Annotated in this window: 223 protein-coding genes and 12 tRNA genes (1 of these 235 running past the window's edge); 169 read left to right on the top strand and 66 right to left on the bottom strand. The window is 40.8% G+C overall.

Translation table 11 applies throughout. The features are described from left to right. Positions 1–26 precede the first annotated feature (26 nt). Entirely contained in the window at positions 27–374 is a 348-nt protein-coding gene (locus tag ACZ5GY_RS05690; protein ID WP_213695902.1) for a metal-sensitive transcriptional regulator, read from the bottom strand. 256 nt (positions 375–630) lie between these two features. Here ACZ5GY_RS05690 and rpsB point away from each other — a divergent pair, with 256 nt between their 5' ends. The 4 genes from rpsB to frr all read left to right on the top strand — a co-directional run bounded on the left by rpsB (position 631) and on the right by frr (position 3,412). Beyond that, positions 631–1,431: a 30S ribosomal protein S2 gene (gene rpsB, locus ACZ5GY_RS05685; protein WP_213691456.1), complete on the top strand. Its 801-nt coding sequence runs from the start codon at positions 631–633 to the stop codon at positions 1,429–1,431. A gap of 21 nt (positions 1,432–1,452) precedes the next feature. Further along, positions 1,453–2,049, top strand: coding sequence for a translation elongation factor Ts (gene tsf / locus ACZ5GY_RS05680; protein WP_213691457.1), 597 nt, complete (start codon positions 1,453–1,455; stop codon positions 2,047–2,049). A 78-nt stretch (positions 2,050–2,127) separates the two neighbouring features. Then, positions 2,128–2,859 (top strand): UMP kinase, encoded by a 732-nt coding sequence (gene pyrH / locus ACZ5GY_RS05675; protein ID WP_213691458.1) that lies wholly within the window; start codon positions 2,128–2,130, stop codon positions 2,857–2,859. Beyond that, on the top strand, positions 2,852–3,412 hold the full coding sequence (gene frr / locus ACZ5GY_RS05670) for a ribosome recycling factor (protein WP_213691459.1): 561 nt from the start codon (positions 2,852–2,854) through the stop codon (positions 3,410–3,412). Before pyrH ends, frr begins: the two co-directional genes overlap by 8 nt. 64 nt (positions 3,413–3,476) lie before the next feature. On the opposite strand, the gene ACZ5GY_RS05665 is transcribed toward frr, so the two are convergent. Then, complete coding sequence (locus ACZ5GY_RS05665; RefSeq protein WP_464112093.1) at positions 3,477–4,778, bottom strand: NCS2 family permease; 1,302 nt, start codon at positions 4,776–4,778, stop codon at positions 3,477–3,479. 165 nt (positions 4,779–4,943) lie between these two features. Between ACZ5GY_RS05665 and ACZ5GY_RS05660 the strand changes: the two genes are divergently transcribed. Next, entirely contained in the window at positions 4,944–5,927 is a 984-nt protein-coding gene (locus tag ACZ5GY_RS05660; RefSeq protein ID WP_213691461.1) for a 2-hydroxyacid dehydrogenase, read from the top strand. An 88-nt stretch (positions 5,928–6,015) separates the two neighbouring features. On the opposite strand, the gene ACZ5GY_RS05655 is transcribed toward ACZ5GY_RS05660, so the two are convergent. Then, entirely contained in the window at positions 6,016–7,206 is a 1,191-nt protein-coding gene (locus ACZ5GY_RS05655) for a pyridoxal phosphate-dependent aminotransferase (protein WP_464112111.1), read from the bottom strand. A gap of 151 nt (positions 7,207–7,357) precedes the next feature. On the opposite strand from ACZ5GY_RS05655, the gene hpf reads away from it, so the two are divergent. The 11 genes from hpf (at position 7,358) to ACZ5GY_RS05600 (ending at position 18,572) form a co-directional block, all read left to right on the top strand. Beyond that, positions 7,358–7,897, top strand: coding sequence for a ribosome hibernation-promoting factor, HPF/YfiA family (gene hpf / locus ACZ5GY_RS05650; RefSeq protein WP_213691463.1), 540 nt, complete (start codon positions 7,358–7,360; stop codon positions 7,895–7,897). Positions 7,898–7,984: 87 nt separating this feature from the next. Beyond that, a complete protein-coding gene (locus ACZ5GY_RS05645) occupies positions 7,985–8,347 on the top strand; it encodes a hydrogenase maturation nickel metallochaperone HypA/HybF (RefSeq protein ID WP_464112092.1) in 363 nt (120 codons plus the stop codon). Next, complete coding sequence (hypB, locus tag ACZ5GY_RS05640; RefSeq protein ID WP_464112091.1) at positions 8,331–8,990, top strand: hydrogenase nickel incorporation protein HypB; 660 nt, start codon at positions 8,331–8,333, stop codon at positions 8,988–8,990. The genes ACZ5GY_RS05645 and hypB overlap by 17 nt, the downstream gene beginning before the upstream one ends. Then, positions 8,987–10,969, top strand: coding sequence for an ATP-dependent helicase (locus ACZ5GY_RS05635; RefSeq protein WP_213695225.1), 1,983 nt, complete (start codon positions 8,987–8,989; stop codon positions 10,967–10,969). Before hypB ends, ACZ5GY_RS05635 begins: the two co-directional genes overlap by 4 nt. Beyond that, a complete protein-coding gene (coaE, locus tag ACZ5GY_RS05630; protein ID WP_464112090.1) occupies positions 10,929–11,810 on the top strand; it encodes a dephospho-CoA kinase in 882 nt (293 codons plus the stop codon). Before ACZ5GY_RS05635 ends, coaE begins: the two co-directional genes overlap by 41 nt. Next, entirely contained in the window at positions 11,807–14,425 is a 2,619-nt protein-coding gene (locus ACZ5GY_RS05625) for a CBS domain-containing protein (RefSeq protein WP_464112089.1), read from the top strand. The genes coaE and ACZ5GY_RS05625 overlap by 4 nt, the downstream gene beginning before the upstream one ends. An 8-nt stretch (positions 14,426–14,433) precedes the next feature. Further along, on the top strand, positions 14,434–15,036 hold the full coding sequence (locus tag ACZ5GY_RS05620) for a site-2 protease family protein (protein WP_213695219.1): 603 nt from the start codon (positions 14,434–14,436) through the stop codon (positions 15,034–15,036). Between the two features lie 26 nt (positions 15,037–15,062). Then, positions 15,063–15,851: a 5'/3'-nucleotidase SurE gene (surE, locus tag ACZ5GY_RS05615; RefSeq protein ID WP_307880004.1), complete on the top strand. Its 789-nt coding sequence runs from the start codon at positions 15,063–15,065 to the stop codon at positions 15,849–15,851. A 350-nt stretch (positions 15,852–16,201) separates the two neighbouring features. Further along, positions 16,202–17,422: an argininosuccinate synthase gene (locus tag ACZ5GY_RS05610; RefSeq protein WP_213691471.1), complete on the top strand. Its 1,221-nt coding sequence runs from the start codon at positions 16,202–16,204 to the stop codon at positions 17,420–17,422. A gap of 36 nt (positions 17,423–17,458) precedes the next feature. Beyond that, the gene (locus ACZ5GY_RS05605; RefSeq protein ID WP_213691472.1) at positions 17,459–18,226 is read left to right on the top strand and encodes a transporter substrate-binding domain-containing protein; all 768 of its coding nucleotides are present in this window, start codon (positions 17,459–17,461) and stop codon (positions 18,224–18,226) included. 151 nt (positions 18,227–18,377) lie between these two features. Then, positions 18,378–18,572 (top strand): hypothetical protein, encoded by a 195-nt coding sequence (locus ACZ5GY_RS05600; RefSeq protein WP_213695220.1) that lies wholly within the window; start codon positions 18,378–18,380, stop codon positions 18,570–18,572. Here ACZ5GY_RS05600 and ACZ5GY_RS05595 read toward each other — a convergent pair. The 16 genes from ACZ5GY_RS05595 to purC all read right to left on the bottom strand — a co-directional run bounded on the left by ACZ5GY_RS05595 (position 18,526) and on the right by purC (position 39,270). Beyond that, positions 18,526–20,205: a hypothetical protein gene (locus ACZ5GY_RS05595; RefSeq protein ID WP_464112088.1), complete on the bottom strand. Its 1,680-nt coding sequence runs from the start codon at positions 20,203–20,205 to the stop codon at positions 18,526–18,528. The two genes, ACZ5GY_RS05600 and ACZ5GY_RS05595, sit on opposite strands and share 47 nt — an antisense overlap. Positions 20,206–20,216: 11 nt before the next feature. Continuing rightward, positions 20,217–21,677: an S-layer homology domain-containing protein gene (locus tag ACZ5GY_RS05590; RefSeq protein ID WP_213699590.1), complete on the bottom strand. Its 1,461-nt coding sequence runs from the start codon at positions 21,675–21,677 to the stop codon at positions 20,217–20,219. Positions 21,678–21,720: 43 nt separating this feature from the next. Further along, positions 21,721–24,216, bottom strand: coding sequence for a cellulose biosynthesis cyclic di-GMP-binding regulatory protein BcsB (locus ACZ5GY_RS05585; RefSeq protein ID WP_464112087.1), 2,496 nt, complete (start codon positions 24,214–24,216; stop codon positions 21,721–21,723). A gap of 2 nt (positions 24,217–24,218) precedes the next feature. Further along, positions 24,219–25,481: a glycosyltransferase family 2 protein gene (locus ACZ5GY_RS05580; RefSeq protein WP_464112086.1), complete on the bottom strand. Its 1,263-nt coding sequence runs from the start codon at positions 25,479–25,481 to the stop codon at positions 24,219–24,221. Further along, positions 25,478–27,010: a DUF2334 domain-containing protein gene (locus ACZ5GY_RS05575; RefSeq protein WP_464112085.1), complete on the bottom strand. Its 1,533-nt coding sequence runs from the start codon at positions 27,008–27,010 to the stop codon at positions 25,478–25,480. Before ACZ5GY_RS05575 ends, ACZ5GY_RS05580 begins: the two co-directional genes overlap by 4 nt. 20 nt (positions 27,011–27,030) lie before the next feature. Beyond that, positions 27,031–27,897 carry a GGDEF domain-containing protein gene (locus ACZ5GY_RS05570; RefSeq protein WP_213695212.1) on the bottom strand — a complete coding sequence of 289 codons (867 nt, stop codon included), beginning with the start codon at positions 27,895–27,897 and terminating at the stop codon, positions 27,031–27,033. A gap of 55 nt (positions 27,898–27,952) precedes the next feature. Next, entirely contained in the window at positions 27,953–29,029 is a 1,077-nt protein-coding gene (locus ACZ5GY_RS05565) for a hypothetical protein (RefSeq protein WP_464112084.1), read from the bottom strand. Positions 29,030–29,133: 104 nt separating this feature from the next. Then, on the bottom strand, positions 29,134–30,948 hold the full coding sequence (gene purD, locus ACZ5GY_RS05560) for a phosphoribosylamine--glycine ligase (RefSeq protein ID WP_464112083.1): 1,815 nt from the start codon (positions 30,946–30,948) through the stop codon (positions 29,134–29,136). A gap of 12 nt (positions 30,949–30,960) precedes the next feature. Next, positions 30,961–32,490 carry a bifunctional phosphoribosylaminoimidazolecarboxamide formyltransferase/IMP cyclohydrolase gene (purH, locus tag ACZ5GY_RS05555; RefSeq protein WP_213690554.1) on the bottom strand — a complete coding sequence of 510 codons (1,530 nt, stop codon included), beginning with the start codon at positions 32,488–32,490 and terminating at the stop codon, positions 30,961–30,963. Further along, entirely contained in the window at positions 32,477–33,082 is a 606-nt protein-coding gene (gene purN, locus ACZ5GY_RS05550) for a phosphoribosylglycinamide formyltransferase (RefSeq protein WP_213690553.1), read from the bottom strand. The genes purH and purN overlap by 14 nt, the downstream gene beginning before the upstream one ends. Then, positions 33,079–34,077, bottom strand: coding sequence for a phosphoribosylformylglycinamidine cyclo-ligase (purM, locus tag ACZ5GY_RS05545; RefSeq protein ID WP_213690552.1), 999 nt, complete (start codon positions 34,075–34,077; stop codon positions 33,079–33,081). The genes purN and purM overlap by 4 nt, the downstream gene beginning before the upstream one ends. Further along, on the bottom strand, positions 34,061–35,434 hold the full coding sequence (gene purF, locus ACZ5GY_RS05540; protein ID WP_464112082.1) for an amidophosphoribosyltransferase: 1,374 nt from the start codon (positions 35,432–35,434) through the stop codon (positions 34,061–34,063). Before purF ends, purM begins: the two co-directional genes overlap by 17 nt. Next, a complete protein-coding gene (gene purL / locus ACZ5GY_RS05535) occupies positions 35,435–37,588 on the bottom strand; it encodes a phosphoribosylformylglycinamidine synthase subunit PurL (RefSeq protein WP_213690550.1) in 2,154 nt (717 codons plus the stop codon). A 1-nt stretch (position 37,589) separates the two neighbouring features. After that, positions 37,590–38,294: a phosphoribosylformylglycinamidine synthase subunit PurQ gene (gene purQ, locus ACZ5GY_RS05530; protein ID WP_464112081.1), complete on the bottom strand. Its 705-nt coding sequence runs from the start codon at positions 38,292–38,294 to the stop codon at positions 37,590–37,592. Between the two features lie 4 nt (positions 38,295–38,298). After that, the gene (gene purS, locus ACZ5GY_RS05525) at positions 38,299–38,550 is read right to left on the bottom strand and encodes a phosphoribosylformylglycinamidine synthase subunit PurS (RefSeq protein WP_213690548.1); all 252 of its coding nucleotides are present in this window, start codon (positions 38,548–38,550) and stop codon (positions 38,299–38,301) included. Further along, positions 38,551–39,270, bottom strand: coding sequence for a phosphoribosylaminoimidazolesuccinocarboxamide synthase (gene purC / locus ACZ5GY_RS05520; protein ID WP_213690547.1), 720 nt, complete (start codon positions 39,268–39,270; stop codon positions 38,551–38,553). It abuts the gene before it with no gap. Positions 39,271–39,538: 268 nt separating this feature from the next. On the opposite strand from purC, the gene lepA reads away from it, so the two are divergent. From lepA to ACZ5GY_RS05505, 3 genes are read left to right on the top strand one after another with little or no spacing between them, the layout of a single operon-like run. Beyond that, positions 39,539–41,350 (top strand): translation elongation factor 4, encoded by a 1,812-nt coding sequence (gene lepA / locus ACZ5GY_RS05515; protein ID WP_464112080.1) that lies wholly within the window; start codon positions 39,539–39,541, stop codon positions 41,348–41,350. Continuing rightward, positions 41,347–42,459 (top strand): radical SAM family heme chaperone HemW, encoded by a 1,113-nt coding sequence (hemW, locus tag ACZ5GY_RS05510; RefSeq protein WP_464112110.1) that lies wholly within the window; start codon positions 41,347–41,349, stop codon positions 42,457–42,459. Before lepA ends, hemW begins: the two co-directional genes overlap by 4 nt. A gap of 19 nt (positions 42,460–42,478) precedes the next feature. Then, the gene (locus ACZ5GY_RS05505) at positions 42,479–43,051 is read left to right on the top strand and encodes a hypothetical protein (RefSeq protein ID WP_464112079.1); all 573 of its coding nucleotides are present in this window, start codon (positions 42,479–42,481) and stop codon (positions 43,049–43,051) included. Positions 43,052–43,069: 18 nt separating this feature from the next. Here the strand turns inward: ACZ5GY_RS05505 and yedF are convergent, their stop codons facing one another. Next, the gene (gene yedF, locus ACZ5GY_RS05500; protein ID WP_464112078.1) at positions 43,070–43,678 is read right to left on the bottom strand and encodes a sulfurtransferase-like selenium metabolism protein YedF; all 609 of its coding nucleotides are present in this window, start codon (positions 43,676–43,678) and stop codon (positions 43,070–43,072) included. Positions 43,679–43,841: 163 nt separating this feature from the next. Between yedF and selA the strand changes: the two genes are divergently transcribed. The 24 genes from selA (at position 43,842) to ACZ5GY_RS05380 (ending at position 63,775) form a co-directional block, all read left to right on the top strand. Further along, entirely contained in the window at positions 43,842–45,245 is a 1,404-nt protein-coding gene (gene selA, locus ACZ5GY_RS05495) for an L-seryl-tRNA(Sec) selenium transferase (protein ID WP_464112077.1), read from the top strand. After that, a complete protein-coding gene (gene selB, locus ACZ5GY_RS05490) occupies positions 45,245–47,179 on the top strand; it encodes a selenocysteine-specific translation elongation factor (RefSeq protein WP_464112076.1) in 1,935 nt (644 codons plus the stop codon). The genes selA and selB overlap by 1 nt, the downstream gene beginning before the upstream one ends. A gap of 99 nt (positions 47,180–47,278) precedes the next feature. Beyond that, complete coding sequence (locus ACZ5GY_RS05485) at positions 47,279–47,518, top strand: Veg family protein (RefSeq protein ID WP_213690520.1); 240 nt, start codon at positions 47,279–47,281, stop codon at positions 47,516–47,518. Positions 47,519–47,594: 76 nt separating this feature from the next. After that, the gene (locus tag ACZ5GY_RS05480; RefSeq protein WP_213695739.1) at positions 47,595–48,470 is read left to right on the top strand and encodes a 4-(cytidine 5'-diphospho)-2-C-methyl-D-erythritol kinase; all 876 of its coding nucleotides are present in this window, start codon (positions 47,595–47,597) and stop codon (positions 48,468–48,470) included. Beyond that, the gene (locus tag ACZ5GY_RS05475; RefSeq protein WP_213690522.1) at positions 48,467–49,264 is read left to right on the top strand and encodes a phosphoribosyltransferase family protein; all 798 of its coding nucleotides are present in this window, start codon (positions 48,467–48,469) and stop codon (positions 49,262–49,264) included. Before ACZ5GY_RS05480 ends, ACZ5GY_RS05475 begins: the two co-directional genes overlap by 4 nt. An 84-nt stretch (positions 49,265–49,348) precedes the next feature. Next, positions 49,349–49,531 carry a ferredoxin gene (locus ACZ5GY_RS05470; RefSeq protein WP_213690523.1) on the top strand — a complete coding sequence of 61 codons (183 nt, stop codon included), beginning with the start codon at positions 49,349–49,351 and terminating at the stop codon, positions 49,529–49,531. A 106-nt stretch (positions 49,532–49,637) separates the two neighbouring features. Further along, positions 49,638–49,714: transfer RNA gene (locus tag ACZ5GY_RS05465), tRNA-Ile, on the top strand. 83 nt (positions 49,715–49,797) lie between these two features. Then, on the top strand, positions 49,798–50,574 hold the full coding sequence (locus ACZ5GY_RS05460) for a Nif3-like dinuclear metal center hexameric protein (protein ID WP_213690524.1): 777 nt from the start codon (positions 49,798–49,800) through the stop codon (positions 50,572–50,574). Between the two features lie 72 nt (positions 50,575–50,646). Beyond that, positions 50,647–51,642, top strand: a complete 996-nt coding sequence (gene trpS / locus ACZ5GY_RS05455) for a tryptophan--tRNA ligase (RefSeq protein ID WP_213695737.1) — start codon at positions 50,647–50,649, stop codon at positions 51,640–51,642. Between the two features lie 13 nt (positions 51,643–51,655). Continuing rightward, positions 51,656–52,420 carry a segregation and condensation protein A gene (locus tag ACZ5GY_RS05450; RefSeq protein WP_213690526.1) on the top strand — a complete coding sequence of 255 codons (765 nt, stop codon included), beginning with the start codon at positions 51,656–51,658 and terminating at the stop codon, positions 52,418–52,420. Next, positions 52,392–52,934, top strand: coding sequence for an SMC-Scp complex subunit ScpB (gene scpB / locus ACZ5GY_RS05445; protein WP_213690527.1), 543 nt, complete (start codon positions 52,392–52,394; stop codon positions 52,932–52,934). Before ACZ5GY_RS05450 ends, scpB begins: the two co-directional genes overlap by 29 nt. 4 nt (positions 52,935–52,938) lie before the next feature. Beyond that, entirely contained in the window at positions 52,939–53,661 is a 723-nt protein-coding gene (locus ACZ5GY_RS05440; RefSeq protein ID WP_213690528.1) for a pseudouridine synthase, read from the top strand. 31 nt (positions 53,662–53,692) lie between these two features. Continuing rightward, positions 53,693–54,583, top strand: a complete 891-nt coding sequence (locus ACZ5GY_RS05435; protein ID WP_213690529.1) for an HDOD domain-containing protein — start codon at positions 53,693–53,695, stop codon at positions 54,581–54,583. Between the two features lie 9 nt (positions 54,584–54,592). After that, a complete protein-coding gene (gene cmk / locus ACZ5GY_RS05430) occupies positions 54,593–55,264 on the top strand; it encodes a (d)CMP kinase (RefSeq protein ID WP_464112075.1) in 672 nt (223 codons plus the stop codon). Next, entirely contained in the window at positions 55,261–55,887 is a 627-nt protein-coding gene (locus ACZ5GY_RS05425) for a lysophospholipid acyltransferase family protein (protein ID WP_213695734.1), read from the top strand. The genes cmk and ACZ5GY_RS05425 overlap by 4 nt, the downstream gene beginning before the upstream one ends. Further along, positions 55,880–57,007, top strand: coding sequence for a GTPase HflX (gene hflX, locus ACZ5GY_RS05420; RefSeq protein WP_464112074.1), 1,128 nt, complete (start codon positions 55,880–55,882; stop codon positions 57,005–57,007). The genes ACZ5GY_RS05425 and hflX overlap by 8 nt, the downstream gene beginning before the upstream one ends. Before the next feature lie 25 nt (positions 57,008–57,032). Beyond that, complete coding sequence (locus ACZ5GY_RS05415; RefSeq protein ID WP_213690533.1) at positions 57,033–57,917, top strand: YicC/YloC family endoribonuclease; 885 nt, start codon at positions 57,033–57,035, stop codon at positions 57,915–57,917. Positions 57,918–57,922: 5 nt separating this feature from the next. Then, on the top strand, positions 57,923–58,186 hold the full coding sequence (locus ACZ5GY_RS05410) for a DUF370 domain-containing protein (protein ID WP_213690534.1): 264 nt from the start codon (positions 57,923–57,925) through the stop codon (positions 58,184–58,186). Next, positions 58,170–58,754, top strand: coding sequence for a guanylate kinase (gene gmk / locus ACZ5GY_RS05405; protein ID WP_213690535.1), 585 nt, complete (start codon positions 58,170–58,172; stop codon positions 58,752–58,754). The genes ACZ5GY_RS05410 and gmk overlap by 17 nt, the downstream gene beginning before the upstream one ends. A gap of 15 nt (positions 58,755–58,769) precedes the next feature. Next, on the top strand, positions 58,770–59,021 hold the full coding sequence (locus ACZ5GY_RS05400) for a DNA-directed RNA polymerase subunit omega (protein WP_213690536.1): 252 nt from the start codon (positions 58,770–58,772) through the stop codon (positions 59,019–59,021). Next, the gene (gene coaBC / locus ACZ5GY_RS05395) at positions 59,002–60,228 is read left to right on the top strand and encodes a bifunctional phosphopantothenoylcysteine decarboxylase/phosphopantothenate--cysteine ligase CoaBC (protein ID WP_213690537.1); all 1,227 of its coding nucleotides are present in this window, start codon (positions 59,002–59,004) and stop codon (positions 60,226–60,228) included. Before ACZ5GY_RS05400 ends, coaBC begins: the two co-directional genes overlap by 20 nt. Next, positions 60,225–62,039, top strand: coding sequence for a primosomal protein N' family DNA-binding protein (locus ACZ5GY_RS05390; RefSeq protein ID WP_464112073.1), 1,815 nt, complete (start codon positions 60,225–60,227; stop codon positions 62,037–62,039). Before coaBC ends, ACZ5GY_RS05390 begins: the two co-directional genes overlap by 4 nt. Before the next feature lie 30 nt (positions 62,040–62,069). Then, a complete protein-coding gene (gene der, locus ACZ5GY_RS05385) occupies positions 62,070–63,380 on the top strand; it encodes a ribosome biogenesis GTPase Der (protein WP_464112072.1) in 1,311 nt (436 codons plus the stop codon). A gap of 119 nt (positions 63,381–63,499) precedes the next feature. After that, positions 63,500–63,775 (top strand): HU family DNA-binding protein, encoded by a 276-nt coding sequence (locus ACZ5GY_RS05380; RefSeq protein ID WP_213695726.1) that lies wholly within the window; start codon positions 63,500–63,502, stop codon positions 63,773–63,775. 56 nt (positions 63,776–63,831) lie between these two features. Here the strand turns inward: ACZ5GY_RS05380 and rsmA are convergent, their stop codons facing one another. The 4 genes from rsmA to nifJ all read right to left on the bottom strand — a co-directional run bounded on the left by rsmA (position 63,832) and on the right by nifJ (position 69,156). Continuing rightward, the gene (rsmA, locus tag ACZ5GY_RS05375) at positions 63,832–64,641 is read right to left on the bottom strand and encodes a 16S rRNA (adenine(1518)-N(6)/adenine(1519)-N(6))-dimethyltransferase RsmA (RefSeq protein ID WP_213699393.1); all 810 of its coding nucleotides are present in this window, start codon (positions 64,639–64,641) and stop codon (positions 63,832–63,834) included. Positions 64,642–64,662: 21 nt separating this feature from the next. Further along, entirely contained in the window at positions 64,663–65,322 is a 660-nt protein-coding gene (gene catB, locus ACZ5GY_RS05370; RefSeq protein ID WP_464112071.1) for a type B chloramphenicol O-acetyltransferase, read from the bottom strand. 65 nt (positions 65,323–65,387) lie between these two features. Continuing rightward, positions 65,388–65,465, bottom strand: a tRNA-Pro gene (locus ACZ5GY_RS05365). Positions 65,466–65,598: 133 nt separating this feature from the next. Beyond that, complete coding sequence (gene nifJ, locus ACZ5GY_RS05360; protein WP_323401729.1) at positions 65,599–69,156, bottom strand: pyruvate:ferredoxin (flavodoxin) oxidoreductase; 3,558 nt, start codon at positions 69,154–69,156, stop codon at positions 65,599–65,601. Positions 69,157–69,505: 349 nt separating this feature from the next. Here nifJ and trmB point away from each other — a divergent pair, with 349 nt between their 5' ends. From trmB to coaD, 4 genes are read left to right on the top strand one after another with little or no spacing between them, the layout of a single operon-like run. Further along, positions 69,506–70,465 carry a tRNA (guanosine(46)-N7)-methyltransferase TrmB gene (gene trmB, locus ACZ5GY_RS05355; protein ID WP_213701069.1) on the top strand — a complete coding sequence of 320 codons (960 nt, stop codon included), beginning with the start codon at positions 69,506–69,508 and terminating at the stop codon, positions 70,463–70,465. Continuing rightward, a complete protein-coding gene (locus ACZ5GY_RS05350; protein ID WP_213690219.1) occupies positions 70,462–70,860 on the top strand; it encodes an SAM-dependent methyltransferase in 399 nt (132 codons plus the stop codon). The genes trmB and ACZ5GY_RS05350 overlap by 4 nt, the downstream gene beginning before the upstream one ends. Then, positions 70,857–71,369: an RsmD family RNA methyltransferase gene (locus tag ACZ5GY_RS05345; protein ID WP_307880014.1), complete on the top strand. Its 513-nt coding sequence runs from the start codon at positions 70,857–70,859 to the stop codon at positions 71,367–71,369. The genes ACZ5GY_RS05350 and ACZ5GY_RS05345 overlap by 4 nt, the downstream gene beginning before the upstream one ends. Further along, a complete protein-coding gene (coaD, locus tag ACZ5GY_RS05340; protein ID WP_213690217.1) occupies positions 71,366–71,866 on the top strand; it encodes a pantetheine-phosphate adenylyltransferase in 501 nt (166 codons plus the stop codon). The genes ACZ5GY_RS05345 and coaD overlap by 4 nt, the downstream gene beginning before the upstream one ends. Here the strand turns inward: coaD and ACZ5GY_RS05335 are convergent. Then, positions 71,842–73,068, bottom strand: a complete 1,227-nt coding sequence (locus tag ACZ5GY_RS05335) for a tRNA(Met) cytidine acetate ligase (protein ID WP_213695722.1) — start codon at positions 73,066–73,068, stop codon at positions 71,842–71,844. The genes coaD and ACZ5GY_RS05335 overlap by 25 nt on opposite strands. Before the next feature lie 99 nt (positions 73,069–73,167). On the opposite strand from ACZ5GY_RS05335, the gene ACZ5GY_RS05330 reads away from it, so the two are divergent. From ACZ5GY_RS05330 to ACZ5GY_RS05265, 14 genes are all read left to right on the top strand, one after another. Beyond that, positions 73,168–74,364 carry an acetate/propionate family kinase gene (locus ACZ5GY_RS05330; protein ID WP_213690215.1) on the top strand — a complete coding sequence of 399 codons (1,197 nt, stop codon included), beginning with the start codon at positions 73,168–73,170 and terminating at the stop codon, positions 74,362–74,364. A 23-nt stretch (positions 74,365–74,387) separates the two neighbouring features. Continuing rightward, entirely contained in the window at positions 74,388–74,957 is a 570-nt protein-coding gene (locus tag ACZ5GY_RS05325; protein ID WP_464112070.1) for a YceD family protein, read from the top strand. A 20-nt stretch (positions 74,958–74,977) separates the two neighbouring features. Next, complete coding sequence (gene rpmF, locus ACZ5GY_RS05320; protein ID WP_213690213.1) at positions 74,978–75,184, top strand: 50S ribosomal protein L32; 207 nt, start codon at positions 74,978–74,980, stop codon at positions 75,182–75,184. 170 nt (positions 75,185–75,354) lie between these two features. Further along, a complete protein-coding gene (gene fapR / locus ACZ5GY_RS05315; protein ID WP_213690212.1) occupies positions 75,355–75,933 on the top strand; it encodes a transcription factor FapR in 579 nt (192 codons plus the stop codon). A 20-nt stretch (positions 75,934–75,953) separates the two neighbouring features. Further along, complete coding sequence (plsX, locus tag ACZ5GY_RS05310; protein ID WP_213690211.1) at positions 75,954–76,952, top strand: phosphate acyltransferase PlsX; 999 nt, start codon at positions 75,954–75,956, stop codon at positions 76,950–76,952. Between the two features lie 2 nt (positions 76,953–76,954). Next, positions 76,955–77,953, top strand: a complete 999-nt coding sequence (locus ACZ5GY_RS05305; protein ID WP_213695720.1) for a beta-ketoacyl-ACP synthase III — start codon at positions 76,955–76,957, stop codon at positions 77,951–77,953. A 10-nt stretch (positions 77,954–77,963) separates the two neighbouring features. After that, entirely contained in the window at positions 77,964–78,911 is a 948-nt protein-coding gene (gene fabK, locus ACZ5GY_RS05300; protein WP_464112109.1) for an enoyl-[acyl-carrier-protein] reductase FabK, read from the top strand. An 18-nt stretch (positions 78,912–78,929) separates the two neighbouring features. Further along, on the top strand, positions 78,930–79,883 hold the full coding sequence (gene fabD, locus ACZ5GY_RS05295) for an ACP S-malonyltransferase (RefSeq protein WP_213690208.1): 954 nt from the start codon (positions 78,930–78,932) through the stop codon (positions 79,881–79,883). Between the two features lie 2 nt (positions 79,884–79,885). Next, positions 79,886–80,626: a 3-oxoacyl-[acyl-carrier-protein] reductase gene (fabG, locus tag ACZ5GY_RS05290; RefSeq protein WP_213699391.1), complete on the top strand. Its 741-nt coding sequence runs from the start codon at positions 79,886–79,888 to the stop codon at positions 80,624–80,626. Between the two features lie 36 nt (positions 80,627–80,662). Further along, complete coding sequence (acpP, locus tag ACZ5GY_RS05285; protein ID WP_213690206.1) at positions 80,663–80,914, top strand: acyl carrier protein; 252 nt, start codon at positions 80,663–80,665, stop codon at positions 80,912–80,914. A 106-nt stretch (positions 80,915–81,020) separates the two neighbouring features. Continuing rightward, positions 81,021–82,259 carry a beta-ketoacyl-ACP synthase II gene (fabF, locus tag ACZ5GY_RS05280; protein WP_213699390.1) on the top strand — a complete coding sequence of 413 codons (1,239 nt, stop codon included), beginning with the start codon at positions 81,021–81,023 and terminating at the stop codon, positions 82,257–82,259. Between the two features lie 8 nt (positions 82,260–82,267). Then, complete coding sequence (rnc, locus tag ACZ5GY_RS05275) at positions 82,268–83,002, top strand: ribonuclease III (RefSeq protein WP_213690204.1); 735 nt, start codon at positions 82,268–82,270, stop codon at positions 83,000–83,002. Between the two features lie 2 nt (positions 83,003–83,004). Continuing rightward, entirely contained in the window at positions 83,005–83,550 is a 546-nt protein-coding gene (gene pyrR, locus ACZ5GY_RS05270) for a bifunctional pyr operon transcriptional regulator/uracil phosphoribosyltransferase PyrR (RefSeq protein ID WP_213690203.1), read from the top strand. Next, positions 83,510–84,361 carry a hypothetical protein gene (locus ACZ5GY_RS05265; protein WP_213690202.1) on the top strand — a complete coding sequence of 284 codons (852 nt, stop codon included), beginning with the start codon at positions 83,510–83,512 and terminating at the stop codon, positions 84,359–84,361. Before pyrR ends, ACZ5GY_RS05265 begins: the two co-directional genes overlap by 41 nt. Here the strand turns inward: ACZ5GY_RS05265 and ACZ5GY_RS05260 are convergent. Both ACZ5GY_RS05260 and selD read right to left on the bottom strand, forming a co-directional pair. Next, the gene (locus ACZ5GY_RS05260) at positions 84,358–85,554 is read right to left on the bottom strand and encodes an MFS transporter (RefSeq protein ID WP_213690201.1); all 1,197 of its coding nucleotides are present in this window, start codon (positions 85,552–85,554) and stop codon (positions 84,358–84,360) included. The two genes, ACZ5GY_RS05265 and ACZ5GY_RS05260, sit on opposite strands and share 4 nt — an antisense overlap. Before the next feature lie 72 nt (positions 85,555–85,626). Then, positions 85,627–86,673, bottom strand: coding sequence for a selenide, water dikinase SelD (gene selD, locus ACZ5GY_RS05255; protein ID WP_464112069.1), 1,047 nt, complete (start codon positions 86,671–86,673; stop codon positions 85,627–85,629). Between the two features lie 191 nt (positions 86,674–86,864). Here selD and prfB point away from each other — a divergent pair. From prfB to glpX, 11 genes are all read left to right on the top strand, one after another. Then, positions 86,865–87,975, top strand: a protein-coding gene (gene prfB / locus ACZ5GY_RS05250; RefSeq protein WP_213690199.1) for a peptide chain release factor 2 whose coding sequence is annotated in 2 segments (ribosomal slippage) — positions 86,865–86,936 and positions 86,938–87,975 — 1,110 coding nt in all. Because the reading frame shifts where the segments join, the coding sequence is not laid out codon by codon here. A gap of 26 nt (positions 87,976–88,001) precedes the next feature. Further along, a complete protein-coding gene (locus tag ACZ5GY_RS05245; protein WP_464112068.1) occupies positions 88,002–89,864 on the top strand; it encodes a SpoIVB peptidase S55 domain-containing protein in 1,863 nt (620 codons plus the stop codon). A gap of 2 nt (positions 89,865–89,866) precedes the next feature. Beyond that, on the top strand, positions 89,867–90,496 hold the full coding sequence (gene tmk / locus ACZ5GY_RS05240; RefSeq protein WP_213690197.1) for a dTMP kinase: 630 nt from the start codon (positions 89,867–89,869) through the stop codon (positions 90,494–90,496). Beyond that, the gene (locus ACZ5GY_RS05235; RefSeq protein WP_213690196.1) at positions 90,474–90,908 is read left to right on the top strand and encodes a DUF327 family protein; all 435 of its coding nucleotides are present in this window, start codon (positions 90,474–90,476) and stop codon (positions 90,906–90,908) included. Before tmk ends, ACZ5GY_RS05235 begins: the two co-directional genes overlap by 23 nt. Beyond that, on the top strand, positions 90,884–91,651 hold the full coding sequence (locus ACZ5GY_RS05230) for a DNA polymerase III subunit delta' (RefSeq protein WP_213690195.1): 768 nt from the start codon (positions 90,884–90,886) through the stop codon (positions 91,649–91,651). The genes ACZ5GY_RS05235 and ACZ5GY_RS05230 overlap by 25 nt, the downstream gene beginning before the upstream one ends. Next, positions 91,629–92,876, top strand: a complete 1,248-nt coding sequence (locus ACZ5GY_RS05225; RefSeq protein WP_213690232.1) for a PSP1 domain-containing protein — start codon at positions 91,629–91,631, stop codon at positions 92,874–92,876. The genes ACZ5GY_RS05230 and ACZ5GY_RS05225 overlap by 23 nt, the downstream gene beginning before the upstream one ends. A gap of 23 nt (positions 92,877–92,899) precedes the next feature. Beyond that, complete coding sequence (gene ftsY / locus ACZ5GY_RS05220) at positions 92,900–93,832, top strand: signal recognition particle-docking protein FtsY (protein ID WP_213690194.1); 933 nt, start codon at positions 92,900–92,902, stop codon at positions 93,830–93,832. Then, positions 93,822–94,619 (top strand): hypothetical protein, encoded by a 798-nt coding sequence (locus tag ACZ5GY_RS05215; RefSeq protein WP_213690193.1) that lies wholly within the window; start codon positions 93,822–93,824, stop codon positions 94,617–94,619. The genes ftsY and ACZ5GY_RS05215 overlap by 11 nt, the downstream gene beginning before the upstream one ends. Then, positions 94,616–95,149, top strand: coding sequence for a DUF4416 family protein (locus ACZ5GY_RS05210; protein WP_213690192.1), 534 nt, complete (start codon positions 94,616–94,618; stop codon positions 95,147–95,149). The genes ACZ5GY_RS05215 and ACZ5GY_RS05210 overlap by 4 nt, the downstream gene beginning before the upstream one ends. Next, the gene (gene purB / locus ACZ5GY_RS05205; protein WP_213701073.1) at positions 95,146–96,447 is read left to right on the top strand and encodes an adenylosuccinate lyase; all 1,302 of its coding nucleotides are present in this window, start codon (positions 95,146–95,148) and stop codon (positions 96,445–96,447) included. The genes ACZ5GY_RS05210 and purB overlap by 4 nt, the downstream gene beginning before the upstream one ends. Before the next feature lie 39 nt (positions 96,448–96,486). Then, on the top strand, positions 96,487–97,485 hold the full coding sequence (gene glpX / locus ACZ5GY_RS05200; RefSeq protein WP_213690190.1) for a class II fructose-bisphosphatase: 999 nt from the start codon (positions 96,487–96,489) through the stop codon (positions 97,483–97,485). A 39-nt stretch (positions 97,486–97,524) separates the two neighbouring features. Here glpX and hypF read toward each other — a convergent pair whose 3' ends face one another. Further along, positions 97,525–99,801, bottom strand: coding sequence for a carbamoyltransferase HypF (hypF, locus tag ACZ5GY_RS05195; protein WP_213690189.1), 2,277 nt, complete (start codon positions 99,799–99,801; stop codon positions 97,525–97,527). 85 nt (positions 99,802–99,886) lie between these two features. On the opposite strand from hypF, the gene ACZ5GY_RS05190 reads away from it, so the two are divergent. From ACZ5GY_RS05190 to ACZ5GY_RS05170, 5 genes are read left to right on the top strand one after another with little or no spacing between them, the layout of a single operon-like run. Continuing rightward, positions 99,887–100,423, top strand: coding sequence for a cob(I)yrinic acid a,c-diamide adenosyltransferase (locus tag ACZ5GY_RS05190; RefSeq protein WP_213690188.1), 537 nt, complete (start codon positions 99,887–99,889; stop codon positions 100,421–100,423). Beyond that, positions 100,423–102,954, top strand: coding sequence for a cation-translocating P-type ATPase (locus tag ACZ5GY_RS05185; RefSeq protein ID WP_213690187.1), 2,532 nt, complete (start codon positions 100,423–100,425; stop codon positions 102,952–102,954). The genes ACZ5GY_RS05190 and ACZ5GY_RS05185 overlap by 1 nt, the downstream gene beginning before the upstream one ends. Before the next feature lie 11 nt (positions 102,955–102,965). After that, positions 102,966–104,024, top strand: coding sequence for a tRNA 2-thiouridine(34) synthase MnmA (gene mnmA, locus ACZ5GY_RS05180; RefSeq protein ID WP_213699387.1), 1,059 nt, complete (start codon positions 102,966–102,968; stop codon positions 104,022–104,024). Continuing rightward, the gene (locus ACZ5GY_RS05175) at positions 104,011–106,452 is read left to right on the top strand and encodes a Lon protease family protein (RefSeq protein WP_213690185.1); all 2,442 of its coding nucleotides are present in this window, start codon (positions 104,011–104,013) and stop codon (positions 106,450–106,452) included. Before mnmA ends, ACZ5GY_RS05175 begins: the two co-directional genes overlap by 14 nt. Further along, entirely contained in the window at positions 106,436–107,161 is a 726-nt protein-coding gene (locus tag ACZ5GY_RS05170; protein ID WP_213690231.1) for an endonuclease III domain-containing protein, read from the top strand. The genes ACZ5GY_RS05175 and ACZ5GY_RS05170 overlap by 17 nt, the downstream gene beginning before the upstream one ends. A 65-nt stretch (positions 107,162–107,226) precedes the next feature. On the opposite strand, the gene ACZ5GY_RS05165 is transcribed toward ACZ5GY_RS05170, so the two are convergent. Both ACZ5GY_RS05165 and ACZ5GY_RS05160 read right to left on the bottom strand, forming a co-directional pair. Continuing rightward, complete coding sequence (locus ACZ5GY_RS05165) at positions 107,227–107,541, bottom strand: YerC/YecD family TrpR-related protein (protein WP_213690184.1); 315 nt, start codon at positions 107,539–107,541, stop codon at positions 107,227–107,229. 18 nt (positions 107,542–107,559) lie between these two features. Then, positions 107,560–108,600 (bottom strand): pyridoxal phosphate-dependent aminotransferase, encoded by a 1,041-nt coding sequence (locus ACZ5GY_RS05160; RefSeq protein ID WP_213690183.1) that lies wholly within the window; start codon positions 108,598–108,600, stop codon positions 107,560–107,562. Positions 108,601–108,764: 164 nt separating this feature from the next. Here ACZ5GY_RS05160 and ACZ5GY_RS05155 point away from each other — a divergent pair, with 164 nt between their 5' ends. The 31 genes from ACZ5GY_RS05155 to ACZ5GY_RS05005 all read left to right on the top strand — a co-directional run bounded on the left by ACZ5GY_RS05155 (position 108,765) and on the right by ACZ5GY_RS05005 (position 138,535). Continuing rightward, entirely contained in the window at positions 108,765–109,937 is a 1,173-nt protein-coding gene (locus tag ACZ5GY_RS05155) for an HD-GYP domain-containing protein (RefSeq protein WP_213690182.1), read from the top strand. Between the two features lie 104 nt (positions 109,938–110,041). Further along, complete coding sequence (efp, locus tag ACZ5GY_RS05150; protein ID WP_213690181.1) at positions 110,042–110,614, top strand: elongation factor P; 573 nt, start codon at positions 110,042–110,044, stop codon at positions 110,612–110,614. A gap of 21 nt (positions 110,615–110,635) precedes the next feature. Beyond that, positions 110,636–111,058: a CD1247 N-terminal domain-containing protein gene (locus tag ACZ5GY_RS05145; protein ID WP_213690180.1), complete on the top strand. Its 423-nt coding sequence runs from the start codon at positions 110,636–110,638 to the stop codon at positions 111,056–111,058. Positions 111,059–111,078: 20 nt separating this feature from the next. Beyond that, positions 111,079–111,627, top strand: coding sequence for an Asp23/Gls24 family envelope stress response protein (locus ACZ5GY_RS05140; protein ID WP_213690179.1), 549 nt, complete (start codon positions 111,079–111,081; stop codon positions 111,625–111,627). A 76-nt stretch (positions 111,628–111,703) separates the two neighbouring features. Then, a complete protein-coding gene (locus ACZ5GY_RS05135; RefSeq protein WP_213699384.1) occupies positions 111,704–112,192 on the top strand; it encodes a hypothetical protein in 489 nt (162 codons plus the stop codon). 3 nt (positions 112,193–112,195) lie between these two features. Continuing rightward, entirely contained in the window at positions 112,196–112,672 is a 477-nt protein-coding gene (gene nusB / locus ACZ5GY_RS05130) for a transcription antitermination factor NusB (protein ID WP_213690177.1), read from the top strand. Then, entirely contained in the window at positions 112,629–113,861 is a 1,233-nt protein-coding gene (gene xseA / locus ACZ5GY_RS05125) for an exodeoxyribonuclease VII large subunit (RefSeq protein ID WP_464112067.1), read from the top strand. Before nusB ends, xseA begins: the two co-directional genes overlap by 44 nt. A gap of 5 nt (positions 113,862–113,866) precedes the next feature. Then, a complete protein-coding gene (mtnA, locus tag ACZ5GY_RS05120; protein WP_213690230.1) occupies positions 113,867–114,871 on the top strand; it encodes an S-methyl-5-thioribose-1-phosphate isomerase in 1,005 nt (334 codons plus the stop codon). A gap of 22 nt (positions 114,872–114,893) precedes the next feature. Then, positions 114,894–116,135 carry an adenosylhomocysteinase gene (locus ACZ5GY_RS05115; protein WP_213690175.1) on the top strand — a complete coding sequence of 414 codons (1,242 nt, stop codon included), beginning with the start codon at positions 114,894–114,896 and terminating at the stop codon, positions 116,133–116,135. A gap of 5 nt (positions 116,136–116,140) precedes the next feature. Further along, a complete protein-coding gene (locus tag ACZ5GY_RS05110; RefSeq protein ID WP_213690174.1) occupies positions 116,141–117,421 on the top strand; it encodes an amidohydrolase in 1,281 nt (426 codons plus the stop codon). A gap of 25 nt (positions 117,422–117,446) precedes the next feature. Next, complete coding sequence (gene alaS, locus ACZ5GY_RS05105) at positions 117,447–120,092, top strand: alanine--tRNA ligase (RefSeq protein ID WP_213701076.1); 2,646 nt, start codon at positions 117,447–117,449, stop codon at positions 120,090–120,092. Between the two features lies 1 nt (position 120,093). Next, positions 120,094–120,510 (top strand): Holliday junction resolvase RuvX, encoded by a 417-nt coding sequence (ruvX, locus tag ACZ5GY_RS05100; protein ID WP_213690172.1) that lies wholly within the window; start codon positions 120,094–120,096, stop codon positions 120,508–120,510. Between the two features lie 27 nt (positions 120,511–120,537). Next, positions 120,538–123,090, top strand: coding sequence for a DNA mismatch repair protein MutS (mutS, locus tag ACZ5GY_RS05095; protein WP_464112108.1), 2,553 nt, complete (start codon positions 120,538–120,540; stop codon positions 123,088–123,090). After that, a complete protein-coding gene (mutL, locus tag ACZ5GY_RS05090) occupies positions 123,077–124,819 on the top strand; it encodes a DNA mismatch repair endonuclease MutL (protein WP_213701078.1) in 1,743 nt (580 codons plus the stop codon). The genes mutS and mutL overlap by 14 nt, the downstream gene beginning before the upstream one ends. Further along, complete coding sequence (miaA, locus tag ACZ5GY_RS05085; RefSeq protein ID WP_213699380.1) at positions 124,819–125,775, top strand: tRNA (adenosine(37)-N6)-dimethylallyltransferase MiaA; 957 nt, start codon at positions 124,819–124,821, stop codon at positions 125,773–125,775. Before mutL ends, miaA begins: the two co-directional genes overlap by 1 nt. After that, complete coding sequence (gene ispH, locus ACZ5GY_RS05080; RefSeq protein WP_213690229.1) at positions 125,772–126,608, top strand: 4-hydroxy-3-methylbut-2-enyl diphosphate reductase; 837 nt, start codon at positions 125,772–125,774, stop codon at positions 126,606–126,608. Before miaA ends, ispH begins: the two co-directional genes overlap by 4 nt. Positions 126,609–126,631: 23 nt before the next feature. After that, positions 126,632–128,146 (top strand): S1 RNA-binding domain-containing protein, encoded by a 1,515-nt coding sequence (locus ACZ5GY_RS05075; protein WP_213699379.1) that lies wholly within the window; start codon positions 126,632–126,634, stop codon positions 128,144–128,146. An 82-nt stretch (positions 128,147–128,228) separates the two neighbouring features. Beyond that, entirely contained in the window at positions 128,229–128,729 is a 501-nt protein-coding gene (gene def / locus ACZ5GY_RS05070; protein WP_213690167.1) for a peptide deformylase, read from the top strand. Further along, positions 128,726–129,655, top strand: a complete 930-nt coding sequence (gene fmt, locus ACZ5GY_RS05065; protein ID WP_464112066.1) for a methionyl-tRNA formyltransferase — start codon at positions 128,726–128,728, stop codon at positions 129,653–129,655. Before def ends, fmt begins: the two co-directional genes overlap by 4 nt. Next, complete coding sequence (locus ACZ5GY_RS05060) at positions 129,648–130,400, top strand: DEAD/DEAH box helicase family protein (protein WP_213690165.1); 753 nt, start codon at positions 129,648–129,650, stop codon at positions 130,398–130,400. Before fmt ends, ACZ5GY_RS05060 begins: the two co-directional genes overlap by 8 nt. A 23-nt stretch (positions 130,401–130,423) precedes the next feature. Next, positions 130,424–130,642 carry a 4Fe-4S dicluster domain-containing protein gene (locus ACZ5GY_RS05055; RefSeq protein ID WP_213690164.1) on the top strand — a complete coding sequence of 73 codons (219 nt, stop codon included), beginning with the start codon at positions 130,424–130,426 and terminating at the stop codon, positions 130,640–130,642. A gap of 23 nt (positions 130,643–130,665) precedes the next feature. Next, positions 130,666–131,730: a 3-methyl-2-oxobutanoate dehydrogenase subunit VorB gene (vorB, locus tag ACZ5GY_RS05050; protein WP_213690163.1), complete on the top strand. Its 1,065-nt coding sequence runs from the start codon at positions 130,666–130,668 to the stop codon at positions 131,728–131,730. Between the two features lie 14 nt (positions 131,731–131,744). Beyond that, complete coding sequence (locus ACZ5GY_RS05045; RefSeq protein WP_213690162.1) at positions 131,745–132,491, top strand: thiamine pyrophosphate-dependent enzyme; 747 nt, start codon at positions 131,745–131,747, stop codon at positions 132,489–132,491. A 12-nt stretch (positions 132,492–132,503) separates the two neighbouring features. Next, positions 132,504–133,067, top strand: a complete 564-nt coding sequence (locus ACZ5GY_RS05040) for a 2-oxoacid:acceptor oxidoreductase family protein (RefSeq protein ID WP_213690161.1) — start codon at positions 132,504–132,506, stop codon at positions 133,065–133,067. After that, positions 133,068–133,607 carry an NUDIX hydrolase gene (locus tag ACZ5GY_RS05035; protein ID WP_213690160.1) on the top strand — a complete coding sequence of 180 codons (540 nt, stop codon included), beginning with the start codon at positions 133,068–133,070 and terminating at the stop codon, positions 133,605–133,607. It begins immediately after the preceding gene. 51 nt (positions 133,608–133,658) lie between these two features. Further along, the gene (locus ACZ5GY_RS05030; RefSeq protein ID WP_213690159.1) at positions 133,659–134,546 is read left to right on the top strand and encodes a tyrosine-type recombinase/integrase; all 888 of its coding nucleotides are present in this window, start codon (positions 133,659–133,661) and stop codon (positions 134,544–134,546) included. A gap of 17 nt (positions 134,547–134,563) precedes the next feature. Continuing rightward, complete coding sequence (locus tag ACZ5GY_RS05025; protein WP_213699376.1) at positions 134,564–135,397, top strand: purine-nucleoside phosphorylase; 834 nt, start codon at positions 134,564–134,566, stop codon at positions 135,395–135,397. After that, complete coding sequence (locus ACZ5GY_RS05020; RefSeq protein WP_213690157.1) at positions 135,390–136,697, top strand: thymidine phosphorylase; 1,308 nt, start codon at positions 135,390–135,392, stop codon at positions 136,695–136,697. The genes ACZ5GY_RS05025 and ACZ5GY_RS05020 overlap by 8 nt, the downstream gene beginning before the upstream one ends. Beyond that, positions 136,697–137,623 (top strand): M23 family metallopeptidase, encoded by a 927-nt coding sequence (locus ACZ5GY_RS05015; protein ID WP_464112065.1) that lies wholly within the window; start codon positions 136,697–136,699, stop codon positions 137,621–137,623. Before ACZ5GY_RS05020 ends, ACZ5GY_RS05015 begins: the two co-directional genes overlap by 1 nt. 11 nt (positions 137,624–137,634) lie before the next feature. After that, positions 137,635–138,129 (top strand): NUDIX hydrolase, encoded by a 495-nt coding sequence (locus tag ACZ5GY_RS05010; protein WP_213690155.1) that lies wholly within the window; start codon positions 137,635–137,637, stop codon positions 138,127–138,129. Positions 138,130–138,142: 13 nt separating this feature from the next. Beyond that, positions 138,143–138,535: a translation initiation factor gene (locus ACZ5GY_RS05005; RefSeq protein ID WP_213690154.1), complete on the top strand. Its 393-nt coding sequence runs from the start codon at positions 138,143–138,145 to the stop codon at positions 138,533–138,535. Between the two features lie 41 nt (positions 138,536–138,576). Here ACZ5GY_RS05005 and ACZ5GY_RS05000 read toward each other — a convergent pair whose 3' ends face one another. Then, complete coding sequence (locus tag ACZ5GY_RS05000; protein WP_464112064.1) at positions 138,577–139,131, bottom strand: rubrerythrin family protein; 555 nt, start codon at positions 139,129–139,131, stop codon at positions 138,577–138,579. 349 nt (positions 139,132–139,480) lie between these two features. Beyond that, positions 139,481–139,579, bottom strand: a tRNA-Sec gene (locus ACZ5GY_RS04995). 171 nt (positions 139,580–139,750) lie between these two features. Between ACZ5GY_RS04995 and ACZ5GY_RS04990 the strand changes: the two genes are divergently transcribed. After that, the gene (locus tag ACZ5GY_RS04990) at positions 139,751–140,995 is read left to right on the top strand and encodes a Zn-dependent hydrolase (protein ID WP_213699373.1); all 1,245 of its coding nucleotides are present in this window, start codon (positions 139,751–139,753) and stop codon (positions 140,993–140,995) included. 20 nt (positions 140,996–141,015) lie between these two features. Further along, on the top strand, positions 141,016–141,507 hold the full coding sequence (locus tag ACZ5GY_RS04985; protein ID WP_213690151.1) for a QueT transporter family protein: 492 nt from the start codon (positions 141,016–141,018) through the stop codon (positions 141,505–141,507). A 27-nt stretch (positions 141,508–141,534) separates the two neighbouring features. Here ACZ5GY_RS04985 and cysS read toward each other — a convergent pair whose 3' ends face one another. Further along, positions 141,535–142,950 (bottom strand): cysteine--tRNA ligase, encoded by a 1,416-nt coding sequence (cysS, locus tag ACZ5GY_RS04980; RefSeq protein ID WP_213701085.1) that lies wholly within the window; start codon positions 142,948–142,950, stop codon positions 141,535–141,537. Between the two features lie 121 nt (positions 142,951–143,071). On the opposite strand from cysS, the gene ACZ5GY_RS04975 reads away from it, so the two are divergent. The 35 genes from ACZ5GY_RS04975 (at position 143,072) to ribF (ending at position 174,751) form a co-directional block, all read left to right on the top strand. Then, on the top strand, positions 143,072–144,547 hold the full coding sequence (locus tag ACZ5GY_RS04975) for an excinuclease ABC subunit UvrC (RefSeq protein WP_213701086.1): 1,476 nt from the start codon (positions 143,072–143,074) through the stop codon (positions 144,545–144,547). After that, a complete protein-coding gene (ribD, locus tag ACZ5GY_RS04970) occupies positions 144,525–145,634 on the top strand; it encodes a bifunctional diaminohydroxyphosphoribosylaminopyrimidine deaminase/5-amino-6-(5-phosphoribosylamino)uracil reductase RibD (protein ID WP_213701087.1) in 1,110 nt (369 codons plus the stop codon). Before ACZ5GY_RS04975 ends, ribD begins: the two co-directional genes overlap by 23 nt. Beyond that, positions 145,616–146,266 (top strand): riboflavin synthase, encoded by a 651-nt coding sequence (locus ACZ5GY_RS04965; RefSeq protein ID WP_213690147.1) that lies wholly within the window; start codon positions 145,616–145,618, stop codon positions 146,264–146,266. Before ribD ends, ACZ5GY_RS04965 begins: the two co-directional genes overlap by 19 nt. A 37-nt stretch (positions 146,267–146,303) precedes the next feature. After that, complete coding sequence (locus tag ACZ5GY_RS04960; RefSeq protein WP_464112063.1) at positions 146,304–147,545, top strand: bifunctional 3,4-dihydroxy-2-butanone-4-phosphate synthase/GTP cyclohydrolase II; 1,242 nt, start codon at positions 146,304–146,306, stop codon at positions 147,543–147,545. Positions 147,546–147,566: 21 nt separating this feature from the next. Next, positions 147,567–148,052 carry a 6,7-dimethyl-8-ribityllumazine synthase gene (gene ribH, locus ACZ5GY_RS04955; RefSeq protein ID WP_213690145.1) on the top strand — a complete coding sequence of 162 codons (486 nt, stop codon included), beginning with the start codon at positions 147,567–147,569 and terminating at the stop codon, positions 148,050–148,052. After that, complete coding sequence (serS, locus tag ACZ5GY_RS04950; RefSeq protein ID WP_213690144.1) at positions 148,052–149,332, top strand: serine--tRNA ligase; 1,281 nt, start codon at positions 148,052–148,054, stop codon at positions 149,330–149,332. Before ribH ends, serS begins: the two co-directional genes overlap by 1 nt. 172 nt (positions 149,333–149,504) lie before the next feature. Continuing rightward, positions 149,505–151,232, top strand: a complete 1,728-nt coding sequence (locus ACZ5GY_RS04945; RefSeq protein ID WP_464112062.1) for a WecB/TagA/CpsF family glycosyltransferase — start codon at positions 149,505–149,507, stop codon at positions 151,230–151,232. Positions 151,233–151,239: 7 nt separating this feature from the next. Further along, positions 151,240–151,698 carry a CBS domain-containing protein gene (locus tag ACZ5GY_RS04940; RefSeq protein WP_213690143.1) on the top strand — a complete coding sequence of 153 codons (459 nt, stop codon included), beginning with the start codon at positions 151,240–151,242 and terminating at the stop codon, positions 151,696–151,698. Then, complete coding sequence (locus tag ACZ5GY_RS04935) at positions 151,691–152,014, top strand: hypothetical protein (protein ID WP_213690142.1); 324 nt, start codon at positions 151,691–151,693, stop codon at positions 152,012–152,014. The genes ACZ5GY_RS04940 and ACZ5GY_RS04935 overlap by 8 nt, the downstream gene beginning before the upstream one ends. Positions 152,015–152,073: 59 nt before the next feature. Next, positions 152,074–153,981: a V-type ATP synthase subunit I gene (locus ACZ5GY_RS04930; protein WP_213690141.1), complete on the top strand. Its 1,908-nt coding sequence runs from the start codon at positions 152,074–152,076 to the stop codon at positions 153,979–153,981. Next, positions 153,966–154,184, top strand: coding sequence for an ATPase (locus ACZ5GY_RS04925; protein WP_013048378.1), 219 nt, complete (start codon positions 153,966–153,968; stop codon positions 154,182–154,184). Before ACZ5GY_RS04930 ends, ACZ5GY_RS04925 begins: the two co-directional genes overlap by 16 nt. Positions 154,185–154,195: 11 nt before the next feature. Next, on the top strand, positions 154,196–154,837 hold the full coding sequence (locus tag ACZ5GY_RS04920) for a V-type ATP synthase subunit E (RefSeq protein WP_213690140.1): 642 nt from the start codon (positions 154,196–154,198) through the stop codon (positions 154,835–154,837). Next, positions 154,794–155,840, top strand: coding sequence for a V-type ATPase subunit (locus tag ACZ5GY_RS04915; protein ID WP_213690139.1), 1,047 nt, complete (start codon positions 154,794–154,796; stop codon positions 155,838–155,840). Before ACZ5GY_RS04920 ends, ACZ5GY_RS04915 begins: the two co-directional genes overlap by 44 nt. 26 nt (positions 155,841–155,866) lie before the next feature. Further along, positions 155,867–156,133 (top strand): cell division protein, encoded by a 267-nt coding sequence (locus ACZ5GY_RS04910; protein WP_213690138.1) that lies wholly within the window; start codon positions 155,867–155,869, stop codon positions 156,131–156,133. Between the two features lie 10 nt (positions 156,134–156,143). Then, positions 156,144–157,910: a V-type ATP synthase subunit A gene (locus tag ACZ5GY_RS04905; RefSeq protein WP_213690137.1), complete on the top strand. Its 1,767-nt coding sequence runs from the start codon at positions 156,144–156,146 to the stop codon at positions 157,908–157,910. Continuing rightward, positions 157,907–159,286 (top strand): V-type ATP synthase subunit B, encoded by a 1,380-nt coding sequence (locus tag ACZ5GY_RS04900; RefSeq protein ID WP_213690136.1) that lies wholly within the window; start codon positions 157,907–157,909, stop codon positions 159,284–159,286. Before ACZ5GY_RS04905 ends, ACZ5GY_RS04900 begins: the two co-directional genes overlap by 4 nt. Then, positions 159,279–159,932: a V-type ATP synthase subunit D gene (locus ACZ5GY_RS04895; RefSeq protein ID WP_307880032.1), complete on the top strand. Its 654-nt coding sequence runs from the start codon at positions 159,279–159,281 to the stop codon at positions 159,930–159,932. The genes ACZ5GY_RS04900 and ACZ5GY_RS04895 overlap by 8 nt, the downstream gene beginning before the upstream one ends. A gap of 5 nt (positions 159,933–159,937) precedes the next feature. Continuing rightward, complete coding sequence (locus tag ACZ5GY_RS04890) at positions 159,938–160,402, top strand: 23S rRNA (pseudouridine(1915)-N(3))-methyltransferase RlmH (protein ID WP_213690135.1); 465 nt, start codon at positions 159,938–159,940, stop codon at positions 160,400–160,402. Further along, on the top strand, positions 160,377–160,739 hold the full coding sequence (locus tag ACZ5GY_RS04885; RefSeq protein ID WP_213690134.1) for a YbaB/EbfC family nucleoid-associated protein: 363 nt from the start codon (positions 160,377–160,379) through the stop codon (positions 160,737–160,739). Before ACZ5GY_RS04890 ends, ACZ5GY_RS04885 begins: the two co-directional genes overlap by 26 nt. Position 160,740: 1 nt before the next feature. Beyond that, complete coding sequence (gene recR / locus ACZ5GY_RS04880) at positions 160,741–161,361, top strand: recombination mediator RecR (protein WP_213690133.1); 621 nt, start codon at positions 160,741–160,743, stop codon at positions 161,359–161,361. A gap of 8 nt (positions 161,362–161,369) precedes the next feature. Beyond that, positions 161,370–162,542, top strand: coding sequence for a PIN/TRAM domain-containing protein (locus ACZ5GY_RS04875; RefSeq protein WP_213690132.1), 1,173 nt, complete (start codon positions 161,370–161,372; stop codon positions 162,540–162,542). After that, the gene (gene ispF / locus ACZ5GY_RS04870) at positions 162,539–163,744 is read left to right on the top strand and encodes a 2-C-methyl-D-erythritol 2,4-cyclodiphosphate synthase (RefSeq protein WP_213695626.1); all 1,206 of its coding nucleotides are present in this window, start codon (positions 162,539–162,541) and stop codon (positions 163,742–163,744) included. The genes ACZ5GY_RS04875 and ispF overlap by 4 nt, the downstream gene beginning before the upstream one ends. Next, complete coding sequence (gene gltX, locus ACZ5GY_RS04865; protein ID WP_464112061.1) at positions 163,744–165,153, top strand: glutamate--tRNA ligase; 1,410 nt, start codon at positions 163,744–163,746, stop codon at positions 165,151–165,153. The genes ispF and gltX overlap by 1 nt, the downstream gene beginning before the upstream one ends. A 25-nt stretch (positions 165,154–165,178) precedes the next feature. Beyond that, positions 165,179–166,654, top strand: a complete 1,476-nt coding sequence (guaB, locus tag ACZ5GY_RS04860; protein WP_213695624.1) for an IMP dehydrogenase — start codon at positions 165,179–165,181, stop codon at positions 166,652–166,654. Between the two features lie 12 nt (positions 166,655–166,666). After that, positions 166,667–166,855 (top strand): hypothetical protein, encoded by a 189-nt coding sequence (locus ACZ5GY_RS04855; RefSeq protein WP_213690128.1) that lies wholly within the window; start codon positions 166,667–166,669, stop codon positions 166,853–166,855. Positions 166,856–167,004: 149 nt separating this feature from the next. Beyond that, the gene (locus ACZ5GY_RS04850) at positions 167,005–167,487 is read left to right on the top strand and encodes a ribosome maturation factor RimP (protein WP_213690127.1); all 483 of its coding nucleotides are present in this window, start codon (positions 167,005–167,007) and stop codon (positions 167,485–167,487) included. Between the two features lie 43 nt (positions 167,488–167,530). Then, positions 167,531–168,619: a transcription termination factor NusA gene (gene nusA / locus ACZ5GY_RS04845; RefSeq protein WP_213690126.1), complete on the top strand. Its 1,089-nt coding sequence runs from the start codon at positions 167,531–167,533 to the stop codon at positions 168,617–168,619. A 15-nt stretch (positions 168,620–168,634) separates the two neighbouring features. Next, a complete protein-coding gene (rnpM, locus tag ACZ5GY_RS04840) occupies positions 168,635–168,910 on the top strand; it encodes an RNase P modulator RnpM (protein WP_213690125.1) in 276 nt (91 codons plus the stop codon). Then, complete coding sequence (locus ACZ5GY_RS04835) at positions 168,907–169,239, top strand: L7Ae/L30e/S12e/Gadd45 family ribosomal protein (RefSeq protein ID WP_213690124.1); 333 nt, start codon at positions 168,907–168,909, stop codon at positions 169,237–169,239. The genes rnpM and ACZ5GY_RS04835 overlap by 4 nt, the downstream gene beginning before the upstream one ends. After that, positions 169,226–171,226 carry a translation initiation factor IF-2 gene (gene infB / locus ACZ5GY_RS04830; protein ID WP_307880033.1) on the top strand — a complete coding sequence of 667 codons (2,001 nt, stop codon included), beginning with the start codon at positions 169,226–169,228 and terminating at the stop codon, positions 171,224–171,226. The genes ACZ5GY_RS04835 and infB overlap by 14 nt, the downstream gene beginning before the upstream one ends. Continuing rightward, complete coding sequence (locus ACZ5GY_RS04825; RefSeq protein WP_213690122.1) at positions 171,226–171,573, top strand: DUF503 domain-containing protein; 348 nt, start codon at positions 171,226–171,228, stop codon at positions 171,571–171,573. The genes infB and ACZ5GY_RS04825 overlap by 1 nt, the downstream gene beginning before the upstream one ends. Further along, positions 171,542–171,922, top strand: a complete 381-nt coding sequence (rbfA, locus tag ACZ5GY_RS04820) for a 30S ribosome-binding factor RbfA (RefSeq protein ID WP_213690121.1) — start codon at positions 171,542–171,544, stop codon at positions 171,920–171,922. The genes ACZ5GY_RS04825 and rbfA overlap by 32 nt, the downstream gene beginning before the upstream one ends. After that, positions 171,906–172,895: a DHH family phosphoesterase gene (locus ACZ5GY_RS04815; RefSeq protein WP_213690120.1), complete on the top strand. Its 990-nt coding sequence runs from the start codon at positions 171,906–171,908 to the stop codon at positions 172,893–172,895. Before rbfA ends, ACZ5GY_RS04815 begins: the two co-directional genes overlap by 17 nt. Further along, a complete protein-coding gene (gene truB, locus ACZ5GY_RS04810; protein WP_464112060.1) occupies positions 172,892–173,809 on the top strand; it encodes a tRNA pseudouridine(55) synthase TruB in 918 nt (305 codons plus the stop codon). Before ACZ5GY_RS04815 ends, truB begins: the two co-directional genes overlap by 4 nt. 18 nt (positions 173,810–173,827) lie before the next feature. Next, positions 173,828–174,751 carry a riboflavin biosynthesis protein RibF gene (gene ribF, locus ACZ5GY_RS04805; protein WP_213690118.1) on the top strand — a complete coding sequence of 308 codons (924 nt, stop codon included), beginning with the start codon at positions 173,828–173,830 and terminating at the stop codon, positions 174,749–174,751. Here ribF and ACZ5GY_RS04800 read toward each other — a convergent pair. Genes ACZ5GY_RS04800 through ACZ5GY_RS04790 form a run of 3 tightly spaced genes read right to left on the bottom strand, consistent with a single transcriptional unit; the run spans position 174,735 to position 177,025 of the window. After that, the gene (locus ACZ5GY_RS04800) at positions 174,735–176,024 is read right to left on the bottom strand and encodes a Y-family DNA polymerase (RefSeq protein ID WP_213690117.1); all 1,290 of its coding nucleotides are present in this window, start codon (positions 176,022–176,024) and stop codon (positions 174,735–174,737) included. The two genes, ribF and ACZ5GY_RS04800, sit on opposite strands and share 17 nt — an antisense overlap. Further along, a complete protein-coding gene (locus tag ACZ5GY_RS04795) occupies positions 176,002–176,292 on the bottom strand; it encodes a LexA family transcriptional regulator (RefSeq protein WP_213690116.1) in 291 nt (96 codons plus the stop codon). The genes ACZ5GY_RS04800 and ACZ5GY_RS04795 overlap by 23 nt, the downstream gene beginning before the upstream one ends. Before the next feature lie 25 nt (positions 176,293–176,317). Continuing rightward, positions 176,318–177,025 (bottom strand): LexA family protein, encoded by a 708-nt coding sequence (locus tag ACZ5GY_RS04790; protein ID WP_307880039.1) that lies wholly within the window; start codon positions 177,023–177,025, stop codon positions 176,318–176,320. Positions 177,026–177,146: 121 nt separating this feature from the next. Here ACZ5GY_RS04790 and ACZ5GY_RS04785 point away from each other — a divergent pair. From ACZ5GY_RS04785 to ACZ5GY_RS04765, 5 genes are all read left to right on the top strand, one after another. Then, positions 177,147–177,222 (top strand) — tRNA-Arg (locus ACZ5GY_RS04785). A 195-nt stretch (positions 177,223–177,417) separates the two neighbouring features. Then, a complete protein-coding gene (locus tag ACZ5GY_RS04780) occupies positions 177,418–177,831 on the top strand; it encodes a DUF1850 domain-containing protein (RefSeq protein WP_464112059.1) in 414 nt (137 codons plus the stop codon). Between the two features lie 31 nt (positions 177,832–177,862). Beyond that, on the top strand, positions 177,863–179,833 hold the full coding sequence (locus ACZ5GY_RS04775; RefSeq protein WP_213690113.1) for a TRAP transporter permease: 1,971 nt from the start codon (positions 177,863–177,865) through the stop codon (positions 179,831–179,833). 103 nt (positions 179,834–179,936) lie between these two features. Further along, positions 179,937–182,717: an isoleucine--tRNA ligase gene (ileS, locus tag ACZ5GY_RS04770; protein WP_464112058.1), complete on the top strand. Its 2,781-nt coding sequence runs from the start codon at positions 179,937–179,939 to the stop codon at positions 182,715–182,717. A 70-nt stretch (positions 182,718–182,787) separates the two neighbouring features. Beyond that, the gene (locus tag ACZ5GY_RS04765) at positions 182,788–183,789 is read left to right on the top strand and encodes an RluA family pseudouridine synthase (protein ID WP_213690111.1); all 1,002 of its coding nucleotides are present in this window, start codon (positions 182,788–182,790) and stop codon (positions 183,787–183,789) included. Here ACZ5GY_RS04765 and ACZ5GY_RS04760 read toward each other — a convergent pair. Further along, on the bottom strand, positions 183,719–185,431 hold the full coding sequence (locus ACZ5GY_RS04760) for an Rqc2 family fibronectin-binding protein (protein ID WP_213699607.1): 1,713 nt from the start codon (positions 185,429–185,431) through the stop codon (positions 183,719–183,721). The genes ACZ5GY_RS04765 and ACZ5GY_RS04760 overlap by 71 nt on opposite strands. A 151-nt stretch (positions 185,432–185,582) precedes the next feature. On the opposite strand from ACZ5GY_RS04760, the gene ACZ5GY_RS04755 reads away from it, so the two are divergent. Beyond that, a tRNA-Ala gene (locus ACZ5GY_RS04755) sits at positions 185,583–185,657 on the top strand. 10 nt (positions 185,658–185,667) lie between these two features. Then, positions 185,668–185,745: transfer RNA gene (locus tag ACZ5GY_RS04750), tRNA-Pro, on the top strand. A gap of 52 nt (positions 185,746–185,797) precedes the next feature. Here ACZ5GY_RS04750 and ACZ5GY_RS04745 read toward each other — a convergent pair. Continuing rightward, positions 185,798–186,577, bottom strand: coding sequence for an enoyl-CoA hydratase/isomerase family protein (locus ACZ5GY_RS04745; protein WP_464112057.1), 780 nt, complete (start codon positions 186,575–186,577; stop codon positions 185,798–185,800). Positions 186,578–186,784: 207 nt separating this feature from the next. On the opposite strand from ACZ5GY_RS04745, the gene ACZ5GY_RS04740 reads away from it, so the two are divergent. From ACZ5GY_RS04740 to ACZ5GY_RS04715, 6 genes are all read left to right on the top strand, one after another. Then, positions 186,785–186,861, top strand: a tRNA-Gly gene (locus tag ACZ5GY_RS04740). A 21-nt stretch (positions 186,862–186,882) separates the two neighbouring features. Beyond that, positions 186,883–186,959, top strand: a tRNA-Arg gene (locus ACZ5GY_RS04735). Between the two features lie 22 nt (positions 186,960–186,981). Next, positions 186,982–187,058: transfer RNA gene (locus ACZ5GY_RS04730), tRNA-His, on the top strand. A gap of 18 nt (positions 187,059–187,076) precedes the next feature. Beyond that, positions 187,077–187,153: transfer RNA gene (locus tag ACZ5GY_RS04725), tRNA-Arg, on the top strand. 36 nt (positions 187,154–187,189) lie between these two features. Further along, positions 187,190–187,265: transfer RNA gene (locus ACZ5GY_RS04720), tRNA-Lys, on the top strand. Between the two features lie 173 nt (positions 187,266–187,438). Next, positions 187,439–188,380, top strand: coding sequence for a tyrosine-type recombinase/integrase (locus ACZ5GY_RS04715; protein WP_464112056.1), 942 nt, complete (start codon positions 187,439–187,441; stop codon positions 188,378–188,380). 222 nt (positions 188,381–188,602) lie between these two features. Here the strand turns inward: ACZ5GY_RS04715 and ACZ5GY_RS04710 are convergent, their stop codons facing one another. The 7 genes from ACZ5GY_RS04710 to cls form a co-directional block, all read right to left on the bottom strand. Continuing rightward, positions 188,603–188,728, bottom strand: coding sequence for a hypothetical protein (locus ACZ5GY_RS04710; RefSeq protein ID WP_464112055.1), 126 nt, complete (start codon positions 188,726–188,728; stop codon positions 188,603–188,605). Further along, a complete protein-coding gene (locus tag ACZ5GY_RS04705; protein WP_464112054.1) occupies positions 188,728–189,387 on the bottom strand; it encodes a hypothetical protein in 660 nt (219 codons plus the stop codon). The genes ACZ5GY_RS04710 and ACZ5GY_RS04705 overlap by 1 nt, the downstream gene beginning before the upstream one ends. Positions 189,388–189,454: 67 nt before the next feature. Continuing rightward, positions 189,455–191,041: an AAA family ATPase gene (locus tag ACZ5GY_RS04700; protein WP_464112053.1), complete on the bottom strand. Its 1,587-nt coding sequence runs from the start codon at positions 191,039–191,041 to the stop codon at positions 189,455–189,457. Further along, positions 191,041–191,664 (bottom strand): hypothetical protein, encoded by a 624-nt coding sequence (locus ACZ5GY_RS04695; protein ID WP_464112052.1) that lies wholly within the window; start codon positions 191,662–191,664, stop codon positions 191,041–191,043. Before ACZ5GY_RS04695 ends, ACZ5GY_RS04700 begins: the two co-directional genes overlap by 1 nt. A gap of 38 nt (positions 191,665–191,702) precedes the next feature. Then, positions 191,703–191,915: a helix-turn-helix domain-containing protein gene (locus ACZ5GY_RS04690; protein WP_464112051.1), complete on the bottom strand. Its 213-nt coding sequence runs from the start codon at positions 191,913–191,915 to the stop codon at positions 191,703–191,705. Positions 191,916–192,394: 479 nt separating this feature from the next. Continuing rightward, positions 192,395–193,561 carry a metallophosphoesterase gene (locus ACZ5GY_RS04685; RefSeq protein ID WP_464112050.1) on the bottom strand — a complete coding sequence of 389 codons (1,167 nt, stop codon included), beginning with the start codon at positions 193,559–193,561 and terminating at the stop codon, positions 192,395–192,397. Positions 193,562–193,567: 6 nt separating this feature from the next. Then, on the bottom strand, positions 193,568–195,154 hold the full coding sequence (cls, locus tag ACZ5GY_RS04680; RefSeq protein ID WP_213699608.1) for a cardiolipin synthase: 1,587 nt from the start codon (positions 195,152–195,154) through the stop codon (positions 193,568–193,570). 147 nt (positions 195,155–195,301) lie between these two features. Here cls and ACZ5GY_RS04675 point away from each other — a divergent pair. Beyond that, positions 195,302–195,386 (top strand) — tRNA-Leu (locus ACZ5GY_RS04675). Positions 195,387–195,460: 74 nt separating this feature from the next. Here ACZ5GY_RS04675 and ACZ5GY_RS04670 read toward each other — a convergent pair. The 8 genes from ACZ5GY_RS04670 to ACZ5GY_RS04635 form a co-directional block, all read right to left on the bottom strand. Then, positions 195,461–197,335 (bottom strand): TRAP transporter permease, encoded by a 1,875-nt coding sequence (locus tag ACZ5GY_RS04670; protein WP_213699609.1) that lies wholly within the window; start codon positions 197,333–197,335, stop codon positions 195,461–195,463. 137 nt (positions 197,336–197,472) lie between these two features. Next, entirely contained in the window at positions 197,473–198,459 is a 987-nt protein-coding gene (locus tag ACZ5GY_RS04665) for a TAXI family TRAP transporter solute-binding subunit (RefSeq protein WP_213691082.1), read from the bottom strand. Positions 198,460–198,691: 232 nt separating this feature from the next. After that, positions 198,692–200,197 carry a glutamate synthase-related protein gene (locus ACZ5GY_RS04660; protein ID WP_464112049.1) on the bottom strand — a complete coding sequence of 502 codons (1,506 nt, stop codon included), beginning with the start codon at positions 200,195–200,197 and terminating at the stop codon, positions 198,692–198,694. A gap of 108 nt (positions 200,198–200,305) precedes the next feature. After that, positions 200,306–201,271, bottom strand: a complete 966-nt coding sequence (gene pgsW, locus ACZ5GY_RS04655) for a poly-gamma-glutamate system protein (RefSeq protein WP_213690732.1) — start codon at positions 201,269–201,271, stop codon at positions 200,306–200,308. 106 nt (positions 201,272–201,377) lie between these two features. Further along, the gene (locus tag ACZ5GY_RS04650) at positions 201,378–202,955 is read right to left on the bottom strand and encodes a dipeptidase (RefSeq protein ID WP_213690731.1); all 1,578 of its coding nucleotides are present in this window, start codon (positions 202,953–202,955) and stop codon (positions 201,378–201,380) included. A gap of 44 nt (positions 202,956–202,999) precedes the next feature. Continuing rightward, on the bottom strand, positions 203,000–204,208 hold the full coding sequence (locus ACZ5GY_RS04645; protein WP_464112048.1) for a M14 family metallopeptidase: 1,209 nt from the start codon (positions 204,206–204,208) through the stop codon (positions 203,000–203,002). Between the two features lie 198 nt (positions 204,209–204,406). Further along, a complete protein-coding gene (locus ACZ5GY_RS04640) occupies positions 204,407–205,708 on the bottom strand; it encodes a citrate transporter (protein WP_307880045.1) in 1,302 nt (433 codons plus the stop codon). Between the two features lie 21 nt (positions 205,709–205,729). Next, positions 205,730–206,320 carry a DUF6305 family protein gene (locus ACZ5GY_RS04635; protein WP_213690730.1) on the bottom strand — a complete coding sequence of 197 codons (591 nt, stop codon included), beginning with the start codon at positions 206,318–206,320 and terminating at the stop codon, positions 205,730–205,732. A gap of 230 nt (positions 206,321–206,550) precedes the next feature. Here ACZ5GY_RS04635 and ACZ5GY_RS04630 point away from each other — a divergent pair, with 230 nt between their 5' ends. The 4 genes from ACZ5GY_RS04630 to ACZ5GY_RS04615 all read left to right on the top strand — a co-directional run bounded on the left by ACZ5GY_RS04630 (position 206,551) and on the right by ACZ5GY_RS04615 (position 211,089). Next, entirely contained in the window at positions 206,551–207,564 is a 1,014-nt protein-coding gene (locus ACZ5GY_RS04630) for an ABC transporter substrate-binding protein (RefSeq protein ID WP_464112047.1), read from the top strand. Then, the gene (locus ACZ5GY_RS04625; RefSeq protein WP_307880047.1) at positions 207,548–209,218 is read left to right on the top strand and encodes an ABC transporter permease; all 1,671 of its coding nucleotides are present in this window, start codon (positions 207,548–207,550) and stop codon (positions 209,216–209,218) included. The genes ACZ5GY_RS04630 and ACZ5GY_RS04625 overlap by 17 nt, the downstream gene beginning before the upstream one ends. A 14-nt stretch (positions 209,219–209,232) precedes the next feature. Next, the gene (locus ACZ5GY_RS04620) at positions 209,233–210,315 is read left to right on the top strand and encodes an ABC transporter ATP-binding protein (protein WP_213690727.1); all 1,083 of its coding nucleotides are present in this window, start codon (positions 209,233–209,235) and stop codon (positions 210,313–210,315) included. Positions 210,316–210,405: 90 nt separating this feature from the next. Then, positions 210,406–211,089, top strand: a complete 684-nt coding sequence (locus tag ACZ5GY_RS04615; protein WP_213690726.1) for a GntR family transcriptional regulator — start codon at positions 210,406–210,408, stop codon at positions 211,087–211,089. A gap of 58 nt (positions 211,090–211,147) precedes the next feature. Here ACZ5GY_RS04615 and ACZ5GY_RS04610 read toward each other — a convergent pair whose 3' ends face one another. The 11 genes from ACZ5GY_RS04610 to ACZ5GY_RS04560 all read right to left on the bottom strand — a co-directional run bounded on the left by ACZ5GY_RS04610 (position 211,148) and on the right by ACZ5GY_RS04560 (position 221,474). Next, positions 211,148–212,647, bottom strand: a complete 1,500-nt coding sequence (locus ACZ5GY_RS04610; RefSeq protein WP_213690725.1) for a tripartite tricarboxylate transporter permease — start codon at positions 212,645–212,647, stop codon at positions 211,148–211,150. 12 nt (positions 212,648–212,659) lie between these two features. Then, entirely contained in the window at positions 212,660–213,088 is a 429-nt protein-coding gene (locus ACZ5GY_RS04605) for a tripartite tricarboxylate transporter TctB family protein (protein ID WP_213690724.1), read from the bottom strand. Positions 213,089–213,157: 69 nt separating this feature from the next. After that, positions 213,158–214,168, bottom strand: coding sequence for a tripartite tricarboxylate transporter substrate binding protein (locus ACZ5GY_RS04600; RefSeq protein ID WP_213690723.1), 1,011 nt, complete (start codon positions 214,166–214,168; stop codon positions 213,158–213,160). 47 nt (positions 214,169–214,215) lie between these two features. After that, entirely contained in the window at positions 214,216–215,748 is a 1,533-nt protein-coding gene (gene citF / locus ACZ5GY_RS04595; RefSeq protein ID WP_213690722.1) for a citrate lyase subunit alpha, read from the bottom strand. Continuing rightward, on the bottom strand, positions 215,748–216,644 hold the full coding sequence (locus tag ACZ5GY_RS04590) for an HpcH/HpaI aldolase/citrate lyase family protein (protein ID WP_464112046.1): 897 nt from the start codon (positions 216,642–216,644) through the stop codon (positions 215,748–215,750). Before ACZ5GY_RS04590 ends, citF begins: the two co-directional genes overlap by 1 nt. Continuing rightward, positions 216,641–216,910 carry a citrate lyase ACP gene (locus ACZ5GY_RS04585; protein ID WP_213690720.1) on the bottom strand — a complete coding sequence of 90 codons (270 nt, stop codon included), beginning with the start codon at positions 216,908–216,910 and terminating at the stop codon, positions 216,641–216,643. The genes ACZ5GY_RS04590 and ACZ5GY_RS04585 overlap by 4 nt, the downstream gene beginning before the upstream one ends. 236 nt (positions 216,911–217,146) lie before the next feature. Beyond that, a complete protein-coding gene (gene phnE, locus ACZ5GY_RS04580; protein WP_213690719.1) occupies positions 217,147–217,965 on the bottom strand; it encodes a phosphonate ABC transporter, permease protein PhnE in 819 nt (272 codons plus the stop codon). After that, positions 217,943–218,698, bottom strand: a complete 756-nt coding sequence (gene phnC / locus ACZ5GY_RS04575) for a phosphonate ABC transporter ATP-binding protein (RefSeq protein WP_464112045.1) — start codon at positions 218,696–218,698, stop codon at positions 217,943–217,945. The genes phnE and phnC overlap by 23 nt, the downstream gene beginning before the upstream one ends. 18 nt (positions 218,699–218,716) lie before the next feature. Further along, on the bottom strand, positions 218,717–219,628 hold the full coding sequence (gene phnD, locus ACZ5GY_RS04570) for a phosphonate ABC transporter substrate-binding protein (protein ID WP_213701104.1): 912 nt from the start codon (positions 219,626–219,628) through the stop codon (positions 218,717–218,719). Then, a complete protein-coding gene (locus ACZ5GY_RS04565) occupies positions 219,612–220,328 on the bottom strand; it encodes a sugar phosphate isomerase/epimerase family protein (protein ID WP_464112044.1) in 717 nt (238 codons plus the stop codon). Before ACZ5GY_RS04565 ends, phnD begins: the two co-directional genes overlap by 17 nt. A 243-nt stretch (positions 220,329–220,571) precedes the next feature. Beyond that, positions 220,572–221,474: a LysR family transcriptional regulator gene (locus ACZ5GY_RS04560; RefSeq protein ID WP_464112043.1), complete on the bottom strand. Its 903-nt coding sequence runs from the start codon at positions 221,472–221,474 to the stop codon at positions 220,572–220,574. A gap of 132 nt (positions 221,475–221,606) precedes the next feature. Here ACZ5GY_RS04560 and speB point away from each other — a divergent pair, with 132 nt between their 5' ends. After that, the gene (gene speB / locus ACZ5GY_RS04555; RefSeq protein ID WP_213690714.1) at positions 221,607–222,557 is read left to right on the top strand and encodes an agmatinase; all 951 of its coding nucleotides are present in this window, start codon (positions 221,607–221,609) and stop codon (positions 222,555–222,557) included. 59 nt (positions 222,558–222,616) lie between these two features. On the opposite strand, the gene ACZ5GY_RS04550 is transcribed toward speB, so the two are convergent. Both ACZ5GY_RS04550 and ACZ5GY_RS04545 read right to left on the bottom strand, forming a co-directional pair. Beyond that, positions 222,617–224,629 (bottom strand): DUF2207 domain-containing protein, encoded by a 2,013-nt coding sequence (locus ACZ5GY_RS04550; protein WP_213690713.1) that lies wholly within the window; start codon positions 224,627–224,629, stop codon positions 222,617–222,619. Then, positions 224,583–225,131, bottom strand: a complete 549-nt coding sequence (locus ACZ5GY_RS04545) for a LemA family protein (protein ID WP_213690712.1) — start codon at positions 225,129–225,131, stop codon at positions 224,583–224,585. The genes ACZ5GY_RS04550 and ACZ5GY_RS04545 overlap by 47 nt, the downstream gene beginning before the upstream one ends. A gap of 172 nt (positions 225,132–225,303) precedes the next feature. On the opposite strand from ACZ5GY_RS04545, the gene ACZ5GY_RS04540 reads away from it, so the two are divergent. The 5 genes in view from ACZ5GY_RS04540 to ACZ5GY_RS04520 are tightly spaced (at most 8 nt apart) and all read left to right on the top strand, a layout consistent with a single transcriptional unit that may run on beyond the window. Then, positions 225,304–226,404, top strand: a complete 1,101-nt coding sequence (locus tag ACZ5GY_RS04540; protein WP_213690711.1) for a DVU_1551 family NTP transferase — start codon at positions 225,304–225,306, stop codon at positions 226,402–226,404. 3 nt (positions 226,405–226,407) lie between these two features. Continuing rightward, positions 226,408–227,241, top strand: a complete 834-nt coding sequence (locus ACZ5GY_RS04535) for an XdhC family protein (protein ID WP_213690710.1) — start codon at positions 226,408–226,410, stop codon at positions 227,239–227,241. 8 nt (positions 227,242–227,249) lie between these two features. After that, positions 227,250–228,062, top strand: coding sequence for an FAD binding domain-containing protein (locus tag ACZ5GY_RS04530; RefSeq protein ID WP_213690709.1), 813 nt, complete (start codon positions 227,250–227,252; stop codon positions 228,060–228,062). Continuing rightward, entirely contained in the window at positions 228,059–228,526 is a 468-nt protein-coding gene (locus tag ACZ5GY_RS04525) for a (2Fe-2S)-binding protein (RefSeq protein WP_213690708.1), read from the top strand. The genes ACZ5GY_RS04530 and ACZ5GY_RS04525 overlap by 4 nt, the downstream gene beginning before the upstream one ends. Then, on the top strand, positions 228,519–230,686 hold the 5' portion of the coding sequence (locus ACZ5GY_RS04520; protein ID WP_464112042.1) for a xanthine dehydrogenase family protein molybdopterin-binding subunit. The gene runs 160 nt beyond the window's last position; the window shows 2,168 of its 2,328 coding nt (coding positions 1–2,168); it begins with the start codon at positions 228,519–228,521; its stop codon lies beyond the right edge, outside the window. Before ACZ5GY_RS04525 ends, ACZ5GY_RS04520 begins: the two co-directional genes overlap by 8 nt.

The raw sequence follows: 230,686 nt of genomic DNA, 5'->3' as shown, positions 1-230,686 counted from the left end.
GTTATATATATTATCTGAAAGAAAGCTTACACCTCTTCGTGGTCTTCTTCCGGCTCTACGTCTTCTTTGAAGACCATCCCTGCAGGAGCAATATCTATTAATGCTTCTATCAATTTTTCAAGATTATCGAGATCAGGGTCTTTAGCTTCATGAACACAACGATTGATGTAGTTCTTTAAAATTTCGATACAAGCTTTTTGCATGGCTTTTCTTGCGGCAGAAAGTTGCAGAAGAACTTCATAACAAGGCTTTTCTTCTATGATCATTCTCTGGATGCCTCGCAATTGTCCTTCTACGCGGCGTAATCTGTTGAGCATGGCTTTCCCAGCTGGAGACATATCGTCCAGCTTTTTGATAAGGGAATTTTGTGTCATTTATAATCCTCCTCAGTAAACATTTGTTTATATAATTTATCTATTCAACAATACAGGGTATATGCAAAATCCGCAACATAGTAATTGCAAAACCTGCAAAATGTTGAAGGAGTATTGCGAAATGTGATATACTCTCCGGTGGCCCATATCACACACATAAACTGATGGGAGTAGGGGTGCCTTTGAAGCTGCGAAGGTTCTGCTTCCAGGGGATGTTTGTGGAGGGAAAAAACCATTTTATTAGGAGGGGTTTACTGTGTCAGTAGTAAGTATGAAGCAGCTTCTTGAGTGCGGTGTTCACTTTGGACATCAGACCAGACGTTGGAACCCGAAGATGAAGCCATATATCTTCACAGAGAGAAACGGCGTCTATATTATCGATTTGCAGAAAACAGTGAGAGGCCTTGAAAAAGCATATAGCTTTGTGCGGGAAATCGCGCAGAATAATGGCTCTATCCTCTTTGTTGGAACAAAACGTCAGGCTCAGGATACTATTCGTGAAGAAGCCGAGCGTAGTGGACAGTATTACATCAACCAGCGCTGGCTTGGTGGTTTAATGACGAACTTCGCTACGATTCGCAAACGCGTTAATCGTATGATCGAACTTCGTAAGATGGCAAGCGAAGAATCATGGAGCAATCTTTCCAAGAAAGAAATCGCACTTCAGAAAAAAGAATTAGCAAAACTTGAGAAGTACTTAAGTGGTATTGCTGGGATGAAAGCGCTTCCAGATGCCCTTTTCCTTATTGATCCTCGCCGAGAAGAAATAGCAATTCTCGAAGCAAAGAAACTGGGAATTCCTGTTATCGCTATTGTTGATACAAACTGCGATCCTGAAGTGGTGGATTTCCCTATCCCTGGCAATGATGATGCTATTCGTGCCATCAAATTGATTTCTGGATTAATGGCTGATGCTATGATAGAAGGGCACCAGGGTGAAGATGCTCTTGCTACTGGCGCAGTTGAAGAAGGGGTAGAAGTTTCTGAGGAAGATATTATATCTGTTCGCGAACGACTTCATGAAGTGTACGACGATACAGATGAAGTGGAAGAATAATTAAGGGAGGACGTATTGAGCATGGCAGAGATTAGTGCATCTGCGGTAAAGGAACTTAGAGAGCGTACCGGTGCAGGTATGATGGATTGTAAACATGCTCTGACTGAGACGCAGGGTGATATGGAAAAAGCTATTGACTACCTTCGTGAAAAGGGAATAGCCAAAGCTGCTAAAAAGGCTACACGTAGTGCTAAAGACGGAAGAGTCTTCTGCTATCTTCATACAAATGCAAAGATAGCTTCTATGGTAGAACTTAACTGCGAAACTGATTTTGTCGCAAAGACCGATGAATTTCAGGAGCTTGGACACGAGTTGGCAATGCAGATTGCTGCTTCTGCTCCGCTGTATGTTTCTTCTGAAGAAGTTCCAGCTGATGTTATTGAAAGAGAAAAAGAAATTTATCGTCAGCAGGCAATGGAAGAGGGGAAACCTGCAAATATAGTTGACAAAATTGCCGAGGGTAAAGTTCATAAATATTTTGAAACAACTTGCCTTCTCGATCAGGCCTACATTAGAGATGGAGATAAGAAGATAAACGATCTCATTATTGAACATATTGCCAAATTGGGCGAAAATATAAAAGTTGGACGAATCGCCCGCTTTGCTATTGGCGAATAATAAAAGTAAAAGGGGCGAGGCCAAAATAAAGACCTCGTCCTTTTTTTTGCCTTAAATTTCTTTCGGAGGCGTATAACCATGGTAAAAAGAATATTACTGAAACTTTCAGGTGAAGTACTTGCCGGTTCAAAAAGTTTTGGATTGGATTTAGAGGCAATACGTTCTATATGTGAAGAAATTGCAGATGTTGCCAGGGCTGGGGTAGAAATTGCCATGGTCGTTGGTGGTGGCAATATGCTTCGAGGAAGAGATGTTCAAACAATGGGTATAGAAAGAGCTCAAGCCGATTCTATGGGAATGCTGGCAACTATTATTAACGCGCTGGCATTACAGGATGTGCTTGAGAAGCTCGGGGTTCCTACAAGAGTTCAGACGGCTATAGAAATGCGTCAACTTGCAGAACCCTATATCAGAAGACGGGCTATACGCCATCTTGAAAAGGGAAGAATTGTGATTTTTGCGGGGGGAACTGGTTCCCCTTATTTTTCTACAGATACAGCAGCAGCTCTTCGTGCAGCCGAAGTTGGCGCAGATTGCGTGTTGAAAGCTACAAAGGTAGATGGTATATATAGTGCAGATCCAGTTAAAAACCCTGATGCGGTCCTTTTACATAAAATTACATATATGGAAGCTCTTCAAAAACAACTTGAGATCATGGACGCCGCGGCTTTTTCGCTTTGTATGGAGAACCATATCCCTATAGTGGTTCTTAATGTTTTGAAAAAGGGCAATTTGGGTGAATTTTTAATTCACGGGAAGAAAATAGGAACGATAGTATCTACGGGGGAGGAGGAGTTTTACAGTGCCTAAACAAGAGATTAAGACTATGAAAGACAAGATGGACAAGGTTATTGATCATTTGAAGGAAGAGTACATCGGTATTCGTACAGGACGGGCTCATCCAGGTTTGGTAAGTGACATTAAAATTGACTACTACGGAAGTCAGACACCTATTAAACAATTGGCCACTATTTCTGTTCCAGAAGCCCGACAGATTGTTATTGCTCCTTTTGATAAATCCGTACTTAAAGGAATTGAAAAAGCAATACAGGCTTCATCTTTGGGTATTAACCCTCAAAATGATGGAGAAAATGTTCGCCTTACATTGCCAGAGCTTACAAAAGAGCGGCGTGTAGAGTTATCTAAAGTTGTGGCTAAATATGCTGAAGAGGCAAGAATAGCTGTTCGAAACCTTCGCAGAGACAGTAATGATGTCCTTAAAAAAATGGAAAAAGATTCTACCATTAGCGAAGACGACTTGAGAAAATATACAAAGGAAGTTCAGGATATTACTGACGACTACATAAAAAAAATAGACGAGATACTTAAGTCCAAAGAAAAAGAAATAATCGAAGGCGACTAGAAAAAATATAAGCCCCCACTTTTAAAGCGGGGGCTTGTTTTTTATGTAGTTAAGTAGCGTTTTCTTAGAAGAAAATTTCCTTCAACAAAAAGACGACAAAAAGGAAAATCATCATCGGGCTGACTTGATGCTTTTTGCCTGTCATGTACTTAATGATTACAAAACTGATGACTCCAAACTCAATTCCTGCAGCGATGCTGTAGCTAAAGGGCATGGTAAAAATAGCTATGCAAGCTGGAACGAGATCTGTCCATTCTGAAAAATCTAATTGTTTTAAACTCATTGTCATAAAAATTCCAACCATAACCAGAGCTGGAGCAGTAGCACACGCTGGAACAACTGCAACGAGCGGACTGAAGAAAAGGGCAAGAAGGAAAAGTACGGCAGTTGTTAATGCAGTGAGGCCTGTTCGTCCACCTTGTTCTACGCCGCTGGCACTTTCAACGTAAGAAGTTACTGTAGATGTTCCCAAGATTGCTCCCGCAGATGTTCCAATAGCATCAGCGAGAAGCGCCTCTTTTGCTCGGGGAAGCTTGCCTTCAGAATCAAGCATTCCTGCGCGATTTGTAACTCCTACGAGTGTTCCGACAGTATCGAAAAAGTCAACAAAGAAGAAAGTGAAGACGACAATCCAGAAGTTAGGGTTCATGAATGAAGAAAAATCAAGTTGAGCAAAGATAGGAGCAAGAGAGGGGGGCATAGAGATAAGCCCCTTGGGCATGGCTGTAACACCTAAAGGGATACTGATAGCTGTAATGATGAGTATTCCCCAGAGGATAGCTCCTCGAATACGTCGAGCTTCCAAAATAACCATAATGAAAAATCCTAAAATAGCTAAAAGAGAGGTAGCACTTTTTAGATTTCCCATTCCAACAAGAACTGCGTCATTATTGACAATGATTCCAGCACTTTGAAGACCAATAAATGTGATAAAGAGGCCGATTCCAGTAGAAATACCAATTTTAAGAGAGGTGGGGATAGCGTTAACAACGCCTTCTCGTATGCGAGTCAATGTGAGAAGTATAAAAATAACGCCTTCAGTAAAAATAGCGGCTAATGCTGTTTGCCAACTGATTCCCATTCCGAGAACAACACCAAAAGCGAAAAATGCGTTAAGTCCCATTCCTACCGATAAAGCGATTGGATAGTTCGCTAAAAAAGCCATAAGAAGAGTAGCAAAAGCACTTGCTACACATGTCGCTGTCATAACTGCTCCGAAAGGCATTCCAGCCTTTTCCATAATGCTTGGATTAACAAAAATAATGTATGCCATCGTCATGAAAGTCGTTATTCCAGCTAAAATTTCTGTACGGACGTCACTACCAGCCTCCCGTACTTTAAAATATCTTTCGAGCCACGAAGCCATTTTTACATCCTCCCATTTAGATTTAAATTGATTAAAATAATTGAGAACAGAGGGAAGTATAATCCAAACTTTTATAAAATTCAACACGTTAAAGTTAAGCTGTAAGTTTGACCATACCTGCTAAAATATTAACATAAGTTTCTATGTTTATTGGGGGTGACTTTTTTGGTTTTACCGAAAGTCTATATAACGCAGCGCATTCTTGAAGAAGGCCGCCAGTTACTTGATGGCAGGGTTGATTATAGAATGTGGGAGGGGGATGGCGCTCCCGACCGTGAAACCTTGTTACGAGAGGTAGAAAACGTAGATGGTCTTTTATCGATGCTTGCTGATACTATTGATGAAACGTTGTTTAGGAAGGCGCCACGTCTTAAAGTTGTCAGTCAACATGCAGTGGGATACGACAATATTGATGTAGATGCCGCAACTCGTCATGGTGTTTTGATCTGTAATACTCCGAATGTTTTGACTGATGCAACGGCTGATTTGGCGTTTACGTTACTTTTGGCAGTAGCTCGTAGACTTGTTGAATGCGGAGGCTATTTGCGCAACGGTCAGTGGACTACGTGGTATCCAGATATGTGGTTGGGAATGGATACCGCAGGTAAGAAGTTGGGTATTATTGGTTTTGGCCAGATTGGTCAGGCAATGGCTCGACGTGCTAAGGGGTTTGGAATGTCTATTTCTTACTACAACCCTTCTGCTAAACCGCAAGCCGAGAGGAAATTGAACGCTAAGCGTGTTTCCCTTGAAGAGTTGCTTCGCACTTCTGATTACGTATCAATTCATTGCCCATTGAATGATAATACGCGAAAATTAATAGGCGAAAAAGAATTGAAAATGATGAAGTCTACAGCCATTCTTATTAACACGTCTCGTGGTCCTGTTATAGATCAGCAAGCCTTATATAAAGCATTATCGGAGAAATGGATATGGGGGGCAGGGCTTGATGTATTTGAGAAGGAACCCGTTCCTTTAAACGAGCCATTGCTCACACTTCCAAATGTAACTGTGATGCCCCATATGGGCAGCGCGACATATGATAGTAGAGGGGGAATGAGTCGTCTTGCAGCTCAAAACCTGCTTGATGCACTCGAAGGTCGCTATCCAGCCCATGTTGTGAATTCTTCTCTTTTAGATAGAGATTAACTAATATAATTATAGAAGCTAATTAAAAAGGAAGGGATCTCAAAAGAGACCCCTTCCTTAAATATTTTATAAATGATAGTGGTACTTTTTATTGAAGTTCTTCAAGAAATTCTTTGAGTCTTCGCATTCCTTCGCGAATTTCTTCTGCCGAGTTTGAGTAAGAAACGCGCATATTCCCAGGAACCATAAAGGCTCTTCCTGGTACGCCCGCAACATATTTACTCTCTAGAAGGGCAGTGCAGAAAGAACTATCATCTGTAATGATTGTATCTCCATGCTTTTTGCCGAAAGTCTTCTCTACGTTAATCCACACGTAAAAAGCACCTTCTGGTTCTTGGAACTGGATATGGGGCATTTCTTTAAGAAGATTGATGATGATATCTCTACGTTTGCTGAATTCATCGTGCATTGCTAAGACATCATTTTCTGCCTCTCGGAGTGCTCCGAGGGCTGCCCACTGAGCTACTGAGCAAGCATTTGATGTCAAATGTCCCTGGAAGGAACCCATTTTAGCAATCACATCAGTTGGGCCTAAGGCATAACCAATGCGCCATCCTGTCATGGCAAAGGCTTTACTTACGCCATTGATAATGATGGTGATATCTTTAGCTTCTGGGCAGACATTGAGAATTTGATGATGTTTAGCTTCTCCATATACAAGTCTTTCATAAATTTCGTCATAAATGATCGCTATATTATTCTCTACGGCAATTTCTGCAAGTCCTTTAAGTGTCTTTTCATCATAAATAGCGCCAGTTGGGTTGTTGGGAGTATTTATCATCATGCAGCGTGTTCGTGGAGTAATAGCTTTGCGAACCACATCAAGGTCTGGTACATAGCCAGTGTTAGACGTGTCAATAAGAACTTCTTTTCCTTCAAAGAGGCGAATTTGTTCAACATAGCTCACCCATGCAGGGGTAAAGACTAATACTTCGTCACCTGGATCAATAAGACAACCGAGAGCTTCATAAAGAAGGGGTTTTGCTCCAGCACCTACCAAAACCTGATTGCTTTCGTATGTAAGCCCGAAATGATTCTTGTAGTATTCACATGCAGCGTCTTTAAGTTCGGGGATACCAGAAGCCGGGGTGTAATGGGTTTGTCCCTTCTGCATGGCTTCCTCAGCGTATCGCAGCGCTGATGACGGGGAGGGAAAATCAGGCTCTCCTGCTCCGAAAGAAATCACAGGTTTTCCTTCACGTTTTAGTGCTTTGGCTTTAGCGACGACGGCGAGGGTAGCTGAGGGTTCCATCCTGCGTGCCCGTTGAGAAATATGCATCACATATCAACTCCTGATTTTTATAGTAGAGATATACTCTGTATAAGGTATTATAACGGTCTTATCTTAAGACAGCTAGTGCTTGTTTATTGCTCATATCATGGGGCGATGTTAGAATAAAGATGATTAGAGCAAGATTGGAGGGATGTATATGGACGTACGCTTTGTAGCACGAAATGCTATTATTGACGACGAGCTCCGAGATTATATGAGAGGAAAGGTTTCGAAACTAGATAAGTTCTTTAACCGGATCCTTGATAATCAGGTGTTGGTGAGCTTTGGTCGGGGGATGCACAACGTTGAAATAACCTCCAACGCTAATGGTGTAATAATGCGAAGTGAGGAAAGTGCGCCGGATATGCGGAAGGCCTTCGATAAGGCACTAAAGAATATCGAACGTCAGATTAAACGTCATAACGCCTATCTCAAAGACAGAGCACAGTTACGTACCCATGATGTTTCTTTTAATCTCGAAGGCTTTTCTGAAAGTGAACCATCGGTGTCTGTAGAGGAAGAAATAGTAAAAGTGAAGCGTTTTCCTCTTCGTCCCATGACCGCTAAGGAAGCTACGATGCAGATGGATCTTCTTGGACATGAGTTTTTCCTCTTTAAAAACGTAGAAACTGGAACCGTTAATGTAGTGTATAGACGTAAAAACGGAGGGTTCGGACTTCTCGAACCTATCGACTAGTGTCGTAATAGGTTTTCTGTAAAAAGTGCAGAAGGCCCCCCATTTTGGGGGCCTTTTTTTCTGTTACATGTGTTTGGAGGGGTTACTATGCACGAAATGTCTCTTGTCGAGTCGGTGATAGAATCTCTACTTCAGCTCAAAGAACAATATGGTTGGGAATGCGTAGAAAAAGTAACCCTCCATGTCGGTGCGATGCGTCAGGTTATTCCTGATGTCATGATTTTTGCCTACCAGATAGCGACAGAACATACTCCCCTAGAAGGTTCCAATATGGAAATAATCGAAGTACCAATGCATTTCCGATGTAAAAAATGTCTTAAAGAATGGGGAGAAGATCAAATGGACTTTGTCTGTCCCTTTTGTGGTGGTTTTGACGTAGATGTTTTATCTGGCATGGAGTTGGATATTGAGTCAGTGGAGGTGCAGGAGTGTCATGGCGAAAGTGTATAAAATTAAGCAATCGGTAATGGCTGCTGATGAAGAATATGCTCGTCGCATGCGTGAGGAAACTCTTCGTCGAGGGATTCTCGTTATCAATATTATAGGTTCACCTGGAGCAGGTAAAACCACTCTCCTTGAAGCTACCAAAAAGGAGGCTTCTTTTAGATTCGCTGTTATTGAAGGTGACATTGCTACGTCGAGAGATGCCGAACGCTTGGCAAAATTAGAAGTGCCAGCTATTCAGATCAATACCCACGGCGGGTGTCATCTTGAAGCGAATTTGGTTAGTGAAGCATTTAAAGAGCTTCCTCTTGATGATCTTGACGTTATTTTTATAGAGAATGTGGGAAACCTTGTTTGTCCGGCAGAGTTTGATATAGGAGAAGACATGAAAGTGGCGGTGAGCAGTCTTCCTGAGGGTGCTGACAAACCCCTTAAATATCCTCATCTTTTTTCTGAAGCAAAGGCGGTGCTTCTGACGAAGATGGATTTGGTACCCTACATTCCTTTTGATATGGACTTATATAAAAATGATTTAAAGCATCTCAATCCTAATGTGAATTATATTGAGGTGGAAGCTTTGCAGGGTAAAGGGATTGATGAGTGGGTACGTTTAATTGAATCATGGATAAAGGAGAAACGTTCTGTATGACTGTAGCTGATTCTATATTAGATAAATTAAATCCTAGACAACAGGAGGCTGTACGTTACTGTGATGGTCCCCTCTTAGTCTTAGCAGGTGCAGGAAGCGGTAAGACAAGAGTCTTAACCCATAAAATTGCTTATTTGATTGAAAAGGGATATGCGTCTCCATCTGGGATTTTAGCTGTAACGTTTACGAATAAAGCAGCTAGAGAGATGAAAGAGAGAGTCGAAGCCATTTCTGGAGAGAAGGCCTCGGCAATGCAGGTTAGCACCTTTCACTCTTTTGGCTTGCACTTCCTTTTTCGCAATAGTGACCAGTTGGAATTTATTGGTTTGAAAAGGGGTTTTGCTATTTTTGATCGCAACGATAGCCGAGCTCTTGTCAAGAAAGTGATGGAAGATCTGAAACTGGATCCTAAACAAATTGACCCAACGCATGTTCTTGATCGTATTTCGAAGGCAAAGACTGATGGTGACCCGAAAACCCTTGAGCCTGTTGGGCTTGAAGGAATAGAACATGAAGTATATAGAAAATATAATGATGAACTTCGTCAACAGAATGCGGTAGATTTTGACGACCTTCTTATTTTGCCTCTTCATCTTCTAACAGTGGATCAGGATTTGTGCAAAAAGGAACAGGCCCGTTTGGAATGGGTTCTTGTTGATGAATACCAGGATGTTAATAAACCCCAATATCTGCTCTTACGCCGTTTAATCGGAACGTCAGGCCATATTATGGTTGTGGGTGATCCTGACCAATCCATATACGGTTGGCGTGGAGCCGATATGACAATGATTCTAAATTTTGAGAAAGACTTCCCCGCTGCAAAAGTTGTTGTTCTTGACCAGAACTATAGGTCTACAGGTAATATATTAAAAGCGGCAAATTCGGTCATTCTCAGCAATGTCCGAAGAAAACAGAAGAATCTTTGGACTGCCAGAGATATGGGAGAAAAAATTTATGTGCTTCTCTCTCCTAACGAGTATAAAGAAGCGGATTTCATCGTATCAGAAATTAAAAAATTACATGATTTCCGAGGTTATAAATATGGAGACATGGCTGTTTTATATCGAATAAATGCAATGAGCCGTATTTATGAGCAAAAATGTATTGAAAAAGGAGTTCCTTATAGAGTAGTACGAGGAACAGCTTTCTATGATCGTAAAGAAATTAAAGATGTAATATCCTTTATGCGGTTGGCTGTCAATCCTCTTGATGGAGCATCACTTTCGAGAATAGCAAACGTTCCTACACGTGGCCTGGGGAAGAAAAGTTTAGAAAAGCTTTCTTCTATATTGGCCTCCTTCCCAGCGATGGAAGCAGAGCAAGTATGGTCTGTTCTTTCTTCGGGGAAAGATTTAGATTTGACAGGTAAAGCTAAAACAGGCGCTATGGAGTTAGCTACACATATGGAAAACATCTTAAGAAAATCCGGTTGTTTCCGCGATGTTCTTCTTTATATTCTTGATAGCATAGGGTATGAAGACCAATTAAAGAAAGATGACCCAGATGGTTGGGAAGAGCGAGTTGAGAATATCAGGGAATTAGGCTCGTTAATTTCTACTGGAGGAGATTTAGCTGAAGTCTTGGCTGAAGTAGCTCTTTTTACAGATTTTGAAACAACTGATATGGACGATATGGGAGCTGTTAATTTCCTTACGTTACATGCCGCGAAGGGATTGGAGTTTCCCGTAGTTTTTCTTGTCGGACTCGAAGAAGCTATTTTCCCTCATTTTAAATGTTTGGAAGATCAAGATAGTCTCGAAGAAGAACGACGCTTGTGTTATGTTGGTATGACACGGGCAGAAGAGAAATTATATATGACTGGAGCGCGAAGTCGGCGCCTTTTTGGAACCGTTTTCCGTAATGGCCTTTCCCGTTTTTTATGGGAGATTCCAGACGGGACCAAAAATGTTGATGATCGGGGCGAGGAGGAGATGTCCTATGCTAGTTTTGGGCGTGACAGGAGACGTTGGGGCTGGTAAGTCTACTGTAAGTCGAATCTGGAAAAGCCTTGGTGCAAGTATTATTGATGCAGACGTCTTGGCGCATGAAGCGTGGAAGGATTCCACTGTTTTAAGACGAGCAAGTGAGAGATGGGGAAGCCAGGTTCTTCTTTCTAACGGACAGATTAACCCCTCTGCTGTTGCATCAATTGTTTTTTCTGACTCCTCTGAATATGAATGGGTATGTTCTATGCTTCACCCTACAATTCGCATGGAAATGGAGCGACAAGTAACGTCTTTAAATGGATGGGTTGTTGCCGAAATACCGCTGCTTTTTGAAAACGGCGTTCCATGGTGGGTTGACTTTACCGTCTATGTTACTGCTCCCCTTGAGCTGCGCCTTGCAAGAAATGAAGTTCGAGGTTGGACGAAAGAGGAGATAGAACGTCGAGAGCGGTTTCTTCGCAATGCTGATGAGAAAGCGGAAGAAGCCGATTTAGTTGTGAGAAACGATGTTTCTATTCATGATCTTGAGCAAAGTCTAGGCCGATATGCTGCTATGTTTAAAAAGATGGCAGCTTTTTGTGAAGTCAGAGCGTATTCTTCCCATGAACTTGTTCTTCGTAAAGCGGCCATACGGCTAGGAGCATCAGGTCTCGTGTCAAGAATTGAAATCGAGCCTTTGACGAATGCTCTTGTGCAAGGCGGAACTCTTTCCATGGGCAAGCGGTATATGATGCGTGGCTATTCATGTGAATTTCATTGGCCTTCTCTCGAAAAAATGTTATATGAAGAAAGTATTGAAGACGCTGAATGTTACGCTCTTCGTCGGTTATCTCGACCTCTTAGAAATAATCTGGTGGAGGAAATTGTCGGGTGAAAATAATAACGAGTCATATGGGCAATGATTTTGATTCTATAGCGAGTATGGTTGCTGCGTCTAAGTTGTATCCTGATGCTGTTCTTTCTTTATCCGGATCAACCAGTAGAACTGTGCGCGACTTTTTAAGGAAATTCCCTCAACGTTGGCCCATCGTGACTCCCCGTAAAGTAAGAAAAGATGAGGTAACGCAGCTTATTGTTGTCGATACACGTTCCCGATCAAGAATTGGTCCCTTTGCCACACTTTTGGGTAGACATGACGTTTCAGTTCATGTATATGATCACCATCCTCCTTCATCAGATGATATTGATGGAGAATTAATGGTTATTGATCCTGTAGGTGCTACGACCACTCTTCTTGTAGAAATTCTTTTACAGCGTCATATTCATATAACTCCCCATGAAGCGACACTATTTGCCATGGGAATCTACGAAGATACGGGTGGTTTAACTTTCGGTGGTACAACTGTTAGAGATTTTACAGCTATATCGAATTTGAAAGAACTGGGCGCTGATTTAACGATTATCCCAGCTCATATTGAAATGAGTTTCTCAGCCTCTGAACGGAGAATATTGGATTTACTTATAGAAAATGCATGGGTTCGTTATATTAATGGAGCGCGGGTAGTTCTTTCTTATACCGCGTCTTCTGTATATGTTGATGGCCTTTCTCTTTTCGTTCACCGCTTGCGTGACTATTTCACGGCAGATATTGCATTAGCTGCTGTTCGGATGGAGAAGAGAACGTATGTTGTCGCGCGAAGCCATGAAAACATACTCGATGTATCAAAGTTTTTAGCCCATCTTGGCGGAGGAGGTCATCCTCAAGCTTCCTCTGTTACTCTACATAATGTTCGCCCTCTTTCCATTCTTGAAACGTTGGAAAAGAAATTGGAAGAATCAATCCAACCACGGCTCAAAGTTGAAGATATTATGACGAGTCCTGTTATGGCTGTTGAACCTGATTCTTCTGTAAATGATGCTTACCGAACAATGATTCGTTATGGACATTCAGCACTCCCCGTTGTTTTTGCAGGGAGGGTCCGAGGTATTATTACTCGGAAAGACCTTGATAAAGCTCAGCTTCATGGTTTCGGATTAGCCCTTGTCAAAGAATTTATGACAGAGAGTGTTATTTCCGTAGCAAAAGAAGCCTCCATTTCAGAGGCTCATCGAATTCTTGTCTTTCATAACATAGGAAGACTTCCAGTGCTTGATGGGAAAGAGTTAGTAGGTATCATTACACGTACAGATCTGGTAAGAGCGCTGTATCCAGAATCGCTCCCTCCTGAAGAGAGAAAAATCGCGCCGGAGCTTCCATGGTCTGACAATTTAGAACTTCTTTTGCAAAAGAATTTGAAACTAAGGCAATTAGAAGTGCTTACCTATCTTGGAGAAAGAGCGGAAGCTCTTGGCATGAAAGCATATATCGTTGGAGGCATAGTGAGAGACCTCATGCTCGGTAGAGAAAGCCTTGATTTAGATGTTGTTGTTGAGGGTAATGCTGTCGATTTTTTAAAAAGTCTAAAACAGGAAGATTGTCACATATCAGTTCATGAACGTTATAAGACTGGGACTCTTGTTTTTGGAGATGGTGTAAAAGTAGATGTTGCTACAGCTAGACGTGAATTTTATGAATATCCACTTGCTCCGCCAAAAGTATCAAGCGACTCATTAAAACATGATCTTTATCGACGAGACTTTACTATTAATGCTATGGCAATTTCTATCACTCCTTCAACATGGGGAACTCTTGTCGATTATTTTGGCGGTCGGCGGGATTTGAAGAAGAAGACGCTCAAGGTTTTACACAATTTAAGTTTTGTAGAAGATTCTACGCGAGTTATACGTGGTATTCGCCTTGAACAACGCTTAAATTTCCATATAGAAGATAATACGTTAAGGCTTTTAACGAGTTGTTTGCGTGGTGGTTTGTTATCTCGATTATCTGGGTATCGCCTTCGTAGTGAACTAGAGTTGACAATGCAGGAAAAAAATCCCTATCCTGCATTAAAAAGAATGTCGGAATTATCGGTATGGGATATTCTTTTCCCAGGAATACGAATTGGTAAAACGACAATGAGAACCATTCGTCGTCTTTCAGCGTTTCTGGCTAGAATCTCAAGAGATTTTCCTGATTTTAAAGGGGACGAGTGGCTTGCTTTTCTTGCAGCACTAGCAATGGAATCTGACGAAACTATACAATCATCGGTATTAGATCGTTTAAGTCTTGCTCCAAGAGAACGGGAAATCATGGTACAATCCCTCGACGGACTTGGTGCAGCTGAGCAAGATCTCGGCGGTCGAATTCCGAAAAAGAATTCAGAGATTTACCACTATTTTTATGAAGTATCTCCAGTAACAGCGTTGTTCTGGAGCGCTGCAACGGAGCGATGGAGAGTACGACGGCGAATACTTTCTTTCTTAACGAAGCTCCATAAAACAAAGAGCTACTTGACTGGCCGTGACTTAATTCAAATGGGATATCGCGGAGGGCCGCAACTTGGACAAATTTTATCTCAGTTGAGAGATCGTTGTCTTGATGAAGAGCTAACGTCTCAAGAAGAGGAGCTCGCTTGGGTGCAACGCAACTTCCCCATTAAAGGAGTGTGAGAGTAACAATGCATTTTCCGTCTCTACCTGAATTATTATTGAGTCTTCCTGCCGTATTGTGGGCGATAACATTTCACGAGTTTTGCCATGGCTATATGGCTTACATATTAGGTGATCCTACAGCTGAAAGAGCAGGACGATTGACACTTAACCCCTTAGCGCACTTAGATCCCGTTGGAGCAATAATGCTTCTGATTTTCCGTTTTGGCTGGGCCAAACCAGTTCCCATAGATTCTCGTTATTTCAAAAAACCGAGACGAGATCTCTTTCTTGTGTCTATTGCTGGAGTGGTGGGCAACTTGCTTACAGCGGCTTTGGTAGGAATACTTGTTCGTATCTTCCCTTCTTTCTTTTTGGGTAATCCGGCTCTTCGGCTTTTTATGTTTCTCATGGTTGTAATCAACGTGGGATTAGCTGTCTTTAACTTAATCCCAATTCCGCCACTTGATGGTTCAAAAGTTCTTTACTCTATTATGCCTCCTCAATGGCTGGAAAAGTACTTCTGGCTGGAACGTTACGGGTTCATCATCCTTATGCTTTTGCTGGCTCTCGGTGTAATCCAAGCCGTAATGAACCCCATTGTATTTTTCCTGATTCGCTTGATATTGTAGTGATATGCAGAGTCGAGAGAGGATGAGTGATATTGAAGATACTTTTGACAAATGACGATGGTGTATTTGCGCCGGGTCTTGTAACGTTAGCTTCCTATCTTTCCAGTAAAGGATATACATGGACGGTTGTTGCTCCTGATAGAGAGAGAAGCAGTGTTGGACATGCCATTACTTTGACTCGCCCTCTTCGTTTATCAGAAATTAGCCAGGGGGTCTATCCCTCAGGTCAGAGGGTTTATGCTTGTGATGGTACTCCGTCTGATTGTGTTGTTTTAGGAGTCGAGGAAGTATCTCCTGAGGTCAACATGGTTATATCGGGAATAAACAATGGGCCTAATGTAGGAGATGATCTCACCTATTCAGGGACTGTTTCGGCAGCTATGGAAGGCGTTATTATGGGGCGCCCCTCAATTGCTGTCTCACTGAATTGCAGCAGTCGTGACGAAGTATGCCATTATGATACGGCAGCTATCGTTATAGGAAAAATTCTAGAAGTTCTAGAGAAGGAACCGCTAGATGAAGGTGTCTTGCTTAATGTAAATGTGCCTAATCTTCCTATCCCTCTTTTAAAAGGAGTACGTGTTACACGCAAAGGCGTGCGCCTTTATGAAGGAAAAGTTACACAACTGAGAGATCCCCATGGCCGAGTTTATTTTTGGGTATCAGGTCGTCCCGAAGATCAGCTTATTGAAGGTTGTGATGTTTGGGCTTTGGCGAACGGTTATGTGTCGATTACGCCTGTACATATGGATATGACTCATTATCCGTCGGTTGAACGTTATTCGAATAATGGACTTGAAAAAATAAACTTTTAGTCACTTTAAAAAAAATAGTTGACAAAGGTTCATTGTCGTGTATAATGCTTTCAATAAATAAAAAAAGCATAGTGCGGCAATGAAAGGGAAAAGTATTCCCTCCTCTTTTCGACAGAGAGAAAAGGTCACCGGTTGAGAGCCTTTTTAGTTAAACGGGGGAAGAATAGAGCCCTTGAGCTAACCTCGAAGAAAGACGAATAGTCAAGTAGAGGTAATGAAGTGAGTGAAAGAAACAAAATTTTTTTTGGTCTTTCGCTAATATGGGTGGCACCGCGGGTATCAAGCCCGTCCCTGGTAATACTGGGGACGGGCTTGTTTTTTTAAGGATGAGTGAAAGGGGAGCTTTTGAAATGCTTGATAAGAAAAAGGTGGTACTTGCTTATAGTGGCGGTCTTGATACGTCTGTAGCAACTATGTGGCTCAAAGAAAAAGGATATGAAGTCATTACTATGACTGCTGATGTTGGACAGACTGTGGATTTGGAAGAAGCAAAACAGAAAGCACTTAAAAGTGGTGCATCTAAAGCGTATGTTATGGATTTAAAAGATGAATTTGTTAAAGAGTTTGTTTGGCCAGCTTTGAAGGCAAATGCTACGTACCAAGGAACGTATCCCCTTAACTCTGCACTTTCACGTCCTTTGATTGCCAAGGCTATGGCCATGGTGGCTAAAAAGGAGAATGCCGGAGCAGTAGCTCATGGATGTACAGGGAAAGGACAAGATCAGGTGCGTATAGAAGTATGCACTAACGCCTTGAACCCAGAACTTGACGTACTTGCTCCAGTTCGGGATTGGCACTTTAGCCGAGAGGCTGAAATGGAATATGCTCAGCAACACGGAATTCCTGTTAAGGCAACTACGGCATCTCCATACAGTATTGATGAAAATCTTTGGGGACGATCCATCGAATGTGGAATTTTAGAAGATCCATGGAATGAGCCACCTTCTGATGCATATACATTGACTGTAGATCCTTGGAACGCTCCTGACCATCAGGAATTTGTTGAAATAACTTTTGAAAAAGGAATACCGGTGGCGCTAAACGGAGAAAAAATGGATGGTCCCTCACTCATTCTTGCTCTAAATGCAATTGCTGGAAAACACGGCGTGGGTCGAATAGATATGGTAGAAGATCGTCTTGTAGGCTTTAAGAGTAGGGAAGTGTATGAATGTCCAGCAGCTATTACACTTATTGCGGCTCATAAAGCATTGGAAACACTAACTCTTGATAAAAAAGTGTTGGCAGCAAAGAAAGAACTGGAAGCTACATATGCAGAACTCACATATGAGGGATATTGGTATTCGCCTTTGAAGGAAGCTATAGATAGTTTTGTTGATACGACACAAGAATATGTAAATGGCGTTGTTAAAGTTCGCTTCTATAAAGGACAAGCCGTTGTTCGAGGCATGAAATCTGAGAGTTCTATATATCAACAGAATTTAGCGACATACTCAGAGGGAGACGCCTTCGATCACCAGGCCGCAGTTGGGTTCATCAAAATCTGGGGGCTTCCTTTAAAGACTTGGAAACAGGTACATAAGGATAAAGTGCCAGTTGAGATTTTTTGTTAACTATACATTACAAAAGTGTTGAGGGGAGAGATGATAATGAAAAAGGTAGTTTTAGGGTTGGTGGTTTTAGCGCTTATTGTAGGAATGATAGGAGTGCCGGCTTATGCTGCTTCAATTATGGACAAGGACACCATAATTGTAGGAACATCTGGTTCATATCCTCCTTTTGAGTTTCATGATAAAACAGGAGCTCTTGTAGGTTTTGATATTGACCTTGCTAATGAAGTTGGGAAACGCCTTGGGAAGAAAGTTGAATGGGTGGATATGGCTTTTGATGGAGTGATTCCTTCGCTGCTAACGGGAAAAATTAACATGATAGCTGCTGCTTTGAGTATTACTGAGGAGCGAAGCAAGAAGGTAGCATTTTCTACCCCATATATGGTGAGTTTGAGTGCTTTTGTTCTTCCTGTTGGTAGCGCTGAGATGAAGAGTCTTGAAGATTTTAAAGGGAAGACAATCGCTGTTCAGCTTGCTACAACGCAAGATGTGTTTGTTTCTGAAATTGAAGGTATAACGGTGAAACGGTTTCCAAAATTGAATGACGCTGTTCGAGAAGTGGCTCTGAAGAGGGCGGATGCTTCATTTATGGATGAGACTGTTGCTGAAACATATATTAACAGTGACGAATTTAAGGGGCAGCTTGAAAAATCCTTTACAGTAGAGCTTAAAGGAGCTAAACAGGCACTAGCTGTAAGCAAGGAAGATCCCGCTTTTCTTGATGCTGTAAATGGAGTTCTAAAAGAACTAGAAGAAGAAGGGTTTATTTCCGAGCTACATAAAAAGTGGAATACTAAAAAGAATTAGTTTTCTAAAAATTGTAAGAGTAAAAAATACTATAAAAGCACATTAGCCACATTGGTTGGTGTGCTTTTTTGTTTTGGCAGACTCTTTATTACGTTGTACAATATAAATTGATATCGTAGCTCTTACTTCATTAAGGAGGATGCTATAACAAATGACAGAACCTAAAAAATTGACTCCTCGCGGTAAGGTCCTCATTGCCTTAACAATTATAGTTATTTTTATTTTTGGCTTAACAGCTTTTCTAGGTCGAGAAAGTATCGGGACTCTATTTCAAGGTAAACTTAGATATTTTTGGGTCGTTATTCTTCTTGCTGTGGGCTATTTTTCTGCTCACGAGACAAAATAAAAGGTAGCATTTCGAGGTCTTCTTTATTAAGTAAATAGTACGAATTTAAAAGAGTATATTGTGGAAAGACTGAAAGTGAACTTCTAATAGCTTCCAACAGGGGGATTCCCTGACTTTCAGCATTTAAAACAATACCTGTACGGTTTTCATCATAATGCTCATTCAATACACGAACAAGAGAGTTTACTCTCTCTTGTTGTTCCAGATCAGGGGCATAGGGTTCTCTGACGATATACGGTATTTTGTTCTCCTTAGCTAAGAAAAGAAGGGACTGGCTATCAATTCCAGCTGTTTCTGCAAGGTGCTGAGAGCTAAGAGAATCAAGCATAATCAAGGCAACTTCTTTATTCTGGAACTGATCTTCTTTCATCAGCTCTTTTAAAAGTTGCGTATATATCTGAGTCAAAGTTTCTCTTCTTGTCTGAAGCAATGTTGTTTGATCTTCTTCACTAATATCCTTTCCAGGCAAAAAGAAAGAAGCGGGATCTTTCCTATGTATTTGTGCGTAGCTTTCTCTGAAGCTTGGATGCATAGGCGTAAAACGTGCGGGGTCGCCAATTCCTTCGTCGGGATGTTCAAAATATAGATCTGCAATATAGATACCATCCCAAGAAAAGGAATTGAGGTGTTTCTGCAAAAAACGGATGGTTTCTTTGAAGCAATTTGGGTCTTCAAGAGCCATAAGAGGTCGCCATTCAATGAAAGCATCGGAGAGCAAGGCTGTCTTTTCCCGCCACTCAGGGTATGTATTCCAAAACTCTTCCGAAACCAATGGAAGTTCAAGCCACGCTTCTATTGTCATATTTTGTTTGTGAGCTTCTTCAATAAATTTTTTTGTGAAGTCAACATAATCAGGCGAAGTGTACCAGGCACTTAAAATACATCGTGAAAAGCCTTCAGAAGCGATTTGCTTCGCAAAAGAGACAGGATCTCGATCATAGAAAAAGCCCCAGTCAATCATGATAGAAAGAGTAGATATATTTTTTTCAAGGGCGTGTTTTTCGGGCAAAATATTCCATTCATATTGCAAAAGATCAAAGAAAAAGGGATACACGGTTCCGATGTCAATGGAAGCACTGAGAGGAAGTGCGCTGTAAACGCAGCGAACATTTTTATACTTAAATTCAACGCAAAGTGGTTCATTGAGAGCTGTCTTGGCCAATATGCGGCTTTGAGACGGGGCGCTAAATACTTCAAAAGGTAATGATGAAGGAAGTTCTACAACGTTTTTTCTTTTTCCTTGCCAAAGATAGAAAGGTACCAACCCTTTTTTTGATGACCAAGAGAGACCAATTGTTTGTGACAGCAGGCTAGGTGAGTCTGTTAAAAGTGTTGCAGATTGTTTAATTGTTCTTAGTAACTTTTCGATATCTTTCTGAGACATTTCTTGTGCACTTTCTCCTGGAACGATGACCAATGAAGCTTGTTCGGCAGTGTGAATGTCTGAAGACATTGTCGCTTTAAAACCATAATTGTTTAAAAGAGAAAGAAGAGAAGAGTCTGAGGTCTCTTTTGTTGTTAAGACAAAAATATCTGGATTTCGAGTTTCATTGGGTAAAGGGGAAGCATAGACCAATTTCGTTTGAGTAGCCAATATAAGGCATAAAAGAAACATGCAGAGCATTTTCTTCATATCATTCACCTCTAAAAGTTTACTTCTGTTCTAAAATGCCACATGTTGTTGTCGAGATTGTCTGTCTCAGCGTCCCCGTAATGAATATCGTCATAAAGTAGTTCAAAGAAGGCAGAAGGGGTAATATGGTAACGAACGCCGATAGACCAGTTTGTAATGTCGTAATCATTTCCGCCTGTGTTCTCATAGCGTATGTTGGCGTATCGCTGAAAGGTAGTCCATTTTTCAGAAATATCTTGAACAGTCTTTATAAAAAATACGTTTGTAGAAAACTCTCCTAAGTGAGGGGTAACTTCGAAAGAGTATTTATTCCATGGCTGATGGTCTGTCTTGAAGTTCTTGTCGAAATGTGCGTATTCAATCCAGAGGTTTGTCAATTTCAATTGTTCTTGTTTTATGTCAAGAATAGCCTTCCATGCCTGAGGAGATTGATCGTCTGGATAGGCCCATTTTTCAAGATCCTCAACGTACCAAGCTCCCCTAAAAAAGGTGTTGAAATTCAGGGCATATTCGAAATCGAGCCATGCGACTTTCCAGTCAGAAATATCGGGGTTTGTTCTTGAATCATTAAAATAATCGTGATAGAGGCCGTTAATAGCTAGGCGGAAGCGCTCATCAAAGCGATGTGTCCATCTAATGCCGTAAAGACTTTGTTCTTCTTCAGATGTTACTTCGTCATCATGTGCTACAAAGAGAACAAATTGCCCTAATGGCAGATTTTTCGTCAGGTAATATCCAGTATGAATAGTATCTCCCATAAAAGCATCTGCATCTGTATAAATTTGGGATTCGGCTTCCCAATCGTAGTACCAACGTCCAGTTCTTAATGAGAAATCTCGGGGAAGCGTAAGATCAATCCAATAATAATCCCATTTTAAATTTTCCTTGTAATTGGGGTCATTACTATCATAGTGACCTAATCGTCCTACAAATGTTGTTTTGCTGTCGATAATTTTAGAAAACCAGAGATAAAAATCAGCAGGACGAAAATCATGGGTTCCTATTCCTGGCCCCATGTCTTCCTTAAATTGTCTACCGTCAAATTGAAAGGTTCCCCAAAATCTCCAATTTCCAATGTTTTCTTCTAATGTAGTTATCCTTTTGTCTAGAAGGTCGGTTTTAGAAGGAATAGCCGTAAGCTCATATTGGAATTCGCGTAACAGCTTTTTTAAAGCGATCACTTGGGCAACATCGATTTTTTCGATATCGACATGGTCAATGGTTTTAGCTAACATTTCTGCAACTTCATAACGTCTAAGCAATATGTCTCCCCGTAGGGAATGGTCAGGATAGCCTTTTATAATTCCTGCAGAAGTAAGTTGATGAATGGCATCATATGCCCAATGGCCTTCTGGTAAGTCTGTAAAAGGGGATTGTGCTTCTGAGGGAGAATACCCCCAGAAGCAAAGAAAAACAATTAAAGTTATATATATTTTCTTTTTGTGGTTGCAAAGCATAGAAATAATTGTCATTTTTATCTCCTATACATCCCCCAGAAATATCCTTTACATGCTCTTATTTCCGTCGTATTCGCGCAAAGAGAGTAATGAGGAGTATTGACATTATGGCTACTGCTACAAGAGTAAAGATTCCAAGATAGTTTCGATCAGACGAGAAGAGAAGGAGTACCTTTTGCCAGAAAGAAAGAGTAGGCTTTTCTTCTATTTTTTCCTCGGTTATAGAGGTGAAGAAAGGAATTGCATCACCAATGGGGGATATAAATGCAACGTCCCCATCGATATTCCAATCTAAAAGGGCCTGTCTGAAAGATACAGTTGTAGGCATTCTATGATTCCATGTGGAAATAATTTGAATGCCTCCATTTTGTTTAGTTAATGAAAGAAGTGCACTTTGGTTTGCAAATGCAGGAAGCACTGGGATTTTCTCACCAGAGAGAATTTCTTCTTTTTCCGGATCGTACCCAACAGGAAGAGGAACGCCTTTTTCATGCAATGTCGCTACAGAAACAAGCAGCAACTGATTCTCTTCATTGTTTCCTGCTGTCCATTCGTCAAATGATTTGATATGAAATACTACTTTCCACGGCAATGTTCTTTGCCATGCAGAAAGAATAACAGAAAGCGCGGAAAGCTCTTTGCCTGTGGGTTCTTTTTCTGTGTAGATAGTTAGCTCTCTTTTCCCGTCTAATATGTAAGGCATGTTGGAAAGTCGTGCTGTCAAAGGTACGATGTCGTGAGGAATATGTAGATACGAGTTTCTATCGATAGTTAGCCATGCACTCTCCATAAAGCGTTTTGTGCAATCTGGAATGTCTATATCAAGATAACTTTTCAACTGGAAAGAGATGAAACCATTATTCAATCTCTCTGCCGGAATCGGAACAGATAGACGCCCGTCATTTGCATTTTCAGGAGTAAGAGCGACTCCTTTCATTGGAACATTGTTTACATCAACTTCAAGAGCTGATTTTTTCCCTTCCAGATTTGGGGCGTGGCGGAACATAAGAACTAGAATAGGGTTCCCCTTAATTTTCCAGTTAGGTGGAATCTGATAATTTACTGTCTCTTGATGTTGTAAAATTCCACGAAATACAACATCGCTTCGTCCTATATCGACTAGACTGACATCTGCAACGTCACGAGGAACGTCTATTGTCTTGGGAAGAGGTAATGACGTTGGAATGACCAATGCGGAGGCAAGCATTTGTTTGCGTGTTTCAGGTGTTAACAATGCTTGTACGGCGAAGCAAAGATCTTCTCCATTCCCAGCTGTAATAAGCATACGTCCGAAGGCTTCTTTATTCAAAAACACAGAGGCAAAAACATTCCCCTTTTCAAGTTTTTGGGTTGAACCGAATGTATTTAACAGCTCTTGTGTGAAACGGTCTTCATTTCCTAAATATAAAATGTGATGTTTCATTGCGATATCTCGAGTTACATCACTCATTGTTACTATTAAGGGGTAAAAATCCTTAAAAGGTACATTGTGAGTGAAACTTGAGATAAGGTCTACAGCTGCTTGAATTTCAAGACTTGATGGCGCATCTGGAAGAACAATAAGGGTATTGTCCATCTGATAGTTTTCTGGTTCAAAGAAAGGAGCCGGGAATTGATTAAGGGCTAATTCTACAGACGGTACATATTTAAGATGAACCAGGCTTTCTCTATGAATTCGCAACCAGTTTCCTGGGTTATTTACATTTGAGCATCTATCTTGATTAGAATGTAGCATAGCATCTATTGTAAGCGAATTGACTCCCTCTACCATGCTATCGGGATCGAGAGGAATTTTTGAGATCCCTTTCCATTGGTTAATATCTTTCATACGTAATGTTGTAGTTCTACGTCCGTTAAGTGTTACAGTAAGACTGGAAATATCTGTATCGAGTATTTCAGAGTGGCTTGTAATAAGCTCCAGATATGATCCTTCCAGAGCTTTCCAGTTTGCAGGGAGGTTGAAGTAAAGGGTTGTTCCGCTGAAGATTATGTGCATGGGAATGTCTTCTACTGCTAAAACAGTATTAAGACTCTCTCCAGGAGGAAGTAATATTCCAGTATGGTGCTGGAGTACGTGGTTAGTTACTATTGAATCTTTATCAACAGCTTCATCAGTTATTGAAACTGCTTTTTTTTCTGCTTCGGCTACCTCTACCTCTGCTATAGGTTGTTTGGGAGGCGTATAGTCTATTTTTCGAATATCTACAACAATGCGATCTGGATTCTTAAGGATATAGTGATTTACAGAAAGATTTCGCTCCAAAAGAAAAATCGTAGCTTTGGTTTCTCCAGCTGTTCCTTGAACAGAGAAGGAACGGGCCGGGGAGGGTAGCTGACCAGTGAAGGGGCGATAAAGTCCATCTGCTATTGTAAGAGTAATCTGATTAGCATTCTGTGTAAAAGAATACGAAGCTGGTCTGTTCATATCAATGACGAGGCGAATACCTCCTGTATGAATTCCCCAACGGACGTTTGTTATTTCTGCTTTCGCTTGTGGTGTTAAAACGAATAAAAATACCAATATGAAGCATATAAAAGTTGTTATTCGTTTCATGTTTATCCCGTCCTTTCAGTCTTGTGCCAGAAGGTTTCTTCTTTTTTAAATATTTTTATTAATGGGTGGAACAAGGCATTGAACATTACTAAAAGCCAAAGTTGCGTATAAGAAAAATACATTAAAAATCCTAAAAAGATGTTTTTGAGACGATCTTCTCCTGGTTCCGCCGTAAGTGTTATTGAAAGCTCTACAACAAATAGAAGAGTGGAAAGAGCCCATAGTGCATTGAATGGACCTTGTAGATTAATTCGGCTCAAACCAGAGATTCCCAAAATAAAGATGCATAAAGAAGCCGTGAGACTTGTTAAGAAAAGAAAGTAGATCATAAAGAGATAAAGCATATCGAAAAAAAGTTTCCATTGGCCTTCAAACAAAAGAGGAAAGAAGTATTTTTTCAGAACATAAATATTTCCTCGTGCCCATCGGGTTCTTTGTTTAAACCACACTCTCCACAACGATGGTTCTTCTTCCCATGTTATAGCGTAAGGAACCATTTTTATTGCTTTTTTACGAAGATAGATACGTATAGAAAGTTCCGTATCTTCAGTAAGAGCTCGTTCATCCCAGCCTCCAAGAGACTGTATAAGATCTTTCCATATTACAAAGTTTGTTCCTGGAATTGTAGCGAGTTTATATAATTTCCAACGTCCTGCTTGAGTTGTCCATTGAAAGAAAATGGTTTCAAGATTGATAAAGCGTGTTAATAAATTACGATCTTTATTCCGCGTACGAAATTTACCGATAACAGCACCGAGACGTGCTCTATCTTCTATGAGATTGCGCACAAGGTAGAGAAGAGCATTTTTCTCAGGAGTATTGTCAGCATCGTAAACGGCGATAACTTCTCCCTGTGCGACCTCTAATCCATAATTTAAAACGGCCGATTTCCCTTTTTTACCTCTGTCTTCAGGAACATCAACGACTTCCACATAAGGGCCAATGCTCCGCGCGGCTTTTCTGGCTACTTCGCCTGTTCTGTCTGTGGAGTTATCGTTTAGGCAAATAATTTCGAGCAAATGTTTAGGATACTCAAGTCGTCCTATAGCTATAAGTGTTTTTTCTATAACAAGTTCTTCATTATGTGCTGGAATAAGTATAGAGACATAAGGTAGGTTTTCTGCTTTTGTCGAATCGAAGTGCCATTTTTCTCGTTCTGCGCGCACCGAATATTTGTAGCCGCTAAATGACAGCACGGCATGGTAAAGAAGCATTGTCCATATAACGATAAGACTGAACAAAAAAACGCCGTCTATTAGTGTCATTTAAAAAGATCCTTTCTCCGCCGTCTGGTAAGGCGAACATACACAAAAAGTAAGATGAAAGCTGTTATCCCTCCTGCTATAAGAGGGAACCATGCCCAAAGCATTTTTCGTGCATCAGAAGGAGGAACAGGCCATAAATCTGGCACTTCTTTAGGCGTATATAACAGTTTGGCTCCCATGGTTCCTGTATCGACAAAACTGTATCCCATATTTCTAATAAAAGGTATGAGTTCCTTTAAATACTCATCGCCCGCTAAATAAGGATGATAAAAGAAGCAGATAAAGGGATCGCGCACGATAGATGTAATAATACGCACCTTTTCCTCAATAGTTTTCAATGAAAGAAGCTGGGTTCCTGAAGCTATATATCCAACTTGTTCTGGCAGAACGCTAAGCCCTGACACTGTTTTCCTTATAATATATGGAAAAGCTTGTGTTGTTTGATATGTTTTATTGTTAACCATAAGCTCTCCAGCAATAGTGTTAAAGTAATTTACTAACTCTTCTTGCAATGAAAGAGGAAAGTTATAGTGAGGTGCTTCGAAGTAATTTGGCTGTAACCCTGCCTGATGAAATATCCAAAGTCCGTATTGCATGCGTTCGTGAAAGTATTTTCTTTCATTGGGTATAGGACGATCTACAGATATATCCCAAAATTCTGAGCCTTCTCCAGATATCCACTTATATTGGTGTGATGTCCCATGCATAATTATCGTTCCGCCATGCTCAACAGCATACTTTAATGTTTCTAAAAACGGTTTATTATCAACAAGCCGTATTGCATATTTAGATTCTGGAGTTACAAAAACAGGATAAACCGCCATGGCAAAAGGAACAGAGTTTGATGTGAGGTAGTCTATAGTTTGTCGTAATTTTTTTAAGCTTTCTCCAGAATATGATGGATTTAAATCTTCAAGACGAACCATTGCCTTCTTCACGTGAGCATGAGGAATCCCCAAAACGTCATGTAAAAGATCAGCAAATATAAGATAGCTTATTCCGGACGTAGCTACGCCTTGAAAAATCCATGTATTCCCCTTACGTGCAACATAGGGTATAAGCTGCTCTCCGTCATCAAGCGTTGAAAGTACTTCCCATTCATTTCCCAATTGAAGAGGATACATGCGAAATAACGTCTCTCTGAAACGTATATCCTTATACGTTATATGTGTCGTTGTTATTGGAGTAGTACTCGTTCCAAGCCAACGATGTGTTCCAACATAACAGGTTGTTTTCTCTCTTGAGCGAAGAATATTTTGAATTTCGATTGATGGAGAATTTGAGTCTATGCTCGATACATAAAAGATGACATCAGGTTCGTGTAATGTTTTTGCTGCTGTTTTTTGTAACGTGTTCATTGTTATATTTACGTATTCAAAATGGCCTAATAAGTTGGCAACAAACATAGCACTATCTCTTTCAGGTTCGTCATAAAGAACAGTAACCTGATAAGGCGCCCCGTAAAGGGGGAAAGCAAAAAATAGAAAAATCACACATCCCATTAAAAGAAGCAATATATATTTTTTCATACTTTTATTAATTTCATTTTTTAATGATGACTATACTCGTACTCTTTACGTGCTAATGTCATTAAAGAGACATACTCTTGACTATCTGCCGGACAAACAGCACTTCCCGTTTGTGGTGTTAATCGAATACGCCTAAAGTCATTTTCTCCCAGTGCGATATCTACATATTGCAATTTTTGCCGAATACGTTCTGCGAAAATATCAGTTCCTTCCCTTTCTGTATTAGGCAGCAAAAATGCGAATTCTGCTTCATCTATTCGTGCAAGAAGATCTTCTGTCCTTTTACTAGACTTCAATATTTGAGCAACGTTACGTATAACGAGTCCTTTTGTTCTTTCTCCGTGTACATCTGTTAATTCTTTTAGAAAGGCAACTTTAACAAGCAGAATGGAGAAGTATCCCCCATATCTTTTTTGTCTGGCCAACTCTTCATTCATACGGAAGGCAAAACGTTTTGATGTTTCAAGACCAGTTTGTTCATCAATGACCACAAGAGAATCAATTTGTGTAGAGAGAATTGTCAGCCGTTCAGTTATATCTGAAATAATTTTCTCTAAGCCACCACCCACATATCCACCAAAGGGAACGATAAGAAGCCAAAAGAGACGAGAAGCATCAACAGGCATTTGATTCTGCCTCCATAAGGCAAAACCAACCTTAAAACTCCCATAAAGGAAGAGGATGACAAGAGAAAATATGAGCGAGGTGGTACTGCCACAGATCGATCCGATGAAAAGAGCAGTTGCTGCAAGAAGAGTCATAACATAATCTTCAAAGGGGATGGCATAGTTAATGAAAAACCACGTCATTACGACAGAAAAACCAATAAAGATCGCAAACGCAAAGAGCAGTAAACGCTTCTTGTATATCTGGGTTTGCCCTGTCAAGGGATATCCCCCCTTATATTTTTATAAAATATTCTTAACATATTATTAAAAGATTTTACATGGATATTTTTATTTTGTAAAGCAACTCCCTGGCAATGAGAGCAATAAGGTTATCAAAAGCCCAGACAGTTTGCGTTTTGTCTTCTTGTTCGTATCCTAAGAGACCTTTATATTTGCCTTCATTAATAATGAAATCGCTCAATTTAGAATATGCTTTTTCGGCAGCTTCATCAAAACCGCAGTCTTTTAAAAAAAGAGAGGCAAGGGCGTAAACAGTAATATTTTCATTGCCGCTTTTATCTGTAATTTTCCCAGTAGAGAGAAGTTCGATAGCGTATTTTCTCCCATATGATGTAGGAATTATTCCAATTGACGATAAGAAGTGTAGGTGAAGCATTGTATTTATGAGGTTTTCCTCATTATAAGTGAATTCTTTTTTTTCAAAGGAATATCCCCACGCATTTTTATCTTCAAGGAAAAGCCCTGTTATGACGAAACCAGATGTTTTGACAAGTATAGGAAGCCAATTTTCATCATCTTTTGCTAACATCTTCATAGCGCGCAAATCTGCGTATGAGAGAGTCAATTCATTTGTATTTTTAGTGATTGTAAGAGGTTTAAACCAGGATTGTTTCCATGAAGCTCCGTCGAGTAAGGTGTCATTTTCAGTGTTGTATATTCGTATTTTTTCGGCCAAAGTTATAAGAGGTTTTTTAAAGTTTTCTTTTGGCCATAGTTCATCTGCAAGAAGCAGGGCGTAACATGTTCGGAGGTCATCTATACTTGCGTTTGATGTCGCTTTTTTTCCTGTAGATGAGAGTTCCCACGCCAGAAGTCCACTGGGAGAAACGAAATATTTTTGCATAAGCGAAACTTGTGTTTTAAATCGTTTCAGGTCTCCACGCAGAGCAGCAAGTTCCATTTCAAGGGAATGAGTTTCTGAAAGAAAGGTTTTCTTATCGTTGCGCGTATAGAGAAGCCCATTAGGGGCGCGAAGAACACGTTCCAGGCCTATTTCAACAGCAGGCCCCCAGTCGGGTGATGGCAACACAATATTATTTGCATAGGCTGGATTACATAAAAACATAGAAAGGCATATACAATTCAAGATTAACATTTTAAGTCTTTTCATAGGGGTTCTCACCTTATAAAAAAGATTTAGAAATAGCCATTAATCATATCATAACTCAGGAGAAGAACTCCTGAGTTATGATATGTCTTTATATGTATTCTAAACTAATTTTCTGCGAATGCATCTGAAGGGGCAACTGGCAAATCAACAATACTTTCTCTGCCCTGTTGGATTTTTTGTGCTTCCTCTTTCATATATAAAGAAAGCTTATTTTTTACGTGGTCATCTTGACGGGCTAAAATGCGAATAGCCATGAGAGAAGCATTTTTAGCGCCATCTATTCCGGTCGCTGCTACAGGTACACCAGGAGGCATTTGGGCTATGGAAAGAAGGGCATCCAATCCGCCTAGGGTTCCAGCTGAGATAGGAACACCTATAACTGGCAGAAGCGTATGAGCAGCAAGTACTCCAGGGAGCGCTGCTGATAATCCAGCCATAGCAATAAGAACCTCAATGCCTCTTTTTTCTGCCAGAGATGCGTATTTTGCAGCATCTTCAGGCGTTCTGTGAGCAGAAGCGATGGTTACTTCAAAGGGAATTTCAAATTGTTTAAGGATGTCTGCCGCTTTATGGGCTGCAGGCAGATCCGATTTCGATCCTAACACAATTCCAACGCGGGGTGTTTGCGCATTCATGCTGATCACTCCTCGTCTGGCTTTAGCCGTTATATCGTTACGATAATGGGCTCCTTCGAAATGTATCTTGGCAACACTGTCATACGATCGTTTCAAAGCCTCATCTAAAGTATCACCAATACCTATTACATTCAGAACTCTTCCTCCAGCAGTAACTATTTCTCCTTTTTCGTTCAGAGCTGTTCCAGCATGGAAGACCATAACGTTATCTGTCTTGGCTACCTTATCCAGCCCCGTTATGGGTAGGCCTTTTGTGTATGGACCAGGATAGCCGCCTGAAGACATGACAACATCAACAGCCCACTTTGCAGAAACTATTTCAGGCAATGTATCAAGTTCTTCATTGCAAGAGGCATTTATAAGCTCTGCGAAATCTACGCTAAGAAGCGGTAAAATGACTTCCGCTTCAGGATCACCGAAACGAACGTTGTATTCTACAACCCGAGGAGATCCATTGTTATCTATCATAAGCCCAAAATAGAGAATACCGCAGAACGGAATTTTTTCAGATTGAAGCCCCTTAAAGGTAGGAAGAATGATCTTTTCTTCAATTTTCTGAAGCAATTCTTTCCCCACCCATGGTACAGGAGAATACGCACCCATTCCGCCAGTATTGGGACCTTCATCGTTATCAAAGACTCTTTTATGGTCCTGGCTGCAAGGCAGAATGCGGTAACTTTTCCCATCGCTGATACAAAGTACCGTTAATTCAAGGCCGGGCATAAAGTCTTCTACAACGATCTTTTCTCCTGATACTCCAAGTTCTTTTTTCACAAGGAGATTGGAGACTGTTGTCAAAGCATCCTCTTTTGTCTTTAAGACAAATGCGCCCTTACCTGCTGCCAGACCATCTGCTTTAACAACAAATGGGGCAGTGCGTTTATCCAGGGCTTTCTGGGCTTCTTCTACAGTAGTACAAACATCAAAAGGTGCTGTAGGAATAGCGTTGCGCAACATGAACTGTTTAGCAAAGATTTTGCTTCCTTCCAGTTGAGCACCTTTAGAACCGGGACCAAAGACGGTAAATCCATTTTCTCTTAAAACATCTGCGGCCCCATTGACCAACGGAACCTCGGGGCCAATGATGATCACATCAGGATGAAGTGAATTTGCTAAAGAGAGCAGGTCATTGTTATTTGACACGTCAACTTTATGCAAGGTGGCAAGATTTGACATCCCTGCATTTCCTGGAGCGACGTGTATCGTCTCTACATGTTGCGATTGTGATAGAGCCCACACAAGAGCATGTTCCCGGCCGCCACTTCCTATAACGAGAAAGTTCATAGAGCTCACTCCTTAATGACGGAATGTTCGCCAGTCACTGATAAACATACTTAAGCCTAATTCTTCGGTTCTCTTGAAAACTTCTTCGTCTCGTACTGAGCCACCTGGTTGAATAATAGCTACAATCCCAGCTTTAGCAGCTGCTTCTACGCCATCTGCGAAGGGGAAGAATGCGTCACTGGCCATAACTGCTCCCTGCGCTTTTTCTTGTGCCTGCTGTGTAGCAAAATCAACAGCGAAAACGCGGCTGCAGAAACCCATGCCAATGCCGACTGCTTCTTTATCTTTAACAATAGCAACCGAATTGCTCTTTGAAAGAGCTGCAACTTTCCATGCCAGAAGCATGTCATTCCACAGATCATCACGACGTTTTCCAATCCATGTGCCTTTATCAGGATTTGGAAGGGGAGGTAACATGTCTTCCTGCATGAGGAAGCCGCTCCACGTACTTGTGATTTGCCATGGAAGGACTCTGCCGCCCTGCCACTTTAAAATACGTAAAGAAGGTTTTTTCTCTTTGAAATAGTTAAGAGTATCTTCGTCAATATCAGGAGTGAGGATTACCTCTGTGAAGTGTTCAGAAATAACAAGGGCCGTTTCCATATCAAGAGGACGGGAAAGGCCGACAACTCCTCCAAAGGCAGAGAGAGAGTCGCATCTGAAGGCTTTTTCATAAGCTTCCTTTATTGTAGCTCCATATGCCATTCCGCATGGAGTTGTGTGTTTTATAACAAGAGCTCCAGGCGCATCCTGTAAAAGGGAAGCACCTCTCATGGCGCAATCCAAGTCAAGTATATTATTGTAGGAAAGAGGTTTACCAGAAAGTTGCTCCCAAGGCAATTCTTTCAGTGCGGGTGTATATAACGCAGCTTTCTGATGAGGATTTTCTCCGTAACGAAGCTCCTGCTTTTTCTTCAAGGAGAAGTTGAGTTCCTCATGTAATTCTTTTTCTACGCCAATTTCTGCAGAGAGACCTTCTGTGATTGTTCCATCATAGGTGGCAGTATGGGCAAATGCCTTAAGAGCCAGTTTTTGGCGTGTTGCTGTGCGTACGCAACCTTCCGCATCAAGTTCATCAAGCACCGCTTTATAGTCTGACGGATCAGTAAGAATAATAACGTGAGGATAATTCTTTGCGCTGGCACGAATGAGTGTAACGCCACCAATGTCTATATTCTCAAGAAGCTCATCAATGGTTGCTCCCTTTTTTGCAACTTCTTCGAATGGATAGAGGTTACAAACCACCATATCGATAAGAGGAATTTTAAAGTTCTCAACATCCTTTAAGTCGCTTTCTAAATGGCGACGTGCGAGAATTCCTCCAGAGATAAGGGGATGGAGTGTCTTTACTCGTCCACCTAAAATATGGGGAAAACCTGTAAGATCTGAAACTTCAATAACCTCAAGTCCAGCTTCACGAAGTTTTTTAGCGGTTCCAGAACTTGAAACAATTTCCCAACCTCTTTCTACGAGGCTTTTAGCAAATTCTTCAATGCCCTCTTTGTCAAAAACAGAGATAAGGGCTCTTTTAGTTGCAGCCATCGATAGATCTCCTTTCACAAAAAGAATATGAACCTTCAAAAAGTTTTTTCAGAGTTTTCCAATATAATAAATGCTCTGTCTCATGTATTTTCACGGTGAGACTTTCAAGAGTATCTTGATTTTCAATGGGTACTGCCTTTTGAGCCAGAATAATTCCAGAGTCAACACCATGGTCGACTAAATGGATTGTAACACCTGTGATTTTTACCCCATAATCCCAAGCATCTTTTATCCCATTTGTTCCCGGGAAAGAAGGCAGCAAAGCCGGATGTATATTAACAATTTTATTTTCCCAACGACGCACAAATTTTGACGAGAGAATTTTCATGAAACCAGCAAGAACGATCCATTCAATATGTTCGGAAATGCAAAGTTCGTGCAAAAATTCTTCCGCATCTTCTCTTGATTGCGCTTTGTAAGGAAGAACAACTGTTTTTACGCCTATGCTCTCTGCATAGTGAAGTCCTCCGGCATTCGGATTATCACTTGCAACAAAAGCAACATCACATGGGAGGTCGCCTTTGTTAATCTTGTTGAGTATTGTTGCCATATTCGTGCCAGTTCCAGAAATGAGGATGGCTACACGAGTCATGACCGACAAACCTCACCGAATAGTACGGGATGTTCTCCTTCCTCAGTCAATATCTTCATAAAGTCATCAGCTTCTGAGGCAGGAAGAATAAATGTATATCCAATTCCAAGGTTAAATACGTGACGCATTTCTTTTTCTTCAACACCTGCATTGGCTATAACCTCAAAAATAGCAGGACGTTTCCACGATGAAAAGTCGACGTGTAACGTTAAACCTGAGGGAAGAACTCTCTGTATGTTTTCCTCAAGTCCGCCTCCCGTTATATGGGCCATACCATGAATTGGTGCCTTTTTAACGGTTTTCATAACAATTTTAGGGTAGAGGCGAGTAGGGCGAAGAAGAGCTTTCGAAAGAGGCTCTCCAAGCTCTGGAAGCGTAACGTCTATCGATAGGGCATTTTCGCCTTCTAAAAGGACTTTTCTTACAAGAGTATAACCATTGCTGTGAACGCCGGAACTCGGAAGGCCGACAAGCACGTCTCCTTCTTCTACATTGTGCCCATCTATTACATCTTTAGGGGAAACCATTCCGACGGCAAAACCTGCGAGGTCTATGCCTGTTTCGGGATATACGTCGGGCATTTCTGCCGTTTCTCCTCCAAGTAGGGCACATGTACTTTCCTCGCAAGCTTCGGCAACGCTTTTGACAATAGGTTCAAGAACGGTCTCATTGAGACGACCGCACGCAATATAATCAAGAAAGAAGAGAGGCTGGGCTCCGCATGTAATGAGGTCGTTAACGTTCATGGCAACGAGGTCTTGACCAAGTCCGCTGTAATCAGATGCAAGTTTGGCAACCTCAAGTTTTGTTCCCACTCCGTCGCAACATCCAGCAAGGAGAATGTCATCATTTATCTTGTAGAGGCCGCTGAAACCGCCGATTCCACCCACTACGTTCGGATTTTTAGGCAGAGATGACATAATACGGCCAATGGTTTTAACCCATTTGTTGCCACCGTCAATATCAACTCCGGCTTCCTTATAACTCAAGCTCATCCTGTGTGTCTCCTTCCATATATTCTCCTGTAAAACAGGCAGTACATAATTCATTTCGGGGCAATCCTATCGCATTGATAAGATCTTCTTGGGTAATATATTCGAGAGAATCGGCCCCAATAATTTTACGAAGTTCCTCTATTTCCATTCGAGCTGCTGCCAGCTCCACCCTGCTGGGCGTATCTATGCCGTAATAACAGGGGAAACATACAGGTGGAGAAGAGATACGTACGTGAACTTCATCTGCTCCTCCGTCACGAATCATGGCGATAATTCGTTGACTTGTTGTCCCTCTAACGATGGAATCGTCGATGACAACCAATTTACGGTTTTTAATAAGATTGCAGATTGGGTTTAATTTTATACGTACGCCAAGTTCTCTTACCCGTTGTGTCGGATCAATGAAAGTACGTCCAACGTAGCGGTTACGAACAATAGCTTTTTCATAAGGAATAGTACTACCTTCAGCGAATCCCATAGAAGCAATAGTTCCGCTGTCTGGCATTCCTGTAACCATATCAGCGCTCGGACAAGGAGCTCTTTTTGCTAAGCAATGCCCCAACGCTTTACGGACGGCGTAAACAGAACGACCTGCAATAATACTGTCAGGACGAGCAAAATAGACGTACTCGAAAGAACACTGGTAATGTCGTTTTGTCTGTACAGGAATTTTAATGCTATGGATTCCTTCTTTATCTATGACAACAACTTCACCAGGAGAAACCTCCCGAACTAATTGAGCCCCAACAAGATCTAACGCACAAGTTTCAGAAGAGACATAAATAATATTGTCACGCTGACCTATTGAAAGGGGACGGAATCCCCAGGGATCTCTTGCAGCTACAAGTTTTCCCTCTAAGATCATTGCCAGAGAGTACGCCCCTCTAAGTCGTCGTAACGAATCGACAAAGGCGTCAATAGTTGGTTTATGGGGCTGATGAGCCATTAGGTGCAGAAGCACCTCTGTATCTGTGAGAGACTGAAAGATAGAGCCCCTATTCTCTAAATATTGTTTTAACGCTTCAGCATTCGTTATGTTTCCATTATGAGAAACAGCTACAGAACCTTTTGAGTTACTAGCGGTTAAAGGTTGTATATTTCGAGGATCGGAACCACCGGCAGTGGAGTAGCGAACATGACCAATTGCACATCGAGTGTCTATCTTTGCAAGTTCACTCTGGTCAAGGGCTAAATGGACAAGCCCGCTTCCCTTTTGTGTTCGTACTGCATTGTTTTCGTCTACCCAGGCCACTCCTGCAGATTCTTGCCCTCTATGCTGAAGAGCATAGAGGCCTAAATAGACATCTTCGAGAACGGGGCCTCCGTTTTTAGTGTAAGCGCCGAAGATTCCGCACATTTAACGACCCTCCCATTTTTCTGTAAGAACGGGAACGGGAAGATCAAAAATATTTTCAAGTGTAAGGTAGTTTCCACCAATCCTTCCCAGCTCAACAAAGGGGAAACCATTCCATATAAGACGGAACTGAACAACTTTGTTTGAAGGAACGGCATAAATAGCCCGAGGAGTTCCTTCTCCAAATAAAAATACATCGAGACGGGTGGGGAAAGACATCTTCATGGCGGCACCGATTCCTGTCATGATTGCTTCTTTTGCCAATGCTACGGCAAGGCCTCCACCAGCTAAAGGACGACCGCTATGAGCTAATTCCTCATGGGCTACCTTAAGAGCTCTATCACGAAAATCTTTTTCTGTTTCTGGAGTAAAGGGCAATGGACGTCCCTGATTTTTTCCAGTGGTGCGCAGAAGATATTGGCTTCCATTCAACGGCGCATTCATAGCACCGACAAGGAAAAGATGATCGCCTTCCTGCCAAGCGCCACTTCGGAGGTAATGTTCTGGAGTATCTATAACCCCTACAGTCCCTACAACAGGTGTGGGGAGAATTCGCTGAGTGGAACTTTCATTATAGAGGCTTACATTTCCTGAAACGACAGGACATTCAAGCTCTTTGCAGCAGTCAGACATTCCGTGAACAACTTCTTCCAGTTCCCAATATTGTTCGGGATTTTCTGGAGAGGGGAAATTCAAGCAGTCAGTCAAACCGAGAGGGGTAGCTCCTGCTACGGCGAGGGCTCTGATTGATCTCGCCACTGTCTCAGCTCCGCCACGATATGGATCAAGATAGCATTTCCAAGGATCCGACTCCATAGCCATGGCAACAAGGCGCTTAGAATCTTTTATTCTAATAACGCTGACAGGAGCGCCAGGGCCCTGAACCGTATTAACCTGCACCATCTGGTCGTATTGTTCGTAAACCCATTTTTTGTCAGAAAGAGATGGAGATGTTACGAGATTCAGAACTGTTTCATTGAAATCTTCTGGTAATGGCAGGGTCTCAATTTCAAAATCCCATCGTTTTTCAAGGTCTTCCGGACGTTTTGAAGGCCAGTGAATGCCGGGACACTTATCGCCAATCAATGAAGCAGGCATTTGAGCAACTATTTCTGAATCCCATAAAATAGTATATTGATCACCTGGAACAGTTTCTCCTATATCAGTACAATCGAGTCCCCATTTTTTGGCGATTACTGCGACTTCGTCAAAATCATCAGGCTCGATAATGAGCAACATTCGTTCTTGTGACTCGGAAAGTGCTATTTCCCATGGAGTCATTCCTTCTTCACGAAGGGGAACTTTATCGAAGTGAAGAATCATGCCGACACCGCTTTTTGCGGCGATTTCACTGGATGATGATGTAATTCCTGCCGCACCCATATCCTGCATACTGACGATTAGATTTTTATCTCTTAGCTCAAGACAAGCTTCAATAAGTAATTTTTCTGCGAAAGGGTCTCCAATCTGTATAGATGGGCGACTTGACTTCGTATCATCAGAAAGCTCTGCAGAAGCAAAAGCTGCTCCGGCTATGCCGTCGCGTCCTGTTTTTGAGCCAAGAATGAGTACGCGGAGGCCAGGCTTTGCTGTCTGTGAACTAACGAGCTGATCAAGTCGAACCAGACCGAGATTAAAAGCGTTAACAAGAGGGTTGTCAGTATAACATGTATCATATGCTGTCTTCCCGCCTACTGTAGGAACGCCGACTGCGTTTCCATAGCCGCCTATTCCGGCTACGATTCCCTCAGAAAGGTTTTGAGTCCTCTTGTTTTCAGGATCTCCAAAGAAGAGTCCGTCCATGGAAGCTGCCGGTCTTGCACCCAATGCGAGAATATCGCGGATAATTCCGCCAACACCGGTAGCGGCTCCCTGGTAAGGGGCAACAGCTGATGGATGGTTATGACTTTCTGCTTTAAAAGCAGCTCCCCATCCGTCACCTACATCAACTACGCCTGCATTTTCCCCAGGCCCTAACACTACTTTTTCTCCTTTAGTAGGGAAATTGCGCAAAAGGTGTTTCGTCGATTTATAACTGCAATGTTCTGACCACATAACCCCCATGATTCTGAGTTCATTTTCGTTGGGTTCGCGGCCAAGAACACGTTTCATTTCTTCATATTCGTCTTCACGTAATCCAGCCAGTCGATAATCCATATCAGACACCTGCCTTATTTATCCATGCATTGATTGATTGCCACATGAGTGCTCCATCCTCGCCGCCAAGAAGTTTTTCGCTCGCTCTTTCAGGGTGTGGCATAAGTCCGAGGATATTTCCTTTTTTATTTATAATTCCTGCAATATTGTTCAGAGCTCCATTAGGTGTGTGCTCTTCTGAAACTTCCCCGTTGACCGAAGCGTAACGAAATACAACTTGATTATTTCTTTCCAATTCGTTGAGTTCATTTTCGGGAAGATAGAAAAGGCCTTCATGGTGAGCTATGGGAAATTGAACGATCTGACCTTTCGTATAATTGAGAGTAAAGGGTAAATCGTTGCGTTCTACCCGTAAATAGCATGGCTTACAAATGAAGCGAAGAGTTTTGTTGGGGAGCAATGCACCTGGTAAGAGGCCAGTTTCTGTAAGAATTTGGAAACCATTACATATTCCTAAAACAAGGCCTCCCTCTTCAGCATATTTGTGTACGGCGTCCATGATTGGAGAAAGGGAAGCTATAGCGCCAGTACGAAGATAATCACCGTAAGAGAATCCTCCAGGTAAAACGACAAGATCAGTGCCAGAAGGCAGCTCTTTCTCTCCGTGCCACAAGGTTTCTACTGTGGCTCCCACAACATGTCTGAGGGCATATACGACATCCTGGTCGCAGTTGCTTCCAGGAAAGACAATAACTTGTGCTTTCACGGCCCTAAGCCTCCACTGCGATGATGGAAAAGTCTTCTATAAGTGAATTGACAAGAAGATCATCGCACATGTTCTCTACTTGCTTTCGGGCGTCTTCTGCAGTGTCGCTATTGATAGAGAGTTGAATATATCTACCTACACGAACGCTTTTTAAAGCTGTATAGCCTAAAGATGTAAGAGAGCTGGCTACCGCCTTGCCCTGGGTATCGAGTACGCCTTCTTTGGGATAAATGAGAAGTTTTACAAGAAATGACATTTATTTGCCCTCCTTTTCTGATACGCGACGCCAGATTTCTCTGTATGCGCCAAGAACATCTCCGAGATCTTTGCGGAATCTATCTTTATCAAGCTTTTGCATAGTTGTCTTATCCCAGAACCGGCATGTATCAGGGGACATCTCATCAGCAAGAATAATTTGCCCCTCTGTATCAACACCAAATTCCAATTTGAAATCGACGAGGATAATATTTAAAGAGTCAAAATATGCGCTCATTAGTTTGTTTACTTTTAAACTTGTTTCTTTCATAAAAACAATCTGTTCTCTTGTAGCCCATCCGAAGAGTTCTGCGTGATCTTCAAGAATAAGTGGGTCTCCCAGTTCATCGTTCTTATAATAAAACTCTACAAGAGGATGCGGAAGGTGGATGTTTTCTTCAACGCCGAGGCGTTTGCATAAAGTTCCAGTCGTTATATTTCGAACGACAACTTCTACGGGAAGGATGCTAACTTTTTTGACGATCTGATGTGTATCGTCAACTTTTTCAACAAAATGATTAGGAATCCCGTTATTTTTCATGTAGGTGAAAAGAGATGAGCTAATAGCGTTATTGAGTGAACCTTTACCTTCGATAGAATCTTTTTTTTGAGCATTAAATGCTGTAAGGTCATTTTTGTATTCCACAAGAATGAGATTTGGATCATTGGTACTGTACATTTTTTTGGCCTTGCCTTCGTACAAGAGCTCTCTTTTTTCCATAAGAGGCACCTCCAGAAAGGTTATGTTGCTTACATTATCATTCCTTCTCTTGTAAATGTCAATGATAATAGGGTCGTTTTGAACACAATAAATAAAAAGTTTTTCCCTTACATTATGGATTATTGCTCTTTATAAAGGGAATATGTTTGAAGCTTCTTTTCAGGTATAATTTCTCAGTACGATATAGGTGATGTGATATACTTCTGTCCCTTGGACAGAGAAGAAAGTAAGCCTTCGAAAAAGAAGAAGCGGAGGGAATAGTTTAAATATGGATCTTTCAAGAATTCGCAATTTTTGTATTATTGCTCATATCGATCATGGGAAATCAACGCTGGCTGATCGTCTTATTGAATCTACGGGTACTGTAGAAATAAGAAAGATGAAGGCACAGCTTCTTGATTCTCTTGATTTAGAACGAGAACGAGGAATTACCATTAAGCTTGTTCCGGTACGAATGCAATACAAAAGTAAGGATGGCAACAATTATATTTTAAATCTCATTGATACTCCAGGACACGTGGACTTTACTTACGAAGTGTCTCGATCTATAGCATCATGTGAAGGAGCGTTACTTGTTGTTGATGCTTCTCAGGGCGTTGAGGCACAAACAGTTGCAAATGCCTACATGGCTGTTGATCATGGACTCGAGATTATTCCTGTCGTTAATAAGATTGATCTTCCATCGGCTCATCCTGAAGCGGTGCAAAAAGAGATAGAGGAGATTGTTGGAATCGATGCTACTGATGCGATTCTGGCAAGTGCTAAAGAAGGTACGGGAATTGAAGAAATTCTTGAAAGAATAATAGAGCAGGTGCCACCTCCTGAAGGCGATCCCAATGCATCATTGCAGGCTCTTATTTTTGATTCTGTCTACAATAATTATCGAGGTGTCATTTGCTACGTTCGAGTTGTCAATGGCACAATCAAGGCGGGACAGACTGTTCGTTTTATGGTAACGGGCTCTTCCTATCAAATAGAAGAAGTAGGAGTTTTTAGACCATTATTCGAACCTGTAGAGAGTCTTTCGGCTGGAGAAGTGGGATATGTCATCGCAAATATAAAGACAGTTGCAGAAGCCCATGTGGGAGATACTATTACTGATGATGAAAGACCTGCTGCTAAGGCTTTGGCCGGGTATAAAAAAGTAAAACCAGTTGTGTTCTGCGGTTTTTATCCAATAGAAAGAGACGATTATCCTCAACTTCGCGATGCTCTTGAAAAATTAACATTGAACGATTCATCCATAACTTTCGAACCAGAGTCGTCTGAAGCCCTCGGATTCGGTTTCAGGTGTGGTTTCTTGGGGCTTTTACATATGGATGTGGCTAAAGAACGATTACGTCGTGAATTTGGAGTTGAGCTTGTCGCTACGGCGCCTAACGTAATATATGAAGTAACGACAAAAGGGAAGACTGTTATAGAAGCTCATCGGCCTTCTGACTTCCCTGATATTTCTGATATAGAAGAAGTCAGAGAACCTATTATTCGCTTGACAATGTTCCTTCCATCTGAATTTGTAGGTAAGGTTATGCAGCTTTGTCAGGATAAGCGCGGGACATTTGTGTCGATGGATTATCTTTCCCCCGAACGTGTTCGACTTGTATATGATTTGCCTCTGGCAGAATTCATTCTTGATTTCCACGATAAACTGAAATCTCAAACGCGAGGTTTTGCTTCTCTTGATTATGAATATCGTGAATTAAAAGCAGCGGATCTTGTGCGAGTGGATGTTCTTATTAGTGGTGAGGCTGCTGATGCTTTTTCCTTTATTTGTCATAAAGATGCGGCTTTCCATAGAGGACAAGCTGTTGTAAGAAAGTTGAAGGAGCTTATCCCGAGACAGCTTTTCGAAGTTCCCATACAGGCTTCAGTGGGCCGACGTATTATTGTACGGCAGAATGTAAAAGCTCTTCGTAAAGATGTTTTGGCAAAATGTTATGGTGGAGATATTTCTCGAAAGAGAAAGTTGCTAGAGAAACAGAAGGAAGGCAAAAAGAGAATGAAGCAGTTGGGAAAAGTTTCAATTCCACAAGAAGCCTTCCTCGCATTTCTTAAAGTTGACGAGGATGATGAACAATAGAACCATTATTTATCTATCTTCATGTTCCTTTTTGTTTTCAAAAATGCCCCTATTGTGCTTTTTATAGTATGCGAGGCACAAAAAATGACATTGATGCCTACCTAACAGCTTTGGAAAAAGAATTATTATGGTGGAAAGTGTATCTGGGCGACAAACCCAGGGCACTTTCCATATATATAGGTGGAGGAACTCCTACTTGCCTTTCTGTTGAGCAATGGCAGAGGCTTATTGATCTTTTACAGAGATATGTTAGAGTCAATAACGATGTAGAAATTTCTGTGGAAGCTAATCCTGATTCCCTCACAGAGGAACATATGAAACTTTGGAAGGGATGGGGTGTCAAAAGGGTCAGTTTAGGCGTTCAAAGTCTATGTGATGAAGAGCTTTTGTGGTTGAAGCGAACTCATACAGCTAAAAGAGCTTTGTGGGCTATTGATCGACTTTTACATTTCGGATTCCACGTAAGTGGAGACCTTATGTTTGGTCTTGCAGGCCAGTCTTTAAGAAAGTGGCATACCTCTCTTTCCAACCTGGTTCATTCCGGAGTAACACATATCTCCATATATCAACTTTCAATAGAAGAAGGATCTGTTTGGGGGAAAAATCCTCCATCTGGAGTGCAGAATGGATATGTTCACTATAGATGGGCCCAATGGTATTTGGAAAAAAGTGGATTTTCCCAGTATGAAATAGCAAGCTTCTCTCGACCGGGATATGAATGTCGACATAATCAGGCATATTGGTTTGAGAAAAACGTGTTGCCTCTCGGCCCTTCTGCGTGGGGATATATAGATGGTACCCGCTTTTGGAATGTCAAAACCCTAGCAGAATACCTAAAAAGGGCCTCTATGAATATTTCTCCCGTAGAGGGCAAAGAACGCTTGGCTCTCGAAAAAAGCGGAAGAGAATCAGCTGTTCTCGCATTGCGAACTTCACGAGGAATACATATTCCTTCTTTTAAAGAACGTTACGGAGAAGATCTTATTAACTCTATTCTTTTTGAATTCGAAAATGTTCCGGAAGATTGTTTGTGTTGGAAGGGAGATTTTTTGAGCCTTTCTCGAAAAGGTATGCGTGTGGCCAATTCCATATGGTCACTTATTATCTAATAAAGAAAGGAAGAGGATATTGTATTGGTTATTGAAAATTACCGACGTTGACGAAGATCTTTTTCAACATCTCTTGTTTTTGATCCCCAAATTTTACGCAGAAAAAAGCAGACCACCTTTTGGATACGAGTTGAAGGTGAAAGAAGATTTTATGAGATTTATAGACCACATGGCAGATGTTTCAAGTGCCGTATCCTATTGTCTGAAACATATGGTGAGAGTTTATGCTGCTGATAATAAAGATGAGTTGATGGTTCTTTTAGTGGGCTCAGATGCAGAAAATATTGGGGCTTGGATTGAAAAAGATGAGCTTATGCAGAATGCTTCTGTAACAATAGGGGGTTTTTCCACTGTTCCTGAGGCTGATTGGACAATAATGGGCATTGCCTTCCCCGGATGGCTGGTTGTTTTTGATGATACAGCGGAAGTTGCCTGTAGGGATGATACAGATAAGGATTTTGACATTGTATATATTCCTCAGATAGAGAAATTTGAAGAACTCTTTGAGGATATGACTCCTGATAAAAATGCGGAAGAGGCTGCGTCTATCCTATTGGATATGACGTTTCACTCTCTCCCGCTACGTTTGTAATTTGTAAACGAAATAAAGTTACATTGAAATAACTTTTGAGGCTTTTAATAGGGTGTCGGTGATTTCAAACATATTTGAAATTGTTCCGACACCAATTTTTTCTGTAATTCCGAAATGATTAGAGCATGTTCCGCATACGAGAATTGTTGTTCCTTTTGACGCTATATCCTGAAGGTGTTCGCATGTTGGGGTTCCTTTAAGAGCCAGTTTTACGCCTTCGTTCATAAGCGCTATATATGCCGGAGGAACATCAAGCTGGGCCAACGTTCCTAAAAAGCCTTTAATTAAAACTTCCCCTAGCTCTTTGTCATCTCCACCCATTACATTATGTGAAATAAAAATGGCATTTTTTTCTTCGGGGCAGGGTTTTGCCTGAGCTGATGCAGCTTTTTCCTGAGAATCTTGGGAAAGGTTGCCTGTTAGCTGTGCTTCTACTATAAGATCGCCGTTATCATCACGAAGTGATACTGAAAATCCCTGTTTTGATAGAAAACGTTGTACGTTAGACGCAGCTACAGGGTTATCAAGAAAGACTGTAACATCTTTTGCTCCGTTATCAACAGCTTTTTTTGTCATCATAACAGGTTGGGGGCATGCTTTGCCACGGGCATCAATTTTTGTTGTCATTGTTTGTTTCCTCCTTTATAGCGTGTACAATGGTTTTAACATCAAAGATATGATACTCTAACTTTAGGAATAACAGTTATGAATGTATCTCATTCTCTTGATTTTTTCCAGTTATTTCTAAGAACATAGAATAAACTTCAAGTTATCAGGAAGGTAGGGAATAGTGGTGGAATCTGATAAAAACAAAATATTAAAAAATCTACCCGCCATGGATGTTTTGCTTAATCAAAAATGGGTTTCCCCCTATGAAAAAGAGCTCGGAAGAGACATGATCAAGAAGGTTTTTACCTCTTTGTTGGCGGAGACGAGAAAGGCAGTTCTTCAGAACGAACATGTAGAGACATCTATTGAGGGTCTGAACCAGAAAGCCCTTTCAATCTTTAAAAGACGAGTTGCTCATAGCTTGCAGTCTGTAGTTAATGCAACAGGAGTGACTGTTCACACGAATCTTGGACGTTCTTGTCTTCCTTCGGAAGCGGTGGAAGCCGTATGTAATGTGGCAGCGCACTATAATACTCTCGAATTTAACCTGGAGGAAGGAAAAAGAGGGCAACGAAATTCTCATGTGGAGTGGCTTCTTTGTGAAGTGACAGGTGCGGAAGCCGCCATTGTTGTTAATAATAATGCTGGAGCGGTTCTACTCTGTCTTGCCGCTTTGGCCCGTGATAAAGAAGTTATCGTTTCCCGTGGAGAGCTTGTGGAGATTGGTGGTTCCTTTAGAATTCCTGATATTATGACTTTTTCGGGTGCGCGGCTGGTGGAGGTTGGAGCTACGAACAGAACTCATCTCAAAGACTTTGTTCAAGCTTTTTCAGAAGAAACGGCTATGGTGTTAAAAGTACATCCATCCAATTTTAAAATAGAGGGATTTAGTTCTACTGTTCCCCGAGAGGATTTAAGCCGTTTGGCAAAGGATAAAAACGTTATCTTCATGGAAGATTTGGGAAGTGGAGTGCTTATTGATCTCTCTCCGTGGGGACTTTATGGTGAGCCCACAGTTAGGGATTGTATTGCGTCAGGCGTTGATATCGTTACTTTCTCGGGAGATAAAATGCTGGGAGGCCCTCAGATTGGAGCAGTGGTTGGGAAAAAAGAGCTGATAGATAAATTAAGAACGTATCCTCTTCTGCGAGCAATGCGCGTTGATAAGATGACTTTGGCAGCTTTTGAATCTGTTCTGAGAATGTATTTGCAGGGAAGGTGGCAAGAAATACCCACTCTTAATATGCTGACTGCTTCTTTGAAAGACCTAAAGAAAAAGGCACAACGACTTCGTCGGAAAATAAAAAGGGCTTTTCCTGATCTTGATGTTTCGGTTGTTGAGGTCAATGATGCTGTAGGCGGAGGAGCCTTCCCCGTAACGGAGTTAAAAGGGTACGGTGTAGCTCTTAGAAACACGAACAGGGGAAGCGCTGGAACCCTCCAAGCCCTTCTCAGAGAGGCACCAGAGCCAATAGTTGCAGGTGCAGGTGAAGATACCCTTCTTTTCCATGTTCGAACGCTTTTAGATGGAGATATGGAGCGAATACTCAGCGGACTAGCATGGATGTTGGAGGTGAAAGAGTAGTGAATGAACAGGAAATATCCCTTGTTTTGGGTACGGCTGGTCATATTGACCATGGCAAAACAACACTTGTTCGAGCTCTGACAGGTCTTGATTGCGATAGACTCAACGAAGAGAAAAAACGTGGAATAACCATAGAATTAGGGTTTGCTCCTTTAAAGTTGTCTGATGGTCGGATTGTCAGTATTGTGGACGTTCCGGGGCATGAGAAGTTTATTCGACAAATGGTTGCAGGAGCTTCAGGCGTAGATGCAGTAATGTTGGTTGTTGCAGCTGATGAAGGCGTTATGCCTCAGACTCGAGAACATCTAGCTATCCTCAACCTTCTGGGTGTGAAAGATGGGCTGATTGTCATTACAAAGTCAGATATGGTTGATGATGAACTTTTGGAACTTGCAGTAGCTGATGTAGCTGACTTTGTTCAGGGGACCTTTTTGGAAGGGAAGGCAATTATACCGGTCTCTTCTGTAACGAATAAAAACATACCTCTTCTTATGGAAGAATTAGCGAAGTTGGTTGATAGAGTTAATCCTCGAACTCGTAGCGGTCCCTTTTTTATGCCAATAGACAGAGCTTTTCCTATTTCTGGTTTTGGAACGGTAGTGACTGGTACTGCCTATAGGGGGCAGGTGTCACCAGGAATGGATCTTTCTATTTTGCCCGCCGATCAGGAAGTTCGCGTTCGGAGTGTACAGGTGCATAGTCATGGTGTTGAGGTGGCCTGGGCCGGTCAACGTGTTGCTATGAGTCTTTCTGGCGTATCCTTAGACGATCTGACGCGAGGAGACGTCGTGTGTGCTAAGGATATTTACAAAAAGACAAAATGCTGTGACGTAGAGTTGAGGCTTCTTCAATCTTCTCCCGAGCCCCTGAAACACTGGCAACGAGTTCGACTTCACATTGGAACAGCAGATGTTATTGCTCGAGTTTCCCTGTTTGATAAGACTACTCTTTTACCAGGGGAATCGACAGTTGCGCAACTTGTACTGGAAGAGGATATTGTTGCTTCTATTGATCAGCGTTTTGTGATTCGGTTTTACAGTCCCCTTGTTACAATTGGAGGGGGAAGAATATTGTTTGCCTATGGAAGAAAACCGAAGGGGAAAGGTGCAAAAAACAGTTACAAGCATCGTCTTGAAAGTTTGATGAGCGCCAATGATTTACAAGAGAGAATCAATATCCTTGTTAAATCTCATGGCTCCATTTCACGTGGAGACATAATATTCGACCTGCAGGAGTTGCCAGAAGATATTATAGTAATGGCCCAAAAATTGGAAGAAGAAGGGGAAATGGTGATACTCTCAGCTTCGACTGATTATTATATGTCCCCAGAAACTTTTAAAGAATATCACGATGCAGTAGAACAATTTTTGACCAACTTCCACAGCGAACGCCCCCATCAGGCGGGGTGTATTATAGATGATATCTTAACAGGTCCTTTAAAGCTGCTTGAGAGAAAACTTGCACGAACATTGCTTGATACGATAAGTCAAAGAAATCTTATTGTCATTGACGGTAATTTTGTACGGTTATCAGATTTTACTCCACAGGATGATACTCTTTTCTTTAAACGTCTTGAGGAATTCCACGCATATTGCGAAGAACTTGGATTTCAACTTCCGCTTATCGAAGAAGTGCAACAAAAGATGGCTATGAGTGAAAAAGATTTTTCGCTCTTCTTAAAAGATCTTCGTGAACGTGGAGAATCCTTTATTGTTGGCAGCAAGTATATTTTGTCAAAAAAAGTTGAGGAAAGACTTCTCTTTATCTTGAAAGATATTAAAGACAACATAACAATTGCTACTGTTCGCGATGTTACTGGAAGTAGTAGAAAATTTGTTTTGCCCCTTCTTGAGTATATGGATGCCAGGGGATATACCCGAAGGGTCGGGGAGAAAAGAGTTTTACTCTTACACAAATTGGAAGCAAAAAGTTAAAAATAAGGTAACAATTTCGCGAGGTTTTAGCCACATTGTTTGTGTTTTATGTATTTTTGTGTTATAATTCATAAAACTTAACAGTAGGAGTGACCCTTTATGGCTGGAAACCTTGCTTCGATTCGTGAGCAAGTGGCATTGTACAAGGGATTGCGCGTGAAATACCGGACATCAAAAGGACGCCGAAAAATTGAAGAAAAACAGGGTGTCGTACTAGAAACATATCCGAACCTCTTTACGCTTTATGTTGAATCTCAAGATAGTAAAGTATCGTTCAGTTATGTGGAACTTCTTACAAAAGAAGTTGAATTGGAGCCGATGTCTGGAGACAATACATAATAAGCCTTGTATGTAACCTTAAGCCCCTGGCGCTGTAATGCGCCGGGGTATTTTTTTTGTCTAGGGAGGAGCATTGATGCGATATTCTGTCTCTTCTGATGGAAAAATAAATTTGACTTTGCGTCTAACCCGAAAATTAGAGAACGGATATCATTCCTTGGTTTCTCTTTTTGGGCGGTTACCGGCAATCGAGACATTGACAATTTCCACTAGTAAAGAAGATAATGTCAGGGAATTAGAGCTACGAAGCAATATGAAGATCAATGGAGAAAATTCTGTAGAAAAGACAATGCGCTTTTTAAGAAATGATGGTTGGCTTCTTCCTCATCTTAATATTTATCTATCAAAGCGTATTCCTCCAGGAACTGGCCTGGGGGCGGGAAGTGGAAATGCAGCTTCTTTTGCTCGTTGGGCTCGCTTTTTTGAGGGAAAGCCTGTTTCTCCACATATTTTAGAAAAAGTTGGGGCTGATGTTCCTTTTCTTTACAGTGATTCTTCTCTAGCTCTTGTGCAAGGAGTAGGTGAGAAGTATACATATAAAGCATCCTTTCCACCCTTTAAGATACTTGTTGCCATACCAGAATGGAGGGTGTCTACTCCTTGGGCTTATGCGGAAGTAGATAAATTTTATAAAATAGCTGAGGGAGGAAATTTCCCTCTCGACGAAGAAAAGAGTCTTGACGAAGCAGAAAAGTATTATGAAGCTTTGTCACGGGGCGAAAATGTAGGGCTTTTACCCAATGATTTTTACCCATGGTTGTTTGGAATGCATTCTGAATACGAGGAATTTTTTAATGCGTGTAAACAAAGTGGCGCTATCGCCTATGGACTGTCGGGGAGTGGAAGTAGTGTCTTTGCTTTATTTAACTCTGAAGATGCGTGCGTAAAACTATCCGACTTTGAAAAAATGCAGTGGATTCAACAAATTCTATTTTGGAGTGATGATCGTTGAAAGGACAGAGAACGGAACGTCTTATCAGGACTGTATGCCGTTTTTTGACAACGCCGTCTCGACAAATTTCCCTTACAGCACTTTCGAACGATTTTGGCGTTTCAAAAACCGTTATTAGTGATGATGTGGTAATGATCGATTCGGCTTTAACCCAGGAAGGTCTGGGGGGAATTCAAGTCGACAGGGGGAGAACCGGAGGAGCTTCTTTTGTTCCGGCAATGTCGCAAGAAGTAAAAGATGAACTTTTTAACGAAATAATATCTCTTCTTTCTCATGAAGATCGAATTTTACCTGGAGGACTAATCTATTACAGTGATATCCTCTTCAATCCATATTATACTTCTCGTCTTGGGCTTGTTATGGCGAGCCTTTTTCAGGCATCTAAACCTGACATAGTGATGACATCTGAGGTAAAGGGAATTCCTCTTGGACTTTTTACAGCCCATGCTCTCGGAGTTCCTCTTGCGGTTTGCCGCTTTAGAAATCGTCCCAGTGACGGTTCTGCTGTTGCTGTTCATTTCCCGACAAAGACAGGGGAAGTGAAGGCTATGTATATGGGAACAAAACAGCTTCAGCGAGGCAGTAGAGTCTTAATAGTAGACGACTTCATGAGAGGTGGCAGTACGGCTGCCGGAATGTTGCTTGTTGCGAAAGAGTTTGGAGCAGATGTTTGCGGCATTGGCGTCTTCCTTGCTGCGTCGGAACCGGAAGTAAAGGCTGTTTCTGACTATGTTGCTTTATTCCATCTAAAAGGGATCGGGAAATCAACCCCTGAAGTTACTTTTTCAAAATAAGCTCAAAATAAGATTGAGAACAAAGTTTGACTCTGAATCTGACCTGATATAAAATCCTGCTTCAGGAGGAGGTGACCGGTCTTCATGCGTGTAAGTCTCGACAAAAACGAGTGCATAGGTTGCGGCGTATGTGCTCAGATTTGCCCAGAGGTATTTTCATTGGACGAGGATGCCGGGGTAGCGAAAGTAATGAAGCCGGAAGGTGCTGAGTGTGTTAGCGATGCAGCTGAAAGCTGTCCTGTAGGCTGTATTACAGTTGAGGAATAGATTCTTCGGTTGAAAAATCCCCCTTTAGTTGTGAAAAAAGATATTTTAGTGATTTAGGGCTTGCAATTAGAGGGGAGTCGGGCGTATAATGATCAGCGTTCTTTTCGGGCCTATAGCTCAAGTGGCTAGAGCCACCGGCTCATAACCGGAAGGTTCCTGGTTCGAGTCCAGGTAGGCCCACCATCGAAGATAAGAGCCGTTTCCCTGCAGGAAGCGGCTTTTTTTGTATGGTGTGAATGGCGTAAGAGATTTTGGGAGGTGAAATAATGAAAGTAGCTGATTTGCTTCGTTATATTGAAACTTTTGCCCCCATGAAAATTGCTGAGCCTTGGGATAATAGTGGCCTTATGGTTGGAGATAGAGATTGGATGGTTTCAAAAATCGGGCTAGCCCTTGATCCTTCTTTAGATTCAGTGGAGAAGGCCATTTCAAGAGATTGCGACTGCCTTGTAGTACACCACCCACTGATTTTTTCTCCGCTGAAAGCAATAGATTTAAGTACGCCGATAGCGCGGATTATCGAAAAAGCCCTTGCTCATAAATTAACCATTATCAGCATGCATACTAATTGGGACAAGGCTGACAGAGGTGTAAATACCCAACTTGCCAAAACCTTTTTGCGTGAGGATTTTTCGGCTCTTATAACCGATGAAAATAAAGTTGGGGTAGGGGCATGGGGATGGTTAAAAACGCCATGTTCTTTAAGAGAATTAATGGTTTTCTTAAAGAAAGAGTGGAATCTTACTTGGATTACAGCATATGGTGATGTTGACAGAGTAATACATAAAGCGGCATTATGCGGCGGTTCTGGTGGCGATTTATGGGAAAATGCTTTGGAAAAGTCAGTAGATGTGTATATTACGGCAGATATGAAATACCATCAGATTTTAGATATTTGTGCTTTGGGAATGGCTCTTTGTGTCGTAGATCATGGAGAAATGGAAAGATATTCTCTTCGCGCGCTTAAAGACATTTTTGAAAAACAAGGTGTTTCTGTGGAAATAGTAAGAGAGAATGGGCCAGATAGGCTGCAAATCGAGTAAAATAAACCAGGATATCAAGGTAAAGTGATATATATAAATTTTTACTAAATAAATAATAGAGGTGGGAAGAACATGGCAAAAAGAGTTTTCAGCGGTATGCGTCCTACGGGAAAACTTCATCTTGGCCATTTGGCTGGAGCGTTGACAAATTGGGTTCGCCTTCAAAATGAATACGAGTGTTTTTATAGTATTGTCGATTGGCATGCCCTAATGTCTGATTATGCTGATAGCAGCAAAATTAGAAATAATTCTAGAGAGGCTCTTTTAGACTGGCTTGCAGCTGGCTTGGATCCTGAAAAGTGTACAATTTTCATGCAATCTCATGTTCCTCAGCATGCAGAGTTGCACTTGGCTTTATCGATGGTGTCCCCTCTTGGATGGCTCCAGCGAAACCCCACATATAAAGAACAGATTCTGAATATCCAAAATAAAGATTTGAGTACCTATGCTTTCTTAGGATATCCTGTTCTTATGGCTGCTGATATTTTATTGTACAAGGCAGAGCTCGTTCCTGTTGGAGAAGACCAAAATGCTCATCTTGAGATAAGCAGAGAGATGGCTCGCCGTTTCAATAATTTCTATGGCGAAATTTTCCCAGAGCCTCAGATGCTTTTGACACCAACCCCTAAAGTGCCCGGCACTGATGGACGTAAGATGAGTAAGTCTTATGGCAACGGTATCGATATTGCAGATACCCTTGAGGAAATGTGGGAGAAAATAAGAACGATGATGACGGATCCAGCTCGACAGAGAAGAAAAGATCCAGGCGATCCGGATAAATGTCCTGTATGGGATATTCATAAGGTATTTAACGAAGATAAAGAACAGCATAAAGAGATTGTTCACGGGTGTAAAACGGCAGGAATCGGATGTATCGAGTGTAAAAAGATGCTTATGGAGCATATTACTCACATAATGGAACCAATACATGAACGTCGCCGTTATTTTGAGGCACATTCAGATAATTTAAGAGATATTCTCTTGAGTGGTGCTGAGCGTGCTAAGGTAGTTGCCCAACAAACCATAGATGAGGTCGTAGAGGCTATTGGTTTTGTGCCAAGAGCTTAAAAGGAAATAGCTCGTGGAAAAGGGTACCTTTCCTCTTCGTGTAGAAATAGAGGGGTTTTCAGGGCCTTTGGATTTACTCTGCTATCTTGTAGAAAGTCGCCAATTTGAAGCGACGCAGATAAAGGTGTCAGACTTAGTACATATTTATGGGGCCTATTTAGCTAATTCTAAAAAAACATCGCTCTATGTTATAGCTGAGTTTCTTTCTTTAGCTGCTGGCCTTGTTCTTGAAAAGATACTTGCACTTTTGCCTGGACAGGTAAAAGTGGATCAAATAGAGTCTGAGGGGCCTATATCCGAAGAAGAATTAATGAATAATCTTTCTCGCTATAGGCCCTATCGTCGGGCTGCCTTTTGGCTTTTAGAAAAAAAAGAAAAACACGATAATTTCTTTAAACGAGAAAGTCCGATTGAGGAAACGCCCACATATGATTTAGGAGATTTATATAGTTTAAGTCATCTTTGGTGGCATATGATCGCATCTTATTCTCCTCAGGAGTCAGCAAAAACTTTAGATGAGAGATCAAATATAAATTGGCGAGGAATTCCCGTTGCTGTGCCAGAGGAATTCCAAATTGATAAAAAAATTAAAGAAATTGAGATGTACTTTGAAAAACGTTCTTTTTTGTTGCTTTCTGATATTGTCAAAAACACTGCTTCCCGATCAGTTGTCGTCGTAACACTATTGGCTCTTTTAGAAATGTCCAGAATAGGACGTGTATCCATTACGCAAAAGGAGATGTTTGGTGATGTTATCGTCTCTAGCAAAGCAGATTGAAGTAATTCTCTTCATAGCGACATCCCCTGTCTCAGAAAGTGAGTTGTCTGATCATTTAGGCGTCTCCCTTAAGGATATACGTTCTACATTGAATGAACTGGCAAACCATTATTTAGAAGAGCATGGTCTGGTCTTGTGTAAAGTTGCTGAAGGCTGGGAGATATATACTGATCCAGAATTTTCAGATGTAGTTTCAGCTTTTAGGGAAACATCTTTGAGGCAAAAGGTGCGGTTGAGCAGGGCTGCAGTAGAAAGTCTTGCAGTGATAGCATATAACCAGCCTGTAACGAGGTCGGAAATAGAAGAGATACGAGGAGTACGTTGCGAGCGAGTTCTTGATACACTTCTTTCATACGGACTTATTCGTATTGCGGGGCGTAGAAAAGGAACGGGTTCGCCTCTTTTGTACAGGACTACACCTGTTTTTCTTGAACATTTTGGTCTTGAATCTATATCGGATTTACCAACACTCGAAGAAGTTGAAGAGTTTGTTGCAGAGGAGTGTAAAAAATAAATAAATGGGAATAAGACTGAATAAGTATCTTGCCTCATGCGGCCTTGCTTCACGTAGAAAAGCGGAAGAGCTTATCTCTTCTGGCCGCGTTGCTATTAATGGAAACATTGTACGGGTTTTTTCGACAGTTGTAGAAGATGAAGATACAGTAACTCTTGATGGAGAAGCTATTTCCCCGGATAAAAAAATATATGTTGTTATGAATAAACCTATAGGTGTAGTTTGCGCTGTCGAAGACCGTTTTGATACAACAGTCGTCGATATCCTTCCTACTCAGTATTCGAAACTGAGACTTTTCCCTGTCGGTCGCCTCGATAAAGAGAGCGAAGGATTACTTGTCTTGACCAATGATGGTGATTTCGCACATTTTCTTATGCATCCTTCTTCGAATATTGCGAAACTTTACGAAGTCTTATTGAATAAAGAAATAACAGAAGAAAAGATAGAATCCTGGTTGAAGGGGGTTGAAATAGAAGGAGGGCTCGTTCGTCCTTTAGCAGTGTGCCCTCTTCGAAGATCTCCTTATGGAAGATGGGTCTCTGTTACTATTTCGGAAGGATTGAAAAGAGAAATTCGTCTTATGGCTGAGCAACTTGGATTCAGGGTGAGGATGCTTATTCGTCGAAGAATTGGTAGAATGGAATTGCGAAATCTTAAAAAAGGACAAACTATCGAAATTTCGCGGAGTGAGCTTTTAGAAAAGATACAGCAGGGCGGAGTAGTGTAGGTTCTTTCAATAAGGATATGGGGGGCATGCCATGAACACGATGGACGATCGGTCCAGGGAATTGATCAAGTCGCGCATTATTAATCGCGTAAAGGAAATTAAATCGTTCCCTCAGTTTGTTATCGAAACCCTTAGGTTGTTGAATGACCCTGAAAGTAGTGCTAAAGACGTTGCTCGAAGCCTGGCGCGTGATGAAGGATTAGTTATTCGAACTCTTCGACTTGCTAATTCTGCTGCATATGGGGTATCCCGTGAAATCAGCAGTGTTGCAGAGGCAATAGCTCTCTTAGGGTATAAAAATATTAGTAATATTGTTTTGGCTGCAACCGTTTATTCTTTCATGGATAAACCTTTAAGCGGATATGCTTTAGATCGGGGAGAACTATGGAGACACTCTTTAACAGTTGCTTATGCTTCACGATATATAGCGCAACGAACAGGGAAAGTTTCTTTGGAAGAAGCATATGTTGCAGGTTTGCTTCATGATATCGGAAAAGTTGTTTTAAATGACTATGTACGATTTGGCTACAGTATAATTATTAAACTTGTAGAAGAAGAAAAAGTACCCTTTCTTGATGCTGAAACGCAGGTTTTAGGTTTTGATCATGCTCTTGTTGGTGCGTTGCTTGTGGAAAAATGGGAGCTCCCAGAACAATATCAATACGTTGCCGCTTTTCACCACACACCAGACCGTCTTCCAGAGGAAGGGGAAAAATTTCAGCCTCTTGTCGATACGGTTCATCTAGCCAATGCATTATGTCTTATGCTGGGGGTTGGCATAGGTGCTGAGGGGCTACAGAACCCTCTCTATCCAGAAGTGTTTGAACGCCTTGGCATTTCAGATTATGAACTATTATTATCAGAGATAGTGGATTTTGTCTCAGTAGCAACACAGGAATTGGAAGAGATGGGAGATTTATAATAAATGGCGATGAAAAATCTTGTTGTAGCTATTGATGGACCTGCGGGTGCAGGCAAAAGCTCTGTCGCTAAAAAGGTAGCTGAACAGCTTGGGCTAGACTATCTTGATACAGGTGCAATTTACAGAGCTTTGGCTTTTTATTTAAACACAATGGGGTTTGAAGCGAAGGAAGAACCAGCTCTTATGGAGGTTCTTTCTAAAATAAAAGTTTCTCTCAGTGATGGATGTGTCTATATTAATGGGGCAGATGTCACAGAACATATACGCTCCCCTTGGGTTGATAGTATTGTCTCTGCTTACGCTGCACTTCCAACGGTGCGGCGCTGTTTGCTTTCTATTCAGAGAGAACAAGCTGAAGAAAGTGGATTAGTAGCTGATGGCAGAGATATGGGAACAGTTGTGTTTCCTGAAGCGGCAGTTAAAATCTTCCTTACGGCGACGGATGAGGTTCGAGCGAAAAGGCGTCATTTGCAGTTAATTGACAGGGGAGAGCATGTTTCTTTTGAAGAAGTTTTGCGACAGATCAGAACTCGTGATCAATTTGATTCAACACGAAAGGTTGCTCCCCTTCGCAAAGCTGAAGATTCTATTGTAGTGGATACTTCTTCTATGACTGAAAATGAAGTGGTTGCTTATCTTATAAAAATAGTAAAAGAACATAATAAACAGGTGGCTCTATGAAACGATTATTTTATGCAGTAGTGAAAAATTTTTGTTTGGTCTTTTTTAAACTTTATAATCGTCTTTCTGTTCGATGGATTGCGCCGATGCCTAAAGAAGATCCCGTTATTGTTGTTGCTAATCATTGTAGTAACCTTGACCCAGTTCTTGTAGGATCTGTTTTTCCAAGGCGTTTAAGATATCTTGCAAAGGCAGAGCTTTTTTCTTCGTGGATAATGAGAGTTCTCATTCGAACATTAGGAGCTATTCCAGTAAATAAACAGGATCAACAGAGCGCGGGAATGGCTTTAAAAGCGTTTTTAGAGCTATTAGAGAACGGGGAGAATGTTCTTCTTTTCCCAGAAGGTGCTCGTTCTTTAGATGGGAAGCTTCAATCTTTGCAAGGGGGAGTGGCTCTTATTGCTTTAAAAAGTGGCGCGCCAGTTGTCCCTGCATATATTAAAGGGAGTTTTGAATCAATGCCGCCGGGGGCAAAATTTATACGAGCGACATCGATTACTGTTCTTTTTGGCGAAACTATATATCCCAAAGAGATAAGTGAGGGCGAATCTCCAAAAGAAAGTCGGAAGAAGTTTTTAGATAAGATATCTGAGGCGTTGAGCGACCTTGAAAAGAGTGTTTGATCTTAGAAAAGAACATCGTCATCAGCGTGCAGTTATTGCTGCATTAGATATGCCTGTACAAGCCTATGATACACGAGTTCTTTTAGACGAGCTCACAATGCTTTTGAAAAGTCTCAATATTGAAGTTGTTGGAGAAATTATTCAAAAACGAGATAAACCAGATCCTGCTTATATGTTAGGCAAAGGGAAAATTGCAGAAAGCGCTTTTTTTTGCAAAGAGGTACGGGCCGATATCTTTGTATGTAATGAGCAACTTACCCCAGGCCAACGTGTCAATATGCAGAAAATTTTAGGCATTGAAATTTGGGACAGGCCTTTCGTTATTATGAAAATTTTTGAGCGGAGAGCTAGAACTACAGAAGCACGTCTACAGGTAGAACTAGCCATGTGTCAATATGAAATTCCTCATTTAAAAGGGTTAGGACGACAAATGTCTCGGTTAGGAGCAGGGATAGGAACTCGCGGACCTGGAGAAACCGAGTTTGAACGGCATCGACGGAAACTAGAAAGACGCGTTCGAGATATTAATGATAAGCTTCTGCAAGTACGTAAGCGGAGAACTTTTCAACGTTATCGACGTGAAAAAGCTGGAATACCGACAGTCGCTTTAGCCGGATACACGAACAGTGGAAAGTCGACTCTTTTACAGCAGTTAAGCGAAGGCCGAGATCTTTATATAGCAGATCAGCTCTTTTCTACATTAGATACTTTTGTTCGAAAAGTTAAGCTCCCTGCAGGACATAATGTGCTTGTGTCTGATACAGTAGGGTTTATACGAGACCTTCCTCCAACGCTTATTGCGGCTTTCCGAACAACTCTAGAAGAAATATCTTTGGCATCGCTCATTCTTCTTGTTCTTGATGGAAGTATGCCTGATGTTTTGGAGACATTGGAAGTTGTTGAGGATACTCTTTTTGACATAGATGCGTCTACTATTCCTCGCATTGTAGTATTGAATAAAATAGATAAGCTTGATTCGACCCTCATACCTTTTCTTCAGACACGTTTGGAACTTCAAAGTGAAGCTCCTGTGAAAGTGATTAGTGCTCTTACAGGAGAAGGTATTGAAGATCTCTTGCAAGAAGTCGAATCTCAGCTTTTTAATAAAACAATTACGTAGCCCATAAAAGACGGGAGGATTTATTGTGCTTTTAAGCATGACAGGTTTTAGTCGGGAGAATCAAACATTTCCATGGGGGACACTCGTTGTGGAAATGTCTACAATTAATCATCGATATCAAGACATATCTATACGATTACCAAGAGAACTTTCTTATTGCGAACCAATCTTGAATAATCAACTGAGGCAATCTATCAGACGAGGTAAAGTTAGGCTTAATGTCGATGTTTCGTGGTCTTCATCGTTTAGGGCTGTTTCGATAGATGCTCAGATTTTGCAGGATTACTATTACCAGATACAGGATATACAAAAAAAACTAAGCGTCTCGGCACCAATTCGAGTAGAATCTTTACTTCATTTACCTGGCGTTACTGATTCTCCTGAGGGAAGAGAATCGATTGAGCAGGAAATACAGAAAACACTTTCTGAAATGGTTTCGAAAGCCGTCGACTCTTTGCAAAATATGCGAGAAAAAGAAGGGAATCATCTGGAAGTCGATATAAGAACACATCTTGATTTGTTTTCATCCTTGATCGATCAAATTTCCTCTCTTTGGGAAAAAGCTCAAGAGGAAGCCATGAATGAGACAAGAGAACGAATTAAAAAGATATTTGAAGATAACGGGCCAATAGTCGATGAAAATAGAATAGCTCAAGAAATAGCCCTTATGGCTGATAAGTGGGATATTTCAGAAGAGATAACCAGAGCACGAAGTCATATCGACAAATTTAATACTATTTTGAGCGGGAAAGTTTCTGAAGGACGGAAAATGGATTTTTTGATTCAGGAGATGAATCGAGAGATAAATACGATAGGGTCTAAAGTGACTCACGCAGAAATACGCTGGCTTGCCGTAGAGGCAAAGACGGCACTTGAGCGGATACGAGAACAAGTACAGAATGTGGAGTGATGGTGATGTCGTATCGATTAGTTCACATTGGCTTTGGCAATATGATTGTAGCAGAGCGTATTGTTGCCATTATTCATCCTAGTTCAGCTCCTATTAAGCGGTTGAAAGAGGAAGCTAAAGACGAAGGGCGATTAATTGATGCTACTCAAGGTAGAAAAACTCGTGCTATCCTCATTACTGATAGCAATCATGTAGTTCTTTCGGCCATTCAACCTGAAACTATAGTTAATCGATTTGAGGAAGAAGCGGACAATGAGGAGTACAAATAAAAAAGGGAACTTATTTGTTATATCGGGACCTAGCGGTGCTGGAAAGGGAACAGTTAGAAAGACACTTTTTCAGCACATGCCTGAATTAGTTTACTCTATCTCTTGTACAACTCGAGAACCTAGAAATGGTGAAATAGATGGGGTTGATTATAGGTTTTTGAATGAGACTACTTTTCAAGGGTTGGTTAAAGAAGAAAAATTTCTCGAATGGGCTAATGTTCATGATCATTCGTATGGGACGTTAAAATCGGATGTAGAGAAAGAGTTGCAGGCTGGGAATGATGTTGTTCTTGAAATAGATGTGCAAGGCGCACTTCAGGTAAAAAACGCTTTTGCTGACGCGGTTCTTATCTTTATAATGCCTCCTTCTACTGAAGAGCTTGAACGGAGACTACGAAAAAGAGGAACGGAAGAAGAGAAGACTGTTCAACTTCGTCTTCACAATGCCATAAAAGAAATGGCAAAGGCAGAAGCTTACGATTTTGTTGTTGTAAATGATTGCGTGGAACGGGCTGCACTTGAAATAAAAAAAATTATTCTCAGTTATAAACTAGAGTGCTGTTTATAGTGGGGAGGTTAAAAAATGAAGTTTTATGATATTGATAGTTTAGAAAAAAAGACTGGAATAGACAATAAATATTTATTAACAGTTCTTGTCGCTAATTGGAGCCGTCGGATAAGTGAACAAAAGAGTCGCATGCTTGAAGAAGACATAGAAGAGCATCTTTCATTAGCAATGGAGGATATCGCGAAAGGACGAGTCAAATACAGAATCCCTTCTTCACGGGCAAAGATATTGTTCCCTGGAGACTCCGATGCTAACGTGGAAAAATAAGCGACGAGTTGTTTTTTGCGTTACTGGCGGAATTGCCGCTTATAAGGCTCCTGAGATTCTTCGTACTCTACAAAAAGCAGACTGTGAAGTCGAAGTTATATTAACAGAGGGAGCAGAAGCTTTTGTAAGTCCAATGGTTCTTTCAACCTTGGCTGGACGTCGTGTATGGAGACAGCAAGATTTTCTTTCAGCAGATCGCGGTTGGGAAATTCCGCATATACATTTGGCAGATTGGGCTGAAATTGTGCTTGTTGCTCCATGTACTGCTGAAACTCTTGCTTGTTTAGCTCAAGGTCATGGAGAACGGTTGCTTGATGCTACTGTTTTAGCTACAGAGGCTCCTGTGTTGCTTTTTCCTGCAATGAATGAGCATATGCTTGTTCATCCTGCTACTGTAAAGAATATCGAAAGAGTGAAAGAGCTGGGATATGTAGTTGTGGAGCCAGATACTGGGAATCTAGCTTGTGGATATGAGGGAAGAGGACGACTACCAGACGCTACCGTAATTATGGAAGAAGTATGGAAAAGTCTCTCTCCTAAGAAAGATTTCTTGAATAGAAGCATACTTGTGACAGCGGGACCTACGTGGGAATTTTTAGATCCCGTTCGTTTTATCAGTAATCCAAGTAGTGGAAAGATGGGTTTTGCTCTTGCTCGTGCAGCTTGGTACAGAGGTGCAACTGTCAAGCTTATTTCGGGACCGGTCTCTCTCTCTGATCCCTATGGCATACCTTGTCAGCGAGTGGAGTCTGGTATGGATATGTATAAAGCAGTTATGGATGAAATGTCCAGTGCTGACATTATCATAAAAGCGGCAGCAGTAAGTGATTATAGAACTGCATCTATTGAAACTGAGAAGATGAAAAGAGAAGGGAAAGATACGCTTTCTCTTGACCTAGTTCAAAATCCGGATATTGCTGCTGAGGTTGGGAAAAGGAAAACTTCTAAACAGGTACTTGTTGGATTTGCTGCAGAAAGTAGTCATCTTATAGAACATGCTAAAGGCAAGATGGAAAGAAAGAACCTTGATCTTATCGTGGCTAACGATATTACGGCTTGTGATGCCGGTTTTGCCGTCGATACGAATCGGGTTAAAGTTATAATGAAAAAGGGCGATTTTTTTGAGCTTGAAGGAAGCAAAGAAGAAGTAGCTTGGGGAATCTTAAATACTGTTGCTGAACTGTGTCACAAGGAAGCGATCAATTGACGTTGATTGATGTTGTTGTTCCTGGGCCGTGGTGGAATTCTCTATCGTATGAGTATGAAGGGGATGTGAAGCCGGGTGTTCGTGTACTTGTTCCCATGGGGCCTTCAAAACGTGTGGGTTTTTCTCTTGGAAGGTCATCTGGCCCATCGGAAAACAAAGAAATATTCCGTATTCGTTCCCTTATTCGGCCGTTAGATGAAGAAACTCTATTTCCAAATGATCTTTGGCTGTTGAGTCATTGGATAGGCGTTAATTTTCTGTGTGGTCGAGGAGAGGCATTACGGGTGATGTCTCCCTCTCAACTTTTAAAGGGAGAAGCGACAGAGCCTATCCCCCCTTCTGGAGTAGAAAAGCTCAATAGATCCTTTACGCAAAATTACTATTACTTTTCAGAGGATGAACAACGACATAAAAGGTATGTAGATATCTTACGGAATAACCAGGGCTCGGCTATTTTGCTTTTTCCTGAAAGAGCTTTAGCCGAGCTTTTTTATTCTCTTTTAGAGACACAAGGGTTTGAAAAAGTGCTGCTATGGCCTTCTGTTGGTGGCAAAAAGCTATGGGAAGCCTGGAACAAAGCTTGTATCGGAGATGTTAATATCATAGTAGGTGGTCCTGGTGCTGTTTTTGCCCCTCTATGTAACCCGGAGCTTATACTTGTAGATGAAGAAAGTAGCCCTGCATACCGCCTGCAATCTGTTCCCTTTCTGCAGATACGTTCAGTGGCTGTGCAGAGAGCACGTATAGCAAAAAGTTCTTTATATCTTTGTGGTCGATTACCTTCATCGAAAATATTCCTTCATAAAAAACCGGAGGAACAACTCGTTTCTCCGGAGAAAAGAGCCTTTTTTGTCGATACAAAGTTTGCTCCTAAACCTGATTTCCCGGGAATAAGCTCTTCTTTTCCACTAAGTGAGTCTTTGGTACGAGAAACGATGAAATGCTTGGGCGAGAAAAGAACAGCTTTATGGATTCTTGATCGAAAAGGGTATGCCGGAGAAATTACATGTGAGGAGTGCGGTGGCACACTTGTTTGTCATTCATGTGGAGTGGCATTGAGAGCGGAAGAAGAAGCAGTAAATGTCACCTGCCCGCTATGCGGGTACAAGGCTCCTTTCCCTAAAAAATGTCCAAAATGCGGAGGGTTTTTACTTAGTGGCAAGCGTCCTGGACTAGAGATTGTATTGAAAATAGCTCAGGCACTATGTGGAGAGGGCTATCCAGTGGTAGAATGGCATGCGGAAAAAAATACAAGCAAAAAAAGACTGAGAGAAATTAATGCGCATTTTGTTCATGGAGGAATAGTTGTTGGCTCACGAGCAGCTCTTTCACTTTGTGATTCTATGCTTGTTGGCATGATAGGTTGGATTGACGCCGATGCTGAGGCTCGTAAAGTGGTCTATCGGTCAAAATTTGATGCATATCGTATGGTACTTGAATCTTTCTGGCGTGGAAGAGAAGCGGCGCAAAGACGGGTTATCATACAATCTCGAAGGCCAGGAAAGGGTTGGCAGAGAGGAATTCTTGAGGGATGGACGTCCTTTTGGTATAAAGAGCTCAAAGAACGACAAGAATATGGTTTTCCACCCTTTAGTATTTTAGCAGAGATTACTCCGCCTCCTAACAAGAAAGAGGAGTTATTAGACTATCTTGTAGAGAAAAATATAATGGCTATGGATCCGGGGGGTAAGGAGAAAACTTTATGGATTTTTGTTGAGCGCCCCGGGAAGCTAAAGAAAGTTCTTGAGCCGTGGTTTAATATTTCAAAATCGAGAGAGGGCTTTCCGTTGGTCTCTCTTTGGATCGATTAAATAGAAATTTAAAGGAGGAATATAGGGAAAATGCCCATAATAGCAATAGTGGGAAGACCCAATGTAGGGAAATCTTCTCTTTTCAATAGAATTTTGGGTCGCCGTGATGCCATTGTAGATGATATGCCCGGTGTAACCCGTGATCGCATTTATGGAGAGACAGAGTGGAAAGGGAGAAACTTTTATATTGTAGATACGGGTGGGCTTCTTGTTCGTGACGAACATCCACTTGTTGATGGGATCAGAAAACAGGCGACGTTAGCCATTGAGGAAAGCCAGGTCATATTGTTTGTTATAGATGGTCTTGCGGGTCCTAATTGGATGGATGAAGACGTTGCACACATTCTTCGACGGTCGGGAAAACCAGTCATTGTTGTTGCCAATAAGCTTGATGATGGAGTGCATGAAGATAGAGTTTATGATGCTTACACCCTCGGTTTTGAACATGTAATAGGCATTAGTGCCCTCCATAAACGATATATTGACGATCTACTTGATTTAGCTGTTTCTCTTTTACCTGAAGAGGAAGAGGTGGAGATTGATCCAGAGGAAGTGCGGGTTTCGATTGTGGGGCGTCCGAATGTCGGAAAATCAAGCCTCGTCAATGCCTTTGCTGGCAACGATAGGGTATTGGTGAGTGATATACCAGGAACTACAAGAGATGCTACAGATACGATAGTAGAAACAAAGGAAGGAAAATTTCGTTTTATAGATACAGCGGGACTTCGGAAAAAGAGCCGCATTGATAGCGATATAGAGTATTACTCCTTTGTACGAACCCTTCAGGCGGTTGATCGGAGCGATATTGCCCTTCTTGTTATGGATGCTAATGAACCAGCTACTGATCAAGATAAAAAGATGGCAGCGCAGGTTCTTGAAAAGGGAAAGGGCATAATTCTCATTGTTAATAAATGGGACACATTACAATCTACCGATAAGTTGGGGGATGCAATGAAAAAGAAAATAAGGGAAGAGATGCCTTTCCTTTCTCATGCTCCCTTGCTTTTTGTTTCAGCTTTGACAAAAAGAGGTTTACATAAACTTACGGAAACAATTATACAAGTTCGGGATAATCGCCGAAAAAGAATAGGGACAAATATATTGAACCGTCTAATACGCGACATTTTGGCTTTTCAGGCGTTGCCTACAAGTCGTAAGGGTAGAATTTTGAAAATCTACTATTGCACACAGACTGATGCGGAACCGCCAACCTTTGTATTTTTTGTAAACGATCCGGAAATTGTTACAACGTCTTTTGCGAGACATATAGAGAATAAGTTAAGAGAAATAGAAACTTTTGATGGGGTCCCATTACGTTTATATTGGCGAGTTAAGTCATAATTTGATATTAGTGAAATTTCTACTTGACCGCAGTGGCAGTTACTGGTAATAATAAATCAGCGCAAAGCTTGTCAATTACATGATTTTATATTAAATCAAAGAAAAGGAGGTAATTAGGGGTGACAAAGACAGATCTTGTTAATGCAGTAGCTAAAGCAACAGGTCTCAACAAGCGTGAAGCAGGTGCTGCCGTAGGTGCAGTGCTTGAGGCCATTGAGAATTCTCTTGCCAAAGGTGACAAAGTTCAGCTTGTTGGTTTCGGCACCTTTGAGGTTCGCGAGAGAGCTGCCAGAGAGGGAAGAAATCCTCAGGATCCTAAAAAAGTAATTAAGATTCCAGCAAAGAAAGTTCCAGTCTTCAGACCGGGTAAAGCACTGAAGGAGAAAGTGGAATAGGAATTTTTCGTTTTTTATTGTAGAGAAGAGGCCCTTTAAAGGGCCTCTTTGTTTTTTTAAAGGGAATTCAACGTTTTCCAGAGAGCGAGCCATTCCTCTCCAGTTAAATCTTCGGCTCTCAATGTTGGAGAAAAATTAAGGATCGAGAAACTTTCAATAAGGTTGTTTTTATTAATACCGTTGCGTGAAGCAGAGTTGATTAATGTTTTTCTTCTCTGAGCAAAAGAAGCGCGAAGAAGATTTCTCCAACTTCCATGTTGGGCTAAATCAAAATTTTTATCAATATTTATCTTTATAACAGCAGAGTCTACATTAGGCTGTGGGAAAAAAGCCTGAGGGGGAACTTTGCGCAATATTTTACTTTTCCCCATGAGTTCTAAAGTAATGCCAAGAGGGTAGCGGTCCTTAGTCTTAGGAGGGGCTATTAAGCGCAAGGCAGCTTCTCGCTGAACCATAAAGAGCATAGATTGTAATCCCCTACCTGAAAACACCTCTAGGAGGCGCCAAATCAAGGGAGTAGTTATATTGTAGGGTATATTTGCCACAACTTTAGTAGGAGTTTCAGGTAAAGAATCTTCATAATCAAAGGTTACGGCGTCACCCCAAAAGATAGTAAGACGAGGTTTATATTGTTCCTCTAACGGATCAAGATATGGATGTAATGATTTATCTATCTCTAGGGCAAAAACAGATTTACATGGAGAAAGAGCGAGTTGCTGAGTGAGGACGCCTTGTCCGGCTCCTACTTCCAAAATGACATCAGATTCTTCAATGGAGGCCCATTTGACAATCTGAGCCAAGATGTTTTTATCTTGTAGAAAGTTTTGTCCTAGACTTGATTTATGTTTAAACGTTTGGTCTTTCATTTCCCCTCCGTGTCTATTTTCTTATTTATCAACCGATTTTGTATTATGCCATAAATTACAGAGAGCGCGAACATTCTTAGAACAAAGAAGATGCATGTTCTCTTTTATCTGTTCCAGTGGCCACTCCCACCACGTCATTTCTAAAAGCATAGTTACTTCTTCGTCGGAGAATCTTTTTCGTATGAAACGAGCTGGATTTCCTCCGACAATAGAATAAGGGGTCACATCTTTTGTAACGAGGGCACGACTTCCGATGACAGCACCATGGCCGATTTTGACTCCAGGCATGATCATAGCTTCAGAGCCTATCCATACGTCACTCCCAATAACAGTATCTCCCATAGGGGCGTAGCCGTCACATGCTTCAGAGAAAGCAAACTTTTCATTATGTGTATATTCATCTTGCGTGTAGAAAAAGGGGAAAGTTGTTATCCAGTCATAACGATGACCCTGGTTACCTGCCATAATAAAACTAGCCCCTGATCCTATAGAACAAAAACTGCCTATAATCAATTTGTCGACATCATTTCGGTCTGGCGATAAATAACGAACACACTCTTCAAAAGAGTGTTCATGATAGTATCCGGAGTAGTAGCTATATCGTCCAACTGTAATATTTGGATTTGTTATTTGCTCGGCAATGGGTTTTCCCCTGAAGGGGCTTTCAAAATAGTTTTTCATTTGTTATTTTGCCTCCCAAATTTGCCAATAAAAAAAGCGGGGTAAATACCCCGCTTGTATACGCATGGTCGGGACGAGAGGATTCGAACCTCCGACCACCTGCACCCCATGCAGGTGCGCTAGCCAGGCTGCGCTACGTCCCGATGACTTGGGTATTTTACCTAATATACCAGACTAGGTCAAGCTTTATAAAGGTCTTTCTATTATACATTCTTAGTCTTTTCAATAAAAAAGAGCTGCCCCTTTCGGAGCAGCTCTTTAGCATCTTAAAATATCTTATGCTTCAGTTTTAACTGCTTCTTTGCCCATCTCGGCAAGCTGCTTATATGTTTCGTATCTTTCTTTAGCGTCAGCAGCTGCTTTCTCAAAGAGCTGATCAGCAATCTCTGGGAAGGATTTCATCAAAGAAGAGTACCGTACTTCGCTCATAAGGAATTCCTGGAAATCAGCCTTTGGCTCCTTGGAATCGAGAACGAAGGGGTTCTTTCCTTCGTCTTTGAGCAATGGGTTATAACGGTACAGGTGCCAGTAACCTGCTTCAACAGCTTTCTTTTCCTGAGCTTGAGATTTGCCCATACCGACCTTAATACCATGGTTGATACAAGGAGCGTAGGCTATAATCAAAGATGGGCCCTTGTAGGCTTCAGCTTCAGTTACAGCCTTCATCAACTGGTTTTTGTCAGCGCCCATGGCTACCTGAGCAACGTACACGTATCCATAGGTCATGGCAATACGGCCAAGGTCCTTTTTCTTAACTCTCTTTCCGGAAGCAGCGAACTTAGCAACAGCTGCTGTCGGAGTAGATTTTGAAGACTGACCACCAGTATTCGAATAAACTTCTGTATCAAATACAAATACGTTGACATCTTCACCAGAAGCAAGAACATGGTCAAGTCCGCCGAAACCGATGTCGTATGCCCAGCCGTCTCCACCGAATATCCAGACAGATTTCTTGACAAGGTAGTCTTTTTTGTCTGCGATCTCAGCAAGAAGTTTGTTAGCATCTTCGTTGCCAAGGTCTTTGCCGAGAATAGCGTAGATTTTTTCGGCAGCGACTTTAGACTTATCACCATCATCCTTGTTTTCAAGCCACTCTTCAAAGACAGCCTTGACGTCGGCACAAATGTCGAGATCAAGCAATTTGCGTACAGCTTCTGTAAGTCCCTTCACGGAGTTCTTCACTGAGAGGTACATGCCGTAGCCATACTCAGCGTTATCCTCAAAGAGGGAGTTGGCCCATGCAGGACCCTGGCCCTTGGCATTTGTTGTATAAGGCATGCTAGGAGCAGATCCACCCCAAATGGAAGAACAACCAGTTGCGTTAGCGATGATCATGCGATCACCATAAAGCTGAGTAACTAATTTGGCATATGGTGTCTCTCCGCATCCTGCACAAGCGCCAGAGAACTCGAACAGTGGCTGGGCAAACTGACTGCCTTTCACTGTATTCTTATTTGTAAGGTCAGATTTATCAGAGACAGTAACAGCAAAATCCCAGTTGGGAACTTCTGCGTCTGTCTGAGACGTAAGAGGTTTCATTTCAAGAGCACTTACAGGGCAGATATCAGCACAGTTTCCGCAGCCGAGGCAGTCAAGTGTATCGACCTGCATACGGAATGCGAGCCCTGCAAACTCCTTGCCTTTCGCATCAACTGTAGCAAAGGTCTCAGGAGCGTTTTTCTTGTCTTCTTCATTGAGAAGCACAGGGCGAATAGCTGCGTGAGGGCAGACCATAGCGCACTGGTTGCACTGAATACATTTATCCTTAAGCCACTCTGGAACGTTTACAGCTACACCGCGTTTCTCATATGCGGATGTTCCTGAAGGGAAGCTACCATCTTCGCGGCCAACAAAAGCGCTCACGGGAAGTTTATCGCCTTCCTGGCGGTTGATAACGTCGCAAACGTTCTTAATGAAATCTGGTCTATCTGCGTCATTATTTTCACAGCAGCACTCGTCTTTAGCTTCTTTCCAGCTTGCAGGGATGTCTATCTTGACGAGAGCGCCTACACCCGCATCTACAGCTTTATAGTTCATTTCGACGATCTTTTCGCCTTTTCGGCCGTAGGTCTTCTTAATAGCTTCCTTCATGTACTTCACGGCGTCTTCAATTGGAATGACATTGGCCAATTTGAAGAAAGCGGACTGCATGATCATATTGATTCTGTTTCCGAGTCCGATTTCGATACCAAGGTCGACACCATTCAATACGTAGAACTCAATCTCGTTCTCTGCAAGATAGCGTTTCATACTGGCAGGAAGATGTTTCTCAAGATCTTCTACTGTTGTCCACTGGGTATTAAGAAGGAACTTTCCGCCTTTTTTAAGCCCTGCAAGAACATCGTACAAATGGACATATTCCTGTTTGTGGCAGGCTATAAAATCAGCTGCCTCAATAAGATATGTTGAGCGAATTGGCTTCTTACCGAAACGAAGGTGAGAAATGGTTACGCCACCTGATTTTTTAGAGTCGTAAGCGAAATATCCCTGTGCATACATATCAGTATTATCGCCAATGATTTTAATGGAGTTCTTATTGGCACCAACAGTTCCATCAGAGCCGAGACCCCAGAATTTGCAACGAATTGTTCCTTCAGGAGCAGCGTTGATATTTTCTTTTATTTCAAGTGAAGTGTGGGTAACATCGTCTACGATACCAACTGTGAAGTGGTTCTTGGGTTCTTCAGCTTTAAGATTGTCAAAAACAGCCTTAATCTGAGAAGGAGTTGTATCTTTTGAACCAAGACCATAGCGGCCACCAACGATAACGGGTTTTTCGTCTTTATCATAGAACAATGTACGAACATCTTCATAAAGAGGCTCGCCAAGTGCGCCCTGCTCTTTAGTTCTATCAAGAACAGCAATTTTCTTTGCTGTTGTCGGAAGAACGTTAAAGAAATATTTTGCAGAGAATGGGCGATAAAGGTGAACTTCAATGATTCCGACTTTTTCGCCTTTAGCGTTGAGATAGTCAACAGCTTCTTCTGCGGCCTGGCAGGCAGACCCCATAAGAATTACAACACGCTCGGCATCAGGAGCACCATAATAGTTGAAAGGATGATACTCTCTTCCTGTAACTTTGGTGATCTCATTCATATATTCTTCGACGATATCAGGAAGATCTGTGTAGAAACGGTTTGCTGCTTCTTTTGCCTGGAAGTATATATCAGGGTTCTGAGCAGTACCTTTCTGGTAGGGGTGCTCAGGATTCAGTCCACGATCTTTAAATCGTTTTACTGCATCCCAATCAACAAGTTTTGCCAAATCATCATAATCCATCAACTCGATTTTCTGAATTTCGTGAGAAGTTCTGAAACCATCGAAGAAGTTGACGAAAGGAATACTTGATTTGATAGACGCAAGGTGTGCTACACCTGTAAGATCCATAACTTCCTGTACGCTTCCAGAAGCGAGGAAGCCAAAACCGGTAGCTCTGCATGCTGTTACGTCGCTGTGGTCTCCAAAAATGGAGAGAGCGTGACCGGCTACTGCACGAGCAGAAACATCAAAAACTCCTGGAAGAAGTTCTCCAGCAATTTTATACATGTTGGGAAGCATGAGTAAGAGTCCCTGGGATGCTGTGAAAGTTGTTGTCAGGGAACCTGCAGAAAGAGAACCGTGTACGGCTCCAGAAGCACCTGCCTCTGATTGAAGTTCAACTACATCAACAGTTCTGCCAAAAATATTTTTCAGTCCATGGGCTGCCCACTCATCAATTACCTCTGCCATTGGAGACGAAGGTGTGATGGGATAGATAGCAGCAACCTCTGTGAACGCGTAGGAAACATGCGCCGCTGCGGTGTTTCCATCCATCGTTTTCCATTGCTTAGCCATTCATGTACCCCCTCTGTATTTTTTCAATAGAGAGCATTATGACCTCTGATTGAATCCAAAGCAATGCTCTCCTACTGAAATATAATAATAATTAAGTGCGAAAAAAGAAACAGCTATATTTAAAGGTGAAATATTTGCAAGATATGAACATTCTAAAATCGCATTTTTCAAAAAAGACAAAAAAATCCATTCTGACATTCGCGTTGATATTATCACAATGAAAAGGACTGTCAATGTTATGATAGTCACGAATGGTATAGACTCTTTATTTTTTATAAAGCTCTGCAAGGAGAACTAAAAGGCTGTTATAATCTATCTGCTTTTAAGTTTTGCTCTTAAGGAGGCGTTGATGCCTGTGGCTTTTGTAACTCTTAAAGATGTTGTAATACGACCTGAGTTTATGCAACTTCCTTTTAAACTTTCCCCTTATAAGAAAGAGGAGGGAAGGGATATTGTAGAAATAGGTTTTGGCAACGGCGAATTCCCCGTTTATATGGCAAAAAATAATTCTCAAGATACCTTTTGGGGAATAGAAGTTTCACAAACATGTGTTTTGAAGGCAGCGAAAAGAGCGCGGAGCTTGGGAATCGCGAATTTATTCCTTATGTGTGGGGATGCACGTTTCTTACTTAGAGAGTGTTTTGAAGATGAGAGCATCGATAAGGTCTATATGAATTTCCCATGTCCTTGGCCAAAATCTCGCCATGAGAAAAGAAGAGTTACATATATTGGTTTCGCAGATATGTTGGCAGCCGTTCTTAAATGTGGTGGAGTTTTCGAACTCGTTACAGATGAAGAATGGTATGCGGAAGAGGTTCGAGATGTTTTATCTTCACACAATGCTCTTCAATTGCGTACTTTCGAGAGGAATCCATCTCGTCCGGTAAAGACGAAGTATGAGAGAAAATGGCTGGCACAAGGTAAGGATATTTTTCTGGTTCAGATAGAGAAAAAAGAGAGATTTACAGTAGAACGCCTCATAAAGGAGGAAGAAACGGTGAACACAAAAATAGAGACTAGTGCATGGACTTTGGCAGACCTTGATTCACTCAATGGGTATGAGGGAACTGAAGAAGATTGCCATTGGACATATAAAGGATACTATACATCGCCTGAGGGTGCCTTTCTTATTCAGACCATAGCATCCGATGGTGGTTTTGAGCAGCGTTATTTTTTAAAGCTGGTAAAGAAAGAAAATGAGACTCTTATAAAACTTGATAGTAATTGTGCAGCTTTTAGAACACCTGCATTAAAAAGATCACTTTATTATCTTGCTGATTATCTGGGCAGGGTAGTTGATCGTTCATGAAGGGGTATTGTGTTAAACCTATTGGTATTGTGAAATCTTCTATAGGCGAACCTGTTTCTCCTGATTCATTTAAGGAACATCATTCTAGCATTCTTCTTGATCCTTTTTATCTTCCTGCTTTTGAAGACATAAAGGAGGGCACCGAAATTTTAGTGATTTTTCGCTTTCACAGGTCTTCTGCCTTTCCTTTTCAGGTTCATCCAAGGGGAGATTTGCGTCGGCCGTTGCAGAGTGTTTGTTCAACATGTTCTCCCCGTCGTCCAAACTTTTTGGGAACGACTCGTTGTCGACTTTTGAAAAAAGAGGGGAACACTCTTTTTGTTGTTGGTCTTGATGCCATAGACGGTACTCCAATTCTTGATATCAAACCCTTTGTAATGGAGTCTTTCAAATGAAGGACGTACGTCCTACATCATCTAAAGTTCTTCAGGCGTTATTTAATATACTGGGGTCTCTTCAAGAGGTGGCTTTTCTTGATCTCTTTGCTGGTACCGGAAAGGTTGGTGCTTTTGCTTATGAGCGGGGAGCAAGGCCAGTTGTAGAGGTTGAGCTTGTGCGTAAGAGGGCTGAAGCTATTCGCAAAAATTTTAAAAAAGAGATAGATAGCGATTCTTATATTGTGCTATCAATGGATATACGAAGGGCTTTGCAGTGGTTACAGAAAAAAAATCATTCTTTTGATATTATTTTTGCAGATCCCCCTTATGAAGAAGGGTGGCCCAATAGAATTCTGGATCTTCTGAAAGAAGCACCTGTTATTTTGAAAGATAATGGTTTAATTATAATAGAGCATTCAATACGAGAGCCTATTATAATTCAAGGTGACGATTTTATTGTGACAGACTCACGTACTTATGGAGATACGAACCTCACCTTTTTAAAGAAGAAGGAGGTCTTTGAATGAAACGCCCTATACGTGCTGTTTACCCGGGGTCTTTCGATCCTATTACGAACGGTCATATTTATATAGCGGAAAGGGCAGCTGCTTTGTTTGACGAACTTGTTGTCAGCGTGTTGCTTAATCCTCAGAAAAAAGCAACTTTTAGTGTAGAAGAGAGAAAAGCAATGGCTAGAGAAGCATTAAGTCATCTTCCTAATGTAAAGGTGAATTCGTTTACCGGACTTCTTGTCGATTTTTTACGCCAAGAGCGAAGTCGTATTATCATTCGTGGTCTCCGTGCTTTATCGGATTTCGAATACGAATTTCAACTAGCTCTCATGAACAGGCAATTAGCGCCGGACATAGAAACATTATTTATCGTTACGGAGGCTAAATACTCGTATCTTTCAAGCCACGCAGTGAAAGAGATTTTCCATTTTGGAGGCCCTGTTCAGGAAATGGTTCCTCCAGGGGTATATCGTCGGCTGCGAGAACGTTACCCTAAGCCGTTTTCCAATTGATAAGGGATTGCTCGTAATTCATGTTCTGTGTACGGAGTATCTACGAGATATTCCCATAATGTCGATGCAATATTCTCAAGTTGGAGTAACCGACGAGATGGTCCTCTGAAAGAAGGAATATATCCTCTGGTAATAATGGGTAACGTTGTTTTGCTACGCATCTCTTTTAGCAATTTTTTCCCGCGGGAAGAAAAACCGAGAACACGTATATATTGAGGTCCCAGCCGTTGAAAGGCTCTGTTTTCCCAATGTTTGATGCCTAAAAGCCAATCAATGGCGAAGCGTTGAATTGTCCCCTTTGTGTAACGCTTAGATGTTGCTTGTGATACGAAATCATCCCAGGAAAGAGAGGTTCCGGCCAATTTATAAAATAGGTTTTCGAGACCTTCTTTCATCTCTGCTGTTTTTGCAATTTCTTGAGGTGTGCTTCGTAAAAGACTTGTTTGGAGAAAGGGCCATAATTTTTGGGCAGAGTATGCAATCCGACCACTCTTGCAGGCTTCTTCTATGAGAGATCGGGAAAAGGATGGAAGAGCATCAAGTATGTTTTCCTGTTTTCCTCCTCTATATGCTTTTCGTATCGCTGAGGCACTTGCCCATGTTCCTTGAAAAGTTTCGTCGTGGTAGCCAGCTCCCTTTCTCTCTATAGGAACACAATGTAATGGGTATTTGTTTTTTTCGATGTGAAGAAGATACGCCAATGCAAGGGAGTTATTAGGTTGAGAGAGTATTGAACCTGAATCTGGAATTAATGCTTCCAGAGCCGAAGCACGCGCTTTCACATATGAAAAGCCTTTTTCAAGATATCTTCTGAGTTCTCTCTTGAAAGGTTCAGGTTCGTGAATTAGAATGTCAAGGATTGTGGATAAATCGCAATTATGGTTTTCCATACCAAAAGAAAGATGGGTTACACTGTGACATGCTGCCAGAATATCTACCGCTCCTGCGGCAAAAACTCCGGCATTATGGCATGAAAAAAATACAGGTAGTTCTAATACTACGTCTGCGCCGGCTTCTAAGGCGAGAGCTGTGCGTTGCCATTTATCTAAAAAAGCAGGTTCTCCTCTTTGTGTAAAATGGGAAGAAAGAACGACGACGATTTCTGAAGCATCTGTTTTCCGTGTTGCTTCATTTAACTGAAAAACATGCCCGTTATGTAAAGGGTTATACTCAGCGATGATGCCAACAACATTTTTTGACATAGGTAATCACGCTTTCTATAAATATATAATAATACAGATACTCTTAAAGATACCCTGTAGAATTCTATCAGGTCAAGGAGAGGGAGGAATCCAAAAGCAATGAAAGTATTGGTTATTAACTGTGGAAGTTCATCTTTGAAGTATCAGCTTTTCGACATGGAGACAGAAGCTGTTCTCGCTAAGGGATTGGTTGAGCGTATTGGTATTGAAGGTTCTCGAATTAAGCACACGAAGGTTGGAATGGATGCTGTCATTCGTAATACAGAAATTTCTAACCATAAAGTGGCTATTAAATATGTTCTTGAGGCCCTTCTTGATCCTCAGCATGGGGTACTTAAGAGTCTTGATGAGCTCAATGCCGTAGGGCACAGAGTCGTTCACGGTGGAGAGAAATTTGCACGTTCAGTTATGATCGATAAAGATGTTATCGAAGCTCTTCAGGAGTGCGTGCCTCTTGCACCTCTTCATAACCCAGCAAACCTTATGGGCATTGAAGCTATGCAGGAAGTTCTTCCCAATGTTCCTCAGGTTGGAGTTTTTGACACAGCTTTCCACCAGACAATGCCTGGACAGGCTTATATGTACGGTGTTCCTTATCACTATTATGAAAAGTACAGAGTTCGCCGTTATGGCTTCCACGGAACAAGCCATTTCTATGTTTCTCATAGAGCAGCTGACTTCCTTGGTAAAAAAGTTGAAGATCTTAAGATTGTCACATGCCATTTAGGAAACGGAAGCTCCATAACAGCTGTTGATGGCGGAAAATCTGTTGATACTAGCATGGGATTCAGCCCCCTCCCCGGAGTTATCATGGGAACACGTGCTGGTGATGTTGACCCTCAGCTTCTTACATTCCTTGCTGAGCAAGAAGATCTTGATCCCAAAGCCATGAGTCACATTTTGAATAAAGAAAGTGGACTCCTTGGTATCTCTGGTGTAAGCAGCGACCTTCGCGATGTAGAGGAAGAGGCAGAAAAGGGTAACAAACGCGCAGAATTGGCAGAGTCTATGCTTTATTACGGTATTAAAAAGTATATTGGTGCTTATGCTGCTGCTATGGGTGGCATAGACGTGCTTGTTTTTACTGCTGGTATCGGAGAAAATAGTGCTAAAGCTAGAGAAAAAGTATGTAGCGGTCTTGAGTTCCTTGGTGTTAAACTTGATGCAGAGAAAAACAACATCCGAGGAAAAGAAGCTGTTATCAGCACAGACGATTCTAAAGTAACGGTACTTGTAATCCCGACAAACGAAGAACTTGTAATTGCTCGAGATACTAGAGATATCGTCTCAAAGTAAGACAGAAAGAAGGAGGAAATCTCATGGCAATTACTGATCTGCCGTCTGACTGGTCATTTTGGGTGCATTTGCCAGGCAGGGAGGAAGGGCCGGATGTGGTAGATGCTTCTTGGCAAATAGAGATGAAACAATCTATTGTTTTTGCCCAAGAAGAATTTTCTTTTCTTTCTCCGTTGCAGGTTGTCGCTCATGTAAGTTGGGCTGATCAGTCTGTCATGGTCCAGATTGAACTGGAAACTACACTTTCAGTTCCCTGTGTTCGTTGTCTTGAACTAACAGATATTGCATTACAGACACATTTCATGTATCTTTACTCTTTGCGGGATTCTGTTACATCTGAGCGAGAACAAGAATCAGATGAGCATCTAGTTTTGGTAGACGCTTTGGAGAATAAATTAAATATTACTCCGCAGGTATGGGAAAGTCTCATATTGAGCCTTCCCACCAACCCTCTTTGTAGAGAGGATTGCAAAGGACTTTGTCCTGTTTGTGGCGCTTCTCTCAACGATGGTGATTGTGGCTGCAACCGTGAGACTAGAGACCCCAGACTCGCAGATTTGCTAAAAATCAAGAAAGAAGATTTGGAAGCTTAAGGAAAAGGAGGGGAACGAGTATGGCAACACCTAAAAGTAGAGTTTCTCATGCACGTACGCATAAAAGAAAAGCAAATTGGCTTGGATCTGCTACTGCACCTGGACTTACAACTTGTCCGCACTGTGGAGAGATAATTATGAATTATCGTGCTTGCCCTGAGTGTGGATACTACAGAGGCCGTAAAGTTGTAAAAACGGGAGAAGAAGTAGTAGCCGAGGAAGCATAAGATTTAAGATTAAAATGAGGCGTGAGCTGCATCGAATTGATTTGGCTCACATAAAATAGCGGAGGGCATGTGTCCTCCGCTATTTTTTTCTTGACCAGAAAGCTGAAAAATATTATACTGACCCAGTCATCAGATCAGATATTAGTACCAGGTCTTAAAAACTGGAGGTTGTGACGATTCGTTCGAAACGGAAAAAGCAAAGACAGGAAAAGCTATTAAAGTTTTTAGAACAGAATCCGCTTTATACAGACAAAGAATTAGCTGATGCTTTAGACGTTAGCGTCAGTACCGTCCGTCTTGATCGTGCGTTACTGGGAGTGCCAGAGCTAAGAGAACGTACTAAAAATATGGCCCAAAGGGCTACAAGCAAACTGCGTTCATTGAAACAAAGCGAAGTTGTAGGAGACCTTCTTGAACTCGAGCCCAATAAATGGGCGCTGTCAGTCCTTCAAACAAAAAAAGATATGGCATTCCGCCATACAGATTATGTGTGTGATCATTATATATATTCCCAGGCTAGTTCAATTGCAATAGCGGTAGTTGAGGCCGATATGGTCATAATCGATTCAATGAGAGGCGAGTATAAGAGCCATGCTAAGGTTGGGGATGTTTTGATCGCTCGTGCAAAAGTTGGTGTGCATAAGGATAATAAATATATCGTTAGTGTGCGAACTCGGGTTGGAGATCATGAAATTTTTGTAGGCCGTTTTATAGCCGTGGTCATAAACTCCCTCGAGACGAGAGATTAAGAGGGGAGGCAAACGTAACAATGTTATTGGCTGTTGATGCCATGGGAGGCGATAATGCTCCCCACGAACCTTGTAAAGGTGCGATATTGGCGTGTAGAAAATTTAGAGATCTGGAGATCGTCCTTGTAGGGGACCGTTCTCAAATAGAACCAATTATAGATCAGGCAGAGATTGATGTTCGAAAGAGACTCTCAATAGTCCATACAGAAGAGTTCATTTCTATGGATGAGCATCCAAGTCAAAGTATTCGTAAGAAGAGACACTCCAGCTTACGTCTTGCTATGGAAATGACGAGAAATGGGGAAGCTCAAGGTTGTGTCTCTGCAGGGAATACTGGTGCTATTGTTGCTGGTGGAGTCTTGGTTGTTGGAAGAATATCAGGAATAGACCGTCCTGCACTGGGAGTTGCTCTTCCTACGTTGAACAAGTATACCTTTCTTTTAGATGTGGGCGCTACAGTTCGAGCCAAACCAATAAACCTTTATCAATTTGCACTGATGGGAAATATTTATTCAAAGTGTATTTTGGGAGTGCCGTCCCCTGAGGTAGCGCTTCTTTCTAATGGCTCGGAAGACATAAAGGGCGATGAAGTTATTGCGAGTGCACGAGAGATGTTGAAAGCTAGCTCATTGAAATTTACTGGATATGTAGAAGGCGACGAAGTCCCCTTTAGTAAGGCAGATGTTGTCGTTTGCGATGGTTTTTCAGGAAATGTAGTCTTAAAATTCGCCGAAGGTGTTATACAAGCCGTCTATTCAATTGCAAAAGAGGAATTTGGACGGAGAGTATTGCCTAAAATAGGAATTCTTTTTATGGCCCCAATGCTTAAAGATTTGTGGGGGCGTTTTAATTACGAAAAACATGGAGGGACTCCTCTTCTCGGTGTAAATGGCGTGGTTATAAAAGCTCATGGACGATCTAAAGCTCCCGCTGTAGAAAGTGCAATACGAGTAGCGAGAAACTTTGTTTTACAGAAGGGTGTCGATCTCATTTCTGATGAGCTTGGCAAGGAGGTATAGTAATGGGTCAGTTAAATGGTCGTGATGTTGCGATTCTTGGGACTGGAATGTATGTTCCTAAAAGAATAATGACCAATAATGATTTGTCTGAAATGGTTGAAACAAATGACGAATGGATTCGGGAACGAACAGGGATTCGTGAAAGACGAATTGCAGCTGAAGGTGAGTTGACAAGTGATCTTGCCTATAAAGCGTCTTTAGCCGCATTGAAAAAGAGTGGAGTTTCTGCATCAGAGCTTGACATGGTTATAGTTGCAACCAATACTCCAGACACCCTTTTCCCTGGAGTGGCTCCTAAATTGCAAGGGAAACTTAAGGCTTCTCATGCTGGAGCTTTCGACGTACAGTCGGGATGTACAGGATGTATTTATGCTCTTACTGTTGCGATGACAGGCGTTAGCTGCGGACTTTGGAACAAGGTGCTCGTTGTCGGTGCTGAAGTATTGTCTCACGTTATTAACTGGGAAGATCGCAATACATGTGTTCTTTTTGGAGACGGTGCAGGAGCTGCTGTTCTTGGCCCTTCCGTTGAAGGCACAGGACGTTTCATATCTGCGGAGCTTCGTGCTGATGGCACAAAATCTGACTTTATAACCCTCCCTGGTGGACTTATTGAGAACCCCGCTTCGGAGAAAACGATTGCAGAAGGACTTCATTATGTTCACATGAAGGGAAATGATGTTTTTAAATTTGTAAATCGTGTTCTACCTTCTTTTCTCAAAAAGTTTGTTTCGGCATCTGACGTTGATCCTTCTGAAATTGATTGGTGGTTATTCCATCAAGCTAATCTCCGTATTATAGACGGAGTTATGAAACGTCTTGGAGCTGATCCTGAAAAGACATGGGTAAATCTTGATCGTTATGGAAATACGTCTGCTGCGTCTGTTTTCCTTGTTCTTGCAGAGTTGTTTGAGAGCGGAAAATTAGAAAAGGGGCAGAAGATGGTCCTCTCTAGTTTCGGAGCCGGGATGACATACGGTTCAATTCTGTATGAGATGTGAGGTGAATATTTTGGTTTGGAAAAACAGAGTAACGCAGCTCCTTGGTGTGCAATATCCACTCATACAGGGGGGTATGGCTTGGGTCGCTAACGCAACTTTAGCAGCAGCGGTAAGTAATGGGGGCGGTATTGGCCTCATAGGAGCCGCTAACATGCCGCCTGAGATTTTAGAGCAAGAGCTGATTCGTGCCAGAGAATTGACGGATAAACCCTTTGGACTGAATATTATGCTTATGTCCTCAACTGCTGATGCTGCTATGGAATTAGCAGCTAAGCACCGTGTTCCTATAGTGACAACAGGAGCTGGAAGCCCAGGAAAAGTTATTGAACGATTAAAACCCTTGGGAACAGTCGTTATTCCTGTAATTGCTTCGGTTGCTCAGGCTAAGCGCGTAGAGAAACAGGGTGCTGATGCTGTAGTTGCTGAGGGTACTGAAGCGGGAGGGCACATAGGTGATTTGACGACGATGGTTCTTGTTCCACAAATTGTTGATTCTGTGAATATTCCTGTTATTGCTGCAGGAGGCGTAGCCGATGGCCGTGGAATCGCCGCAGCCTTCAGCCTTGGCGCAGAGGGAGTTCAGATTGGAACTCGAATGGTTTGTTGCTCAGAATGCACCGTTCATCAAAACTACAAAGAAGCAATTTTAAAAGCCAGAGATAGAAGTAATGTAGTAACAGGTCGGCCAACTGGTCATCCTGTACGTTGTTTGAAAAATAAATTATCAGCACGGTTTGAAGAACTTGAAAATGCGGGAGCTTCAATAGATGACATAGAAAAATTAGGAACAGGGCGTTTGAGAGCGGCTGTTGTAGATGGAGACATTGAATGGGGCTCTGTTATGGCTGGCCAAAGCGCCGGAATGATAAACGATATAAAACCAGCGGCTGAGATAATTCAAACTATGTTTAATGAGGCTGCTGATGTTATATCCAGACTTCCACATTTTGAATTTTAAAGAATCGAGGTGTCACAAATGAAATATGCAGTAGTTTTTCCTGGTCAGGGAGCTCAAGAAGTAGGAATGGGAAAAAGTTTATATGACACCTTTGATGTAGCTAGGGATGTATTTGAAAGAGCAGATAAAGCACTAGGTTTTAAACTGAGTGACATTATTTTTAATGGTCCAGACGAGAAACTTACTCTTACTGCTTTTACGCAGCCAGCTATTTTAACGGCGAGTATCGCCGCATATTCAGTATTGACAGAAGCTTTCGGAGTTTCAATAGATGCAGATTATTTCGCTGGCCATAGCCTTGGCGAATATACTGCTTTGGTTGCCACGGGTGCTCTTTCGTTAGAAGATGGCGTTCGTTTGGTTCATCTTCGTGGCTCTCTTATGCAAGAGGCGGTTCCTGAAGGAGTCGGTGCAATGGCAGCTCTTATTGGACTTGATTCCGATGTGGTTTGTGATATATGTGCTGAGTTAGCACCGAATCAAGAATGCCAGCCTGCAAATTTTAATTCGCCTGGGCAAATTGTTATCTCGGGTAAGACTTCCTTTGTTGAAAAAGCAGCAGAAGAGGCTAAAAAAAGAGGAGCTCGTAAGGCAATAATGCTGAAAGTAAGCGCTCCATTCCATAGCTCCTTAATGAGGCCAGTTGCCGATCAGCTTCAGAAGGCTTTTGAGGAATGCGAGTGGCATGTTCCCTCGCGACCGGTTATAGCCAATGTTTCGGCAAAACCAGTTTCCACTGTAGAAGATATACAGAGTGCGCTATACCATCAGACATATAGTCCTGTTTTATGGACAGATTCTGTTATGTATATGGTTTCGCAGAATATAGATTCGTATTTGGAATTAGGGCCAGGAACTGTCTTGGCTGGTTTAATTAAGCGTTGCCAGAAGGGGCTTAAGACGTATTCTGCGATGAATGAAGAAGAGTTACGGGCTATAGCTGCCCTTTTCCAGGAGGAAGGAGCGGAATAGATATGCCAGAGAAGATAGCACTTGTTACAGGCGGAGGTAGAGGGATAGGAAAAGCTATTGCTTTGGAACTCGCTTCACGTGGACACAATGTGGCCATAAGTTACAACAGAAGCGAAAGCGAAGCAATGAACGTCTGTAAGGAAATAGAAGCTATGGGTGTTAAAAGCTTAGCTGTGAAATGTGATGTTACCGACGCTGAGCAAGTAGAGGCTCTTTTTTCAACAATAGAAGATTCATGGGGTATTGTGGAGATTCTTGTAAACAACGCAGGAATAACAAAGGATAATCTTCTGATGCGAATGAAAGATGATGACTGGGATAAAGTAATTGCAGCTAACCTTACCTCAGTATATCGTTGTTCAAAACGAGCCTTGAAGAAGATGGTAAAAGCACGATGGGGGCGTATTATTAATATCTCTTCTGTTGTCGCTTTGATTGGAAATCCAGGCCAGTCGAATTATTGCGCATCAAAAGCTGGAATTGTCGGATTTACCAAAGCTGTTGCGAGGGAATATGGGGCCCGCGGAATTACTTCAAATGCTATTGCTCCAGGTTTCATTGAAACTGATATGACATCCATCTTGAAAGATGAGATTAAACAGTCTATGCTGTCTCAGATTCCTTTAGGTAGAGCTGGAGTTCCTGAAGATATTGCAAAGGTTGCAGCTTTCCTTGCTTCAGATGATTCTGCATATATAACAGGTCAGGTTATTGCCGTCGATGGCGGAATGACTATGTGTTAAATTTATATTATGATGTGAGGAAGGGGGTGAAGGAGAATGAAAAAAGAAGAAGTGTTAGCACGCCTGAAAGAAATTATCATCGATAGATTGGATGTTGAAGAAAGCCAGATCGTTCCGGAGGCTTCTTTTGTTGAAGATCTTGGAGCTGACTCTCTTGATATTGTTGAGCTCATCATGGGTATTGAGGAAGAGTTCGACATTGAAATTCCTGACGAGGATGCGGAAAAGCTCACTTCCGTAGGGGAAGCAATGAAATATACCTTCGACAAGCTTGGAGTAGAAGAGTAAGTCAACAAATAAATGCATTTACAAGGCCGGAGGACACAGGTGTACACCTCCGGCCTTCTCAAAACTGAGAAATGCCCTATCCTTGAACGGTGAGGAGTGACGTATTTTGAGAAGGGTAGTTATCACGGGGTTAGGAGTAGTAAGCCCAATCGCGAATGGTAGGGAAAATTTTTGGCAGGCTCTTAAAGAAGGAAAAAACGGAGTCTTCCCTTTTTCAACATTTGATGCCAGTGATCTTCCTGTGACATTTGGTGCTGAGATTAAAGATTTTGACCCTACGCTTTGGCTTGACAAAAAAGAGGCAAAAAGATCTGATCGGGTTATTCATTTTGCTGTAGCAGCAGCTGATATGGCAGTCGAAGATGCCCATCTTGATATTAGTAGCCTGGATTCGAATAGATTTGGTGTTTATATTGGAACAGGACAGGGTGGCATAGAAACCACTTTTAACAATTTTAAAACTCTGATGGAAAAAGGACCGAGGCGTGTAAGCCCCTTCTTTATTCCTATGATGATCAGCAACATGTCTACTGCATATGTTGCTATTCGCTATGGAGCTAAAGGGCCTAATATGTGTGTTGTTACAGCATGTGCCACAGGAACAAATAGTATAGGTGAAGCCTACTACTCAATAATGAGGGATGACGCAGATATCATTCTTGCTGGAGGAACGGAAGCAGCTCTTCGTTCTATCAGTATTGCAGGTTTTGCTGCTATGAAGGCTCTTTCCACTAGAAATGACGAACCACAACGGGCATCTCGTCCTTTTGACAAGGATCGCGATGGTTTTGTAATGGGGGAAGGGGCAGGTGTTCTCGTTCTTGAGGACTTAGAGCATGCTTTAAAACGCGGTGCTACTATATATGGAGAAATTGTAGGATATGGTTCTACATGCGATGCGAGCCATATTACTGCACCTGATCCTCAAGGGGATGGAGCGGTCAGAGCCATGCGACAGGCCATGCGACAGGCAAAATGGCTTCCTGAAGATGTTGATTATATTAATGCTCACGGAACCTCTACAGAGCTTAATGATAAAATGGAAAGCATGGCAATTCGCACATTGTTTGGTGAGTATACCCCCAATGTTCTTGTCAATTCAACAAAATCAATGATCGGACATTGTCTTGGAGCTGCCGGAGCATTAGAAACAATAGCAGCGTTACAGTCCATAGTGGAAGGTGTCGTTCATCCTACGATCAACTACGAAACACCTGATCCTGATTGTGGAGTCAATGTTGTAGGCCAGGAGGCTGTACATAAATCTGTGTCCCGTCTTTTAGTTAATAGCTTCGGATTTGGTGGACATAATGCAGTTATAGCAGTACAGAAATACGAGGAGTAAGATAAAAAGTGAACGTATCTGAGAAGGAGCAATGGTGGCGACTTGCGCTTGCCTCCTTTCAGGAACGACTAGGATATTCTTTTGTTAATATAGCGACGTTAGAGGAGGCCCTAACCCATGCTTCCTTTGCTCATGAGGCGGGCCTTCCTTTTTTTAACGAGCGCTTAGAGTTCTTGGGCGATGCTGTTCTGGAACTAGTCGTTTCTGCTGGTTTATTTAATGAATACACTCATGAAGATGAAGGAGTCTTGACGCGATATCGTGCAAACCTTGTTTGTAAGGATGCATTGTCTGCGTGGGGGACTTCTATGGAGATTCCGCGCCTTGTTCGTTTAGGCAAGGGATTGGTCCATCAGGGGGCGAATGCATCTATTATTGCAGATGCTTCTGAGGCTGTTTTTGGGGCGGTGTTTTTTGACGGCGGATATGAAGCCGCATCGCAGGTTATACTAAGATATCTCTTTTTTCAGTCTAAAAGTAATGCGTATGATGAAAAACAAGATCCAAAGTCTCTTCTACAAGAAGAAACCCAAAAAAGAGGATTGGGGCAACCTCAATACAAAGTTGTATCATCAGAAGGTCCTTCTCATATGCCCCTTTTTACGGTGCAATTGAGTATAGGAGATCATTTTAAAGCTGTTGGGCGTGGACATTCGATAAAAATGGCTGAAAGTAAGGTTGCGCAACAGGTACTGACTCAAACGGAACTCTGGTGTAAAAATGATATTGATGGAGGGCCTTAGGAATGCTTGTAGAAAAAACGACGATTATGAATGAAGAGGATATAGAACGAGTTCTTAAAAGAATTGCCAATGAAATTATCGAGAGAAACAGGGGAACAGAGAATGTTGCTTTAGTTGGCATTCAAAGACGTGGCGTTTTTTTGGCCAAACGGCTTCAACAATCACTTAAAAAACAAGAGAAAGTCAAAATTCCTGCAGGTGAATTAGATATAACTCTTTATAGAGATGACCTCACTCTTCTTCACGAACAGCCAGTGGTACATAGCACATCTATTCCCTTTGATGTAAATGGAATGAAGGTCGTTTTAGTTGATGACGTCATTTATACGGGCAGAACAGTACGGGCTGCTCTTGATGCTCTTATGGATTTAGGACGCCCCTCTGTAGTTCAACTTGCAGTTTTAATAGATAGAGGCCATCGTGAATTGCCTATACAACCCGATTATTGCGGGAAAAATGTACCTACATCTTCTGATGAAATAGTGGAAGTTCGTGTAGAGGAATTGGATGGCGCCAATAATGTTGTTATCTGCGAAAGAAAAAGTTAGATTTTTACTTGTCATTTTACTGTTGGTTATTTGCCCCATTAAAGTTTTTGCAATGGACTTATGGGTCACATCTCCATGGCTTTCAGTTATAGCCCACTTTATGGGTGGGGTCTTTATAAACGTAAAACCCATAGGCCAATGGACAGAAGATGGCATTGAAAAAAAGGTATCTGTCAAAAAACTGCCCAAAGACGGTCCTTTTTTAGCACTGGATTATAAAAATGCGCAAAAGTATGGGCTTTCCTCACCAAATTTTAAAAACATTCATGTGTTATATTCTCAATTACCCTTTCCGCGGGAAGAAATAGATAGGTATTTTACAGACCCTTCCGTTCTTCCTTTTATAGCGCAAAGAATTCTCAATGTTTTTTCTAGCCTTGATTCAGAACATTACTCTTTTTACCAACGACGGTTAGCTGAATTTCAGGGACGTTTGGAAAGTACTGTTTATTTAGGAAGGCAACTTTTACAAGGAAAAGAAGTATATAGCCTTTCAGAAGACTACCTTGAACTGCTGAAAGCAGCGCAATGTCGCATTATTCAACCTGAAGAAACATTGCGAAAAGCGTGGGAAAAAGGAGAGTCTTTAGATCAACTCAAAGAGAAAATCAAAGAGTGTTCTCAATTGAATATTCCTGTTTTATATGATCATAAAACGCCAGCTCCAGTGAAAAAAGTTTTATTGGAGAGTAAGTCTACGGCAGTTATTCAATTAAAATATCCAACAATAGGGCAAGATCTGATCATAGCTCTCTACGACCAGTACTTAGCAATATGGAATATAGCTACTCCAGGAGATACAAAATCTTAGCTTTCCGATGTAGCTGATTGGTTGTTTTTATTCTTTACAAAGAAAAGAAATGGGATTGTTGCTGAAAAAATAAAGAAGCTCAGCACATGAAATGGACTCAATGGAAAGTTTGATTCAACGATAAAACCATCTAGAACTGGCCCCGTCATCATCCCCAGACTAAAGAAAATATTGAATACGCTCATTGTTCGCCCGCTACCAAATTGAAAACTGTTTTCGGCAGCTATAGCTGCGAGAGATGGAGCAGAGAGTGCGTGCCCCACGCCAAAAATAACACTCGCTATGACGAGACCTGTAAAAGATTCAAAGAAAGGTACGATGATAAAAACACACCCTGAGAAAATACCACCAACAATTATCAGGTGATGACGTGAAATTTTGTCAGAAAGTTGCCCAAAATATCGTTGTAAAACTCCCGTTGTAACGGAGTTAAGGGAGAGGATTATGCCTATTTGTGAAAAAGAAAGAGAGTAACCAGAAGCAAGAAGAGGAATCATCATAAGCATTGTTCCTCGACACATTGCAAAACAAAATTGGTAATAAAAACAGGTTCGAAGAGCGGCATTTTTTATCATGCCTCTAATTGCGGGAAGCATTTTCCCATTAGACTTAGAGCGACTTGGAATCCCGATGGGAAGCTTTTTAATAACCATGAGAAGGGCAATAGTAGTGAGTGTCGTCATAAAATAAAAAGGCACGTGCCATCCTATATGATCAGTAAGAACTCCACTGATAAGAGGTCCAAAACCTACGCCTAAAAAGAGAGCACCCTGAAGTGTACCGAAAAATATGCCTTCTTCGCCTTTTTTTGCTATATCAGCGCCTATTGCCATCGTTATAGGTACAACAAAGGCGGAACCCAGTCCATGGAAGAAACGTATAGTAATAAGAGAAAGTGTAGTATCAGCGTGTACATAAGCGAGGGAAGCTAATGAATAAATTAAAAGACCAAGCGTTAAGAGGCGTTTTCTGTCAAAACGTTCAGCTAACTCTCCACTGAGAATCATTCCGCCTGTTCGCGCGAATGAGAAGGTGCCGAAAACCAGACCAAGAAGAATGCCACTAGCACCAAGCTTTGATGCATAGACAGGAAGAATGGGACTAATAACACCAACGCCAAGCATGGCGCAGAATAAAGACAGAGAGAGCGTAAGTAAAATATAGTCTACGTGGGAGGAATGAGTTTTATTCATAAAATGCCCCTTTAAAAACTCCCTCATGTTTTCACATGAGGGAGTAAAAATCACAACTTATTGTTTATTGTACTAAAGATTATGAACAATTTCAATCTTACCTTGCCCTTCAGAAAAATAACCAATACACGTGCTTCTTTCAAACCCTGCTTCTTTCAATGCGTTCAGCATTGCCGGGGCATGCTCTTGATTCAGAGCTAACAATAAGCCGCCTGACGTTTGGGCATCATACATCATGTCTACACGTTCAGCGGGGAATTCTTCTTTTTCTGTGACGTGATCTTCATATTGAATTCTATTATTATATGTGCCTGCCGGAATCAACCCGCTCTCTGCAAGTTCAATGACACCTGGAAATAACGGGACGTCATGGAGACCCAGCGTGACATTCAACGTTTTTGCTGAAAGCATATCTAGAGTATGTCCAATAAGCCCAAAACCGGTTACGTCTGTACAGGCATGAACATGATCAAGTAATTCTTGAGGAATGACGAGTGGAATATTATTAAGAGTAGACATCCATCGCATGGCCTCTTCTGGTCCTTTGGGATCCACAATCATGTCCGCTTTTATTCCTGTTGCAATGACACCACTTCCTATAGGTTTTGTTAAAAGTAGTGCGTCGCCTGGTTTTGCTCCGACTACTTGCCATGGATTCGATCTTGCAACTTCTCCGTATACAGCAAGTCCATATTTAGGTTCGTCATCTTCTACACTATGACCTCCTACTAGAAACGCTCCTGCTTCTCTAACTTTTGCATAGCCTCCCTCAAGCACTTCCCGTAATATCTCAATATCTAACTTTTTTACGGGGAATCCTACTATATTCAGGGCAACAATAGGGCGTCCGCCCATTGCAAAGACGTCGCTAATAGAATTACACGCTGCTATTTCTCCCCATTTTCTTGGGTCATCTACAATGGGAGTAATGAAATCAAGGGTAAGAACTCCAAGGCGTCTGTCATCAATAATCCAGAGTGCTGCGTCTTCTCCAGATGCCCATGTTGAAATAATACGGTCGTCTCGTACCGGAGGTATGTCTCGAAGTATTTTTTCAAGGTCCGCCGGACCTATTTTGGCGGCTCACCCACTTGTTTTAGAAAGTTCAGTTAATCGCATAGATAGAGGCCCTCCCTTCTTTTATAATAACAATAAGAATTATAACAAACTGACATGATTTTTATTCATGGGATTCATTCATAAATAGCTGATATTTTGCTTTTATGAAAGGAAATACCAGGAGTCAGAATGATATAATGAAAAGCTCGAAGAGAATTATACAGCATTTAGAAAAGGAGTGATTTGGAATAATGGCAACGATTCCAAACTCTACAGTATTGGAGGAACTGCGTTCCTTAAAAGAAGAACTGCAGGAAAGTCTTTGACCTCGTTAGGTTGGAGGGAAATAAAAATGAACTTGAAAGTAAAACCCTTGCTCCAGATTTTTGGGGAAGTGACGAGGCTAAAAAGGTAACGAAAGATTTGGCGCGATGTCAAGATAGACTTGATTCCTGGAGAAAAATAGTATCTGAGTTTCAAGAATTGGAAACTATCGTGGAAATTTTACATGAAGAAGACGACACAGATCTTCAACGAGAATTTGACCAGCGTGCGTTGGCTTTTAAAAGAGAAATAGAACATCTGCAACTCATAGAACTTCTCAGTGAAGATTTTGACCAGGGGAATGCTATTGTTACTGTTCATGCAGGTTCAGGTGGATTAGATTCTCAGGATTGGGCAGAAATGCTTTATAGGATGTACGTTCGGTGGTTGGAACAGAACAAATTCCGCTTCAAAATTCTAGATCTGCTACGTGATGCCGAAGGTGGAATCAGTAGTGTGACCTTGTTTGTAGAAGGGGATTATGCTTATGGATATTTAAAATCTGAGAAGGGGGTTCATCGGCTTGTACGAATATCACCTTTTGATTCGGCAGGTAGACGACATACAAGCTTTGCCTCTGTAGATATAACGCCTGACCTTCCAGAGAATGAAGATATAGAAATACGCCCGGAAGACATTAGAATCGATACGTATCGTTCCAGTGGTGCAGGTGGTCAGCATGTTAATATGACAGATTCGGCAGTACGCATTACCCACTATTCATCGGGGATTGTCGTTAGCTGTCAAAACGAACGGTCACAGCATATGAACAAAATGGTTGCTATGCAAATTTTAAAAAGCAGGCTCTATGAAAGAGCCCTTCAGGAACGTCGGGATGAGATGGATGCCATTCAAGGTGAAAAGAAGGAAATAAGTTGGGGCAATCAGATTCGCTCATATGTTCTCCATCCTTATACTCTTGTAAAAGATCACAGAACAGGGTATGAAACAGGTAACATTCAAGCGGTTCTTGATGGAGACCTTGATGATTTCATAATGGCTTATTTGCGATGGAATAAATTGTCTGGCAATAACTAAGTTTTTCGTAGAGGAGGAGGATTTTTTTGTATAAGCGGCCGCTTTCGCATATTTTTTTTGTTTGTCTGATACTTACGCTTTTAGTGACGACTCATGTGAGTTGGGCTTCTCAATCGTCATTTAAACCAACAGTTCCTGTTCTTCCTCTGGAAGATTTGAAACCAGGAATGAAAGGATACGCTTTAACGGTTATACAGGGTCAGAAAGTCGTCTCCTTTCCCGTGGAAATAATAAGCATTGTTCCGCAATTGGAGAGTCGTCCCCGTCATCTTATTATGATTCGCGTGAGCGGTGATGTTATTGATAAAACTGGTGGAATAGCTGCAGGAATGAGTGGTAGCCCTGTCTATATTGGTCAGAAGCTTATTGGGGCTATAGGCTATGGTTTTAATTTTAGTGAACATAATATTGGCTATGTTACTCCAATAGAGGACATGGCTACTGTTTGGAATTGGCCGGAAGTGAAAAAATCCTTGCCAAAATTTACATTACCTCTTGAAAAAGAAGACGAAAAGGAATCTCATAAAGAAGAAACTCAACCCGAAGAAGATAAGGGTGAAAACGAAGAAATTGGTACAAACGATACAACCTCTCCAGAATCTCCTTCAGACCAAATGACACCGAAAGCCTTACCGTTACAGATTAGTGGTGTCAGTCAAAGGACAGTAAACAAACTTGAAAACGTGTTAGGTGAGAAAGCTGTTCTTGCTGGAGGTATAAGTAGTGATGAACACATAGTTGATTATAAAGCGGCATTTTCCCCGGGAGATGGGGTAGGTGTTCTTCTTGCATGGGGTGATGTTACAGTAGGAGCAATTGGAACAGTAACATCGGTTGATAAGGACGGACGTTTCTTAGCTTTTGGACATCCTTTTTTAGAAAGGGGCGCTGTGGCTTTTCCTGCTGCCAAGGTTAACATTCACAATGTTATTCCTAACTTAGCCAGCCCTTTTAAAATAGGCAGTTTCTCTCAGATTGTAGGAACAATAACCCAAGATCGAGCCGAAGCCATAGGTGGACAGGTCGGTTATTTTACTCCATCTATTGATGCCTCTCTCCGTTTCAAGGATGTTGATAGAAACGTACGAGCTTTAAAAAGATTTCATGTTGTTCCTGATCCTTTTATGAGCTCAGAAATGACATCTATTCTTTATACAGGATTAATAGATCGGTTATGGGGCAGAATAGGCGAGGGAACGGCGAGAGTCTCTCTTCAAATTGAAGGCTATGGGCTTCCCAAGGGCTGGACTCGGAGCAATATGTTCTTTTCTGAATCAAATATTGGAGGAGATTCTCTTCGTGAGATTCAAGAAATAATAAAGGCGATAACGCTCAATCCGTATAAGGACATTTACCCCTTAGGAATACACCTTTCTGTGGAAATGACTCAAAAACCTAATCTTATTTTCATTGAAGGTCTCAAAGTTGATGGGGAGACCTTCCGTCCTGGAGATAAAATTCCGGTGGAAATAACATTACGTCCTTATAGAGGTGAACAGAGTAAAAAGAAATTCGAACTTATTGTTCCTCAAGATGCAGCTGGTCCAGTTGAAATTGCTGTAAGAGGTGGCGGTATTATGCCTTTAGAAGAAGATGCTATTATTCAAGGATGGAAGACTATAGAAAATTTTGATCAAATGCTCAAGGAAATTAGTGCCTTGGAAACCAATAATGAGGTTATTCTTGAGCTTAATTATGCTAAAGTTCCTGATGAAGCGTCTCAACCTGGCCCTACGAAAGAAGATCTTGAACTATTAAGTCAAATTAAAGAGAGAAGACTAAATGAAGGAAGCATGCGTATTTTCAGAACAGATTATGTAGTTGAAGGACTCCTTCGTAAAATTGTACAGATTGTGCCAGAAACCAATAACAGACAAGAAAGGGAATAATAATGTTCATAACTCTTGAAGGGATCGATGGATGTGGTAAAAGTACTCAAGCGGCCCTTTTAAAAGATAAACTGCAAAAAGAGAAACATGCTTCTGTAGTGTGGACCAGAGAACCTGGAGGCTGGAGCCATGGAGATCTTGTACGTACACTTCTTTTGGACAAGGATCTTCACCATGAGTTAAGTGAATTGCTGCTTTTTGTATTTGATCGCTGTGAACACGTTTCTCAAGTTGTCGCTCCTGCCCTTGAAAAGAAGCAGATTGTTCTCTGTGAACGATATACTGATTCAACACGTGCCTATCAAATATGGGGAAGAGGTTTAGAAGAAAGAAAGGTAGAAGATCTTTTTTCATGGTGTCACTTCCCAGATCCAGATTTGACCTTGTGGATCGATACCCCTTTATCTTTGGCAATGGATAGAATTAAAAGATCTAGAGGGCACTTGGATCGTATAGAGTCAGAAACGCAAAAATTTTTATCAAATGTTTGTTCTGGTTATAAGGAGCTATCAGCACGATATCCAGAACGTATAATTCGTATTGATGGGGCGCAACCGATAGAAGACGTTTCACTCCAGATTTGGAAGGCTGTGGAGGTGTACTTTCTCGGTGAAAGTAAAAAAGAGTTCTGATAGAAAATTAGGTACTGATTTTGGAACCTTTTCTTCATCACGTCATCGAGTATCTCAAAGAGAAGACGTTAATTATCCTAAGTTCGACGATTCTTTGGAAGCGGCAGAAATACACGAGCTTCTGAACCGTCTCGATTCTCTTGGCGATAAATTATCACGTTTCCCTTCAGAAACCATATTGCGAGATTATCGCAATGTTGTTGGAGAACTTCTTAAAAGGGCGACTGGTCGTTTACGTTTAAAAAAAGATCTTCGTTGGAGACGGTATGATAAAAATATATTTGTACTTATGGAAAAAACAGAGTCTGCCCTTCAAGAATTATCTGTTGTTTTTTTAAGGGAAGGAGAACGAACACGTTCTCTCCGATTAATGGAGGAAATTAAGGGATGCCTGCTCTCCCTACTTTTATAACATCAAGCCTGATGTGGCTTGAACTGAAAAAAGCTTTAGAAAAAGATAGCTTTCCTCAAAGTTTATCTTTGATGGCGCCTAAACAGTACCAAAATGATATTGTTTTGGCAGTCGCTCGTTATATTTTGTGCGAAAATAAGAATGCATGCGGCGAATGTCTATCATGCCGATCTTGGCATGAAGAATTGCATCCTGATCTCATACAACTTGGCTCACTGGAGAAAGCGCCTGGTATAGAAGAATGTAGAGAGGGTGTAATGGAACTTTCCTTATCGCCAGTTGTGTCTTCTCGACGACTTATCGTTATTTACTCAGCGCATGCGCTCTCTCTTCCTGCAGCGAATAGTCTGTTGAAGATCGTTGAGGAGCCGCCAGAACGCGGAGCAATCATTTTTATGCGAGAGGCCGAAAACTTTTTGCCAACATTAAAAAGCCGATGCTGGAATCTTTCTGTTGTTGAGGAAGAAAGTGTAAAACAGGAAAAAATCCCAACTTCAGAAAATGAGTGGAAGAAATGGTTCGAACGGACATCTTCTATGTCTGCGGAGGAAATGGATAAGCAGCTTTTATCTTGGGAGGCCTGGGCTTTTGAAGCAAAAGAATTTACTTTGGCCTCGCATATTGATAAATTACGTCTTATAAGTGAAAGCCGAAAGTTATCGGCAGGAATGATGATTGATTTAATTTTATTAGCACTCAAGGAGGGTTTTTCTTTTGAGTATGTATTTGACAATCTTTGGTAAACCGCGATATCTGGGTTTGGTCAATATAGATGGAGAAACTGTACACCCTGAAAAAGGAGAAATCATTGTTGCAGAGACAATGAGAGGACTTGAACTCGTTGTCGCCGGAGGAACTATTTCTGGAGAGCAAGAGGATCGCTATAGAAATACATGCTGCGAAGATCTCTCAGATGGGCAACCTAAGGGTGGGGAACCCATGCTTCAGAATATCTCTTTTATTCGAATTGCAACACCTGAAGATATGTTAGCGGCCCAGACCCAGCGAAATGAAGAAGAATCCGTTCTTGTTAAAGCTAGAGAGTTACTTACGCAACATGACCTTCCCATGAAGTTGGTAGATGTAGAGTATTTGCTTGACCGTAAAAAACTTTTCTTTTACTTTACTTCAGATCAAAGAGTTGATTTTAGGGCGTATGTCAGAGATCTTGCTCGTGAATTTAAAACTCGCATTGAGTTGCGCCAGATCGGAGTGCGAGATGAAGCCAAGACCGTAAGAGGATTAGGCCCTTGTGGAAGAGAATGTTGCTGTGGATATTGGCTTCATAAATTTGATCCAATTTGCATAAAAATGGTGAAAGAACAAAATTTAGCATTGAATCCTACTAAAATTTCAGGTGTTTGCGGACGACTTATGTGCTGCATGGCTTACGAACATAAAATGTATGAAACTCTTTGGAAAGACCTTCCAAATCCCGGTTCAAAAATAAAGGCTCCACACGGTTCCTTTGTTATTGTAGGTGTTGACCTTGCCCATGAAGCTTTTCGAGCAAGAACTCCAGAGGGAGCAGAAATACTTGTTCCCGTAAGGGAGTTCGAAAACTTTAAAGAAACGGTACTAAGAGGCGACACATGGGATGCATCGATTTGTGAAACTCCCCCTCTTTTGTTAGATGAAGAGGAAGTTGACGAAGTTGATGAGGGAGGAACAGAAGAGTATATCCTTGAAGATGAAACATGTGTCCTTGCAAGTGTTGTCACTGATTCTGAGAGCTATGAGCAGTCTTCAGATATTTCAGAAAACAATGAAGATAAAAAGGAACACATTAAGAAAGAAAGAAATGAAGCAAGTTCGCGCAATAAAAAACGGAAAAAACGGAAAAAGAGACCGCCACAACAACAAAGCACGGAGAATAAACCACGTGTTGGTGACGATCGTGCACGACCTCGAAGGCATTATCCTCGAAAAAAACAGCGTGACGATGTTCATAAAACCAAAGAAGAATAAGAAAAAGTGTGAGGTGTAGCTAGATGTCTCTGTGGAATAAGTTAAAAGATAGCCTGAAAGAAGTAAAAAATCGTTGGAGTGGAGGATTGGTTTCTCTTTTTTCAGGATCGACAATAGACGAAGAGTTTTGGGAGAGTTTTGAAGAACTTCTCATTTCTGGTGATGTTGGCATCGACTTGACAGAAGAAATAACAGCTGATCTTCAGAAGACAGTGAAACGCGAAGGTTTAAAAACACCAGATCAGCTTACAGAATATTTCATTGCTAATATAACGGAACGCCTTGAAGCAATTGAGGGAATGGGCAAGGAGATAGAAATAAATTCTTCACCGAAGATTATCGTTCTTGTAGGTGTTAATGGTAGTGGTAAGACTACAACAGCAGCTAAACTTGCAGAACAATTTCATAGGCAAGGGAAAAAAGTTGTTTTGGGAGCAGCTGATACATTTAGGGCTGGAGCTATAGAACAGCTGAAAGTGTGGGGAGATAGAACTGGAAGTCGCGTTGTAGCACAACAACAGGGTAGTGACTCTGCCGCAGTTGCCTACGATGCCCTTCAATCTGCCAAGGCATCCAATGCCGATGTTGTAATCATTGATACAGCGGGCCGTCTTCATTCAAAACATAATCTCATGGAAGAACTCATTAAAGTTGTACGAGTTCTTGAAAGAGAAGTCGGTCGGGATTCTATTGAAAACCTTCTTGTTTTAGATGCAGTTATGGGACAAAATGGCTTTGCTCAGGCTGAGACTTTTAATAAAGCATTAACTTTAGATGGCGTTGTATTGTCAAAATATGATAATACAGCGAAGGGTGGAGTCATTCTTGCGATTGCTCATAAATTGGGACTTCCCATTCGATATATTGGTCTAGGAGAGGGTGTCGACGATTTACGGTTGTTTGAACCGCGAGAATTCGTACAGGCGCTATTGGAGAAAAATGGCGATGAAGCCTGATAGTGACGAACTCTTAGGCAAACTGACATTCTCTTCTCCGATTTCAGAGTTAATGCGAGTTCTCTTTTTTTACTCGCTGCAATATGTAGTTTTGGAAAAGAAGAAGAAATATCATATTTTTCGCCAAGAAGATATTGTTGCTTTTTTGCATAAAAGTGAAAAAGATACTTCTATTTCAAAACTTTTCCTCTTTGCAGAAAAAGGTGCTAATACAAGAACTAACCTTCCTTCCAGAATGAAGAATTCGGAGAGAATGCTTTGTATCACAGCTGAAAAAGAAACATATATTACCACCTTTGAAGAAGTTAAATACAGATGTGGTGAGGACGAGGATTTCCCACTTTGGTGGAATATCCCTCTGCCTCTTTTGACTATGAAAGATCATAAGGTGATATTGAATGCTAAAGCTCAGGAAAGTTTTTCCTTGGAAGATTTTTCATTGAAACGCGTCTCAGATGCCTTGCAGCGAGAGGATAGACTTCTTGAAATTAACGCGGACGAAAATGAGAAGCGGGTTTTTTATTTCGAACCTCTTCTTGCTGATATATATTTAATTGATGAAGTTACCAGTGATTTGTCTGCAGCAGAAGATATGGTTTGGTGGGCTGCTGTAGGAAAAGCCTGGGCACAAAAGATGCGCAGAGATGGCTATGAAATTCACCAGGTAGATGGCATTCAACCGTCTCCTATTGATCTTTTAGGTGCAGATGATTATCTGACATGTGTCTGGGATGAAAAAATTTTAGGGTATCTTTGTTTTAAAAAAATGAAGGAGGCCTCAAAATGACCTATCCGGTCAAATTGATAACGGGCGTTCTTTATCCTGATGAGTATTGGCGATTATGGGTAATAGAAAAGGTTTCAGAAATGTGGGGAGAACCTGAATGTATAAGTGAACCTCATCTATTTGACATAACCAATTATTATCATGACATTGCGCCCACTCTGTATAGGCAGTTTATTTCATTTAAAGGACTTCGTGATGGGGGTGACTTGGTTCGCTGGAAGAAAGAAAGTTGCCACATCGAAGAAGGAAGTTACAGGGTAGAGAACGGTGTAAATGTTCGCTCAGTAAATATTGATCCTGGATATATTAATGGAGCTCGCCTCGTCTTGGCTTCAACGAAAGATCATGCTCATCGTATTTATATATCTGATGGAATTTTTGCAGAAGTGACAATGAGGTACCGCTTTAAAAAGTGGGTATCATTCGATTATACTTTCCCTGATTTTGCCAGTGGTCGTTATGATACATTTTTATCAGCGGTCAAAAACTCATGGGGAAAAGAAATGGCTGAGAGGAGACAGAACTCATGATAGAGAGATACGAAACGCCTTCTATGAAAAAAATATGGTCAGACCAAAACAAGTATGAAACATGGCTCAAGGTCGAACTCGCCGTGTGTAAAGCTTGGACCGAAGATGGGCTTATTTCAGAAGAAGCTTTAAAGGATATTGAAGCCAAAGCTGACTTTGATATTGAAAGAATTTATGAGATAGAAAATCAAGTTCATCACGACATGATTGCTTTTGTTTCAGCTGTAGCTGAAAAGGTTGGTCCCAGCGGTCGTTTCATCCATTTGGGCTTAACAAGTAGTGATGTTCTTGATACCGCATCGTCGCTTCTTTTAAAAGAATCTTTAGACGTTGTCTTGACAGAACTAGACACACTTTCATCTCTTATATTAAAGCAAGCGGATGCCCATAAATATACACCTTGCGTAGGGCGTACTCATGGGATTCATGCTGAACCAATGACTTTTGGTCTGAAACTTTTAAATTGGTACTATGAACTTCTTAGAGATCGGGAGAGAATTGAAGAAGCAAAGAGACAAATAAGCTATGGCAAAATTTCTGGAGCTGTAGGTACCTACGCTCACTGTCCTACACGCATAGAGAAACGGGTTTGTTCGTTGCTTGGTCTTGAACCAGCTGCTATTTCCACTCAGATTCTTCAGAGAGATCGCCATGCTCATGTTATGAATGCCATTGCCCTTCTTGGTGCGGGAATAGAGAGAATGTCCGTTGAAATTCGTCATCTTCAGAGAACTGAGGTACTTGAAGCCCTTGAACCTTTTGGGAAGAAACAAAAAGGATCTTCAGCCATGCCTCACAAGAGAAACCCGATTCTTTGCGAACGTTTGGCAGGAATGGCTCGTTTGCTACGAGGATATGCTTCAACAGCTATGGAAAACATTGCTTTATGGCATGAACGAGATATTAGTCACTCTTCTGTAGAAAGAATTATTTGGCCAGACGCATTCCATCTTATTACATATATGCTTCAGAAAATGTCAAAGATCGTAGAAGGCTTGGACATTCAGCCTGAAAATATGTTGGCCAATCTACATAAAACTAAAGGACTAGTTTTTAGCCAGAGAGTTTTGCTTGAACTTGTAGAGAAATTTGGTTTGAGCCGAGAAGATGCTTACGCTGTCGTCCAGGAGAATGCTATGAAATGTTGGCATGGAGAAGGAAGCTTTGCCGAACTTCTTTGGAATGATGAGCGGGTAAATAAATATCTTTCTAAGGAAGAACTCGACAGCCTCTTTAATTTGGATTACTATTTTAGCGCTGTGGATGAAATCTTTTTAAGATTTCATCAGATGTCTTAGATTTTAGATTCAGAATAGAAATTAATAGGAGGATAAACAATGTCAGTTCCAGAACGTAATCTGGCTCTTGAACTTGTTCGCGGAACAGAGGCAGCGGCAATGGCTGCTGGCCGTTGGATGGGGCGGGGCGATAAAAACGCTGCTGACGGAGCGGCTGTTACTGCGATGCGTTATATGCTTAACACTATTGCTATGGATGGCGTAGTTGTCATAGGCGAGGGAGAAAAAGACGAGGCTCCCATGCTTTTTAATGGGGAACGTTTGGGAACAGGGGTCTCCCCTGAGGTCGATATAGCTGTAGATCCAATTGACGGCACACGCTTAACGGCAATGGGACTTCCTGGTGCAATCAGCGTAGTGGCTCTTTCTGAAAAGGGGACAATGTATAATCCCAAAAATATCTTTTATATGAACAAGCTTGCTACGGGGCCTGATGCAGCCGACGTTATTGATATAGAAGCACCTATAGAAGATAATATTAAGAGAGTGGCTGAAAAGAAATCCAAATCTGTCGGTGATGTTACTGTCGTTGTGCTAGACCGTCCACGACATGATGAAGTTAAAACTCGAATTCGTCAAATAGGGGCACGCATAAAGATGATTCCTGATGGAGATGTAGCAGGCGCTCTCCTTACATGCAAGGAGCAAGGTGGAGCCGATCTTCTTGTGGGAATAGGTGGATCTCCTGAAGCAGTCATTACTGCCTGTGCCATCAAATGTCTTGGTGGAAATATGCAATGTAAACTTTGGACGAGAGATGAAAAGGAAGCAGAAGAGAGCAGAGCTTTAGGACTTGATCTCGACGCTGTACTTACTCTTGATGATCTTGTTAAGGGTGACAATGTCTTTTTCGCTGCTACTGGCGTAACAGATGGAGATTTTCTTAAAGGTGTTCGTTATGAAGGCCGGCGTATTCGTACTTTTTCAATGGTTATGCGTTCGAAAAGCGGAACGGTACGCTATATAGAGGCTGTACATCATCCTAAAAAATTATGTACGATCAGTGGTATCGATTACGCTCCTGAATGTGAAGCATAAAATTAAGAAAGAGAGGTCGCTTTTTGAAAGCGACCTCTCTTATTTTTCTCCCCATCGGGCCAAACCTAAAGCTGCCTGTCCGACAGAAATATTTTCATCATTAGGAGAGAGTAAATGGTGGGTAAGTGGTTTTAGACCTCTTTGCTTAAGATATGAGACAGTTAAGGCAAGAAGCCTTTTGTTTTGCCATACTCCTCCAGAAAGAGCTACATGTTTAATTCCAGTCTTTTGGGATAATAATTGGCACATTTCAGCTGTCCAATAGGCTATGCCTCCATGGAAAGCAGCGGCAAGAACTTTTTTTGAATGTAACGAACGATTGCTCATCATCCATTTAACCATTGGACGCCAATCCAGATAAAGGAATCCTTCTTTTTCGAAAATTTTAAAAGGAGCACTCCCGCTCCCGTATGATTGAGATTCAAGCTCCATAGCTGCTTGCCCGTCGTATGTAATTTCCGTGCAAAATCCGAGAAGGGCCGATATCCCATCGAAAAACCGTCCACATGAAGTTGTGACTGGTGATTCGTCCATAATAATTAACTGACTCTGCAAGCGATTCTTCATTTCTGGCCAAATAGAAGAACCTAACGATAGAGCCTCTTCTTTTCCTATCGTATGTGCCAAGAGCGCCAATCCGTATCGCCACGGTTCCAAAACGGCTTTTTCTCCTCCAGGAAGGTTACAAGGAAGGAGTGAACCTTTTCTTTGATAGTGCATGAGATCACCGATAAGAAACTCGCCACCCCAGATTGTTCCATCTTCACCGTAGCCTGTTCCATCGAAAATGGCCCCTATTGCAGGTTCTTCAAAACGATTTTCGAGAAGGCAAGCAGCCATATGGGCATAATGATGTTGAACTCCCAAAGTTTCTTTAAATGTTTCTTTAACTATATCTTTGGCCAAGTAACCAGAAAGATACTGAGGATGAAGATCATAAACGAGATATTGCGGGTGTAAATTGTAAAGCTTAAGGAAATGGCGTAACGCTCGTTTGTAATATTCGACTGTTCCTATTTGTTTCAAATCACCTAGATATTGCCCTGGAAATATAGTTCGATCCTGGGTCAAAGTAAAGGTTGACTTCATTTCTGCTCCAGCTGCTAATATGACAGGTCCTTTATTAAGGGCAGTGAGAGGAATGGGAACAAATCCCCTCGCTCTGCGTATGAGAATGTAATCTCGCCCTTGCGATGCGATTACAGAATCGTCTATGGCCATATGAATATCTCTGTTATGCATGAGAAATATGTCTGCGAGGCCAGATAATGATGAAAGTGCATCATCATTTTTTGAAATAATAGGAGCATCGCTCATATTGGCACTTGTCATAATAAGAGCATCAAATTTTTCGAACAACAAGTGGTGAAGAGGTGTGTATGGAAGCATGATACCCAATGTGTTTTGTTGTGGAGCGACGAGGGGAGAGAGCCGCGTGTTTTTTCTTATAGGGCAAAGTACGATAGGTCTTTTTGATGATGTGAGAATTTTTTCAGCGGTGTTCGTAAGATGAACCAATTGCTTGGCTACTCGTACATTAGCGACCATAAGAGCAAAAGGCTTATCCTTTCTGTTTTTTCGCTCTCTCATTCGCCTCACAGCCTCATCATTGAAAGGGTCGCAGGCGAGATGGAAGCCGCCTAATCCCTTGATAGCAGCTGTCTTGCCTTCTTTCAAAAATGAGCAGCATTTTAAAAGAGCTTCTTCACCTTGTGCAAGAGTGGTGTTTATATGGTCTGTAAGCCATAGCGATGGACCACAGTCGAAGCATGCGTTGGGTTGGGCGTGATAACGGCGATTTGAAGATGTTGTATATTCCCCCGTGCACGTATCACACATTGTAAAGTGACTCATCGTTGTTAACGGCCTGTCATAAGGTAAATCTTGTATAATTGTGTATCGGGGGCCACAGTTCGTACAGTTTATAAATGGATATCTATATCTTCGATTTTCAGGGTCTCTCATTTCACGAAGACAATCGTCACATGTGGCGATATCTGGCGGAATAAGCACCCGCTGATGTTCTAGCCGAAGACTTTTCTCTATGATAAAACTTCCCGTTGTTTCCGCTGTGCTTGTTTCTTGAGAAATATATTCTATTGATGAGATATGCGAGGCGTCTGGTTTCTCTTCTTGTAGTCGAGAGATATACTTCTGTATTTGCTCGATAGATCCCTTAAGCTTTATAACGACACCGTCAGAAGTATTTTTAACAGAACCACCTAGTCCCATTTCTTCTGCAAGTCGAGCACAAAAAGGGCGGAATCCTACTCCTTGAACTATTCCTGTTACAAGAAAGGTCGCGATATTGAGCATTGACAAACCTCCGTTCACAAGGCATTTTAAAACATAGTAAGCTCTACTACAAGAGCTTATAAGAGATAAAGGAGACGAGTACTCCATGAATGAAAATAATGAAAAATTACGGTTGGTCCATATCTATATGGGAAACGGAAAAGGCAAAACCACAGCAGCTTTAGGTTTGGCTATTCGAGCTGTTGGGTGGAAGATGAAGGTCGGAATTATTCAGTTCATGAAAGGGTGGCCTCAATATGGAGAGCTCACCAGTTTATCCCGTTTTCCTGAAATAAAGCTTATTCAGACGGGACGTCCCGATTTTGTCGATAAAAAAGCTCCTCTACAGATCGATATTGACGAAGCGCATCGTGGTCTTGTAATTGCAAGAGAATGGGTAGAAAAAGGACTTTTTGATCTTGTGATTCTTGACGAAATTAACGTTGCGCTTGATTATGAGCTTATTGAATTGAAAGATGTTATCTCGCTTCTACAGAAACGTTCATCACATGTAGAATTAGTTCTTACCGGGCGAAATCCTCCTAAAGATTTGCTTCCCTATGCTGATTTGATTACAGAGATGAAAGAAATTCGTCATCCATACACAAAAGGAATACTTGGTCGAAAAGGTTTTGATTACTGATGAAAATTCTTCCATATGCCGTACCTATTGAGGAAATGGAAAAAGAATTTGGAGCTCGTCTTCAAGAAGGATTTTCAACGGAAGAGGCTACTGCGGCCTTAGAAAAATATGGAAGAAATATTTTAGAAGAGACAGAGGTTATTCCTTGGTGGAAAATATTCTTCCGCCAATTTACAACTCCTATGGTTTATTTGCTGTCAGTAGCGGCTATTATAAGCTTCTTGATGAGAGAGAATCTAGATGGAAGTGCCATTATAGCTGTTATAACAATAAATGGAATTATAGGATTTCTGACTGAGTATAGAGCAGAAAGGGCTTTGCAAGCCTTGAAATCCATGACATCCCCTCATTGTCGCGTCTTGAGAAATGGAGTTGTTGCTCAAATTTCCTCTATGGATGTAGTTCCAGGAGATATTTTGTTACTTGAGGCAGGAGATGTGGTTCCTGCAGATGGACGCCTTTTTAAAATTTCAAATTTTATGGTGAACGAAGCGACCCTTACTGGAGAGTCTCTGCCTGTTGAAAAAGATACAAACCCTTTACCAGCAAAGACGCTTCTTGCTGACCGCAAAAATTCTGTCTATGCTGGAACAAGCGTTGTGAAAGGAACAGCACAGGCGGTTGTCGCCCATACAGGAATGGAGACGGAAATAGGGCGCATCGGGAAAATGCTTCAACATGTCAATGTACAATCTACTCCTTTAGAAGAACGTTTGGCTGCTTTCAGTCAATTTCTTATCTGGGTGACTTTAGGTGTTGCTTTTCTTGTTATTGGAATAGGCATGATACAAGGCAGAGATTTTATTAGAATGCTTGAAACGGGCATAGCTCTGGCCGTAGCCGCTGTGCCTGAAGGTTTGCCCTTTGTTGCTACCATGACATTAGCCCTTGGTGTGCATAGAATGGCTAAAGTAAACGCACTTGTTCGTAATTTGGCTTCAGTCGAGACACTGGGATCGACAACTGTTATTTGTACAGATAAAACGGGAACACTTACCATGAATAATATGACTGTTCGGGAAATTGCTCTGTCTCATCCTAGTGCCCGATCCATTTTTTTACAGACGGCAGTTCTTTGTAATGATGCAGTGCTTTCTGATGATAAAGGCATAGGAGATCCCATGGAAGTGGCTCTTTTGCGCTATGCAGGTGAAGAGGCACTTTCGTTGCGAAAAATTTTGCCTCGTATTAAAGAAGAACCTTTCGATTCAGAGACAATGAGAATGGTTACGTGGCACAAAACGGGAGTTGCCGTTAAAGGAGCTCCGGAGCGCATCCTTGAAGATGTTAAGCAAATCTTTACAGAGAAAGGGATACAATCTATCTCTGGTGAGATGCGCGAAAAATGGAATAGAGAAATTTACGGACTTGCTTCTCGAGGCATGAGGACGATTGCATTTGCTTGGGGCAAATCTCTCGATGACCTTATCTTTTTAGGAGTTGCTGGAATAGATGATCCACCTCGGGAGGAAGTTCCTGAAGCTGTTGCTCTTTGCCATCAAGCGGGAATACACGTTATTATGATTACGGGAGACCATCTTTCCACTGCACAGGCTATTGCACGTGAGATCGGAATTTCAAAAGATGAAAGATCTTCTGCTCTTGTGGGAAGTGAACTTGAACAAATATCAGAGGAAGAACTAGCAGCTAGGTCCCGAAAAATATCTGTTGTGGCCAGGGTTGCACCAGAACACAAACTTAAAATTGTCAGAGGGCTTCAAAAAGCGGGAGAAGTTGTTGCTATGACGGGAGACGGAGTCAATGATGCAGTGGCCTTAAAACAAGCTGATGTCGGTGTAGCAATGGGGATACAGGGAACCGAAGTAAGCAAAGAAGCATCTGATATTATTTTGCAAGATGATCGATTTAATACTATAGTAGAGGCCGTTAAAGAAGGCCGGCGTATTTTTGATAACATTAGGAAGGCCATCCTTTTCTTGCTTTGTTGCAATTTGAGTGAGGTTTTAACTGTTTTTTTAGGTATTTTGTTGAAGTTGCCAGCTCTCCTTATCCCTCTTCAGATTTTATGGATTAATTTGGTAACAGATGTTGTGCCAGCGTTGGCTTTATCTCTTGATAGTGCCGAGCCGGATATAATGTATCGAAAGCCAAAAAGCAGAAGCGAGGATATTATTACCCGACAACATAAAAAAGAAATAATTTTTTATGGACTTCTTATTACAATGGGTGTTTTTGCAGCGTATTACTGGTCTCTTTGGTATCATAAAGAAGACTTTGTGCGAGCAACAGAGATGAGTTTTCATACTTTAGTGTTAGCTCAGCTGTTTTTCGTTTTAAGTGTAAGAAAACATAGTTTTGTGCAGTATCCGTCTCAACTTTGGCAAAATAAATGGCTTTTGGCAGGAATTTGTTTTTCAGGCGCGTTACAGTGTGTAATTACCTATATACCTCTTTTCCAAGAGGTTCTGCGTATAGTTCCTCTTAATATAGAGGAGTGGGGGATTGTGATTTGTGCAGCTCTTATCCCTACTATGATTGCTCAAATTCGCAAGTTAGTCGTTAAATTCTAGGTGATATTATGGTGAAAAAGGTACTTGTAGGCATGAGTGGCGGTATTGATAGTGCCGTTACATCCTTACTTCTCAAAAAAGAAGGATACGATATAACCGGCCTCTTTTTAACTCTTTCGGGGCCAGATGATTCTAGTGCGCAACAACAAGCGAAAGAGCTTGCTCAGAAGCTGAACATTGATTTTGAGATTTTTGATGGAAGGAATTTTTTTTCAAACAATGTCATAACTGAGATCCTTTCTGAATATCAGGAAGGGCGAACTCCCAATCCCTGCGTATTATGTAATCCTTCTGTAAAGTTCAAACTTCTTTTCTCTGTTGCAAAAGAGAGAGGGATTCCGTATGTAGCAACGGGTCATTATGCGCAAATAGTGAAGAATGGCGATAAATATTGCATCTCGCGCGGAGTTGATGAGAGAAAAGATCAAAGTTATATGTTATATCGTCTTCCTCAAGAATGGTTGCCTTTTATTATCTTCCCATTAGGGTCTTTGCGAAAGACGGATGTTCGAGAATTAGCGAAACAAAGTTTTCCTTCGTGGATTGTTCAGAAACAAGAAAGTCAGGACGTGTGTTTTGCTCCCCAAGGGTTGGCTGATTTTTTAATGGGTCGTTTAGACCGTCGAACATGCAGATCTGGTTCTATAGTTGATGAAAAGGGAAGAACAATTGGCGAACATCAAGGTCTTTGGCGTTATACTATAGGGCAACGTAAAGGGTTGGGATTGCCTAACGGACCTTGGTTTGTTATAGCTAAAGATATGAAGAAAAATGTTTTACATGTTTCCCGTAACAACGATATATCTTTATTGCGAATACGTTGCCAAAATCCTGTTTTCCATTGCACAATGAATAATGAAACAGTTTACATGGCGGAGCACAGATATCGAACTCATCCATTCCCTGTAGTTTTAGAAAGGCAGACTGAAGAGTTTTTCGAAGTTCGATCTTTAGAAAAGGGAGGACCAGTTGTGGCTCCAGGACAATCTTTAGTTTTGTATAATAAAAATATTGTATGTGGTGGTGGAATTATTATTTCATCAGAGGAGGTGCCCCATGTCAGTGAATAATATGTACAAATTGCCTCTAGAAAAGTTGAGAAAAAGAACTGATATTAGCGCTCTTTCCTTTAAGACAACGGAAGAGATAGAGTGTCTTGAAAAGTTTATTGGACAAGAACGGGCAGTACGAGCAATTTCCTTTGGCTTAGCTGTTGATAGCAAAGGATACAATATATTTGTTTTGGGAAATCCTGGAAGCGGTAGAACCACCTATTCTCTTGAACGTCTTCGCGAATCTGCCAAAGAAAAAGCAGCACCTGATGACTGGATTTATGTCTATAACTTTGATGATCCGAGTCGTCCTCTTGCGATCAATTTACCTGCAGGAAAAGGCAAAGAGATGGGCGCAGCCTTTAACGAGTTATTGGGAGAGCTCAAAGTAGCCATAAGCAAGGCTTTTGAAAAAAGCCAGTATGAAGATGCCAAAGCACAACTTGTTAAAAACTTTCAAGAGCAGGTTAATACGCTTATGGAAGATGTTCGGGCCTGGGCGACGGAGAAAGACTTTTCATTAAAAAGAACGCCACAGGGTTTTGTTAATATTCCTCTTATTGAGGAGACAAGCGAAGAAGGCGAAACGACGAAAAGAGAGTTGCAGCAAGAGGAATTTGAGGCGCTTTCTGAGGAAAAGCAGAAAGCGCTGCAAGAAAAATCTGAAGAAATATCTCAGAGAACACTTGATACTTTGAGAAAGATTCGAGATCTTGAAAAAGCTCTTAAGGAAGAGATAGGAAAGCTCGAAGAAGAAATTTGCCGAACAGCTATTACTCCATATCTTCAAGATATTAAAGAAAAATATGGAACAACAGAAGTGCTTTGCAAATGGATAGATTCGTTAGCAGAAGATATTATTAGTAACTTTAATATATTTGTAGCTGCGGCTAAGGATGATTCTGCCGATATCGATTTTAATCGATATACTATCAATGTCTTTGTTGCAAACGATCCAGAAGATGGAGCTCCTGTCATTTGGGAAACAAACCCCACTTATTACAATTTGACAGGAAAAGTGGAATATGAAAGTAGACAAGGATATCTTTATACAGATTTTCATAAGATAGTAAGCGGTGCTTTCCAAAAAGCTAATGGGGGGTACCTCATTCTTGATGCAGAAAAAGTGCTTTTAAACTTCATGTCATGGGAGGCTCTAAAACGGGCATTAAGAACGGGAGAGGCAACAATAGAAAATTTAGGTGAACAGTACGGAGCTATTCCGGTTTCTTCTCTCAGGCCCCAACCTATTCCTATCAATGTGAAGGTTGTTATGGTTGGAACACCCCTTCTATATGCTTTGTTGCAGTACTATGATCCAGAATTTCTTAAAATGTTCAAAATCAAGGCTGATTTTGACAGAGATATGCCTCGTACTCCTGAAGCGGAGCAACAGATGGCACAGTTTATTTGTGGTTTTGTTCGAAGAGAAGGGAAAATTCCGTTTTCTGTGGAGGCTGTAGCTGAAGTTATAGAGTGGGCAAGCCGTCTAGCCGAACATCAGAATCGAATAACTACGGAGTTTAATAAAATTATAGAAATTATTGTTGAGGCCACTGCGTGGGCCAAATCGGAAAATGTCAGTCTTATAGAAGCTCGCCATGTCTATAAAGCAATCGAAGAAAAAAGGTTCCGTACTAATCTTATTCAGGAGCGCATTCAGCGAGCATACGAAGAAGGAGTCATTACTATCCAGACAGAAGGAGCAGTGGTTGGACAGATCAACGCTCTTTCGGTCATAGATTTGCGAGACTATATGTTTGGTCACCCTTCCCGTATAACATCTAATGTCTATATGGGGCAAGAAGGAGTCGTCAACATAGAACGAGAAGTCAAGTTGACAGGCCCTATTCATAATAAGGGGCTTCTTATCCTTTCTAGTTATCTTGGAAGAAAGTATGCTCAGGATATGCCCCTTTCGCTTTCAGCACGAATTGCTTTTGAGCAAACGTATGGTGAAATTGATGGAGACAGTGCTTCTTCAACGGAACTTTATTGTTTACTATCTGCTCTTTCAGGCATTCCATTGCGCCAGGATATAGCTGTGACAGGGTCAGTAGATCAATTTGGTAATGTTCAGGCTATTGGCGGTGCTAACGAAAAGATTGAAGGATTTTTCCGCTATTGTAAGTTCCGAGGCCTGACAGGAACTCAAGGTGTTATGATCCCTGCACAAAATATTATTCATCTCATGCTTAATCAGGAAGTGCTGGATGCGGTGGAAGAAGGACAGTTCCATATTTGGGCAGTAAGTAGCATTGATCAGGGAATTGAAATTCTAACGGGGAAACAAGCTGGAATTCCAGATGAAAATGGTGTGTATCCCGAAGATAGCATTCATTTCCTTGTAAAAAAACAGCTTGAATCTTGGATGGAAAAAGCTGCAAAACTTAAGAAAAAATATGGTGTGTCTTCTGAAAATGAGCAAAATGCAAAAAAAGAATAACGTTGAAACTTTGTCGAGAAAAGACATCTGTGACTCTCTTCCAAACGCATCACATGTTGCGGAGGTACTAGATCGTCTTGAAGAGTGTTGGAATATGGAGAAGGACCCTCCAAACCTTTGGCATGAGGAACCTCTTGACGGGTTGATCCTTACTCTTTTATCGCAGAATACAAATGATAAGAACAGAGATCGGGCGTATAACAATCTGAAAAGGATTTACCCTACATGGGAGGGTGTTGCTCAGGCAGCAACAGAGGATATAAAAGAATCCATTCGTGTAGCGGGATTATCTGACATCAAATCTAAACGAATGAAAGACATTCTTGAGGCTGTAAAGGCTTCTTTTGGCTCATATTCAATAAAGGCATTACGAGATAAAAGCTCTGAGGAGGCCAGATATTTTCTTTCTAGACTGCCTGGAGTGGGAGCTAAAACAATTGCATGTGTCTTACTCTTTGATTTGAGTTTTCCCGCTTTTCCTGTTGATACGCACATACAGCGCTTTTCAAAAAGAATTGGCTGGGCCCATGAACGATGTAAGCCAGAAGAAATTGAGACAATGCTTGAAAAAGTAGTTCCAGAAAGCCGGTTTTTAGGTGGGCATGTCAACATTATTACTCATGGCCGAAATATATGTCTTGCGAGACAACCTCAATGTTCTCATTGTGCTGTTCGTGATTTGTGCATGTTTGCTAAAAATATGGAATGAAGAAAAAGGAGGCAGCTTCTAAAGGCTGCCTCCTTCGTTTTTAGTATCAAAATTTATTGCAAAAATTAATCTTCCTGTGCTTTGTCGTCTTCTAATTTCTTGAGGTTGGCTAAAACGATTCTATACCCGTCAGCACCGTATTCAAGGAATTTCTTAACCCTGCTTATTGTTGCAGTACTAGCACCTGTTTGTTGCGCAATCTGAGGATATGTGTACCCTCCATCAAGCAATCTTGCAACTTCTAGGCGCTGTGCCAGAGCTCGTATTTCCCCAATAGTCGCTACGTCTTCAAGAAAACCGTACATTTCTTCCACTGAATTCAACGACAATAAAGCTTTGCAAAGCTGATCAGTTAATTGATCCTTCCATTTTTCTACCATAAACGCCATACCTCCTCGTTATTCGAAACGTTTTGATAGTTGAGAAAGGCAACTATAAACCTTGTCCATCTCACCTGAGAGACCAATTGAAACTCTGATCCAACTGCCTCCCATATCCGGTATTTTAAAAAATTTGATTGCAATGTCATTTTCTTCAAATAATGATTGAATAATTTTTTTCTCTTCATGAATATGTACTAATACAAAATTTGCATCACTTGAATACGCATGTATTGAGGGGAGCATATTACATTGGCGTATAAATGATTCACGATTGTCTTGAATTGATTTCTTACGTTCTTGAATCAAACCTGGGTATTTCAATACTATATTAACTATAGCTGCTGTAAGCTGATTGATATTAAAGGGACTTTTTATTGTATTGAGAGTATGTGCTACATCAGAGTTACAAATCCCATATCCAAAACGAATTCCTGCTAGTCCCCACGCTTTAGAAAGTGTTTTGAGGATAACTGTGCGGGCAGGAATATTATTTGCTTGAAGAGATTCTAAGAACGTCTCATTAGCAAACTCTCCATAGGCTTCATCTATAACTGTAATCCCTATGTTTTGTTCGATAACCTCTTGTAAGAACAAGCAAGGCAATGTCTGTCCAGTAGGGTTGTTGGGCGTGTCTATAAGAACTAAAACAGGTTTTTCTCTTCTTAAAGTATCTAGAAAGAGTTCTGTGTTGAAAAAACAATCCTTTTCAGTAAATGTTATGGGCACAGTAATGTGTTCAGCTCCATAAACACGGCATAAATGGGCGTATTCCGAAAAAGATGGCGAGAAAGTGAGTACTTTTGCCCCTGGTTTAACATATGCAGCAAAAAGCAACCATAAAACTTCATCTCCTCCGTTACCTAAAATGTAACTCTTTGTAGGGAAACCGGTAAAGTAGCTGAGTTGTTTTTTAATGTCACTATACCCTGGGTCTGGATATCTATTCAACTCCACATCTGTAAGAACAGAAAAAATTTCTTCTTTCAGAGATTGAGGAAGCTGAAAGGGATTTTCATTTTTATCAAGGCGTATTTTGGGGTTAATGTGTGTTAACATTTGTATGCCTCACTTCTTCTTAACTTCAACTAATTAGAGTGTAAAACTTATCGATTTATAACGCAGTCTAACATGGCTAGAAATACCTGTCAACAGATAGGATTTAGTGTAATATATAAGAAAGTGAATAATTATTAAAGAAGAGAAAAGGATAATGGGGGCCTATGAAGAAAATAAGAAAAGTACCCATATCAGAACTTAAAGATACAGAAGGAATTATTATAGAAGATGTTTTGGCGAAAGACATGGTTCTTGTTTCTAAAGGAACGGAGTTAAAGCGTCTTTTTGAGTTGAAGCCTGGAATAGAAGAAGATTTAAAACGTCATGGAATTGAATGGGTCAGAGTAAAGAGTATTACGCCCTCACTGGAGTCTTTTTCTCATGTACTTCCTGAACTTTTGCCTCCAATTCGTATTATCAATTCTCGTTTTGCCGAAGTTGTCTTTTACCAATTCGCTGCTTTTGCACAAAACATAAAGAATAAACGTCTTAGAAAAGAAGGAATTACAACATTTATTAATATGGGGGCCTCTCTTGTTGAAGAAATATATGAAACATCATCTATAACGTTATCTTTGACAGAAACTGATCACGAGGAAAAACAGCTTTTTTCTCACTTACTCAATGTAGCATTGTTAAGTGGTTATATTGCCAAGCAAATTTTCCCATATTGGAGAGAAACGGCGGAAAATGCAGTTATTACAGGTTTATTTCACGATATTGGGAAGATCCTCTATAAAGATTGCGAATCTGAGGAATGTAAAATGAATCACCCTATTCTCGGAGAAAGTATGCTTCGAGAAGCTGGAGTGGAGAATGAGAATATTCTTTATGGAGTTCGGGCCCATCATGAAAAATGGGATGGTTCGGGGCATCCTGATAGAATAAAGAATGAAAAAATTCCGTTGCTCGCTCGGATTGTGGCTGTAGCCAATAGTTTTTGTTCTTTGGAAGAAGAAAGCAACACATACTCGCAACGATTATCGAAGGTAGTGATGCATGTTAGTTCTTCTTATGATCCCTTCATTGTAAGAGGAATTGTTTCTTCTTTAGGACTCTACCCGCCAGGAAGCTTTGTTGAGCTTTCAAATAACAAGAAAGCAATCGTTCTTTCGACAGGAATAAATAATATTTTTCAACCTCGTATTTGTCTTATTGAAAATGAAGAAATTCAAGACGGAATAATTGATTTAAATGGAAACCCGTCTCTTTATATACGTCAGGTGTGGGATAATATAGATAAGAAGCCAGTAGCGGAACTTTCAAAAAAGGATATAAAAATAGAAAGCGCAACGGCATCACATGCCGGATATATATATAAAAAATACAAAGGTTAAATGGAGGTGTTTTTACCTCTCACTCTTTGCATCTAGAGCAATTATGCTGTATTCTTACAGCATGTATTTTAGAAGCGCTAATTTTAGTAGGAGGTAAGAAATGTATGAGTCAAGTTATTGACACCACTGATTTTTATTCCGGTATAAAAATGAAGTGGCAGGAGGGTATTTGGGAAGTAGTAGAATACCAACACCACAAAATGGGGCGTGGTGGCGCAGTAATTCGTACGAAGCTGAAGAATATAGAGAATGGATCTATTGTAGAAACAACTTTCCGTTCTGGCGAAAAATTTGAGCGAGTAATTTTCGATGATAAAGCTGCGCAGTTCCTTTATCAGGAGGGTGACAGTTACGTTTTTATGGATATGGAAAGCTACGACCAGCTCTATATTCATAAAGATGTTTTAGGTGATGTTGTTAACTACCTGACCGATAATTTAGAAGTTCAACTTGAATATTATGAAGGGCGCGTGATGGGGGTAGAACTTCCCAAGAGCGTAGAATTAAAAGTTATAGATACCCCTCCCGGTTATAAGGGGGACACTGTTTCCAGTAGTGGAAAACCAGCAACGTTAGAGACAGGCATTACTATTACCGTACCTATTTTTGTAAACGTAGGAGATACTGTAGTAGTTGATACTCGTTCGGGGGAATATCTCGAACGGGCTAAAAAATAAGGAATCCAGGAGGGTCGAACTATGAGCGCAAAAGAAAAAATAGCATACCTGAAAGGCTTATTGGCAGGGCTTGACATTCAGGATGAAACGACAGCTAAAGCGTTTAAGTCTGTTACTGAAGCTTTAGAGGCTCTTGCAGAAGAAGTAGAGGAACAGGCTGATATCATAGAAGAGCAGCAGGACCTTTATGAGGAGCTTGCTGATGATTTTTCCCTTCTAGACGAAGATCTCGATTCTCTCGAGAGATCCTTTGCTGAATATGTAGGCGAAGATTTTGACGAAACAGACGAGGATGAAGAAGCTGATTTTGATGAAACATACGAGTCAGTTGCTTGCCCAAAATGCGGACACATTTTTTATTATCAGCCAGAAGTATACGGTGAAGACGAATCTCTTCAGTGTCCCGATTGTGGGGAAACCTTCGCTCAACCTACAGAAGAGTAATTAGAAAAGGAGGTCTAGTGATGGATGACGTTCGTGAAGACCTGAACCTTGAATCTCAAGATCAGGATTTTGAGATGGGGGAGCCTGTGAGGGACGAACAGGAAGTAACAGAAGAGCGTTCTGTTCAGGGGAATGTTCACATAGCAGAAGATGTCATCACAGAGCTGGCCCGAAAAACATTGACTCTTGTCCCAGGAGTACAGCCGGCAAGTCCGGGACTTGTTTCTAAGTTAGGGTTGGTAGGCCGTAAGGCTATTGATGGGATTAAAGTTTCTGTAGAAGAAAATATTAATCCACCTCAAATTACTGTTGATGTTTTCGTTTTAGTGAAATATGGTTTGCGTATTCCAGATATAGCTTGGGATCTTCAAGAAGCTGTGAAGAATAATCTTGAGCAATATACCGGATATACAGTTAAAGCAGTAAATGTTAATGTGCAAGGAGTATTTTTTCATGAACGTTCTGTGCAGTCAGTAAACGCTGATACAGATAAGAATGTTGTGAAAGAACAGGTTGTGAGTGTAACTGAAACAGGATCTGAAACTGAAGCCGACGCAGAGTCTAAATAGCGTTTGGTTATATTGTGTGATAGGGAAGGCCGGCCTCATTTGTGCCGGCCTGTCTTAATCCCGGGGGTGGTTTGCGATGTATCTGTTTTGGAAAAATACAACCCTTGGCAGTATTCGTTTATCTCGGGAAGGGTTGACAGAATTTATTGATTCATTGCTTTTGCCTTCATATTCTTGCAAAGAAGTTGCCCTTTCCAGAATGGAAAATTCGTTGTATATTGTTTTATCTCTGCCTCAACCCCATAATGCTCTTGAAGTGAAGATGGTTGAGGAAAAACTCCAATCGTCCTTTGCTGATTTGGGATTAGGCGTTCATATTTCTTGGACAGAAGAGAAAATTACAAAAGATAAGAAGAAGATTCCAGAAATACTGCAAAATCCTTTATCTTGGGTGGCTTGTACCGCAGGAATAACCGCCTTGATTCATATGCGAATTAAAGGAATTCTCTGGACAGTTGCAGTAAGCGCTTTGACTTTTGTTGTTGCGCAATTTTTGCTGTCAGAACACGGGCAAAAATTGATAGATCGTTGTATAGATTACATAAGAAAAATCATCAGGAGGTAAATGTTGAATAAGAACATCCTTCCTCAAAAAAGACGTAGATCGAGGGAAATCGCTTTACAGGTTTTATACGCGTTAGATATACGTAATTGCGAAACAGTAGATCAGATTCTTGATTTTTATCCGGAGGTTGATGAAGATCCGGATGTGGCTTCTTATGCTACAGCTCTGGTCAATGGTGTGTGGAACTCTCGTTTTGAGATTGACACCCTTATTCGTGAGTATGTTGTAGGATGGAGACCGGAACGAATGGTTGCTGTAGACAGAGCAGCTCTCCGTCTTGCAATTTATGAAGGGATAATTAATCAAATGATTCCCATTCCTGTTGCTATTTCGGAAGCCGTTGAGCTTGCTAAAGCCTTTGGAACGGAAGAGTCAGGTCGTTTTGTTAATGGTGTACTTGGTAGAATCGTTCGAGCTCTTTCACCATCGGTAAAGGATGAAGAAGATGCAGGGAACAACTCTCCCCAGACTCACAGTTGATGAGGTTACAAACCGTATTCAAGGATTACTTTTTTCAGATCCGGTACTTCAAAATCTTGTAGTTGTTGGTGAGATAGTCGAAATAAAGAGACATACAAGTGGGCATGTTTATTTTACTTTAACAGGCGATGAGGGACGTTTAGCCTGTGTCCTTTTCAAATCTGATGCTATGCGAGTTCCTCTGTGGCCTCGTAAAGGAGATGAAGTACTCGCCGAAGGGCGAGTTGGACTTTACCCTCCGCGAGGTTCATATCAACTTTATGTTCGACGGTTGACGCCTTTAGGTGTTGGTGCAGCCGCACGAGCACGAGAGGAACTACGAATCAGACTTGAAAAAGAAGGACTGTTTGATCCCCGGTTAAAAAGAAAACTTCCACCTTTCCCTCAGAAAGTAGCAGTGATAACGTCAGCAACAGGGGCGGCTATAAGAGACGTTGTAAAGGTTTCCCGTAACAGGTTTCCTCAGTGTTCTCTTATAATTGTGCCTTGTTTAGTGCAAGGGTATGACGCCCCGGAGGAAATTTTTGCAGCTTTTTCGCAAATCCGTACATATGGTGATATTGATGCTGTAATGCTTGTTCGCGGAGGGGGAAGTCGCGATGATCTCACTCCTTTCGATGATGAGCGAGTCGTGAGAGCCATTCGTATGTGTCCCTTCCCGGTTGTAACTGGTGTAGGTCACGAAATTGATGTTACGCTAAGCGATTATGCAGCAGATGTTTCTGCTTCAACGCCCTCTGCTGCAGCAGAACGTCTCTTTCCTGATTATCGTGATTTATCTAGGCAAGTTAACCACTATTCGCAATCTATTATAAAAGCTTGTTTTCAAAGCATAGACAAAAAAAATGAACATTTGATCCAAATTGAACAACTTCTTAAAACGTTCTCTTTTAAAAATATAGAAATAACCGCCAAAAGTCTGACCGAAAGAAGACGACATATGAATCTTTTGATGAAGTCAAGATTTGAAGAAAAGAAAAGTGCTCTTTCCTCTGTCGCAGGAGCACTTAATGCACTTTCCCCTCTCTCAATTCTCTCTCGAGGATTTATTAGCTGTACCAAAGAAGGTGGGGAAGTAGTCACTTCTGTTGACCAACTAGAGTTAAATGAAAGGCTTACACTCTCTTTCATAGACGGACAGTCAAAAGTACGTGTTGAAAAAATTACAAAAACAGGGGAAAGTGAGTGAAATCAATGTTGCCTAATCCAGTAAGTTGGGATGAAGAGAAAAAGAAAGTTCGCATTTTAGACCAAAGATGTCTTCCTTGGGATGTAACTTTTGTCTCCTGTTCTACTTTTGAGGATGTTGCTAAAGCTATAGAGAGTATGGTTGTTCGTGGAGCTCCGGCTATCGGAGTAGCTGCTGCTTTTGGTGTAGCTCTAGCGTCTAAAAATGGCAAGCAAGAAGCTGATAAGGCTATTAGGCGGTTGGCCCAAACAAGGCCTACTGCTGTAAATCTTTTTTGGGCACTTAAGCGTATGGAAAATATAGTAAATCTATCGGAAGGCCAATCTCTTTATTCTGAAATGATAAAAGAGGCCCATTCTATTCTTGAAGAAGATATTGAAATAAATCGTCATATAGGGCATTGGGGACAAAGTTTACTTCCTGAGAATTCTATAGTTTTGACCCATTGTAATGCTGGAGCGTTGGCTACAGCAGGATATGGAACAGCTCTCGGTGTTGTTCGTGCGGCAAGAGAAGAAGGTAAAAATATTAAAATTTATGCGGATGAAACACGCCCTGTTTTTCAAGGAGCGCGTCTTACTGCATGGGAACTTATTGAAGATGGTTTTGATGTAACTGTCATATGTGACAATATGGCAGGAGCTCTCATGAAAAAAGAACATATCTCTGCCGTTTTGGTCGGAGCGGATAGAATAGCTCTTAATGGTGATACTGCCAATAAGATTGGAACCTATTCTCTTGCGGTTTTAGCGAAGTTTCATTTAGTGCCCTTTTATGTGGTGGCCCCAATATCTACGATAGATAAAGAAGCTAAAGATGGTTCTTATATTGAGATAGAGCAGCGAAATGGCAAAGAGGTCAGAGAACCTACTGGTCATCCTTTGATTCCTGAATCCTTTCCGGTATGGAACCCTGCCTTTGACGTTACTCCGCACTCATTAATAACGGCAATAATAACGGAAAAGGGAGTGCTTTACCCACCTTTTCTTAAAAAAATAAAGACTATCTAGATATGTAAAGGGAGGAATTTTCGTGGAAAATCGAATTGCTGATATACATCTTTCCTCGGAAGGAATGAAAAAAATTACATGGGCGTGGCAATTTATGCCAGTTCTTCGAAGTTTGTCTGAGGAATATACGTCTAAAGCTCCGTTGAAAGGATTAAAACTTGCTGCATGCCTTCATCTCGAGGCAAAAACGGCTTGTCTTCTCATTACACTCCATAAACTTGGAGCTGAAGTTTGGGCAGCAGGAAGCAATCCTCTTTCCACGCAAGATGATATTTGTGCAGCACTGGTTGATAATGGAGTTCACGTCTACAGTCATCACGGTATGACAACAGAAGAATACCATGAAAATCTACGTTTTGTTCTAAGCATTGCTCCCGATGTCATTGTTGATGATGGAGCAGATCTTATTGCTACTTTACATACCGAATTTCCTCAACTGATACCAAATGTACGAGGTGGGTCTGAAGAAACCACAACAGGAATTAAGCGTCTCAAAGCTATGGAAGCAGATGGAACGTTACAATTCCCTATGATTGCTGTAAACGATGCGTATAGTAAATACCTTTTTGATAATCGTTATGGTACCGGACAGTCAGTTATGGACGGTCTTATGCGAACGACAAATATGCTTATAGCGGGTAAGAAAGTTGTTGTAGTCGGATACGGATGGTGTGGCCGTGGAGTAGCTATGCGTGCTAAAAGCCTTGGTGCATCTGTTATCGTTGTAGAAGTAGATCCTCACAGAGCGTTTGAGGCCTTGATGGATGGACATGAAGTAATGAACATGACAGAAGCTGCTTCTGTCGGCGATATTTTCTTAACACTGACAGGGAATACAAAAGTTATCAGAAAAGAACATTTCGAAAAGATGAAAAGTGGCGTACTCCTTGCTAATGCAGGACACTTTGATGTTGAGATATGTAAGAAAGATCTCTCCCAAATGGCTTCATCTGTAGAGTCAACACGGGAAAATATAGAAACATATACGTTGACAGACGGAAGACGTCTTCATCTCTTAGGGGAAGGACGCCTTGTTAATTTAGCTTGTGCTGATGGACATCCTATAGAAATTATGGATTTAAGTTTTGCTCTTCAGCTTGAATCAGCTCTTCACGTTGCTCATAATAAATTGCAATCAGGAGTACACCCGGTTCCTTCCGCAATAGATAGACGAGTAATGGAGGTTAAATTAGAATCTCTTGGTATTTCTCTAGAGAAACTTACCGACGAACAAGAGCTTTATATGAAAAGTTGGGAGGAATAAATACGATGCGTTGCCTCTTTCAAAATACATATATTTATGACAGTCAGATGGAACGAAGCCGGTTATGTGACGTGCTTGTTGAAGACGGTTTGATAACAAAAATAGAAGCTCCAGAAAGTCTTCCTGAAGAGAATGTCTCACTTATTGATTGTGATGGTAAGAAACTTCTTTTGCCGGGTTTCGTTAACAGTCATACCCACGCAGCCATGTCTTTATTAAGAGGACTTGGTGAAGAAACCCCTCTTATGACATGGTTAAAAGAGCAGATATGGCCTGTGGAAGCTCGTCTGACTCCTGAATATATCTATTGGGGAACTGCTTTGGCACTTTTGGAAATGGCTTCTTGTGGCGTAACTTGTTTTGCTGATATGTATTTTGAAATGGATAAAGTTGCTGAGGCTTCCCAAGTAATGGGAATGAAGTGTGCACTTTCCAGAGGGCTTATCGGAGATGACAGGAAAAGAATTAATGAAAATATTAAATTAATTGAAGATTGGCACGGAAAAGACGGGCTCTTTACAGTTCAACTTGGGCCTCATTCCCCCTATACGGTTCCTATGAACAGTATGAAAGAAATTTGTGAAATTGCTACCGAAAAGGGCGTGCGTGTCCACACCCATTTCCTTGAAACGAAGTGGGAACGAGATTATCTTCATGATGAGCTTGGATTAGAACCAATGAAATATTTGGAACAGGCAGGGCTTTTAGATACTCTCGGGACAATTCTTGCCCACGGTGTATGGTTCTCTTCTGAAGAGATAAAGCAGTTAAAAGAGAAACCTGTTACAGTAGTTCATAATCCTAATAGCAATTTAAAATTAGGAAGTGGTGTCATGCGCCTTCTCGATATGATGGAAGCTGGAATATGTGTATCCCTTGGAACAGATGGTGCTGCAAGTAACAATCGACTGGATATTTGGGAGGAAATGAGACATGCCGCTCTTCTTCATAAAGGGATTCATCATGACCCCACAATAATAAAAGCAAAAGAGATACTTGCTATGGCGACAATTAACGGAGCGCGAAGCCTGGGCTTTGAAAAAACTGGCCTTATAAAAGAAGGATGGGATGCAGATCTTGTGTTAGTTGATCTTGATAAACCTCATTATTTAGGCTTTGACGTAGAAAATCTTCCCGTATATATTGTGTATGCGGGATCTTCAGCCGATGTTGAAGCCACGATGGTAAAAGGAGAATGGATTTATTTCAACGGTGAATTCCCTCGCGTGGATCGGGGAGAAATTTTAGAACAGGCAGCGTTGGCGCGCAAAGCCTTGACTTTGTAATTGCTGCGAAAGAAGGGGTAAACAAATGCAATGGAGAACAGGAAAAGAAATACGATCTCTTTTCATTGATTTCTGGGTATCGAAAGGAAGCAAACACTATCCTAGTTTTTCTTTGATTCCTAACGATCCTTCCTTGCTTTTTACTATAGCAGGCATGGTTCCTTTTAAACCATATTATTTAGGCATACAGCAGCCCGAGTTTACAAGAGCTGTAACGTCACAAAAATGTGTACGAACTAATGATATAGAAAATGTTGGCCGAACAGCACGTCATCATACCTTCTTCGAAATGCTGGGCAATTTTAGCTGGGGAGATTATTTTAAGAAGGAGGCCATAACATGGGGTTGGGAGTTTTTAACAGAAGTTATTGGTCTTGAACCTGATCGCTTATACGCTACGATTTATAAAGATGACGAAGAAGCTTATTCTGTATGGAAAAATCAAGTAGGACTTTCTGACGATAAAATCTATCGTTTCGATAAAGATGAAAACTTCTGGTTTATGGGAAATATGGGACCTTGTGGCCCTTGTTCAGAAATTATATACGATCAGGGACCAGATTTTTCCTGTGGAAAACCTACGTGTGGAGTTGGCTGTAATTGCGATCGTTATTTGGAAATATGGAATTTAGTTTTTACTCAATTCGACCTTCAGGAAGATGGATCGCTTATCCCCTTGCCGAAGAAAAATATAGACACAGGCATGGGATTAGAACGCTTAACATCCATTGCACAGCGAGTTCGCACTGATTTTGAAACGGATCTTTTCAGGCCACTTATAGATCATGTTTGTCAGATGGCTGGAATATCGTACGGCTCTTCTGCAGCAAATACTTTAGCGGTTCGTGTCATTGCTGACCATATTCGTTCAGTGGCGTTTATGATCGCTGACGGCATCTTACCTGCAAACGACGGTCGAGGATATGTCTTGCGTCGTCTTATCAGGCGAGCTGCTCGTTATGGAAAACTTCTAGGGTTTGACCAGCCATTCCTTTTGGAACTTTTCCCTGATGTTCTTGAACTTATGGCAGATCCTTATAGAGAATTGATCGATAACAGACCAATGATTGAGCAAATTGTAAGTATGGAAGAAAAACGTTTTGGTAAAACTCTTCAGCAGGGAACAGAATTAATCGATCAGGAAATAGCAACTTTGAAAAAACGTCAGGAAAAAACAGTTTCTGGCGCAGTAGCCTTCGAATTATATGATACTTTTGGCTTTCCACTTGAGCTAACAACTGAAATCTGCGCAGAAAACGATATAGAGGTTGACGAGGCTGGCTTTAAAGTTGAAATGGAAAAACAAAGAGAACGCGCACGGGCGTCCAGTAAACAGTTGAGTAGTGAGATGAAAGGTGATGTCTATTCTGATATTGCTTCAGAAGTAGGGAAAACCTCTTTCGAAGGATATGCATTGCCGGAACTGGATACTGAAATAGTTGCACTTATACAAGAAGGCGAGCGTATAGACTCTTTGTCTGCTGGTGAAAAAGGTGAAATCGTACTCAATAAAACCCCTTTCTATGCTGAACGTGGCGGACAAATTGGGGATCATGGTTTTCTCATGGCTCCAGGAGTAAAGGTTCACGTATGCGATACAAAAGCCCAAACCGCAGATTTGATTGTACATGTTGTAACCGTTCTTGAAGGCACTGTATCAAAAGGACTTTCTGTTCATGCTTCCGTTGATGTGGACAAGAGGAATGCCATACGAAGGAACCATACAGCAACTCATTTGCTTCATGAAGCCTTAGGTAGAGTTCTTGGAAATCATGTTCGCCAAGCTGGGTCTCTTGTAAATGAGAAACTGCTTCGATTTGATTTCACTCATTTTGAGCCCCTTACACGAGAGCAAATACATAGCGTTGAAGAAATTGTTAATACACAGATTCTTGAGAATATCCCTCTCGAAATAATCGAAAGTGACCTTGAACAGGCGCGAGCAATGGGGGCAAAGGCTCTTTTTGATGAAAAGTATGGTGATATAGTTCGCGTTGTGCGTATAGAAGATTTTTCTACTGAGCTATGCGGCGGACTCCATGTCGATGCAACAGGAGATATCGGAGCTTTTAAAATTATCAAAGAAGAAGGCATCGGCTCTGGAACTCGAAGGATTACAGCTCTGACGGGAATGAATGCATATGAATCATATCAACGTTCATTTAAAATAGTGGAAGAGCTATCAAATCTTTTAGCTACAGATTCCGAAGAACTCATTTCTCATGTAGAAGATATGCAAGCTGAGATACGGCAGCTATCTAGAAAAATAGAAGAGCTTAAATTAAATAATTTAGCGGCTAATCTCGATGAATCTGTTACAAAAGAAGAATTGCCTGACGGGTTTGCACTTTTCTTGGGCCAATTCAAGGGCGTAAATGCAGATATGCTAAGAGAACTTGGTGATCGCATAAAAGCTAAAAATGAAAAGGCAGTCATTATATTGGCTAGTCAAACTTCCGAGAGTAACGTCTTACTCATTGCTATGGCCAGTGATGACGCTGTTAAAGCAGGTATCCATGCAGGGAAAATAGTACGTGAAGCTGCCTCTGTTTTAGGCGGCGGCGGCGGCGGAAAACCTTCCATGGCTCAAGCCGGCGGAAAGAATCCTGAAAAAATGGAGGATGCATTTACCTCTGTTCGTAAAATTGTTAAGCAACAATTAGGGGAGTGACATGTCTCGGATTCTTGCTCTTGATATTGGTTCAAAAAGGATAGGAGTAGCTGTTTCCGATCCCTTGGGATGTTTTGCCCAGGGGATCGGTTTCATCCCAATGAATAAAAGTTGGTTTAATAAACTTGATGAGTATGTAGCCTCTTTAAACATTACAATGTTGTTAGTAGGCTACCCCTTACGTACGAACGGATCGCCGGGACCTGAAGCCGAAAAAATAAAAGGTATAGCTCAAGAATTAAAAGAAAGGTATCCTCATCTTTCACTTGAATTATGGGATGAGCGATTTACAACAGCTATAGCTCAGCAAGTGCTTTTAGAAGGAAATGTATCAAGAAAAAAGAGAAAGAATAAGGTAGATCAGTTAGCAGCGGCACTTATTCTTCAAAATTATTTAGATCATACGAGAGGTGTTTAGTTTTTGAAGCTTCCTTCCAATGTGAAAATGACACCCATGCTCTCTCAATATGTAAAATGGAAAGAGAAGTACCCTGATTGTTTGCTTTTCTTTCGTATGGGTGATTTCTATGAAATGTTTTTTGAAGATGCACAACAGGCGTCAGAGATTCTAGATATAGCGCTTACGAGCAGAGACCCGTCTAAAAGTATCCCTATGGCGGGAGTCCCATTTCATGCCGTTAATAATTATCTTGGCAAACTTGTAAAGGCTGGGCATAAAGTTGCTATATGCGAACAGGTGAGTGAGCCCGATGGGAAAACACTAGTTGATCGTAGGGTTATACGTATAGTCACCCCTGGAACCTATGTTCCTGAGGATTCTGGAGAGGAAGGGAGATTAGCTGCTCTAAAACCTCTGGATGATGAATCCATTGCGCTGGCGTTGCTTTCGGTTGATACTGGTCATTTAGAAGCTGGCGTGTTGAATAAGGATGAAGCTCTTGCCCTTTTAACTGGATTTAACCCAGGAGAAGTTCTAATCCCTGATACCTTTAAAAGGGAAAATCTTCCTGTTGAGCTACTTGATTTTTTTATTCTTCAAAGAACGAAGGAACAGTTTGAACCTCAATCTGCAACGGAATGGTTGACGAGAGTTTTTAACGTTCCTGTTATGACTGTCTTTGGTTTAGAAGATAACACGTCAGAAATCGGAGTGGCTGCAGCCGTTCTTCACTATCTTGAAGAAACTCAATTTGGTGCAATTCAACACATTACGCGAATTTATCCCTTGCGAGAAAAGTCTTTTTTACACTTAGATATGGCATCACAGTACAATCTTGAACTTATTCATGGAGATGGGCCTACTCTTTATTCAGTTTTGAATAAGTGTAAAAACCCTATGGGAAGACGTCTGTTAAAAGAATGGATACTCCGTCCATTGCTCCAGGTAGAGGAAATATCGAAAAGACAAAATGCCGTAGAATATCTTATCAACGACCCAGTTATACGACAAAAATTACAGAATTTGCTCGCACAATGCAAAGATATAGAGAGAGCATCTTCACGATTAAGTCTGGGAACGGGCAACCCCAGGGATTTAGCTGCAATACGCGATACTTTATTATTGCTTCCCGACTTACTTGTGTATTGTAAAGATAATCCTCTTTTCCAGTTTGTCTCGCAGGAAGAGACTTTAGACTCTTTTGCAAGACTCTTGGCGTCGGCTCTTTGCGATGAGGTTCCTCGAAATCTTCATAGTGGTGATGTTATTCGTTCTGGATATAGTCAAGAACTCGATTCTTGGAGAGATTTGCAAGAACATGGCGATCAATGGTTAGATCAGTATCTTGAGAAAGAAAAAGAAAAAACCGGCATTTCTAAGCTTAAAGTGGGAAGTAATAAAGTTTTTGGTTACTATTTAGAGATAAGCAAGGGGAATTTGGATAAAGTTCCTGAAAATTATATTCGCAAACAGACATTGGTTTCAGCAGAACGCTTTATAACGCCAGAGCTTAAGGAATTTGAGGAAAAAATGGCAGTTTCTGAACAGGAGATTACAAAATTAGAATCGAAATATTATGCAGATCTCGTTAGCAAAACATTAGAAAATATTCGTGGGATTCAAGACGCCGCAATCATGTTGAGTTGTATTGACGTCATTGCTGGATTAGCCCAGGTCGCGTGGGAAAGAGGCTATATTCGACCACAGTTAAATGATGGACTAAGTCTTTTTATCGAAGGTGGACGTCATCCTGTTATAGAAGCTACCTTTTTGGACCAACCTTTTGTCCCTAATGATATTACGCTTGATAACGACGATAAAAGAATAGCACTGATAACTGGTCCTAACATGGCCGGAAAATCTACCTACCTTCGGATGGCAGCATTACTTGTTATTATGGCGCAAATGGGTTCTTTTATTCCTGCATCTCAGGCCTCAATGGGAATTATGGACCGTGTTTTCACTCGTATTGGAGCAAGAGACGAGCTTGCACGTGGTAATAGCACTTTTATGGTAGAAATGATAGAAACAGCTAACATTCTGCATAATGTTACAGATAGAAGTATTGTTATACTTGACGAGGTTGGACGCGGAACATCGACCTATGATGGCATGAGCATTGCATGGGCAGTACTAGAATATCTGGATAGTGGTTGCGGAACAAAACCAAAGGTACTTTTCGCAACGCATTACCATGAACTTGTGGCATTAGAAGAGCACCTTACAAGTCTTAAAAATTTAAGTATGGCTGTACATGAAGGAACTGATGGCATAGCTTTTTTACATAAAGTGGTAGATGGTCCTGCGGATCGTTCGTATGGAATAGAAGTGGCACGTTTGGCAGGAATTCCTCCGGTGGTTCTAAAAAGAGCTTTTCAATTGCTTGAAACCTTTGAGCGAACAGAGGGAATAGAACCAGCACGAGTTGCTTCGCAAACAACTCAACAAATTCAGCTTTTCCCTGTCTCCAGCCAAGCTATAATAGAAGAATTGGCGTCTCTTGAGCCTAATAAAATAACGCCTTTTAGAGCATTGGAGCTTTTGTATAAAGTATCAGAAAAATGTAGAGAGGAGCTTCAGAATAATGGCAATTCATAAACTTCCCCAAGAAGTGGCGCTTAAAATTGCAGCAGGAGAAGTTGTAGAACGACCTGTTTCTGTAGTTAAAGAAGCTCTTGAAAATTCATTAGACGCAAACTCGAAGCGAGTGCAAGTAACATTAAAAGATGGGGGCAAAACTTCTATTGTCATAGAAGATAATGGTTCAGGTATTGTTTGGGATGAAATGCCTCTTGTTGTTACTCGTTATGCTACTAGTAAAATCAGCACCATTGAAGATTTAAATAAAATTAAGACTTTAGGATATCGTGGAGAAGCGATTGCAAGCATTGCAGCTGTGAGTAGAGTTGACCTTAGAAGTAAAATCTCTGGGGCTACAGAAGGAGGATTGCTGAAAGCGGAGGCTGGAGAGATTACCTGCCACGAAAAAATCCCTTGGAAGGAAGGCACACGTTTGCAGGTTGACGACCTTTTTTTCAATTTTCCAGCTCGTAAAAAATTTTTGAGAAGCAATCTTTCTGAGCTTAGGAAAATTTCATCTGTTGTTAGAGATTATGCAGTTGCTTATCCTGAAGTAGCTTTTTCACTTTATCATAATGGAAATAAAAATTTTGAAACAGATGGACGAGGAGAGCGTCATTATATTCTCTCTTTGCTTTGGGGTGTTTCTCCAGAAATTCGCTCAACTGTTGTTTCGTGCGGTTCCATAGAATTAGAATGTTGGTGGCAACCTACTCCAGGGCGTCAAAAAAATTCTATTACCTCTTTTGTTAATGGACGAAATGTCTCGGACCCTCTCATTCGTGGAGCTGCATCAGCTGCATGTAAAGATCTGTCTGGAAACTGGATGTTTTTCTTTAGCCTTTCGCCAGAGCTTGTAGATGTCAATATACATCCGGCTAAAGCAGAAATTCGATTTAGGTATCCTTCGGAAGTTTTTGAAGTTGTAAAAGTTGCAAGCTTGGATCTACAAAACAGACCTACAAAACTCACATTGCCGTCTTTTCCCGTATCATCTCATTTACAACAACAGTATGAAACGATAAAAGAACGAGAAGCTGAAAACCTTTTTTCGAGAGTTTCTTCGCCACTAATACAAGAAGAAACGTCACTTCATGATGACGTAGAAGAAATGAAAAACATTCTTGAAGAAAAAAGTAATTTTATTCAAAATGAAGATAGTAATGAAAATGAAACGTCTTACTTTTTTATAGCACAAATGCGTTCAGGATATCTTCTTTTCGAAAAAGAGGGGAATCTCATTCTAGTAGATCCCCACGCTGCCCATGAGCGTATTAATTATGAAAAAATTTTATCTCGGATTAAAGTCGGGGATGTTGCTTCTCAAAAAATGACAACACCTCTTGCTATTCCTCCAACATTGGCTACTGAAGTAGAAGAATATAAGGATGCCTTAATTAGCGCAGGCTTTATTTTTGAAGAAGAAGAGGGTCAGCTTTATCTTTCGGCATTTCCAGCCCTTCCGATTCAAGAGAGAGAAGGACCTTTATTCCTTGTTAGAACAACAATCCTGACGTGGAAAAGCACGGGGTCTCGAGATATTGATGACGTCTTGTGGCGAAAATGGGCTACTATAGCTTGTAAACAATCCATAAAACTTACAACGCATTGCGACGCATCTGAAGCGCTTCATTTGTTATCTGCATTGCACTATTGTGAGAATCCATCAGTGTGTCCCCATGGCCGACCAACCACACTAATTCTTGATAACCATCAGATTGAACAATATTTCGGGAGGGAGAAATAATGAGTGAAAATATCCCAGTTTTGGCCATTATAGGTCCAACAGCCGTAGGAAAAACCCAGCTGAGTTTGCATGTAGCCGAGGCGCTACATGCCGAGGTTATATCTGTTGATTCAAGGCAGGTTTACCGTTATATGGATGTTGGCACTGATAAAGTCTCACACCAAATTCGACAAAAAATCTTACACCATATGCTCGACGTGGTAGATCCAGACGAAATTTTTTCTGTCGCTGATTTTGTAGATAAAAGTGTGGCGGCTATAGAGCGAATTATTACTCGAGGTAAAATTCCTCTTTTTGTTGGAGGAACGCCATTTTATTATCATGCTTTGTTTGAGGAATCTTTAACACAAAATCTTCCGCGGGATAGAAATTTAACTGATGAATTAGAAGAGTATGCTTTAGTAAACGGAAATGAAGCTTTGCACACCCTTTTGGCTGAAGTTGATCCTGATAGAGCATCTCAACTACATATTAATGATGTACGTCGCGTGAGTAGAGCTTTAGAAATTTATCGATTAACTGGTCATACTGCTACATGGTGGTATGCTTCCGAAGAAGGAAAAACGAAGCGCTATGATGTTCTCTACATAGGTTTAAATCGACCGAGATCACTCCTTTTCGAAGGAATTACAAAGCGAGTCCACCAGCAATTTTCTGGTGGTTTTATAGAGGAAGTGGAGTGGTTGCTTCATCATGGCTTTGATGAACGATATCCTTCAATGCAGGGTTTTGGGTATAAAGAAATAGCTCTTTACCTTAGAGGCAAGATGACCAAGGAAGAAGCATTAGAGGGAGATATAAGTGCTACAAAAAAATTTTGTCGAAGACAAATGACGTGGTTTAAGAAGTTTTCACCTACTCTGTGGTATGATATTTCTACTTATGAAGAAAAAGATTTAGAACGTAATGTTTTAGACGTGTGCTTTAAGCATCTTGAAAGGGGCAACATAATCTGAAAGAAATAATAGTTGCAGATCCTACGGGTTTTTGCTTTGGCGTACGTAGGGCTATTGAAACGCTAGAAAAAATATTAAAAGAAGAAGGCCCCGTGTATTCTCTTGGGATGCCGATACACAATCCACAAGAAGTAGAGAGACTTACGAAGAAGGGCCTTGTTGTTGTAGACTCTCCTGACTTAATCCCTCTTGCATCACGTACATTTGTTCGAGCTCATGGGGTATCACCTGAATTGTTAAAATCTCTTCATGAACGTTGCACACAGGTAACTGATGGAACATGTCCTTTCGTAAAAATTGCACAAGAACGGGCCAAAGTCTTAGCTCAAGAAGGTTTTGAAGTTTGTATTGTTGGAAATGGTAACCATCCGGAAGTTAAGGCTCTTAAGGGAATCGCTGGAGATAAATCTTTTATCATAGATAGTAAAGAGTGTGTTATAAATGTTGGTAAAATCTCCAAAATAGGGGTAATATCTCAAACGACACAAGATAGCAGAGATTTTGCTGCAATTGTTTCAGAGCTCGCGCTCAAATCAGAGGAAATGCGCGTCTACAACACAATCTGCAATGCAACTCGTGAACGTCAGGATGCGACACGCAAATTAGCTCAACGGGTAGAAGGCATTATCGTAGTAGGTGGTAGAAACAGTGCCAATACCGGGAAGTTATACGAAATTGCTCGCTCTACCGGAGTTGATGTTGTGTGGATAGAACACGCTGAAGAATTAGACAGGAGGTGGTTACTGGATAAGGCGCGAGTAGGAATTACAGCCGGAGCTAGCACTCCGGATTGGCTGATTAATCAGCTAAAAAAAATTATGGTCATCACGTAGGTAGCCAAGGGGGATGGAAGGTTATGATGGAAGAAGAAAAGATGAACAATGAGCTTGAAGCAAATGAAAACCTTGAGAGCATGGAGTCAATGCTCAAAAATTACGAGGTAGAAGAAATTCACAAAGGTAAAGTTGTCACAGGAACAATCGTCGGAGCTAATGATGATGGTTGGTTGGTTGACGTAGGATATAAATGTGAAGGTTTTCTTCCTCGAAGAGAATGGACTCATAAGATATTGGTTGAAGAGGACGAAGAGCCTTCAATTAACGATGAAATCCAAGTGCAGGTCATCAACGTACGACATGGCGAAGATGCTCAACTTTTAGTGAGCCGCTGGCGTTCTGAATTCGACAGACGATGGGCAGAGTTAGAGTCATATTTGTCTTCTCATGAACTTATATCTGTTCGGGGTCTTCGTAAGGTTAAAGGCGGATTGATGGTGAACTGCTTTAATCTCGAAGGGTTTATTCCCATCTCTCACTTAGCTGAGGAAGGACGAGGAGTTAACCCGGGTAAATTTGTTGGAGAAGTTTTTGATGTTAAGCTCTTAGAAAAAGATCGTCGCAAGAGACGTCTTGTTCTTTCAAGAAGATTGCTTGTTGAAGAGGCTGTTGAAGAATTGCGAGATAAATTCTATGCAACCGTTTCCGAAGGTGACATTCTTGAAGGTAAAGTAAGTAGCATTACTTCTTTTGGCGTCTTCATTAATCTTGGACCTATCGATGGTCTTGTTCATATCAGCGAGCTTTCTTGGAAACGCAATGTGAAACCCAAAGAAGTTGTTAAAAAGGGCGAAACTGTCAAAGTAAAGGTCATTGGCATTGACAAAGATGAGAATAGAATTTCTCTAAGTATTAAGCAGACACAGCCCGATCCATGGAGCATCGTGGAAGAAAATTGGAAAGCCGGAGATCGTGGTACAGGCATAGTTACCAACGTAACCGATTTTGGCGTGTTTGTTGAAGTTGAACCTGGCGTTGAGGGCCTTATCCATATTGGCGATTTGAGCTGGGCTCGTATAAAACATCCAAGAGATGTTCTCAGAAAGGGTCAGGAAGTTGAAGTTATGGTGCTTGAAGTCGATGCTGAGAAGAAACGTATGAGCCTCGGCTATAAGCAGCTTCATGATCCCTGGTCTGGAATTGAAGATCGTTATTCCAAAGGACAGGACATTACAGTAAAAGTGGTAAGACTTGCTGATTTTGGTGCTTTTGTAGAGATAGAGGAAGGTGTTGAAGGACTCATTCACATATCTCAACTTAGCACAAAACGTGTTGATAAACCTGAAGATGTTTTATCTGAGGGCGAAGAAGTTTTGGCTCGAGTTATTGAAATTAATCCGGCAGAGCGGAGAATGAGACTTAGTATTAGCGCCCTTTACGAAGAAGAAATAAGAAAGAATCGTGAAGAAGAGAAGAAAAAACGTCTCGCTCAAAAAGCTTCTGATGAAAATAGAAACAGACAGCAGCCATCGTTCCACGAAGAGGAACCTTCCGTTACCATCGGGGATGTTTTAAAAGATTTTCTAAATCGTTAAAATATAAAAGGGGCTGCTGGTTTCAGCAGCCCCTTTTACTGAATATAATTTTGAAAAGTTACAATTTGAAGGAGCGAGTTTTTTGAAAAACTTACAAATAAGAACGTACCCAGATCCTATACTTAGAAAAGAGACGGAACCTGTCGAGATATTTGACTCTGAACTTATGGATTTAATTGAGGAAATGAAAGTTATTATGCTGGAGTCAGATGGAGTTGGGCTTGCTGCTCCACAGGTTGGTTTGTCAAAAAAACTTGCCGTAGTTTTCTATGATGATACTCTTTATGTTCTTATCAACCCGGTTTTACTATCCAGTGAAGGAGAGCAAGTTGGAGAAGAAGGTTGTCTAAGCTTCCCTGGTATCTTTGGAAATGTAAAACGTTCTCGAAATGTCGTTATAGAAGCATATAACGAACATGGAGAAAAAAGGAAGATTGAAGCCGAAGGGTTTCTTGCCCGAGCGTTTCTTCATGAAATGGACCATTTAGAGGGAAAACTACTTATAGATCATTTTTCGCCACTAAAAAAGAACATCATTCGTAAAAAAATGAGACAATACGAAAAGGAAGAACGTAAACGATGACAATGTGGTTTATTGGAGCAGGACCATTCGCTGCTTTATGCCTTGAGAATCTTACATCTGAAAATGTGCGTTTTGATCGGATTATTACAAGTATGCCTACTCGCGCTGGCAGGGGTATGAAAGAAACGATCTCTTGTGTAGAGGAGACAGCCCTGAAACTCGATTTAACGGTTTCCAGAACGAACAAACTTTCTCAGGATGAGATTATTACAAATGCACTCTTAACGTCTCCTCCTGATGGTATTGTTGTCGTTGACTTTGGGCAAAAAGTAAAAGAACCCTTCTTAAGTACTCCTAAAATGGGATGTTTGAATATCCATCCTTCATTATTACCTCAGTATCGTGGAGCAGCTCCCATACAGAGAGCAGTGATGGATGGTCAAGAGGAAACAGGGGTAACTGTGTTCAGATTGGTAGAGGAAATGGATGCCGGTCCAATCTGGGGGCAGACCAAAATTGTGATTGATCCGAACGAAACATCGGGAGATTTATTTAAGAGATTAGCTAAAGAGGGTAGCAATTTACTGAAAGTAGTTGTAAAATCTTATAATGATGGAACTAATAAGACTACGCTACAAAATTCTGAACTTGTCTCTTATGCTTTAAAAATAGAAAAAACTGAAACTCAGCTTGATTGGAATACCAATGCATGGTATTTTCATAATAAAGTGAGAGCTTTAAATCCTCAGCCAGGTGCCTTTATTCACTACAAAAAACGTCGACTAAAAATTTGGAAAACAACTGTTCATGAAGAAGCTGGAACTCCTGGCGAAGTTCTAGATTTCATAAATGGATTTCCTCTTATAGCCTTAGGGAAACAAGCTGTTCTTCTTCTTGAAGTTCAACCTGAAGGACGGCGAGTTCAATCAGGGGCAGATTGGAGCAGGGGCATTCATTTGAAGAAAGGAGACAATCTACGTGAATAAGGTTCACTCCCACCTTGCAAACTTGATTCGTCGTTACCAATGGCCCAAGGCAATAGCCGTAACGGGTGCTCTCGGTTCTGGAAAGACAGAATGGGTTTTAAATATGGCGCAAGGACTTCAGGCTAATGGAGATAAAGTAACGATAGCTGATATTGATATTATCAACCCCTATTTTTGCATTCGCCAAGTAAGTGAGACTTTAGAAAAACAAGGATTATCTGTAATTACCATGCCAGAACAGGCTAAATGGCTTGATATGGCTCTTGTTACGCCCAAAGTAGATTGGGCCCTTCATGATGAAAGCTCCCGCCTTCTTATGGATATTGGTGGGGATGCGGAGGGAGCCTTGGCTCTTAAACAGTTCGAGCCTATTATCAAAAAAGTTGGTTATAGGCTTATTCTTGTCGTTAATGCTTTTCGCCCTCAAACTTCAACAGTTTCCAGAATTAAAAAAATGATGACTAAAATGGAAAGTATTTGTGGCCTTGAAATAAACGCACTCATTTGTAACTCCCATCTTATGCACGAAACAACCGCCCAAGACGCTGCAGAAGGAATTGAAACTGTTTATCAAGCAGGCCAATCTCTTGACCTGCCAGTTCTCTATGCTGGAGTCAATCCATCCCTTGTTTCTGATGTGAGTAAAATCTTGGGAGAAGGCTATCCTGTTCCCATATGGCCCCTGTCAAGATTTATGCTTCTTCCTTGGGAAGAAGGTTTTATGTGGTCTCGTCAATCGAATTAAAAGTGGAAGGGGTGTGTCTCGTAATGGCAAAAGGACGTATTAACGTTCTTGAGGAGTATTGTAAGAGCTGTGGTCTCTGCGTGGCTGCCTGCCCTGTAAAGGTGCTTAGGATATCAGAGAAGATCAATAGCAGAGGGCACAGACCGGTTGAGCAGTTTAAAGATGGGTGTATTGGTTGCTCTATGTGTGCAACTAGTTGCCCTGATGCAGCGATCGAAGTTTATAAGATCGTTGAAGGCTAACGTTTTCTGGAGGTGGAAATCTAATGGGACGCGTACTTATGAAAGGAACTGAAGCCATTGCAGAAGCCGCTATTCAGGCCGGCTGCAAGTTCTTCTTTGGATATCCCATCACGCCGCAAAATGAAATTCCTGAATACATGTCAGCCCATCTGCCAGAGGTCGGGGGAACCTTTGTTCAAGCAGAAAGTGAAGTGGCTGCAAGTTATATGATCATGGGAGGCGGTGCAACTGGGCATAAGGTAATGACAACGTCTTCCAGCCCTGGAATTTCTCTTATGTCAGAAGGTATCAGCTATATGGCTGGTGCTGAAATTCCTGTAGTTATTGTCAATGTTATGCGTGGTGGCCCAGGTCTTGGTGGTATCCTTCCTTCTCAGGCTGATTATCTTCAGGCTACAAAGGGTGGAGGAAATGGCGATTATAATTTGATAGTTTTGGCTCCTAGCACGTTGCAGGAAGCAGTTGATTTGACGCAACAGGCTTTCGAGCTTTCTCAACGTTACCGTAACCCTGTCATTATTCTTGCTGATGGCTTTATGGGGCAGATGATGGAAGCTGTTGAGATAAAAACTTATACAGATAAGAATGTTCCAGACAATACCACATGGGCTTTAGGGTATATGGGAGAAAGAAGAGGAAAACGAAGTTCTTTAAAGAGCTTATACCTCTCTCCGGAAGCCCTTGAGGATCATAATAGAGATCTTCAGGCAAAATACGCGAAAATTAAGGAGAATGAAGTTCGTTGTGAAACGTACATGACTGATGATGCTGAGTTGGTTATAGCTTCATATGGAACTACCGCACGAATTTCACGCTCCGTTATAAACTCTTTGAGAGAAGAGGGACATAAAGTGGGACTTATTCGCCCTATTACTTTATGGCCTTATCCCTACGATGAATTTGCCAAATTACCAGGATCGGTAAAACATATTCTTGTAACTGAAATGAACTGCGGTCAAATGGTGGACGATGTCAAGGTCGCGACTGGATGCAACATTCCTATTAGTTTTTATGGTCGCTCTGGCGGTATGTCGCCCTCAGTAAAAGATATAGAGATGCAGTGCAGAAAATTGCTCGGCCTGGAGTAGGGAGGGATATTACAATGAAAGAAGTTAAAGTGTATGAACGTCCCAAAACATGGATGCCTAAAGTCCATACCCACTATTGTCCAGGATGTGGACATGGTATCGCTCATCGCTTGATTTGTGAAGTTATAGATGAGCTGGGGATTCAGAATAATACAATAGGTGTAGCTCCTGTTGGATGTGCTGCTATGATGTATGACTATGTTGATACAGATTTCTGTGAAGCAGCCCATGGACGCGCTCCGGCAGTGGCAACCGGTTTGAAACGTGTTCGCCCAGATAAAGTAGTATTTACATATCAGGGTGATGGAGACCTTGCTTCCATCGGAACAGCAGAAATAATTCATGCTGCGAATAGAAGCGAAAATATTACGGTTGTGTTCATCAACAATGCAATTTATGGTATGACTGGCGGTCAGATGGCTCCAACGACGCTTATCGGACAAAAAGCAACAACATGTCCTCTTGGTAGAGATCCAAAGGTTAACGGATATCCAATCCGGGTGTGTGAGTTACTTAATGCCTTGGCAGCTCCTGCATATATTGAGCGCGTTTCTGTAGCGCAGCCCAAATATATAATTAAAGCAAAACAGGCTTTAAAAAAGGCTTTCCAATATCAACTTGATGGGAAAGGCTTTTCTTTTGTAGAGATTCTGTCCTCCTGCCCAACAAACTGGGGAATGAGACCTGTGGAAGCTTTTGAATGGACAGTAAATACAATGATGCCTTACTATCCACTCGGGTTGTTTAAAGATTACGAGTAGGAGGCAGACACGATGACTGAAAAAATGAATAAAAGCCTCATTGCAGCAGGATTTGGCGGACAGGGCGTTATGGTTCTGGGCCAGCTTGTGGCTTATACAGGAATAGCACAGGGGTTACACGTAACGTGGATTCCTTCATATGGGCCTGAAATGCGCGGTGGTACTGCTAACTGTGGAGTAGTTCTTAGTAGCGAAGAAATAGCGTCACCAGTTGTAGCAGAAGCTGATGCTGCTGTTATTATGAACCAGCCTTCTTTGACTAAATTTGAGAATTCAGTTAAAAAGGGTGGAGTTCTTATTTACAACAGTGATCTCGTTACCTATGAAAATCCACGAACAGATATACATGTGATAGCTGTACCTGCAAACTCTCTTGCAGTAGAACTTGGAAGTGACAAAGTTGCCAATATAGTAGCTTTGGGAACACTTGTTGAGGCTACTGGTATTGTTGAGAGTGATACGTGTATCGAAACAATTAAAGAAAAACTGGGGAAAAGAAAACCCAAGTTTTTACCTATGAACCTTGAAGCCTTTGAAAAAGGGAAGGAATTAGCCAGAAAGGTACTTGAAAAATAAATGAAAGATATCGGAAAAGTTCTATCACGAAATCTTATATATAGAGGAAAGATTTTAGACCTCAGAGTCGATAATATACGTCTTGCTTCTGGTCGTAAAACAATGAGAGAAGTGGTAGAACATGAGCCAGCTGTTGCCATAATTCCTTTAACAGAGGCAAATGAAGTGCTGCTGGTGAAACAGTACAGATATCCATTGGATCAAGAAATACTTGAGATTCCGGCTGGAATTGTTGAAGAGGGCGAAACTTTTAAAGATACGGCAATACGTGAACTTCAAGAGGAAATAGGTTATTATCCTGGTAAGCTTGAAGAGGTAGGGCGTTTTTATACTTCTCCAGGTTTCAGTGATGAAGTTATAGCGCTTTTCTTAGCCCAAAACCTTTCTCCTTCCTCTCTTGAACAAGATGAAGATGAGGATATTGAAGTGAAAGCTGTTCCTGTAAAAAAAATATCAGCCCTCTTAAAAGATGGATCAATTCGGGATTGTAAAACCTTTGGAGCTTTAGCCTGGCTTTTAAACTACCTAAACAATAACTAAAAAATAGCACAGGGAGGAGGGGCTGGTAAATCCAGCCCCTTTTTAATAATCATGTCGAAGTTAGATGAAGAACTATTACTTGATGATTTTCTTGATTACCTCTTTTTAGAAAGAGGATGTAGTGAAAATACTATTCAAGCTTACAATCGGGATATTAAGGCGTGGATAGATTTTTGTAACAAAAACAACAAACCTGCATACCCCCCTAATTCAACGATTTTAGAAAGATATCAACGTTACCTACATAATGAAGGGAAAAAACGGTCCTCGCAGCAACGTGCCATTGCTGCCCTTCGATCATGGTTACGTTATCTTGATACGGAAAACATTGTTGATGAAGAGATTTCTTTGCCAACACTCCCTTATAAAGGAACGGATTTGCCTCGTATCTTAAGTGAAGGTGAAGTAGAGCGGATTTTAGAAGCGTGTGCTGGGAATTCTTTTTTTGACATCCGCGATAGGGCTCTTCTTGAAACTGCATATAGCTGTGGCTTGAGAGCCAGCGAACTTTGTGCAATATGTATAAGGGATATAGATTTTTCAGGTCGCACATTACGCATCTTGGGTAAGGGCGAAAAGGAGAGAAGCATACCCTTTTTAGGTGAAGTTAGTCGTCGCGTGCGTTTTTACATCGAAACGGCACGACCACAAAATTCTCGTTCCCAAGAAGTGTTTCTTTCTAAAACATCAAAACCATTACGGCGTGAAGATATATGGAGAATTATAAAAAAGAGAGGGAAGATCGCTGGAATAGCTACTTCACGTTTGTTCCCTCATATAATGAGGCATTCCTTCGCTACTCATTTACTAAGGCGAGGGATGGATCTTCGTACGTTACAAGAGCTATTAGGACATGCCTCTATTGCCACTACGGAAAAATATGTACATTTTGACCTGGAACTAAGAGACATATATGATAGGGCTCATCCACGAGCATAAATTCGGAGGTGTTCCATATGAGCTATAACGAAAATATTCTTGAAGCTCTCTCTTACATTCAAAAAAAAGTTTCTTGTCTTCCAGAGGCAGTTCTTGTCTTAGGTTCTGGACTTGGTGGTTTAGCAGATTCTATTGAGGATCCTATTATAGTTCCTTATAAGGAGATTCCTCATTGGCCACTTTCTACAGCCCCAGGTCATGCAGGGCGTTTAGTTTTTGGACTTTTGGATAATACGTATGTAGCTGTTATGCAGGGACGCATTCATTTTTATGAAGGCTATTCCATGAAAGATGTTACCTTCCCTGTGCGTGTTTTTGGAGAATGGGGTGTCCCCTATTATTTAGCAAGCAATGCTTCTGGTGGAATTAATCTCTCTTATCTCCCTGGTGATATGGTTATGCTATACGATCATATCAATTTTATGGGAACTAATCCGCTTGTCGGGCCTGTTATTTCTGCTAAAGAAGAAAGATTTCCCGATATGTCATATACCTACGATAGAGACATTCTTCGATTGGCAGATGAAGTTGCAAAAGAAAACAACTTGCTAGTTCATCGAGGAGTATATATAGCCTTTTCTGGCCCTTCGTATGAAACTCCTGCTGAAATTCGTATGGCTCGTGTTATGGGAGCCGATGTGGTAGGTATGTCTACCGTTCCTGAAACAATTGTCGCTCACGCCATGGGAATGAAAGTCTTTGCTGTTTCGTGCGTTGCTAATTATGCTGCAGGAGTAACGTCTCAAAAACTCTCTGAAGAAGAAGTGATAAGAGAGATGGGCAAAGCAACGGGAAAGCTGACAACATTATTGCGAGGACTTTTGCAAAAAATTGGTGATCTAAATGTTTGATATTCTCTCTTTTCTTGAAGAGAAAAGAGAAGGTATCTCTCATAAATCTGAGGATATAGAATTCTTTGTTAACGAATTTCACAAAGGTAAAATCCCTGATTATCAGGTTAGCGCGTGGTTGACATCTGTTTTTCACAAAGGAATGAGTCAGCAAGAGATAAAAAGTTTTACTCTGGCTCTTGCTCACTCTGGGGACATTGTACCTTTTCCTCGCGGTTTTAATGCTGTAGATAAGCATAGTACTGGAGGTGTAGGAGACAAAACGACACTTATAGTTGTGCCTCTTGTCGCTGCGTCAGGTCTTCCTGTAGCTAAGTTGTCTGGTCGCGGACTGGGATTTACGGGAGGAACAGTAGATAAACTTGAGTCTATTCCTAATATGAATGTGCACCTTTCTACAGAAACTTTTTTAAAACAAGTAGAAAGAATCGGATGTGCAATATCTGGTCATTCCATGGAGTTGGCTCCAGCAGAGGGGAAATTTTACGCTCTACGCGATGTGACAGCTACAGTTCCTTCTCTTCCTCTTATCTGCAGTAGTATTGTAAGCAAAAAAATGGCGGGAGGAGCATCTAAGTTCGTTTTTGATGTGAAATGTGGGCAAGGAGCTTTTATGCAGACTTTTCCTGAAGCACGCGCCTTAGCTCAGGCTTTGGTCTCCCTTTCAGCATCGTTAAACCATCCAAGCATGGCTATTATAAGTGCTATGGATCAACCTTTGGGTGAATGGATTGGAAATAGTATGGAGGTATATGAAGCTATCAAAACACTTCAAGGAGAGGGGCCATCTGATACGGAGTTATTATCTTTACATCTCGCAGGAGCCATGATTGTTCTGGGTGGAAAAGCAACTTCTCTCGAAGAAGGAGTAGCAATTGCCCATGAAAATCTTGTAAATGGTCAAGCATTGCAAAAGATGGAAGACCTTATAGAGGCACAAGAAGGAGAGAAAAAAGTTTGTATTTCTCCAGAAAAGTATCTGAGACCAGCAAAAGAGAAATACACTCTTTATGCCTCAAAAAGTGGTTTCTTAGCTGAACTTAACGCCAGAAAAATAGGTGAGGGAGTTAAGAGAATAGGTGGGGGACGCACAGAACAAGGCGATCATATTGATCTCTCTGTATCTGTTCATTTACGAGCAAAACAAGGTGATTTTGTAGAAAAAGGTAATCCAATTTTTGATGTTTACTATACAGATAATAAAAAATTACAACGAGCTAAACCCTTTTTTGAACGTTCTATACATTTGGTTGACATAAAGCCTTCAATTCAAAATCTAATAATGGAGATAGTTTCTTAATGCAGAAAAAAAATCTTTTCTTTCTTAAAAACGTCGTATATTGCGTTATCGCTTTATTTTTTCTCGGGAATGTAGCTTATGGGGGTGAAATGAAAGTGCTGGCACCTTCATCTGTGAAGATAGGAGTTCCTTTTTTGATCCGATTTAAAACAGAAGCGACAGATGTTCAAGGAACTCTTTATTGGTGTGATCAAAAAATCCCATTGTATCTCGCAGAAAAAAACGATTTTACACAAACTCTTCTTTTGGGAACAAGTGTTAAAACTGCTGTGCCAGGTAGAGCAACGCTTCGTATTGAAACCCTTATGGGGAATGGTATAAAAAATTTTGCACTTCCTATTGAAGTTCTATTTAAAGCGTATCCTGAAGAACATTTATCGTTGCCACAAAAGATGGTTACGCCTCCTTCGGAGGTTATTCCAAGAATAAAACGTGAACGACAGGAAGTACGGAAAGTCTTACTCGATATTAATAACGAGAACTACTTGGAATTACCTTTGCAAAAGCCAGTAATAGGAGACATTACAAGTACCTATGGAAAGCAACGTGTGCTTAATGGGCGTCCTTCTAATCCCCATACAGGAGTCGATTTAAGAGCATCGATAGGAACGGAAGTACGTGCAGTAGCAAATGGAACGGTTACCCTTGTAGCTGATCATTATTTTAGTGGAAAAACTATTTATATAAATTCAGGTTATGGTGTTGTTGCAATGTATTGTCATCTCTCAGAATTTCTTGTGCAAACAGGAGATTCTGTCTCAAAAGGGGATATTATTGCAAAAACAGGAGTAACTGGTCGAATAACAGGACCACATCTTCATTTTAGTCTTGCGCTGCAAGGGCAACTTGTAGACCCTATATCGCTCTTTTCTCTTGATGAACAGACGTTTTTAGAGAAAAATAAAGAAGTTCTTTTTAACTGGTAGGAGGGTTGAGGATGAATAGTGAGGAGTATGCATATACGTCAATTATCGTTTTTTGTTTCATTGTTGATAAGAATAAAATTCTCTTGATACGAAGAAACAAGGAACCATACGCAGCGACACTTACTGTTCCTGGCGGAAAAAAAGAAAAAAGAGAAAGTCTTACTCAGGCATGCATTAGAGAAGTTCAGGAAGAAACAGGACTTACTCCATGTTCTCTTGAGCTAGCTGGTATAGTCCATAATTTTCAGGAAAACAATTCGAATGAGACTCTTACTTTTTATTTTACCTGCCGTTCATATTCGGGAGAATTAAGGAGCGGAGAAGAAGGAACAGTTGAATGGTTCGACATAGATGAAAGTTTTACCCTTCACGATGTGAACCTGTTCTATTTACAGATTGCACCATTTGTTTTTTCAGGCAAAAAAATCCCCTTTGAAGGTCAAATTGTGCTTTCTGAAGAAGGCGAAATAATACAGACAACGATTGATTATTTGAAAGCTTTATAAAGGTGAATGTAAAATGACCCGACAGAAAAAAAAGACTGCGCCTATAGATAACGAAGAGCTCTATAATCCTATTTTCAAAAATACCTTTAAGGTTACTGATGCTCATTCATCGCAGCAAGAAAAAAAAGTGAAAGAAGAAAAAAAAGTACTAACAACATACCAAGAAGTTCTAAAGGGCAAAATAGTTTTGAGAATAGAACGGAAGGGACGAGCGGGTAAAACTGTTACTCTTATAGAAACATCTTTTGGAAACCAAGACGAAAAAAATCTACTCGCAAAATTTTTGAGAAAACAACTTGGATGTGGTAGTTCTTTAGAGGGGTATATCATAGTAGTGCAGGGCGATCAACGGGAACGAATAAAAGAACTCCTGATAGAAGAAGGAGCTAAACAAGTAAAATTGTAAAAAAGAGGGGCGTTTTTGTATTCCACGCCCCTTTTTCCCTTTTAAAATTTTAAATACTTCTCTTTAGCTAATCCACAAACAGGACATTTATCGGGTGCATCGTTAAGTATAGTATGCCCACATACAGGGCAGACGTACACATCTTTAAATTCCATATCTTTGCCACTACGTGCAGCATTTTGTGCTTTTGAGAAAAGTTTGGAATGAAGCTTCTCAGCTTCTAAAGCGTAGGTAAAAGAACGAACTGCATCTTTTTCTCCTTGAAATCGGGCAGTTTCAAGATAAACAGGGTACATTTGATTGATTTCAAAATCTTCTCCCATAATAGCTCCAGTGAGGTTTTCTGCAGTCTCTTTATTGCCAAAAACACCACCGGCCGTTACTGGGTGATCTGTAACATCCCCATCAAGAACAGTAAAATGATTTCGAGCATGAACCAACTCAGCATACGCTATAGCCTCAAAAAGTTTGGCAATGTTTGGGAAACCTTCTTTACGGGCTACTTCCCCCCATATTAAGTAACGCATATGGGCCATGCTTTCACCACCATATGCCGAGCGAAGGAAATCAATTGTCATTGGATTTTTAACAGCCATTCCTCAAACCTCCTTGATATATAAAGATACCAACGATGGTCTAATTATGGTAAAAACTCTATTTATTAATAATATCATAAAGGGAAAATTTATTATTTCTTGGGGTAAAGTTTAGATATAAAGATATACAGATATTGGTCAAGGGGAGATATTACATAGGGACAAGATCAATTGTACCACAATTTAATAAAAGAAAAGAGCGGGACGTTTCATTTTTAATCACAACTTAACTACACTGTGGTAAGTGTGTGTAGCAATCTGTGTAGCAAAGTGTTTATAAGGCTTTAAGGGTGCAAATTCCAGTAATCGGCTTCTGAAAAGTCTGTAATATCAAGGCTCCATAAAAAAATGGCGGAGGCGTGTGAGAATCGAACTCACCAAAGACGGCCAACGCCGCCTCTCGACCGGGTTTGAAGCCCGGGGGCCTCACCAGAGACCACTCGCCTCCATAGAACAATTGAATATTGTAAAGGGCGATTGAGAAAAAGTCCAGTCATGATAAGTTTTATAATTATTCTTCCTTTCTCTAAATGGTTTTTTCATATAAGGTTTCCCTCTTGAAAGACATATGGCATAATTCATTGAAATAGCTGGAATAAAAGAAAGGGGAGACACATAAATGCTTGAGAGTAAAGTTTCAAGAATACAGCGCGATATAGAGACAATGGCTCGTTTTACAGCCACTCCCGGTTTAGGAATGACAAGACTTTCCTTTACAGAAGAAGATAAAAAAACGAGAGAGTTTATTTGTTCAGAAATGGAAAAAGCAGGGTTGCATGTTTATACTGATGCGGCAGGTAGTATCTTTGGACGCAGAGAGGGAACACAAAAAGATGCTCCTTTAGTTATGATTGGCTCTCATTTTGACTCTGTTAAAAATGGTGGTAATTTTGATGGACCCGCTGGTATTGTTACAGCCCTTGAAATAGCCAGAATTTTGTACGAAAACAATATTTCAACGGCAAATCCTATAGAATTTGTAGCAATGATTGAAGAAGAAGGAACACGTTTCGGCGCAGGTTTGTATGGCAGCAGAGCAATGACAGGCAAAGTTCCTCATAGTGAAATAGAGTCTTTTCGCGACGCTGATGGAGTTTCTCTTGGAGAAGCTATGGAAAAATTTGGCCTTGATTCACTTAAAATAAAGGATGCTATTCGAAACCCTGAAGATTTAAAAGCGTTTATAGAATTGCACATTGAGCAAGGGCCAGTTTTGGAATCGGAGAGTCTGGACGTGGGGTTTGTTAGCACCATCGTCGGAATCACTCGTTATGACATAGAAATTGAGGGACGAGCAGACCACGCAGGAACCACCCCTATGCATATGAGAAAAGATGCTCTTCTTGCTTCTTTTGAGGTTGCTAAAGCGATACATGATGCAGCCTATGCAAAGGGTGAAGGAACAGTTGGAACTGTCGGGAAACTTGTGGTTTATCCAGGTGGAGCTAACATCGTTCCTGGTAAGGTGTTCTTTACTGTCGATATCCGTTCAGTAGAACAAGGAAATATAGAAGACGTAGTGAAAGAAATGAAAGAGACTCTTGAGTATGTTTCTCATCAGATGGGTGTTTCTGTCCATATGGAGCAAAAACTTGCTATTCCTCCTGTACATCTTGCAGATGAAATACGAGGTATTTTTGAAGAGGAAGCCATTGGAAGAAATATTCGTTATAGACATATGGTTAGCGGAGCAGGGCACGATGCAATGATTATGGCTTCTCTTACAAATGTTGGACTTATATTCGTGCCAAGTAAAGATGGACGAAGTCATTGTCCAGAAGAATGGACAGATTATGAACAACTCAAAAAGGGAATAGACATAGCTTTAGGAGCTATCTTAAGATTATCAGAGGCAAATATATAGCTTTAAGGAGATTTAGTTTAATGAATAAAAAGGTAGAAGAATTTTTGACAGTGAAAAATATAGTTATTGCATCTCTCATCGCTGCAATCTATGCCACAACAACAATACTTTTGGCCCCTATCTCCTATGGCCCCATACAGGTGCGAGTTGCTGAGGCCTTGACTTTGCTACCATATCTTTGGCCTCAGGCGATTCCAGGGCTCTTCATTGGCTGTCTGATTTCAAATTTTGCAGGAGGGTTTGGGCTTATCGATGTCGTTTTTGGAAGTTTAGCGACGTTGCTTGCCGCTTTGGTAACAAGTCGTATGCCTAATCCTTACTTGGCGGCTCTTCCCCCGGTCATTTTTAATGCGCTCATTGTCGGTGGATACCTTTCAGTACTTGCAAAAATGCCTTTTCTTTACACTGCAATGTATGTAGGATTGGGAGAAATCATCGCTTGTGGTTTCCTGGGAATTCCACTTATTATTTTCTTGGAGAAAAAATTTATAAAAGAAAAGCGAGAACGTTAAACGCTCCCGCTTTTCTTAATTTTATATTTATAGTTGTTTTTTCCACTTCGTTCCTTCTGGGGTGTCTTCCAGTATTATTCCTTTTTTTGCAAGTTCATCTCTGATAGCATCTGATTTTGCGAAGTCTTTCGATTTTCTGGCTGCTGTTCTTTCTTCTATCATGGCTTCTATTTCAGAAACATTCAATGTTTCTTCTTGCGCTTCAAAACCTAAAATCCCCATGATATTATCAATTCTTCTAAAGAATTGTTCCGCCGCTTTGCATGCCTCTTCATCGAGAGTTGTATTTTCTTTAAGATACGTATTAACTGAGCGAACAACTTCAAATACAGCTCCTAAGGCTCCTGCTGTATTGAAATCGTCATTCATCTCTTCATAAAACTTATTCTCAGCCTGTTTGATTTCATCAACAAAAACTTGAGTTCCCTCTTTTTTTGTCATCTCTCGATTTTGAAGAGCATATTGGAGGTCTGTCCAGCAGTTCCTTAAACGCTCTACTGCTCCAGTTGCCTGGCTTAATCCTTCTTCAGAGAAGTTAATGGGTGAGCGATAGTGCGCACTAAGCATAAAATATCTAATCGCAAGGGGAGAAAATTTCTTACGTGCATTTCTCACTGTCAAGAAATTTCCTAGAGATTTAGACATCTTTTCTTTGTTGATCAAAAGATATCCATTGTGGAGCCAATAACGGACAAATTGAACACCTGTTGCCGCCTCTGCCTGTGCAACCTCGTTTTCATGATGAGGAAAAATAAGGTCACATCCACCAGAGTGAATATCAAAAGTATCCCCTAAATATTTAGTTGACATAACACTGCACTCGATATGCCAACCAGGTCGTCCCATTCCCCATGGGCTCTCCCATGCTGGTTCACCTGGTTTTTGAGATTTCCACAAAGCAAAATCAAGAGGATGACGTTTCCGCTCATTAATATCAATACGAGCTCCTGATTGCAGATCCTCAATACTTTGTTTTGAAAGCTTGCCATACTCAGTGAAACTTTCTACGCTGAAAAAGACATCCCCGTTAACAACATAAGCATGTCCCTTCTCGACAAGAATTTCAACTGTACGAACAATATCTTCCATATGCTCTGTAGCGCGAGGATGGATAGTAGCTCGTCTGACACCGAGAGAGTCAGTATCTTCAAAGTATTCTTTGATAAATCTGTCAGCTAGCTCTTTTACAGTTATACCCTCTTCATTAGCGCGATTTATCATTTTGTCATCAATATCTGTAAAATTTTGTACGAAAGTTACCTTATACCCAAGATCTTCCAGATAGCGACGAAATACATCAAAAACGATAAACGGACGAGCGTTCCCTATATGAAAATAATCGTACACTGTAGGGCCGCAACTATAAAAACCGACCTCTCCCTCTTTTAAAGGAACGAATGGTTCTTTTTTTCGAGTTAGATCATTGTAAATCACAAGACCCAATCTATACACCTCCATTTGCTAGAATACATTATAATGTAGTGTTACATATATAAAAATATGATATTTACGCAAAAGGAATTACTTTATATAACGATACCATAATTTAAACAGTGGTGGACTAATGATAAAACAAAATTTGAAAAATACGATTAAAAATCTTCCTCTTCGTCCAGGTGTTTATATCATGCGCGATGAGGAAGGTAATATAATTTATGTGGGAAAGGCAAAATCTTTACGAAAAAGGGTTTCTTCCTATTTCAGACATCAAGGTTTTGCCTCTCCTCGATTGCGTAAACTTGTAGAAACTATCGCTGATATTTCTATTATACGAACTGAGTCAGAAGCAGAAGCGCTTATTGTAGAATCAAGACTTATTAAAAAATACAAACCATTTTTTAATATAGACCTAAAAATGAATGAACGTTATCCGTACATAAAGATAACGGACGAAACCTTTCCTCGCCTTATCATTACTCGACACCGAGATAATGATGGGTCTACTTATTTAGGCCCTTTTATTAGTGCAAAGGACGTTCGAGCACTATTAAGAGTTGCAGAGCGATATTTTCCGTTGCGAAGTTGTAAGTCAGAGGTGAAGCCTGATAAGAAGAGGCGTCCATGTCTAGATTATTCTTTAGGGAGATGTCTTGCCCCATGTGCAGGTTTATGCAGTGAAGCAGAATATAGAGAAAGAGTGGATGATGTTATTCTTTTATTAACGGGCAAATCATCTGAGCTTGTAGAACGTATTCGTAAAAGAATGGATGAAGCGGCTCTCAATCTTGATTTTGAAAAAGCGGCCCGACATCGCGATGCTATACGAGCAATTTGGCGTTTATCTCGTCAAAGAGTGGCTTCTAGTCTTCAAGAAGATATAGATATTGAAACATGGGATGCACTGAATAAATTACAAAATCTTCTCCATATGGATATCCTGCCATGGCGAATTGATGGTTTTGATATTTCACACATGTCTGGACATGAAACGTATGGAGTAGCTGTTGTTTTTGAACAAGGTGTATCTAATCCTTCTCTCTATCGTCGCTTTAAAATACGGACAGTTGAAGGAATAGACGACTTCAGATCTATAGAAGAAGTTGTAAAACGTCGTTATACCAAAGTATTAGAGAATAATGAACCTCTTCCTCAGCTTATTCTTATAGATGGTGGTCCCGTGCAGTTAGAATTTGCAAAAAAGGCGCTACAAGATTTGGATATAATCAATATCCCAGTTATTTCTCTGGCGAAAAGAGAGGAACTGATATACCATAACGAAAAAGAATCTCCAATTAGGCTTGAGTGGACTGACCCTGTGCTTCAACTTCTGCAGAGAGTTCGTGATGAATCTCACCGTTTTGCTGTGAAAAGTCACAGACGAGGACGAAGTGTCGCTCTGACACGATCAGTTTTAGAAGAAATTCCCGGAGTTGGCAAACACACTGCAGCCATGTTGCTTTCTAATTTTGGCAGCGTAAAAAAGATAGCAGTTCTCTCTCCTGATGAGTTAATGAAAGTTAAAGGTATCGGACCCGCTTTAGCATTAAAAATAGCTACATTTTTTAGAGGTGAAGACAATGAGCCTGAAGCAGACTCGTGATGACGAATACTATATGCGAAGAGCATTGAGCTTGGCACGAAGAGGAACAGGGCATACATCTCCTAACCCTCTTGTCGGATGTGTGATAGTCAAAAATGAACAAATAATAGCTGAAGGGTATCATCATGCTTATGGTATGCCCCATGCTGAAGTGGAAGCGTTGAGACAAGCTGGCAATAGGGCAGAAGGTGCTACTGCTTATGTAAACTTGGAACCATGTGCTCATTATGGTAAAACTCCTCCGTGCGCGCCTCAACTTGTAGAAGCAGGAGTAAAACGTGTTGTTATAGGCATGGTTGACCCTCATGCTGTAGTAAATGGGAAAGGGATTGATATCCTTAAGTCGCACAATGTTGAAGTAAAAACAGGAATAATAGAGGAAGAATGTAAATGGTTAAATAGAGGGTTCATAAGAAGAATAAAAAATAATAGACCATGGTTTACACTTAAAACTGCCTCTACAATAGATGGGAAAATTGCCCTTCCCAATGGTGAAAGCCAATGGATTACGTCAGATGAAGCTAGAAACAGAGCCCATTTGCTTAGAGCAGAACATGATGCCATTCTTGTTGGCATCCAGACCGTACTTTGTGACGATCCATCGTTAACAGTTCGACACACTTGCGGAAAATCGCCACTTCGTGTTGTTGTTGATACACACTTAAGAACTCCTCAAAACGCTTCCATACTTAAAAATGAAGCAGCAGTTATTTTAGCCGGAGAGTCAGCTCGAAATACAAAAGAACATTATATTTTAGAAAAAGCAGGAGCTGAGTTGTTTTTTATTCCTGAAAGAGATAATCATGTTGATTTATCACACGCTGTAAAGGTTTTGGGGAATAGAGGCATTAATTCAGTTCTTGTAGAAGGTGGAGCTACAATAGCCTCTGCCTTTTTTAAAGAAAATTTAGTTGATGGAGTTTCTCTTTTTATCGCACCAACCATAATGGGGCAAGGCATTTCTCTTTTTGAAAGAATTGTAGTACCATCACTAGATAAACTCATTCGTATAACTGTCCGTAATGTTTCTAAAGCAGGACAGGACATATGGATAGAGGGGGTGCCTGAATGTTCACTGGACTTGTAGAGAGTATAGGCAAGCTTGTTTCTATAACGCCTTCAAAAGATGTTTATCATCTTAAGATTGAGGCTCCAGATATTGCTAGTGAACTTATTTTTGGTCAGTCGGTAGCTGTTTCTGGTGCTTGCGTGACTGTGACTTCTCACGATAATCGCTTTTTCAGCGCTGACATTATGCCGGAAACACAGAAACGAACTAAATTCCGTCTTTCAAAGCCAGGCAGCCTTGTTAATCTCGAGCGAGCGTTAACGGCTTCAGGGCGTTTTGATGGTCACATAGTAAGTGGGCACATTGATGGCATCGGAAGAGTTGCAGAAATTATTTCAATGGGAATAACTCACGTTATGAGAGTCGAAACAGATGAGTCTATTGCACAAATGATTGTAGAAAAAGGATCTATAGCTATTGACGGAGTCAGTTTGACGGTTATAGATGCGATGTCAAATTCTTTCTCTGTCGGTCTTATTCCTACAACATTACAAGAATGTACATTGGGTACTATTCAAGAAGGAGAAATTTTAAATATAGAAACAGACATTTTGGGCAAATATGTTTTAAAATTTATGAATCTACAAAGAAGTAATAAGCCCGTATCATCAAACTTGACAATGGAACAATTAAGAGAAATGGGTTGGTAGCAATTTATTATAGAGAGAGGAAAGGATCGAGGCTCTAATGAATAAAAGATGTGAACATGATTTTAGCTTAATAGAGGAAGCCATTGAAGATGTTAAAAATGGCAAGATGGTTATTGTTGTTGATGACGATAACAGAGAGAATGAGGGAGATATCGTTGTAGCTGCAGAAAAAGCTACAACAGAAATTATAAACTTCATGACAAAAGAGGCCAGAGGATTGGTCTGTGTTCCTATTACTGCTGATAGAGCACAATGTCTCCATTTGGAGCCAATGTCAAAAGATAATACTGATCGTCATGGAACAGCTTTCCTTATTAGCGTAGATGCAAAAGAAGGAACTACGACAGGTATCTCAGCTTCGGAAAGAGCCATAACTGCTCGGCTCCTTGCAAATCCCGAAGCCAAGCCAGACGATTTTTTACGTCCAGGACATATGTTTCCTCTCGCTGCAAAAAAAGGTGGCGTTCTGAAACGTGCAGGACATACAGAAGCTGCTGTTGATTTAGCTTGGATGGCAGGATTAACCCCTGCTGGCGTTATTTGTGAGATTATGAACCCAGATGGGAGCATGGCACGTTTACCTGAACTCAAAGAGTTTGCAAAAGCTCATGGAATTCGTATTATATCAATCGAAGACTTGATTCGTTATAGAAGTTGCCGCGAAAAACTTGTAGAAAAAGTGGCGGAAGTTAAACTTCCTACGGCTTATGGTGATTTTACTGCCTATGCCTACCACAACATTCTCGATGAAGATCAGGATCGTGTTCATATAGCCTTAGTAAAAGGCGATGTTCGAGATGTAGAAGATGTTCTTGTTCGAGTACACTCTGAATGTTTAACTGGCGATGTCTTCGGATCACTTCGCTGTGATTGTGGCCCTCAACTTCATGCAGCTATGCAAAGAGTCGAAGAAGAAGGACGAGGAGTTGTCTTATATATGAGACAAGAGGGACGGGGAATAGGTATTGTCAATAAATTGAAGGCCTACCAACTACAAGAGAAGGGGCTAGATACTGTAGAGGCTAATGAAGCCTTGGGATACGCCGCAGATTTACGAGATTACGGTGTAGGTGCTCAGATTTTACAAGATCTTGGATTGAGTTCTATTCGATTAATGACAAATAATCCCAGAAAAGTTGTTGGCTTGCAAGGGTATGGATTAAAAATTACGGCACGTGTTCCTCTCGTAATTGAACCTAACAAATTTAATCAGCGTTACTTGAATACGAAAGAAGAAAAACTTGGTCACGTGCTTCATCTTAAGGATATACTCCGCTAGAGAAGGAAAGGGGGAACATGTATGAAGATTTCAGAGGGAAAGCTTATAGGTACTGGTTTAAGGTTTTGTATTGTAGCGTCACGTTTTAATGAATTAATTACTTCAAAACTCATTGACGGCGCAAAGGACATTTTGTTGCGCCATGGTGTTTCACATCAAAATATTGAAATTATGTGGATTCCGGGAGCTTGGGAAATTCCTTTAATAGCACAAGAGGCAGCTTTATCAGGTAAGTATGACGGAATTATCGCTTTGGGTGCTGTTATTCGAGGGGATACTCCACATTTCGAATATGTATCATCAGAAATGGCAAAGGGACTTGCTCATGTAGGGCTGACGCAAAGAATCCCCGTTGCCTTTGGAGTGTTGACATGTGACACCTTGGAACAAGCTCTTTTGCGTGCTGGAAGCAAAGCTGGGAATAAAGGAGCGGAGTCGGCTCTAGCTGTTATCGAAACCGCCAATCTATTAAAGGTTCTTCGAACGGGAAAGGAGCAAGAAGCATAATGCTTGAAATTAAATGGATACGTAACAATATAGAAGAAGTAAAGACCTTTTTAAAAAACAGAAATAACGATTTTGATGTTGAGAAAATTGTCACATTAGATGAAGAGAAAAGATCGTTGCTTGCAGAAACAGAAACACTAAAAGCACAGCGAAATGAAGGTTCTCGCAAAGTGGCCGAGGCCAAAGCGTCTGGAACTGATGCTGCTGCGCTTATGGAGGAAATGAAAACTTTAGGTCAGAAAGTTAAAGAAATTGATAACAAAATTTCTGAAATTGACAATGAGCTTCAGGCTCTGCTTTTACAAGTACCTAATAGACCTCACGATTCTGTTCCTGTGGGGAAGGATGAAAATGACAACATAGAAATTCGAAAATGGGGAACGCCTCACAAATTTTCTTTTGACCCCCAAGCACACTGGGATTTGGGAGAGCATTTAGGCATTCTTGACTTTGAAAAGGGTGCAGCTCTCGCTCAAAGTCGGTTTACTGTTCTCAAGGGAGCAGGAGCACGACTCGAAAGAGCTCTCATGAACTTTATGCTTGATCTTCATACAACTCAGCATGGTTATAAGGAAATTCAGCCTCCCTTCATGGTCTCTTCCCAGACAATGTTAGGTACAGGACAGCTCCCCAAATTTGCAGAAGATCTGTATAAGTGCGAGAACGAAGACCTCTGGCTTATTCCTACTGCCGAAGTTCCACTTACAAACCTTCATGCAGGTGAACTGCTTGCTGAGGAAAACTTGCCTTTATACTACACAGCATATACTCCTTGTTTTAGAAAAGAGGCAGGTAGCTACGGACGTGACGTAAGAGGAATGATGCGTCAGCATCAATTTGACAAAGTAGAAATGGTAAAGCTTTGCAAACCTGAAGAAAGCTACAATGAACTTGAAAAATTAACATCTAATGCAGAAGAAGTATTACAAAAGCTTGGACTCCCATACAGAGTTATCTGTTTGTGTACAGGTGACATGGGATTTGGCGCCAGCAAGACATATGATCTTGAAGTATGGCTTCCTTCTCAGGATAAGTATCGCGAGATTAGTTCTTGCAGTAACTGTGAGGATTTCCAAGCAAGAAGGATGGGCACACGGTATAAACCGGCAGATGGGGGAAAACCTCGATATGTACATACTCTCAACGGTTCCGGCATAGCAATTGGTAGAACACTTATTGCCGTTCTTGAAAATTACCAGAGAGAAGATGGATCGATAGAAATACCTGAAGCCCTCGTTCCTTATATGGGTGGCATGAAAGAAATTAAGCTCCTTTCATAAAAAAATCGTTTTTTTATGTAAAATGTAGATAAGGAAGATCATCTCAAATGAGATGATCTTCCTTAATTTTTAAATAAATAATGCAAAAGCTTTGTAAAATTGGTAGAATAGCTCGGAGAGCTTGTTTTTACTTATTTTAGAAGGAAGGGTGGGGCTTGCCATAGTCAAAATAATGTCTCTCATTGCAGAGATAAACCTTTATACTCTATTGCTTGTACTCGTCGTTGCTTGCTTCTTGTTTCAAAGACTATGCAGGCGTTCTCTAGAAAATAGCCAATATAACTATCTTAGGGATATTTTGCTTGTGGGAGCCTGGATGCTTAGTGGTATTTGGTCAGGCGATCCCGAAGTTACGCTTATCACTGGTATAGCAGTTATAGCTGCTGTGGTAGGTATGTATCAGCATTTTTATCCGCACAAAAAGCTTAGGTGGATTTATTTCATAATTGGAATTATTTTTGCTCTCTCTGGACCTAGAATAACGTTTTTAGGTTTGCCACAAGGCGAATACCTCTATTTATCTAACTTTATATCCATAGCCATTACTGGAATATGGATATCAGTTTTTCCTATTCTTATTCAGGAACTCGATAATATTCCAGGTATGGCTGGTCACCTTTTAGCTGTAACATTCTCCATTTTACTTTTAGCGACAGCATTTTCGGGGCAATATCTGCCAGATGCTTTCTATACAAGTATGACTGGTTTACTTATGCTGGGTGTTTTTTGGAGCCGGCATGGACATATGTATCGTCGATTAGGGGAGTCTTTGTCTGCTTTTTGGGGAGTTCTTGTTGCTGGAACATCTTTGTTAGGTGTAAGTAAGGGCATTACTTTTAGTACAATGATGGTGTTGCCTTTAGGGCTTTTTGCTATTCCTCTAATGGAAACATCACTTCATTTTGCCAGCACAATACTTTCTGCAAATCCAAAGGGTGCAATGGTAATTTACCGCAGTCTTGTTGCAAGAGGTATCGATCATCCCAGTGCAGTTAAATTTATTACATCAATTTGTGCCTTAGTAGGAGTTCTTATAGCCATGTTTCAACTTACCGCAGGAAAACAAGCCATATTGTTAGTTAGCGTTACCGTCTTTTTTGCTGGTTTGACACTTATACCGGTATTTTCCAGACTTCTGCGTCAAAAGAAAATTTCTGGAGAGCGTCCTGAGCTATGGGGAGTTTCTCTAGACAATGTTTCAATGAATTATGCCATAGCTAAAGTCAAATCTCTTTTGGGGCAAAACAATGGATGCTCTCTCATCTCTACTGTAAACTCATTAGCTGTTCAAACGGCTTTGAAAGATAGAGAATATAAAAAGATTGTATCTCAAGCTGCCTTAACTTTAGCGGATGGTACTGGGTTAATGTGGGCTTTGCGTTTTCTTGGCAGACCTGTGCAAGAACGAATTACCGGCATAGATTTCCTAATTCAGTTGTGTCGTACGGCAAGTGTTGAAGGTTGGCCTGTTTATTTTTTAGGAGGAAAACCTGGTGTTGCTAATGCAGCAGTAGAAAAATTGAAAGGACAATACTCCGATTTAAAAATATCGGGAGTGCATGATGGATATTTTTCTTCTGGTACAGAGGAGGAGGGCATCATTCGAGAGATTAAAGAAAATAAAACATGCCTTCTCTTTGTTGGCATGGGGCTTCCTCGCCAAGAGAAATGGATTTATGCCCATCGTGAAGATTTGGGAAATCTTGTTGCCATAGGTGTAGGCGGCTCTTTTGATGTTATTTCAGGGAAATTAACTCGGGCACCTCTTCTCATACAGAAAGCAGGACTTGAATGGTTATATCGTCTTGTGCAAGAACCTTGGAGGTGGAAAAGGGATCTTGAACTTTTTACCTTTGCGGTTCGAGTTCTTTTGACAAAAATAGGTATAGTCAGGAGGTAACAGCACATTGAACACTTGCGCCAGAGAATTAATGCATCGTGATCTTACCGCAGTCATGGAAGAAGATTCTATACAAGATGCTGTTCATATTCTTTATAGTCACAACTTATCCGGGTTGCCCGTAGTGAGGGAAGATTGGGAACTTGTCGGGTATTTATCTGAATCTGATATTCTGCAAGCAGCAATTCCGACATATCTGGAAATTCTTGCACAAAGCTCCTTCCTGAATAATGGTGAAATTCATCTCGTTGATCGTTTCAAAAATTTAGGCAAAAGACTCGTCAGGGATTTTATGACAAAAGATCCATTTTATGTAGAACCTTCTGCAAGTCTCATGACAGTCGCAGATCTTATGTTAAGGAAGAGTATTAAAAGACTTCCTGTAGTTGAAAATGATAAATTCATCGGCATTATCAACAGAGAAGCATTTTGCGAGTTTGTAATGGAGGAACGGGAAAGTGAGTAACAATGAGGTCCAATCTGTGGAAGAACAGATTGAAGCCCTTCGTTGCCAACTCGAAAATGAATATAAAACGGAAGAAAAGAGATTGTTAGAAGAGAAACAAAAAGCCTACGAACGTCTTGATGAAATGGAAAAACAGACGATCCAGGAAATAGAAAATGAGTGGCAAAACAAAGAAGCTCGGGTAAAACAACAAACCATCGATTATGAAAAAGAAATTCGTCAAGATCTTTCAAGCCTAATGAACGATATAAGTAAATCCATAAAAATAAAAAGTTTAGTAGAAGAGGCAGTTGCTCTCGTACTAAATAAAAAATAACAACAGAATAGCATTATTACTGTGGAGGGGGGTGGGCTGAGAGAAAGGAAGATGCTCTCTTGATTCGTGATATGCTCAGACTTGCCATATGGGGAGTTACAAGTCGAAAAACCGAAATCATAGAAAAATTACATGATTTCGGCGTTTTGCATCTTGAGTTCCCACGTTCCACAGAAATGACAACACCTCAGCTTGATCAGCTCAGACTTTTAAGAGGAAAGCTTTTGGGGATGTTAGAATCATTAGAATGGAAAGAATGGTCTGAACTAACAGAAAATGATATAACTACATCTCGCGAAAAAATCAAATTACCCTTTAATGAAATAATGACTGAGATAAATGAAAGTCTCGATAAATTTTCTGAGCGACTTACTCAGACGACAGAAGAGAGAAATTCTTTACGTGAGTTATATCTCAAATTGAAGAGATCACAAGACATTCTTTATCATTTTCATTCCTTTGTGAAAGAAGAAGCAGATCAAGGTAATGTTGCTTCGTTGTGGTGGGTTGATAAAAAAGAGATATCGGAAATACTCACCTCTCTTCGTACCGAAATTGTACGTGTGACACCTGTAAAAGATAGAGAATACCTTCGTTATCATTCGTATACTCCTAATGAAAATGAGACACTTCTTGCTATAAGCGTTCAGGATTTAGCTCGTGAAATAGTGACAAATTCTTTGCGTTCATATGGTGCCATACATTGGAAAGCCCCTGCAGGATATGAGCGAGATGTGTTACTTGACTCAACGGAAGCTATAACAGAAGGATTACGATGGATACCCCTGCGCCTTGAAGAATTGCAAGCTAACTTAAAAGAGACGGCTCGCGTTTGGGGGCCTCATTTCGCATCATTATATATTTTGGCAGACGAGCGCTTAGAAGAGCTCCTCGTTGAAAAATCAGCTCATTCTTTTGATAGTGCTTTTCTTATTGAAGGATGGCTTCCTGCGGATGAGCTAGAAGCCACACTTACCAATCTAAAAGGAACTTTCGGGAATGAAGTATTTGTTCAGTGGAGATATCCCTCCACTGAAGAATGGAATAAGGTACCTATATCCCTTTCGAATAAAGCTTTCTTCCGGCCTTACGAGCTTTTTTTAAAATTGCTGCAACCACCTCGTTATAAAACTGCTGACCCTACAGCTATGATTGCCTTGTTTTTCCCCTTTTTTGGGGGATGTATGGTAGGAGATATGGGGTACGGAGCTATAATTTTGTTATTAGGATGGTGGCTCTACCGAAAAAAAGAGAAAAGAATTATATCTGATCTAGGATATATACTCATTTCTTTATCGATTTGGAGCATCATTTGGGGACTTGCTTACGGCGAATTTTTTGGTGATGTAGCCCATCGTCTTTTCCACCTTGAACCTCTATGGGTAGAACGGTCTCACGCCGTTATGCCTGTCATGGCTTTTACAATAGCATTGGGTGCTGCTCATATTATATTAGGGTTACTGATAGGTTTTTATGAAGGAATAAAAGCGAAAAATAAACATATATGGATGGAAAAATCTGGAAATCTGCTGGTACTTATTGCTTTGATAAGTACCCTAGTGAGTTTGAAAGGATGGCTTCCCCATAGTTTCTTTACAATATCTATGTCTATTTTAATCGTTGGTCTTGTTCTTCTTGTTGTTGGGGGAGGAATAGGTGGTCTTGTAGAATCTTTCGGTGCTGTGGGAAACATTTTAAGTTACGTGCGTATCGCCGCAATAGGACTTTCATCTGCTATACTTGCTCTTGTTGCATCAAAGTTTGTTGATGTTTTTGGCCTTTCGATCTTAGGTTTATTCCTTGCTTTATGTATTCATTTACTCAATTTTGTTCTAGCTATAGGTGGGGCAAGTATACACTCAGCCCGATTACATTATGTAGAGTTTATGGGGAAATTTTACTCTGGTGGCGGTAAAGACTACAAACCATTTTCACGGAGGAGGGAACTTCGATGGAAAAAGGAATAATAGCACTTGCAGCAGCCTTGGCTGTTGGAATCCCTGCTTTTGCTACAGCTATGGCGCAGGCCAAGATAGGTAGTGCAGGAGCAGGAACAATAGCTGAAAAGCCTGAAACGGCTGGTGTAATGATTATTCTTGAAGCTATACCCGAAACTATGGTTATACTTGGTTTCGTTGTAGCTATCATGTTGATTTTACAATTTGCCTAGGGGAGATACTCTTGGGAGATTTAGTAGCGAGCCAGAATTTGGCCCAATTTATGGATGCTCTGCGAAAAGAACACGAAGAAAGAATCGAAACTTTAAAAAAACAGGTCGAAAATGATATTGCTGATGCTATCTCGCTTCGCCGTAGAAGTGTCGAAAAGCGTATTGTCGAGATTCGATCTGCACATGATTTAGAAGCAGAAAGATTATTTCAGCGGAATCAACAGAACATCTGTAATCAATTGCGAAAGGATTTTTTTGTTGAATATAATCGCTTAGCGTCAGAAATAGAGATGCAGGTAGAAACTGAACTTAAAGAGCTTAAACGCCAACCAGCAAAATATAAAAAGGTTATGGAAAGCATGTTGAATGAAGCTCTTTCTGTTTGTCCTGCTCCATGTGATGTTATCGTTCACCCCGGGGATGAACCTTTTTTCAATCAAAAGAAAGAGGTTCGCACCGTGAAAGTTGATACAGCCTTAGAATCATGGGGTGGCTGTATAGTTATGTCAGAAAAGGGTGACTTTATTGTTGATAACACCTTCAAAACAAGATGGGAAAAGCTTGCGCCCTCTATCATTAGGAAATTTGCGATACAAGTTGGGCAGATTCTTGGGAAAACTGAGCTTCTCTCACGAAAATTACGGTTATCTTAACGCCTGCCTTCGAGGGAGAGTTTCTCGCCTTTTTAAAACAGATGATTATGAAACTATCGCTCGTGGTGACCTAAAGGCTTTTGAACAATTTTTGCTAGAAAGTCCTTATGCTGAGAGTTTTCGCCAAAAGTTGGTAACACTTCGAAGTGGAACACTGCGACGAATAGAATCGGCGATAGCTCGTGAAGTTTCTCTCCAATTGCGTTTTCTTGGAGATACGGCGCAAGGGGAAGCAAAAGACCTTTTAGGAGTAATTTTAGCCCGTTCTGACCTAATGAACGGGCGACTTCTTTTGCGCGCTCTATACACTGACAGTAAACATGGAGAAGAACCACAATGGCATGATTATGGGAACTTATCAGCAAACTTCTACAGTGATATATGGCAGAATACAGCAACAGCAACGGATATTATCTCTCGATGTCGGATACAAGCCCATCCATACGCTCTTGCTTTAAGCTCTTCTTTTGTGGAACTTGAACGGACAAAAGATCTCATGAAAGCAGAAAGAGTATTACTAACATCAATGCTTAAGCTTTTTCAGGAGAATGTAAATAAATATTCTTCCAGCAATAGTACTATCCTTTGTGAGTATCTCGGACGATCTATAGATATGTGGAATCTTGGTATATGGCTTCGGCAACGCTCGGGCTTTATTCCATCTGAGACAGCTTTAAAACTATATCTTCAAAATGGCCAATGGCTTACTATTAAAAAATTATCTCAAGCTACAGTTTTGATGGAGCTTGTACATCAGACTCCATGGCAAGCAATTATTAGAGCTATTGAGAATAGCACTCCTCAAGAATTTCAGCGCGCACTGTTTGTTCAATTTATAAAATGGCAAGCTGATCTTTTTCGAGCTAATCCTCTTGGCGTCGAAGTGGGAATGGGATATATAGCCAAATACATTATTGAATGGCAGAATTTAAATCTTTTATCTGTTGGAATCTCAATGGGGTTACCGGAAAAAGAACTTTTATCTCGTCTTATTCCAGTTTAAAGTTAACTTGAAGGACGTGGTTATAAATGGTTACGCAAGAAAAAAGAGCTATAGCCGTAGGTTCGCAGTTATTTGTAGATCTCTGGAGTCTCGAAGGTTTTGAAGGAATTATATGTGAGAACCCTTCGGAGATACATGTTGTTTATCGAGAATTACTTGATGAATCTATAGCTTTTATTATTGCGGAAGAGACATGGTTTAGAAATCTGCCCGATAATTACAGAAAACGATTTGAAAAAATGCAAAATCCTGTTTGGATACCTTTCCCATCGTTACAGATAGAAACGGACTGAGGTGAAAATAATGAGTACACCTTCTTCTGGAATTATAACTGGTATATCTGGTCCTGTTATACGTGCTTTTATTCATGCGCCAGTTAAGATGTTTGAAGTTGCTTACGTAGGAAAAAGCAAACTTCTCGGTGAAGTTATCAGAATCCAGGAAGAATATGTAGATATACAAGTTTATGAAGATACTGGTGGAGTTGCTAAAGGGGAACCTGTTTCTTTTACAGGTGAACTTTTAGCCGTGGATTTAGGCCCTGGTATTCTTAGCAGCGTACTTGATGGAATAGGTCGTCCATTAAAAGTATTAGGAAAAGATAATATTTACCTTCAAAAAGGAATACACCTTGCAACTATAGATTTTAAGAAAAAATGGCACTTTATCCCTTTAGTCAAAGCGGGCGATAGAGTTGAATCGGGATCGTTTCTTGGATATGTCATAGAAGGTTCTTATTTACGCCACACTATTATGGCTCCTCCCGGTACTCGTTCGTCAACTGTTCTTTGGGTTGCTTCAGAAGGGGAATATACTGTAGAAGAAAGAATATGCCATCTTGATACTGGCGAAGAATTATCCATGAAGCAACGATGGGAAGTTCGCCATGCGCGGCCTGTATTAAATAGACTTCCTTTCGATAAACCACTCTTAACTGGACAACGGATTCTTGACACGCTATTTCCTATTGCTATAGGAGGAGCCGCAGTACTTCCTGGAGGCTTTGGCACAGGGAAAACAGTGACTCAACAGTCATTGGCTAAATGGTGTAATGCTGACATTATCGTCTATATAGGTTGTGGAGAACGGGGAAATGAGATGACAGAAGTTCTTGAAGAATTTCCAGAGCTTACAGATCCATTTCATGACGCTCCTCTTATGGAACGAATGGTACTTATTGCAAATACTTCTAACATGCCTGTTGCTGCGCGCGAAGCCAGTATCTATCTTGGTATGACGTTGGCAGAATATTTTAGAGACATGGGGTATAACGTTGCTATAATGGCAGATTCTACCTCTCGATGGGCAGAAGCACTCAGAGAAATAGGGGGAAGGCTTGAAGAAATGCCCGGGGAAGAGGGATATCCCGCATACCTGGGAACCCGCCTTGCGCAATATTACGAACGGGCAGGTAGAGCGACATTGTTGGGATTCCCCGAACGAGAAGGTTCTGTAACTGTTATTAATGCAGTATCACCTCCAGGAGGAGATTTTTCTGAACCTGTCACTCAGGCAAGTCTCCGCTTATCCGGTGCCTTTTGGGGGCTTGATAAGCGTTTAGCTCAACAACGTCATTTCCCAGCGATAAATTGGCAACAAAGTTATACTCTTTATGACGACAGCCTAGCTCCAGTTTTTGAAAAAGAATTAGGTCCCGAATGGAAAAAACTGAAAAGTTATTTAAAAGGAATGCTTGATCGAGAAAAAGTTCTTACAGACCTTGTTCAGCTTGTAGGTCGGGATGGCCTTTCTGAGAAAGATAAATGGTTATTGGCTCAAGTTGAAACGATAAAAGTTGTATATTTGCAGCAAAATGCTTTTAGCGATATAGACGCAAGCTGTTCTATGAAAAAACAGCTTATGCTCCTTAAATTATTACACAGTCTTGATGATATGGTTCAAGGGAGAATAGAATCAGGTTTGCTCTATGATCAAATAGCAGATTTTCCCTTGAGAGTAGAACTTTTACGATTGCGAGAAGTTTCTGAAAAAGATATGGAACAACGATATGAATTATGGTTGAAAAACTTTGATGCAAAGCTCAATAGTTTGGTGGTGGTTCCTGAATGAAGCTCTTTTTAGAAGGTTATCGTTCCATTTCAGAAATAGCAGGACCGCTTATTTTTGTCTCTGGCATACGTGAAGCAGGTTATGCTGAACTTGTTCGTATAGAAACACCAACAGGTGTTCGATCTGGCCAAATATTACAAATACAAGATGATATTTGTGTTGTTCAGGTTTTTGATGGGACAATGGGACTCAATGCAGGACAAACTACAGTATGGCTTGATCGTGATGTTGTTAAAATGCCAGTGGGACTATCGCTTATCGGGCAAGTCCTTAACGGGAGAGGTCGTCCTATGGATGGCACATCTCTTACATTCGTCGACAAAGAACTCCCCATAACAGGTATGCCTATTAATCCCGTTCGCAGAACAAGTCCGAATGCTTATGTTGAAACAGGCATATCGACAATAGATATTATGAACACGTTAGTGAGAGGACAAAAGTTGCCAATTTTCTCTGGTTCGGGACTTCCTGCCAATGAGATTGCTGCTCAAATTGTGCAACAAGCACGTGTTCCCGGACGCGAATCTGAATTTCTTGTTATCTTTGCAGCAATGGGAATCACAAGAAGAGAAGCACGTTACTTTATAGATACTTTTGAAGCAACTGGCGCCATAAATAATGGTATTTTCTTTATGAACCTTGCAAGTGACTCAGCTGTTGAAAGATTATTGACGCCTCGTATGGCCTTAACAGCCGCTGAATATTTTGCTTTTGAAAAAGGCTACGATGTTCTCGTTGTTATGACAGATATGCTGTATTATTGCGAATCTCTTCGAGAAATAAGTGCTGCGCGAGAAGAAGTTCCTGGACGACGCGGTTACCCAGGATATATGTACTCAGATTTGGCTGAAATTTATGAAAGAGCCGGCTGTGTTGAAAATTGTTCGGGAAGTGTTACGCAAATTCCTATTATTACGATGCCTGATGATGATATGACCCATCCTGTTGTTGACCTGTCAGGCTATATAACAGAAGGACAGATTGTTCTTGATAGAGGACTTCATGACAGAGGTGCATATCCTCCCATCAATGTTCTTCCCAGTTTGAGTCGATTAATGAATAAAGGGATTGGTAAGGGAAAGACATTCGATTATCATAGATCTCTTGCAGATCAGTTATACGCTTCATATGCCAAGGCACAAGAGCTTTCGCGCCTTCGATTAATAGTAGGCGACGACGGACTTACTGAAACAGAACACCTCTATTTGAAATTTGGAGAAAAATTTGAGAAAAGTTTTGTCGATCAGAGGGTGACCCATCGGACAATAGCAGAATCAGTTGAAATAGCTTGGCAATGTCTTGCTGAACTGCCTCCAAGGGAACTCTATCGACTTCCAGAACACTATATAACAGAAAAGCTGGGAACCCATGAGTAAGGGGATTCGACCACCAACAAGAGAACAGTTGCTGGATATTCGTCGTCAAATGACTACGGTTCAATATGGGAAGCAGCTTTTAGAGAAAAAAAGAGATGCATTGCTACGTGCTTTAGAAGAAGATCGTCGAAATTTTAAAAAGCTTGATGCCCTTTTCAGAGAACATATAAAGCGTATTTCCTTTGTTTATACTTTAGTCCGAATGTACGAGGGGCAATCTGTTATGCAACTGTTGAAACCTGATGTTGGAAGTTTGAGAGTAACTTCAGAGCGGCATACTCTCATGGGATGCCGTTTTGCTCAATTTAAGCGAATTGAAGACCGTCGTTTTTCCTTATCAGGCTTAACATATGATCCGGCGATGACATCTCTCTATCTTGACGAACTTCTCGACGAAATGAAAAAAGTAGAAAATAAAATATGGACATACATTAATTTAAAGGCTAAACTAACTTCTTTAGAAAAAGAACTATCTAAAACTATGATGAAGATAAATACTCTTCAATACAATCTGCTTCCTGAACTGCAAGAAGAAGAGAGCAGAATTCGTGATATTTTGTCAGAAAGAGAACGCCAAGAGCGTTATGCAATAAAGAAATTATCTAAAAAGAAAAAAAATAAAGTTTATTCTCTTCCACAGAAGTGATTCAAATGAAAGTTGTTATAATAGTGGTGAGCCAACCAAAAAACCGGAACATTGCAGATTTAATATCCGGATATATGAAGCGTTGTCGTCCGTATATTCCTCTGGAGCTAGAATATGTACCAGAGGCTCGTGGTGTCTCTTTGGCAGAGAAAGCTAGAGAACAGGAATCAGATGCTCTTTTAAAACGGATAAAAGAACGCGACTATCTTGTCTTATTAGATGAAAAAGGGCAAGAGTTTACCAGTCCCACCTTTTCTCAATGGTTCTATAAACGAGTAGGGGAGGTAAGGGGGAGACTGGTATTTGTTATTGGCGGTGCATATGGAGTGTCAGAGAGAGTGAAAGAACGTAGCCAAGAGAAAATATCACTTTCTCAATTGACGTTTCCTCATGAATTGTGTTTACTTTTTCTTACGGAACAGGTATATCGGGCTATCGCTATTCATGAGAGAATGTCGTATCATCATTAATCATTTTGATAAAGGGGAGTTATGTGTTATGAAAATGGATAAAATTATGAAGCAAGCTCAGAAAATGCAGGCTCAAATGATGAGAATACAAGAAGAACTTGCCCAGGAAAGAGTAGAAGGTAATGCAGGGGGCGGAATGGTCACAGTAGTCGCCAATGGGCAAGGGGATATTGTCTCTGTAAAAATTGAAAAGGAAGTTGTCAATCCTGATGATATTGAGATGCTTGAAGATCTTGTTCTTGCGGCAGTTTCTGATGCTCTTAAAAATAGCAGAGAGTTAGCAAACGCAAGGATGGGGCAAGTATCTGGTGCACTTGGAGCATTGGGGTTAATGTAACGTGGCACTTCCAGAGTCACTGTTACAACTTGTTACGCTTTTAAAACGCTTGCCGGGAGTTGGAGAAAAAAGTGCCCGGAGGATGGCTTTTTATATTATTCAGCAGCCAGCTTCTTTCTCTGAGGAACTGGCTGCTTCTCTCCATGGTTTAAAAGACCGCTTATATGAGTGTTCCCAGTGTGGAAATATTACTGACGTCGACCCGTGCGCTATTTGTACAGATCCGTTTCGTGAAAAAAATATTCTCTGCGTAGTTGAATCTGCTGAAGATTTGTTAAGTATGGAGCAAGCTGGAATTTACAATGGTTTATACCATGTATTAAGAGGGAAGATATCTCCTCTTGACGGAGAAGACTTACCCCCTTCGGAGTATGAACGTTTAAGAGAGCGTATTATACGTACTCGAGTTCAAGAAGTCATAATAGCAACTAACCCTCGAGTTGAAGGTGATTTGACATTCTATTCCCTTCTCTCGGAACTTGAAAATCTTGACATTAAAATCAGTCGCTTAGCCTATGGACTTCCCGTAGGCGGCAGTATAGAATTTGCCGACAGGATTACATTGCATGCAGCCTTTGAATCTCGTGTGGATGTGAAGAAGAGTATAAATAAGAGGAGGTGAGAGGATTCATGGCTGATGGTTTTGGAAGTGTTATACGAAGAGCATGTAGAATTCTTGTAATGTTGTTTTTGGGGATAGCTGGATATCAACTTGCAATGTTATTTATCCCATTTATTCCAGCACCCTTATCTGAGTCTGTTCGTGCATGGCTACCAGTTTGGCTAGCAAAACAGATGTTTTTCGTTATGGGGTGTGTCGCAGTATTTGCCCTCATAGGATGGGCTATTACGCCTTTACTTCTTAAAGGACTTGGCTTTATAGGGGCCTTATTTGAATTTCACCTTAAAAATTTGAGTTGGCAAGATATTTCTTCTGCTATTTTAGGCCTTATCGTCGGTTTGCTGATCGCAAATCTCATAGCGGTTCCTTTTTTTGATCTGCCTGTAGGAAGTTATATCGCTGTGGTACTCAATATTGTTCTTGGATATCTTGGAGCAAGAATTTTTTGGAAGAGGCAAGAAGATATCCGAGGTGTTTTTAATTTAGGAGCCCTTAAGGAGCGCCTTTCAACTAAGAAATTTCGTAATAAAAAAGGGTTACCAACTGAAGAAATTGAAGAAGAATGGTGCGCTCCGAGAAAAATACTCGATACAAGTGTCATTATTGATGGGCGAATTCTCGACATTGCAAGAACAGGATTTATGGAAGGAGTCCTAGTTTTACCGCGTTTTGTACTGTTAGAGCTTCAAGCCGTTGCAGACTCCACAGATCCAGCTCGTAGAACTCGTGGGCGAAGAGGACTAGATGTGGTAAATGAATTGCAAAAACTTTCTACCCTTGAAGTAGAGATAATGGAAACTACTTTAAAACAATTAAAGGTTGATACCGTAGATAGTGGCCTTGTTGCGTTAGCCCAGCAAATAAGCGGAGAAATCTTAACAACGGATTATAACCTTAATAAGATTGCTCAGATTCAGGGAGTAATCGTTTTGAACGTCAATGATCTCGCGAATGCCTTAAAACCGATGCTTTTACCAGGCGAATCCATTATTGTCGATGTAATTAGAGAAGGGAAAGAGCCTCATCAAGGAGTCGGCTATCTTGACGATGGAACAATGCTTGTTGTTGAAGATGGAGAAGATTATGTTGGTAAACGTGTAGAAGTTGTTGTTACTTCTATGCTTCAGACGTCTGCAGGACGTATGGTCTTTGGACGAATACGCCGTGAGGTTCGGGCATGAGCGCAATAAAAGAGAAAAAAATAAAACGATTTTCTTTTATTATAGCGGCAGCAGGTTTGGGAGAGCGCATGGGTGGCTCTCCCAAACAATTTCGTAATCTTGGAGAAAAACCTCTTTGGCAATGGAGCCTTTCCGTTACAGAAGAACTTTTAGAAGAGAAAAAAATAAATGAAGTTATTGTTGTTGTTCCTGGTTTTGCCGTAGAAAGAGTAAAAAAAGAAGTAGCAAAAATTACTCGGTTCCCGTTATGTTATGTTGTAATAGCCGGAGGAACAACACGAACAGAATCTGTTAAAAAAGCCTTGAAATCGGCTCATGAAGAGTTTGTTCTTATACATGATGCTGCAAGACCCTTTCTATCCGTCAAATTATGCGAAAGAATAATGGACACTGTTTCTTCAGAACATGGTGTCATTCCGGTTCTTCCTGTAACAGATGCTCTGAAAAAAATAGAGAGACTTGAAAAAAATATTATGGTATCTTCTGTATCTAGAGATAAAATGTATCGGACACAAACCCCTCAAGCCTTTCCTCGAGCGACTTTACTGGAAATGTTGAAAGACAATGTGTCATATAAAGATGAAGCTGAGGTGTGGGTAAAGTCAAAGTGTTTGTTAGAAACAGTGGAAGGTGATTCATTGAATATGAAAATGACATATCCTGATGATTTTAAAATTGCAGAAATTCTTGTTGAAAGAAAAAAAGAATACCGAACAGGTCATGGTTTTGACATCCATCCTCTCGTGCCTTCAAGAATTTTGATTTTAGGAGGGGTTCCTATTGATTCTCCTTTAGGGCTTGACGGATATTCTGATGGGGATGTTTTAACTCATACAGTAATGGATGCTTTATTAGGTGCAGCTGGACTTCCTGATATAGGCAGAATCTTCCCTGCAAATGATCCTATATATAAAGATGCTTATTCGTTTGAGCTGCTCCAAGAAGTTCTCGCCCTTCTTCAAAAAGAAAACTGGAAAATTGAATGGATAGACGTTACCCTACAAGCCCAAGTTCCACATTTAGCTCCGTATATTGACGTCATTATCCAGAAACTTGAAAGTGCTTTTGCGCAAATTCAAGAACAAAAGAATATAATACATATCAAAATAAAATCAGGAGAACATATTGGGCCGGTTGGACGCGCTGAATGTATGATGTGTTCGGCAGTTGCAACTCTTTCTCGTAACGGGAGGTTACATTAATGATTCGAACTCGATTTGCACCTTCTCCGACAGGATTACTCCATATAGGGGGAGCAAGAACAGCTCTCTTTAATTGGTTGTTTGCGAAAAAAAATGGAGGAGAATTTATTTTACGAATAGAAGATACTGACCAAGAACGATCTCGGCAAGAATATACCGATATGATTTATGAAGATATGTCATGGTTGGGATTAGTTCCTGACGAAAGCCCCTGGAATGGCGGCGAATGTGGGCCTTATATTCAAAGTGAACGAAGAGATATTTATGAACATTATCTTGCAATCTTAAAAGAAACTGGAGCTGTATATCCCTGTTTCTGCTCCCCGGAACAACTGGAAGAGGATCGTAAGATACAGCTGCAAAATGGAAACCCTCCTCGATATAATGGCCGTTGCAGATCTCTTACAACAGAAGAAATTGACAAGAGAATTTCTAGTGGAGAGCGCCCGTGTTGGCGTTTCGCTGTTCCTGATTCAGGAACTTTTATTTTAAAAGATATAGTTCATGGTGACATTTCCTTTAACTATTCCGAAATAGGTGATTTTATAGTAGAAAGGTCAGATGGTTGGCCTACATATCTTTTTACAGCAGCTCTAGATGACACCCTTATGCATATTACTCATGTCATACGGGGCGACGAACATATAAAAAATGCTGTTCTTCAGACGCTGATACAAGAAAATTTAGGGTTGGGTTCTCCATTATATGGACATGTTCCGATGATAATAAGCATTGATAGACAAAAGTTAAGTAAACGAACTGGAGCCCAATCTGTTAGAGAGTTTAGAGAAAAAGGTTTTTTACCAGAAGCACTCATTGCCTATCTTTCTACTCTGAGTTGGTCTGCAGATGCTTCCGTAAATCTTCTATCGCAAAAAGAAATAATTGATGCATTCTCTATAGATCATGTTTCATCATCTTCGCCAGTTCATGATGAAACACATTTAAACTATTGGCAAACTGAAGCTTTGCGTGCAAGAGGAGCACAGTGGATGTTTAATGAACTTGTAAGATTAAACCCTTCAATTCCTTCTCTTGTTGAAGGAATGAATAAAAATTTCGTTATTTTGTTGCTTGAAGATATTTCTGGGGGTTGCCTTACGCCTCATGACGTTTTAGAATCTTCCAAATGGCTTTTTGCCTCGCCAGATTCGTTTCATGAGAATAAAAGTATTTCACCTGATTGGATGCCAGAGATTATTAATGTCCTTCGCGAAATAACTGAATGGGAACCAAGTGTCCTCGATAAAACTCTTAGAAGCTGGCAAAAAGAAAAGGGGCTAAAAGGGAAAGAATTTTTCCATCCATTGAGACTTCTTCTCTCAGGAGAAGAAAAGGGGCCAGCTATCCCCTTGGAAATGGCAGCGTTGGGTAAAGAGAATACTATCCAACGACTAGGAAAAGCATAGAGAAATAGAAAGAGGAGGTTCTTTAATGTCTATTGAAACCAAATTTGTACCCTATGAGGGTTTTACTTTTGATGATGTGTTGCTTGTCCCTGGATATAGTGAAGTCGTTCCTGCTAACGTAGATGTAAAATCATACATCACGCCGGATATCCAGGTTAATGCTCCTATTTGTAGTGCTGCTATGGACACAGTTACAGATGGTAGGCTTGCTATAGCTATAGCACGTGAAGGTGGCGTAGGTATTGTTCATAGAAATATGCCCTTTGATAGGCAGGCAAAAGAAGTAGACATGGTCAAAAGATCAGAAGCAGGAGTTATTGTTGATCCTTTCTTTCTTCACCCAGAGGATAAAGTCAAAGAAGCATTGGAATTGATGGAGCATTATCACATTTCTGGAGTTCCAATAGTAGACAATAACCAAAAGCTCGTAGGAATTATCACAAACAGAGACCTCCGTTTCGTAACAAATTATGAACAGGATATTTCTGCTATCATGACTCATGAGCATTTAGTAACAGCTCCCGAAGGAACCACTCTTGAAGAAGCTAAAGATATTCTTATGAAACATAAAATTGAGAAATTACCCCTCGTCGATAAAGAACAGAAATTAAAAGGACTCATCACAATAAAAGATATCCAAAAGGTAAAGGATTTTCCAAACGCATGTAAAGATCTTCACGGACGTCTTCGTGTAGGAGCAGCTGTAGGTTCCAGCAGAGATGTTTTCGATAGGGTAGAAGCTCTCGTTAGAAGTGGAGTAGATATTATCGTTGTTGATACAGCGCACGGACATTCTTCAAAAGTTCTTCAGACAGTAAGAGATATACGAAAAAAATATAAAGACTTGCCTCTTATCGGTGGTAACATTGCTACTGCAGAAGCAGCAGAAGCTTTAATTGACGCTGGAGTTGATGCAGTAAAGGTTGGAGTAGGACCTGGTTCCATATGTACCACCCGTGTTATTGCTGGCATTGGTGTTCCACAGCTTTCTGCTGTCTTTAACGTTTCTCAGGTAGCCCACGCCCGAGGAAGAAAAGTAATAGCAGATGGTGGAATTCGTTATTCAGGAGACATTGTAAAAGCTTTAGCTGGTGGCGCAGATACTGTAATGATAGGATCTCTGTTTGCAGGAACAGAGGAAAGCCCCGGCGAGGTTGTAATTTATAGAGGACGCTCATTTAAAGGCTATCGCGGAATGGGATCATTGGGTGCAATGAAAAATGGATGCAGCAAAGATCGCTATTTCCAAGAATCAGCAACAAGTGAGAAGCTGGTTCCAGAAGGAATTGAAGGTCTTGCCCCTCATAAAGGTCCTATAGCTGGCGTTGTTTACCAACTTGTTGGTGGATTGCGTGCCGGAATGGGATATGTTGGAGCAAAAACAATAGAGGATTTACATAAAATTGCTCGATTTGTTAAAATAACACCAGCGGCTGTAAAAGAAAGCCACCCTCACGATGTAGTCGTGACCAAGGAGGCCCCTAATTACTGGATTGAATAGAAGGTGTCTATTATGTATGTTTGCAGGATTTTAGATCGTGATAAGAAAGCTTTAACTACATATTGGGAAGGTGTTCTTGAGCTTCCAAATTTGATCGAAGAAGTCCTTGCAGATAGACTGCTAAAAGATAACAACATTGAAGAATATGAAGCTTCCCTCCCTGATTGGTGGGGAACATTCATAGGCGAAAATTATTTATAGAGTTGTAAGAAAACCATAAAACATGTTATACTAAGCAGGAATACATGGTGAGAGGGAAGTTATGCGTGGTTATTACCAAAGAGTGGGTTTGTCCCACTCTTTGTTTTTTGTGTAACTCTCGGCCTCTAGCTCTAAAAGGAGGAAAGGTTATGGCAGAGCCTGCGTTTAAAAAAGAAGATTTATCCATTTCTCTTCGCCATATTGTAGAAAATCTAGGATATGAATGCGTCGGCATTGTTTTCGCAAAAGAATCAAATAATCTTTACATCAAAGTCTATCTCGACGTTCTCGGTGGAATAACGGTAAAAGATTGTGAAACAGTTTCTCGTAGTCTAAGCCACTTTCTTGATGAACATGATTCTGCTCTTCCTAATCGTTATTTCTTAGAAGTGGGTTCAGCAGGTTTAGACAGGCCGCTTTTCACACTCGACGACTACGCGCGTTTTGAAGGGAAAAAAGCAAAAATTCGTTGCCTTCCAATAAAAGAAGGGCGAAAGCGCTTTAAGGGAATAATAAGTTCCGTAAACAAGGAGAAACAGAGTATATTGATCCAACTTGATGATTCAACAGAAGAAGAGGAAATACAGTTTGATCTTATTCAAAAAGGGAACCTTGTTTACGAAGGAGAGTAATAAATAACAACAGATGGGGAATTGTTAGAGGAGGAGGAGAAATATGCAGCTTGGGCGTGATTTCGTCCGTGCATTAAAACAGCTAACTGCGGAACGGGGATTGACTGCTGAGGTAATAGCATCTAGCCTCGAAGCAGCACTTATTTCTGCGTACAAAAAATATCAGGGCGGAGACCAAAATGTCGAGGTTCATATAGACCTTGATAGCGGAAACGTTTCCATCTGTGAAGTACGGCTCATAGTTGACGATGTCGTTAATCCTGACACCGAAATATCAATTGAAAAAGTTCGTGAACTTGGTTATACAGATGTAGAAGTTAACGAATATATTAGAATCGAAAGAAATCCCGAGAATTTTGGCCGCATAGCTGCCCAAACGGCACGGCAGGTAATCATACAAAAATTAAAAGACGCAGAACGTCAGATTATTTTCGAAGAATTTTCTGGCAAGGTTGGAGATCTTGTTAACGGAATTATTTTTAAATCGGAAAATGATCAGGTACTTGTTCGTCTTAATGATCGCACAGAAGCTATTTTACCGCGCGAAGAGCGCATTATAAACGAACGCTATATACCTGGCGAACGACTTAAATTTTACCTGCTTGATGTTAGACAGACAACTCGTGGACCGAGAATAGTAGTTTCACGAACACACCCGGGGTTGCTCAGAACATTACTCGAACTTGAAGTGCCTGAAATACAGGAAGGCATTATTGAAATTAAGGGTATTGTACGGGAAGCAGGTACGAGAGCTAAAGTGGCAGTTCAAACGCTTGATAGCAATGTTGATCCTGTGGGCGCATGTGTCGGGAGCAATGGTGCTCGAATCAAGTCTATCAGTCAGGAGCTTTCAGGTGAAAAGATTGATGTTATTATATGGAACAGCGATCCGTTAATCTTCATACGTAATTCGCTTTCACCTGCAAAAATAGTCAAGATTGAGCCTGTTCTTGAGCAGGATAAGGCAGTTACAGTCTATGCTCGACCTGATCAACTCTCTCTTGCTATTGGAAAAGCTGGCCAAAATGTTCGGTTAGCAGCACGATTAACAAGCTGGAAAATCGATATTAAGGCACTTGAACCGGAACGTATGCCTACGCTTCAAGATATTTTTCAGGATATTATAGATTAAGAGGTGTTGCCCTTAATGACTGAAGCGAAGCGCAAGAGACCGAGAACTTGTATTGGATGTCACTCTGAAAGTCCTAAGAGAACTCTTGTTCGTGTTGTCCGTTCTCCAGATGGTATAGTTACTATCGATCAAAGTGGGAAAAAACCTGGCCGAGGGGCCTACCTCTGTTTAAACAGAGAGTGTATAGAACTAGCTCGAAAAAAGAAGGCACTATCGAGAGCTTTACGGTGTGAAGTGGATGAAAAAATCTACGATGAACTGCTCTCGTTGATTTTGGAGCAAGAACTATGATAGAGGAGAAGATCTCTTCTTTTTTAGGCCTAGCTCGTCGGTCAGGGCAGCTTGTAATAGGAGCAGACGAGATTAACAAAAAACTAAAAGGAAATAAAGAGGGGCTACTCGTTCTTTTGGCGTCAGATGCTTCCGTTGCAGTAAGGCGAAGCGTCATAGCGAAAGCTAAGCGGGGGCAATGTGATTTGAGAGACATACCCCTCACTTGCGGAGAGGTATCAAGGGCCATAGGAACCACAAGTACGCAAGTTGTGGCTTTGCCACTACATAGCGGCCTTGGGGAGAAAATACAAGCCCTGCTAGCGGAAGGGGGAAATGTGCTTGAGTAAAATAAGAGTATATGAATTAGCCAAGATGTTAGGAATAAGTAATAAAGATTTGTTGACAATGCTAGAGGATCTTGGCATTGAAGCTAAAACACATATGAGCTCTATTGATAACGATGTTGCTCAACTTATTGAAGAAGCGATTCACGACAAAAAAACTCAACAACCACCTATAGCAGAGAAAGAGGAAACAAAGGTGAAGGAAAAACTGATCATAAGCGTTCGAGAGACCGCAACAGTAAAAGATGTAGCAACACAGATGGGTATTCCTGTAGCAGAAGCTGTCAAAGCTTTAGTAGATGAAGGTATTATGGCTCCCGCAGGGACTCAAGTTAACGAGTCTATTCTCGTTGTACTCGGCGAAGCTTACGATGTAGATTTTGAGTTTGAGGAAAGCACTTCAACATCGAAAGAAACAGCGGCTGAAGAAGGTCAGAGTGTTTCTCGTGGTAAGCCAATTTTCCATGGTGATCACATGGAGCTTCGCCCGCCTATCGTAACTGTTATGGGACATGTTGACCATGGGAAAACAACGTTACTCGACTATATACGTAAAACGAATATTACTGCACGTGAGGCAGGCGGTATTACTCAGCATATCGGTGCTTCCACTGTTATGTATGAAGATAAGAAAATAGTGTTTCTTGACACTCCTGGACACGAAGCTTTTACAGCAATGAGAGCTCGTGGGGCTCAGGCTACTGATATCGCGATCCTTGTAGTCGCTGCTGACGACGGTCTTATGCCACAAACCAGAGAGGCTATTAACCACGCTCAAGCAGCGGGTGTTCCTATTGTTGTCGCCGTAAATAAAATTGATAAACCCGCAGCACGCCCAGACCGCGTAAGACAGCAGTTGTCAGATGTTGGGCTGGTTCCGGAAGAGTGGGGCGGAGATACAATTATGGTCGATGTTTCGGCTAAGTCAGGAGAGGGTGTTCCCCAACTCTTAGAAATGGTTCTTCTTGTTGCAGAAATGGGCGAACTTAAAGCTGATCCTACAGTTACTCCTGAGGGCATTGTCATAGAAGCGAATCTTGATAAAGGTAAAGGACCTGTTGCAACAGTAATTGTGCAGCAAGGAACGCTTCGTAAAGGAGATATCATCCTTCTTGATACGACATGGGGAAAAATAAGAGCTATGCTTGATGCTCGTGGTCGGCAGCTAGCAAAAGCTGGTCCTAGCACCCCAGTAGAAGTCTTGGGCCTTACATCTGTTCCGCAACCTGGTGAGCATTTCATTCTTGTGGATAGTGAAAAAACAGCCCGAGATGAAATATCGAAACGCGAGCAGGAAAAACGTGATTCCGAAGGCACAGCCGCAAAACGTCTTACCCTTGAAGAACTCTATTCCCAAATGAAAGAGGGAGAAATTCCACAACTTAACTTGTTGGTAAAAAGTGACGTCCAGGGAACAAATGAAGCTCTGTGCGCTGCTTTAGAAAAAATGGGCACTAATGAGGTCGGAATTAATATTATTCATAGAGGCGTTGGACGAATTGCTGAGTCTGATATTATGCTCGCTACAGCTTCTAATGCAGTTGTCATCGGATTTAACGTGAGACCAGATAAGAATGCTCAAAAAATAGCTGAAACAGAGGGCGTGCAGATTCGTCTTTACGATGTAATTTATGATGTAATTGATGACATTAAAGCAGCTCTTGAAGGAATGCTCGCACCTACAATACGTGAAGAGGTAATAGGCCAAGCTGAGATAAGACAAGTTATCAAAGTCCCCAAAGCTGGTAAAATTGCGGGTTGTTACGTAACTGAAGGTACTATAAAACGAAATGCCAAAGTTAGGATTATCCGCGATGGAGTCGTTCTTTGGGCTGGAGCACTTGCTAATTTAAAGCGCTTTAAAGATGAAGCCAAAGAAGTAAATGCAGGCTATGAATGTGGAGTAAACTTCACTAATTATCAGGACTTTAGAGAAGGGGACATTATCGAAGCTTTTGAAATAGTGGAGGAAAAACGGCATCTTGAATAATGAAAAATAACGAGAAAATAGTACCTTATATCGGTTTTTTTCAAATTCAAATAGATATTCCTGCATGCCGAAGCGTAAAAGAACGCCGACAAGTAATTCGTTCGCTTATTGATAAAATTCGTCGACGCTGGAACGTATCTGCTCTTGATCTTGGCCCAGAAAATCGATGGGATCAAGCATATATAGCATTTTCACTTGTAGGAAATTCGTACGGAATGTGCAAAGACCGTATAGAGATAATAAAGAATTTTATTGAGCGAGAAGAAGATATGGCGGCGTTTACAATTATACATTTTTGGCAAGAGGTAGATGCATATGACGAGTTATCGAATGCAGAGAGTGAATAAGCAACTTCAACGAGAAATCAGTTTGCTTCTAGAGTATAAAATAAAAAACGATGTAGCTAAAGAAGCTATCATTACAGAGGTTTCGTGTACTAAAGACCTTGAAATGGCAACTGTTTTCTTTATCACCCTCGATAAACAACAGCGAAAAACGGTCCTCAAGGCGTTACAGAGTGTTGCTGGTCCTATACGTTCTCTCTTAGGGAAACGTTTACGTCTTCGACAGATACCAGAAATACGATTTGAAGTAGATCCTTCTGTAGATTATGGACGGCATATTGATGCGCTGTTAGACAGTATTAAAGAGGATTCATTGCCTGAGGATGAAGAAAGAGATGGAATCGAAGAATAACGTTACACTAGAAAAAGTTTTTTCTTTATTATGTGCTTCGCCATCATGGGTCATTCTTACCCATCAAAAACCTGATGGAGATGCGGTAGGTTCAGCATCGTCTCTCGCTGCATATGGTATGGAAAATGGGAAAAAGATTCGTTGGGGAGGGGGTAATCCTCTCCCACCAACGTATTCTTTTTTGCCATTAAGTGGAACTTATGAGGTTTTTAACCGCGCAGAAGACCTTTTACCCCTTTCTAAAGATACTCTTATTATCTCTTTAGATACGAGTAACATTGAACGATCTATTCCCGAACTTGAAAAAATTCATAATGACGCTCAAATTATAAATATAGACCATCATGGAGATAACACTCTTTATGGTGATTATAATTACATAGATGAAAATGCCTCTTCACTAGGAGAAATACTTTGGCATATGTTCCATCTTTGTAATGCATCATACAGTTGCAATTCTGCAATTGGTCTTTATACAGCTATTGTCACGGATAGCGGAAAATTCTCTTTTTCTTCAACATCGCCTCGTACTCATGAAGCTGCTGCTGAATTAATCAAAAAAGGAGTTTTACCCGCAGAAATCAGCCATAAAATTTTCTACAATCAGCCTATTGAAAGCATGAAACTTTGGGGGAAAGCCTTTGAAAGAGTGGAACTTGCTGGTCACTCGAAAATTTCCATTTCTTGGCTTACATTAGAAGATTTTTTACAACTCAATTCTTCTCCTGCCGATACAGAAGGCCTTGTTAATGAACTTCTTAGAGTTAAAGACGTAGAATTTGCAATTCTCCTCGTTGAGGAAGAAGATCAGATTCGAATTAGTTTACGTTCTCGTGGCGTTATTTCTGCCCGTGATATTGCCCATCGTTTCGAAGGCGGTGGTCATATGCAAGCAGCAGGATGTCGAATAGAGGCTCCTCTTTCTCAAGCAATTCAAATCATAACTAAAGCAGTTGAAGAGGCTATGCAATGATTAGTGGGCTTATCCTTATCGATAAACCTAGAGGGATACGAAGCACTCATTGCGTTTCCACCCTTCGCAATATTTTGAAAAATAAGATAAAAGTGGGGCATGGAGGCACTCTTGACTCTACTGCAGACGGCCTTCTTGTACTTCTAGTGGGAAGCGCAACGAGACTATCTAATTACGTTATGATGTTACCTAAAGAATACTCTGTTACAATCCAACTTGGAACAATAACAGATACCTTAGATTATGGGGGAGAGGTGCTTGCAAGAAATTATTTCAAGCATATTTCCGAAAAGGATATAGATGTATTGTTACCAGCCTTTCTTGGAACAAGAATGCAAAAACCACCGGTAATTTCTGCTCTCAAACTTCAAGGGAAAAGAGCTTCTGATTTAAAACGTAGCGGCCTTGAGCCAGAAATGCTTCCTCGTCCTGTTACGATTACATCTATTTGTCGCATATCAAGCTTAAATACAGAAGGTCAGGTTTCCCTTTATATAAAATGCCACAAAGGAACCTATGTTCGGAGTATTGTAAGAGATATAGGGACGATGTTAGGATGTGGCGCGTCTGTCCTCAAACTTACCCGTGTAAAAACAGGTTTTATGTCGTTAGATCAAGCTCTTCCTTTTGATGAAATGATTAAAATCAATGAAAAAAATATTAGTGAAACGATATTACCAATACAAAATTTCATAAAGCATTTTACTCTTTACGATATTGCAGAACCTCTGGAAGTAGAACTTAAAAACGGAAAGATTATTCCACTTACAGAGTTACAGTGTATATCGAGAGGAATGGTTTTTGCCCAAGATGCAGTATGTGCAGCTGGCAAAAACTTGGTTTCTCTGGGAATATTAAGATATCGTAATAATAAGGCTTTTTTTAAGCCACAAACTAATCTCTTCTTAGAATAACATAAAGAGGTATATGTAATGATTCAGGTCTTAGGAGCTTTTGATGGTTTTCATAAAGGACATCAGTTACTTCTTAAAGAGGCTGAACGTCTCTCTAAAGAAATAAATGACGCGTGGGGAGTTGTTACTTTTTCCCCACATCCTCAATATATTTTTAATCCAGAGCGTCTGTTTCTTCTCTTTAGCGAAATAGAAAAAAGACATATAGCATCAGCACTTCAAATACCAAATATCCTTTGGGTACCTTTTGATGAATATTTAGCAACACTAAACCCTCAAGATTTCTTGGAGCGTCTGGAAAGTCTAACATCGGTATCGGGTATTGTAATCGGTGAAAATTTCCGTTTCGGTGCTGGTCGAAAAGGTGATATTGCTTTTTTACGCCAATATTGCCATGAAAAAAACATTCTGTTTTCTCCTGTTCCTACTTTGGAAATAGACGGTCTTGCCGTAAGTAGTACCGTTATACGAAGTGAAGTTCTTTCTGGACGAATGCAAATGGCCAAGTACCTGCTTGGATACCCATTTTTTATATATGAAACAGTTATAGAGGGACATCATCGAGGAAGAGAATTAGGCTTTCCTACAGCTAACCTAGCCGTTCCTACCCGTAAAATTATTCCCCCTAGCGGGGTCTATGCAGCTACAGTTGTTCTAGACAGTACTTTTTATCCAGGAGCACTCAATATAGGTTCAAATCCTACTTTTACTGATGTAAAAGGTCTCAGGATAGAAGTCCATATTCCAGGCTTTACAGGGGACCTCTACGGCAAAAAAATAATGGTGTTCATAGAAGAATATTTACGGGGAGAACAACGTTTTGCAAATCGTCAGGCATTATCAAAACAGCTTGCTCGTGATGCAGAACTTTCAACTGAATATTTTGAGAAAAACACAGTAAAAGACGAACCACTCTACAGACGTTTCAGTTGCCAGCTTTAAGAGATGGAATATCTTCCCAACGAGTAGTATATGAAGGGGACTTTCGATCGGACCGGGGAACCCAATTTTTCTCCGGTTCCGAATAAAAAATAGCAGGTGTAATAATGTTTTTCCTAAAATTCATATTAATTCTATCGATAACTTTCATTAAGGTTTGCTTTTTCTTCTGGCTTACTTTCGATAGATCTTCAAAAAGATACTCCTGTCTATAATTTTGCGATATTAATTTCGCTAGAATTACTCCAGCTTTTACATAACAAAGTCCGTCTTTGTAAATTTGAGCTAAGCCTGTAAGGGCAAGTTTTATAAGATCGGGCGTGTAATTTGTAGGATATGGGGCAGCAATCTCAATAGAATTAGAATAAAAAGAGGGGAGAAAACGATTGGTAGCAATAAAAATATTTATTTCACTTGCCAAAGCTCCTTCTTGCCGAAGGCGGATTCCTGCAGAAGAGACAAAGTAGGTTATGGCTGTTTCTAAATCATTATAATTTCGTACCTCCCTGCCAAAAGAGCGCGAAACTTGTATGCTTTTTTGCATTACTTCTGTTTCTTTTATCTTTATACAAGGAATCCCACGAAGTTCCCATACTGTCTTTAAACCGGAAACACCTGTAATTTTTAGGATGCGTTCATCATGTATATCCCGCATATCTTTTGCCGTTCTAATTCTGTTTTTTATTAATCGCTCTGCAAACTTTTTCCCTACTCCCCAAATATCATTTATAGAGACATTTGCCAAAAACATATCTTTTTCCGCAGAAGATAGAGATAAAAGGTTATACCATCCTTTCGTTTCCTCATGTCTTTTAGCATATTCAGCGGCGAGTTTAGCAAGAGTTTTCGATGTAGCTGCACCTATGGAAATAGGGATTCCGACCCATCGGTAGACTTGATCGCGTATATAAGCTAACGTTTTCGATAACTGAGAGCGACTCGACAAATCTAACGTTAAAAAGGCTTCATCTATAGAGTATTTCTCTAAAAAGGGTGTATTCTGACCCAAGATAGCCATCACCCTTTCAGAAATATCATGATAAAGTTCGAAATTACTTGAAAAAACTGTAATCCCATAATGACGACAAGCATTTTCTATTTGAAAGAAAGGAACTCCCATAGAAATACCCAGCGCTTTAGCTTCATTAGAACGGGAAACAACACATCCATCATTACTAGAAAGCACTATAACTGGTCTATTTTGTAGATCTGGTCTGTAAAGCCTTTCACATGAAACAAAAAAATTATTACAATCACAGAGAATTATTGGCTTCATATGTTCCTGCTTCATGACAAAACCACGTCACAACCCCCCAAATATCTTCTTCTTTTATATTCTTAAAAGAAATTCGTTTAAAACCCTGATTCTCATCATAGACAACAACTTGATCCCCCGAAGAAGGCCGAATAGAACGATCAACGATACATATTGTTGTGTCTTCTCTAAACAAAAAAGTAGCAGGAGGTGTGGGAATAAGAATATTTAATAGCTCTTCATGTATAGACGGTGGTTTCTTATCCGTTCGAGTAAATTGTATTCCCATGTTAGTATCCCTCCCTCCATGTTTATTAAATTCCTCTTTTAGGTATGACGCTTACTGACATAACCTTTCCACAAATTCTAAAAAAATCCATATTCCCGGCATCCATTTCTTCTGCAATCTCTTCTTTGGAAATAATAATTGGCGGATACTTGCCAGGATTAGAAGAACGCAATTCGATATGATCTTTATATTCGTAATACCATTTAACTGCCAAATCTCCACGACGTCCCCATTTAACTAGAATAGAATCACCGTTATAGACAGGCTCTTCAGGGTTAATGGTGATACGAGCTCCATCTGGGATTCCAGCCTCCTGCATGCTGTCTCCCTCAACTTTAACGGCATAGGGGCGTTGTTCTCCTATTCGTCCAAGATCATCTTTCGCAACAAATAGAGAAGTGGAGGATTCAGGAATAACGTCGTCCATATCTCCAAACCCCCACCCCGCACAAGCAACAAGGGAAGAATCCAATAGAGGAACCGCTACGACAGCTTCTTTTTCAAAATTCCAAAGTGAACCATCAGCGTTATCACATGTTTCTTCTCCCATCAGATAACCTACAGTTGTATCTAGTGTCTCGGCAAGTGCCGACAAATGAGAGGCGTCTGGCAAACGTCTTTCTTTTTCCCAACGAAGAATAGTATGAAAAGAAACGTGTATCATTTCAGCAAGTTCAATTTGAGTAAACCCTCTCTTTACTCTTAATTCAGCAAGTTTATCTCCGGAAAACATCTAATCACCCTCTTTATATTCTTTATATACTATCCAAATAGCTATAAAAAACAAGGGGGAATCTCAAAAAGATGTGTTGCACTAAAAAGTAGCACGTGATAACATAATCGCCGTCCTGAGCGGGCCTGTAGCTCAGTGGATAGAGCGACGGCCTCCTAAGCCGTAGGTCAGGCGTTCGAATCGCCTCAGGCTCGCCATTATAAACAAAATCAATTTTTAGAGTTGTCAAATAACGATGAAAGCGGGTATAATCCTCACGGGGTCACGTTAATAAAAGGCGCATCCGGGAGGGGGGGAAAGCGACGTTTGATTGGCGTGCTTTAAAAATTTTCACTCTTTTAATTTTTCTATCTATTTTCTATCTACTTTTCGTTCCTGTTCACTTCTTATCTTTGCGAACTCAAGATCAAAAAATTTGGTCAGCACCAGTTCCTTCTGGAACTAGAATAGTAACCGGATTCGTTCACTCCGTTGAAAAAACTCCTGTTGAGGATGTTTATATTGTGTCAGGTGGTCGTATTTGGCTTTGGGAGGAGCGTTTTCGATCTCATAACGCAGGGCTTCCAACCGAACCTCCTAAACATGGGCGATTTTTATTGCACAAAGATTGGATGATTGTCCAAGGAAGTTCTTATGAGTGGGAAACATTACGAGTTCGCATAGGCGATAGCCAAATAGGGAAAAACTGGTTTTCGTCTACTATGACTGGTAAACTTGACCTTTTCCAAACAATACCTAATAGCCTTCTCTACGTTGAAATGAAACAGGTTCCTCTATTTTTTAAAAAGATGCCTTTTACTTTTTAATTAAGTTCATCACGACTGGAGGTGGAGATATTTGGGTGAAGTAAACAACAAGCAAAACGTAAACACCGAAACAGCTCAGAATTCAGAAATTAACCTTGATGAACTCCGACGCCAGTTTGACACGGAAGCTCGCTATCGTGACCTTTTCGGTTGGCAGGGCCTCGTAATAACAGCTTTAGCCGTAGGTATGTCTCTTTTCCATTTTTACACATCCGGTTTCGGGCTCCTCTTAGCAATGAAACAACGTTCTTTACACTTAGCTTTTGTTCTTGTTCTCGTCTATCTTTTGTACCCAGCTCGTGAAACAAGCAAGAAAGATGGCATTCCATGGTATGATTTCATACTTGCAGCAATGGCAGCTTTCTCAACTCTTTATCTCTTCGTTGAATTTGAAGAAATGGTAAATAGAGCAGGGTTGCCAACAACCATGGATATTATTGTTGGTTTTATGGGTATTATTCTGCTATTAGAAGCAACGCGCAGAGTGTCGAGTCCCATTTTGCCATGTATAGCCATATTCTTTCTTTTCTACTGTTATTTTGGACGCTATTTCCCTCAAATGTTCCAACACAGAGGTTTCAACATCCAAAGAATTATTAACCATATGTATTTAGGTACAGAGGGTGTATTTGGCATTCCTCTTGGTGTTTCTGCTACCTTTGTGTTCATGTTTATTCTTTTTGGTTCCGTTCTGGAACAAACGGGAATGGGCCGTTTTATTATTGACTTGGCTATGGCCCTTGCTGGAGGCGCAACAGGGGGCCCAGCTAAAGTTGCTGTGTTGAGTTCCGGTTTTATGGGCTCAATATCAGGGTCATCAGTCGCCAATGTATGTACTACGGGGATGTTTACCATTCCTCTTATGAAAAGTGTAGGATATAAACCTCATTTTGCAGGTGCCGTTGAAGCAGTAGCATCAACAGGAGGACAAATTATGCCTCCTGTTATGGGCGCAGCCGCCTTTATAATGGCCCAGTTCATGGGAGTTCCTTATGTTCATGTTGCTTTGGCCGCTGTGGTACCAGCCCTGTTATATTACTTTGCAGTTATGGTACAGGTACACCTTGAGGCTACACGTCTGGGTTTAACTGGATTACCTAGAGAAAAACTTCCTAAGCTTTTCAAATTGTTAAAAGCAAAGGGACATCTTTTATTGCCTCTTATAGCTATCGTCTATTTCTTGCTGTCAGGCTACACGCCTTTAAAGGCAGCGTATTATGGAATCATAATCAGTATTGCTGTTTCTTTCTTAAATAAAGAGACACGCCTTACGCCGCAAAAGCTCAAACTTGCTCTTGAAAGCGGAGCAAAAGGAGCACTGGGCGTAGCATGTGCTTGCGCTACAGTGGGAATTATTGTAGGAACAGCAACGTTAACTGGTTTGGGATTGCGAATAGCAAGTGCAATTGTAGCCATAGCCGGAGGAAAACTTCTTCCCACGTTGTTGCTAACCATGATTGCGTGTATCTTGCTTGGTGCAGGGCTTCCTACAACGGCAAACTTCATTGTTACAAGTACAATGGCTGCTCCAGCTCTTTTCCAGTTAGGTGTTCCTCCAATGGCAGCGTACATGTTTGTTCTCTACTTTGGTATTGCTGCGGATCTTAGCCCCCCTGTCGCACTCGCAGCTTATGCAGGTGCTGGAATTGCAGGAGCTGAACCAATGCGTACAGGAGTTACAGCTGTAAAACTGGCCTTAGCGGGTTTTATAGTTCCTTATATTTATGTGTTCAATCCAATGCTTGTGCTTGTCAATTTCAGCCCATTACCGTTTACTATGGCCATAATAACCGCTATTTTGGGCGTATTTTTACTTGGAATGAGCACTATTGGATATTACAAGGCTCCTATGGCTTGGTGGAAACGCATTATAGCGTTGGGTGGAGCTCTTGGGTTACTAATCCCGGGGTGGCAAACTGACTTGATAGGATTGATAATCCTCATCGGAATCCATATTTTACAAAAAATGGAAGTCAAGAAAAAAACCGGGATGGTGTCGTAATATTTTACAAGTTTTCAAGTTGTGCTAAAATCAACAAGTTACGAATTTGCCGTCTCTGTTTTTTAGAGACGGCCTTTTCCTATTTGAAAGGAGGTAAATAACATTGGCTACAGATTATAAGGACACACTCAAGTTGCCCAAGACATCTTTCCCAATGAGAGCAAACCTGGCCAAACGAGAGCCTGAATATCTCAAGTTCTGGAAGGATATCGACGTTTATCACGAAATGTTAAAACAACAGGAAGGGAAAGAGTCCTTCATTCTACATGACGGACCTCCCTATGCAAATGGGAATATACATATAGGAACAGCATTCAACAAAATCCTCAAGGATTTTATTCCCAAATACAAAGTAATGAAAGGTTACTATGCTCCCTACGTTCCTGGGTGGGATACACACGGACTTCCTATAGAACTTCATGTTCTTAAAACCCATGGGATTACAAAAGACGCCATTGATCCTGTTGAACTCAGAGAAAAATGTACAAAATATGCGCACGAATTTCTTGATATTCAGAGAAATGATTTTATACGCCTTGGTGTAATAGGTGATTGGGAAAATCCATATATTACACTTAACCCAGAGTATGAAGCCGCTCAATTGAGCACTTTTGCAGATCTCGTTGAGAAAGGCCTCGTTTATAAAGGTCACAAACCTGTTTATTGGTGTATAGATTGCCAAACAGCTCTAGCTGCCGCAGAGATAGAGTATTGGGATGAAGTGTCTCCATCTGTCTTTATCGCTTACTCTATGCCTGAAATTGGCAACAAAATCGATGTGTTAAAAAATCGTGATGTTAATGTTATCGTTTGGACAACCACACCGTGGACACTCCCTGCAAGTATGGCAGTAGCCCTTGGGCCCGGCTATGACTATGTATTTGTTGAGAGTGGAGATAAGGTTTATCTTTTAGCGGAAGCTCTTCTCGATTCTGTTGCGAAAGAAACAGGTCTTCAGTTTGGTGAAATTCTTTATCGTTGCAAGGGAAGGGAACTAGAAAAAGAGAAAGCAATTCATCCTTTCTATTCCGATAGAGTTACTCCATTGCTTCTTGCTGATTACATCTTGCTCGATACTGGTACTGGTTGTGTTCATACGGCACCAGGTCATGGTGTTGAAGACTATGAGACTGGCGTTCGATATGGAATAGAAATTTACAACCCAGTCGATGGTAGCGGTCACTTCTTAGAAGAAACACCAATCGTTGGCGGTCTTTCCCTTGACGAAGGCGCCAAAAAAGTTCTTTCTATACTTACAGATAACGGTCGTCTTCTTGGTGAAGGTAAGATTATGCACTCTTATCCTCACTGCTGGAGATGTAAAAAACCTGTTATTTTCAGATCGACAGAGCAGTGGTTTATAGCTGTTTCCCAGTTTAGAAAAGAAGCCCTTGATATTATCGATAAAGGGGTACAGTGGATTCCAGATTGGGGAAAAGATCGCATTTATAACATGGTTCGTGACCGTTCTGATTGGTGTATCAGCCGTCAGAGAGTTTGGGGAGTTCCAATTCCCGCCTTCTATTGCGAGGATTGCGGTGAACTTATTTTAAAACCTGAGCTTATCAGAGCCGTACAGGAAAAAGTCAAGAAAGAGGGTTCAACTATTTGGTGGAAACTTACACCGGAAGAACTGCTTGGCGATTTAGCTGTATGTCCAGCCTGTGGAAGCCATCATCTGGTAAAAGATTCGAATATTATGGACGTTTGGTTCGACTCAGGTGTCAGCCATTTCTCAGTTCTCGAAACACGTCCAGAGTTGAGATGGCCTGCCGATTTATATCTTGAAGGTAGTGACCAGCACAGAGGATGGTTCCAAACCTCGTTGCTTACTTCTGTTGCCACTCGTCATCAAGCTCCTTATAAGAGTGTTCTCACTCACGGTTTCATTGTTGACGGAGAAGGCAAAAAGATGTCTAAATCTATTGGTAATGTTATAAGACCGCAAGAAGTCATCGATAAATATGGCGCCGATATCTTGAGATTGTGGGTTGCTTCTACAGACTATAGAAACGACATTCGTATTTCTGATGGCATTATCAAGAGCTTAACGGAATCTTATCGACGTATTCGAAACACTGCCAGATACTTATTGGGGAACCTTTCCGACTTCAATCCTCATAAAGATTCTGTAGCTTACGATGAACTTATGGAAATAGATAAGTGGATCTTGTCAAAGCTCAATGAGGTTATCGAACGTGCAACTCAGGGCTTTGAAGATTATGAATTCCATGTACCGACTTTTGTCATTCATCAGTTCTGTGTAACCGAGCTGAGCTCATTCTTCCTTGATGTAAGCAAAGATCGGCTTTACGCTGATGAAACCGATTCGATTTCCAGACGTGGCTGTCAGACTGTAATGTGGCAAATACTTGATACTCTAACTCGCTTACTGGCTCCTATTCTGAGCTTTACTGCTGAAGAAATTTGGCAGGAAATGAAAAATATGGATCCTGACTTGCCTAAGAGTGTATTTTTATCCTCTTGGCCAGAAGTAAATTCTTCTGAAATAAATGCTCAACTTGACGAAAAGTGGGATCGAGTTCTAACCATGCGAGGAGCTATTAGCCGAGCATTGGAATCTGCCAGAACAACTGGTGTCATCGGTCACTCACTGGAAGCTCGTGTTGAAGCTCAAATATCCAAAGAGTATGAGCATTCACAATTTACTGATGAAGAGTGGTCTATGTTCGCTATTGTTTCAGACTTTAAGTGGGTAGAAAAACCTTCTGATTTAGCCATAATGTGGCAAGATGAAGAAACTGGATTAACGATTGCTGTCGATAAAGCCAAAGGCGAAAAATGCCCACGATGCTGGAAATACTCAGAAGAAGTTGATGAAAGAGGATTATGTCCTCGCTGCACACGAGTGTTAAAAGATTAGTTTCATACTAATAGAACAAAACAGAGGCGAGATCCTTTTCTCGCCTCTGTTTTTAGTAAGGCAGGTTACCATGTCTGAAAAAGAAAATAAAGAGCTTTGGGAAGGCAATGAAAATAGCGAGGAAGTTCAAGAAAATAGTAACGAAGGGAAAATTCTAACCTCTCCTCAAGAGAAAGATGCAAATCTGCGTCTTGATCTCTTTCTTGCCAATGAATTAGGGCTGACCCGCAATTATATTCAAAAGCTTATTCATATGGGAAATGTTGAGATTTTAAATCTTCAGCGTAAGCTCAAGGCGGCGTTGAAAGTGTCGCCTGAAATGCAGATTGTCGTAACTTTGCCACCCATAGAAACATTGGAAGTCGAGCCTGAACCTGTCTCTTTTGAAGTCGCATATGAGGATTCGTCTCTTCTCGTTATAAACAAACCTTCTGGACTCGTAGTACATCCAGCGCCAGGAAATTGGCATGGGACGTTGGTTCATGGTTTACTTTATGCCTACCCTGATATGAGAAAATTTGACGAAGAGGTTCGTCCAGGTATTGTTCATCGCCTTGATGGAGGAACATCCGGTCTTCTTGTTGTTGCCAGAAACCGCAATGTTCTTTTACTTCTTCAGGAACAATTTCGTTCTCGCTCTGTTGAGAAAAAATATCTCGCTTTATGTCGCGGAACTCCACATAGGAAAACAGGTCTTATAGACGCGCCTATAGGCCGTAGCCATCGCAACAGAGTTATGATGGCTGTTACTGAGTCAGGTCGGCCGTCACTAACGGAATATAGAGTGCTTTGGAGCCAAAAAAACTATAGCCTTATAGAATGTACCCTCCATACGGGGCGTACCCATCAAATTCGCGTACATCTCAAACATATTGGATGCCCACTTGTTGGTGATGAACTCTATGGAACTAAAGAGTGTCTTCAAAAGACGCCAGGCAGAATTTTTCTTCATGCCTGGAAACTTACGTTTACACATCCAATAACTGGCCGAGAAATGAAATTCAGGGCCGAACTTCCCCAAGAGCTATCTCTTTTTCTGAAAAATATTCTTTCCAGCGATCGGGCTCGATAAGAATTGTTTCCGGATGAGTATAAGTAACGTGAGCTATGCCGCTTCCGGGAATATGTCGCACATGTTTCCGTTCCGTATAATCTACTTGTACTTTGGTAGAATGGCGAGCTTTACTGAAAAAGGCGGCCAATGAAGCAGCTAGTACCAATAAATCGGTCCCTTCAAGATTTTCCTTTCGTGCTTCTGGATGTTTAATAATGACATGCGAACCTGGAATTTCATGCACATGAAGCCATATATCTCCAGCAGTTGCTTCTTGAAAAGTAACATGTCGGTTTCCTCGAGCATTCAGACCAACAAGAATAAGAGCTTCCTCATAAGAGAGACGAAGATGAGGTGGAGTTGAAGACTCTTTTTTCGAACGTTTCCTCTTTTTATTTTTATTAGGAACAAGCCACTCTTTTATATCCCGGCACACGGAATCAATCATTGATGGAACCTCAAGTTCTTCAATAATATCTATCTGATCTTGAAGCTCCGATATTTTATCTGTCAGTTCAGAGATTTCACGCTCGATTTTTTCAAGATCTCCCTTTGCTTTTTTGTACTTTTTAAAGTAAACAGCAGCATTATCAGAAGCGTTTTTTTTGGGATCTAAAGGGATCTGTAGTGTAATTTCCCCATCTTCTGTCCAACCTGTAAGAGAAATGTTTTCTGTTCGAGGTGGAATTTTATATAGATTGGCTAGCAGCAATTCACCACAATTTTTATACCACGGTGCTTTTTCTGATTCTGAACGTTGCTTCTCTATGCCCTTACGATGTCGCTCAAGAGATTTTATCTCTTTCTTTATAACCTTCAGCGTATCTTTCTTAAGCCTGTTGCTTTTATCCCAAAGTAAAGGATCGACCACAAAGTCTTTAGACACAATAAGGGCCTTATTTTCGTTCACAGGTATCATATCTTCCAACAAAAGGGGAAAGATCGTAACATAGTTCTTCCACGTCTGTATAAGGCTATTTTTGAGGGTCTCTTCGTTGTAAAGTTTTGCAATATTGCCTATCCATTCGCCTGATGTAAAAAGAGATTGATGAGCTTTTATAAATTGTCTAAGCCCTTTACCAATTCCCTTCATCATAGCGATATCTTCATAAGCAGAGTCTTCCGGTTGAATATCAAAAGGAGATGGCCCTTGAAGTGGAGGAGGAGTAATGTAGGGATGAGAGGGCACAACCGTTCTGTACCTGTTAATTTCTGGATGGATATGTTTAACACAATCAATGATAGTGTTATTTTCGTCAAGAAGAATAAGATTACTATTCCTTTCCATGCATTCAAAAACAAGAGAATTTTCTACATCAAAACCTGCTCCTACCTTGCGAGAAAATTTTAATATTAAAAGTCTGTCAAAATCTATTTGTTCAACAGCAGTTAGCTCGCCTTTTACAAGATGGCTTTTAAGGGCATCTGCAAAGCGAAGTTTCCCCGATGAAAAACGCTTCATTAAATCAAGATCTTCTTCATCGATAAGACAACATCCGAAATGCTGAGGATGCCAACTTATCAAAAGAGAAAGAGTCTGAGAAGAGAAGCGAAGTGCTAACCATGTATCTCCGCCCTCCACACGAAAAAGCCGTTGCCCAAGAAACATTTCTTTCATTTCTATAATCCATTTAGAGACAAATTCTGCACCATATATCATTTTAAAATTCCTTTCTTACGCTTTATGTATTAGAATATATAGATAAACACTCTAAGGGAAAGAAGTCAATGAGAGACAACTTCTCATAATATCCAGAAATAAGCTTGACAACTTCCCTTTCGATTATTACAATATTCGCCGTTGATTGCTTGGGGCTGTAGCGCAGGGGGAGCGCGCTTCCTTCGCACGGAAGAGGCCGGGGGTTCAAATCCCCCCAGCTCCACCAGTGCTTATCACGGGGCGTAGCGCAGTCTGGTTAGCGCACCTGCTTTGGGAGCAGGGGGTCGAAGGTTCGAATCCTTTCGCCCCGACCATTTTAGATAAAGAGGAAATTGCTTTTTGCAATTTCCTCTTTTTTTGACTTTTTTATCTTTCTTTCCAGTGAGGGGAACGTTTTTCAAAAAAAGCAGAAATTCCTTCTAGAGCGTCTTCTGTAGTGCAGAGTCTCGCAAAAACCTCATTAGCGTAGGCAAATTGTTTTTCATATTCCATATCTTGTAATGTATAAAAGCCTTGCTTAGCCATTTGTATTGCGAGTGGACTTTTCTGAGCCAGTTCAGAAGCCCAACTTCTCGTTTCATCTTCTAGTCTATCGAAAGGTACAACCTTATTAATCAAACCAAGAGAAAGAGCTTCTTGAGCATGAATAAGATTCCCATATAACACCATTTCTAAAGCCTTTTTGCGCCCTACAGACTTAGATACGGCAATTACAGGACCAACACAATGAAGACCCACATTAATCGCTGTCAATCCCATTCGTGCGTCTTCTGAAGCAATCGCAAGATCCGCTGCAGCGATAAGTCCTAAACCATTTGCAGCAGCGACACCATGAACCTGGGCAATAACAGGCTTTTTCATCTTAGAGATTGTCACAAAAGATTTTTCCATTCTTTCAACCCACTCTCGATACTCCAACGGGTTCTGTTCAGGAAATTCCTTAAGATCTATACCGGCACAAAAAACTCTTCCTGCACCCTTTACAATAATTACTCGTATATCTTTATCTTCATCAAGTTCAAGAAGAGCTTTATCAAGTTCACATGCCATCTGGCTATTAAAAGTATTGAGATTTTCTGGACGATTCAATGTTATTCGCCCTACACGATCTTCCCACTTTTCAATAGTTATCTCTTTATAGCTCATTCTGCTCTTACCTCCTTGTTATAGTAATAGAGCTGCTACTTTGTGTAACCATATAAAATGATACTATCAATGCTCATAGCAGTCTTATTTTCTGTTACAACAGTTTAAATAATTTTTACATCAAATTTCTATCAAAAAAAGGTTGCAGGAAACTCGGTCATATGGTAGTATTTCCCGTGCTGAACGAAGCCAACTTCGTTGCGACGAGCGGGAATAGCTCAGTTGGCTAGAGCGATGGCCTTCCAAGCCGTAGGTCGCGGGTTCGAATCCCGTTTCCCGCTCCAATTTTATCGTAACATTCGCAGGCGCCTGTAGCTCAGGTGGATAGAGCAACGGCCTTCTAAGCCGTGGGTCGCGGGTTCGAATCCTGCCGGGCGCGCCACTTGAATCTTGATATGGATATGGTGAGCGTAGCTCAATTGGTTAGAGTACTGGACTGTGGCTCCAGATGTTGGGGGTTCAAGTCCCCTCGCTCACCCCATTTTTTAAAATGCGGTACGCGCCCGTAGCTCAGCTGGATAGAGCGACGGACTTCGGATCCGTAGGTCGCGGGTTCGACTCCTGCCGGGCGCGCCATTAGTATTCGCATAAAATAAATGAATAGCTCTTCGTGGACCGTTAGCTCAATTGGCAGAGCACCTGACTCTTAATCAGGGGGTTACAGGTTCGATTCCTGTACGGTCCACCATTTTTTTGTCTGTGTGATTCCAAGCTAGTAATAGCAACGATTCCCACACTTTTTCTCCCTTACGTGTAGACCGAACCCACCTCTCAAAAAATGTGTCAAAAACACCTCTGTCAGGTGATCAAAAACAAGCGGATTCCCAATGTCAAGACCTTACATTTATGGGGGTTGATGACATGAAAAGAGCAACAGTGGTTAACATTAAGTCTTTTCCGCCTCAAACATGGGAAAATGCTCTACAACGCTTCATAGCGTTACGAAGGGCTGAACAAGCCGCACCTTACACAATCGCCGGTTACGTCGAAAATGTAAAGCTTTTCTTCAAGCGATACCCCACGGCATGGAGCGATACATGTCGCGATTGTCTGCTAGAGCACCTTTCACAAGAGGGGATAGCCCCACCGACGTACAATATTCGACTCAAGACATTAAAGCATTTCTTTAACTTCTGCGTTCGTGAGGGGGTTTTTGCTTCCAACCCTGCTGATGGTCTCAAGCTCCAACACGCCGACCCCCGAATGGTCGATCACTCCCAAGAGGATTTAAAAGCCATGCTTGGAGTAATGGACATTTCGACCTTCGTTGGACTGCGAGACCAAACTCTTTTCCTTTTGAGTCTGGATTGCGGAATACGACCGAGTGAGGCTTTGCAGTTGAGGGTCAATGATATTGATCTCGACCTAAATAGAGCGGTCATTCGCAGTTCGACCGCCAAGACCCGTCGGAGTCGAGTTGTCTTTTTTTCCAGTCAGACCGCCAACGTGTTGCGACAACTTATAACGAGCCGCCCCGAAGAGTGGGATTTGTCGATACCGGTCTTTTGCACCAGTTACGGGGAACATTGGAACACTCGAGCATGGACGCACCAGTTAGGGAGATATGCCAAGAAAGCGGGGTTAAAACGGTTTTCTGCCTACGACTTACGTCATCAACACGCCATCGAGTATTTACGAAACGGCGGGAATCTCGCAACGCTCCAAAAAGAGATGGGGCATACCACTATTTCAATGACCCAAAAATATTTGGCTCTAAGCGATGACGACATTCAGACCGCCCACGCCCAAGCGAGCCCCGTTTCCAGCCTTCTACCACGCCGCAAACGCTTAACTCGTTTATGAGCCCCCTAGCCACCGCCACATTGAAAAGGCTTGAGCTAAGCGACTATTCATACCTCTTTTAAAAGTTAGGCATGCTGTGAGCCATTCTGGCGGGTCGGTTACCGAGAAACGAAGAGCCCCCCGTCGTGGGGGGGCTTCTCGTGGCGTGCAAGTTGGTATTTTCATTATAGCATTTCCTTTTTTTCTAGTCTCCGCGAATTCAGTTTTTAAAGATAAAGTAAACTAGAGTTCATCTTCGTATTCTGGGAGTCTTGGAGACTTGCCGATCAATCGCTCGATTTCGACTCGAATTCGTTCAGTTTCTTCTTGTTGAGTTTCCAAATCGGCAAAAAAGTTCTCGGACTTCATTAGTCGTCGACCGCCTTTAGCGCGTGTTTGCGGATTTCCACCGGCAAGAGACTGTCGACCCGTTCTTCGAAACCAAAAAATGGGTTTGTCTGCTCTTGGTCGGCGTAAAAACCACCGTAACGCCCTGAATACGGAATTTTATTCTCAATCGAACCAATCGCCGCCAGATTGACTTTTTGGAAGATCGAGTCGATCTGGTCGACTTCAACGGCATTTTTGATTTGAGCTTTTTCTTCCTCGGTGACCGCCTCGACCATCGTTTCAATGAGTTGCTTTTTTTGGAATTCGTCGCCTCGCTCGAAACAAGTTGAGACGATTTCGGCGGTTTTTTCGGCATTTCCTCCGTCTTTTGCCTTTTTGTAAATATCACGAAGATCACCAGAAAAATCTTTTAGTGCTTCTCGATAGTAAGACCTCTTTTGCCAGTCGAATGTCGGTTCGGGTCGTCGCAAGCCTTCTCGATCTTTTTTGATGAGATGGTTCACGAGATTAAATTCGATTTGAAGGCTGTCACGGGCTTCTTGCTCCAACCTCTCAATTTTAATTTTTTGCATTTCCGGAGAATAGACCCGCCGGATCTCGCTCGCACCACATGAAAACTGGTCAACAATATTTTTAATATCTTTAAAACTTTTCTCGAATAAATGTAAATTTAACATTATGGTTCCTCCTAATTTTTTATAATGGAGCCCCGGTTAAGAGGCTCCCTCGACCTCTTCTAGCCGCTCAACGTTGCTGAAATTCCCACGCTCGCTCAAGAGACTTTTCCTTTGCCATCTCGTCGGAAAGAAAAACCTTGAGCCGGTTAAGAACTGCGTTATATTCTTCTTTAACCGCCGGTGGGGCTGTTTCGAGCCATTTCTGCGATGGTTTTAATAATGGAAATGTGTTTTTTGCTTCACCCCCTTCAACCGGATCAGTTTCACAGTGTGAAGTAGTGGAGGATAGTGTAGTATCGTAAACATCGTAAACACCGTAAACAGATTCCTTCAACTCATTGGTATCACTGGCTTTATCGGTGTTTACGCTCTCATCATCACCGTAAACACCCGTAAACGTGTTTACACTGTTTACGCTGTTTACGCTGTTTACGGTGTTTATACTGTTTACGCTGTTTACGCTTTCGAGAGCGGGGAAGTATTTTCCCTGTGAAGTCATACTGACAATTCGATCAGAGTACATTTTTCTTAGCATGACTCTTGTTGTGCTGTGATTTTTTCCTGCTACTTCTGCTATGAGTTTTGCGCTTGCCGGTTCTCCGATTTGCCGGATAGCGTTTAATATTGTTTGCCGTGACTCGCTCAACAGAACTTCCCTTGCGTCGCCGGCAAACCTCCATCCCGGAGCCGTCCACTCAAGACCTATGTCGTCGTCTTCCTCAAAGTTTCGCCCAGTTCGTTTGAGAATTCCTTGTTTGGCTCCACGGTCTCGATAAAGGCTTAGTAACCCATCGACGGTCGCCGCCAAGCCCATTGAACCGCTCAAGCTTTCCAACCAGTCGCTCTCTTTCCCGCCGCCTTTTTTGAGATGGTGGACTAGCATTATTGATGTTTTGTTACGGTCAGCTAACTTTTTTATTGGCGACACAAGCTCAACGTCGCTTTCGTAAGCGTTTTTTTGCCTGTTCCCATTCGGCTTGGTTTTCCCCCAAGTGTCGATGATTACCAGCCTTGCGTCGCTATGGGTCGCTAGCCATTGGTCGAGCAAGAGTAACCCTTGAGCGTCAAGTTGAGGAAATTCGGTCGTTAGGTATAAATTGCTCGGAATTTTTCTGTGATCTTCAAGAAAATATGAAAGTCTTTTTTGTAGGCTATATGCCGAATCTTCCAAACTAATATAGAGAACGCTTCCTTTTTCCGTTCGATGGTCAAGGAACGGCTGACCCGTCGCCACGGCTAGCGCAAGCTGTAAGCAAAAGAAGGATTTCCCAACTTTTGGTGGCGACGCTAAAACGCTCAAGCCGGCGGGGATCAGGTTTTGAACCGCCCATTCTGGAGCGGGAATGGACATTTTCATCAAGTCGCTTGCCCTGATTGAGTTAATTTTTTTGGTTGTAGGAGTGTTTCGTAAAAACCTCTTCCAGCTTTCATTAATAGCTGTTTCAATAAGAAGTGGCATTTTTTCGTCAATATTAATTCCAAGGAGCTCACTTGCGATAGATTCTTTTATTTGCTCAATCGTGCAACCCTGCTTAAACATAACGTCGCAAGCCACCCCCACCGTTGCGATCAAGCTGTTTTGTTGAGTCTCCTCATCGTCGGGAAAATATTCTTTTGTTTTAAAAAAGGCTTCACGAATTGAAAGATTTGACATTATGCCCACCTCATTTTCGAGGGGAGGCATAGCGGTCTTGCTCCGTCAAATTTACTTTTGATCGGGAAACGATTGTTGAAGTATTTTTTTATACGGGAAACAAAGATGGTCGCCGACCATCTCAATAAAAAGGGAAGGAAAAATGCTTTTATTGGCGGGTCTGAGTCGTCGGGGTCGCCTTCGTCATCGCCACCATCGCCACCGCCACCGCTGTCATTGGTTCGTTGTCGCTCGTGTCGGATTCCGGATCTGCAAAAGATTTTTTTTACCGATCGCTGAGGAATCGCCGCATTAGCAAAAAAGGAGCTTTTCCGGCGACTTCGGATTAAGACGATCGCCCGTTGGATTGCGTTCCGAACGAGCCGATTCAATAGTGATTTAAGCTGATGATCGCTCGTGTAATGGGTTGCCACATCAAGGGTATCTCCGATGGAACGATTAAACATCTCTACATTTTTATGAAGTGAACACGCTCTTTTTAAGGTTTGTTGTGCATTTGCCAACTTTTCTTCCAATGCCGCAATTTCGGGATCAACTTCCATCGCCTCGACGCAATCACAAAAATACACATCGTCACCTTGACTAACGTTTACGCAATCATTATAATCTAAACTGTAGTTCACATGCATACCTCCCTTGCCGGCTAGCCTCCGGCATTTTTTTATTCCTCAATTCGCGCGAAACCTTTCTCATCGCTAACAGCCGACGGGTCGAGACCGAAAAAATCAGCCAAGGCTTTTTTATGTCTTGGAAAAATGACCTTTTTCCGCAACTCAGTTTGGCAAATAGAAGAAATATCAACCCCAGTCGCCATCGAAACTTGCCGCAACGTGAGCCCATGCCGCTTTCTCATTTTTCGGAGTGTCGTCTCCATAAAAGCCACCTCCTTCCAGTTTTTTTTAATATAAAAATATTATATCAAAACGACAACGTTTATGCCAACTCTTAGTGAACAAATTTGTCTCAAAGCTTTATTACGTAAAACGTAATACTTGCAGGAGATTAGACGGCTACTGATATTTTAATAACTTTTGTTTCACGTGATGAATAGGAAACCCCGTGTAAACAAGTGCGGCGTGATTTACCTTTTACTCTTTTTTGTTATAAAATAAGGGAAACACCGTAAAAAGCGTAATCAACCGATACGCTACCACTAGTGTACAAAGACAAGAAATGAATACTATATGTAGTACCTTGACATTAGGAATTCCCGCTTGGGTTGTAGTACAATCATAGTTAGGTGGTCAACTTTGGGAGAAAAAAAGACAGCAACTCCCTTACAATCAGTAATTGCAAGGTGTTGCGGTTTACCGTTAGCTCAATTGGCAGAGCACCTGACTCTTAATCAGGGGGTTACAGGTTCGATTCCTGTACGGTCCACCATTTTTTGTCTGAAACCAAATCTATTATTGTCAGCTCGGGAAAAGCCAAGATTCGCACAGGAGGCCCCCATGTACCGGTCCCTCGACTTACATAAAGCCAAGACCCCTTTCCAAGATCCAGCATTCCAACAGTGTGTTTATAGAAAAGCCAAGTAAATACCATAAAAGGGAAGAGTTGGCCATGGTGTACGTGCCCTGAAAGTTGTAAATCAAATTTTCCTACAGCATCACGATGTACTAATGGGCGATGTTTAAGTAACAATGTAAAACGAGATGTGTCAGCTTCCTGTAATAGCTCGCTTTCGTCTATCTCTGTTTGTCCTAAAATAAAATGCCCACCCGGATCATCTACCCCTGCAATAGAAATGGGACCTACAGGAACTATTGCCCCTCTTAACACTTCAAAGCCAGCGCGCCCTGTAAAATCAAGAGCATGTTCTATACCTGCATAAAACTCATGATTTCCAGTAACAGCAAATTTTCCATAAGGCGGATTAAAGTGGAGCATCATTTCAGAAATTGTTTCTATATCTTCAATTTCACCATCAAGAAGATCTCCCGTCGAAACAATTACATCTGGATTTTCTTCTTGTATTTGTTGCATAATCTGTTGCAACATTTTTTTGTTTATAAGCACGCCAAGATGCAAGTCTGATATTTGCAGAATTCGAAAACGTTCAATACCTTCAGGTAATTTCTTGGTTGGAAATTCAATTTTGATACTTCGTATTTTCATGCTCTCTTTATAACCATAATAAGTTAGGAGTAATGCTATTAAAGCAGCCAGGAAAAGCTCCCAAAAAGGGAATGGGAAAGAAATCGGTAAAATAACAAGTAATATATCGAAGAGAACAGAGATAAGGATGAAATAGAAACCAAAGGCTATCCCTGTAAGGCTTATCCAAGCTAAAACAGTATGAACCTTGTAGAGCAGTGGAGAAGACCAGCGAGCTGGAATTACTGAAACTACGATAAATGCTGTTCCTAAGCCCCAGGCAATAGCAAGAGTTTTCCACGAAAAGGGGGGAAGCCCTTTCAATTGAAAGTAAAAGTAGAGAAAAAAAGAAAGGGCTGCATATAAACCAATATAGGCAGCGATAAAACCGCCTTCAGATCGTTTAATTCTAGGCAAAGTCATGCTCCTTTATAATAGCGCCGACCAAAGCCTTCCTAGAGATTCCCGAACTCGCTCATGAAGAGGCCGCTCAGATCGGGAACGTAAATCAAGTTCAGTGCAAACCTTAAGATCTTCAAGGAATTGTTTTTCAAACTCTTTTGTCTTCATCCTGTTATAAATGAAAACTTGCACTTCAAAATTTATATCGAGGCTTCGGTTATCGAGATTTGTGGTTCCTACAGAAACCCACTTACCATCAACCATCATAAGTTTTGAATGGATAAAACCATTGTCATAAGTAAATATACGAACACCCGCTCGAAGTAAATCATCTATATTCGATCGAGTTGCCCAAAAAACTACCTTATGGTCAGGTCGAGAAGGAATAATAATTCGTACATCTACACCACTTAGAGCAGCTGTCGTAAGGGCTGTTTTCAGGCTATCATCAGGGACAAGGTAGGGTGTTGTAATCCAGACGCGTTTTCGTGCTGCTGTAATAAAATAAAAGTATCCTTGCAATATTGCACGCCAATCTGAATCAGGACCGCTTGCTGCCACTTGAATCGGCATTGTTGTTTCTGGAAGTGCGCTACCATTTAAATACGTTTCTGTTTCAGGCAAGCTATGTCCTGTACAGAAAAACCAATCGTTTAGAAAGACTTCGTGAAGAGAAGCAACAGCCTCTCCATGAATGCGAATGTGTGTGTCTCTCCAAAATCCCATCTTGGGATTTAAACCACGATATGTGTCTCCTATGTTAAGGCCTCCCGTAAAAGCCACCTTACCATCAACAACAATAATTTTTCGGTGGTTACGAAAGTTCAAATCACGACGAACCATCGGGAAGGAAACGGGTAAAAACGGTTGAGCATCTATACCTTGTTCCCTAAGTTTTTTTACGAAACGACGCCCTAAACGCCAACTACCGACACTATCATATATAACTCGAACACTAACACCTTCAGCAGCTTTCTGTTGAAGAATTTCAAGAAGTTTTTCTCCAGTTTTGTCATTAGCTATCGAGAAATACTCTAAATGAATATAGTGCTTTGCCTCTTGTAAAGCTTCAGCTATAGCAGAAAAAACTTCATCACCATTAAGCAGCATATCGACCGAATTTCGATAGGTTAGGCGACTATGAGATGTTTGCTCTAGTAAAGAAACAAGTCGACATGGAATATCTTCACTATAGAGATCAAGGGCAGGAGCAGGACATTCCCTAAAAATAGAGCGATAAAACCGTTTTTTCTTATAACGCTTAAAAACCGCTCTTCGTTTGGGATCCGGGCCTAAAAGAAAATAAAACAAAAAACCTATGACGGGGACAAGGATTAAAGCCAAAAGCCAGGCAATAGTACGGTCTGGGTTTTTTTCTTCCATAAAAATAACGCCGGCAGCTGCAATAATATAAAGTGTAAAAATGTAGGGAATGTAGTCGAGAAAAAGCAGCCATCCCATATGAATAAGTTTGAAGAAAGTAGGAGCTACTGCAATTTCTCCTTCGATTGTCATGACAGCGAGTGATTCTATATTGATCCATACCCATGGGATAGAGAAGAGGATAGCAAGAATAAAAATCGTTACGAGCAATGCTTTTAAGGAAAAACGCAATGGAAGTTCCTCCTTCCTTCTGCTTTTAACTTTGAACATTATGATTATAGCTGAAAGAAGGGATATACCAACAGCCTCTTCACATCTCTATAAATTGATGGTATTATTCCACAGGCATTACAGTAATTGAAACACTTCATTCTATGTGCGAGAGTGGCGGAACTGGTAGACGCGCTGGACTTAGGATCCAGTGGATTCCTCCATAGGGGTTCGAGTCCCCTCTCTCGCACCATTCTGGGAATAAAAATAGGCGGCTTTAAAGCCGCCTATTTTTTATCTCTTTCAATCTGAATAAACTCTATACGTTTAAGATATCTTTAGTTTTTTCTGCTCTGAAAAGAAAAAGAGCAAGAAAGTCAGTCCAACACTGACTAAAGATATGATTGGCTGGCTATGAAGAGCAGCTAAGGCAGTGAGCACAAAAAGCCCTCTGTACCACTTTGGCAAAGGAGCACGTGCAAAACCTGTCAGGGCAAAGGCCATGCCCGTAAGAGCACCTATTCCACTAATTATAGCTAACAAATTTTCTGTTAATGTCCCCTGAAGTATCAACCCGGGATCATAACAAAACGCAAAAGGAACAACAAAAGCTAATATGCCAAGTTTACTGGCAGTGAAGCCTGTTTTATTCGGTGGTGATCCCGCAATAGAAGCTGCGGCATAGGCAGCTAATGCTACAGGAGGAGTGATGTTAGACACGATGGCATAGTAAAATACAAAAAGATGCGCCGCGATAGGAAGGAATCCTATCTTTGCAAGGGCTGGAACGCCTAATGCAGCCCCAAGAATATAAGCACTGGTAGTAGGCAATCCCATACCAAGAATAAGAGAGACTAATGCTATCAAGACCAATGCCAAGAATGAATTACCACGGGCAAGTTGAAGAACAGCGCCTACAAATTTAAACCCAATACCAGATAGAGCTACTGAACCAACAACTAAACCAGCCGATGCACATGCAGTACAGATAATAGGGATATTTTGTGATCCATCGTGAATGGCCGCAAGTATTTGTTTTGGCCCCATACGACGAGCAGGGTTAGGAAGTGAAATGGCCCAAGCAAGAATAATGCCAGCAATAGCTCCGTACATAGGGGTATATCCAGCAAGAAGCATATAGACAAGCAATACAATGGGTGACATCATATATAAACGTTTGATAACGACTTTTTTTGAAGGCAATTCGCTGGCCGGTAGCCCTTTAAGTCCATCTCTGATAGCAGTAAGGTGTACCATCAAAAGCACAGCCCCGTAGTAGAAGAGAGATGGGAGAATCGCCGCTATTATTATCTTGTTAAATGGAACCCCTAAAAGAGCAGCCATAACAAATGCGCCGGCTCCCATAATCGGAGGCATGAGCTGCCCTCCAGCACTCGCAACAGCTTCTACTGCTCCGGCAAAATGAGGTTGATATCCAATACGTTTCATTAAAGGAATTGTAAAAGATCCTGTGCCATAGACATTTGCTACTGCAGATCCTGAAATTGATCCAAATAGAGCAGAACTCACGACCGCAATTTTTGCCGGTCCCCCAGCGGCAGTACCTGTGAAGGCTTGTGCAAATTCCATAAAATATTCACCTACACCACTTTTTTCTAGAAAGCCGCCAAAAATAAGAAAAATCATAACGAACGTCGCTGAAACACCCAACGACGAAGAAAAGATTCCTTCATCAGTAAGAAACATTCCTTCAATAATTCTTTCAAATTCTGTGGGTACACCACGAAGAGCTGCAGGAAGAAAGCTAGCGTCGCATACGTATGTATAGACTGTAAAAGCCACAGCTACGATAACGAGAGGAAGCCCCACAATGCGGCGAGTTGCTTCTAAAAGCAATACAATCAACAATGTACCGAGTACAAGTTGAATCATTGTCAACTCATCAACTCCCTGCATACGCATCATAATTTGATCATAATTAAGCATAATATAGAGTCCGGGAGTTGCTGAGACTGCTGCAAGAATCCAATCGTACCAAGGAACTCTCGTTTCTGGATTTAAAACTTTTTTCGAAGAAATGGGGTAAAGGACAAAGGTCATCGGCAAAACCCAAGTTAGGTGGATTGCCCTTTGTAGATATGCCTCAAAGGAACCAAAAACAGCTGTGTAGAGATGAAAAATTCCCATCGCTAGAATATAGACATAAAGTACCTTTGCGACATTACCGTCAAGTTTTCTCATTACATAAAAAACCTCCTTGGCTAAAAATCGGGATATCGTTCTCCCTACAAGGAATAAAGGAAAAAAGAAAACAGAAAAGAACCTAGAAAGCGAAAATTTCGCTTTCTAGGTGTTTAGTTTACGTGGATATTACTGCATTACTTGGCGGCAACCTCATCCCAATATTTAACAGCCCCAGGGTGACTCTTAATAGGAGCAGTAGGAACTGCCGTAGCAGGATTCAGTTCTTTCATATCAACTACAGCTTTTGCAAGAGTATCCTGGTTTTCATACATAGTTTTACAAAGGTCATAAACAACCTGCTCGTCAAGATCGCTGCGAACAACTATACATGTATAGTCACCGACAACTTTAACAGGAGTATCTGTCACTGACTTATAAATACCAGGGTCAACGGTGAAAGTTACCGTACCATAGTCAGCGCCGATTTTATCAAGAGTCTTCTGCTCCATCCCGAGAATAACGATGTCCGTCTGGCTTTCAATCTGCATAACGATTGAAGCAACTTTACCGACAGAGAAGGCAAAAACGTCAAGATGGTTATCTGCAATTAGGTCTGCTCCGCCAGAGTAAGAGGCATACTCCACAGAACCGCCCCATTCTTTCAAAGTTTCGCGATAATCGACTCCAAAACCAGACTTAAATATACCGTTAACGATAAACTCGGAACCTGTTCCTGTCTTAAGAGTGGCAAAGCGCGTTGGAATTTTACGTGCAACCAAATCGTCAAGAGACTTAATATCATTCTTTTCAACAAAATCTTTGCGAGCTATAAAATAAGTATACTGAGTATAGAGATTGGCAAGAATCGATGCATTCCCTACAGCGTCTTTGAAAGGTGCCATTCCACCTTTTTGAGCCACTGCTACCATTGAAGTATTAGAGAACCCCAAGTCTCCCTTCCCTTTGTCCGCATTGATAATGTTGGCAACTGCACCCCCGGTAATACTTGTCGTGGGGATTGTTTTCTGAGACCAGAGTTCTGCAAGAGCTCCACCTAACGCAAACCAGTTCCCGCCAGGAGGCCCCGCCATAAAGCGAAGCTGCGATGGGGTGTCCGCAGCAACTACAGATGCTGTAAACACACAGGTTAAGGTAAGAAGAAAAATGATGAACTTTTTCAAACAAAAACCCTCCCTTTCAAATACTTAATTAAGATAGAACAAATTCGAAAACTTTTATTTCTATCTTTTGAAAAGTAATATATATACCTATGAGGGCATTGTCAATTCCAGAAGTTTTGATTTAACGGTTTCCCAGCGCTCGCCAACGCCTATGCTGGGCACAAAACCAAAAGCAGCCAGCAGAAAAATCTCTGCTAGCTGCTTTGCAATCGCTCTCTTTACATAAATCTAATTAACCCATAAGATCGCTTGCATAGTAAGTAAGCGGAATTAGGTCGCTTTTGTCCAGATATTTTACGTCAAACTTACGATTCAAAGCCGCAAAATGCCTCAGACCAAATGCCAATTTATTGAGATAGGAGAAAACTCCAATTGCTCCTGTAGAAAAGCTATCGGCGTCCTTGCCATATATTCCCCTGAGATCTGCCAGATCATGAAAAACCTCATCTATTGTATTGCCAAATTTCTTGAAAAATTCAGGCGTTCTACCTGCCTCTATCTCGTCTCCGATTGTCTTCCCTGTCATGGCAGCTGCCATTGAGGCACGGCAGACACCTATAGCGTTAATAAATCCGTCTCCGTATGCAAGAGACTTGAATATCTGATCTTCACTAGCAAAACCACCAGTCATAACCATTGCAGGAAGGACCTTGCCCTGTTTTTGTAGTTTTGCACAAATATCCACAACAACTTTTTCAAGCAGTATCGTTGGGAGAGACCATTCATTCATCATCTTCGATGGGCTATAGCCTGAACCGCCACCTGCACCATCAAACGTTATCATGTCAACTCCGTTTTCTACCGCCATATTGATTACACGTTCCACATCAGACGGATCGAAACCAGCCATCTTGAAGTAGACGTTTCTCATTCCCATCGCACGTAGTTCAGAAATGCGTTTTCCCATTGATTCTTCCGTCCACATCGGGAGTCTTCCATAAGTGTAAAAATTAGGACAACAACCCTTTTCCTTAAGTTCTATTATTTTAGGATCAAATGGATTGGGGAAAACAAGAGCTCCGCACTCAACTTTTTTTACGGCTTCGTCATAATCCTTAATCCTGTTAACTGGTTGAGTTCCCTTGGCCCCCTGACCGAACTTAAATTCCAGAGCCTCAAAGCCATATTTATTCAAAGCTATCTCAGGAACCCCCATAAGATGGTCATCGACGTTGCATTGAAGCACCATCTGTCCTACACCTCGGTAATATTTATAAAAACTATCATGTATTTTTTGAAGCATAGGGAATGACGTAATTTTACCGTTCTTTATTTTTAGTTCAGGGTCTTTATTCCTTGCATCTTCTCCTACCATGCAGGTAACTCCTGCCATAGCAGCACCACCAAAATAATCAATCCAGTTCATTTTCACCAAAGCAGGCAAAATAATAGGCAAATCAAGCTTTATTTTATTGTCATTACCATATTCAGAAGCCAGATTAACGTTAAATATCTCTGCATGTTTATAATCGCCCTCCGTCCCTATAGCACCAAAAGCACGACCGTTTATGTTGAAATGAGAGAAATCTATCGGATAGTCCTTTTCCGACGCAATCTGATTAGGACCTGTAGTTGTAGGGTAAACCGACATCTTTCCAAGAACTGCTGCCTGACCAATCTCGCAAGTTCCCGGGCATTTTTCGGTACACAAAGAGCACATTCCTGACTGAGGAGAAATATACGTACTTCTGTTTTTCGCTGCGGTAAAGCCTGAACTTAAACTTGGTGAAAATGACATAGAAAGACCTCCTTTAAAAATTTTTACCCCCTACATGTACTTTGTTTTGTTAGAATTATTTTACCACTTGATTTATACGACATGTTTCTTAGAGTCACCATCATATTCTTATCTAAAGACCTGCGAGGTTCCAATTTTGGGAAAAGGAACCGGGTCATAAGGGATTCCGTTCATTTGTGCTAATTTCTTTACATTTAGAAGATGAATTACAGGTATGCCTTTGTCTATAAAGTAAAAAATAAGCCCCTTACGCGGCCCATTGGGTAGAGAAGGAATATCTTGTACAAGTCCATTCGGAAATGATACCGAATCGTCACCATCTCCAAAATTAGCTGACGCGCCGCCTATATTTACAAAACATTGAATAGTTTCCCCTTTCGAAGCCTCTTTATAAATAGAAAGTCTCCTCTTTATGCTTTCATCCATTTTTTGCTCACTAATAAGATAGAGCCTTGATCGCTTAGCTATTTCCAGTATTTCTTTTTGAGCTTCAGGGAAGAACATTCCTTCAGCCAGATCATTATGCCCCCCCATAGAGACAGCAACAATACTAAAAGGAAGTATTCCCCGTTTCGATATCTCTTTTAACATATCTAAAAATGTGAACTGTGGGAGGTTGGCTCCATACATTGAAGCCCCTATAGAATATATAACTAATGGATGAAGATCCAGCGCCTGCGCAGCAGAAAGAGTTGCGAGTATAAGTGCGGGGAATGAGCCACTAGCACCAATACAAACAATATCTCCCTTTTTTAAGCCTGCTTGATTTAAGTATGTTACCATCATAGCGGCGAAATCAGGATTAGCAGAGCTGCGCTTATCTTCAACTTCCCCAAGAGTCGTTGTAAGGGGCGTAAATTCTTCCCCTATAATGCCTGTCATATTAGGATCTAAAACATGATCTATAGGAATATTCATTGAAAGACGCTTTTCTTTGATAACAGACAAAGAATTTTTCATAATTTCAGCTGCTTCAATCTGTTTATTGTGCAATCCTGGCTTAAAAAACCCTTGAAGGGCAACAAAAAGTAAAATAAAAGCAAGAATATGAAAACGCACGTCTAGTTTTTTCATATATACCCATTCTTCCTTGATAAAAAATAAAGTATAAAATTGGCTGCAGCATAATCGCCGCAGCCATAAGGATACAAACTGTTAACAAAATGTACGTATTTTAGGCCTATCTCTTAAGAGGACCATACCCAATGAAGTTGTTCCATTCTTCAGGATATCCAGTTGTTTTAAAGTTACGATATCCAAGGGCATAGTTTCCAAGTAAATGATCACCAAGTTTAAGCCAATCCTGGTTCCAGCGAACAGCCCTATTATAAGCAAAATCTGTTATATGCTGTATTGCTTGTGTCTTTTTGCCAGCATTCCAAAGTTTTGCCGCATCTCTTTGAACTTGTGCAGTTTCACTATATTGATACTTAAGTTTAGGATCACGGAAATCATAAATTTCTTTAATTGCTTCGCAATAACGAAGTGTTGCCATTTCCTGAACGTAGGAATTAACCCACCAGCCAGAATCTCTTCGGAAATCCTCAAATCTAGAACCTACTTCATAAAATTTGGGGAGTTTTGTCATAATGGGCCAAAGTGGGGTAATGTACGTCGTATCAGGAGCACCGTATCCAAACCAGCTAATGCCCTTTAATCTACTTGGCATTCCAGGATGAACCTGTCCTATATGGATGTAGCACGTTCTATGCATGTTAATTGATCGTTCCCAATCACCTTTTCCCTTATTAGCATGGCGAATAGGGTTCCCCCAGGGACCAGCTGCCGGCCCTTTTGTAAGATCATATTTTGTTCCCTGATAATAGTCGCCCTTAAGTTTAAAGATATCGTGAACAGAGAGCTTCTTGTCGGGTTTTACAAAGAGAGGGTAATTGTGCTCGCTTGGACTCTGTTTCAGAGAAGGAGTTACAAGTTCCTGGGCTCTCCATACTCTTCGTGTGGAGTAGAGTCGTTCCCAATAAGGAGCATATACTTCAGCTGGGCTGAATTTTTTTACATTGACTTCCGTAGGCTTAATCCATTTCATCTTTACGCCAAAAGATACGATATTGGGGGAGTGCATGACATTTTTCTTATCGGTAATGTCTATGTCACGAAGACGAGCACGGTTAGCAGCAACAAAGAACATATCATCTGGCATACGAACTGCGCACCAAACATCGCGTCCGTAAAATTCTGCAATCCATACCTCATCGCCATCAGTTATATTAATCGTTTCACCAGGGCCAGCCCATCCATATTTTTCAACAAGGTCGCCCATAATTCTGACAGCTTCTCGCGCTGTTTTAGCTCGTTCAAGAGCAATATCCTGAGCAAACCAGCAGTCGATTATTCCGTCGCTTTCAGTCTCCATAACTCTTTCAACTTCTGGGTTATCTGTTCCAAATGTTGATTCTCCCATAGCTAAACCCATTTCGTTCATGAAAGAATAACGAGATTTGAAATAACGATAAGTATGTTTAGCTTGTGGCATTTCTCCCATAACTTCGCCCGGCTCATATCCATGATCGTTCATAATTATTTTACGAACAGATCCTGCGGGCCAGTCTTTTTCAGGAATAATCCAAAGTTTGAAGTTGGCACTTGTCGAGTCATCGTTGTGAGTGATCATTGCCGTTCCATCAATAGATGCCTTATTACCTACAGCAACAATGGTACACGCGAAGGAAACAGATGCCACGAGAAGAACGAGAGCAAAAGCTACAAAAACCGATAGTAATCTTTTTCTTTTCTCCATTCTTTTACCTCCCCTTTGTTATGAGCCACTTTTATTTGATTTTGTTAATTTAAAAACACCTTTTGTGGATCCGCTCTTGAAGGGTCGTGATAGTAATGTCCAACATCATTTTCCATAAGATCGTTAAAATCTGGCCAACTTAGAATAATTTCTTTTTCTGGATAGAAATCATTCATTTGTCGAACGAGTTCTAAAATACTTGACAGATGTCTTCCAACTCTGTATTTCATCGGAGCTCCTCGCTCAATGTCATATTCAGGAGCACAGAAAAGCAGCCCGTGTTCTGAAGCAGTCTGCAAAAACTCATCTTTTCCTTCAAGCATGAGTTCTTCAGTTATTTTGCCTGCAACACGATCAATAAAAGGTTCCTGTGTTTCCATCAGTACGGCAAGAACCCCTTCGTAATTTTCTTCTGATACTGGAGAAAAATCTCCAACCTCTCTATGGGTAAGCCCACGAAGTTTCTTAGGACTTGCCTCGCATTTCATAGGAAAATCTCTGGCACTCAATTCCATAGAGGCCATCATTGCAATATCCATTGCGTTGTCATGAGCAACATAGGTGCTCACAACTGGATACATGAGAGATGCTTCGTGTGTATCACAAAAGAGATCTGCTTTTTCCTTTCGTATAAGCTCCATAATGGCGAAAGCAAGTTTTTCAGTTAGATTGCCGTCTGGTCTGCCAGGGAAGGTTCTGTTGAGGTTCCTGGCATCTGTATAGGCTAAATTTTGCTTTGAAGGATAGTGTACGTACGTAAAAGGATCTGGCCATTGATGGAGAGGATCCGTTGAACGATCTCCTATCCGAAATCTTTTGGGACCAAATGCCGTTTCAATATGGAAAAACTTAGGGTATGCATTACCAAGCATTCCCACATATGATGCACTCATATTTGCATGAGGAATGATAAAAGCTCTCCCTTTTTCAATTTCAATGTTTTCCATAGCTACATAAGCAGATTGTGTTGTTGCTGGTTCGTAAGGATGGGTTCCTCCCAAAAAGACGAGGGTCCCACCAGAAACTCCAGAATCGAAAATGTAAACCGGAGTATCTACAGGGGTATCTTTAATTCCTTCAAAATAATCGCTCAACATTACTTTTTTTGTAAAATCATTTGACACTACGATGGTTTCTTGGAAATTTCGTAGATCAAGAAATTCTCTCGCGCCGAGAAAAGCAACAAGAAGAGCGACACCGAGTATTATTATTTTTTTGATAATTTCTTTTTGAGATAACTTTTCTATACTCACGATGCCCACCTACTTTATATGTAAAACCCTTAGGAGAAAGGGTATCAAGGTGTAAGCATAAACGATGTCATAAATAATGCTTCTCCGTGTCTTTCTGAAAAAAAGACTTCTAAGTAGTAACAATCCGAGGAAAGCTGCAATGAGGTAATAAATGGAATGTATTATGGAATTTAAAAAAGTTAGCAAATCAATCCCTCCTTATCTCATTACAAGGAAGCTAAAAAAGTTAGCATTCATCAGAATTATGAGAGCGGTAATTCCCATGAAAAGAGCAGGGATGGCAATAGCCCGTAGGAAAGACATATAGCTTCCCTCATAACCTGAAACCTCAATAGCAACTCTTCCCGAAATTCTGGAGGGAGGCATACAATCCCCCAGAGGAAATATTAAGCTAAGAGCGGCAGCAACAATTGTTACATTGAATCCGATAGAATTGAAAAGGAAAATAAGAGGTGTTCCTAAAATAATGGCGCTTCCATAACTTAGTGAACCTTGTGCCATCGGCAAGAAAAATATAGCAGTAAGATATATAAAGGTAACTGGCAAAGTTACGAAAGTTATGGCAATAAGGCCTCTCACACCAGTTGCTGTCATTATATTAACCAAAACCCCGACGCTAATAACTGTTGCCAAAAGGGGGAAGACCTGTTCGATTGTATTAACAAGGACTTCATACCAATGGGAAAATGGCTTTTTCTGAGGATCGCAAAGGATAGAAATTCCACCACATATAAGAAAATTTAAAGGCAATCCTACTGTTGGCATATTAAAAGCAGCATATTTTGATAAAAGGACGATAACAAGGAAAGTCCCCATGGGGAAAATTATTCTGAACCAGTTCATTCCGTCAACTATAGGAGGTAATTCAGAAAGCACCTTAGCTTTAGGTTGAGGAGTTCCTCCACGAAGAAGAAAAATAACGGCAAAGGCAGTAATAAATAGTATGGGAACCAATAGGGGAATCGTAAAACCTACATAGGGCATGTTAGCTTGGGCCGCCATGAGCATGGCCCATAAATTAATGGGAGGAGCTACAGCTGCCAGCATTGATGTTACGTAAATGAATGCAGTAGTTTTAACAGAAGTGATCCCCATATAATGGAGAACAGTAGCTATCATCCCGCCGACAACAAACATAGAAACACTTCCAGCACCAGTTAAAGCGCCTGGAATGAGCATGATCACTGCTAGAATAGAGAAAAGAACCCACTTGGTATCGTAAAATCGATCGACCATTTTTCTGACCAGAGCATTCATCGCACCAGTATCAGAATAAAGGTTAACAAAAATAGACGCTGTTACGAAGATAAGACCTACATCAAAATAAGTGAAGGTTCCTTCTACAAGAAGGCGAACTGGAAAGCCTAATTTCCCAGCAAAAGCCCCTGCAATAGCAGTGATAACCATAGAAATTTCAGGCGACTTCAACTTCCAGCTGCACAGGGCAAACACAACAACCATGACAGCCAGTACAATGGATGTTTCAGCATACATAGACATATTATAGATGCCTACTATTGTTTACTGATACATTTCCTGGACAACTTTCATAAAATCCAGGGTTTCGTCAATAATTGTTAAAGGGACTCCGTTTGTTTTGGCTAATTCAGTAAAACGACCGTCTTCGTTACTATCTTTCTTTACAATAAATGCATGTGCAAAAGGAGCTATTGCATCTATAGATCGCTCATCAGCACTTCCAGGCTTACCTCTTCGAGTGTTTCCCTCAATGTGGCAAGCTATGATTTGAAGTCCATCGGCCTTTGCTGATTCCATTATTTTATTAAGTCTGGCTATTTCCTCATCAATTGTTATGCCAGAAGCGCCCAATCCCTTAGCCGAAGAACCTATAATCACCATTATCGTTTTAAATCCGCCAGCCTTAATATCTTCTGGCCATGGTTCAGAGAGATATTTAAAATCTGTAACAGCTTTAGACCTTGTTACTAAAAGCCTTCCCATTTTTCCGCCAGGACCCTGCCCAGCATTAGTAATTAAAAGAGGAACATTTCCCTTCATTGGAGCGTCACCAGTAACAGCTGCATTCGATGGAATGGGGGATAGAGAGAGGAAGAGAGAAAGAATACAAAGGCAGATTATAACTTTTTTCATCCAGATTTTCTCCCCTTTCAAAATTTAAAATATTTCGATTTAACTGCTTCTGTTTCAGTGTATGAAAACTTAATAACCGTGTCAAGCTGTATACTACATTCTTTTCAATAGGGCCAGATTACATACGATTTAGAGCCAATCTGGTTATAGTTATAACTACAAATAACGAGTATATTTAATTTGTTCGGCGAGATAATTCGGTGAAATAATAAAGAGGGAGTGTGCAAAATATGACTACGTTTAAATTCGGGAGTAAAGTTTTGTTTCTTACTCTATTAAGTTCCATCCTTTTAGGGGGCATTTCTTTTGCTGCTCAACCTGAACTTAATGCATATACAATATGGTCAGAGCGTTATGCGAATGCTGTTTTTAGCGCCTTTACCGAAGAAACTGGCATCAAAGTAAATTGGATGAGATTTTCTTCAGGAGAAGTACAAGCACGTCTTGAAGCAGAAAAAAAGAACCCTCAAGTTGACGTTGTATTTGGAAATATGGCTGAGGCTTTCATTAATGGAATCCCCAAAGGGCTTTTCGAACCATATATGCCAGAAGGAAGCAATCAGATACCAGAAAAGTTCAGAGATAAAAATGGTTATTGGACAGGAGTAGCTATTGATCCTATCTGTTTTATGTTCAACGCTAAATTTTTAAAAGATCATGGTCTGGAAGCTCCAACATCGTGGAAAGATTTGTTGAATCCAGCCTATAAGAGTCAATTGCAAATGGCCGATGCACGAACGTCGGGAACAGCAATGTATCGTATTCTCAGTCTTGTTGAAGCCATGGGAGAAGATGAGGCATATTCCTATCAAAGAGACTTAAACAAAAATGTTCAAGTCTACACCAAAAGTGGGGCAGGCGGCGCTTTACCAATAGCAAGAGGACAAGCAGCAGGAGGAATCTTCTTTCTCGTTGATGCGCTGGAGATGCAGCAAAAAGGATATGACATAGCAATTAGTTATCCCGTAGATGGTGTTGTTGCAGGTATTGAAGCTATGGCTTTGGTTTCTGGAGCTAAACATCCGGATCTTGCTAAAAAGTTTTTAGATTGGGCATCTACTGAACGAATGCAACGAATTTACGAAGGGAGCCAAATAAATCTAATTCCTAGTAATCCTAATGTAAAGATTTCTAACCCTGGGCTCGACATGTCTAAGGTCAATGTATTACCACTGGACATTAAATGGGCTGGAGAAAATCGTGAACGCTTAGTAGAACGTTGGATCAATGAAGTACTTAAGTAGCAACAACACGAAAAGGCTTGATAGATCGCTCATACCTGTCTTAGCTGTATTATGGGCCCTATTGGGCCTTTTCGTTTTATATCCGCTTATGCGGCTTCTTTATATCGTTTTTATTGTCGAAGGAAGTTTTACACTAAGTAATTTAAGTGAAGTTTTCACAAATTGGTATAACAGGAAGGCACTTTTAGATAGCCTTATTCTGGCAACATCAGTTGCTATTAGTGGAACTTTTTTGGGTTTTATTTTTGCTTTTGCGGAAACACGGATATCTTTGCCACGAATTGTGAAGTGGTTTATTGGAGCCATAGTCGTTTTACCCTTTGTTTCACCTCCATTTACCAGTAGTATCGCTTTAACTTTGGCAATAGGCCCCAATGGGCTACTTTTAAAGCTATTAGGGATTCCAGATTTCAATATTTACGGATTTTGGGGAACATGGCTTGCGGAAACCCTCACATATTTTCCTATAGCCTTTCTGACACTTGCCGCTGTTCTTAACGCAATCGATCAAAATCTTGAAGATGCAGCTATGAGTATGGGAAGCTCTAGATGGCGTACATTTCATACCATTACATTGCCGTTGAGCGCACCTGGTATTGCTAATGCTTTTTTACTTCTTTTTGGCTGTTCTCTAGCAGATTTTGCTACACCCCTTGTTATGGCGGGGCACACATTTCCCGTTCTTACAACGCAAGCTTATCTTCAAATTACTGGGATGTATGATCTTCAAGGAGGAGCAACTCTTTCATTTATCTTGCTCATACCTGCACTTTTAGTCTATCTTCTTCAACATTACTGGATTGAAAAACGCAGCTATGTAACAGTAACAGGCAAATCAGGAGGTCGGGGATCTGCACGAGGAGCAGGAACTGTACTTGAAACGCTCATCTTACTTCTTATATCTATTATTTCGCTCTTTATAATTTTCCTCTACTCAATGATTTTCTTCGGATCCCTCGTAAAGGTATGGGGAGTTGATAATTCATTTACTCTTGAAAACTATGTCTACGTTTTTACTGTTGGGAAAGAAGCAATAAAAGACACACTACTCATAGCAGTAACTTCAACCTTTTTGGGCAGTGTAATAGGCATATGTATAGGCTATTTAGTCAGTCGCCCAGACCTTCCATGGCGTAAAACTCTAGAATTTACTTCTCTGCTAAACTATGTTTTGCCAGGGACAGTCGTAGGTATAGCATATGTTGTTGCTTTCAATTCAGGACCTCTCGTACTCACAGGCACTATGTTTATTATTGTTGCACTTTGTGCTTTTCGTTACGATGCCGCGGGGATACGGGCAATAGTTGCGTCAATGCAACAAATAGATACGTCTATTGAAGAAGCTTCACTTAGCTTGGGAGCCTCTCGCGCAACAACATTTTTCAGAGTGACACTTCCTCTTATTGCTCCTGCCGTAACAACTGGCATGCGATATCTTTTTGTTGTTTCTATGACAGCTGTAAGTGCTATCATCTTTTTAGTCTCTGTGCGATGGAGTTTATTGACAGTACGTATTTTGGAGTGCATTACAGAACTCCTTTTTGCACAGGCCGCTGCTTTTTCGGTTGTTTTGGTTTTGATCGTTTTTGCAGCGATGGGGATTATAGCCCTTATGTTCCGATTGATATACCCTAATTACATGCGAGCTAGATAGAGGAGGCCATAAAGATGTCTCTATCCATATCACTACAGCACCTAACTAAGATTTTCACAAAAGGGAAAGAAAGCTTTAAAGCTGTCGATAACATTCATTTAGACATTAATGCGGGAGAACTCGTTACTTTCTTGGGGCCATCTGGTTGCGGGAAGACAACAATTCTACGAATGATAGCTGGCTTTGAGACTCCAACAGAGGGACACATATACTTTGATGGGAAAAATGTCACGTCTATAGACGCAAACAAACGAGATATTGGTTTCGTTTTTCAAAATTATGCTCTTTTCCCTCATATGAATGTTTTTGATAATGTAAGCTATGGTCTCAAAGTACGAGGTGCCACTCACAGGAAAATAACCGATAAGGTAGCTGAAGTTCTGGCTCTGGTAGGGCTAAAAAACGTTGAAAATCGTTTTCCGAATCAACTCTCAGGGGGAGAGCAGCAACGAGTAGCTTTAGCCCGAGTTTTTGCCATTAACCCTAATCTTCTTCTCATGGACGAGCCACTTTCCAACCTTGACGCTAAGCTTCGCACCTATATGCGAACTGAAATTAGGCGCCTACAAAAGCAATTGGGAATAACGTGTATTTACGTTACTCACGACCAAAAAGAAGCACTGACTATTGCAGATCGTATTGTCGTACTTAACAAAGGTCGAATAGAACAGGTAGCAACACCTTTTGATCTTTATGCTCATCCCCAAACTTTGTTTGTAGCTGATTTTATAGGGCAAGCCAACATCTTTAATAGCAAAGTACAAAGTTTTCATGATGAAAGTTTGGATGTTCTTACATATGGGAATTACCTTACCATACAGAATCCTATGCATACGCATTTTAGTATCGGAGAAGAGATTGCACTCGTTGTACGACCAGAATCTATACGTTTGGAACCGACTGCAAATTCAACTGTTCACGGAATTGTTCGGAGTTGTGTATTTGTAGGAGATAAGATGGAATATGAAATAGAGTTGGAACCGGGGCATCTTATTCATGCTTTTATCCCTTACTCCCACGAAACAAAAGCTTTTTCCGAAGGAGACCGTGTTGGTATTTATATTGATCCGAGAGACATTACAGCTTTGCCGTTTTAAATTTCCTTATTTTTAGCATAGCTAGCTTCTTTTACAAGATATAATATTAGGATGCTATATTTATAGAAAAATGAGGAGAAGATAAAAACAATGTCTGACACGTTAAAAAATTTCAAACATAAGACCCCATTACCTCTCAGACAAGAATTAGCTTCAGCATTGCGTAAAGCTATTTTAACAGGGGAACTCTTACAAGGTGAAAGGCTCATAGAAACCGATTTAGCAGAACTACTTGGCGTAAGTCGTATGCCTGTTCGAGAAGCATTACGGATGCTTGAAAACGAAGGTTTAGTTCATCATATTCCCCGAATAGGATTAGTCGTCACAAAATTTACAGAAAAAGATATAAAAGAAATATATGCTATACGTGAAGCTCTAGAAGCTTACGCTATTGTATTGGTGGCCAAAAACATAACATCCGAAGAAATTGAAGAACTAGAAAGATACTGTAATGCTAGTGAAAAAGCAGCAGAAGAAAATGATTTTGACGCTCTCTGTTTAGCCATGGAAAAGTATAATAACCGGATATATGCTTCATGCGCTATGGAAAGAATGATTACAATCATTAATAAATATCAAGAATATTTACGCTATTTCAGAATGAAATCGATGAAATCTATCACAAGGTCAAGTCAAGCAATGCAAGAACATAGAGAGATTGTGTCAGCTTTAAAGAGCCGCGATGCAGACCATGCGGTAGAAATTATTCATCAACACCTTCAAAATTCTTTAAAAGCCTATCTAAAAACTCTAAAAGAAAATAATTTAGAATAACTAAAAGGGTCTCCCTTAAAAGCTTTCAAGGAAGACCCTTTGTATTTAAGATGTTTAATTAGCTTATGGCTTTTTGTTTCTTTCTCCAATCATTAAAAAAGGGCCAAATTACAGAAAAAATTGTAAGTATAAGTAGCGCCCAACAGATAGCGGATCGGAAAAATATAGATAATTCACCATCAGACAACATTAATGATTGGCGAAAAGACTGTTCCATAGACCCTCCGACGACAACAGCCAATATAAGAGGAGCAGTTGGGACCTTAAATTTCTTCATTAAATATCCTAAAACTCCAAAAAGCAACAACAGTCCAAAATCTATCACACTGTAATTTATCGTGTACACCCCAACAAATGCAAGAGCAATAATTATTGGATATAAAATTTTAGGAGGAACTGAAAGGACTCTCACTAATAAGCTCGCTAAAGGAATATTAATTATCGCACATACGACATTTCCTAAAATCATACTGGCAATAACAGTCCACGCTATATCTGCATGTTGTTGAAATAAAAGAGGGCCTGGTTGAAGTCCTAAAACCATAAGAGCCCCCAACATAATTGCTGTCGTTCCAGAACCAGGAATACCCAGGCTCATCATAGGGATTAAAGCTCCTACCGATGCAGCATTATTAGCAGCTTCTGGTGCAGCTAATCCCTCTATTGCCCCCTGACCGAAGCGCTCTGGGGTTTTTGATAGCTGTTTTTCATTGTTGTATGCCATTAAAGCAGCGATAGTACCACCTGCCCCTGGTAAAACTCCTATTAGAAATCCCACTGGCGTTTGTCTCAAAATAGGCCATATAGATTGCTTCCATTGAGCCATCGTGATCCATATTCGAGAGAACTTTTTTTGTATTTTTACATCTTTCGTTATCTTTATGTCTTCCATGTTTTTGAAAACTTCGCCCAAACCATAAATGCCAATTATAACAACAATGAAATCAATCCCTGTTTGTAAGGCAGGGATTCCGAATGCGAATCGCAATGTTCCTGACTGTCCATCAATACCCACGCTTGAAATCATTAATCCTAAAAGCATCGCAAGAAAGCCTTTAAGCATCGCTTCTTTAGAAATAGACGCTGTAGCAGCTAACGCAAAAACCATGAGCATAAAATATTCTGGAGGTCCAAAACGGAGAGCAAATCGGGCAATAGGAACAGCAATAGCTATAAAAGCTAGTGTAGCAATGAGACCTCCAATGAAAGAGGCTATGGCAGATATAGCCAAAGCAGCTTCTGCTTTTCCTTGCTGCGCCATAGGATAACCATCAAAACAAGAGGCTACAGCTGCTCCATCTCCTGGAACATTCAGCAATATAGAACTTCGAGATCCACCAAACATAGCGCCATAATAAATAGCACACATTGTTATAAGGGCAGTACTAGGTTGCATAGTAAAAGTTAAAGGCAACAGTAACGCTATGCCTGTGGTTGGTCCCAGACCAGGAAGCATTCCAAGAATTGTCCCCAATATTGAACCTAAAATTAGCCAGATCATATTTAAAGGACTCAGGAGCAAACCAAACCCTAATGATAAGTTCTGCAATAATTCCATAGCTAATTCCTCCTAGGGCAGGTTAATATAAAAAAGATGTTTGAAGATATACCACGTAGCGAATGTAAAGCTTAGTGTTATAATTGTGTTCATTTTCCATTTTTTTAAACCATTTACTATTAATAGCAGCATCCCAAGAAAGAGAAGAGTAGAAAGGACAAATCCTATCTTTTCAAAAAAGATAGCATACATAACGCAAATACTAATAATAGAAATATTAAGCTTTACACCTCGAAAAACCACTTTTTTGCCACTATTTTTACGAAGAGCTTTACAGAGTAAAAACACCCCCAGTATCAAACCAATACATCCTGCCATAAGGGGAAAAAGTTTTGGCGCAATGGGATTTCCAATGGGAGCATTTGGCAATAGCCAAGCAGCTATAGTATATAAACAACTTAAAGTAATAGAAAAAACAGCAATCAAAATATCAGGATTCATGAAAACACTCCTTTCTTCAAGTAGCGTGGAAATTACACTTCCACGCTACTCAAAGATGCCAGTACTGTTCTATTTCCCGGCACTTACTCGAAAACCAATAATATCTAGTAAATTTTTATATTCATCGTTGGCTGCGTCTAAAAAGGTTTTAAAATCTTCTGGCCCCATAAAGGCTTTTGTCCATCCATTTCGTTTGCATATTTCGTTCCATTCTTTAGTTTCGTTCATTTTCTTTAGAGATTTTGCCATGTAATCTTTTGCGTAATCAGGCATATTAGGAGTACCAAATATTCCTCTCCAATTTATAAAAACGGTATTGATGCCAGCCTCTTTCAGAGTAGGAACCTGAGCTAATGCTCCATCGTTAATTCTCTTGGGAGCAGTGATAGCTAAAACACGAACATCGCCTGACTCCAAAAGGCCTACAGTTTCAGCCATTCCCGTGGAGAGAATGTCTACATGTTCGCCCAAAAGTGCTGACATACTTCCTTCTTGAAGAGCGATGTAAGGAATCTCTTTTAAATTTTCAACACCCGCTGCCTTTGCTGCTTGCAAAAATTGGATATGATCCATGCTGCCAGCAGAAGAGGCCCCACCAACTTTTATACTTTTAGGGTCTTTCTTGATAGCTTCCATAACATCGATAATTGTTTTATATGGAGAATTTTTAGGAACAGCGAAAGCTCCAAAGTCATTGATAAGCATCGCTATGGGAGTTGTATCTTTAAAGCTTAAAGGTGTTTGCCCCGTTAAATTAATAAGAAGAAGAGGAGGGGAGTACACTATAAAAGTATACGGATTTCCTTTTTTCTTTTGCAAATACGCCAAACCAACAGCGCCACCCCCACCAGGCTTATTCGTTACAGGCATTGGTTGTGTAACAATACCCTGACTTTCCAAAACTTTTGCAGTGAAACGAATAGTCGTATCCCATCCACCGCCAGCACCACCAGGAGCTATAAATTCGAAGGGACGTGTTGGATAATCAGCAGCCTGCAAAGAGGTTGAAGCACAGAAAATCGATAATACTACAAAGGTAAAAACTAAAATACATCCCGTCATTGTAAGTGACTTTTTCATTCTTTTACCTCCTTTATAATTACATTCTCTATGTTTTCGCTATCTAGTTACTTTTCCCTCACCTTAAAAACTGAATCAATAAGAGAACCATCTCTATATTCAACAACTGCAACAACCTTATCCATATCAAACTCAATAGGCTCTGGAACACCCGTCAATTTTTCTATTTCGGTTTTTAGTTCATGAATATCTTTTACCGGCAAACCAGACTTCGTTGCACATTCCAATAAATCAGTACGTTTTGGATTTATACATATGCCTCTCTCGCATACAAAAGCATCAACACTTTCACCTGGTGTAACTATTGTTTGCGTACGTTCTTTTATTGTTGGAACTCCTTTTCTGAAAGAAGGAGCAACGACAACGCATAATTTTGCACCAGCAGCGGTATCACAATGTCCACCAGATGCTCCTCGCAGTATTCCATCATGTCCTGTTAAAACATTCACGTTAAAATCTACATCTAAATCAAGTGCTCCTAGAACAACGACATCAAGAGAGTGTGTCAAACAGCCCTTATTTTTAGGATTAGCATACCAAGATGGGTCTATTTCGTAATGCGTTTTGTTTTTTAAAATTGATTCGCCCATTGATGGATCAAAACTTTGCACATCAAATAGAGAATTGAAAAGCCCCATTTCCAGTAAATCAGACATATACCTTGATATGCCACCTAAAGCGAAACTGCCCTTAATCTTTTTTTCGATCATAAATTCTTTAATGAATTGAGTAACAGCAATACTCATACCTCCGCCACCAGCCTGAAAAGAAAATCCTGGACGAATTTCGCCAGAGGCGCGAATCAATTCATAAGCAAGATGAGCAATTTGGAGCTGTGCTGGACTTTTCGTTATTCTTACTGCACCAGTAGCAAGTTTTTGAGGATCACCAATAGAATCAACACTTATAATTTGATCGACTAAATATTGGGGGACAGAAATATGAGGGGTAAGGGGGAAATCCACTAAATTATCTGTTATAGCAATAACATGTTTCGCATAACGAGAATCTTCAATGGCATATCCCATTGAACCAAACGAAGAAGGGCCACATACTCCTGTCATATTGCCTTGTGTATCACATGAAGACGCTGCTAAGAAAGCAACATCAATAGAAAGGCTTCCTTCCTCAATAGCTCGCGCACGCCCTCCATGGCTTCGTACAATAACAGGAATATCCAAATCACCTTTTGAAACAGCTTTTCCGATTTTGCCACGTATACCCGACGTATGAATTTTTGTTATCACACCACTTCTAATAAGATCTGCTACGAAATCATGAGCACTTGTTAATGAACTAGGCGCCAATGTAATATTTTTGATACCCATTGTAGCAATTTCTTTAAGCACCATTTCCATAACCTTATCACCATTTCGCAAATGATGATGAAAAGAAATAGTCATACCGTCTTGAAGACCAGATCGTTCTATGGCTGTTCTTATGTCTGGAGCGAGTTTATTTGTTTCTTTGTCTGAGTACCCTTTTAGTGGAATTGGTTTATCAAAAAGTAGACCGTGCAATCCTAAATCAGACATTTCTGAAGGTATTAATCGGCCTAGTGAGTTTTTAAGCATTTTCATTACAAAACATCCTCCTCAATAGGAATACCAGCTTGATTGAGTAAATGTACGGCTTGGCGAATAATTGGCCCATCCACCATTTTCCCATCAACCTTATACGCTCCTATTCCTTTTGATCGAGCTTCCTTGGCTGCGCTAACAACTCTTAGGGCATGATTTATCTCTTCTTCTTCGGGCAAAAAGCCCTTGTGTATAATGGATACTTGCGATGGATGTATTGCAGCTTTTCCTGTAAACCCCATACAACATATTAATTTTGTTTCTTCTAAGAGTCCTTCTTTATCATTTATATCTGTAAAAACTGTATCGTAAGCGTCTATTCCAACAGCCTTAGCCGCTAAAACAACGCGACTTCTCGCATATAAAATTTCTTTCCCTTCTTTAGTGCGACGTATATCCATGTCTGCAGCAAGATCGTGTCCTCCTAAAGTAAGAGCTGTTATCCTAGGTGAGGATTCAGCTATTTGTTTTGCATTTTCTACACCCTGAGCGGTTTCAAGCATTGCATGAATTTTCACAGATCCTATACTCATCCCATTCTTTTCTTCTATTTCAGAGATAATCTTATCCACTTTAATAATATCTTCGGCTCCTTGACACTTCGGAAGACGAATGGCATCGGGTTTGCAAGGAATAATTTCAGATAAATCTATTAAACACCACTCTGTATTTAAACCGTTAATACGTACTGTGCATAAAACATCCTTAAAATCCATTTCACGTAAAAACCAGGAAACGAGTCGTCGAGCATCATCTTTACATGTTTCTTCCACAGCATCTTCAAGGTCAAGCAAGACTCCATCAGCGCCGAGATATGGGCAATTTTGAAGCATATTAGGGTTATTTCCTGGCATATAGAGCATTGATCGACGGGGATGACATAAAGTATTTTTCATGACTTATTCTCCTCAAGAGCTTTTTCTATAGCGCTCTCCAAGCGAGCTTTAATTACCAACAAAAGGGCACCGTTATCTAAAATACTAATTTTGGCATTACGTAACCCATATTTTTCTAGTGTTTCGGAAACGAGCTTTTCTGTTCGCTTGGGATATAAAAGAGAGTTCATTCCTTGATAATCAACAAGAAGTGACTGAGAAGGCTCTACCGTAACATTACAGTCACATTTGTTTTCTGTCCCAGACACCCCTTTTCTAGTTACCAATGTTATTCATCCTCCTTTGTTGTTTTAAGAATCATGGATCCTGGATCCAATACGTTTGTATTATATACGCCATATTAAAAATGTCAACGATAATATATTCATATGTATTGTTCTTTTATTTGGAAAACGAAGAGAGAAGAAAAGTACAAATGAAAAAACATGCTTATTGCTATCCTCTATGATAAAAAGCTGTAAGAAGGAGGGTATAAAAATCGACCTTTTCTTACAGCTTTTTATTAAATGATGCGTTTACGGATTGAACTCGCTATAAAATCCACTAGAGTAACAATTAGAAGAATAAGAAGAATAATGACAGTCATTTCACGATACTGAAATAAGCGCATGCTTGTCATTAGCTCGAAACCAATACCGCCAGCACCGACAATCCCTAAAATAGTAGATGCTCTAAAATTCATTTCCCATCTAAAAAGACATAAAGAAATAAATTCTGGCATTATTTGCGGCACAATAGCATAAACTAAAACCTGCTTTTTTCTTGCTCCAGTAGCACGTAAAGCTTCAATTGGACCTGGATCTACATTCTCTATAGATTCTGCTAAAAATTTGCCTAACATTCCTGTCGAATGAAGAGCGATAGCAATAACCCCTGGGAAAGGACCTAATCCAACTGCTGAAACAAATATTAATGCAAAAACAACTTCAGGAATTGCACGTAAAGTATTAAGAAGAAGTCTGCTCAAATGATAAACAAAAACATTCGGGGCATTATTTCTAGCAGCCAATATGCCCAAGGGGATAGAAAACAACACTGCAAGAGTAGTTCCCCAAATGGATATTTGTACTGTTTCTATTATTGGCTGAATAAACCTTGCTGTGGCTGTTATATCTGGGGGAAGCATTCGACTAAAGATATCGCCTAAGCCATATAAACCATGAAGTAACTCATAGAAATTCAAATTTGTTCCATGAGCACTCCACAAATAAATTAACGCTATACATATACTTACAATGCCTATTTTCAGTTTAGTTTTTAAATCCCATTTAAGTTGTGTAACAAGTACTATATTTCTTTTAGTTGTCGATTTTTCTATCATTATTTACATCCTCGTAAATGAGTTCCATATCAGCAGCATCTAGTTTTTTGTTTTTTTCATTAAAAACAATCTCGCCATTACGAATCCCTATAAGTCTATCTGCAAAATGTTGTGTAATTTGAACATTATGGAGACTCACAATGATGGTGATTCCATCATTAATGTTGATTTCTTTTAATATTTCTAAAATTCGCTCTGCTGAGACAGGATCTAAACTAGCTATAGGTTCATCAGCAAGTATTACATCAGGATTTTGTGCTAACGCCCTAGCTATACCTACACGTTGCTGTTGTCCACCACTTAATTGATCTGCCCTGTTATAAACTTTATCTTTAAGTCCTACTCGATCTATACACTCAAGGGCCAAACTAATATCATCTTTTGTAAAAAGCTTTAAACACGTTTTTAAAACACTGTTATAGGCAAGACGTCCACATAAAACGTTTTGAAGAACGTTAAGACGTTTTACCAAATTATACTGTTGAAAAATCATGCCTGTTTTTTTCTGTATTTCTCGAAGTTCTCGCTTGTTTACAACAGACTTGTTCTTTACAAAAACATTCCCTTGGGTAGGTTTTTCGAGCCCATTAATACAACGGAGCAGGGTAGATTTCCCCGCTCCGCTTGGACCCAACAGAGTAACGAACTCACTTTTTTCCACATGAAGATTGATATTGTTCAAGGCAAGAGTGTTTGAATTGAAACGTTTAGTGAGTCCAATAATTTCAATCATGCTTATTTTTCTCCATACTTACTGTTTTGACAAATCGATATGAAGTATATCTACAGTCTCTCTTATGCTATCCCAATCTGAATCTTGTGCCTCAACGTATTTAGTGATTTTACCCAAGAACCCCTTAAGTTTTTCATAATCTTCTTCTGAAATATTCAACAGGGCATCTTTAAGTTTATCTTTTAAATCTTCAGGCAGATTTTTCCTCCAAGCCATAGCAGAACCAGGGAAGGGATCAGACTTATATATAACTTTTGTATTTTTATCAGTTATAATCTTTTCCTTTATCATTTTGTCGTAATGGATATTAACAACAGATCCTGCATCAACCTTCTTATTTGCAACAGCCATCGCTACCATGTCGTGACCCCCTAGGTACACAACACTCTCTAAATCTTTATCCGGATTAATGTTGTTTTTTATCATTTCTTTACGAGGAATAAGATTGCCACCTGTGGAAGCAGGATCAACAAAAGCAAAAGAGTGGCCTTTTATATCTGCGATTGTATTAATATTACTTTCTGGGTGAGTAATAATATACCCTACGTAATAAGAACCTGCTCCAGGACGATATTCCTTAGCGAAAGCTTCCGCATCAGCTTTATCTGCAGCTAAGACATAAGAAAGAGGCCCAAAACTCGCCATTTCTATTTTACCGGCACGCATTGCTTCAATGACACCAGCATAGTCAGTTGTAGCAAAAAGCTCTACTTTCATACCGAGTTTCTTCTCAAGATACTCCACGAAAGGCTTATATTTTTCCCGTGTTTTCATGACATTTTCACCTGGAGTAGCACCGATACGTAGAACATCAATTTCTTTCGCAGAATCAGAAGCCATGGCGAAATGGCTACAGCCTAAAAGAAGAGAAAAAATAAAAACCGTTAGAAACAAGATGTTAACACCCTTGAATTTAAATGATTTCTGCATTGTATATCCTCCTATAATTTTTATCGTAATTTGAGTTGACTATTTCATGAATAAAAGATGTGGTTCGAAGGATTTCATCAGAACTACCTAGTTCAATAAGCCACCAATTACAATTTTCTGATTTTAAAAGCATTCTTAGTCTAGAAAGGATTGAATCTTTACTAAGGGGGGCAACATGAAAAGCACGTTTCGTTTTTTCATTTATTTTTTCTATATCATAAATATGTGCACTTCTGATATGGGGTAACATGCGTGCTATATAATCGGAAGAAGAGAGTTTTCCACTTGTTACTATAGGTGAAGCCGCGACATGCCCTATATCCAAGGTAGCACATGCTCCAGTTTCAGATAAGAATTTTAAGAAAGCATCCGGGGTATTTACAAAACCATACGTTAGATTCTCAAGACAAACAGTAATTCCTTTTTCAGCTGCATATTCTACAGCCTGCTTTAAAAAGTCAACAGCGTTCTCATATTTCATCTTATCCAAAGCAAATCGATAGCCCAAACACAAATGAGTGACAACATACTTACCACCCACTTCATAAATAAAATCGAAACAATCTTTAAAATACTGAAGAGAAGAGCGCGCATGGTCTTCATTTCTATGCGCAAGCTCTACCCTTTGAAAAGGCATATGATAACGTATTTCTAAACCCGAATCTGCCAAGATAGCAATGTTATTCTTTTCTTTCTCCAATTCCTCAGTTGATTCAGATTGAATAGAATACTCAATTCCATCTAGGTGATTAAATTTTGCAAAAGGGACCAGTTCGTATGCGGATAAACTAAAACGACTACTAAGTGCTATTTTAGGTGCATGAAAAATAGAAGCGGAGATATCCTCTTGATCTTTTCTGTTGAAATCGTAAATTTTTAAGCCCCCCGTATCTTAAGAAATAAAAGCATCCTTCCACGGGGGAATAATTATAATTACATAAAATTATTTGTCAATAGTGAGTACACTATTGATTGATCTTTTGAGGTGTTTTATCAGTTGTTTTTCTCTTAAATTAAGCTGATACGATTTAGGAGATAATAGATACACTCCAAGTTTTAAATCAGTCCCGACTATAGGAAGATAGGCACATCCATTTGGGAGGACTCCAGGAATTACAATGGAAATATAATTACTGTTTCTCACTGTATCCACAAGACCACCACGGTCGAAAACAAACAATATATTGCCACTGTTTTGAATGCCCAAAGGGCCTAACCAATCGTCAAAATCAAAATTTTCATATGTAGCAAAAGGAAAATGCTGGAGTTCATCTATATTAATATTTTCCTTTTTTGATAAAGGGTTTCGGCAAGAAACTATGGCTACTACAGGAATATCTTTTCCTATAAGCTCCATCTTAAGATTATATTTGTTTGCATCTATTTTATGTTTGGAATACATACTATTAAAACAATACATAATAGATAGACGATATTTTTGTTCCACCACATCTCGCATTGTTTGTATTAATCCTGTTTCTTTAAAAGCATCCTGTATTTTTCCAGCGGGACTATTTTTTTTAAAATCAAGAAAACTTTGCATCAAAGCAGAAGAATATGTGCAAGAAACGGAAAGATTACGATTCTCTAAAAAAGCGTTTGGGATTCGTTTTATCTTTTCGACTTCACTTAAAATTAATTCAGCGCTAAGCAACAACATCCTGCCTTCAGGCGTAATCTCTATTCCTGAATTCTTTCGCATAAAAATTTGAAATCCTAGTTCGCTTTCAAAATTCCGAATCACGGTACTCAAATTCGGTTGAGACATACATAGATTTTGTGCTGCTTTATTAATCGAGCCGCAGCGATAACTTTCTACCACATAAGCAAGGTATTGAAGGTTCATTTACTATCTCCTCCTTCACATGTGATTATATGAAAATACATATAGGGTATCAAGTATTTAAATAACTACCCACACGTGCTTCATAGTATGATGCAAACAATGAATCTATATGGATTATAGGAGGGATAATGAATGCTAGAAAACAATCAACCAGACAGTGCTTTATCGTCTCCTCGCTTTTGCAATACGGGAACTTTTATGCGTATGCCAAAGGTAGAGACAGCTAAAGGATTGGATTTTGTAATAGCGGGCGCCCCCTTCGATACTGCTAGCTCATATCGATCAGGAGCACGCTTTGGACCTTCGGGAATCCGTGCAATTTCGGCCATGATGAAACCTAACAATGTAATATTACAGGTTAATATTATGAATAGCCTTAAAGGTGGCGATATTGGTGACTTTAATATCGTACCAGGATATATTCACCCTACATATATGCAGATAGAGAAAGGTGTTCAGAACATCATCAATGATAATGCTATGCCAGTAGTTCTGGGCGGTGACCATTCCATAACATTAGCAGAACTACGTGCGGTGGCAAAAAAACATGGACCTGTAGCAATCATCCATTTTGATTCCCATTCTGATTTATGCGACACGGTATTCGGTGAAAAATATAATCATGGAACCCCTTTTCGTCGAGCTTTGGAAGAAGGGCTTATTGACGCCGCACACTCTATCCAGCTGGGAATGAGAGGATCGCTCTATGACCCCAACGAGCACAAAATTGCCGCTGAACTTGGTATGAAATTGATTCCTGCCCATAAAATACGAGAAATCGGAATTGATAAAGTGATAGAAATAGCCTTAGAACGGATTGGGGATACTCCTGTATTTCTTACTTTCGATATTGATTTTGTAGACCCTGCCTATGCACCTGGAACTGGCACACCAGAGGTTGGTGGTTTCACTTCGTATGAATCGTTACATATGGTACGGCAATTAAAAGACTTGAATTTTGTGGGAATGGACCTTGTGGAAGTAGCACCATGTTATGACTTTGGTGAATTAACTACTTATATGGCGGCCAATGTTGTATATGAATTCTTATCAATTCTGGCATATCAAAAAGAAACAAAATAATATAGACCATCCGGTGCTGTAATAACACTGGATGGTCTTACTTTACTTCTAGCTGAACGTCACCATCCGCCACCACCACCACCACCGCCTCCGCCTCCAGAGGAACCGCTGCCACCTCTTCCACTCGACGATCCTGGAGCAGTTGACGCAGAGGCTATTGAATCAGAAATAGAAGAGGTTATTCCTGTCAAGGCATCTCCAGAGTAAAAACTAAAAGCATTTTTCCCTGAATACCATACTGGGTGGTAATCATTTTCGGCTAAAATATCTGCAAATTTATTCGCCCAGGTTTCAGCGGTATCCAAAGCAAAAGCATAGGGGAGTAGACTCTCAAATACTTCAGGTGTCTCTTCTGGAGGATTAAACATCTCCAAACGATGTCGTTCCGCTGTTTTCATATACATGGCAAGTCCTTCTGCCTCAGAAAGAACAATGTTACCCTTTTCTGTTCTCACCTTCATAAGTTTACGGAAAACAATTACAAGTACAGCAGTCATCAAGGGAGGGAGAAGCATATACCATTCACACACAGACATTCCTATAACAAAACTGCCAACAAAACCTATCCCGAATATAACAACAAAAATAAAAGAAAATATTTTCTTCAGAATCCTGCCACTTTCTCGGGAAGCCCTCCAAATAGAAAGGAAAAAGGTGCCCAAAAATAAGACTAGACCCGTCATAATCAATAAGAAAAGAGACATGTCAATTTGCCCTCCCCATCGCAGAAGCAGGCATATAAATATGGGGATCAAAAGTCCACTTGCCCATGGCAGCGTGTTTTTGGAAAAGAGAGGTTTCGCTTTTTGCCGATAATGTTTCTCTAACTTGTCCTTAGCATTACTAAGAATTTTATGATTATCCTGACGCAATAATAATTCATCTCTTCCATTATCAAAAAGAGTAGACATAAGAATCTCTTCTTCTTCGGTTTTATAGGGAATCTTCCCATCGGTCTCGCTATACATTCGCTTTAAACAATATTTTTTCCCTGCCAACCTAGAAGAAAAAGAAACAACTCCCCTTAGAAGAGCATTTTCTTGAAGTTGTCCGAGACGTTCCATTGCTTCTTCTAGCGTCAATTCCTCAATAACAATAAATTTTTTTACAGCGAGGTTAAGTATTTCAGCAGTAAAACAAACATTATCCATTCCCATACGTTCTACATACCGTAAGAAACCTGGGCTTACGTCTTTTGAAGGGTAAAATAGAGGAATAACAGGTTTACGATAAGGATCTTTTCCCCAACGGGACCAAATCATCACATAATAAATCAAGAGGAGAAAAGGAGTACCGAAAAGGAACCACATACCAAACTTTTCAAAAAACGTATATCTCAGTGGGTTTTCAGGCTGATTTATAATCCCTTTCGGCCACGTATAGGCCACAGTGAGGCCTTCTTTTGGAGCAAGAGGTTTTGTTGTTTCTACTGTACTATCGGAAAATACTTGGGCATTTCTTCCCTTTGCTCCCTGCAACCCCGTATAAATATCTATTGACAAAAAAGGGCTTTTCTCAGGAATAGAAACAGAGAATTTCACCTTCTCTATTGGGAAGTCCCAGGCATTACCTGTAACATTCCAATACAATTCGTCATGTTCTTCAAAAAAACCTATCTGCCCTGTAGTTATATAGACTAAAGTATATGTTTGCTCTCCTAAAGAAACGAACTTTTCTGGATCTCCAAGATAGATACGAACCCCATTAGAGCGAGACTCTACCTTGTAAGGAATCTTTCTACCATTAAGTAAAGCTTCTTGTACCGAAAAACCTACCTGTACAGTTCGTCCTGAAGAGTCTTTGTATATCGTGGGGAAATCGCGAAAAATCCCCCTGCGTATTTGTTCGCCTTCAACATTCACGGTAATGTCTTCTCTCACTTCAAGGGAAGAATCAACATTCACTTTAGCTTGAGAAGAGAACATAATAATTTTTTCTTCCGCTTGCACATAAGAAGGAAGGATGAAGATCAAAATTGGCAATACGAAAAGAAGAAAAGAAAGTTTTTTTCGATATAGCATAAAGTTAAAAAGAGACATGTGGTGTCGTACGTGCTTCTTCTGTTGCTTCAAAGTAGTCTGCCTTCTCATAACCAAAATTTCGGGCTATGAGCACAGCCGGAAAAGTCGATATGGCAATATTAAAATCTCTCGCAGCGCCGTTATAGTAGCGACGAGACATTTGTATGTCATTCTCAAGAGAGGAAAGCTCTTCCTGAAGTTGAAGAAAATTAGAATTAGCCTGTAACGCCGGGTAATTTTCAGCTACAGCAAAGAGAGATTTCAAAGCGCCAGATAGCATATTTTCAGAATCGGCACGCTCTTGTAAAGAGTGTGCTTTCGTAATTGCTGAACGAGCCTCGGTAACACGTTGAAAAACCTCTTTTTCATGAGCAGCATAACCTTTTACAGTTTCGACAAGATTAGGAATGAGATCAAATCTACGTTTGAGCTGAACGTCAATACCACTCCAAGCCTCATCTTTCAAATTAACCATACGAACAAGATGGTTATAAATCGATATAGCCCAGAAAATTAATGCAGCAATAACAGCAAGAATAATAAATATGGGCATTGTCTTTATTCCTCCTCTGTCGCTGAAATGTATTTATTTTACCTCAAAAATTTTTTCTTATAACATCCTCTTACAAGATGCAATTTAATAAAAAGGCAGAATTGTGCTATTGAGTTCCCCCTAATGGCTACGTATAATGATAAGTAAATTTAAACCTTTCAGGAGGGGATGCATGCCTAAGAAAGTCCCTGTATTTGCAGCGATTATTTTAGCAGCAGGATCTTCAACTCGAATGGGGCAATGTAAACCTTTACTCTCTATAAATAAGCAAAGCTTGTTAAGCCATCTTGTTACAACATATATAAATGCTGGTGTTTCTCATATTATTGTTGTTACAGGAGCCTATAGAGAGCTAGTTGAACGTGAGTGCCGGTATCTGCATTGTAAAATAGCATATAACAAAAATCACGACACCGGCGGCATGTTCAGTTCCGTTATTTGTGGCGTACAGACTCTTCCGTCTGAAGTATCCGCTTTTTTTGTTCATCCATGCGATATTCCTCTTGTACGATCTAGTACAATTCACTCTCTCTTACACCATTGGGACACGTCTATGCCTGTCTTAACTCCTGTCTTTAAAGGGAAGAAAGGACATCCGCCCCTCTTATCAAAGCATCTTCTTCCGTATATCTTGTCATGGTCAGGCGAAGACGGACTGGCTGGATTTTTAAGAAGATATACTTCTACTTCGTTGCTTTCTGTTCCTGATCAATTTATTCTTTATGATATAGACACTCCTGAAGATTATCGTAAAGCTCTTCATGCTTGGAATACGCACACCATACCTACAGAAGAAGAGTGTGAAGAACTCTTCGCCATTGCACGAACTCCCGAGAAAGTCATTCGCCATTGCCGCGTCGTTCAGAAAGTAGCCCGTCATATAGCGCTTTCCGTCTCTTCCTTTCATCCGTGTCATTTCCTTTTGGTAGATAAAGCAGCTCTTTTGCATGACATCTGCAGAACATCGCCACATCACGCCAATGCAGGCTATTTTTTCCTTAAAAATTGGGGATTTGATGCCGTAGCAGAGTTAGTAAAAAACCATATGGACATTCCTGAAGATGCCACAACTGAAACTAAAATTCTCTATCTGGCCGATAAGATAGTAAAAGATTTCAATATTGTATCTCTTCAAGAAAGGATCGACGACGTCTTGAGCAAATGGAAGGGAGGACAGGCATCAAAACAGGGCTTAAGGCGTCTCCATAAAGCTCTCGATATACAAAATGAATTCGAGAAACTGACAGATGGAAATCTTGATGTAGGAGAATAAAGAATGACTGCCTATATATTAAAAGAGATCTACGAACGAATAGAGCGAGGCGAAGAGGGCATTTTATGCACCATCATAGAAAGCAAAGGATCAACACCGCAAAAACCTGGAACTCGCATGTTTGTCTTTCCAAATGGGAATATTTTAGGAACTATCGGAGGAGGAATATTTGAACATAGAGTTATAAAAAGAGCGCTGGCTCTATTTAATGAAACTGAAAAAACAGCCCTCTACTCTGAAAAATTTGAAGCGAAAAATCCTGACGATGCTATATGCGGCGGAGAAGCAACAGTCTTTATGGAGTACCTGACAGGAAAACCTCATCTCATTATTTTAGGTGCTGGCCATGTAGGAAAAGCATTGGCACAAATAGCTACCTTTTGTGGATTTAAAGTGACATTATGGGACGATAGATTAGAATTTTTGCCACAAACGGAAAATTCAGAAATACAAATTGTCTGTTCTTCTCTCGACGATGCTATTCATAAACGGCTTCCGTTTTTACCTCCTCCCTTTGTTGTAGTTGTAACGAGAGGTCACGCTCTTGATGGTGAAGCAATCAAGTTACTCGAAAATCAAAACACAGCATATCTAGGAGTAATAGGATCGACCAAAAAGGTAACGCAGCTGCGACAAGAATTAGTTGCACAGGGAATATCACCTTCGTATCTTGACTCAATATATACGCCAATTGGCCTTTCTATCAAAGCAGAGACCCCATCGGAGATAGCGATCTCCATCATGGCTGAAATTATTGCAATTTACAGAAACGCCCCTATTAATAAGCTGCGTTTATGGCATAAGGAAACTGAGATAAACGAAGTAAAAAGGAGATGATGGCAGCCATGAAATGGTTTTATCCAACTTCTATTGAAGAAGCTATGCAACTGCTATCTCAAGAAGAAGTTTTTCTTCATGGAGGAGGAACGGGACTTCTTCGACGTGGCTTACAAGGAATCAACGGTTTGATCGATATGTCTTCTCTCCCATTTAATACTATTAAAAGAGAGGATAGCACAGTTATTATTGGTTCACAATGTACATATGCTCAAGCAAGCGATGCTTTGCTTCAAATTGATCCTGAAAATGTATTGGGAAAAGCACTTGCTCTTGCTGCATCCACGCCTCTCAGAAATAGAATAACAATAGGAGGAAGTCTTGCTTTTTTACCACCGTGGTCAGATTTACTTGGCCCACTCGTAGCTCTTGATGCCAGAATAGCTGTAGCATGGCCACAAAAACGGACTTTTTCCTTATCTGAATTTATATCTACCTTTTCACAACAAAATAAATGCCTTATTACACATATTATTGTACCTGCGATAAAAACTCTGAATTTCTATTATAGGGAAACGCGTGTTTCCTTTGACTATCCTTCGTTCACATTAACAATCATCCTCAAAATTTCTGAAGGCTCTATAGAAAAAGCTCGCATCATCTTTACTGGAAACAAAACTCGTTTCTATGAAGCAAAAGAGATAGAAGAAAAACTTCTGGGGCTCCATATCAATACAATAACGCCTGAAGACTACGCTCAAGAATTACCAGAAATAGACTTTATCGATAAACAGTCAGGCTCGGCTCACTACCTCAATGAAATATCAAAGGTCTGGCTAGAGAGAGGTCTCCGTTCTTTAAAGGAGGAGGAGAGCCAATGAAAAAATTTTTCGTTATCAACGGCAAAGAAAGAGAACTTGAATTTGAAGAAGACGCTCTTCTTTTAGACCTTTTACGGTCTTCTGGTTATACGGAAGTACACTGTGGCTGCAAAGAGGGGAGTTGTGGATGTTGCACAATTCTTCTTGACGAAGTTCCGGTAAACTCATGTCAGATATTGGCAGCGACAGTTAACAATAAAAAAATAACTACGGTTTCTGGGCTAGGAACTATCCATTCGCCTCATCCCATACAGGAAGCTTTTGTTGAAGCAGGCGCTGTTCAATGCGGTTTCTGCACACCTGGCATGGTTTTAGCAACATATGCCCTTTTGGAAAAAAATCCTTCTCCCTCAGACGAAGAAATTATACACGCCCTTGACGGTAATTACTGTAGATGTACGGGGTATGTAAAGATTTTGAAAGCAGTACATCTAGCTGCAAAGAAGGTGAAAAATAATGTCTGAATATAATGTCATCGGGAAATCTTTTGATAAAGTTGATGGAATATCTTTGGCAACTGGCTCAGCCCTTTACACGGATGATTGGAAAGTCAACAACCCCCTCTTCATTCGGTTACTTTATTCTACTGAAGCTTTTGCTGAAATAATCGACATTGATATTGAAGAAGCTTCTAAGATGCCAGGTATTGTAGATATTCTTTCATTTATGAACACACCAGACACTTTATTTACAACGGCAGGGCAAGGATTTCCAGAACCTTCCCCTTATGATTGTCGCATTTTCGATAAAACAGTAAGATATGTTGGAGATAGAGTAGCAGCAGTTGTTGCAGAATCAGAAAAGCAAGCCGAAGATGCTTTAAAAAAAATAAGAGTAACGTATCGTAGTCTCCAAACAAATTTTGATGCAGAAAAAGCCATGGATGAAAATATGCCTCATATTCACGGGAAAGAAGCGTTTTCTCCTATATCGGCTCCTTATAACCCAGAAAAAAATCTGGCTGGACAATCTGACTTTTCCTATGGGGATATTGAAAAAGGATACGCAGAATCTGCCCATGTCATAGAGCATACATATACAACCCAATATGTGAGTCATTGCGCCATGGAACCCCATTCGGCACAAACCTCATTCGATGAAAAAGGGCGTCTTATCATCGTTTCGTCTACCCAGGTTCCTTTCCATGCACGCCGTATAGTCAGTCACGTAACTGGCCTACCCATACGCCGAATCCGAGTAATAAAGCCCCGAATTGGAGGGGGATTTGGCACAAAACAGGAAGTTTTTCTCGAACCACTTATCGCTTTGGTAACTTTGCGAACCAAGAGATCTTCAAAACTGATTTTGAGCCGTAAAGAAGTTTTTGTTTCTTCCCGAACGCGACATCCCTTTAGACTGAAACTACGTACTGGATTTAAAGAAGATGGGCAAATTATGGCATTAGAAATGGATGCCCTAATGAATGCGGGAGCGTATGGCCCCCACGCACTCACTGTTCTATCAAATGCAGGGTCAAAGGTGCTTCCTCTTCTGAACAAAATACCGAACATGAAATTTTCGGGCAAATCTGTTTACACAAACCTCCCCATCGCAGGTGCATATAGAGGATATGGAGCTACTCAGGGCTATTTTGCTCTCAATCAACATCTAGACATAATTTGTAGAGAAACTAATCAAGATATTCTTGAGTATATAAAAAAATGGCATATTAAAGAACAAGAAACATCTGCTGTCTTCGAAACACTTGGTGAAGGAAAAGAAGGAGTTGCACAAGTAGTAAAAAGTTGCAAACTCTCTGAGTGTATCGATAAGGGAGCTAAAGCCATAGGTTGGTATCAGAAACGGGATAAAAAAATAGAGACTCAAAAAGATGTTGTTAGAGGAGTAGGAGTTGCTGTCGCAATGCAAGGTTCCGGCATCCCTCTCATAGATATGGGAAGCGCATATATGAAAATGAATGATGACGGATCCTTCTTCCTCTTTGTGGGAGCTACCGATATTGGCACTGGCTCTGATACAGTATTATCTCAAATAGCAGCAGAAACACTTCAAGTTCCTCTCGACTATATTCATATTCTTTCGTCAGACACTGATATGACACCTTTCGATGTAGGAGCTTATGCATCTTCAACTACATATATTTCTGGTGGAGCTGTGCTTCGTTGCGCACAAGACATTGTCAAACAGATTATTGAACACGGAGCACTAATGCTAGATTGTCCCAAAGAAGAACTCTCTCTTCACGAAGCTTGCGTTATCAATGAAAAGACAGGAAAGAGCATTTCTTTCGAACAAATTGGCCAACATTCTTTTTATACTAGTAAACAAATACAGATTCAATCAGGCGCATCTCATGTTTCCCCTCAATCGCCGCCTCCATTTATTGCTCAATTTGCGGAAGTAGAAGTAGATAAAAAAACTGGCAAAGTTCATGTTGTTAAATTTGTTTCAGCTATCGATTGTGGACAGCCGCTAAATCCCAAATTAGTGGAAGGACAAATTGAAGGTGCTGTTGTGAACGGCATAAGTTTTGCACTTACAGAGGAACTTCGTTTTGATAAAAGCGGAAGAGCTCTAAATTCCACCTTCTGGGATTACAAAATTTTCACTGCTGCAGATATTCCTGAAATGCAAACTATTATTGTAAATTCCTCAGATGAAGA

It is taken from the genome of Aminobacterium thunnarium (assembly GCF_055390565.1).
This window is presented reverse-complemented; position numbering and strand designations above follow the sequence as displayed.

Bases quoted from the DNA above. Each gene is read 5' to 3' on its own strand.
- ACZ5GY_RS05190 (WP_213690188.1), top strand. From the start codon at position 99,887: ATGAATGAAAATAATGAAAAATTACGGTTGGTCCATATCTATATGGGA.
- hypB (WP_464112091.1), top strand. From the start codon at position 8,331: ATGGCGAAAGTGTATAAAATTAAGCAATCGGTAATGGCTGCTGATGAA.
- miaA (WP_213699380.1), top strand. From the start codon at position 124,819: ATGAGTGAAAATATCCCAGTTTTGGCCATTATAGGTCCAACAGCCGTA.
- ACZ5GY_RS04745 (WP_464112057.1), bottom strand. From the start codon at position 186,577: ATGAGCTATAAAGAGATAACTATTGAAAAGTGGGAAGATCGTGTAGGG.
- ACZ5GY_RS04620 (WP_213690727.1), top strand. From the start codon at position 209,233: ATGTCTCTATCCATATCACTACAGCACCTAACTAAGATTTTCACAAAA.
- purC (WP_213690547.1), bottom strand. From the start codon at position 39,270: ATGGAAAAAAGAGAGCTCTTGTACGAAGGCAAGGCCAAAAAAATGTAC.
- ACZ5GY_RS05045 (WP_213690162.1), top strand. From the start codon at position 131,745: ATGAAAGAAGTTAAAGTGTATGAACGTCCCAAAACATGGATGCCTAAA.
- alaS (WP_213701076.1), top strand. From the start codon at position 117,447: ATGCAATGGAGAACAGGAAAAGAAATACGATCTCTTTTCATTGATTTC.
- vorB (WP_213690163.1), top strand. From the start codon at position 130,666: ATGGGACGCGTACTTATGAAAGGAACTGAAGCCATTGCAGAAGCCGCT.
- ACZ5GY_RS05485 (WP_213690520.1), top strand. From the start codon at position 47,279: ATGGCTGGAAACCTTGCTTCGATTCGTGAGCAAGTGGCATTGTACAAG.
- ACZ5GY_RS04530 (WP_213690709.1), top strand. From the start codon at position 227,250: ATGAAATGGTTTTATCCAACTTCTATTGAAGAAGCTATGCAACTGCTA.
- ACZ5GY_RS05585 (WP_464112087.1), bottom strand. From the start codon at position 24,216: ATGAAACGAATAACAACTTTTATATGCTTCATATTGGTATTTTTATTC.
- ACZ5GY_RS05030 (WP_213690159.1), top strand. From the start codon at position 133,659: ATGTCGAAGTTAGATGAAGAACTATTACTTGATGATTTTCTTGATTAC.
- mtnA (WP_213690230.1), top strand. From the start codon at position 113,867: ATGTTGCCTAATCCAGTAAGTTGGGATGAAGAGAAAAAGAAAGTTCGC.
- ACZ5GY_RS04855 (WP_213690128.1), top strand. From the start codon at position 166,667: ATGTATGTTTGCAGGATTTTAGATCGTGATAAGAAAGCTTTAACTACA.
- ACZ5GY_RS05425 (WP_213695734.1), top strand. From the start codon at position 55,261: ATGAAACGATTATTTTATGCAGTAGTGAAAAATTTTTGTTTGGTCTTT.
- guaB (WP_213695624.1), top strand. From the start codon at position 165,179: ATGTCTATTGAAACCAAATTTGTACCCTATGAGGGTTTTACTTTTGAT.
- purF (WP_464112082.1), bottom strand. From the start codon at position 35,434: ATGTGCGGAATCTTCGGCGCTTACACTAAAAACGGAGGCCCCGTTCTC.
- fabD (WP_213690208.1), top strand. From the start codon at position 78,930: ATGAAATATGCAGTAGTTTTTCCTGGTCAGGGAGCTCAAGAAGTAGGA.
- phnD (WP_213701104.1), bottom strand. From the start codon at position 219,628: ATGCAGAAATCATTTAAATTCAAGGGTGTTAACATCTTGTTTCTAACG.
- pyrH (WP_213691458.1), top strand. From the start codon at position 2,128: ATGGTAAAAAGAATATTACTGAAACTTTCAGGTGAAGTACTTGCCGGT.
- ACZ5GY_RS05230 (WP_213690195.1), top strand. From the start codon at position 90,884: ATGCCTGCTCTCCCTACTTTTATAACATCAAGCCTGATGTGGCTTGAA.
- phnE (WP_213690719.1), bottom strand. From the start codon at position 217,965: ATGATAGAAAAATCGACAACTAAAAGAAATATAGTACTTGTTACACAA.
- ACZ5GY_RS05635 (WP_213695225.1), top strand. From the start codon at position 8,987: ATGACTGTAGCTGATTCTATATTAGATAAATTAAATCCTAGACAACAG.
- ACZ5GY_RS05165 (WP_213690184.1), bottom strand. From the start codon at position 107,541: ATGGTAGAAAAATGGAAGGATCAATTAACTGATCAGCTTTGCAAAGCT.
- ACZ5GY_RS05025 (WP_213699376.1), top strand. From the start codon at position 134,564: ATGAGCTATAACGAAAATATTCTTGAAGCTCTCTCTTACATTCAAAAA.
- ACZ5GY_RS05480 (WP_213695739.1), top strand. From the start codon at position 47,595: ATGCGATATTCTGTCTCTTCTGATGGAAAAATAAATTTGACTTTGCGT.
- ACZ5GY_RS04895 (WP_307880032.1), top strand. From the start codon at position 159,279: ATGAGTAAGGGGATTCGACCACCAACAAGAGAACAGTTGCTGGATATT.
- ACZ5GY_RS04985 (WP_213690151.1), top strand. From the start codon at position 141,016: ATGAATAAAAAGGTAGAAGAATTTTTGACAGTGAAAAATATAGTTATT.
- trpS (WP_213695737.1), top strand. From the start codon at position 50,647: ATGGCAAAAAGAGTTTTCAGCGGTATGCGTCCTACGGGAAAACTTCAT.
- ACZ5GY_RS04610 (WP_213690725.1), bottom strand. From the start codon at position 212,647: ATGGAATTATTGCAGAACTTATCATTAGGGTTTGGTTTGCTCCTGAGT.
- gmk (WP_213690535.1), top strand. From the start codon at position 58,170: ATGAGGAGTACAAATAAAAAAGGGAACTTATTTGTTATATCGGGACCT.
- ACZ5GY_RS05000 (WP_464112064.1), bottom strand. From the start codon at position 139,131: ATGGCTGTTAAAAATCCAATGACAATTGATTTCCTTCGCTCGGCATAT.
- ACZ5GY_RS05005 (WP_213690154.1), top strand. From the start codon at position 138,143: ATGACCCGACAGAAAAAAAAGACTGCGCCTATAGATAACGAAGAGCTC.
- truB (WP_464112060.1), top strand. From the start codon at position 172,892: ATGATTAGTGGGCTTATCCTTATCGATAAACCTAGAGGGATACGAAGC.
- ACZ5GY_RS04540 (WP_213690711.1), top strand. From the start codon at position 225,304: ATGCCTAAGAAAGTCCCTGTATTTGCAGCGATTATTTTAGCAGCAGGA.
- ispF (WP_213695626.1), top strand. From the start codon at position 162,539: ATGAGCGCAATAAAAGAGAAAAAAATAAAACGATTTTCTTTTATTATA.
- lepA (WP_464112080.1), top strand. From the start codon at position 39,539: ATGGATCTTTCAAGAATTCGCAATTTTTGTATTATTGCTCATATCGAT.
- coaBC (WP_213690537.1), top strand. From the start codon at position 59,002: ATGCTAACGTGGAAAAATAAGCGACGAGTTGTTTTTTGCGTTACTGGC.
- ribH (WP_213690145.1), top strand. From the start codon at position 147,567: ATGAAGATTTCAGAGGGAAAGCTTATAGGTACTGGTTTAAGGTTTTGT.
- ACZ5GY_RS05225 (WP_213690232.1), top strand. From the start codon at position 91,629: ATGTATTTGACAATCTTTGGTAAACCGCGATATCTGGGTTTGGTCAAT.
- ACZ5GY_RS05410 (WP_213690534.1), top strand. From the start codon at position 57,923: ATGTCGTATCGATTAGTTCACATTGGCTTTGGCAATATGATTGTAGCA.
- gltX (WP_464112061.1), top strand. From the start codon at position 163,744: ATGATTCGAACTCGATTTGCACCTTCTCCGACAGGATTACTCCATATA.
- ACZ5GY_RS05580 (WP_464112086.1), bottom strand. From the start codon at position 25,481: ATGACACTAATAGACGGCGTTTTTTTGTTCAGTCTTATCGTTATATGG.
- hypF (WP_213690189.1), bottom strand. From the start codon at position 99,801: ATGCTCAATATCGCGACCTTTCTTGTAACAGGAATAGTTCAAGGAGTA.
- ACZ5GY_RS05160 (WP_213690183.1), bottom strand. From the start codon at position 108,600: ATGTTAACACACATTAACCCCAAAATACGCCTTGATAAAAATGAAAAT.
- ACZ5GY_RS05350 (WP_213690219.1), top strand. From the start codon at position 70,462: ATGAAGGGGTATTGTGTTAAACCTATTGGTATTGTGAAATCTTCTATA.
- ACZ5GY_RS05145 (WP_213690180.1), top strand. From the start codon at position 110,636: ATGAGCGCAAAAGAAAAAATAGCATACCTGAAAGGCTTATTGGCAGGG.
- ACZ5GY_RS05015 (WP_464112065.1), top strand. From the start codon at position 136,697: ATGCAGAAAAAAAATCTTTTCTTTCTTAAAAACGTCGTATATTGCGTT.
- ACZ5GY_RS04815 (WP_213690120.1), top strand. From the start codon at position 171,906: ATGGAATCGAAGAATAACGTTACACTAGAAAAAGTTTTTTCTTTATTA.
- purN (WP_213690553.1), bottom strand. From the start codon at position 33,082: ATGACTCGTGTAGCCATCCTCATTTCTGGAACTGGCACGAATATGGCA.
- mutL (WP_213701078.1), top strand. From the start codon at position 123,077: ATGGCAATTCATAAACTTCCCCAAGAAGTGGCGCTTAAAATTGCAGCA.
- ACZ5GY_RS04600 (WP_213690723.1), bottom strand. From the start codon at position 214,168: ATGAAAAAGTCACTTACAATGACGGGATGTATTTTAGTTTTTACCTTT.
- ACZ5GY_RS05565 (WP_464112084.1), bottom strand. From the start codon at position 29,029: ATGAAAAGACTTAAAATGTTAATCTTGAATTGTATATGCCTTTCTATG.
- purM (WP_213690552.1), bottom strand. From the start codon at position 34,077: ATGAGCTTGAGTTATAAGGAAGCCGGAGTTGATATTGACGGTGGCAAC.
- ACZ5GY_RS04630 (WP_464112047.1), top strand. From the start codon at position 206,551: ATGACTACGTTTAAATTCGGGAGTAAAGTTTTGTTTCTTACTCTATTA.
- speB (WP_213690714.1), top strand. From the start codon at position 221,607: ATGCTAGAAAACAATCAACCAGACAGTGCTTTATCGTCTCCTCGCTTT.
- ACZ5GY_RS04795 (WP_213690116.1), bottom strand. From the start codon at position 176,292: ATGGGAATACAATTTACTCGAACGGATAAGAAACCACCGTCTATACAT.
- rnpM (WP_213690125.1), top strand. From the start codon at position 168,635: ATGACTGAAGCGAAGCGCAAGAGACCGAGAACTTGTATTGGATGTCAC.
- ACZ5GY_RS05665 (WP_464112093.1), bottom strand. From the start codon at position 4,778: ATGGCTTCGTGGCTCGAAAGATATTTTAAAGTACGGGAGGCTGGTAGT.
- ACZ5GY_RS04650 (WP_213690731.1), bottom strand. From the start codon at position 202,955: ATGGAGAAAAGAAAAAGATTACTATCGGTTTTTGTAGCTTTTGCTCTC.
- ACZ5GY_RS04545 (WP_213690712.1), bottom strand. From the start codon at position 225,131: ATGCCCATATTTATTATTCTTGCTGTTATTGCTGCATTAATTTTCTGG.
- ACZ5GY_RS05400 (WP_213690536.1), top strand. From the start codon at position 58,770: ATGAAGTTTTATGATATTGATAGTTTAGAAAAAAAGACTGGAATAGAC.
- ACZ5GY_RS05035 (WP_213690160.1), top strand. From the start codon at position 133,068: ATGAAAGATATCGGAAAAGTTCTATCACGAAATCTTATATATAGAGGA.
- ACZ5GY_RS05215 (WP_213690193.1), top strand. From the start codon at position 93,822: ATGAAGCCTGATAGTGACGAACTCTTAGGCAAACTGACATTCTCTTCT.
- ACZ5GY_RS04945 (WP_464112062.1), top strand. From the start codon at position 149,505: ATGTCTCTCATTGCAGAGATAAACCTTTATACTCTATTGCTTGTACTC.
- plsX (WP_213690211.1), top strand. From the start codon at position 75,954: ATGTTATTGGCTGTTGATGCCATGGGAGGCGATAATGCTCCCCACGAA.
- infB (WP_307880033.1), top strand. From the start codon at position 169,226: ATGTGCTTGAGTAAAATAAGAGTATATGAATTAGCCAAGATGTTAGGA.
- fabG (WP_213699391.1), top strand. From the start codon at position 79,886: ATGCCAGAGAAGATAGCACTTGTTACAGGCGGAGGTAGAGGGATAGGA.
- ACZ5GY_RS05110 (WP_213690174.1), top strand. From the start codon at position 116,141: ATGCGTTGCCTCTTTCAAAATACATATATTTATGACAGTCAGATGGAA.
- pyrR (WP_213690203.1), top strand. From the start codon at position 83,005: ATGCTTGTAGAAAAAACGACGATTATGAATGAAGAGGATATAGAACGA.
- ACZ5GY_RS05185 (WP_213690187.1), top strand. From the start codon at position 100,423: ATGAAAATTCTTCCATATGCCGTACCTATTGAGGAAATGGAAAAAGAA.
- ACZ5GY_RS05210 (WP_213690192.1), top strand. From the start codon at position 94,616: ATGACCTATCCGGTCAAATTGATAACGGGCGTTCTTTATCCTGATGAG.
- ACZ5GY_RS04535 (WP_213690710.1), top strand. From the start codon at position 226,408: ATGACTGCCTATATATTAAAAGAGATCTACGAACGAATAGAGCGAGGC.
- ACZ5GY_RS04560 (WP_464112043.1), bottom strand. From the start codon at position 221,474: ATGAACCTTCAATACCTTGCTTATGTGGTAGAAAGTTATCGCTGCGGC.
- ACZ5GY_RS05600 (WP_213695220.1), top strand. From the start codon at position 18,378: ATGACAGAACCTAAAAAATTGACTCCTCGCGGTAAGGTCCTCATTGCC.
- glpX (WP_213690190.1), top strand. From the start codon at position 96,487: ATGTCAGTTCCAGAACGTAATCTGGCTCTTGAACTTGTTCGCGGAACA.
- tmk (WP_213690197.1), top strand. From the start codon at position 89,867: ATGTTCATAACTCTTGAAGGGATCGATGGATGTGGTAAAAGTACTCAA.
- purL (WP_213690550.1), bottom strand. From the start codon at position 37,588: ATGGATTATCGACTGGCTGGATTACGTGAAGACGAATATGAAGAAATG.
- ACZ5GY_RS05055 (WP_213690164.1), top strand. From the start codon at position 130,424: ATGGCAAAAGGACGTATTAACGTTCTTGAGGAGTATTGTAAGAGCTGT.
- ACZ5GY_RS04710 (WP_464112055.1), bottom strand. From the start codon at position 188,728: ATGAAGTCCGAGAACTTTTTTGCCGATTTGGAAACTCAACAAGAAGAA.
- ACZ5GY_RS05595 (WP_464112088.1), bottom strand. From the start codon at position 20,205: ATGAAGAAAATGCTCTGCATGTTTCTTTTATGCCTTATATTGGCTACT.
- ACZ5GY_RS05265 (WP_213690202.1), top strand. From the start codon at position 83,510: ATGGCGCCAATAATGTTGTTATCTGCGAAAGAAAAAGTTAGATTTTTA.
- catB (WP_464112071.1), bottom strand. From the start codon at position 65,322: ATGAAAAACTATTTTGAAAGCCCCTTCAGGGGAAAACCCATTGCCGAG.
- scpB (WP_213690527.1), top strand. From the start codon at position 52,392: ATGTTATCGTCTCTAGCAAAGCAGATTGAAGTAATTCTCTTCATAGCG.
- ACZ5GY_RS04975 (WP_213701086.1), top strand. From the start codon at position 143,072: ATGATAAAACAAAATTTGAAAAATACGATTAAAAATCTTCCTCTTCGT.
- trmB (WP_213701069.1), top strand. From the start codon at position 69,506: ATGCCTGTGGCTTTTGTAACTCTTAAAGATGTTGTAATACGACCTGAG.
- coaD (WP_213690217.1), top strand. From the start codon at position 71,366: ATGAAACGCCCTATACGTGCTGTTTACCCGGGGTCTTTCGATCCTATT.
- tsf (WP_213691457.1), top strand. From the start codon at position 1,453: ATGGCAGAGATTAGTGCATCTGCGGTAAAGGAACTTAGAGAGCGTACC.
- ACZ5GY_RS04705 (WP_464112054.1), bottom strand. From the start codon at position 189,387: ATGTTAAATTTACATTTATTCGAGAAAAGTTTTAAAGATATTAAAAAT.
- purH (WP_213690554.1), bottom strand. From the start codon at position 32,490: ATGGCTGCAACTAAAAGAGCCCTTATCTCTGTTTTTGACAAAGAGGGC.
- nusA (WP_213690126.1), top strand. From the start codon at position 167,531: ATGCAGCTTGGGCGTGATTTCGTCCGTGCATTAAAACAGCTAACTGCG.
- acpP (WP_213690206.1), top strand. From the start codon at position 80,663: ATGAAAAAAGAAGAAGTGTTAGCACGCCTGAAAGAAATTATCATCGAT.
- ACZ5GY_RS05460 (WP_213690524.1), top strand. From the start codon at position 49,798: ATGAAAGTAGCTGATTTGCTTCGTTATATTGAAACTTTTGCCCCCATG.
- ACZ5GY_RS04715 (WP_464112056.1), top strand. From the start codon at position 187,439: ATGAAAAGAGCAACAGTGGTTAACATTAAGTCTTTTCCGCCTCAAACA.
- ACZ5GY_RS05325 (WP_464112070.1), top strand. From the start codon at position 74,388: ATGGCAATTACTGATCTGCCGTCTGACTGGTCATTTTGGGTGCATTTG.
- ACZ5GY_RS05575 (WP_464112085.1), bottom strand. From the start codon at position 27,010: ATGAAAAAATATATATTGCTTCTTTTAATGGGATGTGTGATTTTTCTA.
- ACZ5GY_RS04625 (WP_307880047.1), top strand. From the start codon at position 207,548: ATGAAGTACTTAAGTAGCAACAACACGAAAAGGCTTGATAGATCGCTC.
- ACZ5GY_RS05170 (WP_213690231.1), top strand. From the start codon at position 106,436: ATGCAAAAAAAGAATAACGTTGAAACTTTGTCGAGAAAAGACATCTGT.
- ACZ5GY_RS04635 (WP_213690730.1), bottom strand. From the start codon at position 206,320: ATGAAAAAAGTTATAATCTGCCTTTGTATTCTTTCTCTCTTCCTCTCT.
- rsmA (WP_213699393.1), bottom strand. From the start codon at position 64,641: ATGAAAGACCAAACGTTTAAACATAAATCAAGTCTAGGACAAAACTTT.
- ACZ5GY_RS05610 (WP_213691471.1), top strand. From the start codon at position 16,202: ATGCTTGATAAGAAAAAGGTGGTACTTGCTTATAGTGGCGGTCTTGAT.
- serS (WP_213690144.1), top strand. From the start codon at position 148,052: ATGCTTGAAATTAAATGGATACGTAACAATATAGAAGAAGTAAAGACC.
- purS (WP_213690548.1), bottom strand. From the start codon at position 38,550: ATGTCATTTCTTGTAAAACTTCTCATTTATCCCAAAGAAGGCGTACTC.
- ACZ5GY_RS05140 (WP_213690179.1), top strand. From the start codon at position 111,079: ATGGATGACGTTCGTGAAGACCTGAACCTTGAATCTCAAGATCAGGAT.
- ACZ5GY_RS05135 (WP_213699384.1), top strand. From the start codon at position 111,704: ATGTATCTGTTTTGGAAAAATACAACCCTTGGCAGTATTCGTTTATCT.
- purB (WP_213701073.1), top strand. From the start codon at position 95,146: ATGATAGAGAGATACGAAACGCCTTCTATGAAAAAAATATGGTCAGAC.
- coaE (WP_464112090.1), top strand. From the start codon at position 10,929: ATGCTAGTTTTGGGCGTGACAGGAGACGTTGGGGCTGGTAAGTCTACT.
- phnC (WP_464112045.1), bottom strand. From the start codon at position 218,698: ATGATTGAAATTATTGGACTCACTAAACGTTTCAATTCAAACACTCTT.
- ACZ5GY_RS05605 (WP_213691472.1), top strand. From the start codon at position 17,459: ATGAAAAAGGTAGTTTTAGGGTTGGTGGTTTTAGCGCTTATTGTAGGA.
- ACZ5GY_RS04760 (WP_213699607.1), bottom strand. From the start codon at position 185,431: ATGATATATGGTGCAGAATTTGTCTCTAAATGGATTATAGAAATGAAA.
- pgsW (WP_213690732.1), bottom strand. From the start codon at position 201,271: ATGAAAAAACTAGACGTGCGTTTTCATATTCTTGCTTTTATTTTACTT.
- ACZ5GY_RS05175 (WP_213690185.1), top strand. From the start codon at position 104,011: ATGTCAGTGAATAATATGTACAAATTGCCTCTAGAAAAGTTGAGAAAA.
- ACZ5GY_RS04685 (WP_464112050.1), bottom strand. From the start codon at position 193,561: ATGACTTTGCCTAGAATTAAACGATCTGAAGGCGGTTTTATCGCTGCC.
- nifJ (WP_323401729.1), bottom strand. From the start codon at position 69,156: ATGGCTAAGCAATGGAAAACGATGGATGGAAACACCGCAGCGGCGCAT.
- ACZ5GY_RS04890 (WP_213690135.1), top strand. From the start codon at position 159,938: ATGAAAGTTGTTATAATAGTGGTGAGCCAACCAAAAAACCGGAACATT.
- ACZ5GY_RS05345 (WP_307880014.1), top strand. From the start codon at position 70,857: ATGAAGGACGTACGTCCTACATCATCTAAAGTTCTTCAGGCGTTATTT.
- ACZ5GY_RS04615 (WP_213690726.1), top strand. From the start codon at position 210,406: ATGTCTGACACGTTAAAAAATTTCAAACATAAGACCCCATTACCTCTC.
- ACZ5GY_RS04690 (WP_464112051.1), bottom strand. From the start codon at position 191,915: ATGGAGACGACACTCCGAAAAATGAGAAAGCGGCATGGGCTCACGTTG.
- ACZ5GY_RS05470 (WP_213690523.1), top strand. From the start codon at position 49,349: ATGCGTGTAAGTCTCGACAAAAACGAGTGCATAGGTTGCGGCGTATGT.
- ACZ5GY_RS04700 (WP_464112053.1), bottom strand. From the start codon at position 191,041: ATGTCAAATCTTTCAATTCGTGAAGCCTTTTTTAAAACAAAAGAATAT.
- ACZ5GY_RS04525 (WP_213690708.1), top strand. From the start codon at position 228,059: ATGAAAAAATTTTTCGTTATCAACGGCAAAGAAAGAGAACTTGAATTT.
- ACZ5GY_RS04835 (WP_213690124.1), top strand. From the start codon at position 168,907: ATGATAGAGGAGAAGATCTCTTCTTTTTTAGGCCTAGCTCGTCGGTCA.
- der (WP_464112072.1), top strand. From the start codon at position 62,070: ATGCCCATAATAGCAATAGTGGGAAGACCCAATGTAGGGAAATCTTCT.
- mutS (WP_464112108.1), top strand. From the start codon at position 120,538: ATGACACCCATGCTCTCTCAATATGTAAAATGGAAAGAGAAGTACCCT.
- ACZ5GY_RS04640 (WP_307880045.1), bottom strand. From the start codon at position 205,708: ATGTCTATGTATGCTGAAACATCCATTGTACTGGCTGTCATGGTTGTT.
- ACZ5GY_RS05010 (WP_213690155.1), top strand. From the start codon at position 137,635: ATGAATAGTGAGGAGTATGCATATACGTCAATTATCGTTTTTTGTTTC.
- efp (WP_213690181.1), top strand. From the start codon at position 110,042: ATGAGTCAAGTTATTGACACCACTGATTTTTATTCCGGTATAAAAATG.
- ACZ5GY_RS04885 (WP_213690134.1), top strand. From the start codon at position 160,377: ATGAGAGAATGTCGTATCATCATTAATCATTTTGATAAAGGGGAGTTA.
- ACZ5GY_RS04910 (WP_213690138.1), top strand. From the start codon at position 155,867: ATGGTTACGCAAGAAAAAAGAGCTATAGCCGTAGGTTCGCAGTTATTT.
- ACZ5GY_RS05075 (WP_213699379.1), top strand. From the start codon at position 126,632: ATGATGGAAGAAGAAAAGATGAACAATGAGCTTGAAGCAAATGAAAAC.
- ACZ5GY_RS05645 (WP_464112092.1), top strand. From the start codon at position 7,985: ATGCACGAAATGTCTCTTGTCGAGTCGGTGATAGAATCTCTACTTCAG.
- ACZ5GY_RS04850 (WP_213690127.1), top strand. From the start codon at position 167,005: ATGGCAGAGCCTGCGTTTAAAAAAGAAGATTTATCCATTTCTCTTCGC.
- ribD (WP_213701087.1), top strand. From the start codon at position 144,525: ATGAGCCTGAAGCAGACTCGTGATGACGAATACTATATGCGAAGAGCA.
- ACZ5GY_RS04765 (WP_213690111.1), top strand. From the start codon at position 182,788: ATGTCTGAAAAAGAAAATAAAGAGCTTTGGGAAGGCAATGAAAATAGC.
- ACZ5GY_RS04900 (WP_213690136.1), top strand. From the start codon at position 157,907: ATGAAGCTCTTTTTAGAAGGTTATCGTTCCATTTCAGAAATAGCAGGA.
- ACZ5GY_RS05260 (WP_213690201.1), bottom strand. From the start codon at position 85,554: ATGAATAAAACTCATTCCTCCCACGTAGACTATATTTTACTTACGCTC.
- ACZ5GY_RS04670 (WP_213699609.1), bottom strand. From the start codon at position 197,335: ATGAGAAAACTTGACGGTAATGTCGCAAAGGTACTTTATGTCTATATT.
- ftsY (WP_213690194.1), top strand. From the start codon at position 92,900: ATGTCTCTGTGGAATAAGTTAAAAGATAGCCTGAAAGAAGTAAAAAAT.
- ribF (WP_213690118.1), top strand. From the start codon at position 173,828: ATGATTCAGGTCTTAGGAGCTTTTGATGGTTTTCATAAAGGACATCAG.
- ACZ5GY_RS05305 (WP_213695720.1), top strand. From the start codon at position 76,955: ATGGGTCAGTTAAATGGTCGTGATGTTGCGATTCTTGGGACTGGAATG.
- ACZ5GY_RS05690 (WP_213695902.1), bottom strand. From the start codon at position 374: ATGACACAAAATTCCCTTATCAAAAAGCTGGACGATATGTCTCCAGCT.
- ACZ5GY_RS04590 (WP_464112046.1), bottom strand. From the start codon at position 216,644: ATGAAAAATACTTTATGTCATCCCCGTCGATCAATGCTCTATATGCCA.
- ACZ5GY_RS04790 (WP_307880039.1), bottom strand. From the start codon at position 177,025: ATGTTTTCCGGAGATAAACTTGCTGAATTAAGAGTAAAGAGAGGGTTT.
- rbfA (WP_213690121.1), top strand. From the start codon at position 171,542: ATGACGAGTTATCGAATGCAGAGAGTGAATAAGCAACTTCAACGAGAA.
- ACZ5GY_RS04905 (WP_213690137.1), top strand. From the start codon at position 156,144: ATGAGTACACCTTCTTCTGGAATTATAACTGGTATATCTGGTCCTGTT.
- ACZ5GY_RS04875 (WP_213690132.1), top strand. From the start codon at position 161,370: ATGGCTGATGGTTTTGGAAGTGTTATACGAAGAGCATGTAGAATTCTT.
- yedF (WP_464112078.1), bottom strand. From the start codon at position 43,678: ATGACAACAAAAATTGATGCCCGTGGCAAAGCATGCCCCCAACCTGTT.
- hpf (WP_213691463.1), top strand. From the start codon at position 7,358: ATGGACGTACGCTTTGTAGCACGAAATGCTATTATTGACGACGAGCTC.
- citF (WP_213690722.1), bottom strand. From the start codon at position 215,748: ATGAAAATGCTTAAAAACTCACTAGGCCGATTAATACCTTCAGAAATG.
- ACZ5GY_RS04825 (WP_213690122.1), top strand. From the start codon at position 171,226: ATGAAAAATAACGAGAAAATAGTACCTTATATCGGTTTTTTTCAAATT.
- ACZ5GY_RS05620 (WP_213695219.1), top strand. From the start codon at position 14,434: ATGCATTTTCCGTCTCTACCTGAATTATTATTGAGTCTTCCTGCCGTA.
- ACZ5GY_RS05335 (WP_213695722.1), bottom strand. From the start codon at position 73,068: ATGTCAAAAAATGTTGTTGGCATCATCGCTGAGTATAACCCTTTACAT.
- ACZ5GY_RS04925 (WP_013048378.1), top strand. From the start codon at position 153,966: ATGGAAAAAGGAATAATAGCACTTGCAGCAGCCTTGGCTGTTGGAATC.
- ACZ5GY_RS05440 (WP_213690528.1), top strand. From the start codon at position 52,939: ATGGGAATAAGACTGAATAAGTATCTTGCCTCATGCGGCCTTGCTTCA.
- ACZ5GY_RS04800 (WP_213690117.1), bottom strand. From the start codon at position 176,024: ATGAAGCCAATAATTCTCTGTGATTGTAATAATTTTTTTGTTTCATGT.
- ACZ5GY_RS05155 (WP_213690182.1), top strand. From the start codon at position 108,765: ATGAAGAAAATAAGAAAAGTACCCATATCAGAACTTAAAGATACAGAA.
- ACZ5GY_RS04605 (WP_213690724.1), bottom strand. From the start codon at position 213,088: ATGAATCCTGATATTTTGATTGCTGTTTTTTCTATTACTTTAAGTTGT.
- ACZ5GY_RS04960 (WP_464112063.1), top strand. From the start codon at position 146,304: ATGAATAAAAGATGTGAACATGATTTTAGCTTAATAGAGGAAGCCATT.
- ACZ5GY_RS04965 (WP_213690147.1), top strand. From the start codon at position 145,616: ATGTTCACTGGACTTGTAGAGAGTATAGGCAAGCTTGTTTCTATAACG.
- ACZ5GY_RS04660 (WP_464112049.1), bottom strand. From the start codon at position 200,197: ATGTCATTTTCACCAAGTTTAAGTTCAGGCTTTACCGCAGCGAAAAAC.
- rpmF (WP_213690213.1), top strand. From the start codon at position 74,978: ATGGCAACACCTAAAAGTAGAGTTTCTCATGCACGTACGCATAAAAGA.
- ruvX (WP_213690172.1), top strand. From the start codon at position 120,094: ATGTCTCGGATTCTTGCTCTTGATATTGGTTCAAAAAGGATAGGAGTA.
- cmk (WP_464112075.1), top strand. From the start codon at position 54,593: ATGAAAAATCTTGTTGTAGCTATTGATGGACCTGCGGGTGCAGGCAAA.
- fmt (WP_464112066.1), top strand. From the start codon at position 128,726: ATGACAATGTGGTTTATTGGAGCAGGACCATTCGCTGCTTTATGCCTT.
- ACZ5GY_RS05655 (WP_464112111.1), bottom strand. From the start codon at position 7,206: ATGCATATTTCTCAACGGGCACGCAGGATGGAACCCTCAGCTACCCTC.
- ACZ5GY_RS05020 (WP_213690157.1), top strand. From the start codon at position 135,390: ATGTTTGATATTCTCTCTTTTCTTGAAGAGAAAAGAGAAGGTATCTCT.
- ACZ5GY_RS05435 (WP_213690529.1), top strand. From the start codon at position 53,693: ATGAACACGATGGACGATCGGTCCAGGGAATTGATCAAGTCGCGCATT.
- ACZ5GY_RS05330 (WP_213690215.1), top strand. From the start codon at position 73,168: ATGAAAGTATTGGTTATTAACTGTGGAAGTTCATCTTTGAAGTATCAG.
- ACZ5GY_RS05040 (WP_213690161.1), top strand. From the start codon at position 132,504: ATGACTGAAAAAATGAATAAAAGCCTCATTGCAGCAGGATTTGGCGGA.
- purD (WP_464112083.1), bottom strand. From the start codon at position 30,948: ATGAACTTTCTCGTTATAGGAAGTGGCGGCCGGGAACATGCTCTTGTG.
- ACZ5GY_RS05590 (WP_213699590.1), bottom strand. From the start codon at position 21,677: ATGACAATTATTTCTATGCTTTGCAACCACAAAAAGAAAATATATATA.
- xseA (WP_464112067.1), top strand. From the start codon at position 112,629: ATGAAGAAGATGCAGGGAACAACTCTCCCCAGACTCACAGTTGATGAG.
- ACZ5GY_RS04990 (WP_213699373.1), top strand. From the start codon at position 139,751: ATGCTTGAGAGTAAAGTTTCAAGAATACAGCGCGATATAGAGACAATG.